This window comes from Pseudomonas sp. FSL R10-1350 (genome assembly GCF_009600525.1).
Taxonomy (GTDB): Bacteria; Pseudomonadota; Gammaproteobacteria; order Pseudomonadales; family Pseudomonadaceae; genus Aquipseudomonas; species Aquipseudomonas helleri.
This window is the reverse complement of record NZ_WIVR01000003.1, coordinates 57,672-225,778: the sequence shown is the minus strand read 5'-3', so window position 1 is coordinate 225,778 and position 168,107 is coordinate 57,672. Positions and strand designations below refer to the sequence as shown.

134 protein-coding genes, 5 pseudogenes and 1 riboswitch (1 of these 140 only partly in view) are annotated in these 168,107 nt (G+C 56.9%); of the genes and pseudogenes, 98 read left to right on the top strand and 41 right to left on the bottom strand.

Annotated elements, in window-relative coordinates:
• Positions 1-207: 207 nt before the first annotated feature.
• From GHO25_RS02950 to GHO25_RS02905, 10 genes are all read left to right on the top strand, one after another.
• On the top strand, positions 208-1,812 hold the full coding sequence (locus GHO25_RS02950; RefSeq protein ID WP_178109959.1) for a ShlB/FhaC/HecB family hemolysin secretion/activation protein: 1,605 nt from the start codon (positions 208-210) through the stop codon (positions 1,810-1,812).
• 25 nt (positions 1,813-1,837) lie between these two features.
• Positions 1,838-3,655 carry a DUF2341 domain-containing protein gene (locus GHO25_RS02945; RefSeq protein ID WP_153389865.1) on the top strand — a complete coding sequence of 606 codons (1,818 nt, stop codon included), beginning with the start codon at positions 1,838-1,840 and terminating at the stop codon, positions 3,653-3,655.
• Between the two features lie 11 nt (positions 3,656-3,666).
• A complete protein-coding gene (locus tag GHO25_RS02940; RefSeq protein ID WP_048372120.1) occupies positions 3,667-4,092 on the top strand; it encodes a biopolymer transporter ExbD in 426 nt (141 codons plus the stop codon).
• A gap of 6 nt (positions 4,093-4,098) precedes the next feature.
• Positions 4,099-4,779, top strand: a complete 681-nt coding sequence (locus GHO25_RS02935) for an energy transducer TonB (RefSeq protein ID WP_153326368.1) — start codon at positions 4,099-4,101, stop codon at positions 4,777-4,779.
• A gap of 39 nt (positions 4,780-4,818) precedes the next feature.
• A complete protein-coding gene (locus tag GHO25_RS02930; RefSeq protein WP_153389864.1) occupies positions 4,819-6,519 on the top strand; it encodes a putative porin in 1,701 nt (566 codons plus the stop codon).
• Positions 6,520-6,537: 18 nt separating this feature from the next.
• Positions 6,538-7,173 carry a hypothetical protein gene (locus GHO25_RS02925; protein WP_048372125.1) on the top strand — a complete coding sequence of 212 codons (636 nt, stop codon included), beginning with the start codon at positions 6,538-6,540 and terminating at the stop codon, positions 7,171-7,173.
• A gap of 18 nt (positions 7,174-7,191) precedes the next feature.
• Positions 7,192-7,683, top strand: a complete 492-nt coding sequence (locus GHO25_RS02920; protein WP_048372128.1) for a YbjN domain-containing protein — start codon at positions 7,192-7,194, stop codon at positions 7,681-7,683.
• Complete coding sequence (locus GHO25_RS02915; RefSeq protein WP_178109958.1) at positions 7,680-8,621, top strand: peptidylprolyl isomerase; 942 nt, start codon at positions 7,680-7,682, stop codon at positions 8,619-8,621. The genes GHO25_RS02920 and GHO25_RS02915 overlap by 4 nt, the downstream gene beginning before the upstream one ends.
• A gap of 102 nt (positions 8,622-8,723) precedes the next feature.
• Entirely contained in the window at positions 8,724-9,707 is a 984-nt protein-coding gene (locus tag GHO25_RS02910) for a LysR family transcriptional regulator (RefSeq protein WP_153389863.1), read from the top strand.
• Positions 9,708-9,822: 115 nt separating this feature from the next.
• Positions 9,823-10,617 (top strand): SDR family NAD(P)-dependent oxidoreductase, encoded by a 795-nt coding sequence (locus GHO25_RS02905; RefSeq protein ID WP_153332537.1) that lies wholly within the window; start codon positions 9,823-9,825, stop codon positions 10,615-10,617.
• Between the two features lie 86 nt (positions 10,618-10,703).
• Here GHO25_RS02905 and GHO25_RS02900 read toward each other — a convergent pair whose 3' ends face one another.
• The 5 genes and pseudogenes from GHO25_RS02900 to GHO25_RS02880 form a co-directional block, all read right to left on the bottom strand.
• Positions 10,704-11,573, bottom strand: a complete 870-nt coding sequence (locus GHO25_RS02900) for an oxaloacetate decarboxylase (protein WP_153372055.1) — start codon at positions 11,571-11,573, stop codon at positions 10,704-10,706.
• 325 nt (positions 11,574-11,898) lie between these two features.
• Positions 11,899-13,122: pseudogene (locus tag GHO25_RS26815) on the bottom strand (TonB-dependent receptor family protein); the annotation flags it as partial.
• A 431-nt stretch (positions 13,123-13,553) separates the two neighbouring features.
• Positions 13,554-14,255: pseudogene (locus tag GHO25_RS26810) on the bottom strand (TonB-dependent receptor plug domain-containing protein); the annotation flags it as partial.
• Positions 14,256-14,331: 76 nt separating this feature from the next.
• Positions 14,332-15,171 carry a FecR family protein gene (locus GHO25_RS02885; RefSeq protein ID WP_153389862.1) on the bottom strand — a complete coding sequence of 280 codons (840 nt, stop codon included), beginning with the start codon at positions 15,169-15,171 and terminating at the stop codon, positions 14,332-14,334.
• Positions 15,168-15,692, bottom strand: coding sequence for an RNA polymerase sigma factor (locus GHO25_RS02880; RefSeq protein ID WP_153389861.1), 525 nt, complete (start codon positions 15,690-15,692; stop codon positions 15,168-15,170). The genes GHO25_RS02885 and GHO25_RS02880 overlap by 4 nt, the downstream gene beginning before the upstream one ends.
• A gap of 208 nt (positions 15,693-15,900) precedes the next feature.
• Here GHO25_RS02880 and GHO25_RS02875 point away from each other — a divergent pair, with 208 nt between their 5' ends.
• Complete coding sequence (locus GHO25_RS02875) at positions 15,901-16,674, top strand: ABC transporter ATP-binding protein (protein ID WP_153389860.1); 774 nt, start codon at positions 15,901-15,903, stop codon at positions 16,672-16,674.
• Between the two features lie 7 nt (positions 16,675-16,681).
• Here the strand turns inward: GHO25_RS02875 and GHO25_RS02870 are convergent, their stop codons facing one another.
• Positions 16,682-17,638, bottom strand: coding sequence for a DMT family transporter (locus GHO25_RS02870; protein WP_372240919.1), 957 nt, complete (start codon positions 17,636-17,638; stop codon positions 16,682-16,684).
• Positions 17,639-17,733: 95 nt separating this feature from the next.
• Here GHO25_RS02870 and GHO25_RS02865 point away from each other — a divergent pair, with 95 nt between their 5' ends.
• Positions 17,734-18,669: a LysR substrate-binding domain-containing protein gene (locus GHO25_RS02865; RefSeq protein WP_153389858.1), complete on the top strand. Its 936-nt coding sequence runs from the start codon at positions 17,734-17,736 to the stop codon at positions 18,667-18,669.
• A 26-nt stretch (positions 18,670-18,695) separates the two neighbouring features.
• Here the strand turns inward: GHO25_RS02865 and GHO25_RS26460 are convergent, their stop codons facing one another.
• Positions 18,696-18,989 (bottom strand): hypothetical protein, encoded by a 294-nt coding sequence (locus GHO25_RS26460; RefSeq protein ID WP_256677148.1) that lies wholly within the window; start codon positions 18,987-18,989, stop codon positions 18,696-18,698.
• Positions 18,990-19,028: 39 nt separating this feature from the next.
• On the opposite strand from GHO25_RS26460, the pseudogene GHO25_RS26455 reads away from it, so the two are divergent.
• The 7 genes and pseudogenes from GHO25_RS26455 to GHO25_RS02830 form a co-directional block, all read left to right on the top strand.
• A pseudogene (locus GHO25_RS26455) lies at positions 19,029-19,148 on the top strand (acetyl-CoA C-acyltransferase); the annotation flags it as partial.
• A 124-nt stretch (positions 19,149-19,272) separates the two neighbouring features.
• Positions 19,273-19,524: pseudogene (locus GHO25_RS02855) on the top strand (DUF1329 domain-containing protein); the annotation flags it as partial.
• Positions 19,525-19,700: 176 nt separating this feature from the next.
• Positions 19,701-20,425: pseudogene (locus GHO25_RS02850) on the top strand (Rieske 2Fe-2S domain-containing protein).
• Positions 20,426-21,017: 592 nt separating this feature from the next.
• Positions 21,018-22,229 carry a transporter substrate-binding domain-containing protein gene (locus GHO25_RS02845; protein WP_153389856.1) on the top strand — a complete coding sequence of 404 codons (1,212 nt, stop codon included), beginning with the start codon at positions 21,018-21,020 and terminating at the stop codon, positions 22,227-22,229.
• A complete protein-coding gene (locus GHO25_RS26710; RefSeq protein ID WP_153389855.1) occupies positions 22,226-22,861 on the top strand; it encodes an ANTAR domain-containing protein in 636 nt (211 codons plus the stop codon). The genes GHO25_RS02845 and GHO25_RS26710 overlap by 4 nt, the downstream gene beginning before the upstream one ends.
• 137 nt (positions 22,862-22,998) lie before the next feature.
• On the top strand, positions 22,999-24,519 hold the full coding sequence (locus tag GHO25_RS02835) for an amidase (protein ID WP_153389854.1): 1,521 nt from the start codon (positions 22,999-23,001) through the stop codon (positions 24,517-24,519).
• A 119-nt stretch (positions 24,520-24,638) separates the two neighbouring features.
• Positions 24,639-26,114 carry a cytosine permease gene (locus GHO25_RS02830; RefSeq protein WP_048387572.1) on the top strand — a complete coding sequence of 492 codons (1,476 nt, stop codon included), beginning with the start codon at positions 24,639-24,641 and terminating at the stop codon, positions 26,112-26,114.
• A gap of 57 nt (positions 26,115-26,171) precedes the next feature.
• On the opposite strand, the gene mdlC is transcribed toward GHO25_RS02830, so the two are convergent.
• Positions 26,172-27,803, bottom strand: coding sequence for a benzoylformate decarboxylase (gene mdlC, locus GHO25_RS02825; RefSeq protein WP_153389853.1), 1,632 nt, complete (start codon positions 27,801-27,803; stop codon positions 26,172-26,174).
• 502 nt (positions 27,804-28,305) lie between these two features.
• On the opposite strand from mdlC, the gene GHO25_RS02820 reads away from it, so the two are divergent.
• The 6 genes from GHO25_RS02820 to GHO25_RS02795 all read left to right on the top strand — a co-directional run bounded on the left by GHO25_RS02820 (position 28,306) and on the right by GHO25_RS02795 (position 34,009).
• Complete coding sequence (locus GHO25_RS02820; protein ID WP_153389852.1) at positions 28,306-28,608, top strand: hypothetical protein; 303 nt, start codon at positions 28,306-28,308, stop codon at positions 28,606-28,608.
• Between the two features lie 223 nt (positions 28,609-28,831).
• Positions 28,832-29,098, top strand: a complete 267-nt coding sequence (locus tag GHO25_RS26805; RefSeq protein WP_178109957.1) for a restriction endonuclease — start codon at positions 28,832-28,834, stop codon at positions 29,096-29,098.
• Entirely contained in the window at positions 29,001-29,210 is a 210-nt protein-coding gene (locus GHO25_RS26800) for a restriction endonuclease (protein WP_372240918.1), read from the top strand. The genes GHO25_RS26805 and GHO25_RS26800 overlap by 98 nt, the downstream gene beginning before the upstream one ends.
• Positions 29,211-29,622: 412 nt before the next feature.
• Positions 29,623-31,527 carry an ATP-dependent endonuclease gene (locus GHO25_RS02805; protein ID WP_153389850.1) on the top strand — a complete coding sequence of 635 codons (1,905 nt, stop codon included), beginning with the start codon at positions 29,623-29,625 and terminating at the stop codon, positions 31,525-31,527.
• Between the two features lie 43 nt (positions 31,528-31,570).
• A complete protein-coding gene (locus tag GHO25_RS02800; RefSeq protein ID WP_153389849.1) occupies positions 31,571-33,322 on the top strand; it encodes a UvrD-helicase domain-containing protein in 1,752 nt (583 codons plus the stop codon).
• A gap of 228 nt (positions 33,323-33,550) precedes the next feature.
• On the top strand, positions 33,551-34,009 hold the full coding sequence (locus GHO25_RS02795; RefSeq protein WP_153389848.1) for a competence protein CoiA family protein: 459 nt from the start codon (positions 33,551-33,553) through the stop codon (positions 34,007-34,009).
• 70 nt (positions 34,010-34,079) lie between these two features.
• Here the strand turns inward: GHO25_RS02795 and GHO25_RS02790 are convergent, their stop codons facing one another.
• On the bottom strand, positions 34,080-34,487 hold the full coding sequence (locus GHO25_RS02790; protein WP_153389847.1) for a hypothetical protein: 408 nt from the start codon (positions 34,485-34,487) through the stop codon (positions 34,080-34,082).
• 139 nt (positions 34,488-34,626) lie between these two features.
• Here GHO25_RS02790 and GHO25_RS02785 point away from each other — a divergent pair, with 139 nt between their 5' ends.
• The 6 genes from GHO25_RS02785 to GHO25_RS02760 all read left to right on the top strand — a co-directional run bounded on the left by GHO25_RS02785 (position 34,627) and on the right by GHO25_RS02760 (position 40,229).
• Complete coding sequence (locus GHO25_RS02785) at positions 34,627-35,235, top strand: helix-turn-helix domain-containing protein (protein ID WP_153389846.1); 609 nt, start codon at positions 34,627-34,629, stop codon at positions 35,233-35,235.
• Positions 35,225-36,046, top strand: a complete 822-nt coding sequence (locus GHO25_RS02780) for a ubiquinol-cytochrome C chaperone family protein (RefSeq protein ID WP_153389845.1) — start codon at positions 35,225-35,227, stop codon at positions 36,044-36,046. The genes GHO25_RS02785 and GHO25_RS02780 overlap by 11 nt, the downstream gene beginning before the upstream one ends.
• Positions 36,047-36,589: 543 nt before the next feature.
• Positions 36,590-36,907, top strand: a complete 318-nt coding sequence (locus GHO25_RS02775) for a transposase (protein ID WP_153389844.1) — start codon at positions 36,590-36,592, stop codon at positions 36,905-36,907.
• On the top strand, positions 36,904-37,239 hold the full coding sequence (tnpB, locus tag GHO25_RS02770; RefSeq protein ID WP_135288348.1) for an IS66 family insertion sequence element accessory protein TnpB: 336 nt from the start codon (positions 36,904-36,906) through the stop codon (positions 37,237-37,239). The genes GHO25_RS02775 and tnpB overlap by 4 nt, the downstream gene beginning before the upstream one ends.
• Before the next feature lie 49 nt (positions 37,240-37,288).
• The gene (locus GHO25_RS02765) at positions 37,289-38,836 is read left to right on the top strand and encodes an IS66 family transposase (RefSeq protein WP_153389842.1); all 1,548 of its coding nucleotides are present in this window, start codon (positions 37,289-37,291) and stop codon (positions 38,834-38,836) included.
• A 961-nt stretch (positions 38,837-39,797) separates the two neighbouring features.
• Positions 39,798-40,229 carry an N-acetyltransferase gene (locus tag GHO25_RS02760; protein WP_178109956.1) on the top strand — a complete coding sequence of 144 codons (432 nt, stop codon included), beginning with the start codon at positions 39,798-39,800 and terminating at the stop codon, positions 40,227-40,229.
• 296 nt (positions 40,230-40,525) lie between these two features.
• Here the strand turns inward: GHO25_RS02760 and GHO25_RS02755 are convergent, their stop codons facing one another.
• Positions 40,526-41,023 (bottom strand): helix-turn-helix domain-containing protein, encoded by a 498-nt coding sequence (locus tag GHO25_RS02755; protein WP_178109955.1) that lies wholly within the window; start codon positions 41,021-41,023, stop codon positions 40,526-40,528.
• Positions 41,024-41,294: 271 nt separating this feature from the next.
• On the opposite strand from GHO25_RS02755, the gene GHO25_RS02750 reads away from it, so the two are divergent.
• The 3 genes from GHO25_RS02750 (at position 41,295) to GHO25_RS02740 (ending at position 46,287) form a co-directional block, all read left to right on the top strand.
• Complete coding sequence (locus GHO25_RS02750; protein ID WP_153389840.1) at positions 41,295-41,930, top strand: isochorismatase family cysteine hydrolase; 636 nt, start codon at positions 41,295-41,297, stop codon at positions 41,928-41,930.
• A 17-nt stretch (positions 41,931-41,947) separates the two neighbouring features.
• On the top strand, positions 41,948-43,525 hold the full coding sequence (locus GHO25_RS02745) for an aldehyde dehydrogenase (NADP(+)) (protein ID WP_153389839.1): 1,578 nt from the start codon (positions 41,948-41,950) through the stop codon (positions 43,523-43,525).
• Between the two features lie 341 nt (positions 43,526-43,866).
• Positions 43,867-46,287 (top strand): glucose/quinate/shikimate family membrane-bound PQQ-dependent dehydrogenase, encoded by a 2,421-nt coding sequence (locus GHO25_RS02740; protein WP_153389838.1) that lies wholly within the window; start codon positions 43,867-43,869, stop codon positions 46,285-46,287.
• A 195-nt stretch (positions 46,288-46,482) separates the two neighbouring features.
• Here GHO25_RS02740 and GHO25_RS02735 read toward each other — a convergent pair whose 3' ends face one another.
• From GHO25_RS02735 to xerC, 3 genes are all read right to left on the bottom strand, one after another.
• Positions 46,483-48,036, bottom strand: a complete 1,554-nt coding sequence (locus GHO25_RS02735; RefSeq protein ID WP_153389837.1) for a TerC family protein — start codon at positions 48,034-48,036, stop codon at positions 46,483-46,485.
• A gap of 374 nt (positions 48,037-48,410) precedes the next feature.
• The gene (locus GHO25_RS02730; RefSeq protein WP_048371663.1) at positions 48,411-48,617 is read right to left on the bottom strand and encodes a PLD nuclease N-terminal domain-containing protein; all 207 of its coding nucleotides are present in this window, start codon (positions 48,615-48,617) and stop codon (positions 48,411-48,413) included.
• An 88-nt stretch (positions 48,618-48,705) separates the two neighbouring features.
• Positions 48,706-49,551, bottom strand: a complete 846-nt coding sequence (gene xerC / locus GHO25_RS02725; RefSeq protein ID WP_048371915.1) for a tyrosine recombinase XerC — start codon at positions 49,549-49,551, stop codon at positions 48,706-48,708.
• 1,078 nt (positions 49,552-50,629) lie between these two features.
• Between xerC and mgtA the strand changes: the two genes are divergently transcribed.
• Positions 50,630-53,344 (top strand): magnesium-translocating P-type ATPase, encoded by a 2,715-nt coding sequence (gene mgtA / locus GHO25_RS02720; RefSeq protein WP_153389836.1) that lies wholly within the window; start codon positions 50,630-50,632, stop codon positions 53,342-53,344.
• 90 nt (positions 53,345-53,434) lie between these two features.
• On the top strand, positions 53,435-55,063 hold the full coding sequence (locus GHO25_RS02715; RefSeq protein WP_153389835.1) for a Na/Pi cotransporter family protein: 1,629 nt from the start codon (positions 53,435-53,437) through the stop codon (positions 55,061-55,063).
• A 54-nt stretch (positions 55,064-55,117) separates the two neighbouring features.
• Here GHO25_RS02715 and GHO25_RS02710 read toward each other — a convergent pair whose 3' ends face one another.
• Both GHO25_RS02710 and GHO25_RS02705 read right to left on the bottom strand, forming a co-directional pair.
• Complete coding sequence (locus GHO25_RS02710; protein ID WP_153389834.1) at positions 55,118-55,762, bottom strand: response regulator transcription factor; 645 nt, start codon at positions 55,760-55,762, stop codon at positions 55,118-55,120.
• A gap of 3 nt (positions 55,763-55,765) precedes the next feature.
• Positions 55,766-57,577, bottom strand: coding sequence for a PAS domain S-box protein (locus GHO25_RS02705; protein WP_153389833.1), 1,812 nt, complete (start codon positions 57,575-57,577; stop codon positions 55,766-55,768).
• A gap of 178 nt (positions 57,578-57,755) precedes the next feature.
• Here GHO25_RS02705 and GHO25_RS02700 point away from each other — a divergent pair, with 178 nt between their 5' ends.
• Both GHO25_RS02700 and GHO25_RS02695 read left to right on the top strand, forming a co-directional pair.
• Entirely contained in the window at positions 57,756-59,378 is a 1,623-nt protein-coding gene (locus tag GHO25_RS02700; RefSeq protein WP_153389832.1) for an acyl-CoA synthetase, read from the top strand.
• A gap of 36 nt (positions 59,379-59,414) precedes the next feature.
• Complete coding sequence (locus GHO25_RS02695) at positions 59,415-61,187, top strand: acyl-CoA dehydrogenase C-terminal domain-containing protein (RefSeq protein ID WP_153389831.1); 1,773 nt, start codon at positions 59,415-59,417, stop codon at positions 61,185-61,187.
• Between the two features lie 46 nt (positions 61,188-61,233).
• Here the strand turns inward: GHO25_RS02695 and GHO25_RS02690 are convergent, their stop codons facing one another.
• Together GHO25_RS02690 and GHO25_RS02685 are read right to left on the bottom strand one after the other, a co-directional pair.
• The gene (locus GHO25_RS02690) at positions 61,234-61,530 is read right to left on the bottom strand and encodes a putative quinol monooxygenase (protein ID WP_048371674.1); all 297 of its coding nucleotides are present in this window, start codon (positions 61,528-61,530) and stop codon (positions 61,234-61,236) included.
• 109 nt (positions 61,531-61,639) lie between these two features.
• On the bottom strand, positions 61,640-61,888 hold the full coding sequence (locus GHO25_RS02685; protein WP_153389830.1) for a DUF465 domain-containing protein: 249 nt from the start codon (positions 61,886-61,888) through the stop codon (positions 61,640-61,642).
• 606 nt (positions 61,889-62,494) lie between these two features.
• On the opposite strand from GHO25_RS02685, the gene GHO25_RS02680 reads away from it, so the two are divergent.
• Together GHO25_RS02680 and GHO25_RS02675 are read left to right on the top strand one after the other, a co-directional pair.
• On the top strand, positions 62,495-64,153 hold the full coding sequence (locus GHO25_RS02680) for a nitrite/sulfite reductase (RefSeq protein ID WP_153328905.1): 1,659 nt from the start codon (positions 62,495-62,497) through the stop codon (positions 64,151-64,153).
• Positions 64,137-64,631, top strand: coding sequence for a DUF934 domain-containing protein (locus GHO25_RS02675; RefSeq protein WP_153328907.1), 495 nt, complete (start codon positions 64,137-64,139; stop codon positions 64,629-64,631). Before GHO25_RS02680 ends, GHO25_RS02675 begins: the two co-directional genes overlap by 17 nt.
• 48 nt (positions 64,632-64,679) lie before the next feature.
• Here the strand turns inward: GHO25_RS02675 and GHO25_RS02670 are convergent, their stop codons facing one another.
• Entirely contained in the window at positions 64,680-69,797 is a 5,118-nt protein-coding gene (locus GHO25_RS02670; protein ID WP_178109953.1) for an NEL-type E3 ubiquitin ligase domain-containing protein, read from the bottom strand.
• A gap of 180 nt (positions 69,798-69,977) precedes the next feature.
• A complete protein-coding gene (gene sohB / locus GHO25_RS02665; RefSeq protein WP_178109952.1) occupies positions 69,978-70,997 on the bottom strand; it encodes a protease SohB in 1,020 nt (339 codons plus the stop codon).
• Positions 70,998-71,201: 204 nt separating this feature from the next.
• On the opposite strand from sohB, the gene GHO25_RS02660 reads away from it, so the two are divergent.
• The 4 genes from GHO25_RS02660 (at position 71,202) to GHO25_RS02645 (ending at position 74,325) form a co-directional block, all read left to right on the top strand.
• On the top strand, positions 71,202-71,912 hold the full coding sequence (locus GHO25_RS02660) for a histidine phosphatase family protein (protein WP_048371686.1): 711 nt from the start codon (positions 71,202-71,204) through the stop codon (positions 71,910-71,912).
• Between the two features lie 55 nt (positions 71,913-71,967).
• A complete protein-coding gene (locus GHO25_RS02655) occupies positions 71,968-72,282 on the top strand; it encodes an SCP2 sterol-binding domain-containing protein (protein WP_153389828.1) in 315 nt (104 codons plus the stop codon).
• A 186-nt stretch (positions 72,283-72,468) separates the two neighbouring features.
• Positions 72,469-73,536: a phosphotransferase family protein gene (locus GHO25_RS02650; protein WP_153328913.1), complete on the top strand. Its 1,068-nt coding sequence runs from the start codon at positions 72,469-72,471 to the stop codon at positions 73,534-73,536.
• Between the two features lie 24 nt (positions 73,537-73,560).
• Complete coding sequence (locus GHO25_RS02645) at positions 73,561-74,325, top strand: SDR family oxidoreductase (protein ID WP_153328914.1); 765 nt, start codon at positions 73,561-73,563, stop codon at positions 74,323-74,325.
• 76 nt (positions 74,326-74,401) lie between these two features.
• Here GHO25_RS02645 and GHO25_RS02640 read toward each other — a convergent pair whose 3' ends face one another.
• The gene (locus tag GHO25_RS02640; protein WP_153389827.1) at positions 74,402-77,335 is read right to left on the bottom strand and encodes an RHS repeat-associated core domain-containing protein; all 2,934 of its coding nucleotides are present in this window, start codon (positions 77,333-77,335) and stop codon (positions 74,402-74,404) included.
• A gap of 266 nt (positions 77,336-77,601) precedes the next feature.
• Here GHO25_RS02640 and GHO25_RS02635 point away from each other — a divergent pair, with 266 nt between their 5' ends.
• Positions 77,602-78,123 (top strand): AAA family ATPase, encoded by a 522-nt coding sequence (locus GHO25_RS02635; RefSeq protein ID WP_153389826.1) that lies wholly within the window; start codon positions 77,602-77,604, stop codon positions 78,121-78,123.
• Between the two features lie 370 nt (positions 78,124-78,493).
• Here the strand turns inward: GHO25_RS02635 and GHO25_RS02630 are convergent, their stop codons facing one another.
• Positions 78,494-79,819 (bottom strand): sigma-54 dependent transcriptional regulator, encoded by a 1,326-nt coding sequence (locus GHO25_RS02630; RefSeq protein ID WP_153328919.1) that lies wholly within the window; start codon positions 79,817-79,819, stop codon positions 78,494-78,496.
• A gap of 351 nt (positions 79,820-80,170) precedes the next feature.
• Between GHO25_RS02630 and GHO25_RS02625 the strand changes: the two genes are divergently transcribed.
• The gene (locus GHO25_RS02625) at positions 80,171-80,437 is read left to right on the top strand and encodes a hypothetical protein (protein ID WP_048371701.1); all 267 of its coding nucleotides are present in this window, start codon (positions 80,171-80,173) and stop codon (positions 80,435-80,437) included.
• 74 nt (positions 80,438-80,511) lie between these two features.
• Here the strand turns inward: GHO25_RS02625 and GHO25_RS02620 are convergent, their stop codons facing one another.
• From GHO25_RS02620 to cobW, 4 genes are all read right to left on the bottom strand, one after another.
• A complete protein-coding gene (locus GHO25_RS02620; protein WP_048371919.1) occupies positions 80,512-81,057 on the bottom strand; it encodes a VWA domain-containing protein in 546 nt (181 codons plus the stop codon).
• Between the two features lie 110 nt (positions 81,058-81,167).
• Positions 81,168-82,175, bottom strand: coding sequence for an ATP-binding protein (locus GHO25_RS02615; protein WP_153331615.1), 1,008 nt, complete (start codon positions 82,173-82,175; stop codon positions 81,168-81,170).
• Positions 82,176-82,195: 20 nt separating this feature from the next.
• Positions 82,196-85,966, bottom strand: coding sequence for a cobaltochelatase subunit CobN (gene cobN, locus GHO25_RS02610; RefSeq protein WP_153389825.1), 3,771 nt, complete (start codon positions 85,964-85,966; stop codon positions 82,196-82,198).
• 3 nt (positions 85,967-85,969) lie between these two features.
• On the bottom strand, positions 85,970-87,040 hold the full coding sequence (cobW, locus tag GHO25_RS02605; RefSeq protein ID WP_153389824.1) for a cobalamin biosynthesis protein CobW: 1,071 nt from the start codon (positions 87,038-87,040) through the stop codon (positions 85,970-85,972).
• A 93-nt stretch (positions 87,041-87,133) separates the two neighbouring features.
• Positions 87,134-87,333, bottom strand: a riboswitch (cobalamin riboswitch).
• A 126-nt stretch (positions 87,334-87,459) separates the two neighbouring features.
• Here cobW and GHO25_RS02600 point away from each other — a divergent pair.
• On the top strand, positions 87,460-88,764 hold the full coding sequence (locus tag GHO25_RS02600; protein WP_153389823.1) for a glycosyltransferase: 1,305 nt from the start codon (positions 87,460-87,462) through the stop codon (positions 88,762-88,764).
• Here GHO25_RS02600 and cobF read toward each other — a convergent pair.
• On the bottom strand, positions 88,759-89,520 hold the full coding sequence (gene cobF, locus GHO25_RS02595) for a precorrin-6A synthase (deacetylating) (protein WP_153389822.1): 762 nt from the start codon (positions 89,518-89,520) through the stop codon (positions 88,759-88,761). The genes GHO25_RS02600 and cobF overlap by 6 nt on opposite strands.
• A 121-nt stretch (positions 89,521-89,641) precedes the next feature.
• On the opposite strand from cobF, the gene GHO25_RS02590 reads away from it, so the two are divergent.
• The 8 genes from GHO25_RS02590 (at position 89,642) to GHO25_RS02555 (ending at position 99,056) form a co-directional block, all read left to right on the top strand.
• Positions 89,642-90,577 carry an AraC family transcriptional regulator gene (locus GHO25_RS02590; RefSeq protein ID WP_153389821.1) on the top strand — a complete coding sequence of 312 codons (936 nt, stop codon included), beginning with the start codon at positions 89,642-89,644 and terminating at the stop codon, positions 90,575-90,577.
• Between the two features lie 141 nt (positions 90,578-90,718).
• On the top strand, positions 90,719-92,029 hold the full coding sequence (locus tag GHO25_RS02585; RefSeq protein WP_153328930.1) for a sugar ABC transporter substrate-binding protein: 1,311 nt from the start codon (positions 90,719-90,721) through the stop codon (positions 92,027-92,029).
• Positions 92,030-92,166: 137 nt separating this feature from the next.
• Positions 92,167-93,093, top strand: a complete 927-nt coding sequence (locus GHO25_RS02580; protein WP_048371714.1) for a carbohydrate ABC transporter permease — start codon at positions 92,167-92,169, stop codon at positions 93,091-93,093.
• A gap of 7 nt (positions 93,094-93,100) precedes the next feature.
• A complete protein-coding gene (locus GHO25_RS02575; RefSeq protein WP_178109950.1) occupies positions 93,101-93,934 on the top strand; it encodes a carbohydrate ABC transporter permease in 834 nt (277 codons plus the stop codon).
• A 22-nt stretch (positions 93,935-93,956) separates the two neighbouring features.
• Positions 93,957-95,060 (top strand): ABC transporter ATP-binding protein, encoded by a 1,104-nt coding sequence (locus tag GHO25_RS02570; RefSeq protein ID WP_048371717.1) that lies wholly within the window; start codon positions 93,957-93,959, stop codon positions 95,058-95,060.
• 30 nt (positions 95,061-95,090) lie between these two features.
• The gene (locus GHO25_RS02565) at positions 95,091-96,566 is read left to right on the top strand and encodes a mannitol dehydrogenase family protein (protein WP_153389819.1); all 1,476 of its coding nucleotides are present in this window, start codon (positions 95,091-95,093) and stop codon (positions 96,564-96,566) included.
• 58 nt (positions 96,567-96,624) lie between these two features.
• Positions 96,625-98,112, top strand: a complete 1,488-nt coding sequence (gene xylB, locus GHO25_RS02560; protein ID WP_153389818.1) for a xylulokinase — start codon at positions 96,625-96,627, stop codon at positions 98,110-98,112.
• A gap of 5 nt (positions 98,113-98,117) precedes the next feature.
• A complete protein-coding gene (locus tag GHO25_RS02555; RefSeq protein ID WP_153389817.1) occupies positions 98,118-99,056 on the top strand; it encodes a carbohydrate kinase in 939 nt (312 codons plus the stop codon).
• Between the two features lie 85 nt (positions 99,057-99,141).
• On the opposite strand, the gene GHO25_RS02550 is transcribed toward GHO25_RS02555, so the two are convergent.
• Positions 99,142-100,443 carry an OprD family porin gene (locus GHO25_RS02550; protein ID WP_153389816.1) on the bottom strand — a complete coding sequence of 434 codons (1,302 nt, stop codon included), beginning with the start codon at positions 100,441-100,443 and terminating at the stop codon, positions 99,142-99,144.
• Between the two features lie 241 nt (positions 100,444-100,684).
• On the opposite strand from GHO25_RS02550, the gene GHO25_RS02545 reads away from it, so the two are divergent.
• From GHO25_RS02545 to rarD (GHO25_RS02530), 4 genes are all read left to right on the top strand, one after another.
• Positions 100,685-102,418, top strand: coding sequence for an ATP-binding protein (locus tag GHO25_RS02545; RefSeq protein ID WP_048391441.1), 1,734 nt, complete (start codon positions 100,685-100,687; stop codon positions 102,416-102,418).
• A gap of 45 nt (positions 102,419-102,463) precedes the next feature.
• On the top strand, positions 102,464-102,739 hold the full coding sequence (locus GHO25_RS02540; RefSeq protein WP_019409622.1) for a peptidylprolyl isomerase: 276 nt from the start codon (positions 102,464-102,466) through the stop codon (positions 102,737-102,739).
• A gap of 117 nt (positions 102,740-102,856) precedes the next feature.
• Positions 102,857-103,741, top strand: coding sequence for an EamA family transporter RarD (gene rarD, locus GHO25_RS02535; RefSeq protein ID WP_048371730.1), 885 nt, complete (start codon positions 102,857-102,859; stop codon positions 103,739-103,741).
• 235 nt (positions 103,742-103,976) lie between these two features.
• Positions 103,977-104,858 (top strand): EamA family transporter RarD, encoded by an 882-nt coding sequence (rarD, locus tag GHO25_RS02530; RefSeq protein WP_178109949.1) that lies wholly within the window; start codon positions 103,977-103,979, stop codon positions 104,856-104,858.
• A 33-nt stretch (positions 104,859-104,891) separates the two neighbouring features.
• Here the strand turns inward: rarD (GHO25_RS02530) and GHO25_RS02525 are convergent, their stop codons facing one another.
• Positions 104,892-106,187, bottom strand: coding sequence for an ATP-binding protein (locus GHO25_RS02525; protein WP_178109948.1), 1,296 nt, complete (start codon positions 106,185-106,187; stop codon positions 104,892-104,894).
• Between the two features lie 3 nt (positions 106,188-106,190).
• On the bottom strand, positions 106,191-106,892 hold the full coding sequence (locus GHO25_RS02520) for a response regulator transcription factor (RefSeq protein WP_048371735.1): 702 nt from the start codon (positions 106,890-106,892) through the stop codon (positions 106,191-106,193).
• Between the two features lie 179 nt (positions 106,893-107,071).
• Here GHO25_RS02520 and GHO25_RS02515 point away from each other — a divergent pair, with 179 nt between their 5' ends.
• Genes GHO25_RS02515 through GHO25_RS02505 form a run of 3 tightly spaced genes read left to right on the top strand, consistent with a single transcriptional unit; the run spans position 107,072 to position 112,025 of the window.
• Positions 107,072-108,226 carry an efflux RND transporter periplasmic adaptor subunit gene (locus tag GHO25_RS02515; protein WP_153389815.1) on the top strand — a complete coding sequence of 385 codons (1,155 nt, stop codon included), beginning with the start codon at positions 107,072-107,074 and terminating at the stop codon, positions 108,224-108,226.
• A 2-nt stretch (positions 108,227-108,228) separates the two neighbouring features.
• Complete coding sequence (locus GHO25_RS02510; RefSeq protein ID WP_153389814.1) at positions 108,229-111,330, top strand: efflux RND transporter permease subunit; 3,102 nt, start codon at positions 108,229-108,231, stop codon at positions 111,328-111,330.
• 56 nt (positions 111,331-111,386) lie between these two features.
• A complete protein-coding gene (locus GHO25_RS02505; RefSeq protein WP_153389813.1) occupies positions 111,387-112,025 on the top strand; it encodes a DUF1345 domain-containing protein in 639 nt (212 codons plus the stop codon).
• A gap of 99 nt (positions 112,026-112,124) precedes the next feature.
• Here GHO25_RS02505 and hppD read toward each other — a convergent pair whose 3' ends face one another.
• Positions 112,125-113,201 carry a 4-hydroxyphenylpyruvate dioxygenase gene (hppD, locus tag GHO25_RS02500; protein WP_153328943.1) on the bottom strand — a complete coding sequence of 359 codons (1,077 nt, stop codon included), beginning with the start codon at positions 113,199-113,201 and terminating at the stop codon, positions 112,125-112,127.
• Between the two features lie 329 nt (positions 113,202-113,530).
• On the opposite strand from hppD, the gene GHO25_RS02495 reads away from it, so the two are divergent.
• The 4 genes from GHO25_RS02495 to GHO25_RS02480 all read left to right on the top strand — a co-directional run bounded on the left by GHO25_RS02495 (position 113,531) and on the right by GHO25_RS02480 (position 117,387).
• On the top strand, positions 113,531-115,087 hold the full coding sequence (locus GHO25_RS02495) for an EAL domain-containing protein (protein WP_153389812.1): 1,557 nt from the start codon (positions 113,531-113,533) through the stop codon (positions 115,085-115,087).
• A gap of 218 nt (positions 115,088-115,305) precedes the next feature.
• The gene (locus GHO25_RS02490; RefSeq protein WP_048371921.1) at positions 115,306-115,665 is read left to right on the top strand and encodes a histone-like nucleoid-structuring protein, MvaT/MvaU family; all 360 of its coding nucleotides are present in this window, start codon (positions 115,306-115,308) and stop codon (positions 115,663-115,665) included.
• Between the two features lie 466 nt (positions 115,666-116,131).
• Positions 116,132-116,653 carry a lactoylglutathione lyase gene (gene gloA / locus GHO25_RS02485; RefSeq protein WP_153389811.1) on the top strand — a complete coding sequence of 174 codons (522 nt, stop codon included), beginning with the start codon at positions 116,132-116,134 and terminating at the stop codon, positions 116,651-116,653.
• Positions 116,654-116,757: 104 nt separating this feature from the next.
• Complete coding sequence (locus tag GHO25_RS02480) at positions 116,758-117,387, top strand: TetR/AcrR family transcriptional regulator (RefSeq protein WP_306108762.1); 630 nt, start codon at positions 116,758-116,760, stop codon at positions 117,385-117,387.
• 110 nt (positions 117,388-117,497) lie between these two features.
• Here GHO25_RS02480 and ahpF read toward each other — a convergent pair whose 3' ends face one another.
• The 3 genes from ahpF to GHO25_RS02465 all read right to left on the bottom strand — a co-directional run bounded on the left by ahpF (position 117,498) and on the right by GHO25_RS02465 (position 120,860).
• On the bottom strand, positions 117,498-119,060 hold the full coding sequence (ahpF, locus tag GHO25_RS02475) for an alkyl hydroperoxide reductase subunit F (protein ID WP_153389809.1): 1,563 nt from the start codon (positions 119,058-119,060) through the stop codon (positions 117,498-117,500).
• 125 nt (positions 119,061-119,185) lie between these two features.
• Positions 119,186-119,749 (bottom strand): alkyl hydroperoxide reductase subunit C, encoded by a 564-nt coding sequence (ahpC, locus tag GHO25_RS02470; RefSeq protein WP_016780891.1) that lies wholly within the window; start codon positions 119,747-119,749, stop codon positions 119,186-119,188.
• Between the two features lie 172 nt (positions 119,750-119,921).
• The gene (locus GHO25_RS02465) at positions 119,922-120,860 is read right to left on the bottom strand and encodes a site-specific integrase (protein WP_153389808.1); all 939 of its coding nucleotides are present in this window, start codon (positions 120,858-120,860) and stop codon (positions 119,922-119,924) included.
• A 178-nt stretch (positions 120,861-121,038) separates the two neighbouring features.
• Between GHO25_RS02465 and GHO25_RS02460 the strand changes: the two genes are divergently transcribed.
• The 13 genes from GHO25_RS02460 (at position 121,039) to GHO25_RS02400 (ending at position 136,282) form a co-directional block, all read left to right on the top strand.
• Positions 121,039-122,040, top strand: coding sequence for a DNA-binding protein (locus GHO25_RS02460; protein ID WP_153389807.1), 1,002 nt, complete (start codon positions 121,039-121,041; stop codon positions 122,038-122,040).
• 165 nt (positions 122,041-122,205) lie between these two features.
• Positions 122,206-123,048 carry an iron uptake transporter permease EfeU gene (efeU, locus tag GHO25_RS02455; protein WP_153389806.1) on the top strand — a complete coding sequence of 281 codons (843 nt, stop codon included), beginning with the start codon at positions 122,206-122,208 and terminating at the stop codon, positions 123,046-123,048.
• 8 nt (positions 123,049-123,056) lie between these two features.
• Positions 123,057-124,250: an iron uptake system protein EfeO gene (gene efeO, locus GHO25_RS02450; RefSeq protein ID WP_153389805.1), complete on the top strand. Its 1,194-nt coding sequence runs from the start codon at positions 123,057-123,059 to the stop codon at positions 124,248-124,250.
• A gap of 16 nt (positions 124,251-124,266) precedes the next feature.
• Positions 124,267-125,586, top strand: a complete 1,320-nt coding sequence (gene efeB, locus GHO25_RS02445) for an iron uptake transporter deferrochelatase/peroxidase subunit (protein ID WP_153330300.1) — start codon at positions 124,267-124,269, stop codon at positions 125,584-125,586.
• Between the two features lie 42 nt (positions 125,587-125,628).
• Complete coding sequence (efeO, locus tag GHO25_RS02440) at positions 125,629-126,453, top strand: iron uptake system protein EfeO (RefSeq protein WP_048371765.1); 825 nt, start codon at positions 125,629-125,631, stop codon at positions 126,451-126,453.
• A gap of 481 nt (positions 126,454-126,934) precedes the next feature.
• Positions 126,935-127,942, top strand: coding sequence for an undecaprenyl-phosphate 4-deoxy-4-formamido-L-arabinose transferase (gene arnC, locus GHO25_RS02435; RefSeq protein WP_048371766.1), 1,008 nt, complete (start codon positions 126,935-126,937; stop codon positions 127,940-127,942).
• A gap of 2 nt (positions 127,943-127,944) precedes the next feature.
• Positions 127,945-129,936 carry a bifunctional UDP-4-amino-4-deoxy-L-arabinose formyltransferase/UDP-glucuronic acid oxidase ArnA gene (gene arnA / locus GHO25_RS02430; RefSeq protein WP_153389804.1) on the top strand — a complete coding sequence of 664 codons (1,992 nt, stop codon included), beginning with the start codon at positions 127,945-127,947 and terminating at the stop codon, positions 129,934-129,936.
• Complete coding sequence (gene arnD, locus GHO25_RS02425; RefSeq protein ID WP_048371772.1) at positions 129,936-130,820, top strand: 4-deoxy-4-formamido-L-arabinose-phosphoundecaprenol deformylase; 885 nt, start codon at positions 129,936-129,938, stop codon at positions 130,818-130,820. Before arnA ends, arnD begins: the two co-directional genes overlap by 1 nt.
• Entirely contained in the window at positions 130,817-132,466 is a 1,650-nt protein-coding gene (gene arnT / locus GHO25_RS02420) for a lipid IV(A) 4-amino-4-deoxy-L-arabinosyltransferase (RefSeq protein WP_153389803.1), read from the top strand. The genes arnD and arnT overlap by 4 nt, the downstream gene beginning before the upstream one ends.
• The gene (arnE, locus tag GHO25_RS02415) at positions 132,463-132,807 is read left to right on the top strand and encodes a 4-amino-4-deoxy-L-arabinose-phosphoundecaprenol flippase subunit ArnE (RefSeq protein WP_048371776.1); all 345 of its coding nucleotides are present in this window, start codon (positions 132,463-132,465) and stop codon (positions 132,805-132,807) included. Before arnT ends, arnE begins: the two co-directional genes overlap by 4 nt.
• Entirely contained in the window at positions 132,804-133,211 is a 408-nt protein-coding gene (gene arnF, locus GHO25_RS02410) for a 4-amino-4-deoxy-L-arabinose-phosphoundecaprenol flippase subunit ArnF (RefSeq protein ID WP_048391328.1), read from the top strand. Before arnE ends, arnF begins: the two co-directional genes overlap by 4 nt.
• A complete protein-coding gene (locus tag GHO25_RS02405) occupies positions 133,208-134,572 on the top strand; it encodes a UDP-glucose/GDP-mannose dehydrogenase family protein (protein WP_153389802.1) in 1,365 nt (454 codons plus the stop codon). Before arnF ends, GHO25_RS02405 begins: the two co-directional genes overlap by 4 nt.
• A gap of 102 nt (positions 134,573-134,674) precedes the next feature.
• Positions 134,675-136,282, top strand: coding sequence for a phospholipid carrier-dependent glycosyltransferase (locus GHO25_RS02400; RefSeq protein ID WP_153389801.1), 1,608 nt, complete (start codon positions 134,675-134,677; stop codon positions 136,280-136,282).
• A 55-nt stretch (positions 136,283-136,337) separates the two neighbouring features.
• Here the strand turns inward: GHO25_RS02400 and GHO25_RS02395 are convergent, their stop codons facing one another.
• Both GHO25_RS02395 and GHO25_RS02390 read right to left on the bottom strand, forming a co-directional pair.
• Positions 136,338-137,423 (bottom strand): nitronate monooxygenase family protein, encoded by a 1,086-nt coding sequence (locus GHO25_RS02395; protein ID WP_153389800.1) that lies wholly within the window; start codon positions 137,421-137,423, stop codon positions 136,338-136,340.
• 122 nt (positions 137,424-137,545) lie between these two features.
• On the bottom strand, positions 137,546-139,102 hold the full coding sequence (locus GHO25_RS02390; RefSeq protein WP_153389799.1) for a murein L,D-transpeptidase: 1,557 nt from the start codon (positions 139,100-139,102) through the stop codon (positions 137,546-137,548).
• Between the two features lie 142 nt (positions 139,103-139,244).
• Here GHO25_RS02390 and GHO25_RS02385 point away from each other — a divergent pair, with 142 nt between their 5' ends.
• The 9 genes from GHO25_RS02385 to GHO25_RS02345 all read left to right on the top strand — a co-directional run bounded on the left by GHO25_RS02385 (position 139,245) and on the right by GHO25_RS02345 (position 148,337).
• Complete coding sequence (locus tag GHO25_RS02385; protein ID WP_048371787.1) at positions 139,245-139,952, top strand: murein L,D-transpeptidase catalytic domain family protein; 708 nt, start codon at positions 139,245-139,247, stop codon at positions 139,950-139,952.
• A gap of 190 nt (positions 139,953-140,142) precedes the next feature.
• Complete coding sequence (locus tag GHO25_RS02380) at positions 140,143-140,913, top strand: FadR/GntR family transcriptional regulator (RefSeq protein WP_153389798.1); 771 nt, start codon at positions 140,143-140,145, stop codon at positions 140,911-140,913.
• Between the two features lie 125 nt (positions 140,914-141,038).
• Entirely contained in the window at positions 141,039-142,241 is a 1,203-nt protein-coding gene (locus GHO25_RS02375; protein ID WP_153389797.1) for an ABC transporter substrate-binding protein, read from the top strand.
• 67 nt (positions 142,242-142,308) lie between these two features.
• Positions 142,309-143,169, top strand: a complete 861-nt coding sequence (locus GHO25_RS02370) for a branched-chain amino acid ABC transporter permease (RefSeq protein ID WP_048371794.1) — start codon at positions 142,309-142,311, stop codon at positions 143,167-143,169.
• A gap of 1 nt (position 143,170) precedes the next feature.
• Entirely contained in the window at positions 143,171-144,181 is a 1,011-nt protein-coding gene (locus GHO25_RS02365; protein ID WP_153330293.1) for a branched-chain amino acid ABC transporter permease, read from the top strand.
• A complete protein-coding gene (locus GHO25_RS02360) occupies positions 144,178-144,939 on the top strand; it encodes an ABC transporter ATP-binding protein (protein WP_153389796.1) in 762 nt (253 codons plus the stop codon). The genes GHO25_RS02365 and GHO25_RS02360 overlap by 4 nt, the downstream gene beginning before the upstream one ends.
• On the top strand, positions 144,939-145,634 hold the full coding sequence (locus GHO25_RS02355) for an ABC transporter ATP-binding protein (RefSeq protein ID WP_048391310.1): 696 nt from the start codon (positions 144,939-144,941) through the stop codon (positions 145,632-145,634). Before GHO25_RS02360 ends, GHO25_RS02355 begins: the two co-directional genes overlap by 1 nt.
• Positions 145,635-145,650: 16 nt before the next feature.
• Complete coding sequence (locus GHO25_RS02350; protein ID WP_153389795.1) at positions 145,651-146,931, top strand: Zn-dependent hydrolase; 1,281 nt, start codon at positions 145,651-145,653, stop codon at positions 146,929-146,931.
• On the top strand, positions 146,928-148,337 hold the full coding sequence (locus tag GHO25_RS02345; protein WP_153389794.1) for an amidase: 1,410 nt from the start codon (positions 146,928-146,930) through the stop codon (positions 148,335-148,337). Before GHO25_RS02350 ends, GHO25_RS02345 begins: the two co-directional genes overlap by 4 nt.
• A gap of 71 nt (positions 148,338-148,408) precedes the next feature.
• Here the strand turns inward: GHO25_RS02345 and GHO25_RS02340 are convergent, their stop codons facing one another.
• Positions 148,409-148,969: a nucleotidyltransferase family protein gene (locus GHO25_RS02340; RefSeq protein ID WP_153389793.1), complete on the bottom strand. Its 561-nt coding sequence runs from the start codon at positions 148,967-148,969 to the stop codon at positions 148,409-148,411.
• A gap of 136 nt (positions 148,970-149,105) precedes the next feature.
• On the opposite strand from GHO25_RS02340, the gene cho reads away from it, so the two are divergent.
• The 7 genes from cho to GHO25_RS02305 all read left to right on the top strand — a co-directional run bounded on the left by cho (position 149,106) and on the right by GHO25_RS02305 (position 157,058).
• Positions 149,106-149,945 (top strand): excinuclease Cho, encoded by an 840-nt coding sequence (gene cho / locus GHO25_RS02335; protein ID WP_153389792.1) that lies wholly within the window; start codon positions 149,106-149,108, stop codon positions 149,943-149,945.
• A gap of 193 nt (positions 149,946-150,138) precedes the next feature.
• The gene (locus GHO25_RS02330; RefSeq protein WP_153389791.1) at positions 150,139-150,576 is read left to right on the top strand and encodes an acetyltransferase; all 438 of its coding nucleotides are present in this window, start codon (positions 150,139-150,141) and stop codon (positions 150,574-150,576) included.
• A 404-nt stretch (positions 150,577-150,980) separates the two neighbouring features.
• Positions 150,981-151,508 carry a fimbrial protein gene (locus tag GHO25_RS02325; protein ID WP_123749068.1) on the top strand — a complete coding sequence of 176 codons (528 nt, stop codon included), beginning with the start codon at positions 150,981-150,983 and terminating at the stop codon, positions 151,506-151,508.
• Positions 151,509-151,680: 172 nt separating this feature from the next.
• Positions 151,681-152,322, top strand: a complete 642-nt coding sequence (locus tag GHO25_RS02320) for a molecular chaperone (RefSeq protein WP_053225266.1) — start codon at positions 151,681-151,683, stop codon at positions 152,320-152,322.
• 19 nt (positions 152,323-152,341) lie between these two features.
• Positions 152,342-154,981 (top strand): fimbria/pilus outer membrane usher protein, encoded by a 2,640-nt coding sequence (locus GHO25_RS02315; RefSeq protein ID WP_153389790.1) that lies wholly within the window; start codon positions 152,342-152,344, stop codon positions 154,979-154,981.
• 26 nt (positions 154,982-155,007) lie between these two features.
• On the top strand, positions 155,008-156,306 hold the full coding sequence (locus GHO25_RS02310) for a fimbrial protein (RefSeq protein ID WP_153389789.1): 1,299 nt from the start codon (positions 155,008-155,010) through the stop codon (positions 156,304-156,306).
• Entirely contained in the window at positions 156,303-157,058 is a 756-nt protein-coding gene (locus tag GHO25_RS02305; protein ID WP_153389788.1) for a molecular chaperone, read from the top strand. The genes GHO25_RS02310 and GHO25_RS02305 overlap by 4 nt, the downstream gene beginning before the upstream one ends.
• A 129-nt stretch (positions 157,059-157,187) precedes the next feature.
• Here GHO25_RS02305 and GHO25_RS02300 read toward each other — a convergent pair whose 3' ends face one another.
• On the bottom strand, positions 157,188-157,964 hold the full coding sequence (locus GHO25_RS02300; RefSeq protein ID WP_153389787.1) for an APH(3') family aminoglycoside O-phosphotransferase: 777 nt from the start codon (positions 157,962-157,964) through the stop codon (positions 157,188-157,190).
• Between the two features lie 329 nt (positions 157,965-158,293).
• Between GHO25_RS02300 and dusA the strand changes: the two genes are divergently transcribed.
• A complete protein-coding gene (gene dusA, locus GHO25_RS02295; protein WP_153389786.1) occupies positions 158,294-159,304 on the top strand; it encodes a tRNA dihydrouridine(20/20a) synthase DusA in 1,011 nt (336 codons plus the stop codon).
• Positions 159,305-159,366: 62 nt separating this feature from the next.
• Here dusA and rssC read toward each other — a convergent pair whose 3' ends face one another.
• The 3 genes from rssC to GHO25_RS02280 all read right to left on the bottom strand — a co-directional run bounded on the left by rssC (position 159,367) and on the right by GHO25_RS02280 (position 162,061).
• Complete coding sequence (gene rssC / locus GHO25_RS02290) at positions 159,367-159,849, bottom strand: anti-sigma factor antagonist RssC (protein ID WP_048370295.1); 483 nt, start codon at positions 159,847-159,849, stop codon at positions 159,367-159,369.
• Positions 159,846-161,030, bottom strand: a complete 1,185-nt coding sequence (rssB, locus tag GHO25_RS02285; protein WP_048370293.1) for a two-component system response regulator RssB — start codon at positions 161,028-161,030, stop codon at positions 159,846-159,848. The genes rssC and rssB overlap by 4 nt, the downstream gene beginning before the upstream one ends.
• A 341-nt stretch (positions 161,031-161,371) precedes the next feature.
• The gene (locus GHO25_RS02280) at positions 161,372-162,061 is read right to left on the bottom strand and encodes a VacJ family lipoprotein (RefSeq protein ID WP_048370292.1); all 690 of its coding nucleotides are present in this window, start codon (positions 162,059-162,061) and stop codon (positions 161,372-161,374) included.
• Positions 162,062-162,294: 233 nt separating this feature from the next.
• On the opposite strand from GHO25_RS02280, the gene GHO25_RS02275 reads away from it, so the two are divergent.
• Positions 162,295-162,558 (top strand): DUF4404 family protein, encoded by a 264-nt coding sequence (locus GHO25_RS02275; protein WP_048370290.1) that lies wholly within the window; start codon positions 162,295-162,297, stop codon positions 162,556-162,558.
• A 78-nt stretch (positions 162,559-162,636) separates the two neighbouring features.
• Here GHO25_RS02275 and GHO25_RS02270 read toward each other — a convergent pair whose 3' ends face one another.
• Entirely contained in the window at positions 162,637-167,493 is a 4,857-nt protein-coding gene (locus GHO25_RS02270; protein ID WP_153389785.1) for an NAD-glutamate dehydrogenase, read from the bottom strand.
• A 497-nt stretch (positions 167,494-167,990) separates the two neighbouring features.
• On the opposite strand from GHO25_RS02270, the gene GHO25_RS02265 reads away from it, so the two are divergent.
• Positions 167,991-168,107, top strand: partial view of a hypothetical protein gene (locus GHO25_RS02265; RefSeq protein ID WP_153327959.1) — the 5' portion only. It continues 240 nt past the right edge of the window; the window shows 117 of its 357 coding nt (coding positions 1-117); its start codon is at positions 167,991-167,993; its stop codon lies off the right edge, out of view.

Sequence of the window (168,107 nt, the reverse complement as noted above, 5' to 3'; positions counted from 1 at the left end):
GGGGATGCTGAAGATACTCGGCGGCCTGTTTGCTGCGCGACAGCGCGGCGTCGAAGACGGGGCGGCCCCTCCTACAGGGACTTTGGGTCCTGTTTAAAAAGATGAATGAAGCTTTTATGACATCAGTTCGGTAGCCCCCGACCACGCCGGTCTTACCTGTGTAACGCGCTAGGCAACGGGTTTTATTACGGCAATTTAGGGGGCGGTGTGGAGCATTTGTTCAAGTCAATCAGGCCGGTCGGCGGCGCAGCGCTGTGCTGGCTGGCGCTGGCGCAGCCGGTACTGGCGCAAGAGCAAGGCGCGCAGGCGCAAGGTGCAGAGCGGCGGGTAGACGTCAACGAGTACTTCGTACGCGGCAATACCGTGCTCGACGCGCAGGCCATCGAAGAAGCGGTGTATCCCTTCCTGGGGCCGCAAAAAACCTTGAGTGATATTGAGGGCGCCCGCGATGCCCTGCAGAAGACTTACCAGGACCGCGGCTATCAATCGGTGTTTATCGAACTGCCCGAGCAGAAAGTCGACGACGGCATCGTGTACCTGCAAGTCAGCGAAACCAAAGTCGGGCGGGTACGGGTGGTGGGCGCCAAGCACTATTCGCCTGTAGAAATCCGGGAAGAAGTGCCGGGCCTCAAGGAAGGCACCGTGCCTGATTTCACTAGCGTGCAAACCCAGCTCGCGGGCATCAACCGCAACGCCGGGCGCCAGGTCACGCCACTGGTCCACGAAGGGCAACGCCCCGGCACCATGGACATTGACCTGCAAGTCGAAGACCAAAGCCCCTGGCATGCCAGCCTGGGCCTGAACAACGACTACAGCGCCGACACCAAAAGGCTGCGCAGCGTCGCCACCGTGGGTTACGACAACCTCTGGCAGTTGGGCCACAGCGTTTCCCTGACGTTCTTCACCGCCCCGCAAGACATGGATAACGCCAAAGTCTGGTCCGGTTCTTATACCGCGCCTTTGAGCGAACGCTGGAGCCTGCAGTTCTCGGGTTATCAGTCGGACAGCAACATCGCCACCATCGGCGGCAGCAACGTGTTGGGTAAAGGTCATTCTTACGGTGTGTCGGCCATCTACAGCCTGCCGTCGAGCGGCACATGGGCCAACTCGCTGTCGGCCGGGGTCGATTTCAAAGACTTCGATGAGCAACTGCGTTTTGGCGAAAGCAACGACAAGGTGCCGCTCAAATACGCGCCGCTGACCTTTGGCTACAACGGTTACAACTACACCGAACAAACACAGCTGGGGCTGGGCCTGAATCTGGTGATCGGCACCCGGGCCTTTTTCGGTTACGGCAGCGACTCCCAGGAGTTTCGCGACAAGCGCTGGGATGCCAGCCCGAGCTTCGCCGTGCTCAAGGGCGACGCCAACCTGACTTCTACGTTCAAGAACGACTGGCAACTGGCGTCCAAGGTCGGCTTCCAGTTGGCCTCTGGCCCGCTGGTGTCCAACGAACAGTATTCCGCCGGCGGCGCCACCTCGGTGCGCGGTTACCTCGCCGCCGAGCGCACCGGTGACGAAGGCTACCTGCTCTCGCAAGAAGTGCGCACCCCGTCGCTGGCCAAATATCTCGGCAGTTACGTGCAGGAATGGCGCTTTTACGCCTTTGCCGACGCGGCACAGCTGTACCTGCGCGACGCGCTGGAAGAGCAAGAAGACGACTACCGCCTGGCCAGTGTCGGCCTCGGCACCCGGGCCAGTTTGAGCAAGTGGCTGTCCGGCAGCCTGGACTGGGGCTACCCGCTGGTCGATGGCCCGAACACCCAAAAACATGACTCTCGACTGCACTTCAGTGTGCAGGCGACTTTCTGATTCGCTTTCACGGAGATCCGTTCACATGCAACGCATATTAATGAGTCTGTTGATTTGCCTGGGCTTCGCGCTCCCGGCCACTGCCCATGCCTGGTGGCAGGATGACTGGCACTACCGCAAACAGATTTCGGTGGACACCACGCCACAAGGCGCGGCCATTAATGACCCGCTGGGCCGCACAGCGTTGCTGGTTCGTTTGCACACCGGCAACTTCACCTTTGACGGGGTCAAGGAAGACGGTTCAGACCTGCGCTTTGTCAGTGCTGACGACAAGACGGTGTTCAATCACCAGATCGAAAGTTTTGACCCGCTGATGGGCATGGCCCTGATCTGGGTCGATGTACCCAAGGTCGAAGGCGGCCAGCGTCAAGACCTGTGGATGTACTACGGCAATCAGAAAGCCGCGGCCACTTCGAACGGTCAGTTGACGTTCGATCCGAACTACACCGCGCTTTACCATTTTGAAGGCGCCAACGGCACACCGGCACGTGACACCACGGCGTACGGCAACACTGCACAAAACGCCACCGGCACCAGCATTGACGGAGTTATCGGGCGTGCCTTGCAGCTTGGCGGCCAACCTGTGTTGCTGCCAGCCAGCCCGTCGCTGCAACACAACGCGGGTGCTGCGTTCACCTTCAGCACCTGGTTGCGTCTGGACCAGCCGGCCGGTGAGCAACTGTTGCTGGCCCGCCGTGAAGCCGGTCACAGCCTGTTGGTCGGTGCCGATCAGGGCGTGCCTTTTGTTGAAATCGACGGCCACCGCGCCGTCTCGAACCAGTCACTGAAACCGGGCCAATGGCAACACCTGGCACTGACTAGCGAAGGTGAAAAAACCTCGTTGTTTGTCAACGGCCGTGAAGCCGCCAGCCTGGCAGTGGCCATGCCTGCCTTCAATTCGCCGATGGCCATTGGTGCTGATGTGCCGCAGGCCGCTGACGCTGAGCCAAGCCACTACCAACCGTTGAACGGGGCCATTGACGAATTGCGCCTGTCCAAGGTCGCCCGCCCGGCCAGCCTGCTGCTGGCAGATGCGACTGCGCAGGGTTCTGAGTCCAAGCTGGTTGCCTATGGCGTTGATGAAGAACAGTCGGGCTTCGGCTTCGGCAGCCTGGGTTTCCTGTTCAATGCCGTGCCGATGGATGCCTGGATCATCATTCTGGTGCTGGTGGGCATGATGATTCAGTCGTGGATCATCATGATTCGCAAAAACCGCATGGTCACTCGCGTCAGCAAGGCCAACGAAGTATTCCGCGAGCAGTTCGCTCAAGTCGGTACGCGTCTGGAAATGTTTGCCGATGACAAGGCCCTGGCCGAGCGTCTGACCCATTCGCCGCTGTGGCGCCTGTACCTGGTGGCGGTCAAGGAAATCCGTACCCGCCGTGCCCAGGGCGCTGATACCTCGTCGGTGTCTGCCGCCACTATCGAAGCGATCCGTTGCTCCATGGACGGTGTGCGCACCCGTGAAAACCAGCAACTGAGCTCAAAGCTCTCGACCCTCTCTAATGCCATCGCCGGCGGCCCTTACATCGGCCTGCTCGGTACGGTCATGGGGATCATGGTGGTGTTCCTCGGCACCGCGATGGCGGGTGACGTGAACATCAACGCCATTGCACCGGGTATGGCGGCCGCCTTGCTGGCCACGGCCATGGGCCTGTTCGTCGCGATCCCGGCACTGTTTGGCTACAACCGCCTGATTACCCGCAACAAGGAAGTCAGCGCTGACATGCGGGTGTTCGTCGATGAGTTCATCACCCGCCTGGCGGAAATGCACGGCGAGAGCCAATTCAGTGAAGCGGCGCATCAGCGCGGCCATCACGCCAACGCCGCCTTGCCGGCCTGAGGAGAAACGTCATGGCTTCTGTAAACGCCGCCCACGACGATGACGATGATGCCGCCGTCGACAGCATCAATATCACGCCCCTGGTGGACGTGCTGATGGTGGTGTTGGTGATGTTCATCCTCACCGCCACCGCACAAGTGTCGGGCATCCAGATCCACCTGCCTAAAGCCAGTGCTTCGGTGTCGTTATCCGAAGCCAAGACCAAGGCGATTTCGGTGAACGATGCCGGGCAGGTGTTCCTCGATGCCTACCCGGTCACCTTGAGCGAACTGGAAGAACGCCTGCGTATCGAGAAGGCACAAAGCCCGGATTTCCCGGTCATCGTGCGCGGTGACGCCATGGTCCAGTACCAGAAAGTCATTGAAGTGCTGGACCTGCTGCGCCGCCTGGAGTTGTCCCAGGTCGGCCTGGTCACCGGCAAACCGAGTCAGGGCTGATACGACATGAGCGCACAGACTCCAAACACGCTCTTGCGCCCGCTCAAGTGGGGCGCAGGCCTGCTGCTGGGCGGCGTTGCTGCCTGGTTTATCTGGCAGTGGGCCAATGACATGAGTGGCGTACGCCGGGAGGCGCCGAAGGTGCCAACGATTATCCCGTTGCCGCCGCCACCGCCGCCGCCGCCGGAAAAACCCAAGGAGCCTGAACCGCAGGTGGAAGAAAAGGTGGTTGAGCCCGAGCCGTCACCGGAGCCCGAAGACGTCAAGCCCGAGGAAGAAGCGCCGCCGTCACCGGCAGATGACCTGGCCAACCCGATGCAGATCGATGGCGACGCCCAGGCCGGTAACGACGGGTTCAACGTCGGCGCGGGCAAGGGCAGCGGCATGGCCGGTTCTGGCGGTGGCGGCCTGGGTACCGGGACGTACAAGCAATACCTGGCGGGGGTCTTTCAGCGCCTGCTGCGCGAAGACCCGGAGCTGCGCAAGAAGGCTTACCAAGTGCAGGCCGACCTGTGGCTGAGCGCGGATGGCCAGGTCACCCGTGTAGTGCTGGTGCAGTCCAGCGGTGACGCCCAAACCGATGCTCAGGTGCTGGCTGCCTTGCGTGCGCCGCATGCCACGCAGCGCACACCGGCTTCGCTGACCTTGCCGGTACGACTGTCCCTGAAGGGCCGTCGTCCGGAGTGATTGAACTTTTTTGCAGTTTTTTACAGGAGTTGTGAGCACATGATTTCCCCCGTGAATCGACTGACCCTGGCGGTCGGCATGGTCATCGCGACCCTGGTTGGCCCCGCATCGGCAGCGACTGCCGCGCCCTCGGAAAACGCCACGATCAACCTGATCCGCCTGCTGGTCGAGCAAGGCGTGCTCAAGCAAGCGGCCGCTGACGGGCTGATTGCCCAGGCCGAACGTGAAGCTCAACAAGCCCGTCAGGCCAGCGTAGCCCCGGTGGTTGCCGCTGGCCCTGTGGCAGCGCCTGGCGATGTACGGGTGCAATACGTGCCGACCGCCGTGCGTGACCAGATCCGTGATCAGGTCAAGGCTGAAGTGATGGCCACCGCCAAGCAGGAAAACTGGGCTCAGCCCAACACCTTCCCGGAGTGGGCGTCACGCATCAGTTTTGACGGCGACATCCGCCTGCGCGACGAATCCCGTTACTTCTCGGGCCACAACAGCAATGAAATCGTCGACTATGCCAAGTTGAACGAAAACGGCCCTTACGACGTTAACAAAGACAGCAACACCAAGATGCCGCCGTTGCTGAACACCCGCGAAGACCGCGAAAACCTGCTGCGCCTGCGCGCCCGTCTGGGCATGAAAGCGATCATCTCGCCGGAATGGACGGCGGGTATCCGGGTCGGCACCGGCAATGACAACAGCCCGGTATCGGCCAACCAGACCCTGGGCGGCGGTTTTGGCAAGAAAGACCTGTGGCTTGACCAGGGTTACTTGAGCTGGAAAGCCATGCCGGGCCTGACCCTGACCGGCGGCCGCTTTGCCAACCCGTTCTACTCAACGGACATGATGTACTCCAAAGACCTGAACTTTGACGGGATCGCAGCCAACTTCAATCACACGCTCAACAAGGATTGGGGGGTGTTCGCTACGTTGGGCGCGTTCCCGGTTGAGTACAGTTCGGACACCGCGAGCAGCAACGGGCTGGACAAGGAAGACAGCAAAAACAAGTGGATGTTTGGCGGCCAGATCGGCGCTGACTGGCGGCTCAACAGCGACAACAGCCTCAAGGGCGCGCTGGCTTACTATCGCTTTGAAGACCTTGAAGGCAAACGTTCTGCCCCGTGCAAGCCGTGGCAAGGCCAGCCAGGGTGCGACACCGACGGCTCCCGCCTGACCTTTATGCAAAAGGGCAACACGGTGTTCTTGCTGCGCGACATCGTGCCGAACCCGGATACCCCGGGGCTTACGCCACAGCCTCAGTTTGTGGGCCTGGCGTCCAAGTTCGATGTGCTTGACCTGAACTTGGCGTGGGACGCCCAGTTGCCGGAAAACCTGATGCTGCGCACCCAGGGCAACTACATCCGCAACCTGTCATACAACAAAGGCAAGATGCTCAAGCGCTCGGAAGGCGAGATCGTCAACAACCTCAACAGCAGCGGCGAGTTTGAGAGTGGCGGCAACGCAATGATGCTGCAATTCACCCTCGGTAACGCGCTGGAAATGCGCAAGCGTGGCGACTGGAACGTGCTCGCGGGCTACAAGTACATCCAGCCTGACGCCTTGCCGGACGGCTTCAACGACTCGTCCTTTCACCTGGGCGGCACCAATGCCAAGGGCTATTTCGTCGGCGGCAGCTACGGCATCGACAAAAACATCTACGCCAGTGCTCGTTGGTTGAGCGCCTCCGAAGTGTATGGCGCGCCGTTTGAGGTCGACGTCATGCAACTGGAACTCAACACGCGCTTTTGATGCGCCGGGAGAAACCACATGAACACCCGAATTTGCGGCCTGGTACTGGCCTTGGGCAGCCTGGCCGCGACCGGTGCATCAGCCGAAGGCATGGAGGAGCGCCTGCGCACGCAATTGCGCAGCACCACTGCGCAATTACAGACGCTGCAAAGCGAGCAGGCCCAGGCCAGCGCCGCGCGCATCGCTGCCGAAAACCAGGCCAAACAGGCGCAGGCACAGATCAAGCAATTGACCGCCGAGCTTGAGAAAACCCGAGGCGTGGCCGAGCAGTTGGTGGGTCAGCAACAGAACCTGCACAACCAGGCGCAAGCCCAGGTAGCGGCGAGCAACGAACAGACCGGCAAGTTTAAAAAGGCCTATGAAGACCTTTTGCAACTGGCGCGGGGCAAAGAAGCCGAACGTGCACGCTTGCAGACGCAATTGACCGAACGTGACACACACCTGCAGCAATGTGCTGCCAAGAATCAACAGATGTACGGCGTGGCCCAGCAACTGCTCGCGGCTTACGAAAAAATCGATGTGGCTGAGGTGATGAGTATTCGCCAGCCATTCGCCAGCGGCGCACGAGTCAAGTTCGAAGAACTGGCCCAGGGCTTTGGCGACGATTTGTACAAGACCCGGTTTGATGCCCCCCAAGCAGCCCTCAATCATTGATAGACAAGGAAGCACACCATGAGCGATTTGATCACTAGCGTTACCGTCCAGACCCTGACTGAGCTGCTGCAAGCGGCAGGCTACCGCGTCAACGAAACCGAGCAGAACGGCATCGTGCAACTGCTCAGCGCCAGCCAGGGCATCGGTTTTGCCGTGCGTTTCGGTAACCCGGCAGTGGAGCAGGGCAGCTACGTTGACTTCACCTACAGCTGTGCATTGCGTGTTCAAGGCCAACTGCCACAAGGCCTGACCGAAGTGTGGAACGCTTCGCGGCGCTTTGCTCGCCTGTCGTTGCAAGGCGAGTTCTTGCTGATGGAAATGGACGTGGTCGTGGCCGGTGTCGGTGAAGTCCACCTGCGCAGCCAGCTGGAGCTGTGGGACCGCTTGCTGCAAGAGTTCATCGTGTACCTGCGTGAATACAGCCAGCAAGCGGCGCAGTTGGCAGCCCAGGCCGAGAAACAAGAACAGACCGAGTCTGTCGACAACCGCGAAGAGGCGACTGCCCTGTGAAGAAACCAACCCTGGTGGTCGGCGCGGGCGCGTTGACCTTGCTGGTGGTGGCGGTGGTTTTGAGCCTGCGTCCGGGTAGCGACCCGGTTGCCGCTCAGCAACCGGCGCCGGTCCTTGATCTGCAGCAAAGCGGCCCTGCGGTCGCCCGCCTGGGCAGTCAGCAAATAGATGTCCAGGAACTCAAGTCGGTGATGGCGACATTACCGCCAGAGGCTCGCGAGCAACTGCGCAGCAACCGCAGTGCCCTGGAAACCTGGCTGCGTTCCCGACTGGCACAAAAGGCCGTTCTGGAACAAGCCGATGCCCAAGGCTGGCGTCAGCGCCCCGAGGTTGAGCAACAGACCCGCGCTGCCGCCGAGCAGATCGTATTCCGCGATTACATGTTGTCGGTCAGCGAAGTGCCGGCCAACTACCCGAGCGCCGCCGAACTGCAAGCGGCCTATGACAGCGGCAAGGCTCAATGGGTGACGCCGGCACAGTATCAAGTCAGCCAGATCTTCCTCGCAGTGGGCCCGGGGCAACGCGCAGAAGGGGTGCGCCGCCAGGCGCTGGAGCTGAGCCGCAAGGCTCAAGAGGCGCCGGGTGAGTTTGCAGAACTGGCGACCCAGTACTCGCAAGAACCCAACAGCGCCCGGCATGGCGGGGATATCGGGATGCAGCCGCTGGAACAGCTGCTGCCAGAGGTACGTGGCGTGGTCTCGCGGCTCAAGGTCGGGTCAGTGTCGGATGTGGTGCAAAGCTCGGCGGGTTTTCATGTGCTCAAGCTCACGGCCCAGCAGCCTGCACATACCGCCACCCTCGACGACATGCGCGAACGCCTGACCCAGGCCTTGCGCGCCCAGCGCCAGGAGCAAATCGCCAAGTCGTATCTGGAAGGCATGCTCAACACGGCAACCCTGAGCATCGATGGTGCGCAGTTAAACAAAGTACTTGAGTAAACCCCGCGCAAGGACGCGACACTGCAACAGGCTGCGATTGCCAACAAAATCAACAGATCGCAGCTTGCCCCGCGCCGGCACCACGACAGGGAGTCACCCTACATGGCATTTCAAGAATCGGCTGCACCCCAAAGCAACACCGGCTACCGCAAATCCTGTGAATTGTCAGAACCAAGGATGCTTCTGGCGAACACCCTGAGTAGCGATGTGGCGCGATTTTTTCTGGTGAGCGCCCGCTGTGGCTGTTTCACCCAGGCAGCGCGCAGCCTGAACATCAAGGCCACGCTGTTACGCAGGCAATTGACCCAACTGGAAGATCGCCTCAACTGTACGCTGTTCAACTATCAGGGCCGGTCGCTGGTACTCAGCCCAGAAGGCCAACGATTGCAGGCCCAACTGATTGCCCTGGCGGACGCAGAGCAATTATCGGTGGCCATGGGCGAGCAACCGCGCATTCGCCTGGCCGTCGCCGAAACAATCCTGCATGACATTTTGGGGCGTGACCTGATTGCCTTGTTACGCCGAAATGCCAGCATCCGCCTGGACATCATCTCGCTGAAAAACCACCACGCCTTGCAAACGGTCGAGGCTGACGTGGTGCTGTGGCTCTCAGACATGGACCCAGCCCCGTCGGGCCCGAGCTTCGCCGTTGAGTCCGTCAGGCCGTTGGCGCGCTTGCACTACCTGCCGCACATCGCCAAACGTTACTCGCGGCTAATGACCCGCCCAGAAACCCTCGACGACCTGGCTGACTACATGCTGGTGCAATGGCAACCAGACCAACAGGTACAGGTGCTGCAGCCGTGGAATACGCTGGTGGAACAACGCCAGGCTGCCGTGGTGCACGTACACGATTACTCATTGATGCTGGAAATGATCCGCTGCGGCGCCTGCATCGGTTTGCTGCCGCGCTACATGAGCCACTGTGATCGCGGCCTCACCGCCATCCCCGGGCTGCTGCCCGCCAGCCTGGAGCGGCAGGCCTGGCTGGCCGTCAATGCCGCAACAGCATTCCCGCAAGAGGCTCAGAGGCTGGTGGACCTGATCGTCAGCACCTTTGAAGGGCGTAAAGAGTGGTTTGTTTGATACTCGTGGGTGCCAAGGGGTTTTTGAACAGTCGGGGAGTCAATTCGCTTTGTTGAAGGTCGTACTGAGTGTGCCCATCACACATCCGCACGATCACGTATGACAAGGAGAAGGGATGAACATCCAATTCAATGACAAACGCGCACTGGTAACGGCTTCCACCGGAGGTATCGGTTTTGCCATCGCCCAGGGCTTGGCAGAGGCGGGCGCGCAGATCGTTCTCAACGGTCGCAGTACGGAGTCTGTGGCTGAGGCCGTCGCCAGGTTGACGAAAGCGGTGCCGGGCACGTCGGTGCAAGGTATTGCTGCTGACTTGAGCACTGCCGAGGGTGTTGCGGCGCTGGTTCGCGATGCGGGTGAGGTCGACATTTTGGTGAACAATGCCGGTATCTATGGGCCTCAGGACTTTTACGAAACCGATGACGAGGTCTGGGACAGCTATTGGCAAACCAATGTGATGTCCGGGGTTCGTTTGAGTCGGGCGTTGTTGCCGGCCATGGTCAATAAAGGTTGGGGGCGAGTGGTGTTTATGTCGTCGGAGTCGGCACGCAATATTCCGGCTGACATGATCCATTACGGCGTGTCCAAGACAGCGCTATTGGCGTTGGCGCGAGGGTTGGCCAAGCGGGTTGCAGGTAGCGGCGTGACGGTTAACAGCGTATTGCCGGGGCCGACCTTGTCCGAAGGGGTTGCAAACATGCTGAAAGACGAGGTTGAGCGTACGGGTAAAACCCTGGAGTCAGTGGCGACTGCATTTGTTTTACACAATCGGCCCAGCTCGATCATTCAGCGCGCAGCAACGGTTGAAGAAGTCGCCAACATGGTCGTCTACGTGTGTTCACCTCAGGCGTCGGCGACGACAGGGGCGGCACTGCGGGTAGACGGCGGTGTGGTAGATGACATCGTCTGACGTAACGCTCTCCATGCGGTCGTTGTCCAACCACAGGTCTATCAAGGTGGTGAGATAACGGCCGTGTTATCCAACCGGGGGGTGAATCACTCTTTTACGTCCATGAACTCTTTGGCCCAGGCCACGTAGTCTTCCGGCTGGGTGTAGGTGTGGGTCAGTTCGGTAGCGCTGAGGTTATTGGTGCTGTTGGTCAGGTGACGCTGGGCACGCAGGCTGTCGTAGGTGGCCTTGATCGACGCAAAGTAAGCGGCGTGACCGGCGACGACAATGCGTACACCCAAGCTGGCCAGACGCTGGCTGTCATTGAGTTTCGGGTTGCCATAAGTCACCAGCATCAACGGCACTGTGAGCTTCGCGCTGATTTGTTCAAGCTGTGCAAAGTCGTCGATCCCCACGATGCAGATGCCGTCTGCACCAGCTTTTTCGTAAGCCTGGGTACGTTTGATCACGTCTTCGGTAGACAACACGCCAGCGTTGGTCCGCGCGATGATCGAGAGCGCCGGGTCTACACGGGCTTCCAGGGCGGCCTTGATTTTGCCGATGCCTTCATCGATAGAAATCAGGTCAGTGGATTTGCGGCCGAATTGTGCGGGCAGCAAGGTGTCTTCAATGGTCAGTGCAGCAACACCGGCACGCTCGAGTTCTTCGACGGTGCGCATCACGTTGAGGGCATTGCCATAGCCATGGTCAGCATCGGCAATGAAAGGCAACTGAGCGACGCGGCCGATACGGGTGGCCTGCTCGACGAACTCACTCAAGGTGATGAGGGCAAAATCAGGGGCTGCCAGGACTTGCAGCGACGCCACCGAGCCACCGAGGATACCGACCTCAAAACCCAGGTCAGCGGCGATACGTGCGGACATCGGGTCAAAAACCGAAGCCGTTTCGAAACACGCAGGGGTGGCAAGCAATTGGCGGAAGTTATTGCGCAGGGCGGTGTGGGACTTTTTGGGCATGATCTTTCCTGTTTCTGGCCATCATCGAATTACGATCTATGCCTGTTCATGGTTCAGCGAGACTACCACGCAGCAAAACACAGGTTTATGACGTTTCAGAATGGGCTATGCCGCAACTGCATACCTTAAGTGTGGCGAGATGCCTTTATGAAGAAAGTTTCATCAATCGGAGGCTCCATTGAGGCTGAAGCGTTTCTGCCCCTTGCGGTTGCTGTGCGTACGGACGTCGCCTCGCAAAGCTCGACAACTGCTACGGGAATGGGGGGGCAGGTTTTGATCTTTCACGTCAAAAGCGCCCTCTCCCGAAGGAGAGGGGGCCTGTTAATCAGAACTGATAGTTCAGCCCCAACGTCAACGAGCGTTGCGGGGCAGGTTGGCGGCCCCACGGGCTGGTGTCGATGCCGCGGAAGTAATACTCGCGGTTGAACAGGTTGCTGATGCCCGCAGAGGCGGTCAGTACGCTGTGGTCTTGCAACTTGAACTGGCGCTCGATGGCTGTATTCCACAACCAGTAGGCGGGCAGCCGGCCGACCGAGGCTATGGCATCTTCGTCTACGCTGTTGGCGGCGTCGGTGAAGGCGCTGCTCACGTACAGGCCATCTAGGCTGTAGCTCCAGTGTTCGGCAAAACGGTAATGACCGTCGACGCTGAACTGGTTGCGCGAGGCGAAGGGCACGTCATTGCCTTTGTAGATACCGTTACGCTGCTTGGCATCGAGGTAGGCATAACTGGCGTGCAAGTCAAGGGCGGGCAGGGCTTGCGGGGTCCAGAAGATTTCACTATCGATGCCCTGGTGACGGGTGCTGCCCAGGTTGACAAAGCGGTCTGTGGTGCCGTTGTAGACGATCTGATCTTCAAAATCGATGCGGTACAGGCCCATATCGACGCGCAGGCCATCCCAGGGTGTATAGCGCACGCCCGTTTCGTAGTTCCACGCCAGTTCAGCGCCGACCTGGCCTTCCTTGACGATCTGCGTGACTTGCGGCGGCCGCAGTGATTTCTGCGCGTTGGCATACACGTACCAGTCGTCACTGGCCTGGAATCCGACGGTAAGGCCCGGCAACCACTCCCGGGAGGTGTTCTCGTTGGTAAAGCCGGTGATGCCGTCGTCGTAGTCCATGCGCGCATTTTCATAACGCGCGCCGGGGGTGATGGTCAGGCGGTTGTCGAACAGGCCGATGGCGTTGCTGATGTAGAACGCCTTGGCCGAGTCATTGAACTGCCAGTCACGGAACGGCGTGGTTTTGCCCGTGGCAACGCTTTGGCGATCGACCTTGTAGTCGATGTCTTCTTTGACGTAGCGGGCGCCCAGCAGCCAGGTCTGGCTGACCTGGTCGCCGTCGATGTTCATGCTCAGGCGCGGCTCGCTGCCCCAGACCTTGAAGTCTCGCGGGCCATCCTGCTTGGTGACGGCGGTGCCATCCGGGGTGAAAGGCAGGCCCACGACAAAGTTGCGGTAGCTCTTGTGGGCGAAGTTGGTCCAGCTGAACTGCACCGAGTCGAACGGGCCAATAGCGCCCAATTGTTGGGTGTAGGTCCCCAGATGCGGTCGGTATTGCCTTCGAAGTTGTCCAGCGGGCGGGTCGACTGGCGCGGGTTGTCTTTGTAGTCGCGCACGCTGAGAGCGCCAGGCAGGTCCATGTCGGCGCGGTAGTGCTGAATGCCGAAGCTCAGGTCACGGTCATCGTCGATGTTCCATTGGCCGCGCAGGCGGTAATTCTGGATATCCGTGTCGGAGTGTTCACGACCGGTTTCACCGTTGATGCTGTTGAGGTCCAGTTGCAGGCCGAAATTGTCGGTCAGGTAACCGCCGGTGCCCACGTAGGTGTCCCACAGCTGGCGGCCACCGGGGTTGAAGGTGGTGCGCTCTTGAACGGTGTTTTGCCACTCGTGGGGGATGGGTTTGCTGATGAAGTTGATCACCCCGCCGACGTTGTTCGGGCCGTATTGCACCGCCGCGCCCCCGCGCACTACGTCGATACGATCCACCGTCGCCATGGTCACCGGGAACAATGACAGCCCGGTCTGGCCATAGGGCGCCAATGCCAGCGGAATCCCGTCGGACAAAGCCTGAACCCGGCCGCTGCGGCTTTCATAGAGGCCGCGCACAGCGATTTGTGGCAGTGCGCCGGTGCCGGTTTCGTCAAACACCTTGACCCCTGGTACACGTTGCAAGGCTTCATCGACCCCGCGCACGCTGGCTTTTTGCAGTTGCTCGTTGCCAATCACCGTACGGCTGCCCGCGTAGGTGCGAACTTCGGGGTCGGTGGCGCTGCCCAGCACATCGCCTTTGATCACCATGGTGCCCAAGGCTACCGGCTCAGCAGGCGGTGGCGGGGTGAGGGTATTGGCCCGGGTGTCTTGCGCGACGATAAAAAACGTCTGCTCGTCGCGCTTTTGCACGTTAAGGCCATGTTTATCGAGCAGTCGGTGCAGGGCTTCTTCAGCGGTATAGCGACCTTTGAGCGCCGGGGTGGTGCTGTTGCCGACCACGTCACTGGCGAAAATGATTTGCACGCGGGACTGTTGGGCCAGCGTATTCAGCGCTTGCTCCAGGTTGCTGCTCGGCAAGTCGACGTCGAACGTGTCCTTGTCCTGGGCATTGGCCGAGAGGGCGAACAGAAGGCTGGTGGCGAGTACAGACAGCGACAGATACTGACGCGCCGGCAAGCGTTGTTTCATGGACGGGGCTCCTGAGAACGTTAGGGTTAGTTCTATTGCCGTCACCCGCACGGCAAAACCCTACCTCGTCACTGAATTATTTTTTTGCAGGCTTGTGGGTGATGTGCAACGTACCGTCCGCATCCCGCGCCATCGTCAGGGGCAAGATATGCGGAAACAGGTCGAGCAGGTCTTCAACGTTGTCGGTGTTAAATACGCCGCTGATGGGCAATTGCGCCAGGGCTGGATCTTCGAGACGGATCGGCGCCTGACGATAACGCTGGATCTGCGCAATGGCTTGTACCAGCGGGGTGCGGGAGAACACCAGCTTGCGTTCTTGCCAGGCCAGCACGCCGGGCAGGTCGGCGTTACGGGTTGGCTGTAGCTGACCGTCAAGGACCGCCAACTGCTGCCCCGGAATCAGCCGCTGTTGCTGTGCCGGATGGGTGATTGACTGCACGTTGACACTGCCGCGCACCAATGCCACGTGCACGGCATTCTCTTCGCGGGCCACATTGAACAGGGTGCCCAACACGGTTACGCGGGCAGCACCGGCATCCACCTGGAACGGGCGCCACAGCGTCTTGCTGACATCGAACAAGGCCTGCCCGCTGTTGAGTGCCACTCGACGCGAACGCAAGTGCCAACTGACTTCAACCTGGGTGCCGCTGTCGAGCACCACCCGGCTGCCGTCTGCCAGATCGAGCACGCGCCGCTCACCCAGTGCACTGCTGTACTGCTCGATGCGATAGCTGGGGTCTGTCCAGAACAGGCCTGCACCCACCAGGGCCACCAGGGCCACAACCACCAGCGGCGTGCGTGGTTTGCGCGGCTTGGGGGTGGGCATCGGAAAGCGCTTGCGCAGCTCTTCGCGATGGCGGGCCAGGGTTTGGTCTTCGGCGGACAGCGGTTGCTCGGGTGAAGAGGGCGTGTTCATAAAGGGCCGGGCGGACGATCCAGGTGTGCGCGGCAGGCAGCAATGCCCAGACGCAGGTGTTTTTCAACGGTTTTTAGTGAAATGCCCATACGTGCAGCCACTTCAGCCTGGGGCAACTCGTGAATCTTGTGCATGACAAAGACCATCTGGCAACGCTCCGGCAATTGGCTGATGGCCTGGGTGAGCAACTCCAGCTCCCGAGCCGACTCATACTGGCGCGTTGGTGACGGCGCCGGGCAGACAGCATCCAGCGGTTCGGGCATCTCAATGAGCCAGGCCTGGCTGCGTCGCTCACTGCGGTAGCGGTTGACCGCTTGATCGTGGGAGATCTTGCGCAACAAAGCCAACGGCGTGTGGACGTTATCCTTTTCGCGTTTTTCAAGCAATTGCACGCAGACATCATGGACCACTTCGCGGGCAAAACCGCGATCGCCAAAACGCCGACGCACATGATCTACCAGCTCGTCGTAGTGACGCACCAGTGTACTGAGCAGTGAGGGTTTGACGGGGTCGAAGGGCATGATCGGCCTGAGCGGGTGCAGAGCGGCAGCAAATATAAATGAGAAATGTTTCCATTCATAGTGAAGATTGCCACAGCGTGCTTGCGCTCATTGGAAGAGGATTTACCGGCCGCAAAAGGGTTTCAAAACCCAAGAATGCGTCGTACAGTCTCGCGCGGCAAAACGCTAGTCGCTACGGCACGCACCCACGGTCAACCAAGGCATAACCATGATCGATTTGAACCAGGTCAGCGCTTTTCAGCAGCAAACACAGGTCTTCGACCGCGTCTCGCTGCACATTGGCTACAACGAACGCGTGGCCATCCTTGGCCCTAACGGCGCCGGCAAAAGCACCCTGTTAAAGCTCATCAACCGCGAGATCTATCCGGTTGAGCGTGAAGGCAGCTACCTGAAGCTGTTCGGCGATGAAACCGTGAACCTGTGGGCCCTGCGCAGCAAGATCGGCTTTGTGTCCCAGGACATGCAAGAAGATTACACCCCGTACACCTCGGGGCTGGATGTGGTGGTGTCCGGCTTCTTTGGCGCCATGGGCGCCCACGCTCACTTGCAGCCCAATGAAGAACACATCACCTTGGCCCGCAACCTGATGCAGCAATTGGGCAGCGATATCGAAGAGCAGCGCATGTTCCAGCGCCTGTCCACCGGGCAAAAGCGCCGCTTGCTGCTGGCCCGCGCCCTGGTTCACCACCCGCAAGCACTGATTCTTGACGAACCCACCAGCGGCCTGGACATGGGCGCCAGCCTTGGTTTGCTGTCGCTGATGCGTAATTTCTGTGGCGAAGATCGCGCCATGATCATCACCACTCACCACATCGACGAGATCATTCCGGAAATCGACCGGGTGATTCTTATCAGCCAGGGCAAACTGATTGCCGACGGGCCCAAGCGCGAGATCCTCACCAGCGAGAAGCTTTCGGCGCTGTATCAAACTGAACTGCAAGTCTCGGAAAACAACGGCTGGTATCGTTGCTGGCACGCGTAACAGCGCTTTAGCCCTGACAGGCCGGGCTTGGCAGCTTAACGCCCGGTAATCGATGGCGCCTCGCCGCCCAGACCACGCCGCCCACCAACAAAGCAATCGACACCAACTCGATGAGGCTGGGCAGGCGTTGGGCGTAAAAGAAGCCATAAATACAGGCGAACAGCGTTTCAAAGACAATCAATTGCGCGCTGAGCGACGCTGCCATGCGCCTTGAGCAGGCATTCCATAACCCATTGGCAATCCACGAGCCGCAGAACGCCAGGAACAGGCACACCCACAAAAAGTCCATCCAGCGGCTGCTGTCGATGTTGGCAGGCATGAGGTTGGGGAACAGCCACCAGGCCACCAGGCCAAACACCACGGCGACGGTCCCGGTAGCGATGCCGAGCAGGGTAGACCATTCGCTGCTGTTGAATGCGCTGTGCTTGAGGTAACGGGCATTGTGGGTGGCGTACCACGACCAACTGATCACACCGCAGAACCCGCAAGCGATGCCCAGCAGTTGCGTGGTCAACTCAGTGCCAGATGAATGGGCAGCGGTATGTTCCAGGCTGATCGATACGATTCCGAGGAATACCATCAATAAAGGCAGCTTGAGTTTGCTGATCGGCAACGAGCCCGCATCGGCGCGGCCCAAAAACGTGATGGCCACCGGCATGATGCCGTTGATCAACGAGGCCGCCGTGACCCCGCTGAGCTGCACAGAGGCCCCCAGCAGCGCATAGTTCAGCACGTTACCGGTGAGCGACAGACGCAACAGCATGCCGACATCGGCGCGGCTGATTTTAGCCAGCAGGCGTGCTGCCATGGGCAGTGCAACGGCCAGGGAAATCAGGCCATACATCGCAAAGCGGACGCTGCTGATCAGTACCGCATTAAATTCCGGCAGCAAGGAGGGCCCAAGAATGACTCCGCCCCAAATGGCTCCGGCCAGCAACGCAAACACAATCCCGCTTTTCATCACGCCCACTCAACTAATGACTTTGGCGAGATTCTATCGGTAGCTATTCAACGCCACCTGCGATAAAAAATCAGTCACCCATTCCGCTGCGGAATATCTTGCTGTTTGTCGCCACAAGGAGCTGCATCATCAACCGTTACCTGCGTGCCTTGCCGCCTTTGGAAACCCTGATCACCTTTGAAGCAGTCGGCCGCCACTCAAGCTTTACTGGCGCTTCCAGGGAGTTGTTCCTGACCCAAAGCGCCGTGAGCAAACAAATGCGTCAGTTGGAAGACTGCATCGGCGTGCCGCTGTTCGAAAGAAAACCGCGCGGCGTCATGCTCACGCCTGCCGCGCAGGAACTGCTGATAACGGTCAATACACTCCTGACCACGCTGCACCAGAGCGTGACGCGGATCCGCAATGTGCACCAACCCAACACCGTCTCAATTTTGGCGACCCATGCCCTGGCGCAATTTTGGCTGTTCCCCAAGCTGATCGAATTCAACAAGGCCTATCCCGACATCGCCGTACACGTGCACGCGATGAATGAATTCGATGAAGCCAGCCTCAAGGATTACGACCTGGGCATCCTCTACGGCCAAGGCGAGTGGGGTGCGCTGAACAGCGATTTTTTGATTCCTGAAATCGTCTTCCCGGTTGCCCATGCAGCCCTGGACGTCACGAATATACAAACCCTGGAACAACTGGCCAGCGCCAACCTGGTGCAGATCGACACCTCGGCTTGGCATTGCCTGGACTGGGAGCAGTGGTTTGAACATTTCGGCATCGACTACCTCGCCCCGGAAAAAGCCCCGGTGTTCAACCAACTGACCTTGGCTTTTCGCGCGGTGCAACAAGGCATGGGCATTGGCCTGGCGTGGACCTTCATGGGCGACGAAGCCTTCGCCAAAGGCGAGCTTCAGCGCGTCACCGGGTTTGAATGCGTGACAGGACGTGCCGAGTACCTGGTGTCGGTCAAACATCGGCCGTTGTCGCCCTGTGCGGTGGTATTTCGGGAATGGGTGTTGGGGTTGGCGCAAGGCGAGATTTAATGACGTAAGCAGCAACGAACTCGGCTTTAGCCTTTCTCTGCACTGCGCTGCAACATGCCTTCCAGCACAGCTTTGGCCTCGACGCTTTTCAGGCGCTCCATAAACAGCAGGTTCTCCCGGCGCAGGGTGTCTTTCAGCGCTTCCAGCAGCGGCTTTTTCAGCAGACGCTTGGTGTGCAACACGGATTCACGGGGCAGGGTGAGTAAGCGCTGTGCCATTTTTTGTGCGGCGGCCAGGCATTGCTCGCCGTCTTCAAAGGCTTCGTTGGCCAATCCCAGGTCAACCGCTTGTGTGCCGTCCAGGCCGTCCCCCCATAGCAACAGCCGGGCGGCTCTGGCATGGCCGAGCAGACGGGGGAGCAGCAGGGCACCCAGGCGTACAACATCGGTCGGCTGTGCGCGTATACCGGCGGCTTGCCTGAGAGCGTGCTGGGTATGGCGCTGGACCGTATGTGTGCCTCGGGGCTTATGAGCATCGGCAACCGGCCCTCTACGCGTCTTGAAGATCTGGCTGCGTTGAAGCCAGTGTGCAAGGACGACACCGATCGGGCCATGTGCGCGATGCTCTTGCCGCATTTGCGCCGGGCCTTGCACCTGCATGCCCACCTGGTTCCCCATTCTCGCTGACAACTACGACAACCGTGGCGAGTTATGGCGCACCTCAATGGTCAATTACTTTTACGCCTACGAGAGCCAGCGGCCACAAGCCGGTGTGGGCCTGTATTACGACCTCAATGCCGGGAGCTACCTGGCGTTTAACCTGATCAATGAACAGCGTAACGGCTACTTGCTCAACCGGCCGGGTTTTAGCCCACGGGATTTCGGCCCTGAAGCCGCGCGGCGTTTCGGTCAGTAGTTGAGGAGCAGGGCGCCAATGCTGCGCGGCGCCCACTGCGAGTCAATCGCATTTGATCTAGTCCAATTGAAGGATGTTCTCCTTGTACAGCTGTTAAATGATGGCTGCCAAGGGTTCACCCTGTATTTCTTGGAGGCATTACAGGCCCCGAAGTCTGCAACCGAGGAACAATAACAATGACTAAACTCGCTGAAATCAACATCCAGAATGCCCAGCGTACCCACCGTTACGCCCGCGGCTGGCACTGCCTCGGCAACGCCAATGATTACCGCGATGGCAAGCCACATACCCTGAATATTTTTGGTACCCGCCTGGTCGCGTTTGCTGACAGCCAGGGCACCATCAGCATTCTTGATGCCTACTGCCCGCACATGAGTGCAGACTTGTCCCAGGGCACCATCGAAAACGACCGGCTGGTATGCCCCTTCCACCACTGGAAGTACGACACCGGCGGCAAGTGCGTCGAGATCCCTTACTGCAAGCGCATCCCCCCAAGGCCAAGACCCGTAGCTGGCTCACCTGCGAAGAAAACAACCTGCTGTTCGTCTGGAACAACCCTGAAGGCCGTCCACCGAAAGAGGGTGTGATCATTCCGCACCTGCCGGAAATGGCCAACAGCTTTGACTTGCGCTTTGGTTGCATGGTCAAACGCGTACCGGGCTGGACCGAAGAACAGAACCTGGAAGTGGCCAAGGCGTATGTGAAGGGCAACCGCGACTCGTTCTACCAGGACGTGGTGATCTGAAAGCACAAAGTCCGCATCGACAAGCCGGTACTGGCCGAAACCGACGGCCTGGTTTACCAGTTGCGTGAATGGTACGAGCAGTTCTTCACCGATGAAGACCTGATACCGGCCAGCATGGCCGAACGCCGGGAAATCATCACCGTCGACGAACGCTGATTGCAGTCAACCTCTTCAGGCGGCCCGGCAAATACTGCCGAGTGCCTGGAGAGGGTTCTAGAACAAAGAGAAAGCTTTATTTCAATGTTCATAAGAGCACTCACAATGAAAATAAAAAATCATGTCGCCTACTATGTTCCTTTGTTCATTTTTATCGTGATTGCCACCGTCGCGAGTGGCACCCCCAAAGAGTCTCGAAAGACCCAGTTGTGTAAGCAGTATTCGAGCTGCGTGGCCATGATGCCCAGTTTTAGTGGTTGGCCGAGCTTGCGCTGAGGAAGGAGTAGCTATGGTGAGCGCAAACAGTGCTGCGCGGCGCCGATGGAATGGCGCCTATCGTCCTCGTGACTGATTGAAATATTTTTTCACAAAGGCGTTGACTTGCTATTGGTGAGGAGCGTAATTTCGGATCAGTTTCGCAGTTAACTCGGCTTGTCTGGTTAGTCTGCCGACCTCAATGGTCAATACCGGAACATACATTTACCTGATTGCTCTTGCGGTTGGGTACGGCGAAGAAGCCCAGCATGCCTTAATTGGCTGTTGGGCTTTTTTCGTTCTGGACGTTTGATAACAACAAGAATGGCGGTGCACGATGACGCTTTCGACGACAAAACAGACGGTACCATTAGGGCTGCTGTTTTCGACCACTGGGACTTACGGTTCCGTGGGCCAAGCCATGTTGTCCGGCTCATTGCTGGCTATCGAAGAAATTGCTGCTGACAAGCAATTCTATTTCGCCTTCGAACCGGTTATTGCTGACCCGGGCGGCGACCTGTCGCGTTATACCGAGTTGGCTCAAACCATGCTGGAAGACCGCAGCGTGACCCACGTTGTCGGTTGTTACACCTCGTCCAGCCGAAAGCAAGTAGTCCCCGTATTCGAACGGGCTAATGCCTTGCTTTGGTACCCATCGCACTATGAAGGTTTCGAGTGCAGCGACAACGTAATCTACGTCGGCTCATCGCCTAACCAGCACATCGTGCCGTTAGCGGGTTACATGCTTTCTGTTTACGGTAATCGTATCTACACCATCGGCTCCAACTATGTCTGGGCTTGGGAAAGTAATCGGGTCATGCGCGACATCGTCGAGACACATGGCGGTGAGCTGTTAGCTGAACGCTACTTGTCATTGGACGACACCGATGTCGAATGGATTGTTGACGAAATTCGCACATTCAAACCGGATTTCATTTTCTCGACCTTGATCGGCGCCTCGACGCACGCGTTTCTCAATCGCTACACCGAGGCCGTTCGCCAAGGAGAACTGGGGGATTGCCCTGCACCTCCGATTGCAAGTTGCAACCTCTCTGAAACCGAATTGCAACATGTTGATCCGCAAGCACGAGCAGGTCATTTTTCATCTTCTGTGTATTTCCAAAGCATCATCAGTCCAGCGAACAGCCTATTTGTCAGCCAATACAAGGCGCGCTTTGGCGCGGCAAACGTCACGTCGGTAGACGCCGAGGCTTCGTACAACGCGGTTCACTTACTGGCCCGAGCAATACAAAAAGCCGGGAAACACGATGTGGCAAGCATTCGTGAAGCGATTACCGAGTGCACCTTTGATGCGCCTCAGGGGTGTGTGCGTGTCGACCCTGGAAACTTCCACTGCGTACTTACCCCCCGGCTGGGGCGGTCGGAGGAGAATGGTCAATTCGAAGTGATTATGGGGGGACACTCACCACTGTCTCCCGATCCGTATCTGGCGTGGTTCGACGCCAAGCATGATGTAGACGCGTGGTCAGTATTTAAAGACTCAAGTAACGCATCAGAGGCTGCTACGCCTGTGCAGGTGGTGAAGTGAAAAGTGCGGCTATTCCAGTTTTCCGCGGGCGCCGCGTTCTGCTTTTGCACAAGAACGATCGCGATCGCCAAACACTGGAGTCACAACTCAATCGTCTGGGAATGCTGGTTGAATCCCGAGACACTGCGCAGCGTCATGACTGGGACTTAATTGATGTGTGTTTCTTCGATGCGGACTCAGAGAAGCGTTTCACTTTTCCCTGGGCTTGCAACGAACCAAAAATCCCACTGATTGCAATGATGGGTTCTGAAACACCGGAACGGATCAAATGGTGCCTGGCCAATGGCGTCTCAAGTTTCTTGGTCAAACCTGTGCGCTCGAGCGGCACCTATCTTGCGTTAATGCAGGTCGAACACCGCTTCGAGGAATTGAAGAGGATCAATACGCAAATTAATGAACTGCGTGAGCGGGTGAAGTCTCGACGCATCGTGTTCAAGGCACTGCTGCAGATAATGCATGCATTTAAATTGAATGAAGATCAGGCATTTGAAAAGTTGCGCAGTGTCAGCATGCATCAACAGGTATCTATTGAAGCTCTTGCGGTATCGATTGTATGTGGCGAGCCAGTTGAATGTTATGAGGAGACTGGTGTAGCAAAAAACAAATCATCGAACAAACTTGACGATTACTAAATCACCTGTAGTGCGCGAGTATTATTAAATAATTCATAGCTTAACGCTGACGCGTTTATTTCTGCTCTGCCTTCATGTTTGGCAAAGTGAATCCCCGTGGGCGATTGTCCATAATTACAATAACCGAGGAATAGTTCATGACGTTACGCAGACCTTCTCGCAGCGATATTCTTAACATCAGCGAGTCAACCCATGTTCATCTGACCGAGCACGAGTTAAGTGTGGTCGAGCAAATGATCGCCGATAATCTGGTGCACTATGATGTACTTGATCAAATACCCGAGGTCATCCAGACAAACGTTGCAGCCATTCGTATTCCTGGTAGTCGGCCGACGCGGGAGCACGATCCTTTCAACGCAATTGTGCGTACGTGCGACGTCAGGTCGGCTGCACCGATTGAAGGTTCACTCAGCGGTATGACTATCGGTGTTAAAGACACCATCTGTGTTGCCGGTATCCCTACCACCTGCGGTTCGAAATTGCTTTACGACTATGTGCCCGATGTAGACGCACCGATCGTAAGCCGGATCATCAACGCCGGCGGACATATAACCGCGATGCTTAATACGGACGACTTTGCTTTTTCGGGTGCGGGTCATACCAGTACCTATGGGCCGGGGCTAAATCCACGCAATGCAAAACATGTAGCAGGCGGATCTTCTTGCGGTTCCGCAATCGCCGTTGCAACCGGTCAGGTTGACATTGCAATCGGTGGCGATCAGGGAGGCTCCATTCGAATACCTGCGTCCTGGTCAGGCATCGTAGGGCACAAACCAACGCATGGTTTGGTGCCTTACAGCGGAATTGCCGGATACGACCTTACGCTCGACCATATCGGACCGATGGCCAAAAACGTGGAAAGTGTTGCTTTGATGCTATCCGCCATAGCCGGCAAAGACGAAGCGTGGAGCGATCCTCGGCAGCCCGATTCCATAGAGAAAGTTGACTACACCGCGGCGTTGAGCGGTTCTCTGCGAGGACTGCGTATCGCTGTGGTTGAAGAAGGTTTCAATACGCCATGGTCAATGCCTCAGGTCAACGAAGCGGTGCGAGAAGCAATCAAACTGCTCGAGCATTTAGGCGCTACTGTGCAGAGCATTTCTGTACCAGAGCACAATCACGTAGTCCCCATCTGGAACAGCATCGCGACCGAAGGCGGTATCGACACGTTCTTCCACGGCCTTAACGCTTATGGCACTAAAGCCTGGTACAACACCCGTCAGATGTCGGCGATGTCTAAGGCGATTAAATCCAACGCCAGTGACTTTTCACCCACTGCCAAAGTAAGCGTGATGGTCGCTCACTATATGAAAGAGCAGTACCACGGAGTGTTTTACGGCCGAGCCCGTAATTTGGCGCGCCAGTTGACAGCTGTCTACGACGAGGTGTTCAAGCGCTTCGATTTGGTGGTGATGCCGACCACACCGCAAACAGCACATGAAGTTCCGCCGATGCCAGAAGTGGACAGAGCCGCTCATATCTCCCAAGCCCTGAACATGCTGTGTAATACCGCAGCGTTCAACTTGACCGGCCACCCATCGATCTCGGTACCTTGTAAAGATGTCGTCGGTCTTCCCGTCGGACTCATGTTTACCGGACGTTATTTTGACGACGCGACCGTATTGCGGGCTGCCCACGCCTACCAAATTGCACAGTAATTAAATCAGTTCACACTTAACAGCATCATCACCTGCTTTAAACCGTATTAGTCACTTACCCGTTTCTATCGCATGTTCTATGCGAGGGGATCTTAATAAATAAAAACGAGGTGAACGCCATGAGCAAGTTCAAAGAATGGTTTCAAGGCCCCCAGGACATTACCGAAGCGGAGGCTGTGGAAGACTATGCGGTGGGGCGTGTACCCGGCCATTATCGCTGGCCAATCCCGGCGATTATTCTGGTTCTTCTGGGTAATTCGACGGCCATGTTTTGGTTCAGCTTAGGCGCCGATATGAGCTACCAAGTGGGATGGCCGACGATGCTGCTGCCAATTACCTATTTGGTGGTGCTGGCAACAATTATTGGTGCCTGCGTTATGAAGTTGGCAGCTAAAGAGGGACTGTCACTGAGTTTGCTGACACGAGGACTGGGCTTTGGCTATATGGGGTCGGCGTTTACCTCGTTGATTTACGCAATCAATTTCATTTTCTATTTCTTGTTCGAAGGCACAATCGTGTCCCATGCGATCGCACATTATGCAGGAGTAGAAGTCAGTTCGTGGGGGGGCGTCGCAATCTTCGCTGGCATCGGCATCGTGACTATTTGGTTCGTATGGAAAGGCATGTCGTCGATGCAGTTTTTACAAACGTGGGGTGTACCCATTTTTATGGTGCTGTTCGGTTTTTGCCTCTATCAGTTGACTCAAAACTATGAAGTGGTCGGTCCTTCCGGTTGGCTGCCCCAAAGTCAAAACAGTTCTACTGCGCTGTGGACCGTGATGAATATGGCTAACGGGCAGATTGTCTTCCAGGGATTGCTGGCTACAGACTACGGACGATTTGCCAAACCGAACATCACCCACAAAGGTACCGCCACCATCATGCTGGGAATGATGGTGCCTATGGTCGCTGTCATGTTGTGCGGAGCGCTATTGGCTTACACCTTGATCCCGCACATTACTCAGGGTGACAAGCTGACTCAGGCTATGGACCCAGGTTTTATCTTCCCGACTGTGATCGCACTCACGGGTGTGATCTTCACCGTGGTCACGCAAATCCGTATCAACGTGCTCAATCTGTATTCGGGCTCGATCGCCTTATCCAACACCATGGACATGACGTTCAATTATCGTCCGGGCAGACAGTGGTGGATGCTGCTGGTCTGGTTACTGGGCGTGCTGTTTTACGTGTGCAATGTGCTTCAGTACACCGGCACCTTCCTCGCGATCACCGGAATTTTGACTAACACGTGGGTGTTCATCATCCTTGCCGATTACCTGGTTTGCCGGAAGATATTCAACCTGGCACCCACTGATTTCGTCGAGTTCCGACGTGAGCACCTGCGCTCGTGGAATCCGTGCGGCGTATTCAGTTTGTTGATCGCCGTAGCAATTGGCGCCGCCGGGATTCTGGGTGCTTACCCGATGTACTACGCCTCGTTCATCGCCATGTTGGTGGGACCGGTATTGCACGTCATTTTCAGCCTGGCGACGAAGGGCCGCTACTACTTCAAGAGCTTTCCGCAGGACATGCCAACCCAATGGCAGCCGGCTGGCGATTACGATGGGCCGAGGCCGGCAGCAGACGCGGCTTGAGTTAATAAATGTCAGAGCACCCAGGACTGAGTGCTCTGACTTAATACCCGGAGCAGGTCAAAGTAGCGGCGGTATGGTCGCTTGCACCGGCACTTCCAGTACCGTTGGCACGTTCCGCGTGAAGGCTTCGTTGCAGGCCTTGCGTATCTCATCGAGGGTATTGGCGCGCACCCCGTGGGCGCCATAGCCGTTTGCCAGAGCGACAAAATCCAGGCCTGGCAAATCCAGCCCCGGCACGTTCGGCGTTTGCTCCAGCACGGCAAAGGATTTCAAAATCCCGTATTGCCCGTTACGAGGCACGACAAAGAGAATCGGTAATTCGTGCTGCACCGCCGTCCATAAGCCTTGAATGGAGTATTGGAACGAGCCATCGCCGATGATCGCCAGCACGGGGCGATTACGCCCGCTGTCACGCTCAGCCAACGCAATACCGATACTGGCCGGAAGGTTCCAGCCCAGGCTGCCACTGGCAAAGGTATAAAACGAGTCGGGCTGGTCCACAGGCCATGCGCTATGCAGCTCTGCGAGATTAGAAGGCGACTCCTCAATCAGAACCGTATTGGCGGGCGTTGCAGCGCGCAGGGCCTGGAACACACTGAGTGATGACAACAGTCCATCAGCGCTTTCTGCGTGCGTGGCTGCCGGGTGCGGAGCCAAGCCATGTGCCTGGCGCTTGACCGCAGCACTGCCAACAGGACGCGGCTTGACCTGAGCAATCAAGGCATCCAGTGACAGGACCGCATCCCCCAGCACACTGTCGCCGACCGGTGCACGGGCTGCCTCACTGGGGTCGTCAGTGATGTGCAAAAGGCGTAAGCCCGCAGGCAAGTAGTCGCCGGCAACGTAGGGGTAATAGCGAAACACCGGAGCGCCAATGACGATGGCCAGATCATGGCCGGCAAGCTTCTGCGATAAAGGCGCAATGGCAAAAGGCAAGCCGCCGGCATACAACGGATGGCTTTCCGGGAAAGGAGGGCGCTCAGAGGCAGGCGCGGCGTACACCGTGGCTTGCAGCTGCTCAGCCAGGGCAATGGCTTGCGGCCAGCCTTGACCACGGGCGATGGCCGCACCATAAATCAGCGCCGGATTACTGGCCTGGGACAACGCCTGAGCAAACGCGCTGAGCACCTCAGGATCCGGAGCAATTCGCGTGGCCACCGAGCGCACAAGGGCAGGGCCTTTGGCAGGCTTGTTCCAATCATCCAGTGGAATCGACAAAAACACCGGCCCGGCCGGCGGCTGCACGGCGATGGCGTAAGCGCGCATAAACGCGGCCGGGACATCTTCGGCGCAAACCGGCTCATAACTCCACTTCACCCAAGGCTTGGGCAAAAGAGCTGGCTCAACGTTGGTCAGCCACGGCTCCATCAGCAACATGTCCCGGGTTTGGTTGCCCGCGGTGATGATCAACGGCGTTCTGTTCTGAAACGCGGTCAAAATGTTGCTCATGGCATTACTCAACCCGGCACTGGTATGCACGTTAACGATCGCCGGTCGCCGATTGGCCTGCGCAAAACCATCCGCCGCGCCAACCGCAGAAGACTCATGCAAGGTCTGGATATAGCGAAAATCTGCCGGGAAATCCTTGAGAAAGGTCTCCTCAGTCGAGCCAGGATTGCCAAACATCGTGGTAAGCCCCAGCTCTCGTAGCAACTGATACGTCACATCGCGGACGGTTTTGCCTGTCATGGAAACTCCGATCAATTCAGATTGAAGACATTGCGAAATAGCTGATGGGCAGGGTAGTTATTTCGCGCGTGCTCACCACAAGCCAGCGCTGGAACTGCGCGGTGATCAGAACGGAGGGTAGGCGAAGAGGGGGGTAGTGGGGGTGGGGGCGACGAATGGTTTGGGTGGGTAAGGGGCGCAAGATGTGTTCCTTATATGGAAATACAACTGCCCGCAGTGTGAATGCGAGCAGAGTGTTTTGCGCTTGCGTAAAAAAGTTTTAGGTTTGTTGTGCAATAAGGAATTGCGTCAAGCCCTGACTGCAAGCCTCAACCGCGAGTGCTTTAGAGCCAGACGTGTAGCTGAGCATAAAAATAATCGAAAAAGGACAGCGATTTGCAACTTCAAGACGCTCACTTAAGTAATTGGCAAAGAGATTTCGCCAACCAATTTGCTGTTTCCAATGCCCCTAAAAATACTCTCATCGCTGGACTTAGCTAGAGTAAAATCGTTGCGTCAACCCATGCAGCTGCCGCAAAAAATAAACAGTGGCCAAGCTGAATATATTGCCTTTATTTCAGATTTTTACATCCAATCAGGGCAATTGATCAACAGGTTGAGTTCAAGGCCAATCATGGTTGATCGAGCTTCACCATCCACCTTCAGTCAATCTAGCAATGAAATATCACTTACGTTTAAGAAACTGGGGCAGCACTCCATCCATAGCTCATTAATAGAGTGTGCATCGAAAGGTGGCGTACTTTTAATTATCTACGAAGCTGCTCGCAATCAAACTCAAGCCCTACAAATTGCGACACAGCTTTGAAATTGAGTACAGCCAAACAAATGTAATTCATCTCGCAGATACCGCTTGCTCATAAAACAAAAAGCTGGAAGTACGAGCACGACGGAAAATACCACTTTATAGCGAGTACATATTCGAATCTCCGTCACTAATTATTCCTAGCACTCAAGTCTTTTAGGCGGAATACTCACCCAGCCTGAGTTTACTCAGCAAACCACATAGAAATCTTCTGGCACTAGGTGATTTGAACTGGCGTGAGTTTGAGATTCTGTTTTCTGAACTATTGGTGGCCAAAGGGTACGAGATTGAACTCATGCGAGGCATTAAGGGCGGAGGCCTAGATGTGGTCGCCATTAAGGATGCGGGTGAAGCAGCATGTTTAAGGCATTGTGGCAAACAAAGAGAAATCGCATATCGAGAAAGTTGTAATTTCTACCATTCGAGAACTAGCCGACGTTCGGAACGAGTATCAAGCGAGAAAAGGTATTATCGTTACTACCAACTTCCTTAAGCGCGACGCCTTGCAGCGTGTAGAGCGTGAGCGCTACTTACTGGGCAGGGTGGATAGCGATGATTTTAAAGTTTGGGTAGAAAAGATTTTTTTCGAACAATCCTGGGAATAGTCAATCTAGAGAAGTACTACCTAATACTTGGTCGCTCATGCACGGCCACTCAAAATCAGTGATTTTTTAGATTTTTGTACGCACCGAAAAAAGTTGTGTGAAACTAAAGTCCGGTTGATATCCGGAGTACAGTCGTCCCACCAGACTGCGCTCCGCCTACTCAAGCCGATGCACTTATCGCCGCACCTGTCGCAATGCCTTATCGATGTTATTAGTGTCAAACGCTTCTACAACCTTGGATCGCGTTTCTTTTCCGTACCAACCGCTCCTGCAGTTGAAGCTTCGGTACAGAGGTTGCTCGATTCATATCACAATGACATCATTGCGCAATTACTTTGCGTGAACCTGCAGGCCAGATACGTCCGGCCGTCACGTCATTTGCATTGGTAACCGGCCACTAGAAGGGATTCGCATGTATCTACGGCAATTGGATGTCACTGGATTCAAATGCTTTGGTGAGCCGTTCACCATCGAGTTTCGAGACGGGCTGAACGTGCTCGTGGGAGAGAATGGGGCCGGCAAGACTGGAGTGGTCAGTGCAGTGCGCCAGCTCTTCAACGACTCGGAGTCTGGCAAGCGAATCATCAGTGAGCGCGATTTTTACCGGGGTTTTGAGGCGGGCGCGGTCGCTGCTGAAAGCATCCAGATTCAGGCGACGTTTTCAGGTCTGGATGATCAGGACGCCATTGCGTTTGAATCCTGGTGTGGAAATCATGACGAGGCCAAGCTGACTTTTGAGGCGCGCAATCAAGAGTCTCGCGGTCGCTTCAGGCACCACACCTACGCAGGTCACGAGAATGCCAAACCGTTTGAGTCCGAGACGCTGGACTACATCCATTGCATCTACCTGCCTCCGCTGCGTGACGCCGAGAACAAGCTTCGCGAAGGACGCCAATCCCGCCTTGCCCGACTCATGAAGGCCCTCTGCCGAAAGGATCTTGCTGCGGCTAGGAGGGCACAGACTCTTCACCCGCTGGAAGAGCATGTCGGAAACTTCAATCGTGAGCTTTCACAGAGCGACGAATTTGCGATCAAACAAGCCAATCAGCGAATCGGAGACAACCTGAAGGCAGCGCTGGGGCTCAATCTCTCTCAGGGCACCATGATTCAGTTCTCCGAGGTCAGCTTCTCCCGGATCGTGGAGGGATTGCGGCTTCTGTACTTCCCTAATCTCAGCGAGGCTGACACGACCCAGTTCCGATCGCTGGAGGAGAACAGCCTTGGCTACAACAACCTCCTGTACATCGCATCGATCCTGGCTGAACTGATCCTGGAGGAAGAGGAGGATCGAGGCGAAGAGACCTACCTGCGGCTCCTGCTGATCGAGGAGCCAGAGGCGCATCTTCATCCTCAGCTTCAACTGCGCCTGCTTCGGCATTTGAAAACGGTGGCTGAAGAGCGCGGTATCCAGGTCATCATCACCACGCACTCGACCGTCATCTCCGCTGCCGTCTCTCTGGATCACCTCATCCACATCTCCAACGACACCAGGCCAGTTGCTATACCGCTCAGCGCGTGCGGCCTTCCTGAAAACAGTCGCCGCTTTGTGGATCGCTGGTTGGACGTCACAAAATCAAACCTCCTTTTCTCCAAAGGGGCACTACTCGTGGAAGGAATTGCTGAGGCCATGGTACTGCCAGAGCTGGCGCGTATTGTCCTGCGCCCCTACGGAGAGGGGAAGAACTGCCTGGACGACTACGGCGTCTCGGTGATCAACCTCGGCGGCATCTACTTCAATCATTTCATGCAGCTGTTTTGCGATGTCACAGGTGATCAGCGGGGCGAGAATGTCCCGATCAGGTGTGCAGGGCTTACTGACAATGACCCCCCGAAATCTATCCGGTCGGTTGAGGGGGAGGACGGTAAAGATGTTCCTGTACCGTTCCTTCCTCATGATGATGACCTCCAGGTAGGGGACAATCCAGCATTGGCGCTGATAGCGCCGATCAGCCAATCGCAGTACGGCAGGTTGTTCGTGGGTATGTACAAGACCTTTGAGTACGACATCGCGATGGAGGGTAACAACCTCAAATTGATGTCGACAACTGCGGCCAGTATCTGGCCTGTGCAAGATGGGGGAGTGGTGAGGGAGCTGAAAAGGCGGGCGGAGTTGGACTACTCGACCATGAGTTCAGCGGAGAGGGCGCCGTACGCGAATGCCATGCTTGATCGAATCGAAACCAAAGAAATTGGCAAGGGGTTCTATGCGCAGGCATTTGCGGACGCGCTGGCTAACCTGAGGGATGGCTTCGTCGTACCGGAATACATCCGCTTAGCCATCCTATGGGCCTGCGGAATCGAGGAACAAGCCGAATGACCCGGGTCAGATCTGAAGGCTTGAGGCCGAGGGATGCCGGGCGATGAACTTCACCAAGGAACAGTTGGAATACATCGCAGCGCCGCTTGATCAGCACAGCTACCTGAAAGCATGCCCAGGTAGTGGCAAGACCGAGGTGGTGGCTGCAATGGTCTCGCAAACCATTCAGGCGTGGTCACGTTCCCCTTCGGGTATCGCTGTTCTAACATTTTCTAACAGCGCGACCGACGAGCTCCGGAGCAGGGTGCACAAGTACTTGGGCGGGCCAATCGGCTTACCGCACTGCATATCTACCTTCGACAGCTTCGTGTTAACCAGGTTGGTGGCCAGCATCGCCAGCGAGCTGACGGGCTATCCAGGCAAGGAGGGCGATTACCGTATTCAGATCCTTGAGAGGGAAGCAGATGTCTTCCAGTCCCGGCAGCGGATTTGTGGTCGCCGCGTGTCAGCCTGCCGGTACAACTACGATCTTGAAGCAGGCCGGTTCAAGTTTACGACGGGTGAACGAAGGTTCGATCAGCAGCTCAATGACGCAGAGATCACTGATGAGATCAAAGCTGATCTCGTAGCTACCAAAAGGCGACTCTGGCTTGCCGGTTACGCGACCTATGCTGACATCGACATGCTGGCGCTCATGGCATTCAAGGAACGTCGCTTCGATGGCTATTTCTCGCGTGTTGCCCGCCGCTTCCCAGTGGTAATCGTGGATGAATGCCAGGATCTCTCCGCCGAACAACTGATGATCGTACGCAAGCTCAGCGTGCTAGGAGTTAAATTCCACTTTGTCGGCGATCTCAATCAGTCGATCTACGGCTTTCGCAGGTCGAATCCAGCCAATGTCAGCCAATTGATGGAGACACTCCAGTTCAAGCAGTACGAGCTGACAGCCAACTGGCGAAGCGGCCAAGCCATTGTCGACCTTTGCAGTAACATCGTCGGTACTGGAAAGGTTTCCGGGAATCCTGAAATCGCCTCCATCCAGCCCAAGATTCTCGAGTACGTAGACTGTCCGTCAGAGCTTCTGCCAACGATCCGCGCCATGACAACGGAGTACGGTAAGGTCGTGATGGTTGCGCGAGGGCATACGACCCTCCAACGACTGCGCAACGGGAAGACCTTCGAAGGCATTGAGTTACTTGCAGTCTCCTGCATCGGCGCCAGCTCAGGAAGCCTGAGTGACTTCAAAGTGAGTGTGAGAACATTTGCCTACTGGCTGGCAGGGAAGCTCCAGCTGCAAGTTACAAAAGCAGGGCCCTATTGCCCGGTCTCAATGGAGTCCAAATTGAGCTGGCGCAAATTCCTCCACCAGAGCCTCCAGTTCTTGGTCGCCAATGGCGCCGGCGACGCTAACCAAACATGGACGGCATGGGTTCGTACCGCAAAGCTCGCGCTCCGACAGCTACCAGATCAAGGCTTCGTGCCCGACGAAATACGGGAGGAACTGCTGGCGTTGAGAGGGCTTAATCTCGTCGCCCAGCGTGGAGAGGGCAACAAACCGGTGTCAATACGCCTTTTAAGCCAGGAGATCCAGGATGGAGCACCGGAGACACTACGCTACGAGACTATTCACCAGGTCAAAGGCGAGACGCACGATGTCACCGTGGTTGTGTCCTCCAAAATCCGAGGCAAGCACGAATCCCACTGGGCCGACTGGCTCTCTGATCGCGAATCTGAAGCCGCACGTTTCGCCTACGTCGCAAGCTCCCGCCCCCGAGACATGCTCATCTGGGCGGTGAAAAGACTGAAGCCAAAGGAGCGCCAAGCATTGGCCGAATTAGGCTTTGAACTTCCCTGAGCGATGCGCCGGGCTAGCTTGGTGGTGCTCATATTTGGGAGGCGACGCCGGCGGCGCCCAGAGTCGGTGTAAACCTATTTGTTCACCTGTTAACTAATTTGGTTTACAGCTCAGAAAATAGGTTTACACCTTTCCAAGATGCCTGTGCGACCGACGCTCTGGTGTGGCAAGAAGAAAACTGCGATCACGAACCCACGCCTGAGAGATTACTTATAAAGGGAGTGCGAGATGAAATACGCCTTTGTAGGCGGTACAAGGGTGCAAGTCGAGCCAAAACTACGCGGCGTTTGCCCACCCTGTGAGTCGGAAGTGATATCCAAATGTGGCAAGCGCGTGATCTGGCACTGGGCGAATCAATCACGCTCGAGCTGCGATCCCTGGTGGGAGAATGAGGCGGCCTGGCATCGTGGATGGAAAAATCGATTTCCAGTGGAGTGGCAGGAGGTAACACACCTAGGTTCAGCAGGTGATCATTGCTTGCAATATGATTCGCGAAGTTCAGTCCTAAACAGTCAATCTTTAGCCATGGGCCGAGTTGGATTTTCGGCAAGTGAGTTGATCTATCAACGAAAGTGCGGCTCTGCTCTATTGTACTTGAAACCAGAATGCGTGAGTTTTGCCATGTGGCAGGACTCATGTTTTTTATCGCACGATAGTCAAGGCTTCTTTCTGAAAGGCTGGTTATGAAATACATGGATAACATGATGTGCTATCAGAACATCAGGAGTTGCGAGAGCAACTCCTTTCTTTAAATCTCCTACTTAACGTAAGCCTTTTCTTCAGCGACCCCATATTTGCAGGTCACTTGACGCTGGAACGCCCCACGGTCACCTACCTGGATAATATAATTGATGCGCTCTATCTCCAGATCTTTAGCACATTGCTTTAGCGTTTTTGCTATGTCGTAATGAATTTTACGGACATTCTCGGGAATTTTGTAATTCAATTCTGGATATTCAATCGCCCAAACAGTGTCGACACTATCTAGTTTAACCCATTCTTTTTCGGCCAGAAACTTGTAAGCTTTCTTGCGAACAGCATTCGCATTTTCAAAGTCAAGCGACAGTGTTACGTGAGTCATATTCATTTCCTTAACGAGCTCGCTACCAGGTGGTAGCAAGTCCATGAAGATCATGTCAGAGACTTTATTTAACTTTCCATCCATAGTTAACACCTGCGCTCACATTGTCCGCCATGCACTACAAAGTGCGCATGGATTGCCAATTGTCCGCGCCAGAGGACATTCGAACTGGACAGCCCAGAAGTTAACGATATCATTGTGCCACTATCAAGGATATGGCCGCATGACAACAGACGCTATCGCACCAGGAAGCGAAATCCTCAAGAAAACCCAGCGCGGGCTGAGCGCGAACCTTCTCCGTGCTATGCAGGTATCAGGCATCACCGAGACCGGCGAGCCAAAGAAGCTGACGCAGCAGCACCTCTCGAATGACTCAGGCATCGCGCGATCAACGATCAGCAAATACCTGACGCAACACACCGATGCCAATCCTGACCTCGAAACGCTCTGTAGACTGGCATCTGCGCTAAACATTTCTCCGGCGCTGCTCTTGATGAGTGAGGAGGACTGGCTGCAGTTAGCACGTGCGCTGCTTGAAGTCGGTCATGTTCGGAATAATGAGTCCATCCGCACCATGATTGAAGCACTGGGCAATGAGCAGAACAATCGCCCTTTGACAAGAGCGGCGACTGTTTTGCGTATGGCCAAGTACGTGGGGATTGAGAATCGCTCTGATTCGAACCTGGGAAGGAAGGTACAGCAAGGCATTCTTGCTACCGCTGCGATGCCAGCGCATCCCGATTTCGAGCAAGGCATCTACACGCATCTTTTACCGCTGTGCATCGTGATGGGTGCACGGATCATTGACCGGGTAGCAACCCATGAATCTTGATGAAATCTTGTCGACCTCCAGCATTGAGGCGATTCTGTCGGTCTCCGATGTTGAGGACATCAGCGCAGTTGTGAATTACCTCACCGACAATGGGGAAGGTCGCCTGGCCCTAGATGGTGACGTCTGCAAACGACTTGTGGCTGCCCGCGATGCAGGCCGCTACAAAGATGCTGATCACCAGCTAATCGCAAGAGAGATTCGTCTGTTCGGTGGTAACTCGCTGCTCAACTTGTTCCGCAAGGACGGAGTCGCGTATGACGAAATCGTCAACGATGTGGCTAAGCATCTTAAGGTCAACCATGCACACGATCCCGTTAACGTGGTGGAGCAGGAGATTCTTGGGAAAATTCTGTCTCGCGCATTCGAGCAAATGACTGACGCGGAACGCAAAGCTGTGTTGGATGAGTTGGGCGTCGCGAGCTATTCCACTGCAGGCCCAGCAGCGGCGATTGCCGCGATTTGTGCCGCAAAAGCCGGAGGCTTTGCGACTTACAAAATCGCAGCGATCGTAGCCAACGCCATAGCCAAGGCCATACTCGGTAAAGGACTTTCATTTGTAGCTACCGGCCAGCTCATGAGGAGCATCAGTGTTGCGATTGGGCCTATCGGGTGGGCGATAACTGCGTTGTGGACAGCTGCAGATCTGGCCAGTCCGGCCTATCGGGTAACGGTTCCATGTGTGGTGCAACTGGCATACATGCGTCAGAAGGCAATCATGTTGCGCACAGTGAAAACTTGCAGCCAATGTCAGCATCCAATTGCCCACACTGCACGCTTCTGTTCAGAATGCGGCAACGCTGCGGCTGCTTAATCACCAATGAAAGACATGAAATGGGGAGGTGCGCTCCCCATCTCTAGGAAAGGTAATGCTTGGGACAATTAAATTAAGAACCTACTGCCGTAGGGGTGACTCATTCGTTCTATGGTTGAGGAGGGCAGGCTTGTCCCCGTGCTCGAAAGCTACGTCCAAGATCATCGAGAATTCCCAATTCTCTGGCCATCCAGTCGACGGCCATTGCCCAAGATTCGAGCGTTTGTTGAGCTCATGACGAACGCCCTGTCGTCAGGGATGCTCTGACTCCTGCAGGCCTCGTCGTTTGCAAGCTCGCAAGCACAAAAGGTGCCCGCGAGCTCATCAACCTGGAGAAGGATGCTTGCATCCGTTTCTTGCCATTCTTGGATCGGCTTGCGCCGAATAGACCAGCTCCAATGCATCATCGTTTCGAGTACGGGGCACGCGATCTTGTAGTGCCTTGGGGGGAACTCCGTAAGCGACCAGTGAACACACCTACCGATCTCCCAAATTAAGGGCGATGGTGTCCGTCTATTTTTAAGCGGACGCGATAGCCCTTAAATGCGCCAACGAAGCTCTTACCTCAAGTCGTTTAAAGCCCAGGTTGTCCAGGAATGCCTGCAACCCGGCGCCTCCATTTCCAGCGTGGCCATCAGTCACGGCATCAATGCCAATGTGATCCGTAAGTGGCTGCCACTTTTTCGAGATCAACCACCCGCAACCCTGCCGGCGTTTGTTCCGGTAAAGGTCGCCCCAAAAAGACAGGTCGAGTCATCGGTGATCATCGAGCTGCCATTTGGCGAGCAAACTATCACGGTGAAATGGCCGTCTTCCGATCCCGAAGGATGTGTCCGTTTTGTCCGTGGACTTGCTTCGTGATCCGCATCGACGCAATTTGGCTGGCCACCGAACCGATGGATATGCGCTCCGGCACCGAGAAAGCCCTCGCGCGTGTCGTGTCTGTGTTCGGTGCGGCGCAGCCGCACTGCGCTTACCTCTTTGCCAATCGCCGAGGCAACCGCATGAAAGTGTTGGTGCACGACGGCTTGGGCGTTTGGCTGGCGGCACGCCGTCTACATCAAGGAAAATTCTCCTGGCCGAGTAATCGGCATGGTGACCAAATGGAGCTAAATACTGAGCAGCTCCATGCACTGGTGGTCGGTCTTCCCTGGCAATGGCTTGGGTCTGACGGAGCCATCCGTAACCATTAAGAGAAATGGATGACATACATCGATCAGCAGATCGGGCAGAGTCATCGCCATGATTCCTACTCCTCCTCTCGATCAGCTCGACACTGAACAACTGCGCAGCCTCGCTGCGCAGTTGCTCAACCGCGTTGAGCATCTAGATATGCAGCTGGCGAGCCTCGACAAAGAGGTGCTTCATCAGAAGACCCGCAACCAGCAACTCATTCACGAAATAGCCCAGCTCAAACGCCACCGCTTCGCCAAACGCTCCGAGTCGTTCAGCCCTAATCAGGCCAGCTTGCTCGACGACCTGATTGAGACCGACCTGGCCGCCATCGAAGCAGAGCTTGAAATCCTGGCACCCAAACCAGCGCAATCAGTAGCCCGCCAGCAACCCAAACGCACTGCGTTGCCTGCCGAGTTTCCTCGCACACTGATTCATCACGAGCCTGAAAACACTCAATGCCAATGCGGCTGCGCCCTCAAGCGCATCGGCGAAGACGTCAGCGAAAAGCTCGACTACACGCCAGGCGTGTTCAGCGTTGAACGGCATATTCGTGGCAAATGGGTCTGTGACAACTGCGAAACCTTGATTCAAGAGCCGGTGCCGGCGCAAGTTATCGACAAAGGCATCCCGACTGCCGGGCTGCTGGCTCAGGTGATGATCGCGAAATACGCCGATCATTTGCCGCTGTACCGCCAGGAGCAAATCTTCGGTCGAGCCGGTCTCGCAATTCCTCGATCAACACTGGCCAGTTGGGTCGGTGCTTGCGGCGTGCAATTACAGCCACTGGTCGATGCCCTGCGCCAAGTCGTGCTTGAGCACAACGTGGTGCATGTCGACGAAACGCCGGTGCAGATGCTCGCGCCGGGCGAGAAGAAAACCCACCGTGCTTATGTTTGGGGCTACGCCACGACCGCGTTCGCTGAGATCAGCGCGGTGGTGTACGACTTCAGCCCCGGTCGTTCTGGCGAATATGCCCGCAACTTTTTGGGCGACTGGAAAGGTAAGTTGGTCTGTGACGATTACAGTGGTTACAAAGCCAGCTTTGCACTTGGCGTCACTGAAATCGGCTGCATGACCCACGCCCGCCGTAAGTTCTACGACCTACACATCACCAATAAAAGCGTGCTTGCCGAGCAAGCATTGCGGTACATCGCGGCGTTATATGAAGTTGAACGCGAAGTTCGCGATTTGGAACCGGATGTCCGGCGACGAATACGTCAGGAAAAAGCAGCGCCCCTGATGGACGCGTTTCATGCCTGGATGATCGCCCAGCGCGAGCTTGTGCATGAAGGTTTGGGGATTACTAAAGCCTTGGATTACAGCCTAAAACGTTGGGCTGCGTTGAGCCATTATCTCAACGACGGCACGGTGCCGATAGACAACAACCATATCGAACAGCAAATTCGACCTTGGGCTCTTGGAAGAAAAAACTGGCTGTTCGCCGGTTCACTACGCAGTGGTCAACGCGCTGCTGCGCTAATGAGTTTGATCCAGTCGGCCAAGCTCAACGGCCACGATGCGTATGCTTATCTGAAGGACGTTCTTACTCGCCTGCTGACGCAGCGGGCGAGTGAGATTGGGGAGTTGTTGCCGCATCGATGGCAACCGGCTTAGTTGCGCAAGACGGGATGCCCGGACGCTTACGGAACTCCGGCCATTGGCACTGCTTGGCCAGAAAGTAGATGCCGAGGCGCCACGTTTGAAATGCTTCCATCACGGGGTCTAGGGTATCGAGCCGCGCGCGGACATCATTATTGATTGAGCGCTCCAGGCCTTGGTGGTCGGTTAGGAGCACAATCGGCGGGAACAACGGATACGGCACGATGGAATCCATAGCCGCTGTTTGAGCGGCTGTTGAAGGACAGCCTTTATCGTGGCGGTGGCCGTAAAACACGCTGAGGTCACTAGGCACGCAAGGTGGTCAGGTTAGCGGCTGCGGCTACCTGTTGGCGTTCTAATCATGGATGTAAATTGTAGACGCCGAGGGATACTGACGGATGCGGAATCAGATTTAGGCCGCTTGAGGCGCGGGGATCAATGGTGAATAGGCTTGGGGCTGACTTGAGCGCTGGTGCCGATCGTCGAGCAAAGCATAGGCATGATAGGACAGGACAACACTAAACTAGGGCAATCGTCGGCTCAGTTCAGTGAAGCTTCAGTTTCAACCGTAGATCTAGAGCGTTGGCCGAACTAGACGATGGGATTTCGGATGGGATCTCAAGCTGCTGAATTGTGGTTTTCAAACCGAGCGATCAGGGATGGCGGGCTGGTGAAGTTGAGGAGGTATTGGAGGGATGAAGCGCAACGGGTTGATTCGAGGGGTGTTTTTCGGGGGCTGGTGACATAAGACATCATCGCTACACGAAACATAATTTAACATAATATACATTATGCGAATATTGACATTAAGCCCACAGCCACGGCGTAGGTCAGATTTCAAGCCAGGAAATCGCGATCCTGGAATTTCCCCTCAATCCATCTCTACCAATCCACACCCACCACATGCGAACCTCTCAACACTTGCCTTGCATACATAATCATCACCGTTGCATATCCCAATCCTTTGGAACTAAAAGTGATCAGAACATTTGAACCACGTGACATGGATCGACTGCTGGAGATTTGGCTTAGTGCATCTATCAAGGCACATGATTTTATCGACGCGTCTTTTTGGCAATCCAATACTGAGTCGATGCGAGACGTTTATATTCCGGCCTCGGAGACTTTTGTCATTGAGGATTCATCAGGTGTCTTGGGGTTTTATTCTTTGCTGGGATCGGATAACCAATTGGCTGCTTTGTTTGTTGATCCCGCGCATCAAGGGAAAGGCTTTGGTAAGCAGTTACTCGATCATGCCAAGTGTCTTCGCAAGGCGTTGAGCCTTGCGGTTTACAAGGAAAACACGTCCAGTGTTGACTTCTACACGTCGCAAGGTTTCAAACGGGTCAAAGAGCAAATTGATGAGCAAACAGGCCACGCCGAATTTCTGATGTGCTACCCAGGTTGATCTTTGTGCTAGATTTGGCCTGTTGCTACAGGCCCTCGTACATGGAGAAAGCATTGTGTTTGCAGTAGGAATATCGATGTTAGCCGTGGGTTTAGGCACTGGAAACGCTGGTTTTTGGATACCGGGTTGTGTCTTGATGGCTGTAGGGCTGTCTCAAAAATCTAGCAGCAAATGAATAGCAGTGACCTGTTTAGTCACACACATATGTTTAGCCGGTGCATCTTCTAAGCACTCTTTGGGTATAACTCAACTAAACAGTCATTTAGTAGAGTTAAATAACTGCAACTTCTAGTCTTTCATTTCCCTTTATACGCCACCCGCCTTTGTTCGCGTTCTGCGGCAAATTGTTCGCTCATTCTTGCTTCCAGATCTTTACGCTCAACGTGTACGCCACAGTTTGGGCACACAGTCCCCAAACCAATGTCGTGCCCGCACTCGCGATGGGTAAAGCGTACGGCAATCTCTTCTTCTTCGCCCTTGGACCAAGTTTCTCCCCATGCACGCAGCGCGTAGATGACGGGATAAAACGCCCGGCCTTTTTCGGTGAGTCGATATTCATGGCGCAACGGTTTTTGGCTGTATGGGTGACGTTCGATCAGCCCGCCCGCTTCCATGGCTTTAAGGCGCGTCGCGAGCATTTGCGGTGTCGCTTTGGTCTGGATTTGTATTTCTTCGAAGCGAGTGGCGCCCATAAACAGTTCACGCAGGATCAGCAGGGTCCATCGGTCACCGACAATGTCTAACGACCGCGCTACCGGGCATACCGTATCGGCTATTTCTGCATCACGTTTCACGCTGTATCTCCTGATCTGACTATTAAATTCATAGTAACACGAGCAGTTTTGGCCGCGCACGTGCACTGCCCTCCTCTCATCTAGAGTCACTGTTAAGGATGGCCTTACGCAGGTGTGAATGTCTCTGGCAGCCCAACGGTTGTTGACGCTATGATTTTCATAGTGATAGATTTTGCTCACTGCATTCGATCTGTGAGCGATCACAAGGCATCAGACCACGGGGTCTTGGGTCGACTGTGAAACCGCAATTATCTTATGAGTGGAGAACGCCATGACTCATCCCGTCTACCGCGCAGAGCGCACTGGTTTGCTGCTGGTTGATCCGTATAACGACTTTCTATCGCACGGTGGCAAGTTGTTTCCGTTGCTCAAGGAAGTCGCTGATGAGGTTCATCTGCTGGACAATCTTCGCGCCACGGTCGCCGCCGCCCGAACTGCTGATGTCCAGGTGTTTTACGTGCCACACCGTCGCTGGCAGCCAGGTGATTACGACAACTGGGACCACCCCAACCCGACCCAACGCTTGGTGCAGCAACGCCACACATTTGCCAAAGGCACATGGGGCGGTGAATGGCACCCGGACTTCGTGCCGCAAGACGGCGACATCATCATTCAGGAGCACTGGGGCCAAAGCGGGTTCGCCAATACCGATCTGGATTTTCAGTTGAAGCAGCAAGGCATTACCCATGTGATCGTCATCGGCCTGCTTGCCAATACTTGCATCGAATCTACAAGCCGCTTTGCGATGGAGCTGGGTTATCACGTCACCCTCGTACGCGACGCCACGGCAGCGTTCAAAAAAGAAATGATGCATGCCGCCCATGAACTGAACGGCCCGACTTTCGCTCACGAAATCCTCAAAACAGCCGATGTGATCACTTCCCTGAACGCTGCCACCCGCGCCTGACGCCGTAGGAACTCACCATGAAACTCACAGGTCATTTGCTTATCGGTGCTCAGGAAGTATCTGCTACCGCCGGCACCATGAAAGCGCTGAATCCCGCGACGAGCACCGAGATAGAGCCTTCGTTCGCATTGGGTGGCCCAGCCGAAGTCGATCGTGCCGCGCAGTTGGCCGACGACGCGTTCGACAGTTTTAACAACTCCAGTCTGGCCGACCGAGCGGCGTTTTTAGAGCGTATCGCCGACGGACTTGAGGCGATCACCGCCGAACTTGCGCAACGCATTTCACTGGAAAGTGGCTTACCGGTCACACAACTTGAAGGTGAAACAGCCAAAGCGGCGACTCAGTTTCGTCAATTTGCAACGGTTGTCCGTCAAGGGCGATTCCGTCAGGCGGCCATTGATCCGGCGCAGCTCGAGCGTCTACCGCGTGCGCGGATGGATCATCGTTTACAAAAAATTGCCCTGGGGCCGGTGGCGATCTTCGGTGCGAGTAACTTTCCGATCTCCTATTCAGTGGCCGGCGGCGATACCGCTTCGGCGCTTGCGGCGGGCTGCCCTGTGATCCTGAAAGCGCACAACGCTCACCCCGGCGGATCGGAACTGATGGGCCGGGTCATTCAGCAAGCAGTTAAAGACGCTGGCCTGCACGAGGGCGTGTTTTCATTGGTTCGCGGCGGTGGTAATGAGATCGGCGAGGCGCTGGTTGATCATCCGCTGATCAAGGGCGTCACCTTCACCGGTTCGGAAGTGGGCGGCATGGCACTCTACCGCCGGGCACAACTGCGCCCGGATCCGATTCCGGTCTTCACTGAAATGACCAGCGTCAACCCGACCTTCATTTTGCCCGCAGCCCTCGCAGCCCGCGGTGGTGAGATCGGTGATGGTTTTGCGGAGCGGATGCTGGTCACTGTTGGCCAGGCCTGCCTCAAACCTGCCATTTTGCTGGCAGTCGACGGCCCCGGTTATTTAGAACTGAAGAACGCAATGATTGCTCGCGTCCAGGCCATGCAAGCGCGCACCATGCTCACCCCAGGCATCAACAGCGCGTATCGCAAGAATGTCGAGCGGCAGAGCAACGCGGGTGCGCAACTTATTGCGGCTGGCAGTGAAGCGCAACGCCCATGGGACGGCCAGTCGGTGCTTTTCGAAGTTGACGGTGCGCAGATGCTGGCTGATGCAACACTGGGGCAGGAAGTTTTCGGGCCTGCTGCGCTACTGGTGCGCGTCAGCGATACAGAGCAGCTGATCACATTGGCCAAACAGTTCCAGGGCCAATTGAGTGCGACGATGCAGATTGACCAAGCCGATCACGCCTTCGCCGCCCGCTTGTTACCTATTCTGGAACGTCGCACGGGCCGCATTGTGATCAACGCGTTCGCGCATCCCCAAGAAGTGTCCTATGCGTCGATTCACGGCGGGCCTTTTCCTGCAACGTCTGACAGTCGTTTTACCTCTGTGGGCATGACGGCAATCGAGCGTTTCCTGCGGCCGGTCTGCTACCAGGGCTTTCCGGACGACTTGCTGCCTGAGGCCTTGAAGCACAACAATCCGGCGGGTATCTGGCGCCTGACTGAAGGTGAACTGGCTAAAGCCTGAACTAAACCAGCCCCACGAACGCGGCATCGTGCCCGTTCGTGGGGACCCACAAGCAGCAAACAAACCCGCCATTCTCCTTCTATATCGCCCTCCTTCTCCCCTCGATTGTTACGCGCTCCACAACAGTGTTTCTCGTTCATGGCGACTGACAATTTGTCGCAGGCGCATTTTTTTTGATATTGTGTCGGTAATTAACCATTTAGTTCATAACCCATGTGCATCTGTCTGTTCCAGACGATGCGGCATCCGCCTGAGCTTCCTTCGTGGAAATCAGCGCTAGTGTTATGGGCTGGTTACCCTGAATTCCTTATCACTTTCATGCATCTATAGGGTCATGCGCCATGAATAAGTCTCAACCTGCGGCCACTGTCAGCCGTTGGCCAATCTGGATCGCCGCCTTGGGCGTGCTGGTCTTCGGCTTGCTGTTTATAGCGGGCGGCGGTTACCTCGCCACACTCGGCGGCAGCCTGTACTTCGTCCTTGCCGGTATCGGGATGCTCGTTGCTTCGGTGCTGATGTTTAAACGCCGTGTGGTCGGTGCCTGGCTGTTTGCAGCGGTGATGGTGGCATCGGTTATCTGGTCGGTGGCAGATGCCGGGCTGGTGTTCTGGCCACTGGTTTCACGGCTGTTTGCCCTGGCCGTATTGAGCCTGGTAGTGGCGTTGGCTTACCCGACGCTGCGCAAGGCCAATGGCTTGCAGGGTAACGGTGGCTATGCGCTGAGCGCTGCCCTTGCAGTGGCCATTGTTGTTGGTTTCTGGGGAATGTTTCAGCCCCACGCGTCGGTTGCACCTACAGGTGACGGCCCCGGCCTGACCAAGGTTGATCCAGCCAAAGCACAGAAAAACTGGGAACACTACGGTAACGATGAAGGTGGCAGCCGCTTTGCCGCACTGGATCAGATCAACCGCAGCAACGTATCCAAGCTGGTGCCAGCCTGGACTTACCACACCGGCGACATCGCGTTCAGCGATGGCAACGGCGCAGAAGACCAAATGACCCCGCTGCAAGTGGGCGACAAGGTGTTCATCTGCACCCCGCACAACAACATCATCGCGCTGGATGCCGACACCGGCAAAGAGCTGTGGAAGAATGAAATCAACGCCAAGTCGGCGGTCTGGCAGCGTTGCCGTGGTCTGGCTTACTTTGATGCCACCGCTGCCATCGCTGCCCCAACCGATGGCAGCACCCCTGCAGCTACCGTCAGTGTGGCGCCGGGTGCAGCTTGCCAGCGCCGTCTGTTGACCAACACCATCGACGCCCGCCTGATTGCTGTTGATGCCGACACCGGCAAGTTCTGCGAAGACTTCGGAACCCACGGCCAGGTTGACCTGAAAGCCGGCCTGGGCGATGTGCCTGACTCTTATTACCAGCTCTCGTCCGCGCCGTTGATGGCCGGTACGACCGTGGTGGTGGGCGGTCGTGTAGCCGACAACGTGCAGACCGACATGCCAGGCGGCGTGATTCGAGGCTTCGACGTGGTCACCGGCGCCATGCGCTGGGCTTTTGACCCGGGCAACCCGCAAGACAAACAGGCTCCTGCTGACGGCAAAACCTACGTTCGCAGCACGCCGAACAGCTGGGCGCCGATGTCTTATGACCCGTTGATGAACACTGTTTTCTTGCCGATGGGCAGTTCGTCCACCGACATTTATGGTGTCGAACGTACCTCACTGGATCACACCTATGGCGCCTCGATACTGGCACTGAACGCTACCACCGGTGATGAAAAGTGGGTGTATCAAACCGTCCACAATGACTTGTGGGACTTTGACCTGCCGATGCAGCCAAGCCTCATCGACTTCACCAAGGCCGACGGTTCTCAAGTGCCTGCGGTGGTAGTCGGCACCAAGGCCGGTCAGATCTATGTGCTGGATCGCCACACTGGTCAGCCGCTGACTGAAGTGAAAGAAGTTCCGGTCAAGGCCTCGAACATCCCGAACGAACCCTACTCCCCAACCCAGCCAAAATCGGTGGGCATGCCGCAGATCGGCGCGCAAACGCTGACTGAGTCGGACATGTGGGGCGCTACGCCGTTTGACCAGATGCTGTGCCGCATCGCCTTCAAGAAAATGCGCTACGACGGCCTGTACACCGCACCGGGTACTGACGTTTCGTTGAGTTTTCCAGGGTCGTTGGGCGGCATGAACTGGGGCAGCCTGTCGACTGACCCGGTGCACGGTTTCATCTTCGTCAATGACATGCGTCTGGGCTTGTGGAGCCAGATGGTGCCGCAGAAAAAAGACGCCAAGGCCTCTTCCGGTGGCGAAGCACTGAACACAGGCATGGGCGCTGTACCGCTTAAAGGTACGCCGTATGCCGTGAACAAAAACCGCTTCCTGTCCGTGGCCGGCATTCCATGCCAGGCGCCGCCTTTCGGCACGCTGACCGCCATCGATATGAAAACCCGGAAAATTGCCTGGCAAGTACCCGTGGGCACTGTTGAAGACACGGGCCCAATGGGCATCAAAATGAAGCTGCCATTGCCAATTGGCATGCCAACTCTGGGTGGCACCCTCTCCACCCAAGGCGGTCTGGTGTTTATTGCCGGCACCCAGGACTACTACCTGCGCGCCTTCAACTCGGCCAACGGTGAAGAAGCCTGGAAGGCCCGCTTGCCCGTTGGCAGCCAAGGTGGCCCGATGACCTTTGTTTCGCCGAAAACCGGCAAGCAATACGTGGTGATCACCGCCGGTGGTGCACGCCAGTCGCCTGATCGTGGTGATTACGTGATTGCTTACGCGTTGCCCGACAACCAGTAAGGTGCTGTAAATAAAAACCCGCCTGAACAGGCGGGTTTTTATTGTCCGGCTCCCAAGGGTTTCCCTCGTAGCAGTTGCCGAGCTCCGCGAGGCTACGTTCGATTACGAAGCAATCGTAAATCCATAACTCCGGATATAACTGAAGGCTTACGACGGTTGCGCCGCCTCACGCAGCCTCGTAAAACTCGGCAGCTGCTACAACCCTTCTTTCGTCAACAACACTCGCGTCACGCGGCGTTCTTCGACTTCAACCACGGTCAGGCTCCAGCCTTCCCACGTCAGTTTGTCGCCAACCACCGGCAACCGATCGAGCAAACTCATGACCATGCCGGCCAGTGTTTGATAGTCATCCGTAGGCCTTGCAGTAAAGCCGGTATGCCGACTGATCTGGCTCAGGTTCAAGGCGCCACTGACCAAATACCCGTCCCCTTGCGCCACGATATTCGGGCCTGCAATTTCGCTGGCGTCCGGCAGTTCACCGGCAATCGACTCTAGAATGTCGGTCATGGTCAGGATGCCGATAAAGTCACCAAACTCGTTGATCACAAACGCAATGTGGGTCGACTCTTTGCGCATCTGCTCCAGGGCGTTGAGGATGGTGAAGCTGTCCAGCAGGTTGATTGCCTTGCGCGCCATCGCCTCAAGGTCGGGTTTGTGACCGGCCAACAGTTCCTTTAACAGCTCTTTTTTGTGTACAAAACCCAATGGTTCATCGATGCGCCCTTCCCTGATCAAAGGCAATCGCGAGTACGAAGAATGCATCAGGGTGGTGCGGATCTGTTCCTCAGAGTCGGTCAGATCAATATGATCAATCTCGGCACGCGGGGTCATCACCGTGCGAATCGGGCGTTCTGCCAATTGCAGCACACCGCTGATCATGATCCGTTCACGTCGGTGGAAGACCTCTTCAGACTCCCCGCCTTCGAGCATGTCGGCAATTTCCTCACCCACTTCATCCTCGTTCAGCTTGCGACCGCCCAGCAGGCGCATCACCGCATGGGCCGTGCGCTCACGCATCGGCCGCAGGCCCTGCAAGCTGCGTTTGCGGCGCGAGCGAGCGATCTGGTTAAACAGCTCGATCAGGATCGAGAAACCGATGGCCGCATACAGATAGCCTTTAGGGATGTGGAAGCCCAAGCCTTCGGCCGTCAGGCTGAAGCCGATCATCATCAAAAAGCCCAGGCAGAGCATGATCACGGTTGGATGGCTGTTGACGAATTTGGTCAACGGCTTACTGGCAATGATCATCAGGCCGATGGAGATCACCACGGCAATCATCATGACCGACAAGTGTTCAACCATGCCCACTGCTGTAATCACGGCGTCGAGGGAGAACACTGCGTCCAGCACCACGATTTGCGCAACGATCGGCCAAAACAGGGCGTACACCGCATTCGACTTGCGCTCGGCAACGTGGCCTTCCAGTCGCTCATGCAACTCCATAGTCGCCTTGAACAACAGAAACAGGCCACCAAAGAGCATGATCAAATCGCGGCCAGAGAAGGACTTTTCAAACACTTCAAACAACGGCTCGGTCAGCGTGACCATCCACGAGATGCTGGCCAGCAGGCCCAAACGCATCAACAAGGCCAGCGTCAGGCCGATAACCCGCGCACGGTCGCGCTGCTCAGGTGGCAGCTTGTCCGCCAAAATGGCAATAAACACCAGGTTGTCGATGCCGAGCACTAACTCCAGCACGATCAATGTCAACAGGCCAAGCCAGGCCGTGGGATCTGCAATCCATTCCATAACGGTTATTCAGCCTCTCGAAACATCGGGGTCAACGAATGACGCGCACAAGCACGCGAAGCGACGGGCGTATTGCCCGTGCCCAATAAATTTGGGAAACACGCAGGAGATTCAAGAGTGGCGGCTAAGCGCAAAACGGATGCGGGGTGCAAGAAAAAACTGGGAGGCTCCAGGAGGGTGTTCATATAGGCCTTGATGAAATTCGGGAGGCAATCCTACAGCGACTCCCGCACCAGTCAGCGCATATTGTTATTACAAGATTTTACATCGCCTGCTGCTCCACCTTCGTATGCCACAGCAAGCGAGCCATGCGATGGGCGTTAACGATTATCCGGGCTGGATAATCGCAACGCTCATCATCGCCAGGCACGGTGCTAGCTCGAAGCCTTGGGGTGGGCGTGTTTTTTGGCGCCCACCAGCAACCACGCCAACATGCCGAACAGCGGCACAAAGATCACCACGGCCACCCACATGCACCGGCTGTTCACCGGTGCATTACTTCTCAGCACTCCGCGAATGGTCCATAGCTCCAGTAGCAGCAGAATGACGGCTAATACAGCCCAAAACGTAGGAATTTCCATACATCACCTCGCTAGTTATATAACTTTAGGCGGGCTGTAGGCGTGAGGGTTCATTAATTTTTCAAAATGCTTCGAGGGTCAGTGCGCATTACAGCGAAAAACGATCAGTGGCATTACGCCGCTCGTTGTCATCGCGCATGTCATAGCTGACGGTGGTGGCAATGTTGGCGTGGTGGGCGAGTTTCTGAGCGATCGAGACGTCATATTCCTCAATCACCCGTGTAATGAACGAGCGGCGAAAGTCATGGGGCATGATGTCCACGCCAACCTGTTTACCGCGCTGCTTGGCGATGTAGTAAATCGCATGCTTGGTGATGCGCTCACGGGTGATGTGGCTACCACGGCGAATCCGGTTGAACAAAAACGTGTCGTCGCTGACGCCTTCCGGCAGTTGCTCGCGGCGAAAATCGAGCCAGACCTGGAGCTTTTCGAAGGCCCAGGCCGGGGCAAACTTGATCAGTTCTTTGTTGCCTTTGCCCAAAACCTGCAAGCTGCGCTCGGCCATGTTGACCTGACGCAAATCCATGTTCACAGACTCGGATTTGCGCATGCCCGAGCCATACAAAATCGCAATGATTGCTGCATCCCTCAGCCCCTGTGGGCGCGGGTCCGCAGCGCAGACATCCATCAGCTCGCGGATCAAGGTGCGGCGCAGGTTACGGCCCTTGGTCAGGCGCGAACCACCGCCCGCCTTCACTGCGCGAATTTTGAGGAGCTGATCCTGAGTAATCAGGCTCTGCTGCCAGGCCTGATTCATCACGCCGCGAATCGCATTCACATACAAAGACGACGTATTGGGCGCATAACCATCGGTACGCAGCGCCGCCACCAGGGCCGTGATATGCCCCGGCTGCAGTTGATGCCAGGGGAATTCCTCAATCGCGACATCATCGACGCCCAAACGATCAGCCGCGTCCTGCAGCACATAGCGCATGGTCTGGCGACTGGACGCTGCCAACTGTTGCAGGTAAAGCGCAACAGGCGCTTGAAGAAGCTGTAATGCTGCGGGGTCTTTAATCGACACAACCACTCTCGGTACGGATTGAAACACGCCGTAATATAACCCAAACCTATAGATCCGACGCGTACTTATAGCCGCAGATTGACTCGCTGAAGGCGATGGTCTGCGATCTTTAATCATCAAGATCTAAAGATCGCGAGGCGAGCTCGCTCCTACACGGGACATGTGATGTGTTATTAATTTGTAACTGTCATATAACTGCCTTATTGAAACTTAAGTTTCAATGCACTCTTTCAAGTTGCTGAACACTCCCTGTACCGCCCGCACTTGCTGGTGTTTAACGTTGACTTGATATACCCGTCTCAGTAGATTGCATGGGCCGACTCAGTCGGCACTTTACTCACTCACAAAAGAAGCTAATGGACACAGTATCTAGTCGCTGCCCGGCCTGCGTGAAAACGCCTGACCGGGCGCCCAATTCAGACATTGACGGGACTCGCCTGCTGGGCGAGGTCAACTGCGCTAGAGCTTGACGCTCCAACGTAACGACCTCCCCGGCAGCCGTCCGGTTACGAGGTGTGTTATGACCTTTAAAGCCTTTGTTCTACCTGGCGTTCGCGCCTTTACCTCAAGCATGCGGGTTAAATTGGCCCGTGATCCAGGCACTGCGCGATCCGCCCGCACGCCCTTCTCATCCCCCGTTTTCGGCGCAAAACCTGCGCACCATCAGGTGCATTGGCGCGTCAGCCCTGCCACAGGTCAACTGGAGCAGCGCTGGAGCATGGCCGACCTTCAGGAGCCTCAGAGTCGCGCCTGGCGCTGACCACTGACAGGCTTTAAACCACTGTTGAATAACTGGAGTTCCCTATGGAAGAAGCCAGTAGCCACCCGCTGCGCAACTATTAAGTTAATTGTTGTAGCGGGCATTTAAAGCGCACTTAAACACTTATTAAAACCGATCGCGATATCTGCGACTCGGCATACTTTGGCTCGTCTTGAATACGGCAAGCCAAGGTATGTTTTGTCGAGCGTTGGCGACAGGAGTATGACCATGAGCGCGGTAAAAAATAGCAACGTTCGAGACAAGAACAACGCAGGCGAAAACAGCAAATTGTCGATGCGCGCTGCACGGGAAGCGCAAAACGGCCTGGCCGCCACCCTGGCCAATGTCCGGGCCACCACAGATGGCCTGACCCTGCTGGATGCAGCTGATCGCCTGGAACATGAAGGCTATAACGAAGTGGCTCACGACAAGCCGCCTCACGCGGTCGTGCAGTTCATGATGGCGCTTCACAACCCTTTCATTTATGTACTGCTGACCTTGGGGGTTATCAGCTTCTTTACCGATTACTGGCTGCCTTTGCGTGACGGTGAAGAAACCGACCTGACCAAAGTCATCATCATCGCCTTGATGGTGGGCCTGAGCAGTTTTCTGCGCTTCTGGCAGGAGCACCGCTCGGCCAAATCCGCAGAAGCCCTAAAAGCCATGGTGCGCACCACGGCGACGGTATTGCGCCGCGAACGCGTTGGCGCACCCGCCAAAGTGCTGGAAATCCCCATGCGTGAACTGGTGGCCGGCGACATCGTGCAACTGTCCGCAGGCGACATGATCCCCGCCGACATACGCCTGATCGAATCCCGCGATCTGTTTATCAGCCAGGCAGTGCTCACCGGTGAAGCCTTGCCCGTAGAGAAGTACGACACCCTGGGCAATGTCGCGCAAAAGTCGGCCTCCAACGCTGCGGCTGATCAAAGCAACCTGCTGGACCTGCCCAACATCTGCTTTATGGGCACCAACGTGGTCAGCGGTACGGCCCGTGCTGTGGTGGTTGCCACCGGCCCGCGGACTTACTTTGGTTCTTTGGCCAAGGCGATTGTCGGCTCGCGTTCACAAACTGCATTCGATCGCGGGGTTAACAGCGTCAGCTGGCTGCTGATTCGCTTCATGCTGGTGATGGTGCCGGTGGTGTTCTTCCTCAATGGCTTCTCCAAGGGCGATTGGGGCGACGCCTTCCTGTTTGCCCTGGCGGTGGCGGTCGGCCTGACCCCGGAAATGCTGCCGATGATCGTCAGTGCCAACCTGGCCAAGGGCGCCACCGCCATGGCCAAACGCAAAGTTGTGGTCAAACGCCTCAATGCCATCCAGAACCTCGGTTCGATGGACGTGTTGTGCACTGATAAAACCGGCACCCTGACCCAAGACCACATCATCCTCGAGCACCATGTCGGCCCTGATGGCCAACGCGATGAATCGGTACTGGCGCTGGCCTGGCTCAACAGCCATCACCAAAGCGGTATCCGCAACCTGATGGATCAGGCTGTGGTGCAGTTTTCCGAGCGCGATCCAAAGTTCAAGCTGCCTTTTGCCTACAGCAAGGTCGATGAGCTGCCGTTTGACTTCGAGCGTCGTCGCCTGTCGATTGTGGTCAAGGACAACCGTGGCGATCACCTGCTGGTGTGCAAAGGCGCCGTTGAAGAAATGCTCGGCATCTCGACCCACGTGATGGAAGACGGTGTGCGTGTAGCACTTGATCCCGCGCGCCGCGCTGAACTGCTGGCACGGGCCACTGAATACAACGAGGACGGCTTCCGGGTACTGGTGGTCGCCACCCGCGACATCCCCAAGGCTAACGCGCAGAAGCAGTACACCACCCAAGATGAGCGCGACCTGGTGATTCGCGGCTTCCTGACCTTCCTCGATCCACCGAAAGAAACTGCAGGCCCGGCCATCCGTGCCCTACAAGACATTGGCGTGGCAGTGAAGGTACTGACCGGCGATAACGCGGTGGTCACCAGCAAAATCTGCCGTCAAGTTGGCCTTGAGCCCGGAACCCCGCTATTGGGGCCGGAAATCGAAGCCATGAGCGACGCAACCCTCAAGCACGAAGTCGAGCAGCGCACGGTCTTTGCCAAGCTCACACCATTGCAGAAATCCCGGGTGCTCAAGGCGCTACAGGCCAATGGTCACACCGTAGGCTTCCTCGGTGACGGCATCAACGACGCCCCGGCGTTGCGTGATGCGGATGTGGGGATTTCCGTGGACAGCGGCACCGACATCGCCAAGGAATCGGCTGACATCATCCTCCTTGAAAAGAGCCTGATGGTGCTCGAAGAAGGCGTGCTCAAAGGTCGCGAAACCTTCGGCAACATCATGAAGTACCTGAACATGACCGCCAGCTCCAACTTCGGCAACGTGTTCTCGGTGCTGGTGGCCAGCGCTTTTATCCCGTTCCTGCCCATGCTGTCGATTCACCTGCTGCTGCAAAACCTGATGTACGACATCTCCCAACTGGCGCTGCCATGGGACCGGATGGACAAGGAATACCTGCAAAAGCCGCGTAAATGGGACGCCAAGAACATTGGCCGCTTCATGATCTGGATCGGGCCAACCTCGTCGATCTTCGACATCACCACCTTTGCCCTGATGTGGTACGTGTTCAAGGCCAACAATGTCGACGTGCAGACCTTGTTCCAGTCCGGCTGGTTCATCGAAGGGCTGCTCTCGCAAACCCTGGTGGTGCATATGCTGCGCACCCGCAAGATCCCGTTCTTCCAGAGCAACGCCGCATGGCCGGTCATGATGATGACCCTCATTGTCATCGCCCTGGGCATCTACGTGCCGTTCTCGCCGCTGGGCACTCTGGTGGGCCTGGAGCCGCTGCCATTGGCGTACTTCCCGTGGCTGGTCGCGACGCTGGTCAGCTACTGCTGCGTCGCACAACTGATGAAGACTATTTACATCCGCCGTTTCAAACAGTGGTACTGACGTAAAAAGCCGGGCTGACGCGGTTTCGCGTCAGCCCGGCCTTGTGTGTAGATGGCGTAAACATGAATGTTTGTTTTGTGGAGATTCCTCATGTCAGGAACCACTCTCTTGCTCAACCTGGCCGGTGCGATTGCACTGTTGCTGTGGGGCACTCATATGATTTCTACCGCGCTGCTGCGCGGTTTCGGCACCCAACTGCGCAACTGGATGGGGCGCAATCTGAATAACCGCTGGATGGCACTGCTGTCCGGCATTGGCATCACCGGCGTGCTGCAAAGCAGCACCGCCGTGAGCATGATGGCCACCTCTTTTACCGCCGCCGGCACCTTGAGCCTGGCGCCAGCGTTGGCCGTGATGCTGGGCGCCAACATTGGCTCAACCCTGGTGGTGCAACTGCTGAGCTTCGACACGTCGCTGGCCACACCGATCATGCTGCTGGCCGGTTTTATCGTGTATCGCCTGCGCGACGACTCACGCTACGAAAGCATCGGCTGCGCACTGATTGGATTGGGGCTGATGCTACTGGCCTTGGGCCTGCTCAGTGCAACCCTGAGCCACATGGAGGCCACCTCGGTGTTTCGTGCGGTCATGCAAAGCCTGGATGGCGACTTGATCATAGCTGTCGTGGCCGGGGTGTTGCTGACCTGGCTGTGCCATTCAAGCGTGGCCGTGGTGCTGTTGATTGCTTCCCTGGCCGGGGCCGGAATGATGGCCCCGGTCACCGCCATGGCCTTAGTGCTGGGTGCCAACGTCGGCGGCGCGTTGCCCTCGGTACTCAGTGCCGGCTCAACCGTGGCGCGTCGTCTGCCCGTGGGGAACTTGCTGATTCGCCTGCTGGGCACCGTGCTGTTGTTGCCGTGGCTGCCGCTGCTGGCCGACCAACTGGCCCAGACCAACTTCGGCCCTGCGCACTTGGTGGTGTACTTGCATGCGGCGTTCAACCTGGCGTTGGCGGTGCTGTGTATTGGTCTGATTGAGCCAATGGCCAACGGCCTGAGCCGCCTGTTCCCGCAACAAGAGCGGCCAGCAGACCCGGGCATGCCGCAATACCTGGACGAAGCCGGGCTGGAAGTGGCCAATATCGGGCTTTCCAATGCCGTGCGTGAAGCGTTACGGCTGGCGGACATGGCGTCGCTAATGCTCAATCAGGTGCTGCAACTGTTCGAAAAGCCCGATCAAGCGGCTTTCGACAAGGTGCGCCAGCTGGACCACTCCGTGGATATGTTAAGCGCGGCGATTCGCGCCTATCTGGCGGACATAGGCCAGGAAGGCTTGAGCGACGATGACGCCGATCGCGCCCAGGAAATCCTCATGTTCGTGATCAACCTGGAGCATGCGGGCGACATCCTCAGCAATCTGGCGCAACTGGCGATTCGCCGGGCCCGCCGTGGCGAACATTTCTCGACCTTTGAGATGCAGCACATCCAGGGCCTGCACTTGGCCTTGCTGGACAGCCTAAACCTGGCAATCACGGCTTTCTTGCGCGAAGACATAGCGGCGGCAAACAGGCTGGTGAGCCACAAAGAAATCGTGCGCCAGCTCGAAGCCCGCGCCAGCCGCGAGCACTTTCGTAAACTGCAAAACGACAAAACCGCCTGGGCCGAGTCAGGCGATATCTTCCAACGTGTACTGCGCGACTACCGCCGCGTACACCACCACATCGCCGCGCTGGGCTATCCAGTGCTCGAACGCAATACCCCAGACACCCTTAACCTGTAGGAGCGAGCTCGCCTCGCGATCTTTTAATCTTCTGAAAAGATCGCAAGGCAAGCTTTACAGCGTTGCCCGCAGTTTAAGTGGATCCACCAGCCCCGCTGCTATCGCCATGCCCACCAAGTCAGGCAAGTGCTCGGCCTGCATGCGCTTCATCACGCGGGCGCGATACAGGTCGATGGTTTTTACACTCACTGCCAATTGCTCAGCGATTTCACGGGTGGTGTAGCCCTTGACCAGCGGCAACAACACATCGCGCTCGCGGGGTGTCAGGCTGAGCAAGCGGGCCTCTAGCTCCGTTAACTCCTGACTGGCACTTTGCCGCGCATTACCGCTGCTCAAGGCCTGTTGCACACTGTCGAGCAGCAACTGCTGGTTGTAGGGTTTCTCGATAAAATCATGGGCGCCCGCCTTGAACGCACGAACCACAATAGGCACATCGGCGTGGCCACTGACAAAAATCACAGGCAGGGTTAACCCGCGTTCCTGTAACGCTTGCTGCACATTCAGGCCACCCATGGCGGGCATGCGGATATCCAGTACTACACAGGCGTTAAGGGCCGGATCCACGGCGTGCAAAAAAGCCTGACCACTGGTGAAGGGCACTGCATTCAGGCCGACCGACTCCAATAACCAGACGGTTGAATCGAGCATGCCCTGATCGTCATCGACGAGGTAGACCACGTGGTGCTGCGGGGTTGTCATGGCTTAATTGCTCTCTTCTTGTTGTGGGGTGACGGCCATCAGTGGCAGGCGGCAGCACATGCGCAGCCCGTGGGGTTGCGGCTCGGCGTCAAGCTCGCCGCCCAGGCCCTCAATGATACTGCGGCTCATCGATAAACCCAGCCCCAGCCCTTCGGCCTTGCTGGTATAAAACGGGGTGAACAGTTGCTCAAATTGCTCGGCCGTGACGCCTGGGCCCTGATCCTCGACGCTGATGCTTAACCCGCCCGCCCGCACTACCTGCACGCTTATACGGATGCGTGAAGGCTGCCCCGGCTGCTGCTCGCAATTGGCGTCTATGGCATTGCGCAACAGGTTGAGCAACACCTGTTCCAGCAACACCCGGTCGGCATACACAAGCGGCAGAATGGCCGGTAACTCCTGTTCAATTGTCACTTGTCGCTCACGGGCTTCCCACGCGCACAGGTTGACCGCTTGGCGCACCACTTCACTGACGTCCAGCGCTTGTAACGTGCGCCGCCCCTTGCGTAAAAAACCGCGCAAACGCTTGATCACTTGCGAGGCATGGCCGGCATGCAGGGTAATTCGTTCCAACCCTTGAGCGACACGGGATGCAGCCTCGGGGGTGGTGCCCAGGTTTTGCAGATAACGCTGGCTGGCATTCGCATAATTCATCACTGCGGCCAGCGGCTGGTTGATTTCGTGGGCAATGCCGGATGCCAGCTCCCCCAGGGTCACCAGCCGGGCGGTATGGGCCAGTTCGTCCTGATGATGACGCTGCTGGGCTTCACGCAGTTCGCGCTCGCGCATGTCACGGGCCACCAGTGAGAAAAACCGTTCACCCGAGGTGGCGCGATGGGCCAGCAGCAATAAAGACACCGGCACCGAGGGTTCGCCATTCAACGGCTGCAGACGGGCCTCACTGCTCCACAAGCCGTGTTCTTCAGCACTGCGCCAGCCCACAGACTGCAGTTGCGCCAGATCGCCAGCGCTTAAAAAATCCGCCAGCGAAATAACACTTTTCCCACACGATAAACCGAGAATTCGCTTGGCCGCCGGGTTGAGATAAGACACCCCGCCCGCCGGATCAATAAACAACACCGGGTCAGGATTAACCTCGACCACCTCAGCCAGGCGCCGCTTGTTTTCTTCTGCCTGAATGCGCGCGGTGATGTCTCGCGACACGCTGACCACCTCAACCACAACGCCGGTATAGGTTTCGCGAATCGCCCGGCTGGCGGTTTCAAACCACAGGTAATGCCCGGCCTGATGGCGAATCCGGTAGGTCATGGTGTGGTAACCATCGAGCTCAAGTGCATCACGGGCCTGACGCAACACTTGGGCCAGATCATGCGGGTGAAACAAACGCTGGGCCCGGCTGCCGCGCAATTGCTCGGGCCAGTAGCCGAGCAACGTCCAGGACGCTGGCGAGGCATCGAGAAAACGCCCGTCCGGGGTATGCCGTGAGATAAGGTCGGTGGTGTTCTCGGTAATCAGCCGGTACAGGCGCCGGGCCTTGGCGGCTTCACGCCCGGCCAGCAGTTCGGCACTCGCTTCCCGGCCACGGGCCACGACACATTGGCTTTCAGGTACCGGTATCAGTGTCCACAGCCACAGGTGTTCGGCAAACTCCGCCTGCACCTGCTCAATCGCCCGTTCTTGTTGCAAACAGGCGCGAACCAGCTCGTCGATATTGCCCGGCAGCAACGGGCGCACGGCTGCCAGCGGTTTGCCTGCCAGCAGCCGTGACAGTGCCGGATTGACCGCCAACGGCGCGCCAGCGGCGTCAAGGACTACTGAAGGTTGCGGGTCATTGGTGAGCAGCGAAACAGGCATGGGGCATCCGTGGGTTAAGTCGCGTTTCAATATAGAACAAATACTATATTGCTTAGGTATTACTTCCATATCAAACACAAACTGAGCTATAACTCAGACCGGACATAAAACTGACCCTCTCGACAGCATGAGAGCGGGCAGCCATTAGAGCTAACAATCAGCCACCGGAATGACCATCATGTCGATTTTTGAGCAGGGCCTTGAGCCTACTGCCGTCAACCATATTGCCCTGTCGCCTCTGAGTTTTATCGAGCGCACCGCCAGCGTCTACCCCGACTACCCCGCCGTTATCCACGGTTCCATTCGCCGCACTTGGGCGCAAACCTACAGCCGTTGCCGTCGTTTGGCCTGCGCGCTGGCCGGGCGCGGGATCGGTAAGAACGATACCGTCGCCGTGATGTTGCCCAATATTCCGGCCATGCTCGAAGTGCATTTTGCCGTGCCCATGGTCGGTGCCGTGCTCAATGCCCTGAATGTGCGCCTCGACGCCGAAGCCATCGCCTTCATGCTTGCCCATGGCGAGGCCAAGGTACTGGTTGCCGACCGCGAATTCCATGAAGTGATCCACGCGGCGGTGGCCATGCTTGATCATCCGCCGTTGATCATCGACGTGGATGACCCCGAGTACGGTGAAGGCCAGCCAGTCAGCGCGCTGGATTACGAAGCGGTACTTGCCGAGGGTGACCCGGACTACGACTGGCAATGGCCCGCAGATGAATGGCAAGCCATTGCGCTCAACTACACCTCAGGCACCACCGGCAACCCCAAAGGTGTGGTCTATCACCACCGGGGCGCTTATCTCAACTCCTTGGGCAACCAAATGGTCTGGGCCATCGGCAATCACCCGGTGTACCTGTGGACCCTGCCGATGTTCCACTGCAACGGCTGGTGCTACCCCTGGATCATCACCGCGCTGGCCGGGGTGCATGTGTTCTTGCGCCGGGTCGACCCGCAAAAAATCCTTACCTTGATTCGTGAACACCAGGTCACCCACCTGTGCGGCGCACCGATTGTGCTCAATGCACTGGTGAACATGCCGGATTCAGCCAAGGCAGCTATTGATCACCCGGTGAACGCCATGGTCGCAGGCGCGGCACCTCCGGCCAAAGTGATTGGGGCCGTGGAAGAAATGGGCATCAAAGTCACCCACGTGTATGGCCTGACCGAGGTCTATGGCCCGGTGACCATCTGTGCCTGGCATGACAAATGGGACGAACACACCCTGGCCGAGCGCGCCCAGATCAAATCTCGCCAGGGCGTGCGCTACCCCACGCTGGAAGGCGTGATGGTGGCCGACCCGAAAACCCTGAAGCCGACCCCGCGTGACGGCGAATCCATGGGCGAGATATTCATGCGCGGCAACACGGTGATGAAGGGTTACCTGAAAAACCCCAGCGCCAGCGCAGAGGCGTTTGAAGGCGGCTGGTTCCACACCGGTGACCTGGCCGTGTGCCACCCGGACGGTTATGTGGAAATCCGCGACCGCCTCAAAGACATCATCATCTCCGGTGGCGAAAACATCTCCACCATCGAAGTTGAAGGGGTCTTGTATCGTCATCCAGGCGTCATGGAAGCGGCCGTGGTGGCGCGCCCAGATGAAAAATGGGGCGAAACCCCTTGCGCGTTCATCACCCTGAAGGCCGACCACCAGCAGGTGCGTGAAGCCGACATCATCACCTTTTGCCGCGAGCATCTGGCCGGGTTCAAAGTCCCGCGTACCGTGGTCTTCACCCTTCTGCCCAAGACCTCCACCGGCAAAGTCCAGAAATACGTACTGCGTGACATGGCCAAAGCCTTGTAACCCTCCATTTGTGTAAATGTTTGACGAGGTTTTGTGATGCCTGAATTCAATGCCCCGCTGCGTGACATGCGCTTTGTGCTGCACGAAGTATTTCAAGCGCCAGCACTTTGGGCGCGCCTGCCCGCTCTGGCCGAGCACGTTGATGCCGACACTGCTGATGCGATCTTGCAAGAAGCGGCCAAAGTCACCAGCCAATTGATCGCCCCTCTTAACCGCAGTGGCGACGAAGAAGGTGCGCAATGGCACGCGGGCAAGGTCAGCACGCCACAAGGGTTCAAGGCGGCCTATGACACCTATATTGAGGGTGGCTGGGTCGGCCTGTCAGGCAACCCGGACTTTGGCGGGCTGGGCATGCCCAAGATGCTCGCCGTGCAATTTGAAGAAATGCTCTACGCCGCCAACTCCAGTTTTGCCCTGTATTCGGCGCTGACAACCGGCGCCTGCCTGGCCATTGACGCTCACGCCAGCACGACGCTTAAAGAAACGTACCTGCCGCCGATGTATGAAGGTCGCTGGGCAGGCTCGATGTGCCTCACCGAAGCCCATTCCGGCACCGATCTGGGGCTTATCCGCACCCGTGCCGAACCCCGGGCCGACGGCAGCTTCAGCCTCAGTGGCAGCAAGATTTTCATCACCGGTGGCGATCAGGACCTGACCGAGAACATTGTCCATCTGGTCCTCGCCAAACTGCCGGACGCGCCGGCCGGGCCGCGTGGTATTTCGCTGTTCCTGGTGCCCAAGGTGCTGGTCAATGCCGACGGCATGCTGGCTCACGCCAATGCCGTGAGCTGCGGTTCTATCGAACACAAAATGGGCATCAAGGCGTCTGCGACCTGCGTGATCAACTTTGACGGCGCCAAAGGCTGGTTGATCGGCGAAGCCAACAAGGGCCTGGCGGCCATGTTCACGATGATGAACTACGAGCGCCTGTCCATCGGTATTCAGGGCATCGGTTGTGCCGAAACCTCATACCAAAACGCCCGTACCTACGCTCGCGAACGCCTGCAAAGCCGGGCGCCGACCGGTGCAGTAGCGCCCGAGAAAATGGCCGACCCGATCATTGTTCACCCTGATGTACGGCGCATGCTGCTGAGCATGAAGGCCATGACCGAAGGCGGTCGCGCGTTTGCCAGCTATGTCGGCCAGCAACTGGACCTGAGCAAGTACTCAACCGATGCGCAAGAGCAGCAGAACGCCGCAGCGCTGGTGGCTTTACTGACGCCGGTGGCCAAGGCCTTTTTCACTGACACAGGGCTCGACAGCTGTGTGCTGGGCCAGCAAGTGTTCGGGGGCCACGGTTACATACGTGAATGGGGGCAAGAACAATTGGTGCGCGATGTCCGCATCGCGCAAATTTACGAAGGCACTAATGGTATTCAGGCGCTGGACTTGCTGGGCCGTAAGGTCATTGCCAATGGCGGCGTAGCGCTGCGTTTGTTTACCGCGCAGATCCGCGAGTTTGCCGCTCAACCGGGCAAGCCTTACCAGCACGAACTCTTACAAGCGGTGCAACGGCTCGAAGACTTGAGCGACTGGCTGCAAGCGCAGGCCAAGCTCAACCCCAATGAAATCGGCGCAGCTTCGGTTGAGTATCTGCAGGTCTTTGGCTATGTGGCATACGCCTGGTTGTGGGCACGCATGGCAGATGTTGCCCAGGGTTCCCTTGAGGCGGATCCGGCGTTCTATACGGCGAAACTGGCCACGGCGAGGTTCTATTTCAAGCGGCTTTTGCCACGCATCGACAGTCTGGAACAGTCGATACGCGCGGGCAGCGAATCTTTATATGAGCTGGACGCTGCGAGCTTTTAAGAGGCCCACTTTAAACGGCGGCCCTTTCGAGGCCGCCGTTTACGGGTTAGAGACTCAATTCATCCAGCACCAGCACCTCACGGTGCTCCAGCAAGTCCGCAACGGCCTTGGCCATTGCTAAATAGTGTGGCGTTGTTTTGTGGTGCTCGATGGCCGCCAGATCTTTCCAGCCTTCGATAAACACAAAGCGCTGCGGATCGGTACGGTCAATATGCAGATCGTAGAACGTGCAGCCTTCTTCTTTGCGTGAGCCTTCCACACACGCCAGCAGCGCTTGTTTGACGGTCTCTTCTTGACCGGCCTTGGCGCGCAATACAGCAACGATTTTGATGATGTTGGACATTTCGGCTTCCTGGGAGTGGTGTTCTTGAACACGCCAACCCTACTACGGCACAGAGACAGAAACATCTGCAGCGTGCAAAAAATTGGCTGCCAAGAACACCTTCAAAGGATTAGCGGGCCGCCTGGCTGGCCAGACGGCTTACGATGTCATCCTTGATTTTCAGCCGCTTCTCCTTGAGCGCCAGTAACACTTCATCAGTCACACCCAGCGCACTGGGCGCCTCGGCCTCTACCACCTGCTTGTCAGCCACTGCGTACTTCTCAATTAACGCAGCCAAGTGCGGGTCTTGACCTTTAAGCGTGTCGAGAGCCTCTTTGGAGAAGCCCAAATCCAATGGCAAATCATGTTTGACTGGCATAGATGCACCTCATTGAACGTTTCGGTGACGGTTTCAGACTCTGAGGATGAGCCTGCGCAAAAGGTTCCATCCGTGATGAACCCACTACAGCAATAGCACGCATCCGGGCAGTGAGAAAGCCGCGCTTGTCTTTCTGTCAGCTAGCAATGAATGTGTACATAAAGCAATAGCCCCCACACTGTCCTCTCCCGAAGGAGAGGAAACCGATTGGGGGATACTGAAGATACTTGATGGCCCAGGAGGCACCGTTTATGAATGGCTGCTCCAGAATAGCGCTGCGGCCGCTACCAGGATGACCAGGAAAAGAATGGCCCACGCATCGACTTTGCTGCTGGTTTTACGCACTTTCATTTGAGTTCTCATCGCATCGCCTTTTTTCGGTTTTATGGGTGAATGCTTAGAAGAATGTCTCTAAGTAAAGACCTGTAATACCCTTTGTACAAGTAAGTGATTGAGAATCAGCCTCTTATAGTCGCTTTGGTTCTTTGCATATGCTTAAACATCACTTTTGCGCATAACTACAAACTGGTATCTTGCGACCGCTCCGTGGGGAGTGCGCGGCCGTGCGCGCAGATAAGCTGTAAGCAGCCTGAGAACAGGACCTATATGTACGTATATGACGAGTACGATCAGCGGATCATCGAGGACCGCGTAAAGCAGTTCCGAGATCAAACCCGACGCTACCTGGCAGGGGAGCTGAGCGAAGAAGAGTTCCGCCCTCTGCGCCTGCAAAATGGCCTTTATGTCCAGCGTTTTGCCCCAATGCTGCGGGTTGCCGTGCCGTATGGCCAGTTGACTTCGCGTCAAGCGCGAATGATGGCAAAGATTGCCCGCGATTACGACAAAGGCTACGCCCACATTAGTACCCGCCAGAACGTACAGTTCAACTGGCCGGCTCTCGAAGACGTGCCCGATATTCTGGAAGAACTGGCGACCGTGCAAATGCATGCCATCCAGACCAGCGGTAACTGCCTGCGTAACGTCACCACCGACCAGTTCGCCGGTGTGGCGGCGGATGAACTGATTGACTCGCGCCCATGGTGCGAAATCGTTCGTCAGTGGACCACCTTCCACCCGGAATTCGCCTACCTGCCACGCAAGTTCAAAATTGCGATCAATGGCTCGGCGTCTGACCGTGCCGCCATCGAAGTTCACGACATCGGCCTGGAGCCTGTGTTCAACGAAGCGGGTGAGCTGGGCTTCCGTGTACTCGTGGGTGGCGGCCTGGGCCGTACGCCGGTGGTTGGCGCATTCATTAATGAATTCCTGCCGTGGCAAGACTTGCTGAGCTACCTCGAAGCCATCCTGCGTGTTTACAACCGCTATGGCCGTCGTGACAACAAGTACAAGGCCCGGATCAAGATCCTGGTAAAAGCCCTGACGCCTGAAGTCTTCGCTGAACGCGTTGAGGCCGAAATGGTTCACCTGCGTGGCGGCTCGACCACGCTGACCGAAGCGGAAGTTCAACGGATTGCCAAACACTTCGTTGACCCGGCTTATAAAGCCCTGCCTGACTTCGGCGCTGAACTGGCCGAGCTGGACAAGCAGCATCCAGGCTTTGCCCGCTGGCGCAGCCGCAACACCCTGGCCCACAAAAAGCCGGGTTATGTTGCCGTTACCCTGTCGTTGAAACCCACCGGTGTTGCGCCGGGTGACGTGACCGACAAGCAGTGGGACGCGATTGCCGATATGGCCGACCGCTACAGCTTCGGGCAGTTGCGCACCTCCCATGAGCAGAACATCATCCTGGCCGATGTTGAAGAAGGCCAGTTGTTCACCATGTGGGGCGAGTTGCGCGAACAAGGATTCGCCACGCCGAACATTGGTTTGCTGACCGACATGATCTGCTGCCCGGGCGGTGACTTCTGCTCGCTGGCCAACGCCAAGTCGATCCCGATTGCCGAATCGATCCAGCGCCGTTTTGAAGACCTGGACTACCTGTTCGACATCGGTGAGCTGGACCTCAATATTTCCGGTTGCATGAACGCCTGTGGTCACCACCACGTCGGTCATATCGGTATTTTGGGCGTGGACAAGAAAGGCGCTGAGTTCTACCAGGTGTCACTGGGTGGCAACGCCAGCCGTGATGCCAGCCTGGGCAAGATCCTTGGCCCATCGTTCGCACAAGATGACATGCCGGATGTGATTGAAAAGCTGATCGACGTCTATGTTGAAAAACGCAATGAAGATGAGCGTTTTATCGACACTTACCAACGTATCGGCATCGACCCTTTCAAGGAGCGCGTCTATGCAGCGAATAATTAAGAACAACGAGGTTATCGACGAAACCTGGCACTTGCTGCCAAAGGACGCGACCTTCGACGGTATTTCCAACTGTGACGACCTGATCGTTCCGCTGGCATTGTGGCGCGAGCATGCTCACGCCCTAAAAGCCCGTGACGGCGGCCTGGGTGTGTGGCTGGACAGTGATGAAGAAGCCGAAGAGATTGGCCAGGATGTTGAGCACTTCCAGGTAATTGCCCTGAACTTCCCGGCCTTCACCGATGGCCGCAGCTACTCCAACGCCCGTCTGCTGCGCGACCGCTATGGTTTCAAAGGCGAGTTGCGCGCCATTGGCGATGTACTGCGTGACCAGTTGTTCTATCTGCACCGTTGCGGCTTTGACGCGTTTGCCATTCGCGCTGACAAAGACCCGTATGAAGCACTGGAAGGCCTGAAAGATTTTTCGGTGACCTACCAGTCTTCAACCGACGAGCCGATGCCTCTGTTCCGTCGTCGTTAAGCACAGCGTGACAGCCCTGAGCGAGCCTCAGGGCTGTTTACGCAGCGCTTAAATGTCTGGCGATGGTGTTTCGCCCGGAACAACCGGCGCTTGAACAACGTTAGTTTTCAATTCCATTTGGGTCAGTTGCTCTATAACGTCCGCAATGGCCTGTTTGCGCTCTTTGCCCACCCTTTCAGCCTCTTGACGGTATTCATCACTGCTGAGCGTTGCTCGCTTTGAGTACACCTCATCCAGCATCTCTTGATACTTGCTCATTACGGCTGTGAACGACTCTGGCTTTTTTTTCTGCAAGTAATCGCTCCAGAATCCTTGCCCGGAAATTGAATGCACCAGCGCCGGCACTTGCTCTTGATCAAGCACATAACGCTTTGCGGTATCGAGATCAGTTGCTGATACGTTGGCAATATTGCCAAAGCGCATGCTGGTTGGGCGGGCGGGCAACTCCAGAGGGCTGGCCAGATTGACGTGGTAAAACATCTGGATCTCCAACGGGTCAAGACGGCGTATCTGCTGCTCTACACTGCCAGGGCTTAGCAGCTCTGCCAGTCTCATACCCTCTGCGCTCTCCAGGCGATAGGCAACCCCTTGCTGCTCTACCGCTGACATGTCCGCCAATGGCCTCGAAGCCAGATCCGGATTTGTCGCATCAACCAATTCTTGCAGTTGCTGCACGTACTCGCTCTGCGTGGCATGGATGGCATCTATCCGCGCTTTGATAATGCTCAACACATGCTTGTTGAGCATTTCGATACGGAACAACCCGCGCGCCAGCTTGAGCATTGCGCTCTCACCTTGCTCCGAGTGCTCCGCCAGAAAAACCAGATGCTCAAGCTCCAGCTCTGCAAACACCATTGCAATGCCGTCACCACAGGTACTTAACTGCCCAGCCAGAGTAAATAGACGACTGCGCAATTGGGTGCTGTCGTTAGCGGCTTTTAACAGCGTCCAGACACGCAGAGTCAAATCCACCCGTGCGTTGGCAAATTGCGATGACGTACTCAGATCTTCAATGACCGCGAAAAAATCACCGGCGCCAGGCTCACGCAGCAAAGCGTTCCACACACTGCTTTGCTCAGCAGTAGGCTCAACAGCCCATTGCTTGATCCCTTGTATTCGAGACACATGTTGACGTACATCCACCATGCCCAGCGTAATTTGCTGGCTGTCGCGGTAAAGACCTAAACGTCTGGTTGAGTCAGGGGTCAAGGGATTGTCATGCAAAGACGTCACGCGATTAATCGAGGCCATTGACTCGGTCAAAATGGCACTTGGAATAAAACTGATCGAGTTATTACGCAGGTCCAGCGTCTGCAGGTCATTCAGTATGCCTATGCCTGTTGGCCATTCACTCAACCCGGTGTAACGCAGCATCAAATGCTGCAGTTGTGGCATATGCTGCACTGAAAAATTGCGACCCAATGGATTACCGGTCAGCACCAGTGTTTTTAGTTTTGTTTTCGCCGACAGGATGTTGGCACTTTCAGGGGTCAATACAATTTGATTGTTGCGCAGATTCAAATGTGTCAACTCTGGCATGGTAGCTATAGAGGCCGGAAGCTCAGTCAACTGTGTGGTGTTGAGGGAAAGATGGCGCAGTTCAGTAAATTTCTCTAAAAAACTCGCGGGTACGGTGCTCGTAGTGTTGGACAGATGCAACGAGAGGATATGCCGAAAATCCGCCTCAAGAGGCGGCAAAGCATCCACCGGCCAACCGTTGAGATCCAGTTCGTAGCCTGCGGCCCCTTCCAGACTGACCGGCGTGCTCAATCTGCGCCAGGCCCGAATCAGCGCCCGGCTCATGGCTCGTTTGGTTTGGACGGAGACCAAAGTGCGCTGCCCTCTGAACGGATAGCTCCAGACACTGGCTTCTTCCCAGTCCTGTAACGTCTTGCGCAGCAGATCCAGCTCGGCTTTAAGTCTCACCAATTCACTGGCAGCCTGAATCGGCGTTTGCTGCAAGCGGTATAAATAATGTCCTATCTGGGTTTCCGACATGTTTGGGTAAATATCTTGAACCAACTCTTTTAATGCCAGCGGTTTGCTTGCGTCGAGCTGATGTCCGGACCGGCCTCCTAACGTGTAACCCATCCGCCCATCGGCCAGGCGCATGGGGGATTTAAACCAGGGTTTTATGGGTTGCATGCCCAATGCGCTTGCTGAGCTATCACGTTGCTTGGCTGCCAGCATGGCAACGCGTGACATGAAGTCTGAATAAGACAGGGTTGTGCCTGAGTTAAGCCCATTACGTTCGTTGTCCGTCAGCGATTTAAACACGCACGCCGTCAAATCCGGGCTGGTGAACGGTTGCTCCGCGCTTGTCCCGGAAAACTCATAAAGTTCGCCTTTTTTAAAAATCTCGCGCCTTGACGATCCGGTCTCGCCTTCAATGACACTTATTTGCTCGTTGTTCAGGCTGCTGCGCACTGAAATAGTCACCTTCTTTGGCCAGCCAGGCAGCTGCGCGATGGTTTTCCAGGCTAACGTTTGGCTGTCAGCGCTGCTCAACGCTTGGCAAGCGATCCCTTCAATTGCACGGTTTAAACGCAGCCTTTGCGCATAGATACGCGCCTCCTCAGCAGCACGCAGGGGTATGTGAGCACGGTAGGTGAGCGCAGACAGCTCATCCTGCGTCAGATGATTGATCAATTCTTCAAGCACATTTACCGGCAAGCCTGGAAATTGCTTGCTGATATTTTTTAGCGCGGGCTCAAGAACTGTGTCCGCTGCATAAAGGCTTGAAACCAGTGTGCGTTGGCTTGTGTGCGCCAGACTGCCTAATTTGCGCGCCAGCACCAACGACTGCGCCGGCGTCCCTGTTACGGGCTCCCCCAGCAATGTTTCGATCTGCGTCTCAGAGAGCGTCTCTAGTGTTGCGTCAAGCAACTCGCCCTTATTAATGCGCGCCTGACTGATTTCCGTCCTTGAATAGGCTCTTTCAGGGCTCACACCGAAGTCCTTGAAGGTTCCTCGCGGTAAGTCAACCACCCTCAGCCCCTGGCCTGTTGGCCAGCCGGACAACTGTGGTAACAGCTCAAGTTGCATCGGCGCGAAATCTGAAGTGGCATACACACCTTTAAGCATCTGCGACGAAAAATACTCAATTTGCTGACTCAATCGCATACGTTTGATGCAATCTGCCAACAAAGGCGGACTTGGCAGCGTGTCGATGTACACCGCGCGCAACTCCCCCTCAGTTGTGCCGGTCAGTAACAGGATCAACTCGGCGGTCGCATCGGAAAATAGCTCTGTATCAGGGCCCAGACGCTTGAATAGCTTCAAGCGCGACCATTGCATCGGCGCATCAAACTCATGAGTCCAGGCCCCGCTACCGTTATGTCTCAGCAGGGGGCTATAGCCATCCGGGTTTCGTACCGGATCAATCGACATATACCCCCTACTGACGTCCCCTTGAACTTGATAGACCTTTTGCTCAAGTTGGAGGTACTTCACGCCCTCTAAATGGTAGAGCCCTTGAGCATCAGGCTTGAGCCCGGTCAAGATTTCTGGCCGACGCTCATAGGGCTTCAGGTCCGCTTTCCACAAACGTTTTTGACCATTACTGCGGGTAATTTGCGTCAGACGGTTGACCATAGTTGATGAACTTAACGACTTGGCAACACCTGGTACGGCGACCATTGAAAGGTTCTGCGCAACATCAAACAGGTGCTTAAGCGCAGCCACTTTGTCGTTACGCTCCCAGGCCTCAATGCCTTCGAAGATATCGGCGCCTAACTGAACGACACCAAACAGCAACATGAATTCGCCTACCACAGGCACAAACCCCAATGCCAGCGTCAGGGCGCTTAACCCTGCGTTCCACAAGGCTGCCTGCCGTTCAAGACGTGACTTGCTGTCTTCATCTTCAGTGGGTATGACTAAAAGGCGAGCGTCATCTTTAATCTGCGCCAGTTGTAACTCCCAGGACTTTTCAAAGGGGTTGCTCAACTGCGCAATCACCTCACATTCATTGAAGATTGCAGGCTCGTAAATAATAGGGGGACGGAGTAATAACAGAGAGTCCCAGGCAACCTTTTTAAGATCTGTTCTCCTGATGAATTCGGCGCGATAGCGCAAAGGCACCAACTTCATAAAGTAGTCGGCAAACTCACGTTGGGTGAGCCATTCGCGCAGTTCAACCTTGAATTTATCGATGTCATCAAACGCATAAAAGGCCCGTTGCGGCGCTTGTGGCATGTACACGATACAGCGTTGCCTTTGACCCGCAGGACGTTTATCTGGCCATAAGATAATCACGCCGGCGACTTCAAACCCCATGAGCTTTAATGTGCTGTGAAGGTTGGGGATGGTTTGCGCAGCGACATTGTGGTTCAGCAGTGTCGCCTGTATGAAATCATAGTGCTCGACCGTCACATGGCTTTTCATATAAGCCACTTGCAACTCCGTCACGAATTCAAGTCGCTTATTTGACACAAACGTCGACTTCAGTTTGAACCCTTTAGAGCGTTGATCCGTTATTGCAAACGCGTTATCAACGGGCGTGAACACACTGCCCAAATGGTCTTGATACTTTTTGCCCAAATTGAGCTCACGGCAAATACGCGCAAATTTTTCGGGCTCGTATTCAGGCAGATCAACCAACACATTTTTTTGCACCCCATAAATAGCAGTGCCCGTGTCAAATCCGCCTTTGACTGTTTCAGCCACCTCAAAATTCTGCAAAGCAGCCTGTAGCAGATCATGATGGCTGGTACTGGAAACCAGATTGACCTCCAGCGAACTGGGTATCAATGACTCCGGCAGCAGGAACTTGGCCAGACTATCAACCAGCTTGGTTTGCTGATTCGAAATAAACAAAACCGCATTGCTTAACAACCGGACCTGTTTAAAACCATGGCTTTTGGGGTTGATCGTTGTCCAGCCATTGGCAACCAGGGCGGCCTTTAACAAAGGCTCAGCAAACTGCTCTATCGGCTTGATGTCAGCAAATACTTTGGCAATCTCGGCTTGGGTCGTATGCCATTCCAGCATGGTCTTGCGTAACGTGTCACGCATCAACACCGACGTGTCTTTAAACCACGCAGGTATTTGTTTCGCGATTAAATCCTCATGGAGGTGCTGTACTTCGAGGTTGCCCCATTGGCTGGCTGTCAGCGGTTTCTCTTGAGCGGTAGACGTTTCGGGCAAGTCACGTGCATCTGTCATGGCATTAGCCTTCATCAGAAGTAGGGACTTCAGCTTATAGACAGCGCACGTATAAATTTAATGGAATAACTGATGACTAACTACTTAAATGCAACTGCAATTCGAGGGAAACCACTACATAAATAACGCACATTTAACAAACCCCCGATTGCGGTAATAAAACCGCAACCGGGACGCTAGTTACCAGAAACGCTGTTGGGTCAAACGGCTCCACAACGAATCAGCGACGCGCTCAGCTGAGTGGCTGGCAGCGAGCCCTACTCGCTCTTGCAAGCTTTTGCGCTGAACATAATGCAAGTGAAACAGCTGCGCTTGTTTGGCACGCTCAGACAAGTATTCATCGCTGGTTTTCAACTCATCAACCAGCAACTTGTCCACCGCGGCCACACCCAGCCAGACTTCCCCGGTGGCAATCTGATCAATCTCCAACTGCGGGCGGTACTCGGCCACGAAGTTCTTGAACAATTGATGAGTGATATCCAGGTCCTGCTGGAACTTTTCACGGCCTTTTTCGGTGTTCTCACCGAATACCGTTAACGTGCGCTTGTACTCCCCAGCGGTGAGTACTTCGTAATCAATGTCGTGCTTTTTAAGCAGGCGGTTGACGTTTGGCAACTGCGCCACTACCCCGATAGAACCTAAAATCGCGAACGGCGAGCTGATAATTTTTTGCCCGATACACGCCATCATGTAACCGCCGCTGGCGGCCACTTTGTCGATGCAGATCGTCAGCGGGATGCCGGCCTGACGAATACGCGCCAGCTGCGATGAGGCCAAACCGTAGCTATGGACCATGCCACCGCCGCTTTCCAGGCGCAAAACCACTTCGTCAGCCGGTGTAGCCAGCGTCAGCAATGCCGTAATTTCATGACGCAGGCTCTCGGTTGCCGAGGCTTTGATATCGCCTTCAAAGTCCAGTACGAAGACCCGTGGCTTTTCTTCCGGTTGTTTCTTCTGCTTTTTATCGACCTTGGCCTGCTGCTTGCGCAACGCCTTAAGTTGATCTTTGGACAACAGTGATTGCTCGAGCTTGTCGCGCAGGCCTTTATAGAACTCGTTCATCTTGCTGACTTGCAATTGCCCGGCAGTCTTGCGACCTCTGCCACGCAATGCTGCCAGGGTCACCAGGACTACCAGAATGGCAACCACCAGGGTGACGGTTTTAGCCAAAAAACTGGCGTATTCGGCAAGAAATTCCACAGCCTCTCCTTACAAACGCTTGCAGCCCTCGGGACAGGGCCACGTAATGCTGCCCAGCATACCGACGTGATACCGGGCCTGCCAGCCGTGAAACACCTTGTCGACGGTGCTTGCAGACAATTCAAACAAGCGTATGTTTTTTTATTGACAGGCTCCCGGCATCCTCCTAACCTCGCCAGACTTTCAACGTGCCGGGAAGCGGACGTGGGCATCATCTATTTGATTCGACATGGGCAGGCCTCATTCGGTGCAGACGACTACGACGTGCTGTCGCCTCTGGGTGTACGTCAGGCGCAAATCACAGGTCAGCATCTGGTTGACTTGGGGATACGCTTTGATCGCTGCCTGTCGGGTGATTTACTGCGCCAGCAACACACCGCCGAACATGCCCTCGCCCAGTTCACTGCTGCCGGGTTAACCACGCCCGCACTGGAAATAGACCCGGCGTTTAATGAGTTTGATGCTTTCGGGATTCTCGATGCGCTATTGCCAGGCATTCTGCCGCAAGAGCCGAACGCCCTGCACACGCTGAAAAATGCGGCTGAACAGCCCGAAGAGTTCCAGCGCATCTTTGATCTGATTATTGCGCGCTGGCTCAGCGGTACCTATGACACCCCGCAGATCGAAAGCTGGCTGGCCTTTGTCGAGCGCGTACAAGGTGGCCTCAATCGCGTGCTTGATCACGCCGGCCATAAACAAAACATTGCTGTGTTCACTTCCGGCGGCAGCATCACTGCCCTGCTCCACCTGTTGACCCAAATTCCTGCCAGCGAAGCCTTCAAGCTGACTTGGCAAATCGTCAATACCTCGCTCAGCCAACTCAAGTACCGTGGCCGTGAGGTAACCCTGGCTTCCTTCAACAACCATGTGCATTTGCAGTTGTTGAAGACGCCATCGCTGATCACCTACCGATGAGCGTTGGCAACCGCGACCTGCGGGTCGCCGTAACCCACCCTAAAAGGATCGAACCATGACTTCTGTAGCTGATGCCGTTCAAGCAATGAAAGCCAAATTCAACCCAGCCGCTGCTGCCGGCCTGGACCTGGTATTCGGTTTTCGCATTGATGAAGACAAGCACTTCTCGCTGGTAGTCAAAGAGAGCACGTGCGAACTGCTGGAAGGCGAAAACCCGGACGCACAAGTGACTCTGGTGATGGACGGCGAAACCCTGGAAGGCATCGTCAGCGGCGAAACTGACGGCATGCAAGCATTCATGGGCGGCAAGTTGCGCGCTGAAGGCGACATGATGCTGGCCATGAAGCTGAGCGAACTGTTCCCGTCGTAAGCCACACGCAACATTCCGAAACCGAAGCCCCGTGCTTCGGTTTTTTTTTAGCTGTGCTTCACTCAATGCCAATCAAGGGCACTGATTATTCACTAACACGCGTACCTATTAAGGCTGTGCTTGGGGTTACGGCGCATTAGATTAGCGAATGTTGTCAGGTCACAAAAATAAGCAGAAGAGATAAACATGACGCTTACCGACTCATCTACCCGTATCCGTTCTGGCGAAGAGCTCGACGCCAGCCAGATTGATTCTTATCTCAAAGCTCATATTCCGGGGCTTTCGGGGCAGCCGACAATTAGCCAGTTTCCGGGTGGGGCCTCAAACCTGACCTACTTGCTTGAGTACCCGGGCGTCGAGTTGGTCCTTCGCCGCCCGCCGTTCGGCCATAAAGCCAAGTCGGCTCACGATATGGGCCGAGAATTCCGCATTCTCAACCAACTCAAGAACGCGTTCCCGTACTGCCCCAAAGCCTATGCCCATTGCACCGATACCAGCCTGATCGGTTCCGAGTTCTATGTGATGGAACGGGTCAAGGGCATCATTTTGCGCTCAGACCTGCCGCGCGAACTGGCGTTAAGCGCCGACGATACCCGGACCCTGTGCAAGAGCTTTATCGACAAACTGGTCGAGTTGCATCGGGTTGATTACGCCGCCTGTGGTCTGGGCGAACTGGGTAAGCCAGAAGGGTATGTCCAGCGCCAGATATCGGGCTGGAGTGATCGCTATGAAAAAGCCCTGACCCCCGATGCTCCGCTTTGGAAGGAGGTCAAGGCGTGGCTGAACGCCAAGATGCCCGCCGACCATTCAACCCCTGCGATTGTTCATAACGACTTTCGCTTCGATAACGTGATCCTTGATCCGAACAACCCGATGCAGATCATCGGCGTGTTGGACTGGGAACTGACGACCATTGGTGACCCGCTGATGGATTTGGGCAATACCCTCGCCTACTGGATCGAAGCTGACGACCCGGCACCGGTCCAACTGATGCGCCGCCAGCCCAGCAATGCCCCCGGCATGTTGACCCGCCGCGAGTTCGTCGACTACTACGCCGAACGATCAGGGATTCAGGTCGATAATTACGACTTTTACTACACCTACGGGCTGTTTCGTCTGGCCGGTATCGTTCAGCAAATTTACTACCGCTACTACCACGGCCAGACCCAGGACAAACGCTTTGCACCGTTCGTACATATGAACGCACTGCTTGAGCAGATGAGCCTCAAGGTCATCCACCAGTCCAGCCTTTAAGCCCGCGATAAACAGGGAATCAGCATGTCCAAGACTCAATTGTTCGACCTTGACGGCAAAATCGCCTTTGTTTCCGGCGCCAGTCGCGGCATTGGTGAGGCCATCGCCAAGCTTCTGGCCCAGCAAGGCGCCCATGTGATTGTCTCGAGCCGCAAGCTCGAAGGTTGCCAGCCGGTGGCTGAGGCGATCATTGCCAATGGCGGCACCGCGACAGCCATGGCCTGCCACATTGGTGAAATGGAGCAAATCACCCGGACCTTTGCGCGTATTCGCGAAGAGTTTGGCCGCCTCGATATTCTGGTCAACAACGCCGCGACCAACCCTCAGTTTGGCAACGTCCTGGATACTGACCTGGGCGCGTTCCAGAAAACAGTCGACGTGAATATTCGTGGCTACTTCTTTATGTCGGTTGAAGCCGGCAAGCTGATGCGCGAACACGGCGGCAGCATCATCAACGTGGCCTCGATCAACGGTGTCTCGCCGGGGCCATTTCAGGGCATTTACTCAATGACAAAAGCTGCAGTCATCAACATGACCAAGGTGTTTGCCAAGGAATGCGCGGGTTTCGGCATCCGCTGCAATGCGCTGCTGCCGGGCCTGACCGATACCAAGTTCGCCTCGGCACTGGTCAAGAACGACGCCATTCTCAAAGGCGCCTTGCAACAGATCCCGCTCAAGCGCGTGGCCAACCCGAGCGAAATGGCCGGTGCAGTGCTGTATTTGGCCAGCGATGCGTCCAGCTACACCACGGGGGTATCGTTGAATGTAGATGGCGGGTTCTTGTCCTGATCACGCTTGCCCAGAGGTCGATCGGCAGGATGGCGATCGACCTTTGTGTGGCCTTCGATAGTCGAAACATCGTGATTCAACGTGGGGTCGTGCGCCACAGGCTTGATATACGGCTGTAACCCCGTCTTGCGGTTAGCACCAAAAGGCCACGAAACTCTGTGAGCGCCGTCGCCACTCCGCGTGCCGCAGCGACCCAGAATCGGGCCCGCGAGCTTTGCCCGGAAGCGGGCTGGCCAGTGACAAAAGCGGCAGTGGCTTCAATCCCCGCCCCCGACCAATACCCCCACGCCTGATTGAACATTCGGCTTAACCCGCCGTGGAATGTGGCTTCAAGATCAGGAAATTGAAGAGCGTCTACATGGGCATCGTAAACGGCGGTTGCGTGACCAGCCCGAATTACGCTCGCGGCGCCGGCATCGTAACCCTCAATAAGTGGCCCGACATTGGGCATTAGAGATCCTGGAATTGAACTGTTGTAAATCGCGTTGGGTATTGTCGCCAATCCATAAGCCGCAGCTGCCATCAGTGTTCTGGGGGCTCGTGCAGCCAGCGGCGTTTGCCCCCATGACACAGTCGTACCCAGCCCCCGTACAATTTGCTGCCCCACCTCCCTGGAAAACGCCCGTACGTGCCCAATAAAACGTTCCCGGGCCTCGGGATCCCACTCCTGATCAAGGTCCACAGCGCCGCCATTGTTCATGCTGGCAAACCCTCGGTTAGCAGCAACGAATGCTGCGACACCTGCTATCGGGCTCAAGTGCGTCCAATTGCCTAATAATCCCGTAGCCATGTGCCCTAGAGCCAGCCCATCCAGTACCGCCACGACTTGCCTCAGTACGTTATTCAGGACGCGCGTCGGTTGCCGGCCTGCAAACAACAGCAGATCGACCCCCGCCCCAAGTGCGTTGCTTGCGTAGGTCGCCAATGAGTCACGAATGGCAGCCGAGCTTGCCGCCTGCAAGGCCGGGCGAATACGCTCGGAGAAGCGTGCAGCTGCACCGCGAAGCTGCGAGAAGCGATTGACTGGAGCCTCCAAGGCCACTTTCTTCGACGCCGTCCCTTGACTGTCGACATAAGTGACGGGGTTGCCGCGTGCCATCGCGTACAGGTTTAAACCATCAATATCTCCGCCTGGGTCGGCGTTGATCCAGCGCCCCAGCCACGGCGCATAGTAGCGATACCCGTAGTAATACAGCCCGCTGGCATCGCGCTCCTTACCCGAGTAACGAATGGTTTTATACGACGCATCAACCGCGTTTTTCGCCGCCCACCAGGCGGTACCGCCATAGGGGTAATAGGTCTCTTGGCTCAGTACTCGCGCGCTGCCATCCAGCTCCAGCGTGCTGCTGCCCAAGTTGTCCGAAAGAGCAAAGCGTATTTGTTGATTTTCAATGCCCTCAGGGCGGCCTTGTTCCCACTGCAAGATCCGGATCCCGTGCAATGCGCCACAGACAATCACGGTATTCAACCGCTCGCCGGTAGCGCTGTTATGGCGGATTTCAAGACCGGGCAGGTAGCGTACTTCGCTGCGGTGGCTCTGATTTTTGGCCACGCTACGGCGGATTTTTAACACCCGCTGTCCGCTGCTGTCATAGCGATAGGTTTCGTCATCGTCCTCACCGTCAGGGCGTACGACCTGGATGACACGCTGCAACTGATTGCGCACATTCCAGCTGAGCGTCTGCCCCGGCTGCAGTGCCAACTGGTTACCATTTTTATCAAACCCGCTGCCCAACCCCGGTGCCAAACCGGCCGGAATCTGTTCCACGCCGTGGTTGCTGTGAGTCGCGATGTTCATGTGGCGGGTATAACCCGTGGCTTGGGCAGGCAGGTGTCGCAGGGCGCTCAGATTGCCGCTAGCATCGTAGCGATAGTTTTGCCGGTAGTGACGGCTCAGATTGGCCTGGGTCGAGCCAAAAGGCACCGCCTCCAACAGGCCCGACCCGCTGGCAGCGCGGGTACTCTCACGGCCCGTGGCCTCGATCAGTCGGTAAAGGGTGTCATAGCGGTAGGTGTTCTGCGCCTCGGTCCGTGTGTTGTCAAACCACTGCACCGGTTGCGCCGCGTCACTCACGCTCAACACGTTGCCAACACGGTCGTAGGTGTAGGTCAGGTCTTGCAACGGCTCATCGGTCTTGCCTGACCGATAGCTGCGCAAACGCTGCAGGCGCTGATCAAGTGGGTTGTAGTCAAGCTTGCTGACGACGCCATTACCCGCGCGCTCACTCAGCACTTGCCCGGATGCGCTGTATACCCTCTGCTCAACCAGGGTTTGGGCGCTGCCGCGGGCAAGCGTAACGCTCACGTTGGCCAACAAGCCATCCACTGCATAGCCCATACGCTGAAGATTGCCCTTGGCATCAATCTGCTCGTCAAGTTCACCTGAGGCCTGATAACGCCACGTACTGGCATACCCTGCACTGTACTGATGCTCGTCACTGAAGCGGCGTATTTGCTTCGACAGTTGGCCAAGTACATCGTAAGACTCAAAGCGTAAATCACCTGCCGGGTCGACATGGGTGATCAGCCGGCCACAACGGTTGCGCATGGCCTCGCCGGGAGTTGACGACCCATAGATCAACTGCTCGACCACCACGGGGGCGCTTTCGTCACTGGCTTGCTCAGCTACCCCGGTCAGGCGTAACAAATGATCGTATTCGAACGTTTGGCAAGCACCGCGTGAGTCCCAGCGCCGGATCACCTGGCCAGAACTGCCCAGCCAACTGATCCCCTGCCCTTGGTCGACGCTGTCACTCAACAGCAGTCGGCCCGACAGTGAGTAACTCATGCGTTGGTTGGGCCTGACACTCGTGTCGTTTTCATGCAGGGCTGATAAGCGCGGGTCCCATTGCTCCTTGAGCACCCCGAGAGAATTGAACGCGTTTCGGTTGATGCGCGCCTGCACGGCGTTATGAGCGTTTTGACGGTAATAAGCCACTTGGCGAATACTCAACCCGCGTGGGTCGAGCGCTATCAGCGATGGTGTGTGTTGATGTAAAGACGCAGGCATAAGATGTGGTCCTGAACGGCACAATAATTAAAAGTGTAGAGATCAGGTTCCATGCCTCCTGACTAATCAGGGCGTGTTTTGTATCCATATAAGAATGCTTACATCACTTAAAGCGCCTTCAGCGGTTCACTGCTGGTAGCGTCTGACTGTGCGCAGAACTGTGATGTGCAGGGATTCCCAAAGATGCAATGACTGCGGGTACAATCCCCGGCTTTCTCTCTAAACCAAGGGTTGCCAATGTCAGGGCTGGTGATGGTGCTGCGCACATGAAGGTCGTGGTTTTGGCAGGGCCTGAATCCAGTGGCAAAAGCTGGCTCGCGGCGCAGTTGCAGGCTCATTTTGGTGGCGTGTTGGTGGGCGAATATGTGCGCTACTTCATTGAACAGAACCCGCGTGATACTTGCCTGACCGACATTCCGACCATCGCCCGCGGGCAACTCGACTGGGAGGATCAGGCCCGCGCCAGGCAGCCTGAATTGTTGATTCTGGATACTCACTTGTTGAGCAACATACTCTGGAGCCAAACGTTGTTTGGCGACTGCCCGGACTGGCTGGAGCCGCAGTTGCTCAGCCTTCACTACGACCTGCATTTGCTGCTGTCACCCGACGACGTCGAATGGACCCAAGACGGTCAGCGCTGCCAACCGCTGCTGGCCGAACGCCAAGCTTTTTTCAACGCCAGCCGGCAATGGCTCGAACAGCACCAACAACCACTGCAAATTCTGACCGGTGATTGGAAAACTCGACAGCAACAGGCCTTCGCTGCCGTACGGCGTTTACTTACGTAAACCCGCTGAAACACTCACCGGCCCTAAACGTCTTATAAAACTTGGGTTTAAAGCTTTTAAACAAAACTGTAACGAGACTGATACATCTACGCCCTGCGAATCCAGGCGTTAATCCTTAATCCGACTCATATCTGAAACACTTCGCTAAATTGCCTCTGAAAGGGATGTTGTAACTTGCTGTTTTAAAAGCATTGCTGACTAACGGCACAGGTATTGCTCCGTACTGCTTAACGTTTAAATCAACACGAACACACAGCACATTGGCCTGTTGAATAAAGTTCGGAGTCTGCAATGAAATCTGCCGATGCTCTCAAGCCTTTGGTTTATGCCCTCGCCGCATTGATGGCCGCCGCCGCACAAGCGCCGCGCCCTACCGAATGTGATGTTTGCGCAACAACCGATAAAAAGTAGGCCGGGACACACCGAGCACTTTGGCCGCAACGCTCAGGTTATTAGAGTGACGATGCAACACATCGCACAATGCCTGCCGTTCAGCGCGGTGTTTGTAGTCTTCAAGGGTCTCCATGGCTTGCTGAGTCGTAGTGTGAGACTCCAGGCCCAGGTCAGCCGCTTCGATTTGTCGGCCTTCAGCCAGTACCAGGCCACGACGAACCCGGTTGGCAAGTTCGCGAACATTGCCCGGCCAGGCATGATTGCCCATCGCGATCAGGGCGCCCTCACTGAACGAGCGTGGGCGGCGGCCAGTTTCCTGGCTGTAAAAGCGCGCAAAGTGATTGGCCAGCAGGCTCAGGTCGCCATGCAATTCACGCAACGGGATGGTTGATACCTGTAACACGTTGAGGCGGTAGTACAGGTCTTCGCGAAAACGGCCTGATTGAATCGCGGCTTCAAGATCGATATGGGTGGCCGCCAAAACCCGCACATTCACGGCGATCGGTTCACCGCCACCGACCCGTTCAATGTGTTTTTCCTGCAGAAACCGCAAGAGGCTGGCTTGCAACTCCAGCGGCAGGTCGCCGATTTCATCGAGGAACAGCGTGCCACCGTTGGCCGCCTCGATACGCCCGATCTTGCGTTGGTGAGCGCCGGTAAATGCGCCCTTTTCGTGACCAAACAGCTCGGATTGAATCAGATTCTCGGGAATTGACCCGCAATTGATCGCCACAAACGGCTTGTCGTGACGCAGGGACTGATGATGCAACGTTCGCGCAACCAGCTCTTTGCCAGTACCGCTTTCACCCCGGATCAAGATCGGCGATTCGGTGGGGGCGAATTTGCCGAGCAGTTTGCGCAATTCACGCAAGCTGCGGCTATCACCCAGCAGTTCATGCCCCTCGGTCTCGACAAGGTTGACCACATGATCACGCAACCGAGCCATGCCGAAAGCACGACCGAGCGTCACCTCAACCCGTGGCACATCAAAAGGCAAGGTATGGAAATCAAAGAACCACTCGCAGACAAAGTCCCCGACATTTTTGAGTTTCAACACCTCGGGGCTGACGACAGCGATCCATTGAGTGCCACTGCGGTTGATCATTTTTTTCAGTGGGTCGGGCCGCTCCAGGTGCTCAGGCAGCAAACGAAACAAGCCTACGTCACACGGTCGGTCGATCACGGACTCCAGGCTGCAACTGTCTACCGACCAGCCGATACTTTGAAGCCCAGGTAATAACTGGTGACAATCTTCGAAAGGGTCTACTACTAACAGACGCCGAGGTGATGACATTTCAAGCATGGCTAATCCCTCGCGCCATTGGGTAAAAAGAGTTGTAGAAACAAAGTGTTGATATGGGTGAGCGTAACGTTAGCAACTGGATTGGCGGTGACTTGTACCGTTTCTTTATAACGGTAATAGCCAATTAAACTTTGCCAATCCAAGGTGACATCACGCCATTGCAACAACCCTTTAAGCGGATGCAGACAGCCTTTCAGAGTTGATCTAAATCAATGAGGAAAAAAAAAATTAAAAAAGTGACACGCGTGTGTGACCCGAAGCAGGTCTCAGGACATCAGTACAAGTAACCAACCGAACGGTACGCCCAGCCGACGGTTAATCATTTGATGGGCACACATGAGAGAAGACCCTATGAACGCCCCGCTCCGTTTCAACGAAGCACTTTTGATTGCCGGCCACGCCTTTGAACCTTTCCAGTGCGTTGCCTGGGCAGCGCCCGATGGCCAAGGCGAATTGAGCCTCACAGTGATTGACCGCACCAACACCCGTATCGGGCGCAAACAAATCTCGTTGAGCGCGTTGTCTGACGCCACTCAGTTGAAAAACCTGCTGGCCCAGGCCCGTAACGAACTGAGCGACGAGGGCTACGCGCTACAACCTTGGGTAATGCCGGCTTAACAGCCGCCCTACCTGTAGGAGCGAGCTTGCCTCGCGATCTTTTGATCTTTTAAAAGATCGCGAGGCAGTTACCGTTATTCGGTGTCGATATGGCAGTAGTCGATCTGTAAATCCGCGGCCATTTGCTCAGCACGCCCCAGACGAATCGGACCTCGCTCGATATCAATCAACAGGCCCGGACAATCCAGTTTCGGTAACGCCTGCCCTTCTTTTAAACGCCCGTCGGTGACCAACAAAAAACGCTGCTGCTCTTGGGGCAACTGCTTGCGACGCACGCCTAACCAGCGCGAAACCTCCTGCAACGCTTCCCGCAACGGCGTGCCGCCACCCGCACCCAGACTCTGCAACCAGTTATCCAGCGCTTTTGATGCCTTGGCGCCGCTGACGTGCCAGTGCGCAGCGTTACCACTGGCCGTCATCACGGCAACTCGGGCACGTTGGCGGTAGGCGTCTTCAAACAGTTGCGCCAACAAACCTTTGGCATCGCTAAGTGCCTGATGCCGACGGGTTGAGGCCGATGCATCAATCACCACCAGCCACAGTTGCTGGGCAGCACTTTGACGGTTTTTAAAAGCCAGGTCGTCGCGACTCTGCGGACGACCTCGAAGCAGTGTTTGCAGCCAATCAATAGCGCCGCTGTCAGCACGGCGACTGGCGCCCTGGCGCCCCTGCTCAAGGGTGCCCGACTGAGGTTTGGCATCCACCCCCGCCGTTGTACGAGGGCGAATGCCTAAGGCTTTTTTGGCCAGCTCGGCACTTCACGTCGAGCGCCCATGGCTTGCGGCTGTGCAGGCAACTCACCCCACTGGCCCTGGCCTGAACGGCTGGAGCTCCCCGCCGACTGATCCTGGGGTTGAGGCTGCTCGGGGGTTGGCGCCTGAGGCGGCTGTTCGCGGCGACGATGACGCAAGGCGAACTCGGCCACGGCATCAATGTCTTCGAGGCTGATTGCATTCGCCCCCCGCCATGCGGCATGAGCCCTCGCGGCACGCAGCCAGACCAGGTCAGCCCGCATGCCATCCACGCCGGCCGCGAAACAACGTTCAGTAATGATCGCCAGCGAGTCATCGTCCAGCGCAATGCCCTGCAAACTGTTGCGGGCCTGCTGGCAGCGCTGGCGCAACGTGTCTTGTGCCTGTTCCCAGTGCGCGCAAAAACCCTGCGGGTCGCTGTCAAAGGCCAGCCGGCGACGGATGATTTCACTGCGTTCAGCCGGCTGCGGCTGGCCGTTCATGGCCACGTTCAGGCCAAAACGGTCGAGCAATTGCGGGCGTAGTTCACCTTCTTCGGGGTTCATGGTGCCGATCAGCACAAAGCGCGCCGGGTGACGATGGGAAATGCCGTCACGCTCCACCACATTGATGCCGCTGGCCGCGACGTCCAGCAGCACGTCTACTAAGTGATCGGCCAGCAGATTGACTTCATCGACATACAGCACGCCGCCATCAGCCTTGGCCAACACGCCGGGTGAAAACTGCGCCTTGCCCTGGCCCAGCGCAGCGTCCAGATCAAGGGTGCCCACCAGCCGCTCTTCTGTGGCACCTAGCGGTAAGGTGACAAATGGCCCGCTGGCCAACACATCCGCCAGGCCACGGGCCAAAGTCGATTTGGCCATGCCACGCGGGCCTTCGATCAACACACCGCCGATTTTGGGGTCAATCGCCGTCAGGCACAGCGCCAGTTTCAATGAATCCGCGCCAACCACCGCCGACAGCGGGAAATGCGGGGTGTCCGTCATGGGTTGAGCCCTTTCAAAAGTCAGTCTTCTTCAATGTCCAGCAACAGGTTTTCCAGCGCCTCGCGGTAGTCGCCCGGTTCGCTCCAGAGCCCGCGCTGCTGGGCTTCCAGCAGGCGTTCGGTCATGTCGCGCAAGGCATGCGGGTTGTGTTGCTGGATGAAATCACGCGTGTTCGGGTCGAGCAAATAGGCATCGGCGAGCAACGCGTACTGGTGGTCGTCGATCAATTGGGTGGTCGCGTCAAACGCGAACAGGTTGTCGAGCGTCGCTGCCATCTCGAACGCACCTTTGTAGCCGTGACGCTTTACCCCTTCGATCCACTTCGGGTTGGCGGCACGGGAACGAATCACCCGATTCAACTCTTCCTTGAGGGTGCGTACTTTCGGCAAGTCCGGCTGGCTGTGATCGCCATGGTAACTGGCCGCAGTTGTACCGCTCAGGCTCTCGACGGCCGCCAGCATACCGCCCTGGAACTGGTAATAGTCGTTGGAATCGAGCAAGTCATGCTCACGGTTGTCCTGGTTCTGCACCACCGCCTGCACCTGGCTCAAGCGCTGGGCGAACTGCCCGCGGGCGGCCGTGCCTTCATCGGCGCCACCGTAGGCGTAGCCGCCCCAATTGAGGTAAACCTCTGCCAGATCTTCGCGGCTTTGCCACAGGCGCCCGTCAATCGCGTTTTGCACACCAGCGCCATAGGCACCCGATTTGGCGCCGAAAATACGCCAGCCCGCCTGCCGCGCTGCAAGTTCCGGGGCCAGGCCGTCCCGCTCAAGCTGTTCGCGTTCGCTGCGCACTTTGGCGGCCAGCGGGTTAAGGTCATCCGGTTCATCCAGCGCAGCCACCGCCTGAACCGCCGCGTCAAACAGACGGATCAGGTTGGCAAAAGCGTCCCTGAAGAACCCCGAGACCCGCAGGGTCACGTCTACCCGAGGTCGGTCGAGCAAGCTGGCCGGCAAAATCTCGAAGTCATCGACGCGCTGGCTGCCCGTGGCCCAGACCGGGCGCACGCCCATCAGCGCCATGGCCTGGGCGATGTCATCGCCGCCTGTGCGCATGGTAGCCGTGCCCCACACCGACAACCCCAGTTGGCGCAAGTGATCGCCATGGTCTTGCAGGTGGCGTTCAAGAATCAGGTTGGCGGACTGAAAGCCAATCCGCCACGCAGTGGTCGTCGGTAGATTACGCACATCGACCGAAAAGAAGTTGCGCCCGGTGGGCAGTACATCCAGACGCCCGCGACTCGGGGCGCCACTGGGCCCGGCAGGCACGAAACGCCCGCTCAGGGCATCCAGCAAACCTTGCATCTCCGCCGGGCCACACGCGTCCAGGCGCGGCGCGACCACGTCCAGCAAAGCATCAAAAATCGAGCGCACTTCAGCCCATTGCGCGTTGCCCGGCAACTGCAAGCCGCCGTCTAATGCTTGCTCGATTAACTGTGCAGCGTACAACTCAAGACGCTCACGGGTGTCGCCTGCGGTGCGCCACAGCGCCTCGCTGACGGCTTGCAACTGCGGCGGCTGACGCTGGGTCCAGGGTTCGGCCAGCGCACAGTCCAGCGGGTCGAAACCCAGTTCAAAGGCTTTGGCCAATGCCCGCAACAGGCTTGATTGGGCGCCACGGCCATCGCCACGGGGGATGCGCAGCAACGCCAGCAAGGTGTCGATACGCAGTCGCCCGGCCGGGGATTCGCCGAAAATATGCAGCCCGTCGCGGATTTGCGACTCTTTGAGGTCGCACAAATAGGTGTCCAGACGCGGCAACCAAATAGCCGCATCGGCGTCGCTGTCGAGGTTGTCGTCCAGTTGCAGCTCGCGATCAATGTGGGTGTCGCGTACCAGCTTGAGAATATCGCCCTGCAATTCGCGGGCGCGGCGCGGGTCGAGCAACTGCGCCTCGTAATATTCATCGGCCAGCAGTTCCAGATCACGCAGCGGGCCATAGGTTTCGGCGCGGGTCAGCGGCGGCATCAGGTGGTCGATGATCACCGCCTGGGTGCGCCGCTTGGCCTGTGCGCCCTCGCCCGGGTCGTTGACAATAAACGGGTAAACATTGGGCAGCGGGCCGAGTATCGCATCCGGCCAGCAGTGTTCAGACAGGCCGACGCCTTTGCCCGGCAACCACTCCAGATTGCCGTGTTTGCCCACGTGCACCACGGCATGGGCGCCATAGGTGTGGCGCAACCAGAAGTAAAACGCCAGATACCCGTGCGGCGGCACCAGATCCGGGTCGTGATACACCGCACTGGCGTCCACCTGATAACCACGGGCAGGCTGAATACCGACAAAGGTCAAACCAAAACGCAGCCCGGCAATCATCATGCGGCCACTGCGAAACATCGGATCGCTGTGCGGTGTGCCCCAGCGCTCGTTCACGGCCTGGCGATTGGCTTCGGGCAACTGATTGAACATTGCCCAGTATTCATCCAGGCCCAGACTCTGATGGCAAGGCCGCAGGTCAAGGCTGTCCAGATCGTTGCTGACCCCGCCCAATAGCGCTTGAATCAACGCTGTGCCCGACGCTGGCAAGTCGTCTTGCAGCAGATAACCCTGAGCCTGCAACGCGCGCAAAATATTCAACGCCGCCGCCGGAGTATCAAGCCCCACGCCATTACCAATGCGCCCGTCTCGGGTCGGGTAGTTGGCGAGAATCAGGGCAATGCGTTTTTGCGCGTTGGGTACGCGGGCCAGTTCAACCCAGCGGCGTGCCAGCTCAGCAACAAAGTCCATACGCTCGGGCTGCGCGCGGTAGCACACCACGTCTGACTGGCTGCGCTCACTGCGCCAGGCCAGGTCCTTGAAGCTGATGGGGCGGCTGATAATTCGCCCATCCAGCTCGGGCAAGGCAATGTGCATCGCCAAGTCCCGCGGGCCCAGGCCTTGCTCGCTGTCGCGCCAGCCGGGTTCATTGTCTTGAGCGCAAATCGCCTGAATCACCGGGATATTGCGCCGGAACGGTCGCAGATGCGGCGCTTCCGGGCTGGATTGGGCAAAACCGGTGGTATTCAAAATGACCCCGGCGTCGACCTCATCGAGCAGGTCTTGTACCACCGCCAAGCAGCCCGGTTCTTTAAGGCTGGCCACCGCCATTGGCAATGGATTAAGCCCGGCCGCCTGTAAGCGCTGGCAAAACACATCGACAAATGCGGTATTGGCCGCCTGCAAGTGCGAGCGATAGAACAATAACGCCGCTACCGGCTGCCCGGCCTGCCAATCGGCTTGCCAGTGGGCAAGTTCGGCGCTGCCGTGCTGCGGGTGGTAGATGGCCGTTCGCGGCAAGGTCTGTGGCTCGCCCCACGGATAATCGCGCCCCAGCCACAGGCTGGCCAGGCAACGATAGAGTTGCAGCGCGTTTGCCCGCCCACCCTGGCGTAAAAAGTGCCACAGGCGTTCGGCGAGCTCGGCGGGTACGGTGCTCAACGCGCTGAGCTCCGGGTCGGGACGGTCATCGCCCGGCACCAGAATCAAAGTCACGCCGCGTTCGGCCAACTGCATCAACCGCTCGATGCCATAGCGCCAGTAACCAATCCCGCCGTGCAATGACAGCAGAATCACTTTGGCGTGTTGCAGCACCTGATCGACATACAAATCGACCGAGCCGTGGTTTTGCACCTGCATCGGGTTAGCCAGACGCAGGCTTGGATAATCTTCAGGCAACTGCTGCGCGGCGTCCGCGAGCAGTGCCAGGCTTGAATCACCGCTGCACAGGATCACCAGCTCGGCGGGGGTCTGGCCTAGGTCGGCAATGTTGTCGTCCGATACAAAGCCACCGGGCTGGGTCCTGAGCAAATGCATGGTTTAAGCGCCCAACGCTGTACGCAGTGCGGACTCAAGCAAGGCTGCGTCCAGGTCCTGACCGATCAGCACCAGTTTGGTGGTGCGTGCTTCGTCACTGCCCCAGGCGCGGTCGAAGTGCTTGTCAAAACGCGTGCCCACGCCCTGGATCAGCAAACGCATCGGTTTGCCAGGAATGGCAGCAAAGCCCTTAACCCGCAGGATGTCGTGTTTGACGACCAGCTCGGTGAGCGCATCCAGCAGCAGGCGCTCTTCTGCTTGCGGCAGCTCGATGGAGATCGAGTCAAAGGCGTCGTGGTCGTGATCGTCGTGGTCATCATCGCCATCGTGGTGATGGTCGTGATGGCTGTGGCGGCTGTCGATATGGTCTTCAGAACCAGCGCCCAGGCCCAGCAGCACGTCCAGCGGCAGGCGACCGCTGCTGGCTTCGATGATTTTTACCGCCGGTGGCAGTTCTTCAGCGACTTCTGCACGTACTTTGGCCAGGTCTTCGGGGTTGATCAAGTCGGTTTTGTTGAGGATCACCAGGTCTGCGCTGGCCAGTTGGTCAGCAAACAGTTCGTGCAATGGCGATTCGTGGTCCAGGTTGGGGTCGAGTTTGCGCTGGGCGTCGACCTGGTCCGGGAAGGCGGCGAAGGTGCCACGGGCAACGGCCGGGCTGTCAACCACGGTGATGACCGCGTCAACGGTGCAGGCGCTGCGGATTTCTGGCCACTGGAAGGCTTGAACCAACGGTTTTGGCAGGGCCAGGCCCGAAGTTTCGATGAGGATGTGGTCGATGTCGCCGCGACGGGCAACCAGTTCGCGCATGACCGGGAAGAACTCTTCCTGCACGGTGCAGCACAGGCAGCCGTTGGCCAACTCGTACACGCGGCCGTTGGCTTCTTCTTCGGTGCAACCGATGGAGCATTGCTTGAGGATTTCACCGTCGATGCCCAACTCGCCGAATTCGTTGACGATCACGGCAATGCGACGACCTTGAGCGTTGTCCAGCATATGGCGCAGCAAGGTGGTTTTGCCCGAGCCAAGAAAGCCGGTAACGATAGTGACGGGGGTTTTGGCCAGTGTTTTCATCGGATGCCCTTTGGCAAAGCGGCGGGCATACGGGACGAGAACCGCCCGGTGTGTGCGGTTACTCTTCGCCACCGGATCACCCCGCCCGGTTGAAGTAAGAATCTGGTACGAGGCAGGTCTCCTGGCTCACGGCTGGAAGTCCGCCAGCGGCTGACCTCTGCCCTGCGCCTTCCCGCTGAATCAGCAGTGGCCTGGCAGGGTTATTGACCGTTTACAGTTGCGGGGGCAGCCGCGGCATACCGCGTTCCCGTCTTAGCTTCGCGTTGCGAAGAACCTCGAAGGTGCAAGGCTACGCAGTGCTTTGTAACAGGTCAATGTTGAGCGACTTATCCACTCCCACAATCGAGTTGGTCATACGTACCTGACTGCGCGACAATTGCCGCCTTTTTTCAGCCGACCCCGGTTCCAAGGATTTGCTCATGTCGTTGCCCCGCCCTACCCAGGTTCTGATCATTGGCTACGTGTGGCCCGAGCCACGCTCATCGGCGGCGGGCGGACACATGATGCAAATCATCGAGAGCTTCTTGCAGGAAGGCTGGCACATCACCTTCAGCAGCCCCGCCGGGATTGGCGAACACAAGGCTGATCTGGCGGCCCTGGGCATTGCTGAGGTTGCTATCGAGCTGAATAACAGCAGCTTTGATGCCTTTATCAGTGAACTGGCCCCGGATATCGTGCTGTTTGACCGTTTCATGATGGAGGAACAGTTCGGCTGGCGTGTCGAAAAACACTGTCCGAATGCTCTGCGGGTGCTTGAAACCTCAGACCTGCAAAGCCTGCGTGATGCTCGCCATCTGCAACTCAAGGCTCACTTAAAGGATCATCCCGAGCAGGATGACTTCAGCCGCCTGTTTGCGCCCTCGCCCGTGCAGACCTTCGAACACATGGCCGATGCCGATCTGGCGCAGCGAGAAATAGCCGCCATCTATCGCAGCGACCTGAACCTGATGATCTCCGAATACGAGATTGATCTGCTGGTCGAGCAATTCCACGTGCCCGCCGCCTTGTTGCACTGGTGCCCGTTGATGGTTGACAAGGTGCCGACCGAGTTCGTGCCGTTTGAGCAACGCCAGCACTTCTTGAGCATTGGCAACTTTCGCCATGCGCCCAACTGGGACGCAGTGCTATGGATGAAAACTCAGGTCTGGCCGCTGATTCGCCAACAGTTGCCCGATGCCCAGTTGCATATCTACGGTGCCTACACGCCGCCCAAAGCCACGGCCTTGCATAACCCAAAGCAAGGTTTCCACGTGTTGAACTGGGCTGAGGACGCGCTGGCGGTGATGAGCAGCGCCCGCATCTGCCTCGCGCCGCTGCGCTTTGGCGCCGGAATCAAAGGCAAAATTGCCGACGCCATGCTGTGCGGTACGCCCAACGTGACGACCCCGATCGGCGCCGAAGGCATGCACGGTGACATGCCGTGGGCCGGGGCCATTGAACAAAGCGCCAGTGCCATTGCTGCCGCCGCGGTTGAGCTGTATCAAAACCCGCAGGCCTGGCAAAACGCCCAGCAAAACGGCCAGACATTGCTCCAGGCGCGCTATCTGCAAAGCGACCATGGCCCGGCGCTGGTGCAACGGATCAACGCGTGCCGCGCCGACCTTGAGCAGCATCGGCGCAACAACTTCACCGGCGCCATGCTGCGTCATCACCAGCATAAAAGTACGCAATACATGTCGCAGTGGATCGAGGCGAAAAACAGCGCCAGGCCACTCACCTCATAAGTCGGGTGCAAGGCGCCGACGCAGCAAGTAAGTGTCCATGATCCAGCCTTTGCGCTGCCTCGCGGCTTCACGGGTGTGTTTGATCTGCTCGCACACGTCGGCGAGCTTGCCGGCAATCAGGATTTCATCGGCGGTGCCCAGGTAGGCGCCCCAATAGATGTCGAGGTTTTCCTGGGTAAACGCCTGAAACGCGCAGTGGGCATCGAGCATCACCACCACGTTGTCCAGGTCTGCGGCGGTCAGTCGTCGCCCGGTGGTGATACGAATCGGCTGGCCAATACCGTTCAAGGGCACGCGATGGCGCGCCGCCAATGCCTGCACACTGCTGATGCCGGGGATCACTTCGTAATCAAAGCCGGTACAGCCATTCGCCCGCACCCGCTCAAGAATACGCAGCGTACTGTCATACAAACCCGGCTCGCCCCATAACAGAAATGCCCCCGACTCGCCCTCGGCCAGTTCATCTTCAATCAGGCGCTGGAACACTTCGGCGCGCTGCTCATGCCAGTCTTCCACGCCCTGGGTGTAGGAAGGCGTCGAGCTATCACGCTGCGGATCACTGACCTGCACCACGCGGTAGGCGGGTTCGCGGATATAACGTTCGCAGATTTCCAGGCGCAGGCGCACCAGATCTTCAGTGGTCTGGCCTTTATCCAGCACAAAAAATACCGATGCGCGGTTGAGGGCGTTAATCGCCTGGACGGTGATGTGCTCCGGGTCACCCGCGCCGATGCCGATCAGTAACAGTGTTTTCATTGAACGAGGCCCTTTGCGTACAGATCGTCGCCTCAATTGCGACGGAGTAATAACCGTAGCTGGTAGGAATTTAGATAAGGCGGCATGATCGCCCCATAACAATCCGAATAAGCGCGAAATCATGACGCGACTCGCCAGAGCTACCGACCCTTCCTACGAACTGATGGACGACCATAACGGCTTGTCGATCATTTATCGCCAGCATGGCTTCCCCTGCCCCTTGGTCCGCTGGCACTTCCACAAGGAATACGAGCTGCACCTGATTATGGCCAGCAGCGGCAAAGTATTTGTCGGCGACTATATCGGCAATTTTTACCCTGAAACACTGTTTCTGACCGGGCCCAACCTGCCCCACAACTGGATCAGCCAGGTGGGCGAGGATGAAGTGGTGCCCTTGCGCGACATGCTGGTCAACTTCACGGATGAAATGCTCGAAAACGCGAGCACCGTGTTCACCGAGCTGAAAGCCCTGACGCCGATGCTTGAGCGGGCGCAGTACGGTATCGAGTTTCGTTGCGCTAAAACCATTCGCCGGGCGGTCGACCTGATGCAGGCCATTGCTGACGCCACCGGAACCACACGCCTGGGGCATTTTTTGATCCTGCTGCAGTTGCTGGCCGACTGCGACGATTATCAGCTGTTGTCTGGCGTGACGGCAGGGCACTTGGCTGACGAGCAGACCATCGACCGTACCAACCGCGCCGTTGATTATATTTTTACTCACTACGCCCGCGAGCTGCCCCTGGAAGAAGTGGCCGCGTACATGGGCATGAAACCGACCTATTTCTCGCGGGTGTTCAAACAGGCCACCGGGCGTTGTTTTATCGAGTTTGTGAACCGTTTGCGCATCAGCAAATCCTGCGAGCTGCTGGCCGACGGCGAAAAAGCCGTCACCGACGTCTGTTTTGAGTCGGGGTTCAACAATATTTCCAACTTCAATCGGCGTTTTCAGCAGCTCAAAGGCATGACTCCATCACACTATCGGCGCCTTGCCGTCCAGCGTTTAACCGAGCAAAACCAGCCGCTGCCGGGTGAGCGTCAGCGCAGTGCAAAATAGTATCGGTTCAAGTGTTTCCAAAGCTTTGTCACGACGGTGATTGAGGGCTGTAATCAGCCCACGTGCAGGTCTCTGGGCCGGCAGCTATAAAAACAATAACCGTCCTTCAAAAGCCGCCTGGCCGATGAAGAGGAGTGCTCAATGAATATTCCTGTCAAAGCGTTATGTGTGGCGACTTGCATGACCCTCAGCGGCATCGCCTTGGGCGCGCAAACCCTGACCATCGCCACGGTCAACAACAGCGACATGATCCGTATGCAAAAGCTCGCGAAAACCTTCGAGAGCGAACACCCCGATATCAAGCTCAACTGGGTCGTACTCGAAGAGAACGTCCTGCGTCAGCGCCTGACCACCGATATTGCGACCCAGGGCGGCCAGTTCGACGTACTGACCATTGGCATGTACGAAGCCGCACTGTGGGGCGCCAAAGGCTGGCTTGAACCCATGACCGACCTGCCCGCCACGTATGCCATCGAAGACGTGTTCCCGTCAGTGCGTGACGGTTTGTCAGTCAACGGCACGCTCTACGCCCTGCCGTTTTACGCCGAAAGCTCCATGACCTATTACCGCACCGACCTGTTCAAAGAGGCAGGTCTGACCATGCCTGAGCACCCGACCTGGGAACAGATCGCAGGCTTTGCCAAACAACTGAACAAACCCGATAAAGAGCAATACGGCATTTGTCTGCGCGGCAAAGCGGGTTGGGGCGAGAACATGGCTCTGATCGGCACCGTGGCCAACGCCTATGGCGCGCGCTGGTTCGATGAGAAGTGGCAGCCAGAATTTACCGGCCCTGAATGGAAGAACGCCCTGAACTTCTACGTCAACACCATGAAGGAGTCCGGCCCTCCGGGCGCGACCAGCAACGGTTTCAACGAAAACCTGGCGCTGTTCAACAGCGGTAAATGCGCGATCTGGGTTGACGCCAGCGTCGCCGGGTCATTTGTTACTGACAAGTCCCAGAGTAAAGTTGCTGACCATGTCGGCTTTACCTTTGCCCCGCAGCAAGTCACCGACAAAGGCAGCGCCTGGCTTTACTCCTGGGCACTGGCCATTCCTACCAGTTCCAAAGCCAAAGACGCCGCAAAAACCTTCAGCACCTGGGCAACGTCCAAGGAGTACGGCGCTTTAGTGGCGGAAAAAGACGGCATCGCCAACGTGCCGCCGGGCACGCGCAACTCGACCTACACCGACGCCTACCTGCAAGCCGCGCCGTTTGCCAAAGTCACGCTGGAATCGCTCAAAGCCGCCAACCCCAAAGACCCGACCCTCAAGCCTGTGCCTTATGTGGGCATTCAGTTGGTGACGATCCCTGAGTTCCAGGCCATCGGCACCCAGGTCGGCAAATTGTTCTCGGCGGCGCTGATTGGCCAGACCACAGTGGACCAAGCGCTGGCGGCCGCCCAGCAATCCACTGAGCGCGAAATGAAACGTGCGGGCTATCCAAAATAGTCGACCCAACGCCAAAAACTTGTGGGAGCGGGCTTGCTCGCGATACAGGCAACTCGGCACACCTGATTCACTGAGGTGGTGCGATCGCGAGCAAGCCCCCCCCACAAACGCTTTGCGTTATTTTTCAGGTACTTACCATGACAACTTCGACTGTTACGACAGCGATTGACGCTCCGCCGCAGGTGCGTAAATCACGGCTGCTCAACCCCGGCTGGTTTCTGGTCTCACCCTCCGTGGCGCTGTTGCTACTGTGGATGATCGTGCCGCTGGGCATGACCCTGTACTTTTCGCTGATCCGCTACAACTTGCTCTACCCCGGCGAAAACCAGTTTGTCGGGCTGGAAAACTTCACCTACTTCCTGACCGACTCGGGCTTTTTGCCGGGCGCCACCAACACCTTGCTGCTGGTCGGCAGCGTGCTGTTGATCAGCGTGGTCTTTGGGGTGTTGATCAGTGCCCTGCTGGAAGCCACTGAGTTCATGGGCCGCGGCATTGTCCGGATATTGCTCATTTCACCCTTTTTCATCATGCCCACGGTGGGCGCGCTGATCTGGAAGAACCTGATTTTCCACCCGGTATCCGGGATTCTCGCGGCCGTCTGGAAGTTCTTCGGCGCCCAGCCGATTGACTGGCTGGCGCATTACCCGCTGCTGTCGATCATCATCATTGTTTCGTGGCAGTGGTTGCCGTTCGCCATTTTGATCCTGATGACCGCCATGCAGTCGCTGGACCAGGAGCAAAAAGAAGCCGCCCGCCTCGATGGCGCAGGGCCGATTGCGATTTTCTGGCACCTGACCCTGCCGCATCTGGCTCGCCCGATTGCCGTGGTGGTGATGATTGAAACCATCTTCCTGCTGTCGGTGTTCGCCGAAATCTTCACCACCACTAACGGCGGCCCCGGCTACGCCTCGACCAACCTTGCCTACCTGATCTACAACCAGGCACTGGTGCAGTTCGACGTCGGCATGGCGTCGGCCGGTGGGTTGATCGCCGTGGTTATCGCCAACATCGCCGCCATTATTCTGGTGCGCATGTTGGGTAAAAACCTGACAGACAAGTCGTGAGGATCACGTGATGACACTCCAACAATCCCGCCGTCTGCAAAGCGTGCTGCTCGGCACCCTGGCCTGGGCCATCGCGATCATGATTTTCTTCCCGATCTTCTGGATGGTGCTGACCAGCTTCAAGACCGAACTCGACGCGTTTGCCTCGCCGCCGCAGTTTATCTTCACCCCGACGCTGGAAAACTACCTGCACATTGAGCAGCGCAGTGGCTACTTTCACTTTGCCTGGAACTCGGTGGTGATCTCGTTCACCGCGACCATCTTGTGCATGTTGATCGCGATCCCGGCCGCCTACTCCATGGCGTTCTACGAGACCAAGCGCACCAAAGGCACGCTGCTGTGGATGCTCTCCACCAAGATGTTGCCGCCGGTGGGCGTGCTGATGCCGATTTACCTGCTGGCCAAAAGCTTCAGCCTGCTCGACACCCGTGTCGCGCTGATCATCATCTACACCTTGATCAACCTGCCGATTGTGGTCTGGATGATTTACACCTACTTCAAGGACATCCCCAAAGACATCCTCGAAGCCGCCCGGCTGGACGGCGCCACTCTGTGGCAAGAGGTGATTCGCGTGCTGCTGCCCATCAGCAAGGGTGGCCTGGCGTCGACCTTATTGCTGTCGCTGATTCTGTGCTGGAACGAAGCCTTCTGGTCGCTGAACCTGACGTCCTCCAGCGCTGCACCGCTGACCGCCCTGATCGCCTCTTATTCAAGCCCTGAAGGGTTGTTCTGGGCCAAATTGTCGGCCGTCTCGACCCTGGCCTGCGCGCCGATCCTGATTTTCGGCTGGATCTGCCAGAAGCAACTGGTGCGCGGCTTGTCTTTCGGCGCTGTTAAATAAAAATAACGACTGGAGGCTCATCATGGCCAACCTGAAAATCAAGAATTTGCAAAAAGGTTTCGAAGGGCTGTCGATCATCAAGGGCATTGACCTTGAAGTGAATGACCGGGAATTCGTGGTGTTTGTCGGCCCGTCGGGCTGCGGTAAATCGACCCTGCTGCGCCTGATTGCCGGGCTTGAAGAAGTCACCGGCGGGACCATCTCCCTGGACGGACGTGACATCACCGAAGTCAGCCCGGCCAAGCGTGACCTGGCGATGGTGTTCCAGACCTACGCGCTGTACCCGCACATGACCGTGCGCAAGAACATGTCGTTTGCGCTGGATCTGGCGGGCGTGCCCAAAGCCGACGTCGAGAAAAAGGTCAACGAAGCGGCGCGCATCCTTGAACTGGCGCCCTTACTTGAGCGCAAGCCCAAGCAGTTATCTGGCGGGCAACGCCAGCGCGTGGCCATTGGCCGGGCGATTGTGCGCAACCCGAAGATTTTCCTGTTTGACGAACCGCTGTCCAACCTGGATGCGGCACTGCGAGTGCAAATGCGCCTGGAACTGGCGCGCCTGCATCAAGAACTGCAAGCCACCATGATTTACGTGACCCACGATCAGGTCGAAGCCATGACCCTGGCCGATAAGGTGGTGGTGCTCAACGCCGGTAAAATCGAACAGGTCGGCTCGCCGCTGGAGCTGTATCACCACCCGGTCAACCTGTTTGTCGCAGGCTTTCTCGGCACGCCGAAAATGGGCTTTTTGAAAGGCAAAATCAGCCGCCTCGATAGCCAGGGCTGCGAAGTCGCGCTGGATGCGGGCACGCGCATTCAACTGCCTTTAATCGGCCCTTCGCTGAGCCTGGGCAGTGAGGTGACACTGGGCATTCGCCCCGAGCACCTGAACCTGGCCAAGCCCGGGGACTGCACCCTGACGGTCACCGCTGACGTCGGTGAGCGCCTGGGCAGCGACACCTATTGCCATGTGATCACTGCCTGTGGCGAACCCCTGACCATGCGTATTCGCGGTGATATGGCGAGCCAGTACGGCGAGCAATTGCACCTGCATCTGGACAGTGAACATTGCCATTTATTTGATGCCCAAGGGCTGGCCATAAGCCGTTCCTTGCGTGCTGCTGCCTGACTCTGACGCGCTTTTTTTGAGATCGCACCCATGAAATTGAACCGTCGTAACCTCGACAACCTGACCTCACAAGTGGCCAAGCCAACCTACCTCGACAGCGACACGCAGCACGGCATCGCGCATTTCGGGGTCGGCGGCTTTCACCGCGCGCATCAGGCGTTTTATACCGATGCGCTAATGAATGAAGGGCGCGATCTGGACTGGAGCATCTGCGGCATCGGCCTGCGCCCCGAAGACCGTAAAGTGCGTGATGACCTGGCAGGCCAGGACTACCTCTATACCTTGTTCGAACTGGGCGACAGCGACGACACGCAAAGCCGCATCATCGGCTCGATCAGCAACATGCTGCTGGCCGAAGACAGCATCCAGGCGGTGATCGACAAACTGGCCAGCCCGCACATCCGCATCGTCTCGCTGACCATCACCGAAGGTGGCTACTGCATCGACGACAGCACCGGCGAATTTATGGCTCATCTGCCGCAGATTCAGCAGGACCTGGCCCAGCCGCACGCACCGCGCACGGTGTTTGGCGTGTTGTGTGCCGCCCTCGCCCAACGCCGCGCCAACCACACCCCGGCCTTTACCGTAATGTCGTGCGATAACCTGCCGCATAACGGCAATGTGGCCCGTAAAGCCCTGCTGGCCTTCGCCGCGTTGAGCGACCCGGATTTGCACGACTGGATCGCCGCCAACGTCAGCTTCCCCAATGCAATGGTCGATCGCATTACGCCCATGACCAGCAACGCCCACCGTTTGCAACTGCACGACCAGTTGGGCATCGACGATGCCTGGCCGGTGGTGTGCGAGCCGTTTATTCAATGGGTGCTGGAGGACAAGTTCAACAACGGCCGCCCCGCCTGGGAAACGGTGGGCGTGCAGCTCACCGACGACGTCACGCCCTATGAAGAAATGAAGATCAAACTGCTCAACGGCAGCCATCTGGCGCTGACATACCTGGGCTTTTTGAAGGGTTATCGCTTCGTCCACGACACCATGAACGACCCGCTGTTTGTGGCGTACATGCGCGCCTACATGGACGAAGACGTCACCCCGCAACTCGCCCCCGTGCTGGGCATTGACCTTACGACCTACAAAAACACGCTGGTGCAGCGCTTCTCCAATCAGGCGATTGCCGACCAATTGGAGCGCGTGTGCTCTGACGGCTCGTCGAAATTCCCCAAATTCACCGTGCCGACGATCAATCGCCTGATTGCCGACGGCGCTGAATTGAAGCGTGCCGCCCTGGTGGTCGCGGCGTGGGCGTTGTACCTCAAGGGGGTTGATGAAACCGGGCAAACCTATGCCATTCCGGACCCGCGCGCAGAGTTCTGCCAGGCGTTGGTGGCTGATGACGAACTGATCGTGCAGCGCCTGCTGGGGGCTGAGGAGATTTTTGGCACGGTGATCCCGCAGTCGGCCGAGTTTGTGGCGGCCTTTGAGTGGTGCCTCAACAGTTTGCGTGAAGTGGGCGTGAGCGGGACGCTGGAGAGTCTGGCGCGGCTGTAAAAGCGCCTATCCCCCCCACCCTCGTCCGCGATCACACGTACTGCAAGGCCAAGCTTCTATGAAACATCTATATCTGGGCATCGATTGCGGCACCCAGGGCACCAAAGCCCTGGTCCTCGACAGCCAGTCCGGCCAGGTGCTGGGGTTGGGGGCTGCCGCTCACACATTAATCCAGGGCGAAAACGGCCGTCGCGAGCAAGACACCGAGCAATGGCTTGAGGCCTTGCAGATCGCCACCCGTCAGGCCCTGGACAACGCCGGGGTCAGCGGCCTGCAGATTCAGGGCATCGGCGTTAGCGGCCAACAGCACGGGCTGGTATTGCTCGACGCAGACGGTAATGTCCTGCGCCCGGCCAAACTCTGGTGTGACACCGAGTCCAGCGACGAAAACCAACAATTGCTGGACTGGCTGGGCGGTGATACCGGTTCGCTGGAACGCTTGGGGCTGGTGATTGCACCGGGTTATACCGTGTCCAAATTGCTCTGGACACGCCGTCACCATCCGCAGGTGCTTGAACAGACCGCGCATATTCTGCTGCCCCACGACTACCTGAACTTCTGGCTGACGGGGCGCTATTGCAGTGAATACGGCGACGCTTCCGGCACCGGCTATTTCAATGTGCGAACCCGCCAGTGGGATTACGGCATCTTGTGCCACATCGACCCCAGCGGGCGTCTGGAACAGGCACTGCCGCAGTTGCTGGAGCCCCATCAAGCGGTCGGCACACTGCGCCCGCACGTCGCCCACTTGCTGGGCCTCAACCCGAATGCCGTGGTGTCCAGCGGAGGCGGCGACAACATGCTGGGCGCCATCGGTACGGGCAATATCAGCCCCGGGATCATCACCATGAGCCTCGGCTCTTCGGGCACCGTGTACGCATTTGATGCGCAAGCGCAGATCAGCCCGTATGCCTCTGTGGCGAGCTTTTGTTCCTCCAGCGGCGGCTGGCTGCCGCTGATTTGCACCCTTAATCTGACCAACGCCACCAGCGCTGTTCGTGAATTGTTCGGGTTGTCCGTCGAGGCCTTTAATACGCTGGCCAGCCAAGCCCCGATTGGCGCCGACGGGATCAGCATGCTGCCGTTTTTGAACGGTGAACGGGTGCCCGCCCTGCCCCATGCCACCGGCAGTGTTCAGGGCCTGACCCTGACCAATATGACCCAGGCCAATCTGTGCCGCGCCGCCATCGAAGGCACCACCTTTGGTTTGCGTTACGGCCTGGATTTATTGCGCCGTAACGGCCTGCAAAGCCAGGCCATTTGTCTGGTTGGCGGCGGCTCCAAAAGCGCACTGTGGCGCCAGATGGTGGCCGACATCATGAACACCCCGGTGGTCTGTACCGAGCAAAGCGAAGCGGCGGCACTGGGGGCCGCCATTCAGGCGGCATGGTGTGTCAGCGCAGGTGCCGAGACCCTTGAAGACCTCTGCCAACGTTGCGTGCGCCTAGAGTCAAACAGTCAGACAGACCCCGACCCGACCCATGTCCTCGCCTATGAACAGGCTTATCAGCGCTACCGAGAGCAGGTAAGCGCCTTAACCGAGTGAGACTTATGTACCTGGTATGCGGTGAAGCGTTATTTGATTTTTTTGCCCAGGCGGACACCGCCGGCTTGCCGAATAAAGTCGGGTTTAATGCGATTGCCGGCGGTTCGCCCTTCAACGTGGCCGTGGGCTTGCGCCGACTGGGCGTCGAAGCCGGGCTGTTTGCCGGGCTTTCCACGGACTATCTGGGCAAACGCCTGAAACAGGTCCTGCTCAACGAAGGCGTGGCGGATCAGTATTGGTGGGAGATCGATGCACCCACCACCCTGGCCATGGTCGCGCTGGATGCCAATGGCGTGCCCAACTACAGCTTTCGCGGAGAAGGCTGTGCCGACCGGCAACTGCACGTGCAGCACCTGCCAACGTTGGGGCCGCAGATACGTGGTGTGCACGTCGGCTCGTTCTCGCTGGTGGTGCAACCGATTGCCGATACGTTGCTGGCCTTGGTGCAACGCGAAAGCGGCAAGCGCCTGATCAGCCTTGACCCTAACGTGCGGCTCAACCCTGAGCCTGATATCGAGGTGTGGCGCCAGCGGATCAAACAACTGATCCCCTATGCTGACCTGATAAAAGTCAGCGATGAAGACCTTGAGTTGCTGTATCCGGGACAAGACCCGGAGCAGATCGCGCAATCCTGGTTGAGTCAGCGTTGTCAGTTGGTGTTTTTGACCCGGGGTGCCCAGGGCGCAAGTGTGTTCAGTCGCGAACACGGGCAGTATTCGGTGCCTGCCCAGTCGGTGACCGTGGCCGATACCGTGGGCGCCGGTGACACCTTTCAGGCAGCGGTCATCGCCTGGCTGACCGAGCAGCAACGGGATTCAATAGAAGGCTTGCAGCAGTTGAGCAAAGCGGACATCGCCGCCCTGCTCGATTTTGCGTGCCGTGCGGCGGCACTGACCTGCAGCAAAACCGGGCCGGATTTGCCGTACAGGCACCAATTGGATTAAGACATCTCTTGTAGGAGCGAGCTTGCCTCGCGATCTTTTGATCTTTAAAAGCTCGCGAGGCAAGCTCGCTCCTACAGGGGGATGGTTACCAGATCGACAGGTTATAGCCGACGATCAGTCGTGTTTCGTCGACGTCGCGGGCAAATTTTGAGTAGTTGGTGCGGTAGGTCGCATTTCTGAAGCGCACGCTGACGTCTTTGAACAGGCCGCTCTGCACCACGTATTTGAGCTCGCTGTCGCGTTCCCACTCTTTGCCTTCTTCGTTGCGGCCAACCACTTTGATGTTGTCGCCGTTCACGTAGCGGGTCATGAAGGACAAACCGTCGATGCCCATGGCCTTGAAGTCGTAGTCGTAACGCAGTTGCCACGAACGCTCTTGCGCGTTGGCGAAGTCGTTGACCTGAACATAGTTGACCAGGTACGGATTGGTCCCATCCAGGTACGGCATTGAGGTCTTGCCGTTCAGGGTCTGCCAACCGGCGCCGAACTTATGACCGCCCAAGGAGTAAGACAGCAGAGTGCCAAAGGCGCGGTTATCGATGGTCCCGGCTCTGGACGAGCCGCTATCATCGCTTTTCAGCAAGCGCACATCGGCGGCCAGCACACCCGGCCCCATCGGCTGCTTGGCCAACAGGCCAATGAACTGCTGACGGTAAATGTCTTGCAGCTCAGCGTAGTGGTACTGCGCCGTCAGTTGGTCGTTAACCTTGTAATCGAGGCCGTACATCGTGAAATGGTCAGCCGTGATGTTGCAGGCATAACGCTTGTTTTTGCAGTTCAGCCGCAGGTCCTGGGAGTCGGTCGAGTCCCGCGCGGTGTAGCGGTCCAGACGCGAAGCCATGAACTTCAGGTCTTTGATTTCCTGGGACTCCAGCATCGCGCCGTTGAAGATGTTGGGCAGCAAACGGCCGTCGTTGTACTTGAGCAACGGCAGGTCAGGCAGCAAGGTGCCGTACTTGAGCACGGTCTTGGAAACACGCATTTTGGCGGTCAGGCCACCTTTGGCGTATTGATCTTTGGAACGACGCGGATCGCTGCCGGTCGAAGGCAGCAGGCCGCTGTTACTGTTGGCCGGGCTGGAGTCCAACTTGATCCCCAGCATGCCCAGCGCATCGAGGCCAAAGCCGACGGTGCCTTCGGTGTAGCCCGATTGCAGGTTGAGGATAAAGCCTTGAGCCGTCTCGTCGCGCTTGGAAGCGCCTTGAGGGCTTGAACTGCTGCCATCGCGGAAGTCGCGATTGAAGTACACCGTGCGCGACTCCAGCGAGCCGCTGCTGTCTTCAAAAAAACCGCCGGCCTGCGTCTGGGCAGCGAAACCGGCACACACGGCCAGTGCACTCATACGCGCCATGCGGCTTTGCTTCAACGATGAAAAAGGATGAACCATGACCATGCTCCAGCAGCGAATCTTTCGCGCAACAAAAACAAGGGACGTCGCACCTGCGGTGAAATACCGACGCGAATCCCTTGCCTGTAAAAACGGGGCGCAATTGTACGAAAGGCTAAGCTCGACACTCATTGGACCTTAGTCGCACGCTCAAGCACGGGCTTTTCAAGATCATTAATAGCCTTTAGCCGCTATCCGGCATTAAATACACTTCTTTTAGCTTCACACTCGGGACTTATCCATGAGCGCCGTTTTTACCACCCGCCAACTCACGGCGTTGGCACGCAGCCCTTTGGGCCAGATCACTGACTGGCCGCAAAGCCTGCGCACCAGTGCGCAAATGGTCATGCACTCACCCATGCCAATGTTGCTGCTGTGGGGCGAAGAACTGACGCAAATCTACAACGACAGTTTTGCCGCACTGGCGGGCAACAAGCACCCGGCAGGCTTTGCTCAGCCGCTGCATTTCAGCTGGCCAGAATACGCAGAGTTCAGTCGACCGGTGATTGCCTCGGTACGGGCCGGGCAAAGCCGCTCGTACCTGGACCAGTACTTCCTTTATCCGGACCAGAAGCACGCCACCGAACTGTGGCTGGACCTGACCTTCAGCCCGGTTCATGACGAGCAAGGCAACGTGGCGGGCATCCTGATGACGGCAGTCAAGACCTCGCGCCGCAGGCGCACCGCCATCAAGTTGCGCCAACGCTCGCTGGCCAGCCGCAAAGCCCAACACGACACTGAAGAGCGTCTGCAATTGGCACTCACCGCCACCAACGGCGTCGGCACCTGGGACTGGAACATTGACCAGGACCTGTTTGTTACCGATAGCCGCTTCGCGCAAATGCACGGCATCGAGCCGCAGCTTTCCGGGCAATTGCCGATCACCGCCTACCTGCAAGGCGTGCACCCTGATGACCGCGCACTGCTGACCCGTACGATCAAGGACTGCGTGACCCGCAACGGCGAGTATGCCCAGGAATATCGCCTGCAGAACCTGGACGGCAAGGTGCGCTGGATTTTTGCCCGGGGCCGTTGTTTTTCCGGCGGCCCCGGCAGTGCTCAGCGCTTTATGGGCGCGGCGCTGGACATCACCGAGCGTAAAAAAACCGAACAAGCGCTGCTCAATCTCAATGAAACCCTTGAAGAGCGCGTAGCGCAGCGCACCCAGGCATTGGCCGAAGCCAACGCGCAACTGCAACGTGAGATGCACGAGCGTGAACGGGCCGAAGAAGCTTTGCGGCATGCCCAGAAAATGGAAGCCGTGGGCCAGTTAACCGGCGGTATCGCCCACGACTTCAACAATATGCTCACCGGGATTCTCGGCAGCCTGGACTTGATGAAGCGTTACATCGCGGCCGGGCGGATCACCGAAGTGGGTCGTTTTACCGACGCAGCGGTGTCTTCGGCACAGCGTGCAGCGGCCCTGACCCACCGATTGCTGTCGTTTTCCAGGCGCCAATCACTGGACCGCAGGCCGCTGGACCCCAACCAACTGGTCAGCTCACTGCAAGCGCTGTTCAGCAGTACTAAAGGGGCCAACATTGATTTGCACGTTGAACTGGGCGAAGACGTCTGGGCCGTGAACACTGACAGCGGCCAGCTCGAAAGCGCCCTGCTCAACCTGATTATCAATGCCCGTGACGCCATGCCAGACGGCGGCGAGTTGGTCGTGCGTACCGCCAATACCTACCTCACGGACAGCCAGTCCAGCACGCTTGAGCCGATCAAGGCCGGTGAGTATGTGATGTTTGAAGTCAGCGACAACGGTGCGGGCATGACTCCGCAAATTCTTGCCAAGGCCTTTGACCCGTTCTTTACCACCAAGCCGGTGGGCCAAGGCACCGGTCTGGGCCTGTCGATGATCTACGGCTTTGCCCAGCAGTCCGGCGGGCACGTCAGCATCATCAGCGAAAGTGGCTCCGGCACCCGCGTGCGCTTGCACTTGCCGCGCTACCTGGAGAAAACTCAGGCATAATCCGCGCCCTCGTAAAAAGCCCCACAGTTGCAAGGTATCTGCCCCATGAAAGCTCAAGCCCGTCACATTCTGGTCAAGACCGCCGAAGAAGCCGAGTCGCTCAAGCAGCGCATTGCCAAAGGCGAAGCCTTCGATGTGCTGGCAAAAAAGTTCTCTACCTGCCCGTCAGGCAAGCGCGGGGGTGACTTGGGCGAAGTGCGTCCGGGGCAGATGGTCGGGGTGATTGATCAGATCATCTTCAAAAAGCCGCTGCGCGTGGTGCACGGCCCGGTGAAGAGCAAATTCGGCTATCACCTGGTGCAAGTGTTTTACCGCGACTGAATCGGTTAACCCTGCGGGAACAAACCCCTACCTCCTTTATGTTATTGCCCTGCACCTTCCATAGCCTCAAGCTATGCACTTCCTAAAAATCATAAAGTGCGTTTCAACGAGGCTGTTGTGTCCAAAGGTATTGTTTTATCGGTTCTGGCATCGAGCCTGTTCGGTGTCATGTATTACTACACGTCCATGCTGTGGCCCCTCAGCGGGGCTGAGATATTCGGTTGGCGGATGCTTCTGACGCTGCCATGCATGACGCTGTTCATGTTTTTCTCGGGTGACTGGCGACACGTCCCGGTGATCTTCTCCCGCCTGCGCAAGCAGCCTCGGTTGTGGGGCGTGCTGGCGGCTTCCAGCGCGCTGGTTGGGGTGCAACTCTGGCTGTTCCTGTGGGCGCCGCTTAACGGGCATAGCCTGGATGTGTCGCTGGGGTACTTTTTGCTGCCGCTGACCATGCTGCTGACCGCGCGCATCGTGTTTGGCGAGCACTTATCACACTTGCAAAAAATCGCTGCTGCCCTGGCCACCATTGGTGTGGCCAACGAGGTCTATCGCGTGGGCGGGTTCTCATGGACCACGCTGCTGGTGGCCATTGGTTACCCGGTGTATTTCGTGCTGCGCAAACGCATGGCGACCGACAACCTCGGCGGTTTGTGGTTTGACATGCTGTTGCTGATCCCGATTGCCTGGTGGTTCGTGCAAAGCGGCGAACACGGTTTCGACGTGGCCAGCGAGCGAGCAGCACTGTATGTGCTAATCCCGATTCTGGGCGGCATCAGTGCCCTGGCCTTGATCAGCTACATCATTGCCAGCCGGATGCTGCCGTTCAGCCTGTTTGGCTTGCTCAGCTATGTTGAACCGGTGTTGCTGGTACTTGTCGCCCTGCTACTGGGCGAAAGCATCAGCTCAGGCCAATGGCTGACGTACATCCCGATCTGGCTGGCGGTAATGGTGCTGATCTTTGAAGGGTTTAAACACTTGGTGCGCCAACGTCGCTCTGTGTAACGTTTGAGCCTGTCCGGGTGTGGCACACACTACCGTTAATCACTTTTTCAGAAAACACGAACGCTCGTTTAAAACTACTTTGGCCCAGTATTTGCTTGGACTTTTAGAGCTTGATCGTATTCTGTAAGTCTTTGAGCCAAGTCACTGGTTTAAAAGGGATTTGCCAACGACCTCCAACAACCTCAATCTATGTGCCCACTCTCATGAGTAACGCTGTAGATCCATTGAGGTTGTTGTGTCTAAAGGTATTGTTTTATCGATTTTGGCTTCCTGCTTGTTTGGCGTCCTGTACTACTTCACTTCCCTGCTTTGGCCGCTTGATGGCCAGGAAATCTTCGGCTGGCGAATACTGATCTCGCTGCCCTTCATGACTCTGTTTATCTGCTTCTCTGGTGATTGGAAATGGGTTCCCATAATTTTCAATCGCTTACGAGACAAACCTCTTCTAATTCCTTGCGTACTGGTCACCAGCTTTCTGGTCGGCGTGCAGCTATGGATGTTTATGTGGGGGCCGATCAACGGGCACGGCCTGGATGTGTCATTGGGTTACTTTCTGCTGCCGCTGACCATGATTCTCACCGGGCGCATTGTCTACGGCGAGCATCTTTCGCATTTGCAGAAAATAGCCACCGCCCTGGCCGTGATTGGCGTGGCGAACGAGTTGTACCGCACCGGCGGGTTCTCCTGGACCACACTGGTTGTGGCCATCGGCTACCCGATGTACTTCGTGCTGCGCAAGAAAATCGGCATCGATAACCTGGGCGGTCTGTGGCTGGACATGCTGCTGATGGTGCCGGTTGCGCTGTGGTTTGTGCTGGCGGGCCAGCATGTAGATCTCGATGCGCAGCGCCAGGCACTGTATTGGCTGGTGCCCTTGATGGGGATCATCAGTGCGGCCGCCGGCTTTTCTTATATTCTCGCCAGCCGTTTGCTGCCCTTCAGCTTGTTTGGCCTGCTCAGCTACGTTGAGCCGGTGCTGCTGGTGGCCGTCGCCCTGTTGCTGGGCGATAGCCTGGAAGAAGGCCAATGGCTGACCTATGGGCCGATCTGGCTGGCCGTGGCGGTCTTGGTGCTTGAAGGCTTGAAACACGTGAGCCGCCAACGCCGCTCGATCTGAGGCAAAGCGCGGGTTCGCCCGCGCTACGTTGCGTCAGACTGGCAACCACAGCTTGAAACGCGCCCCGCCCAACGGCGATTGCTCAACATTCAAGGTGCCGCCCTGGGCTTCCAGGGCTCGCCTGCTGATGGCCAGCCCCAGGCCAAAACCACCGGTTGCCCGATCGCGGCTGCGGTCCAGGCGGTAAAACGGCTCGAAGATGCGTTCTCGTTCTTGCTCGGGAATGCCGATGCCGTCGTCATCCACCCACAGCGAACAGCCTTTGGCATTGAGGCTAACCCCCACCTGAATCCGTCGATCGCAGTAGCGCATGGCATTGCGCAACAGGTTTTGCAAAGCCCGGGCCGTCAGCCTCGGGTCGAGGGCAAAACGCTCTTCGGTGCCGTGCAGCATCACGTCGAGGACGATTTCCGGGGCTTCAAGCTCCTCGTCAAAACTGCCGAGGATGCTGTCGATAAACTCTGCCAGTGACACCTCGATGCGCTCCGGGACCAGCGCCGGGTTTTGCAGACGGCTGAACGACAGCAATTCCAGCACCAATTCATCCAGCTCGCGGATATGCCCGACCAGCACCTGCAAGCGCTCACGACTGGCGGGCGGCAGATCGTCACAGAGTGCCAGCGCCAGGCCAAAATCGAGGCGGGTCAATGGGGTACGCAACTCATGTGAGACCGCGTTGAGCAAATCCCGCTGCTGGTTGAGCAGGTTCTCGATGTCCTGGGCCATCGTGTCAAAGGCGCTGGCCAGGCTGTAAATGTTGGAGCGCGGGGATATCTGCGTACGCTCGCTGAGCTGCCCCTGACCAATACGTGCCGCCGTGCGCTTGAGCCGCTCAAGATCGCGCCAGTGCGGGCGCAGCCACAGCAATAAGCCCGCGAGCAACGCCGCACCAATCAACACGTTGATGCTCCAATACAGCACGTTCAGGTCGAACGGATCAGGCGGCATCACCAGTTCGATGGCCTGCTCGCCGTTCAGCGGCGAAACCACCCGCGTGCGCCAGCCCCACTCACCGATGCGCAACACGCCCTGCCCCTGATGTAACTGGTGCTGCTCGGCGGTGCTGAACTGCGGGTCAGTAATGGGCAGCAGATTGATCCGCAACGGCGCGAATTGGCTATCAAGGGCCTGTGCTAACTCGGGCCACTGCTGCGCAGGCACCTGGTCAAACTGCTTGACCAGCAAGGCTTGCATGCCGCGTGACATATCAACGTTGTAATTCATGAAACGGTCGTGAAACACCGCCACGATCATTTCCGGCACCAGATAAATGGCCCCGGCGAACGTCACGATAGTCACCAGATACAGACGGATGAGAATTTTGAACACGAATCAGCATTCCCATTCCGAGCGGCTGAACAAGTAACCTTTGCCCCACACAGTTTTGATTTTGCGGGCTTCACCGGCGTCATCGTCGAACTTGCGGCGCAATTTGGAGATGGCCACGTCAACCGAACGGTCGGTGCCGTTGAATTCGATGCCGCGCAGACGTTGCAGGATCTGGTCGCGACTGAGCACTTCGCCGGCATGCCGGGCCAACACCACTAAGAGGTTGTATTCGCCGCTGGACAGTTCGATGATGTCGCCGCGCCATGTCACTGTGCGTTCCGACAAGTCAATGCACAGGTTGCCCATCAGGATCCGGTCACTGGCGACGTGCGGCTCTGCCAGGCTGCTGCGCCGCAATAAAGTGCGCACACGCGCCAACAGGACGCGAGGGTCGCAAGGTTTTGTCACATAATCGTCGGCCCCCATCTCTAGCCCCAGAACCTGATCATGACTATCGTCGCGCGCAGTCAACATCAGGATTGGCAAGCTTTCGGAGTCAGCTCGCAGTAATCGGCAGACCTGCAAACCATCCAGCCCCGGTAACATCAGGTCGAGAATCACCAGATCCGGGGGGTTGTTTCGCGCTCGATCACGCACTTGGTCACCGCGCGCAATGACATTGACCTGGTAACCATTGCGTTCGAGATAACTGGCGATCAGTTCGGAGAGTGCGGCGTCGTCTTCGACCAGCAAGATAGTGGGCATAATAAATGCTTACAACCGGGGGAAAACCCAAAGGATATACAACCTCTCAGGGATAGGAGCAGAACCTTCACACTTTTTCACACACCGCCTACACAGCTTCACAACGCCTTTTGCGTGCTGCGCTTAGCATGCCAAGGTCTTTTACAGACTTACCCTGCATATATAAGAAGGCACGAACGTTGAAAAAGCTCTTCGTCCCGCTATGTCTTTCGGCACTGGCTTTAGCCTTGAGTGCCTGCGGTAAAACTCCGGCCACTGAAGAAAAGACGCCTGTGGTCAAGGTCAGCACTGAAGTCATCGTCCCGCAAGCGCTGTCGATCAATAACGAACTGAGTGGCCGCGTGGTTGCGCCGCGTGTCGCGCAGGTCAGCGCGCGAGTGGCGGGCGTCGTCCTCAAGCGCGCTTTCGAAGAAGGCAGCGAAGTCAAACAAGGGGACGTGCTGTTTATTATTGATCCTGCGCCGTTGCAGGCCGATCTGGACAGCGCGCAAGCAGCACTGCGCAAATCCGAGGCACTTGCCCTCCAGGCAAAACTGCAAGACCAGCGTTACAGCGCCTTGGTCGACAGCAATGCCGTGAGCCGTCAGGACTACGACAATGCCCGCGCGCAATCGCTGCAGGCCCAGGCCGAAGTCGCCGCCAACAAGGCCGCTGTGCAACGGGCAAAACTGAATCTGGGCTATGCCACCGTGACAGCGCCGATTTCCGGGCGTATCGGTCGTGCGCTGGTCACCGAAGGTGCACTGGTAGGCCAGGGTGAAGTGACACCGCTGGCGCGCATTCAGCAGTTGGACCCGATTCAGGTTGACCTGATGCAATCGACCCGCGACCTCGACAACCTGCGCGATTCATTCCGCGCCGGGGACTTGCAGCAGGTTGGCAAGAATCAGGCACGCGTCACTTTGATCCGCGACAACGGCAGCCTCTACCCGGTACCGGGCAAACTGTTGTTTACCGATGTCAGCGTTGACCCGAGCACCGGGCAGATCATCCTGCGCAGTGAGTTTGCCAACCCGGACCGCGACTTGTTGCCGGGCAGCTTTGTCCGCGTGCGTCTGGAACAGGCCGTCAATAAGCAAGGCATCAGCGTGCCGCAACGGGCCATTCTGCGTGACAGCGCAGGGGTGGCGCAGGTGCTGCTGGTAGATGCTGAAAGCCGGGTCAAACAGCAGCCCGTGCAACTGGGCGGCGTGATCAATGATCGCTGGATCGTTAACGAAGGCCTGAAGGCGGGCGACCGCATTGTGATCGAAGGCCTGCAACACGCACGTCCCGGTGAACAGGTGCAAATTGATGACCCAACACCTCCCCTCGCACACTCCACGGATCGGTGAGCATGCCGCAGTTTTTTATCGATCGCCCGATCTTTGCCTGGGTCGTAGCGTTATTTATTGTGCTGGCCGGAGCCTTGGCGCTGCCGAAGCTGCCTGTGGCCAAATACCCGGTGGTGGCACCGCCGCAAGTTGAAGTGTATGCGGTGTACCCCGGCGCCTCGGCGCATACCCTGGACGAAAGCGTGGTCAGCCTGATTGAGCAAGAGCTCAACGGCACCGACGGCCTGCTGTATTTCGAGTCCCAAAGTAGCCTGGGCAGTGCCAGCATTACGGCCACGTTCAAGCCGGGAACCGACCCGGAAATGGCTCAGGTCAACGTGCAAAACCGTCTTAAAGCGGTGGAGTCACGTTTACCACAAGCAGTTATCCAGCAAGGCTTGCAGGTGGAGAAAATCTCCTCGGGCTTCTTGATGCTGGTAACGCTGACTGCAGACCCGAGCAGCGGGCTGGATGAGGTTGCCCTCAGCGACTACCTCGCGCGCAACGTGATGAACGAGATCAAGCGTGTTGAAGGGGTCGGCAAGGCTCAGCAGTATGGCTCTGAACGGGCCATGCGGATCTGGATCGACACGCAAAAACTCATTGGTTTCAACCTGACACCGGCGGACGTCAACCAAGCGATTGCCAGCCAGAACGCGCAAGTGTCTGCTGGCAGCATCGGTGATTTGCCGGGGCGTTCGACCCAGGAAATTACCGCCACGGTGCTGGTTAAAGGCCAGCTGTCGAGCCCGCAAGAGTTCGGCGATATTGTCCTGCGCGCCAACCCGGACGGTTCCACAGTCCGGGTCAGCGATGTCGCACGGGTTGAGATCGGCAGCCAGGAGTACCAATACGGCACCCGCCTGAACGGCAAGTCGTCCAGTGCTTTCAGCGTCAAATTGGCACCTGAGGCGAACGCCTTGAGTACCGGCAATATGATCCGCGCCAAAATGGATGAGCTGAGCCGCTACTTCCCTGAGGGCGTTGAGTACAAGATCCCTTATGACACCACGCCGTTCGTCAAAGTCTCGATCACCAAGGTGGTGTACACACTGATCGAAGCCATGGTGCTGGTGTTCGCGGTGATGTTCCTGTTCTTGCAGAACATCCGTTACACGCTGATCCCGACCCTGGTGGTGCCTGTGGCCCTGATGGGCACATTCGCCACGATGCTGGTCCTGGGTTTCTCGATCAACGTACTGACCATGTTCGGCATGGTACTGGCCATCGGGATTCTGGTGGACGACGCGATTGTGGTGGTAGAGAACGTCGAGCGGATCATGCTCAGCGAAGGCTTGCCGCCCCGCGAGGCCACGCACAAGGCCATGACGCAAATTAGCGGGGCGATCATCGGCATTACTCTGGTACTGGTGGCCGTGTTCATTCCCATGGCGTTTATGCCGGGCTCGGTGGGCGTGATCTATCAGCAGTTCTCGGTGGCGATGGCAACCTCGATTCTGTTCTCGGCGTTCTTGGCCCTGTCGCTGACCCCGGCCCTGTGCGCGACACTGCTCAAGCCCATTGCCAAGGGTGAGCACCATGCCAAGGGCGGCTTTTTTGGCTGGTTCAACCGCAAGTTTGAGCGGCTGTCTGAGGGCTACGAGCATTGGGTGGTGCACCTGATCAAACGCAGCGGCCGTTATCTGTTGCTTTACGGTGCCTTGCTGGTGGTGCTGGTGGTGTGTTTTGCGCGCCTGCCCTCCTCCTTTCTGCCCGTTGAGGATCAGGGCTTCATCATTACTGACATTCAGTTGCCGCCGGGGGCCAGCCAGGGCCGTACGATCGCGGTGGCCAAGCAGATCGAAGCTCACTACGCCGAAGAACCCGGGGTCAGCAACGTGACCATGATTCTGGGCTTCAGCTTCTCGGGTAGCGGGCAGAACGCCGCGCTGGCGTTTACCACCTTCAAGGACTGGTCGATCCGTGGCATCAAGGATTCCGCTGCGGCCATCGCAGATCGCGCGAACGCCGCGTTTGGCGAGCTTAAAGACGCCGTGGCGTTCTCCATTCTGCCGCCTGCGGTCAGTGGTTTGGGCACCTCCAGCGGTTTTGAATTGCGCCTGCAAGACCGTGGCGGTGTCGGTTATGACGTGCTGATGCAAGCGCGCACCGAGTTGATGGCCCTGGCCGAGAAAAGCCCGGTACTGGCCAACGTGCGCGAAGACTCCCTGGCAGAAAGCCCGCAAGTGCAACTCGAAGTCGACCGTAAACGGGCCAATGCACTGGGCATTTCGTTTGCCGACATCGGTAATGTGCTGTCGACCGCCGTGGGCTCTGCCTACGTCAATGACTTCCCCAATCAGGGGCGCATGCAACGGGTTGTCGTGCAGGCTGAAGGCGATCAACGCAGCCAGGTTGAAGACCTGCTGAAGATCAATGTGCGCAATAACCTGGGGAAAATGGTGCCATTGTCGTCGTTTGTCGAAGCGCGCTGGATTCAAGGCCCGTCGCAGATGTCCCGCTACAACGGTTATCAGGCGGTGAGTATTTCGGGTGAAGCAGGCCCGGGCCACACAACGGGTGAAGCCATGCTGGAAATGCAACGCCTGGTTGATCAGTTGCCGGCAGGCATCGGCCTTGAATGGACGGGGTTGTCGCTGCAGGAAAAGCTCTCCGGCTCTCAGGCGCCGTTGTTATTGGGCCTGTCGTTACTGGTGGTGTTCCTGTGCCTGGCGGCGCTTTATGAAAGCTGGTCGATCCCCACCGCAGTGCTGTTGGTAGTGCCTTTGGGCGTGCTCGGTGCGGTGTTGGCGGTGACGTTGCGCGGCATGCCGAATGACGTGTTCTTCAAAGTGGGCTTGATTACGATTATTGGCTTGTCGGCCAAGAACGCCATTTTGATCATCGAATTCGCCAAGACCCTGTACGACGAAGGCCATGACCTGGTTGAGGCCACGGTGAAAGCCGCCCGCCTGCGTCTGCGGCCGATTGTCATGACTTCGTTGGCCTTTATTCTCGGTGTTGTGCCTCTGGCGATTGCCACAGGCGCCAGCTCGGGCAGCCAGCAAGCCATTGGTACAGGCGTTATCGGCGGCATGATCGTCGCCACATTGGCCGTAGTATTTGTGCCGGTATTCTTTGTGGTGGTGATGAAACTGACCCGCAGCAAACCGCGTCAACGTTAACGTCTGCTTCACGTGCTAAGGTTCGGCAACGCCCAGTAACATGGATTGTATTGACGATGCCGCACCTTGCACGCACTCACCCTCGCCTGACCGCTGGCACTTTGTTGGGGCTGGCGGTCGGCATCTTTAATCCCGCCACCTCGTTGACCACCAAGTTTCTGTTGGGCTGGAACGCCGGTGTCTGGCTGTACTTGCTCCTGACCCTGTGGCTGATGCTTCGCTCCAAAGTAGGCGACGTCAAACGCACCGCAGAAATAGAAGACGAAAATGCCAGCATGGTGCTGTTCACCGTGAGCTTCGCGGCGGTTGTCAGCTTGGCGGCGATTACCCTCGAACTCACCGGCAACAGCCAACTGCGTCACTCCGAGCAACTGCTGCACTACGCCTTTACCGGGCTGACCGTGGTGGGCTCATGGCTGATGATCGGGGTTATTTTCGGCCTGCACTATGCGCGGTTGTTTTATAACAACGAAGGGACGGAGCCAGCCTTGCGCTTCCCCGAAGGTGAATTGAACCCGGATTATTGGGACTTCATGTATTTCTCTTTCACCCTGAACGTTGCGGTACAAACGTCAGACGTAGAAGTCGCCACCCGCGAGATGCGCAAAGCCGTGCTGGGCCATTCGCTGCTGGGGTTTTTGTTCAATACGGCAGTGCTGGGGTTTTCGATCAACATTGCAGCGGGGCTGTTTTAACACCAACCGCCAAACGTGCAGAAGCGAGCGTGTCTCGCGATCTTTAGCGTGTTTAAAAGATCGCGAGGCAAGCTCGCTCCTACAGCGGTTTGCCGTTACTTAGTTGGCTTCAAGCACGCCACGACGAATCTGGTCGCGTTCGATGGATTCGAACAGTGCCTTGAAGTTACCCTCGCCAAAGCCGTCATCGCCCTTGCGCTGGATAAATTCGAAGAACACCGGGCCCATCAGGTTTTCCGAGAAGATTTGCAGCAACAGGCGTTTGTCACCTTCAACCGACGAGCCATCCAGCAGAATGCCGCGCGACTGCAGGGCTTCGACCGATTCACCATGGTTAGGCAGACGACCTTCGAGCATTTCGTAGTAGGTGTCTGGCGGCGCGGTCATGAAACGCATGCCGATTTTTTTCAATGCATCCCAGGTCTTGATCAAGTCATCGGTCAAGAAGGCCACGTGCTGGATGCCTTCACCGTTGAACTGCATCAAGAACTCTTCGATCTGGCCAGAGCCTTTGGACGACTCTTCGTTCAAAGGAATACGGATCATGCCATCCGGTGCGGTCATGGCCTTGGAGGTCAAGCCGGTGTACTCGCCCTTGATGTCGAAGTAGCGAATCTCGCGGAAGTTGAACAGTTTCTCGTAAAAGTTGGCCCAATAAGCCATGCGACCGCGATACACGTTGTGGGTCAGGTGGTCGATGATCTTCAGCCCTGCTCCCACTGGATGACGCTCAACACCTTCAATAAACACGAAGTCGATGTCATAAATCGAACTGCCTTCGCCGTACCGGTCAATCAGGTACAACGGCGCACCGCCGATGCCTTTGATGGCAGGCAGGTTCAACTCCATGGGGCCGGTCGGAATTTCGATGGGTTGAGCACCCAGTTCCAACGCACGGTTGTAGGCTTTTTGCGCGTTGGCTACGCGGAACGCCATGCCACACACGGAAGGCCCGTGTTCTGCAGCGAAGTAGGAGGCAACGCTGTGCGGCTCATTATTGAGGATCAGGTTGATATGGCCCTGGCGATACAGGTGCACGTCTTTGGAGCGATGGGTGGCCACCTTGGTGAAGCCCATGATTTCAAAGATAGGTTCGAGGGTATTGGCTACTGGCGCTGCGAATTCGATGAATTCAAAGCCCATCAGGCCCATTGGGTTTTCGTATAGATCGGCCATTTTGGCGCCTCATCAGAGTCATTTTTACAATTAACAGTAGGTTATTTGCCAAGAATGCTGAGGGACACAGGCGGCGCACAGGAGATCCCGCGTACACTGCGCGCCAGGAAATCTCCGTAGATCAGTTGAAACCCGAATATCTTCATTTAGCCATCTCTTACGCGGTGGTGACGCCTGATGACAGGGGTCATTATTCTTGTATGCGTAAGCGGATTCTACATGGCGTAATCATGTTTGTCTTACATCAAGTGAAATGACCCTGAACCAATGCTAGGCTTTGTCTATTCATCTCACCTTGCCGCAGTCGCCATCAGTCCTCGGGATCTTGAATGCCATTAACGCTCAAACGGACCCGAAAATGGACCGATCGCTACGCGCTGGTCGTACTCAGCGCGTTACTGCCCATTGTCCTGGGTGTTTTTATCATTGTCTGGCAGGCCAGCAGGTCACTGGAATCAGAAGCCAGTGATACCGCTAAAGAGGCCGTTCGCCAATTCGATCTCATGTTGGACAATGCCAAGCTGGCCGCAGATGTTGTATCCCCTCTTGCAGGCCAGCCGTGCGAACAGGTAGAACTGGACCTGCGTGAACAGGTGACGCGCCGCCCTTTTGTCCGCTCAGTGAATCTGGTCTGGAATAACCAGATTTATTGCACATCCCTGTTTGGCAACTTTAAAGAACCGGTCAATGCGGCTGACTATAACAACGGCGTGTTGTGGCTCATGCCCGGCAACGCGGTTACCCCAGACCAGCCACTGCTGGTTTATCGCCGCGAACAAGACCAGGCCGGTGCCATTGTCAGCCTCTACGGCCTGCACTTGATCAATGTCTTGAGTCTAATCAACCCGTACACGCAAATGATGTTTCAAGTGGGCAACAACTCCATAGACCGCTACGCAGTGATCCGCAATACACCGTCTGCGCCTTTTCCTGTTGCATCTGTAAGCGTGTCGTCTGCGCAATATCCTTATCGCGTCATGGCAGGGTTTAGCGAAGGTACGCTGTGGCGTTTTATTAAAGCCCGGTACTTGGGCTTGTTGGCCCTGTTTGTATTTTTGGGCTGCGTCTCTGGCGCGACTGTTCTCTGGCTACAAAAGCGTATGTCTTTATCCTCCCCCACCCACGAGCTGCAACGCGGGCTGGAAGCCGAAGAGTTCATTCCATACTTTCAGCCAGTGGTGCGCAGTGACACACAACAATGGGCCGGTGCCGAAGTGCTGATGCGCTGGCAACACCCAACTGAAGGGTTGGTGCGGCCTGACTTGTTTATTCCACTGGCGGAACACTCGGGTCTCATTGTGCCGATGACCCGTTCGCTGTTTCGTCAAACTGCACAGTTACTGGCGCCTCACGCCAATAGCATGGCGCAGGGCTTTCACTTGGGCTTCAACATTAGCGCTCATCACTGCCACAGCCTTGAACTGATAGACGATTGCCGTGCGCTGCTTCAGGCATTCCCGCCGGGACGCATTACGCTGGTACTGGAGTTGACTGAGCGCGAATTGGTGATACCCAGCGTGATCACCCACCAGTTGTTTGCCGAGCTGCGCGCGATGGGGATCATGATTGCGCTGGATGATTTTGGTACCGGGCACTCAAGCTTGAGCTACTTGCACGAATTCAATGTCGATTACTTGAAGATCGATCAAAGCTTTGTCGCCATGATTGGGGCAGATGCACTATCCAGCCCGATCCTGGACAGCATCATTGACCTGAGCGCCAAGCTAAACCTCGGGCTGGTGGCTGAGGGCGTCGAAACACAAGAGCAAAGTGAGTATCTGGCACTTAAAGGCGTAGAGTTTTTGCAGGGGTATCTATATGCCCGTCCGTTAACCGCCGACGATTTCATTAAGTCTTTAATGGCGCAACATCGAGTGTCGGTTTAAACGTTCAAGGTGATTCTTCAGCAAAAGTGAATATCGGCTGGCGCACGGAAAAATGACAACTACAATTTCGATCAGGCTGAAGTTTATTGACAGTCAATAACAAAGCCCTCGTGTTTCGGCTGAACTGTTGACTCGGGTCTCTGTCTACCCCTTGCTGCCTCGCCTCATTAATTCACTTCGGCCCTGTCAATGCCGAAGCCATGACCGGAGTAATGACCTTGTCTAGACTTGCTGAATACCGTGCTGCCGAAAAGGCCCTTCAAGAACAAATGGCCCAGTTGGAAGCCTTGAAGAATGATGCCGGACTTAAAAAAGAAATCGAGTTTGAACAGAAACTTAAGGCGCTGATGAGCTCTTACGGCAAAGGCCTGCGTGAGATTATTGCCATACTGGATCCAAACCCTGCAGCTGCGCGCCAAACAGCAGCACCAAAACAGCGCAAGGCTCGTGTTTTAAAAGTCTATAAAAACCCGCATACCGGCGAATTGATTGAAACCAAAGGTGGTAATCACCGTGGTTTGAAGGCATGGAAAGAACAATACGGCGCAGCCACTGTTGAGTCCTGGGTACGAACTTAATGCTTTAGTAGTATAAAAACCCTGCCCGGCAGGGTTTTTTAATATCACTAAACCCAGACATAACTAACGTGACTTACAGACAGTGTGAGGCCCGTGCAACACGCGCCGTTAAGCAAAATGTTAATAATCACTCACGATCAATTGTCACAATGATGACCCTCGCGCAAGGCACAATAAGCCCATTTCCCGAGAACGGAGTCTCCCCAGATGAAAGGCTAAATTAACCGATGCCCTTTCACAGTTTTTTCACACGATTCATCACAGGATAGAGGCTGCTAAAGGACTAGCGCCCCATGCCCGCTTCGGCGGGCTTCTTTTTGCCTGAATTTTACCAATTCCCCTCCCCGCACTCCCGCTGAACACCCCAAACAACGATCTTTTGTTGCCCGCGGGGTTCGCGCAGGCCGTCACATTCCGTATCATTCGTGCATCGACTGTTTACCCATGCATCACTTTCGGAGGGTTCATGAGCCTGCAAGAACTGAACAACGTCCCTGGCGTAACCGCACAACCGGATAGCGCTACCCAACAATTCGTTTTCAACCACACCATGCTGCGCGTCAAAGACATCGAGAAATCCCTCGATTTCTACACCCGCGTCCTGGGCTTCTCGCTGCTGGAAAAGCGCGACTTCCCGGAAGCCGAATTCAGCCTGTACTTTCTGGCGCTGGTTGATAAAGCCCTGATCCCGGCTGACGATGCTGCCCGTACCGTATGGATGAAGTCGATCCCAGGCATCCTGGAGTTGACTCACAACCACGGCACCGAAAACGATGCCGATTTTGCTTACCACAACGGCAACACTGAACCGCGTGGTTTCGGCCATATCTGCATCGCGGTACCTGATATCGTCGCCGCTTGCGAGCGCTTTGAAGCCTTGGGCGTGGACTTCCAGAAGCGTCTGACTGACGGCCGCATGAAATCTCTGGCCTTTATCAAGGACCCGGACGCCTACTGGGTCGAGATCATTCAGCCGACCCCGCTGTAACGTTCGCACGTCAAAAAACCCATGATCGCTCATGGGTTTTTTTACGCCTGAAACATGAGCGTTGTTCAGAAGCGATCAAGCCCGTAGCATTAGATACGCCACGTATGTTGTATGGATTGAATTGGATTCAGGAGATCTGCGCTTCTATGGTACGAACACGCAAAGAGATGATTGAAGACACGCGGCACAGGCTTTTGGCAGCAGGCAGGCAAGCATTCGCGAGCAAAGGCTATGCCGAGTCCTCAATGGATGACTTCACTGCCAATGTCGGCCTGACCCGTGGAGCGCTTTATCACCACTTTGGCGACAAAAAAGGCTTGCTTGAGGCCGTCATCCAGCAAATAGACGCGGAGACGTCTGTACGCCTGCACGCCATTACCGCTCAGGCGGACTCCACCTGGGATGGCTTTATCAATGAAAGCATCGCCTACATGGAGATGGCGATAGAGCCGGAAATCCAGCGTATTGTGCTGCTCGATGGCCCCGCAGTACTGGGCAACCCTGCCCTGTGGTCAAACCAGAACGCTTGCATTCAGGGCACCATGGAGTGCCTGGAGAAGCTGAAAAGCGAGCACGTCATCCAGGACATCGAGGTTGAAGCAACAGCCAGGCTGTTGAATGGCGCCACATTGAGCGCCGCCTTATGGATCGCCGCTGACCCACAACCACTGGCCGCACTGGAGAAAGCAAAAAATGCATTCGTTGCGCTGGCCAATGGTTTGCTGAAAGATTAAAACGCCCAAGGCGTAATACTTTTAGCACACATAAAAAAGCGCAGCCCGTGGGCTGCGCTTTTGTTTACTGAAAGGCTTTGCTAACGCAAAGCGACTCTATTGCCGAGCAATCAATCCGGCGCCGAAGTGCGGATCAAGTGATCGAAAGCGCTCAGAGAGGCTTTGGCACCTTCGCCGACCGCAATCACGATCTGCTTATAAGGCACGGTGGTCACGTCACCGGCAGCAAATATCCCGGGGATCGATGTCTCACCACGTGCATCAACCACGATCTCGCCACGCGGCGTCAGCTCGATGGTGCCTTTGAGCCAATCGGTGTTAGGCAGCAGACCGATCTGCACAAAAATGCCTTCCAGCTCGACGGTGTGCACGGCTTCTGTCGCACGGTCCTTGTAGCGCAGACCGTTGACCTTCTGCCCGTCACCGGTCACTTCAGTGGTCTGGGCGTTAGTGATCACTGTTACGTTTGGCAAGCTGTTGAGCTTGCGCTGCAACACGGCGTCAGCGCGCAACTTGGTGTCAAACTCGAGCAATGTCACGTGTGACACGATGCCGGCCAGGTCAATGGCCGCCTCGACACCCGAGTTACCACCACCGATTACCGCAACGCGCTTGCCTTTAAACAGCGGGCCGTCACAGTGCGGGCAGTAAGCCACGCCACGGCTGCGGTATTCCTGCTCGCCCGGCACATTCATTTCGCGCCAGCGGGCACCGGTCGCCAGAATCACGGTCTTGGCTTTGAGCGAAGCACCGCTGGCGAACTTAACTTCGTGCAGCTCACCCGCTTTGCCCGGCAACAGCTTGTCGGCACGTTGCAGGTTCATAATGTCGACGTCGTATTGCTTGACGTGTTCTTCCAGTGCGGTGGCCAGTTTCGGGCCTTCGGTTTCTTGCACCGAGATAAAGTTCTCGATCGCCATGGTGTCGAGTACCTGGCCGCCGAAGCGTTCTGCCGCCACACCGGTACGAATGCCTTTACGCGCCGCGTAGATGGCAGCTGCTGCACCGGCTGGGCCGCCACCGATAACCAGCACATCAAAGGCTTCTTTGGAGCTGATTTTTTCGGCCTGACGCTCAATGGCGCTGGTGTCCAGCTTGCCAAGGATCTCTTCCAGGCCCATGCGGCCCTGACCGAAGTTAACCCCGTTGAGGTAAACGCTCGGCACCGCCATCACTTGACGCTCGGTGACTTCATCCTGGAACAGCGCACCGTCAATCGCTACGTGGCGAATGTTCGGGTTCAACACTGCCATCAGGTTCAGCGCCTGCACCACATCCGGGCAGTTCTGGCATGACAGCGAGAAATACGTCTCGAAGTTGAACTCACCTTTAAGGGAGCGGATTTGTTCAATCACTTCGGCACTGGCTTTCGATGGGTGGCCGCCGACTTGCAGCAGGGCCAGCACCAGCGAAGTAAATTCGTGGCCCATCGGGATACCAGCAAAACGCAAGCTGATATCGCCGCCTGGACGGTTCAACGAGAACGACGGTTTACGCGCATCGTTGCCGTTTTCCAGCAAGGTAATCTGGCTGGACAGGCTGGTAATTTCTTTTAACAGGTCATGCATTTCACGGGATTTCGCACCGTCGTCGAGAGACGCAACGATCTCGATCGGCTGTGTGACCCGCTCCAGGTATGACTTCAACTGTGCTTTTAGATTGGCGTCCAACATACGGGCGATCTCCTAACTGTTTAATTCTGTGTCAAAAAAAACGCCCGAGCGAATGTCGCCCGGGCGTTTTGAGGGCGATGCTGCTGACAACTCAGGTGCGGATCACCGCCCTAGTCTTCACAGACTTAGATCTTGCCAACCAGGTCCAGCGAAGGAGCGAGGGTGGATTCACCTTCTTTCCATTTAGCTGGGCAGACTTCGCCTGGGTGAGCAGCAACGTACTGAGCAGCCTTGATTTTGCGCAGCAGCTCGGAAGCGTCACGGCCAACACCGCCGTCGTTCAGTTCAACGATTTTGATCTGACCTTCCGGGTTGATCACGAAAGTACCGCGGTCAGCCAGACCTGCTTCTTCGATCAGAACGTCGAAGTTGCGGGAGATGGTCAGCGTAGGGTCGCCGATCATGGTGTACTGGATTTTGCCGATGGCTGGCGAAGTGTTGTGCCAGGCAGCGTGAGCAAAGTGGGTGTCAGTCGACACGCTGTAGATTTCCACGCCGAGTTTTTTGAACTCTTCGTAGTTGTCAGCCAGGTCTTCCAGCTCGGTTGGGCAAACGAAGGTGAAGTCGGCTGGGTAGAAGAACACTACAGACCACTTGCCTTTCAGGTCAGCGTCCGACACTTCCACGAAGCTGCCGTTTTTGTATGCAGTAGCTTTGAACGGTTTTACTTGGCTGTTGATGATAGGCATCGTTGACTCTCCGTCAGGGTTGAAAAGTTGATGGGGTGAATCCTAACAACTCATTTCGTATCTGGCTCATTGGTAAAGCTGATGCTCACGATTGGTTTTGACTATCAGCCGACCCTATAAATAGTCAAAAACTAAATATGGACCGAATGGCCGGCTTTCAAGTTGACGTCGATCAGCTACCAATGCGTTTTTCAGCGGTCATGCTCATCCCGGCAAACGGGGTGGACTCAACATAGCGCATGGCTGACTTGATGTCTTTCCAGCCGACGTAATTCATCAGCGACTTCAAGTCCCATCCACTTTGATGCGCCCATGTTGCAAAACCGCGACGCAGCGAGTGACTGGTGTAATGTTCGGCAGAAATACCGGCGCGCTCCAGCGCCTGGCGCAGCAGCGGGATCACGCTATTGGCGTGCAAGCCCTCCTCACTCAGATTGCCCCAGCGATCAATACCCCTGAACACCGGGCCGCGTACCAGGGCTGCTGTATTCAGCCATTCGATGTAAGCCCGCACCGGGCATAGCCTCAGCAGCGCCGGGGTTTGAAAGGTCTTGCCCAGATTGTCGCGATCACTTTTGCTGCGCGGCAAATACAAGGTAATGCCCGAGCCTGCCACCGCCTGGACGTGCTCGACCTGCAAGCGACACAACTCATCGCTACGAAACCCGCGCCAGAACCCCAGCAGGATCAACGCCGCATCGCGCCGCGCGCGCAGCAGTCCCGGTTGATCCGCATTGGCCTGCGCGATATTCGCCTCACTTTCAAGCCAGTCAATGACTTGCTCCAGATGCTGCAACTGTAGCGGCGCAGCTTGCTTCTCTTGGGCCGGATGCAGCGCGCGAATGCCCTTGAACACTTTGCGCACCACCGGTGACTTGGTCGGATCGGCAAAGCCCTGGCTGTTATGCCACTGCGCAATCGCCGACAAACGCAGCTTGAGCGTGTTGATCGACAGCAGGCCGGCGTGCGCAACCAGATAGCGCGCCACGCTGTCGCTGGTGGCGGGCAAAAAGCCGCCCCAGGTCACTTCGAAATGCTCGATGGCTGCCCGATAACTGCGACGGGTGTTATCGCGGGTCGCGGCGTTTAAGTAGCGATCCAGCTCGCTCATGCCCTGTTCTCTTGGTTGACGTACTGAAATAGCGCCTAAAAAACGGCTCAGGCGCTATGACACGGGATAATACCAGTATATCCCGCCTCAAAATTAGCAATTAATGATAAAAATAAAGTGATAATATAGTACGTAATTACAGGGTACATACCACAGTACATAATCGTAGGAGAATGCCATGGCTCGTGGCGGCGTAAACAAGGCGGTGGTGCAAATAGCGCGCACGGCGATACTGGCTCGCGGCGAACACCCCAGCATCGATGCAGTACGAATTGAAATGGGCAACACCGGATCGAAAACCACGATCCACCGCTACCTCAAGGAGCTCGACGAGACCGACTCCCGGCGTGGCGTGCAGCACGAACATCTAGGTGATGAGCTGAGCGAACTGGTCGCCCGCCTCGCTCAGCGCCTGAAAGAGCAAGCGCAAGAGCCGATAGACCGCGCCGAAGCGCACTACGAGCAGCTCAAAGCAGAGTTACGCGATCAACTGGCGCAAGCGCAGCAAGACCATCTGCAATTGCAGAAAGAGCTGGACATCCTGAACACGGCCTTGCAGCAAGAAACGGCGAACCTGGAAGCCACCCGCTCCATGCTGAAAACCGAACAAACGCGCAACGCCGCCCTCAATCAGGCGTGCAGCGATTTCGAGCTGCGTCTCAACGACCGCGACGAGCAGATCCGCTCACTGGAAGAAAAACACCTGCACGCCCGCGATGCGCTGGAGCATTACCGCAGCGCAGTCAAAGAGCAGCGCGAGCAGGAACAGCGCCGCCACGAAGGGCAGTTGCAACAACTACAAATGGAATTGCGCCAAGCGCAACAAAGCGCGCTGGTGCGTCAGGACGAAATCACCCAACTGCACCGCGATAACGAACGCGTACTCAGTGAAAGCCGCGCATTGAGCAAAGAGCTGAATCAAGCCAGCGATCAGCAGCACAAGCTGAGCAACCTGAATGAACGACTGACCGCCCAACTGAACCAGCAGGAAAGCGAACGTACATTGCTGCAAGAACGCTTGCGGGTCGCCACCCAAGAAAGCCAGGCATTAAAAGAAGCGCAAAACCAGGCCCTTGAAGCCAGCGCAGCTTTGACATTAAGAGCCCTCAAGGCCGAGGCGGCGCTGGAGACCCTCACTGCCAGCCTAAGCAATACTCCAAAAGACGATACCGACCTTTAACCCTTGAGCAGGCTTGCCCGTCAGCGCCACCAACTCCACGTGCAAGCCCGCTCCCAGAACATGCGTTCAGCAACCGTTCAGCCAATGAAATCGATTCTTGTTTAGCAATACGTATCAGTATGTTACAAATTAGCCACTACTAATTCGTGACGCGGTGCTCTCTTCATGCTTGTTCCTTTTCTGATCATGCTGCGCGAGGGCATTGAAGCCGCGCTTATCGTCGGCATTATTGCCAGCTACCTTAAGCAAACCGGGCGTGGGCAGTGGATGCCAGCGGTATGGATCGGGGTTTTCCTTGCCGCAGCCTTGTCCCTGCTGGTCGGTGGCGGCCTGGAGCTGATGAGCGCTGAATTCCCGCAAAAGCAACAGGAACTCTTTGAAGGCATCGTCGGCCTGATTGCCGTCGGCATCCTCAGTTCGATGGTGTTCTGGATGCGCAAAGTCGCGCGCTCCATCAAAAGCTCGCTGCACACCTCCCTTGATCACGCCCTTGCTGGCTCCAAACACCAGGTCACCGCGCTGATCGCCATGGTGTTTTTTGCCGTGGCTCGCGAAGGGCTTGAAACCGTGTTCTTCCTGCTCGCGGTTTTCCAGCAAAGCGAGGGCCCGGCAGCGCCTTTGGGCGCCCTGCTCGGTTTGATCCTGGCGATCTTCGTCGGTTTTGCGATCTACACCGGCAGCATGCGCCTGAACCTCAGCTTGTTTTTCCGCTGGACCGGCCTTTTCATCTTGGTGGTAGCGGCGGGCATCCTGGCCAACTCGGTCCAGGCGCTGCACGAAGCCGGGCTGTGGAACGCCCTGCAAGGCGTGGTGTTTGATATCAGCAGCACGCTGCCGATGGACGGCCCGCTCGGTTCGGTCCTCGCCGGCATGTTCGGCTATCAAGATGCGCCCACCGTCAGCGTGCTCGGCGCCTATGTGATTTATCTGGTCGTGGCCCTGGTGATGTTCTTTCGCTCCCCGCCCGCGCCAAAGGTTGCCCAACCCTCTTCAGTGACGAACTCATAAGGTCCTGCATGTCTACCCCTGCAAGCGGTACACCTCCTCGCGCACTGCGCTGGGCGGTGGCCGGCTCGGTGATCGTTATGATCGCGGCCGGCGGTTTGTTCTATTACGCCTCGCAACTGGCCGCCGCCAAACGCAAGGTTCACAGCAATGAAATCACCGTAACGATCCACCCGCACAGCTGCGAACCGAATGAGCTGACAGTTCCGGCAGGCTTTAACAGCTTCCGCATCGTCAACGCCTCGGAACGCGCCGTGGAATGGGAAATCCTCGACGGCGTACTGGTGATTGAAGAGCGCGAAAACATTGCCCCCGGCTTGAGCCAAGTGATCAATGCCACGCTCAACCCCGGTGATTACGCCATTACTTGCGGCCTGCTCAGCAACCCGTGCGGCAAGCTCCATGTCACACCGACCGCCGAATCTGAAGCCAAGGCAAAGGCACGCCCATCGATGGTGGCGTTTATCGGCCCGCTGTCAGAGTTCCGGGTGTACTTGAGCAGCCAGAGCAACGCGCTGATCAAGGCGGTAGAAGCTCTGTCGCAAGCCATCAGCAGTGGCGACCTTGCTCAGGCGCAAGCACTCTATGTACCGGCCCGCGAGGCTTATCAGCGCTTGGCACCCGCCGCGCAACGTTTGGGCGAACTGGACAACACCCTCAATGCCCGCGCCGACTATTTTGAAAAACGCGAGCAGGATCCAGGCTTCAGCGGCTTCCATCGCCTCGAATATGGCCTGTTTGATCAACGCAGCACCCAGGGCCTGGCGCCTGTGGCCGAACAACTGCAAGCCAATGCGGCGTTGCTCAAGCAGCAACTGATGGCGCAATCACTGCCGCCCGAGCAGTTAGTCAGCATCGTTTCGCGCACGCTGCACAACATGGCCGACACCCGCGCCACCAGCGGCGAAGAAGAGCGCTACAGCCATATCGACCTCAACGGTTTTGCCGCCAACCTGCAAACCACCCGCAAAGTGGTTGACCTGTTGCGCCCACTGCTGGCCAAAAACAATGCCGACATCTTGCTCAACATTGATAACGCCAGCACTGCACTCGACACCGAACTCGACACCTTTAAAACCGCACAGGGTTACGCCACGTACGACACGGTAAGCGCCGCCCAGCGTCAAGCAATCAGTAACAAGGCCAAGGCTCTGGCCGATGCACTCGATGGAATCGATCCAGCCCTCGGCCTTTCCGGCCTGTAATGCAGACGAGACGCACATGAGCGATTCAGACAACACCCAGAATGAGATCAACCTGCAACGTCGTCGCGTACTGCTCGGCATGGGCGTCGCCGGTGCCGCGCTGGCAGGCAGCGCTCTCAGTTGCCCGGCCATGGCCGCCAGCGGTGCAGCCAATGCGCAAGTGGCTCAGGCACCCAGCAGCGACAAGACCCAGGATCACCACGAGTTCCACGGCCAGCACCAAAACGGCATCGTCACGCCTCGCCCGGCTGCCGGCATGCTGGTGTCCTTCGACGTGCTGGCCACTGATCGTGCAGACCTCGAACGCCTGTTCCGCACCCTGAACGAACGCATCGCGTTTTTGACCAAGGGCGGCCCGGTGACACAAGTCGACCCCAAACTGCCACCCACCGACTCAGGGATCCTCGGCCCGGTGGTTACGCCTGACAACCTGACCGTGACGGTGTCGGTCGGAGAGTCGCTGTTTGATGAGCGTTACGGCTTGGGCAGCGTCAAGCCCAAACACCTGAGCCGCATGCAGGGCTTTCCCAACGACGCGCTGGAGCCTGCCTTTTGCCATGGCGATTTGAGCCTGCAATTTTGCGCCAACACCGCCGACACCAACATCCACGCCCTGCGCGACATCGTTAAAAACCTGCCCGACCTGCTGCTGGTGCGCTGGAAGCAAGAAGGCACAGTTCCGCCGCAAGCGCCCACCAAACCGGGCGTTCCCCCGCAGAGCGCGCGCAACTTCCTGGGTTTCCGTGACGGCTCAGCCAACCCGGACTCCAACGACAACACCCTGATGAACAGCATCGTCTGGGTTCAGCCAGGCAGCGATGAACCCAAGTGGGCGGTCGATGGCAGCTACCAGGCGGTGCGCATCATTCGCAACTTTGTCGAACGCTGGGACCGCACGCCGCTGCAAGAGCAGCAAAGCATCTTCGGCCGCAACAAGGCCAGCGGCGCACCGATGGATGGCCATCACGAAACCGACGTGCCGGATTACAGCAAAGACCCCGAAGGCAAAGTCACCAAGCTGGATGCGCACATCCGCCTGGCCAACCCGCGCACCGCCGAAACCAGCAAAAACTTGATCTTGCGCCGCCCGTTCAACTACTCGAACGGCGTCAACAAGAACGGCCAGCTGGACATGGGCCTGCTGTTTATCTGCTACCAGAGCAACCTGGAAAACGGCTTTATCGCCGTACAGACCCGACTCAATGGTGAGCCACTGGAGGAATACCTCAAGCCAATTGGCGGAGGTTACTTCTTTACCTTGCCGGGCGTACGCGACGACAAGGACTTTATTGGGCGCTCGCTGCTGAATGCCGCAGCGCCCCTGACTCGAACTTGATTTCACCCCCAACCTGAACCTAAAACAAACCGGAAAAGTCCCATGAAGAAGACGCCGCTCGCACTGTTTATCGCTCTAGGTTTGCTCCACACCCCGCTCTCGGTATTCGCGGCGAATGCACCACTGGACCTGGTGCAACCTGTATCGGACTACAAGATTTACGTCACCGATGAAATCGACACGCTGGCGCAAGAAACCCAGAAGTTCACCGACGCCATCAAAAAGGGCGACCTGGCCACCGCCAAAAAGCTCTACGCACCGACCCGCGTGCATTACGAGTCGATTGAGCCGATCGCCGAACTGTTCAGTGACCTCGACGCGTCTATCGACTCCCGGGTTGATGACCATGAGAAAGGCGTGACCGCTGAAGACTTCACCGGCTTCCACCGCATCGAATACACCCTGTTCTCCGAGAACACCACCAAAGGCCTCGATGTGCTGGCTGACAAACTCAATGCCGACGTCAAAGACTTGCAAACCCGCGTTGCCGGTCTAACCTTCCCGCCAGATAAAGTCGTGGGCGGTGCGGCTGCGCTGATGGAAGAAGTGGCTGCGACTAAGATTTCTGGCGAAGAAGACCGTTACAGCCATACCGACCTGTATGACTTCCAGGGCAACGTAGACGGCGCGAAGAAGATTTTCGACCTGTTCCGTCCGCAAATTGCAGCCAATGACAAAGCTTTTGCCGACAAGGTCGACAAAAACTTTGCCACGGTTGACAAGATCCTGGCCAAGTACAAAACCAAAGATGGCGGTTTTGAAACCTACGACAAGGTCAAGGATAACGATCGTAAGGCACTGGTTGGCCCGGTTAACACTTTGGCCGAAGACCTGTCTACATTGCGCGGCAAGCTGGGCTTGAACTAAACCCGCTTGAGCAGCGCCAATCTGTGTGACGCACTTCACAAATCCGCAGGTTGGCGCTGTTTTTTGCGTACGTTAAAAAAAGTCATTTTTCTGTGTAATGAATGACTTGGATCATTGTTTAAAATCGCCAAAACCCCATCCTTGTTACCCGGTACATTTCCCCCACACTTTTACCCATAAAGCCGCGGGCCAAGCGCTACACGGGGTTTCCTGAATAGCACCTGTCTGCCCCCTAAAAACATGGCCTTTTGATTCAACTTTCATAGGTTTTTCACACCTCTGCGTTTAACGTAGGCGTCAGCTTTTAGGAATAACAAAAATAGTTTGTAAGAAAAATCATGTAGATAACGTAGTTTGATGACTTTACCTTCGTCAGTTTTAGGCTTTAATGCCTGCAGGCGTAATCTGTCTAGCGCGCCTGAACAGGCCGACTTCTCAGACGAGTCATCTTGTACCATTGAAACTGACTGGAACGAATAACTTGAAACCCTACCCTATCCAGTGCGTGTCGATCGTCATTCCGGTCTACAACGAAGAACAGAGCCTGCCTGAGCTGCTGCGCCGTACCGAAGCAGCCTGTGCCCAGCTTACCCAAGCTTACGAAATCGTACTGGTCGACGATGGCAGCCGAGACAAATCGGCGCAAATCCTGCAAGACGCTGCCGAACGTGAAGGCAGCCCGGTAGTGGCGGTGATCCTCAACCGTAACTATGGACAACATGCCGCCATCATGGCCGGCTTTGAAAACTCCAAGGGCGATGTAGTCATCACCCTGGACGCTGACTTGCAAAACCCTCCAGAAGAAATCCCGCGTCTGGTTGCCCAGGCAGCCTTGGGCTATGACGTGGTCGGCACTGTGCGCAACAACCGTCAGGACTCGGCCTGGCGCCGCTGGCCTTCGCGCCTAATCAACCTGGCCGTTCAGCGTTCCACCGGCGTTGCCATGAGCGACTACGGGTGCATGCTGCGCGCCTATCGCCGTTCGATTGTCGACGCGATGCTGGCGTGCCGTGAGCGCAGCACCTTTATCCCGATTCTCGCCAACAGCTTTGCCCGCCACACCACCGAAGTGTTGGTACAGCACGCTGAGCGTGAACACGGCGATTCGAAATACAGCCCGATGCGCCTGATCAACCTGATGTTTGACTTGATCACCTGCATGACCACCACCCCCCTGCGCCTGCTGAGCATCATTGGTTTCAGCATGGCCTTGCTGGGCGGTATATTCGCCATTTTGCTGATCGTATTGCGCCTGATCTTTGGCGCGACCTGGGCGGGCGACGGCACCTTTGTGCTGTTTGCCGTGCTGTTTGTGTTCACCGGCGGCCAATTCATTGGCATGGGCCTGCTGGGTGAGTACCTGGGACGTATGTACAGCGATGTGCGTGCACGCCCTCGGTTCTTCATCGAGAAAATCGTCCGCGCTGAACCGGCTACTGAAACTGCTACACCTTGCAACTCGTCTTCTTCTACTTCGACACAGGTCTAACCATGAGTTTGAAAGCCGTTGTTTTCGCCTATCACGATATTGGCTGCACAGGCATCGAAGCCCTGCTCAATGCAGGCTACGACATTGCTGCCGTGTTCACCCATGCTGATGACCCCTCGGAAAATAACTTCTACGGATCTGTGGCCCAACTGTGCGCCCGTAAAGGCATTCCGGTACACGCTCCGGAAGATGCTAACCACCCACTGTGGATCGAGCGCATTCGCAAACTGAATGCCGACTACATTTTCTCGTTCTACTACCGCAACCTGCTGGGCGAAGAACTGCTGGCCAGCTCCAGCAAAGGCGCGTTCAACCTGCACGGTTCCCTGCTGCCCCGCTACCGCGGCCGCGCTCCAGCGAACTGGGTACTGGTCAACGGCGAAACCGAAACCGGCGTTACCCTGCACCGCATGGTCAAACGTGCCGATGCCGGTGACATTGTTGCCCAGGAACGCATCAGCATCGAGCGCAGCGACACCGCGCTGAGCCTGCACGCCAAGCTGCGTGAAACCGCTGCAAAACTGCTGGCAGAAACCTTGCCTGTGCTGCCTGAAGGCAAGCTCAAAGAAACCCCGCAAGACGAATCCAAGGCCACTTACTTTGGTCGTCGTACTGCCGCTGATGGCCTGCTGCAGTGGAACCGTCCGGCTGAAGAACTGTTCAACCTGGTCCGTGCGGTCACCCAGCCGTACCCAGGCGCGTTCTGCGCCGTTGGCGAGCACAAACTGATTGTCTGGGCCAGTGAAGTGGTTGCCGGCAACGAAGGCCAGGCACCGGGCAACGTGATCAGCTGCGACCCGCTGCGTATCGCTTGTGGCAAAGACTCGCTGGTGATCACCGCCGGTCAGCGCAACGACAACGGCCTGTACCTGAGCGGCACGCAACTGGCCCGTGAACTAGGTCTGGTTGACGGCTCGCGTCTGCGTGGCAGCGAATCCGGCCGTCCGGCCCGTCGTACCCGCGTTCTGATCCTGGGCGTTAACGGCTTTATCGGTAACCACCTGTCCGAGCGTCTGCTGCAAGACGACCGCTACGAAGTGTACGGCCTGGACATCGGCTCCGACGCCATTGACCGCCTGCGCAGCCATCCGAACTTCCACTTCGTGGAAGGCGACATCAGCATCCACACCGAGTGGATCGAGTACCACATCAAGAAGTGCGACGTGATCCTGCCGCTGGTCGCCATCGCCACGCCGATCGAATACACCCGTAACCCGCTGCGCGTATTCGAACTGGACTTCGAAGAGAACCTCAAGCTGGTTCGCTACTGCGTCAAGTACAACAAGCGCGTGATCTTCCCGTCCACGTCCGAAGTGTATGGCATGTGCCAGGACCAGAACTTCGACGAAGACACCTCCAACCTGATTGTTGGCCCGATCAACAAGCAGCGCTGGATCTACTCCGTGTCCAAGCAACTGCTGGACCGCGTGATCTGGGCTTACGGCACCAAAGGCCTGAAGTTCACCCTGTTCCGTCCGTTCAACTGGATGGGCCCGCGTCTGGACCGTCTGGATTCGGCTCGTGTTGGCAGCTCGCGCGCCATCACTCAGTTGATCCTGCACCTCGTGGAAGGTACCCCGATCCGTCTGGTTGACGGTGGTGCTCAGAAGCGCTGCTTCACTGACGTGGCTGACGGCATCGAAGCCCTGGCACGCATCATTGAAAACAAAGACGGCAAGTGTGACGGCCAGATCATCAACATCGGCAACCCGGAAAACGAAGCCAGCATTCGTGAACTGGGCCATGAGTTGCTGCGTCAGTTCGAGGCGCACCCGCTGCGTGACAACTTCCCGCCGTTCGCCGGTTTCCGCGATGTTGAAAGCCAGTCGTTCTACGGCACCGGCTACCAGGACGTGAGCCACCGTAAGCCAAGCGTTGAGAACGCACGTCGCCTGATCGACTGGACACCGACCACCGAGCTGAGCGAAACCATCGGCAAGACTCTGGATTTCTTCCTGCGTGAAGCCATGGTTGAAATCGCGGAAAAACGTTAATGCAAGCTGGACTACGTATTGATGTCGACACCTACCGAGGCACCCGTGAAGGGGTGCCTCGGTTACTCGAACTGCTCGACGAAGCCGATGTAAAAGCCACGTTTTTCTTTAGCGTAGGGCCGGACAACATGGGCCGTCATTTATGGCGCCTGATCAAGCCCCAGTTCTTCTGGAAAATGATGCGCTCCAAGGCAGCCAGCCTGTACGGCTGGGATATTTTGCTGGCCGGCACCGCCTGGCCTGGCAAACCGATCGGCAAGGATCTGGGGCATTTGATGCGCCAGACCCTGGCCGCGGGCCACGAGGTGGGTTTGCACGCGTGGGATCACCACGGCTGGCAGGCCAACACCGGGCGCTGGAGCGAGGCACAACTGATCGAGCAGATTCGCCGGGGTGTTGACACCCTGAGCGACATCACCGGGCAAGCGGTCGAGTGTTCGGCCGCCGCCGGTTGGCGCGCAGATGAACGCGTAGTCCAGGCCAAAGAAACTTTTGGCTTTCGTTACAACAGCGATTGCCGCGGGCACAGTCTGTTTCGGCCAAGGTTGGCCGACGGCAGACTGGGCGCGCCGCAAATCCCTGTTGATTTGCCTACATTCGATGAAGTAGTCGGGCCCGAGCTGAGTGCTGCCGACTTCAATTCATACATTCTTGATCGCTTCAGCCCGCAAAAGCTGAACGCGTACACCATCCATGCAGAAGTAGAAGGGATTCTAATGGCCAATGACTTTCGTCAATTGCTGACGCAGGCACGTGCCCGCGACATTCACTTTCAGCCCCTTAAGGACTTGTTACCCGCCGATATCGACAGCCTGCCCGCCGGCCAATTGAGCCGTGGCGTGCTGGAAGGTCGTGAAGGTTGGCTGGGAGTGCAGAAGCCATGACTCAACGCTGGATGATTCCGCTGCTGGTATTGGCATTTGTTGCTTTCTACCTGTTGCCCCTGGGTACCCACGGCCTGTGGATCCCGGACGAAACGCGTTATGCCCAGATCGGCCAGCAAATCCTGGTCGATGGTAACTGGGTCACCCCGCACTTCATGGACATACGCTACTTCGAGAAACCGATTGCCGGTTACTGGATGATCGCGATCGGCCAGGCCATTTTTGGTGAAAACCTGTTTGGCGTGCGGATTGCCTCGGCGATTGCCACGGGCCTGAGCGTGTTGCTGGCCTACCTGGTCGCCCGCCGCCTGTGGAACGACCCGCGCAAGAGCTTCGCCTGCGCGCTGGTGTACATGACCTTCGGCCTCATTGCTGGTCAGGCTGGCTACTCCAACCTCGATCCGCAGTTCACCCTGTGGGTCAACCTGAGCCTGGTTGCCCTGTGGTTTGCAGTCGATACCCAAGACTCACGCCAGCGCCTGTTCAGTTGGGCGCTGCTGGGCTTTGCCTGCGGCATGGGCTTTATGACCAAGGGCTTTCTGGCCCTGTTACTGCCGGTGCTGATCGCCCTGCCCTACATGATCTGGCAAAAGCGTTTTCTGGAGCTGGTCAAGTACGGCCTGGTCGCCATGTTGGTCGCGGCTATCGTGTCGTTGCCGTGGGTACTGGCGGTACACGCACAAGAGCCGGACTACTGGCGTTTCTTCTTCTGGCACGAGCACATCCGCCGCTTTGCCGGTGAAGATGCCCAGCACGGTCGTCCATGGTGGTTCTACCTGCCGCTGATGGTGGTTTCCAGCTTGCCGTGGGCAGCCCTGCTGCCTGCCACGCTCAAAGATGCCTGGAGCCAGAAGCGTCAGACCGGCGTGATCTTTGTGCTGATGTGGATGTTGCTGCCACTGGCCTTGTTCAGCCTGAGCAAGGGCAAACTGCCGACCTACATCATGCCCTGCATGCTGCCGCTGGCCCTGTTGCTGGGCCATGCCCTGATGGATCGCGTTGATCAGGCGAAAACCCTGTCGCTGCGCCTCAACGGCCTGGTCAACCTGCTGATTGGCGCCGTGGCCTTGCTGGCCCTGATCTTCTTCCAGATCAAAAAACCGTTCTACGACAACGAGCCGCTGCACATGGCTTTGCTGGTTGTGGTGTTGCTGACCTGGATCGTCACCGGCCTCCTGGCCATGACCCGTCCGCTGAAAATGTGGGCGGCGCCTGCAGTCGCCATGGGCGTTCTGGTCCTGGTGTTGCCAGCCAGCATGCCGAGCAGCGTGGTGCACAACAAAATGCCTGACCAGTTTGTACTGCATCATCTGGACGCATTGAAGCCTGCGACTGCCCTGATGAGTAACGACTTGGGCGCGGCATCGGCACTGTCATGGCGCCTGCGTCGTCCAGACGTGACGCTGTACAACACGCAGGGCGAGGTTAAATACGGCCTGACTTATGACGATGCCAAAGGCAAAAGCATCGGTCTGGAAGACGTTCAGCAATGGCTTGCCGATGCACGTCTTAAAGGCCCGGTAGGTGTTGTGATGCGGGTTAAGGACAGCGATGAAACCCATGAAATGGACATGCTGCCCAAAGACGCCCAACGTTTTGACGAAGGCAACATGGTGATTTTGATCTACCCGCAGACCACTCCATGACCCTCACCCTGTTGCTCATGGCATGTCTGTTGACGTGTGCAGGCCAAGTGGCCCAGAAGTACGCCGTTGAAAGCTGGCGTGGGCCTGAGTCGGGGATCGCGCAAAAGCTGCGCTCCCCCTGGCTATGGTTGGCCCTGCTATGCCTGGGTTTGGGTTTGCTGGTGTGGTTGCTGGTGTTGCAACGCCTTGAAGTGGGCATCGCTTACCCGATGCTCAGCCTCAACTTTGTATTGATCACTCTGGTAGCCCGCTATCTGTTTAAAGAAACCATCGACCTGCGCCACTGGTGTGGCGTGGGCCTGGTGATTGCCGGTGTGGTTCTGCTGGGGCAACACGCATGAGCCTGCGTCGTGGTTTTACCTTTGCCTGCTCAAGTGTATTGCTGGTCAGCGGCGCCCAGTTAGGCATGCGCTGGAGCATGACGCGCTTGCCGGAACCGACACAGTGGCTGGAGGCAATCAGCCAAGGAGACGTTTCAATCAGCGCATTGGCAGTCGTGTTTGCCGCGATCATGGCCTACGCACTGTCAATGCTCTGCTGGTTGCTGGCCTTGCGTGATCTGCCCTTAGGGCGGGCCTATTCGCTGCTCAGCTTCAGCTACGCCCTGGTCTACCTGCTGGCGGCCAGCCTGCCGGTATTCCATGAAAGCTTCACCCTTTCAAAAACCCTTGGGGTGGCCTTGGTCATTCTGGGGGTGCTGACGATCAACTCTCGACGTACCCCAAGTTCCAGGAACAGCGCATGAAAATCAGTGTATTTGGTAGTGGTTATGTAGGCCTGGTGCAGGCAACGGTATTGGCGGAAGTCGGCCACGACGTGATTTGCATGGACATTGATCAGAAAAAGGTCGAGCTGTTACAGCAAGGTCACGTCAGCATTTTTGAGCCTGGGCTTTCGAGCCTGGTGCGTGAAAACCTTGAAAGCAAACGCCTGCGCTTCACCAGCGACGAAAAAACCGCTGTTGAGCATGGCCAGGTACTGTTTATCGCCGTTGGCACTCCGCCCAGCGAAGACGGTTCGGCAGACCTTAAAGCGGTATTCTCGGTGGGCGACGCAGTAGCCCGTCACCGCGTAGAACCGGTGATTCTGGTCGAGAAATCCACCGTGCCCGTGGGCACCGGTGACGCACTGACCGCGCACATCAACAAAGCGCTGGAACAAGCCGGCCGCGCGTTGCAATTTGACGTGGTGTCCAACCCGGAATTTCTCAAAGAAGGCTCGGCTGTCAGCGACTGCCGCCGCCCGGACCGCATCATCATTGGTTGCGAGCGCGACGAAGTACGCGACGTGATGCGTGACCTGTACGCCCCATTCAACCGCAACCATGACCGCATCATCAACATGGATCTGCGCAGCGCCGAGCTGACCAAGTACGCTGCCAACTGCATGCTGGCGACCAAAATCAGCTTTATCAACCAGATCGCCGAACTGGCCGAACACCTGGGTGCGGACATTGAGTCGGTGCGTCTGGGCATCGGTGCCGACACCCGTATTGGCTACCACTTTATCTACCCTGGCTGCGGCTATGGCGGTTCGTGCTTCCCTAAAGACATGCGCGCGCTGATCCATAGCGCTCAGCAAGTCAACTGCTCCAGCGACCTGCTGCAAGCTGTAGAAGCCATCAACGAGCGTCAAAAGCACAAGCTGTTTGATCGCATCAATGCCTACTTCAAAGGCGACCTCAAGGGCAAAACCTTTGCCTTGTGGGGCCTGGCGTTCAAACCCAACACCGACGACATGCGCGACGCGCCTAGCCGCGTACTGATGGAAGCCTTGTGGGCAGCGGGCGCAGACGTTCGCGCCTTCGACCCTGAAGCCATGCAAGAAACCCAGCGCCTGTACGGTGATGAACCTCGCCTGAGCCTGATGGGCACCCCGGAGTCCGTGTTGCAAGGCGCCGATGCTTTGATCGTGTGCACTGAATGGCAGCAATTCAAGGCGCCAGATTTTGACCTGATCAAACAACGCCTGAAAACCCCGGTGATTTTCGACGGTCGTAACCTGTACGACAGCGAGCGCCTGACCCGCGCGGGCTTGCAGTACTTCCCGATGGGACGCGGCGAGTCTATCAACTTGCCGGTTTCACAAGGCGCTACAGCCATTTAACGCTTTAACAGCGCCGCCATTGGCAACAATGGCGGCGTTTTTTATGGATGAAATTCGACTGTTTGCCCCTGCACGCCCCCTATTGAGTCAAGGAAACTCGACATGCCGGCTTTCTCTTCCCCCAGCGTTTTACGTGCCTTGCACCGACAGTCATTGATACTGGGTGCGTTGACCTTACTGCTGTTTATTGTGGGTGATATTCACCAGGCGGCGATCGGCTTTGATTCGCGCTTTGTGATGTTTGCCAAGGAAATGCTGCGTCACGGACCAAGCTTTTTCCCCACCACCTATGGCGAGCCCTACGCCGACTACAACGCCACCACCACGGTATTTACCTGGTTGCTGTCGTTACCATTTGGCGAGGTCAACAGCCTCACCGCCTGGCTGCCCACCGCCATTGCCAGCTCGATCATTGTGACCCTGACCTATCGCCTGGTAGCCCCGCAATCCACGACGTGGGCCTTGCTCAGCGTCGCGCTGCTGTTACTCAGCATGACCTTCATTACCGAAACCCGTGCCGTGTCGCTGGACCAAATGCTCGCGGCCGTCAGCCTTGGCGCGTTCTATCTGGCGTATGCCCACGATCACTTTGAAGCACCGCGCCGACACTTCTGGCTGCTGCTGTTGCTGGTCCTCGGTTTTGCCATTCGCGGCCCGATTGGTCTGGTGATCCCGACCGGTATGTTGTGCAGTTACTTCCTGCTCAGCGGCCAATGGCGACGCATGATCAGCGTGGGTTTACAGGCACTGGTGATTTTGCTCCTGTGCATTGGCCTGCTGTTATTTCTGGCCTGGATCAGTGGCGGGCAAGCGTTTGTACAAGACGTGATCCGCATGCAGGTCACTGGCCGTATCGACGGCTCTGAAGGCGCCAGCGGCCCCTTTTACTACTTCACCAGCTCCATGGGTAACTACGCCCTCGCCTATCCATTGGCCGTACTGGTGCTGGTTGTTGTCTTGATCGCCGGGCGCAAGCCGTCGAGCCCGGCCTTGCATCTGGTCAAGTATTGCGCCGCAGCCGGCTTGATCGTGATGATCGGCCTGTCAGTCCCGCAAGCGAAAAAAGCCCGGTACTTATTGCCGATGCTGCCGATGGCCGCGATTATTGCCGCGTACCCGTTTCAAGGCGTTCGAGGTCGGGCATTCGCCGCATTGCGCGTATTTATCCAGGCCATTGCGCTGGTGTTGCCAGCCTTGCTGATTGCCGGACTGATGGTCGCAAGCAAGCGTTTCGCCGACCAACTGCCGCCCCTGAACGCGATCTATATCATTTTGGGCGTGTTGCAGGTCATCGCACTGGGTCTGCTGTTCAAAGCACATTTGCGCGCTGTGGGCTTGGGTGCGTGTGCGGTATTGGCGATGTGGAGCAGCTACATTCTGGTGCTCGAACCGGCTGAGCAGAATGCCTACAACACTCGCGATTTCACCCTCAACGCCCTGCACCTGATCGACCAGTCACCCGCGCCGCTGGTGTTGCACGGCATGGGCAAAGACGCCAAAGCCATCAAGTTCATGGTTAACGTGGATCGCGACTTGCTGCCGGTATTCACTCAGTCAGCGGTTGAATTGACGGCCTTGCAAGCGCCGGCATGGATCGTGATGGACCGCAAGGACTATCAAGCACTGCAAGGCACCGAGTTGGGCAATATCGTTCCGGCATTGACCGGGCAGTTCGACAAGAACGACTTCGTGTTGCTGCATTTGCCCTGAGCCTTGGGCAAGCAAAGGCTGCGGCATGTGCGCCGCAGCCTCGAACATCGAGGACTTATTGATCCGCTGAACGCGCCTGATAGTCGTCGATCAGCTTGCGGGTCAGCTCAAATGATGACAGCTCAACCGTGCGCCCAGGACTCAACGGGAACGCCTGACCAGCCCACAAGTTGATGAAATCGCCTGAGCCGGCAGGCTCGGATTTGGCTTTCAGGGGCAGCAACACGCCGCCAGCCAGCGGAAACGCCGGGGCTTGCGGGTTAATCGGCCCAATCTCTCGCATCACTCGATTCAGAATGCCCCGCGCCGGTCGCCCGGTGAACAGGTTGGTCAGTGCCGTATCACTGGAGCTGGCTTCGCGCAGCGCACGGTGATGAGGTCTGGATATTTTCGCCTGCGGGCAAAACAGGTACGCGGTACCGATTTGCACGGCACTTGCGCCCAAGGCAAAGGCTGCTGCGATACCACGCGCATCAGCAATCCCACCGGCAGCAATCACCGGCACCGAGACCGCATCAGCGATTTGCGGGACCAACGCGAAGGTGCCGATCTGACTGGTCCACTCAGTGGTTAAAAACATCGCCCGATGGCCACCCGCTTCATTGCCCATGGCAACAATGGCATCGCAGCCGTGGCGTTCGAGCCACTGTGCTTCTTCGACAGTGGTTGCCGAGCTGAGAATCTTCGCGCCCGTGGCTTTGACCCGCGCCATCAACTCTGGGGCCGGCAGCGCAAAGTGGAAACTCACCACCGCAGGCCGCAGTTCCTCGACCAGCGCACACGTGGCCTCATCAAAAGGCGCACGGACGGAGACCGGAGTGGGTGCGTCAAAGTCGGCGCCGAGTTCGGCGTAATAGTCTTTAAACAACGCCTTCCAGCGCTGAATGTGCGCCTCGTCGTATGCCGGGGCCTGGTGACAAAAGAAGTTCAAATTGAACGGCTGGTCAGTGGCCGCACGAAAGGCTGCGACTTCCTCACGGATCGCATCATGACTCAACGTGGCGCAGGCCAGTGAGCCCAGACCACCCGCCTTTGCCACACCGATCATTACATCGGCGCCAGCACCGAGCATGGGCGCCTGAATGATCGGAACGCTAATGCCAACCAGATTGATAAAGCGCGAGTCAGGCCATTGAGCCATGGGGGTTCTCTCTACGGTCAATATCGGAAGCTGGATAGTAACGTGTAGGAGCGAGCTTGCCTCGCGATCTTTTAAAGCAGCAAAAGATCGCGAGGCAAGCTCGCTCCTACAGGGGGTTTAGATCAGCGCTTGCTGCTCAGCGCCGTTATCAGGGCCGGATCACGGTTATAGATGTCCGGGGTGTAGATCACTTTGCCGGTTTTATCGGCTTGGGCCGTCCAGTAGGTCATCAGGATCGGTTTGGGGTTGGACAAGCGAAACTCATGGGTTTTGCCGGTACTGAGCAGGTCTTCGGTGCGGCTTTTTTCCGCTGGGGTGACCAGTACGTCGCGCAGCTGGAATACCGATTCAACGCGCACACACCCCGAGCTGAATGCCCGCGGGCCTTTGCTGAACAGCGCCTGGCTTGGAGTGTCGTGCAGGTACACCGAAAACGGATTGGGGAAGCGCAAGACTATCTTGCCCAACGGGTTTCTTGGCCCGGCGCCCTGACGCAGGAGGATATTGCCGGGGCGGTCCCAATCAATACTCTGCGGCGAGACGGGCTGCCCGTTGCTGTCAATAACCTGCAAGTCGTGCCGGCTCAGGAAGGACGAATCACGGCGGATTTGCGGCAGTTTGTCTTCCTTGAAAATGGTCGGCGGGATGGTCCAGGTCGGGTTCAGGGTCAGCCGCGTGACCCGCGACTTGAGCAGCGGCGTTTGTCGGTCTGCGCGCCCTACTTGCGTTCGGGTTTGCCAGATCGGCTGGCCATTTTCATACACCGTCAACTGCGCCGCCGGTACATTGACCAGCAGCATGGAGGGCTCAACGTCCTGGGCCATCCAGCGAAAGCGTTCCAGATTGATCCGCAACTGTTCAAGGCGGGTCGCCGGGCTGACGTTAAGCTCTTTTACCGTGCCCGCCCCGATGATGCCATCGGCCTGCAAGGAATGGTTGAGCTGAAAGCTTTTGACCGCAGACACCAGCTCATTGCTGTAGACGTTATCCGCTGTCGCGATTTTATGATCCAGATAACCCTCACTCATCAGCCGCTGCACCAAGGCCGGGACGCGAGAGTCTTGCATGCCGGGGCGCAGCACAGGGCCGTCAGCGATGGTTGGCCATTTGGGTAGCGGTTGCAGACGTTGCTGGGCGTAGACCTGACGCAAGTTTTTGTACTGCTCAAACGCAGGCCGCGCCTTGGCGAAGGCGTCACTTATGTTATTCAAACCGGCTTCGGCAATCGGCAGAATCTCGCGCCTGTCAGGTACTACTTCATTGGCATGCCAGACCGGCTCAAAACGCGCTTGCGGCAGGCGCCCGTAATGCAGGTCTTGCAGGGCTTGCAGGTACTGGCGGCTGATGTCGATATCGGCGCACAGGTCCTGCCCCTTAGGCAACAGGTAGTTCTGTGGGTCGAGGCCATCATCCGCCAGGGTTGGCAACGCAGCTTGCAAGGCTGCCAAACTCACTTTGTCGGCCCAGATTGGCTGGTAATTCTGGCTCTGGTAAAAAGCCTCAAGCAGTGCCTGTGTGGGCTCATTAATACTACCTGCCAGGGTCGGGCATGCTTGCGGCAGTTGCGTCAACGCCACTTGCACCGGGTTCGACGGCTCTACTGGCGGCTCATCAGCCAGTGCGACCAGTGGCGCAGCGAGCAAGGTCAGGGTCAAGTAACATGCGTGTTTTTTGATCAACTGCTTAACTCCAGTCCGTGGCCTTTATGTGAGGGTCACCGTGTTGCTTGTCGCGCTATACAGTCAGGCTAGCAGCTAAATCGCGGTGGCCCTTGGATCAGCGCAATGTCATTCGTTTATTTAATGTGGAAGCTTTCTTTATATGCTGATTTTTTTGCGACGACTTTTTCTGGTCGCCGCGACCCTGGGCTCAGTCTGCAGCCCGGCGTTCGCCGCCAATACTTCCGCCCCGGTGCTCTACAACAGCCTGTCCAAGGCCGCTCCGGAACTCAATCCGCAAGTCCTGCAAAGCGCCCTCAGCGCCATGCAATGCGCCGTTAACAACGGTGCCAGTCAAGCTCGGCACCTGGCGGTCATCGACTACTCCATGCCTTCAACCGCCCGACGCTTATGGATCTTCGACCTGACCTCTAAAAAGCTGGTCCTGCGTGAGCTGGTCGCTCACGGGCAAAACTCCGGTGAAAATTTTGCCACCCGGTTTTCCAACAGCGAAGGCAGCTTCCAGTCCAGCCTCGGGCTGTTTCGTACCCGCGAAAGCTACCAGGGTGCTAACGGCTACTCCTTGCGCATGGATGGCCTTGAGCCGGGCATCAATGACCGGGCCCGTGACCGCGATATCGTGATCCATGGCGCCAGCTATGTGAATCCGCTGTGGAGCCAACGCCAGGGCCGTATCGGCCGCAGCCAGGGCTGCCCTGCCGTACGCCCGCAAGTGGCACGCCAAGTAGTGGACAACCTCAAGAACGGACAGTTCATGTTTGCCTGGTACCCCGATCAGCGCTGGCTCAAATCGTCGGCTTACTTGAACTGCAAGCCACAGCTGGTGGCGAGCATTGTTTCGGCTAAGTAAAAACTGCCTGCGCTACGACGCCTGACCCTCGCGATCTGTTAAAAGATCGCGAGGCAAGCTCGCTCCTACAACCATATCTATTCCCGACCCCTTTTCTCTGAAAACGACACCTCGCCCGGTCGATGGTTGACTGCGCCTGCGCAGATCTATTTATTACTATTTATCCGCATTAATACGATAAATAGACAACATGCTTAATCGCCCGATTCGCCGCAAACGCCAGAAGCTGTCCGATGTAATTGTCGAATCGGTGAAGCGTTCGATCGTGACTGATGCACTCAAGCCCGGTGACCGTCTACCCACTGAGCGTGAGCTGATGGAAAGCTTTCAATGCTCGAAAGGCTCAGCCCGCGAAGCTTTGAAGGCGCTGGAGGTCGAAGGTCTGGTGAGTACCCGTACCGGCCCCAGCGGCGGTGCATACCTGAATCAGGCCGGAACTGAGCCCGCCAGCCGCGCCTTGCGAAACTACCTGCACTTTCAGCATCTGGATGGCGAGCAGGTCTATCAGTTGCGCAAGGTTATTGAGGTCGAGTTGGCGGTTTCTGTTATCGGGCGTTTGAGCGCCGAAGATTATCAAGCGCTGCAAGCCAACGTAGATTTCTGCAGCGCCCCTGAAGACAGCGAGGCTGGCCAGCGGGAGCAGCGTTTGGCCGAGCTTGAGTTTCATACCCTGCTGGCCCGGGCCTGCCCTAACCCGCTGTTAAGTTTTATGGCGCAGTTTCTCAACGATTTGCTGCGCGATCTGGTGGTCTTGAAAAAGGCCTACAAACCCAAACGCAAGCAGTTTGATGCCGCCAACCTCGATTATCACAAGCAGTTGCTGGTTGCCCTGCGTGCCGAGGATGAGGCGCAAGTGCGCACCTTGATGCACGAGCACATGTGCGACGCCGAGCTTCACATGACCGCTCTCGAAGGCCAGGTCAATCCGCATTTCCTGCTGGAGTTCGATCACCACCACTGAACCGTTTTGCCCTAACCGTGTGTTAGCAAGCGCTCCACCCCATCCAATAAAAGGCCTGCCCACAGGACCTGATCCGCCGTTTGCCATTGCTACTCCTGCCAATAATTAAACCAGGGAGTTACCCCATGCAACGTCGTACTTTGTTGAAAGCTGGCCTGGCTGCTGCCAGTGCTTTAAGCCTTCCGCTTGGCATACGCCAGGCCTTCGCCGCCGAGCCCTTTACCTTCTATGGGTTGAAGTCCATGTCTGGAGCCTTTGCCAGTTATGGCAAGTTTGCCGACATGGGCTCGCGTCTGGCCGTCGAGCAATACCCGCAATTGCTGGGCAGACCATTGGTCTACAAGGTGATTGATACCGAAGGCAATGCCGGCAAAGCAGTACGCAAGGTTCAGGAAGCCATTGGCCAGGACGGCGCACGTTTTTTCCAGGGCTGCACCCTGTCATCGTCTGCCCTGGCCGTGGCCAAGGAAGTGAACAAGACTGGCGGAGTGTTCATGACCCCGGTCGGCGCCGATGAAGTCACCGGCAAGGACTGCAACAGTTCGACGTTTCGCTGGTCCGTGCCCTCCTATGGCGCGGTGCGTGAAACCCTGATACCGCTGATCAAACGCCTGCCGGAGGCCAAGCGCTGGTACACCATCACCCCGCAATACGTGTTCGGTGAGGCACTGCTCGATGGCACCCGGGAAGTGCTCAAGGAACACGGCCTGGAGCTTGTCGGCAACAGTTACCACTCATTGCAAGAGCAGGAATTCTCCGGCTACTTGACCAACGCCATTTCAGCCAAACCGGACGTGCTGGTGCTGCTCAATTTCGGCAGCCAGTCCAACAACACCCTGCGTCAGGCCGTGAATTTCGGCATGAAAGAGCGCATGAAAATTCTGCTGGTGTGGTCCGCCGGGCTGGATCAATTCCAGGAGCTGGGCAGTGATGTGCTTGAAGGCGTGTACCTCGGCGCCCAGTACTGGCATCAGGTCGACACCCCGCTCAACCGCGAGCTGGTCAAGGCGACCCGGGCCAAATACGGCATCAACCCCAACTACCCGCTGGCGGCTGACTACATCAGCACCAAGGTCATGCTCGACACAATCGCCGCCACGGGCAGTTTCGATGGTCCCACAGTAGCCAACGCCATGCAGGGCTTGAGCTACGAAGGCCCGACCGGCAAAGAAACCATCCGCGCCGGTGACCATCAAGTGATCAAGGATTACTACCTGATGCTGGGCAAACCGGAGCGCGAAATGACTGACAAGGACGATCTGGCGCTGGTGGTCAGTTCCGGTCAGTCGTTTGCCCCTGTCGCCGACACCGGCTGCGTACTCAGCTAAACCACCGACTATTTAGCACTTGCTACACGCAGCCGGTCAGCCACGACCGCCTGCAGAGGGTATCTGCATGCTCGAACTTTATATGTTTCAGATTCTCAATGGCCTGGGCCTGGGGATGATCTATTTTCTGATTGCGGTTGGACTGACCATCATTTTTGGCCTGTTGAACTTCGTCAACTTCGCTCACGGTGCGTTCTTTCTGCTGGGCGCCTACCTCTGCTACACCGCCGTCAGCCTGACTGGCAACTTCTGGCTGTCGCTGCTGATCGCACCGCTGCTGGTTGCTGCCCTCGCATGGGTGATCGAGCGGGTGCTGATTCAGCGCATTTATAACCTGCCGCACATGTTCCAGATTTTGGTGACGCTGGGTATCGCGCTGATTATTCAAGAAGCCAGCGTGATGATCTGGGGCCCGGTCGGCAAAAGTGTCGCGGTGCCGCCGTTACTGCGCGGCGTGGTGGAAATCGGCGACTTTGTGTACCCCTACTACCGCTTGTTCCTGATTGCCTTCTCGGCGCTGGTGGGCTTTGCCCTGTGGCTGTTGCTGGAACGCACACGCTTCGGCGCGCTGGTTCGCGCCGGCAGTGAAAGTACCGAAACCGTGTCACTGCTGGGCACCAATATCTTCCGCCTGTTTTCCATGACCTTCGCCCTCGGCGCCGGGCTTGCCGGCATTGCCGGGGTGCTGTTCGCGCCATTGCGCGGCGCCCAGCCTTTTGTCGGCCCGGAGATTCTCGGCGTGGCCTTCGTGGTTGTCGTGATCGGCGGCATGGGTTCATTCAGTGGCGCACTGGTGGGCGGTCTGCTGGTGGGTGTGGTGCAAAGCCTGATGACAACTATCTGGCCCCAGGGTGCGAGCCTGATGATCTACGGCGCGATGGCCGTGGTGATTTTGCTGCGTCCTTACGGCCTCTTTGGGAGAGCCTGACATGAGCGAGAAAAACCCCCTGCCCTTCGCCAAAACCCAGTCGCGCTCGATGCTGCTGTGGGTTATTGCGGTGCTGATCGGCCTGCCACTGGTATTGCCCTCGGCCACGCTGGCCACTGAAATCCTGATCTTCGCCATGGCCGCGCTGGCCTGCAACCTGTTGCTGGGTTACACCGGGCTGCTGTCCTTCGGCCAGGGCATCTTCTTTGGCGCCGGTTCTTACTGCGCCGCCTTGCTGATGATTCATCTGCAATGGGGGCTATTCAGCGCACTGCTGGGTGCGGCCATCGCCGGTGCCTTGCTGGCGTTTCTGGTCGGTGCCCTGGCGATTCGCCGTACCGGTATTTACTTTGTGATGCTGACCCTGGCCTTTAGCCAGATGGCGTACTTCCTGACCTACACCCTGAGCGGCTGGACCGGCGGCGACAACGGCCTGCTCGATGTGCCACGGCCTGAAATCCGCATCGGCGACACGCTGCTGATGTCGCTGAGTGATGCACGCTACTTCTACGGCTTTGTCGCGGTGCTGTTTCTGCTGATTTTCATTGGCGCACGCCGGGTGATTGCCTCGCCCTTTGGCAGCACGTTAATGGCGATCCGCGAGAACGAAACCCGTGCCGCGGCCATCGGCTACGACACCCGTCACTTCAAGATCCTGGTGTTCATGCTGTCGGGCGCAGTCACCGGGGTTGCCGGGGCGCTGTACGCCATGCTGCTGCACTTTGTGCCGCTGTCCAACATCGACCTGATGATGTCCGAAAACATCCTGATCATGACCATTGTCGGGGGTACCGGGTCGCTGTTTGGCTCCTTGCTGGGTGCCGGTTCCATTGTGCTGCTGGGTGATTTCCTGTCAGACCTGTGGCCGCGCTGGCTGATGCTGCTCGGGATCATTTTGATCGTCGTCGTGGTGTTTATGCGCGGCGGTTTGTGGGGTGGATTTACCAGCGCTTTCGAACGCATCAAAGGCTCGCGCAAAAGCCGCCTGCCGATTCAGGAGGAACAGCCATGAGCGCTAAAACACCTTATCTGCTGGAAACCGAGAACCTGAAGCTGTCCTATGGCGCATTCAATGCTGTAAATGGAGTCAACCTGAAGGTCGAGCAAGGCACCATTCATACCGTAATCGGCCCCAACGGCGCGGGTAAAACCAGCCTGTTCCACTGCTTGACCGGCGAGCGCCGGGCCACCGACGGGGCGATTGTGTTTGGCGGTAAAAACATCATCAAAAAGCCCTCCCATAGCCGGGTTGCGCTGGGCATGGCGCGTTCCTTTCAGCTCACCAGCCTGTTCCAGAACCTCAGCGTGCGGGAAAACCTGCGCCTTGCTGCACAGGGCCGTGACGGGCTCTCCGCGCTGAACTTCTGGCGCCGGGTAGACAGCAAACGCGAACACCTGGACATGGCAGACCAGGTGCTCGAACGCCTGCAATTGACCCAACGCGCCAACACCTTGGCGGGCGAACTGTCCCACGGTCAGCAACGGGTGCTGGAGGTGGGCATGTCGATTTGCTCCAAACCCAAACTGCTGATGCTCGACGAGCCCACCTCCGGAATGGGCATTGACGATATTCCGATCATGACCCAACTGATCAGCGACCTGGGCCGCGATCACACCGTGCTGTTGATCGAACACAACATGAGCATTGTGATGTCCATCAGCCAACGCATCACGGTGATGAGCCACGGCCAGATCCTGGTCGAGGGCACCCCTGAATTTGTCCGCGCCGATGAGCGTGTGCGCACCGCCTACCTGGGAGAAGCCGCCTGATGCTAATCGTCGACAACATCCATTCCTATTACGACAAAAGCCACGTGCTCGAGGGCGTCTCGCTGCAGGTCAATCCCGGTGAACTGGTGACCTTGCTGGGCCGTAACGGTGCGGGAAAGACCACCACGTTGCGCAGCATTCTGGGGGTTGTCTGCCCGCGCAAAGGGCAGATCCGCTTTAACGGCCAGGACATGGTCGGGCGCAAAATTTTCGAAATCGCCCGCGAAGGCCTGGCCCTGGTGCCGGAGCATCGCGGGATCTTCCGCCTGCTGAGCGTTGAAGAAAACTTGCGCATTGCCCAGCGCAAAAGCAGCCGCTGGCAGCTGGAAGACGTCTACACGATGTTTCCACGCCTCAAGGAGCGGCGTAAAAACGCTGGCCATGCGTTGTCCGGCGGAGAACAGCAAATGCTCGCCATCGCCCGTGCCCTGCTCAACGACCCCAAGCTATTGATTCTCGATGAGCCCACCGAAGGCCTGGCACCGGTGATCGTCGATGAACTGGTGAAGATCCTGCGCAAGATCAAGGACGACGGCTTGCCCGTGCTGCTGGTGGAACAAAACCTGATGGTCTGCGACAAGCTTGCCGATCGCCATTACGTGCTTGAACAAGGCCGCGTGGTGTACGAAGGCAGCGCCGCCGATTTCCGTGCCAACCCAACGATCAAGAACCGTTACCTGGCCCTTAGCGCCTGAAGGGAGACTCGTGTCCATGAACAGCCCTATCGTGTTATCCGACCTTTTCAACAGCAACGCGCCGCTGATCAACCGCGACCGCCTGTGGCAATCGCTGATGGACCTGGCACAACTCGGCGCCACGGCCAAGGGCGGTGTCTGCCGTCTGGCCCTGACCGACCTCGACCGCCAAGCTCGCGACCTGTTTGTACGCTGGTGTGAAGAAGCCGGCTGTACGGTGACCATTGACGGCATTGGCAATATCTTTGCTCGCCGCGCGGGCCGTCAGCCCGACCTGCCACCGGTCATGACCGGCAGCCACATCGACACCCAACCCACCGGCGGCAAATTCGATGGTTGCTACGGGGTCATGGCCGGGCTGGAAGTCATCCGCACCCTGAACGATCTGCAACTGACCACCGAAGCGCCCATTGAAGTGGTGGTCTGGACCAACGAAGAAGGCTCGCGCTTCCCGCCGTGCATGATGGGCTCCGGGGTGTTTGCCGGTAAATTCGACCTGGACGAAACCCTGAGCAAAGTCGATGAACAAGGCTTGTCAGTCGGTGCCGAGTTGCAGCGTATTGGCTACGCTGGCACCCGCCCGGTGCTCGGGCACCCGGTGGGCGCGTATTTTGAAGCGCACATTGAGCAAGGCCCGGTGCTGGAAGACCGCAACACCACGATTGGCGTGGTCATGGGTTGCCTCGGCCAGAAGTGGTTTGACCTGACCCTGACCGGCGTTGAAGCCCATGCAGGCCCTACCCCCATGCACTTGCGCAAAGATGCGCTGGTCGGCGCCGCGCACGTGGTCAGTGCCGTCAACCGGATCGCCCACCAGCATCAACCCCATGCGTGCGGCACCGTCGGCTGCCTGACCCTGCACCCAGGCTCGCGTAACGTGATCCCCGGGCAAGTGCACATGACCATCGACCTGCGGCATCTGCATGCCGATCACCTGCAAGCCATGGTGGATGAAGTGCGCGAAGCCATTGAAGTGGCCAGTGTCGAGCACGGCTTGAGTGTTGAGCTGACCCCGACCGCTGACTTCCCGCCGCTGGACTTCAACCCTGGGTGTGTCGATGCCGTGCGCCAGGGCGCGCAACAGTTGGGCTTGAGCCATATGGACATCGTCAGCGGCGCCGGGCACGACGCGATTTTTGTCGCAGAGCTGGGCCCGGCCGGGATGATTTTTGTGCCATGTGAAGGCGGCATCAGCCACAACGAAATCGAAAACGCGGCGCCTCAAGACTTGGCCGACGGCTGCGCTGTACTGCTGCGGGCCATGGTCAATGCCGCGCAAGGAGGTAAACAATCATGAGTAATACACCTGACATCGGCCAGATGAATGCCGTCGAACTGCTGGCCCGTTACCGCGATAAAAGCCTCTCTCCAGTGGAAGTGACCGAGGATGCCCTGCTGCGTATTGAGCGCTACAACCCGGCAGTCAACGCCTACTGTCATGTTGACCCGCAAGGCGCGCTGCAGGCGGCCAGGGCATCAGAACAGCGCTGGTTGAAGGGCACGCCTTGCGGTGCGCTGGATGGCGTACCGGCCTCGATCAAAGACCTGACCCTGACTCAAGGCATGCCCACGCGCAAAGGCTCACGCACCACCACGGCGCAAGGTCCATGGGAGATTGACGCGCCTTTTAGTGCTTTTATGCGCAAGGCAGGCGCGGTCTTGCTGGGCAAGACCACGACCCCCGAGTTCGGCTGGAAAGGCGTCACCGATAACCTGCTGTATGGCATCACCCGTAACCCCTGGGACACCCGGCTGACCGCGGGTGGCTCATCAGGCGGGGCTGCCGCAGCCGCCTCGCTAAACCTGGGCGTGCTGCATCAGGGCAGCGATGCTGGCGGCTCGATCCGCATCCCTTGCGCGTTTACCGGCACATTTGGCATCAAGCCGACCTTCGGCTACGTGCCGCAATGGCCGGCCAGTTCCATGACCATCCTTTCGCATCTGGGGCCAATGACCCGCACCGTCGAAGACTCGGTCCTGATGCTGCAAACCGTGGCCAGGCCCGATACCCGCGATGGCTTGATCGGCGCCCCGCGCACCACGCCCTGGCTGGCACAGAGCGATGACCTCAAGGGTTTACGCATCGCCTACAGCCCCAAGTTCGGCTATGTCGACGTTGACCCGCAGGTTGCCCGCGTAGTGGCCCAAGCGGTGCAGCGTCTGGCCGAACTCGGCGCCCATGTCGAGCAGGTTGACCCAGGTTTCAGCGATCCGCTGGAGACCTTCAACACCCTGTGGTTTGCCGGTGCAGCGCGCTTGGCCGGCCAACTCAGCAGTGCCCAGCGCGAACTGATGGACCCGGGGCTGCAACGGATTGCCGGGCTGGGCGAGCGTATCACCCTTGAGCAATACAGCACCGCACTGGAGGCACGGGCGGCATTGGTCGCGCACATGAACGACTTCCATCAGCGCTACGACATTCTGGTCTCGCCCATGCTGCCCATTACCGCATTTGCGGCCGGGCACAACGTGCCGCCCGAGTCCTCATTGACCGACTGGATGCAATGGACCCCGTTCACCTACCCGTTCAACCTGACCCAACAACCGGCGGCCTCAGTGCCCTGCGGGCTGGCCGACAATGGTCTGCCAGTAGGCCTGCATGTGGTCGGCGCACGCTTCGCCGATGACCAGGTACTGCGAGTTTGCCGGGCCTATGAAAAACACTTCGCGCAAAGCCACCCGCGCGCGCCCATAACGGCTTAATTAAAAAGTACCCAATCTGTAGGAGCGAGCTTGCCTCGCGATCTTTTGATCTTTAAAAAGACCGCTCGCCCCTACAGATCAATAATCGTCAGCCATGGCCAACGCGCTTGGTAGCTTCTGGCCTTGTGCATAAACAAATCAGGCTGCGGGGTTAACGGGTTATTGCGTAACAGCCCCTGCCCGATGTCATCCAAACCATAAGGCGCATACACCTCGCCGCTGTCAGCGCAAATCCCCACGCAGGTCCCGGCCACCAGATAACGATCAATACCGTCCCGGGCGGTAAACAACTGCGGATAAGGCCTGCCGAAACGTTCGGGATACCAGAGGTGCACCCGGGCCTGGTTCTTGATATCGACGTTCACACCCAGATCCTCGAACAGCTGCCGTGCCTTGATAATGACTTCGTTTTCCGCCTCCCAGGACACGTCTTGATCAAAGTAAAAAACGTCGTAATCCTTAACCCCAAACGCCGGCGGCAGGTTTGAGCGATGGTTCCAGACCGCCTGAAACAGGCTCCCCGCCGTCAACAAGCACTGTTCAACGCCCAGCTTGGGCAAGCGCTCCATGAGCTCAGCGTTGACCGGGTTACCCATTGCCAGGCTGACAAAGTGTTCAGGCGTCAAATTCATCGGCAGTCCTTTAGCTTCTGCGTTCCAGTTGGGCACAACTCTATCCGGGTTCCATGACCGGTTCTAGCCGCACACACCGGAGCGATTCTGACCGGCGGCTGTCATATACCGTTACCTATGCCGCACTATAACCACCATGCCTATACGTCCTGCATCACTCGCCCCTGTTTATGAATACCCTGAGCACCTGCGTGCTCAAGTCGCTGCAGCACCGCGAGCACCTGGGGTTTACTTCTTTTATGCGCAAGACGACTCGATGCCGCTGTACATCGGTAAAAGTGTCGATATCCGAAGCCGACTGCTGGCACACCTGCGAACACCCGAAGAAGCCCGCATGCTGCGCCAAGCGCAAAGAATCGAGTATGTGCAAACCGCCGGAGAAATCGGCGCGCTGCTGCTGGAATCGCGCCTGATCAAAGAACTGCAACCCCTCAAAAACAAGCGATTACGCAAGCAACGACGGTTGTGCTCAATACGCGTCATCGATGGTGCTGTAGACATCATCGACACCACAGACTTGCCCGGCGCCAGCCCGTTGTACGGGCTGTTCCGCAACAAGCGCATGGCCACTGAAGCGTTGATGCTGATCGCTGACGAGCAGCGCCTGTGCCACAGCCTGCTCGGCATTGAAAAAGCTATGGGGCGCACTTGCTTCAGAGCACAAATCGGCAAATGCGCAGGCGCCTGCAGAGGCGATGAAAGCCATGCAGCCCATACCGAACGCTTGTTAACCGCGCTTGAACGCTGGGCCGTACACCGCTGGCCATTCCCCTGCGCAATCGCACTGCACGAGCGCCACGGTGAACACGAGGAATACCACGTCGTGGACGGCTGGCATTACATCGGCACCTACGCCACGGAAGCTGAAGCCAGGCAGGCACCGAAAAGCACCGGCCAGGCATTTGATGCCGATTGCTACAAGATCCTCGTGCGTCCGCTGCTGCTAGAGGGTGCCGAGCTGATCATGCTTGGGTAGCGACCGGTCCCCCTCGCCTTCTTGACATCTTCAATGTGCCCCGGCAAATTGGCCGCCCATTCTTTTTCGGCCCCTCTTAAGTGCACCGCCCAGGCGTTAAATCGCGAAGCGGTCATACCTGAAGCCGACTTTTAATCGGTCGCCACTGCCCGGCGCACCTATCATCAGACCTGAAGAGAAGAAGGATGATTTCATGATCATTCGCAAGGGTAACGCTGCGGACCATCCGCAGTTGCTGAACATCTGGCTGCGCGCAGTGCAGGCCACTCACGACTTTTTGCAGCCATCCGACATCGAAGCACTGACCCCGCAGTTACGTGACATCTACTTGCCCGCCGTAGAGCTATGGGTCGCGGCAAATACTGAAGACTGGCCACTAGGGTTCATTGGACTGAGTAACAACCATGTGGAAATGCTCTTCGTAGACCCACAACAGCATGGCCAAGGCATTGGCCGAGCCTTGCTGGATCATGTCCGCACGTCGCGCGCGACGCTCAGCGTGGATGTCAACGAGCAAAACCCACAGGCCGCAGGGTTCTATTTGCACTACGGCTTCGTACAAACGGGGCGTTCGCCACTGGACGGCGAAGGACGACCCTTCCCGTTGTTGCACATGAACTTGCCTGAGTAAAAAGGCTGGGGCTGTGTGTCACACCGCATACAGCCCCGCAACAGGCCCCCATGAAAGAGATGACGAAGTATTACTCTTCTAGCTTAAAAACCAACTCTCCCATATTCAAAAATCGCCTACGTCTTGAATTGCCCCATAGCGCGAACGTGTATTACCGATCTGATCAAAAGTTCCATTGCTTGTGCAATTAGATAAAAAAACCAACTGACCATACGGCAATATCCCCACTTTAAACAATGATTAAAACAGCACAGCAGACTCTCAGTAACCCCTCGCCAAATCACACAGCCTAGACACTATCAACGACAACACAAATTTTATTTTATATTTGCATTTTGACAAAACGCCTTCTTAACTCTTTCCGGCTTTAGGAGTACATCTAAACCTCACACAGGAGTTACACCATGAAACGGATCGCTTTAATCCTCGCCGCTACATTCCCTGTCATGGCTTTCGCAGCTTCTCAAAACACCATCACGTTTAACGGACAAGTCACCGATCAAACATGTACGGTTGCAGTCAATGGTAATGCGGCCAGCCCGATGATCCTGCTACCCACTGTGAGTGCCACATCGTTGAGTGCCGCGAACAGCAAAGCCGGAGAGACCCCTTTTACTGTAAGTATCAGCGGTTGCACTGCCCCATCATCAACAGCCCTGGCGATCAAAACTGCATTCTTGGGCAACAACGTGACCAGTGCTGGCAACCTTGGCAGCTCAGGTACAGCCACAAACGTACAAATTCAATTGCTTAGCGCACCTGCAGGTACGGCCATCGTACTTGAAGGGGTCACCTCGGTGGCCGGTCTGGTTCTACCCAGCGCGCAAACTGAAACCAGCCATGATTTCGCTGCGCAGTATGTCAGCGAAACAGGTGGTGCCACTGCGGGTACAGTTACAGCCAGCGTGCAATACGCTTTGGATTATCTGTAAGACAGTAGTCCACTCTACCGGGCAATACGCCCGGTAGAGTTGTCTCCCCCTAACTTCCCTACTCTTTACACGTTGTGTGCGGATTGCCATGTCACGCCTAATAAAACTAACTCAGACCTTCACTCTAACTCTCTTGGCACTTTCAGTGAATCCTGTTAGTGCCAGTGTCATCATGACCGGCACCCGAGTGATATACCCTGCTCAGGCGCAAGAAAAAACCGTGCAGTTGACCAATCAGAATGCACTGCCCTATATCGTGCAAATGTGGATTGATAACGATCCTGACAATAATGAACCGAAAAATACCACTTCACCTTTTATTGCCAATCCGCAAATTTTTCGTATTAACCCGAATGCCGGACAGACTGTTCGCTTGGTCTTTACTGGTAACAGGTTAGCCAAAGACAGAGAAACACTCTTTTATCTTAGTTTCTTGCAAATGCCGGCCATCAAGGCCAGCGAATTACAGGCCAACAAGTTGCTGGTTGGCGTGAACAGCCGGATGAAACTGTTCTACCGCCCTCAGCAACTGGCGGGCAACCCGGATGAACTGAGTAAATCACTTAGCTTCAAAGTGCAAGGCAGGTCCATCGTCGCCAGCAATCGCAGTGGTTACTACGCCACCGTGCGCGACGCGAAGGTGATCCATGGCGGTCAAACACTTACCGTAAATCAGGCTGTGATGATTCCGCCACTGAGTGAAGTCAACTGGATGCTTCCCACTCATACGTCAGCCAGCAAAGGCGACATGCTACGCCTGACGTTAGTCAACGATTACGGTGCAGATGTCATCAATGACCTCCTTATTAACTGATGGCCCGGGATGAGTGTTTATGCTTGTGCGTCGCGTTTATGTATTTAAAAAGGATTTTAAGGTTTCACGCTTATATGGATTACGCGATCTGGTAGGAGCATCGGCGTTAACCACTGTCAGTTTGTTGTGCCCTGATCCGGTTCTGGCAGAACCTGCCACAGTGAGCGCTAACGACCCATACGTTTTCGACGACAACATGATGTTCGGTAATGGCTCGTTATCGCGTTTCAACCGTATTAACGCAGTAGAACCAGGGCAGTACAAAGTCGATCTATTTATCAACCGGCGTTTTGTAGATCGGGTTGACTTGCGCTTTGCCAGCCAGGGAAATGGCGATGTCCAGCCCTGTCTGTCAGAGAAACTGCTGGAGTCTTCAGGTGTGCTTAAAAGCGCCATTCATACCACCGACGACAATCAATGCCTGATCCTCTCACAGGCCATCCACGGCGCCTCCACGGCTTTCGATTTTTCGATACTGAGACTGGATTTAAGCATCCCGCAGAGCCTGATGATCAACACGCCAAGGGGTTACGTGCCAACACAGAGTCTTGATGCTGGCAGCCTTATGGGCTTCGTCAATTACAGCGCCAACCAATATCATGTGACTCGCTCCGGTAAAAACAACAGCAGTACAGATTCGAGTTATCTGTCCCTGAACAGTGGCTTGAACGTGGGTCTATGGCGCTTGCGCCAACAGGGAAACTGGCGTTATGACAACGATTACGGATCGCACTGGAATACGACCCGTACATACGCCCAACGAGCATTACCGGGCATTAAGGGCGACCTGACTTCAGGCCAGGGGTTTACGTCGGGGCGTTTTTTTTCAGGGCTAAGTTATACCGGTATTGAGATCGCCTCTGACGACCGCATGTTGCCCGAGTCACAGCGCGGATATGCGCCCACGATACGAGGAGTCGCTACCAGCAACGCACAAGTGATCGTGCGTCAGAACGGCAATGATATTTATCAAACTACCGTCACGCCGGGTCCATTTGAGATCAATGACCTTTATTCAACCAACTACAACGGCGACCTCGAAGTCTCTGTGATTGAAGCTGATGGTCACGTCAGCACGTTTACGGTGCCCTTCTCGGCGGTTCCGGAATCATTACGCCCTGGCGTGTCTCGCTACAGCTTGGCGCTGGGACGAACCCGAGACAACGGAGATCACGATCCGTTTGGTGAGGTGACCTACCAAATCGGCCTGAGCAATAGCATTACCGCCAACAGCGGCCTGAGAATCGCGGATCGTTATCAGGCGTTCGTAGTAGGAGGCGTGTACTCCAGCAGCCTGGGTGCATTCGGCCTGGATACTACGTACTCACGGGCTGACTTGCCCGGAGACGGTCAGTTGGATGGCTGGATGGGACGTCTGTCATACAGTCGAACGTTTCAGCCCACCAACACTACCTTATCAATAGCCGGGTATCGCTATTCCACTGAAGGCTATCGCGATTTGGGCGATGTCTTAGGGGTACGCAGATCGACTCGAAAACACGAAACCTGGGAGTCGACAAGCTACATGCAGCGCTCGCGCTTCGAAGTGTCGATTAACCAAAGCCTTGATGACATGGGCAGCGTATTTCTGTCGGGCTCGACCCAGGACTATCGCAATGGTCGAGACCGCGACACTCAGTTACAGTTTGGCTGGTCCAACACACTGCGTAACAATATCAGCCTGAACCTGACAACATCACGGCAGACTACCGGCAGTTACCTGAACCGCCGCAGCGGGCACTATGACGATCCGCTCGACAACACATTCGCCAATGGTGGTCTTGGCATTGCTCGTACAGACGGCAGAAGCGAAACCGTCACACTGCTGTCCGTGTCTTTCCCGCTCGGCAGCCCCGGTCGCCCTAACACGCCCTATCTAAGTACCTCGGTCACCCATAGTTCGGACTCTGGCAATGTGTATCAAACCTCGTTATCAGGCACTCAGAGCGACGATCAGTCGCTGAGCTATGGCATTGACGCCTCTCGCGATGCCCAACAAAAGCTCAACGTTTTTAGTGCCAGCCTTCAAAAATATCTGCCCAACGCTTCTCTGAGTGCCACAGCCTCCAAAAGTCAGGATTACTGGCAGGCCTCATGGAGTGCCCGCGGTGCTCTGGCAGTGCACGAGGGGGGTATCACTTTTGGCCCGTACTTGAGCGATACCTTTGCGCTGATCGAAGCCAAGGGCGCCAGTGGTGCCAAAGTCATGAGCGCAAGCGGAGCCACGATCGATAGCCGAGGGTACGCGCTGGTGCCGTCACTAACGCCATACCGCTACAACTCCGTTGTCATCAACCCGGAAGGTATCAGCGAAAAGACGGAAATCGGCAATGGCCAACAACGCGTTGCTCCATATGCCGGAGCGGCAGTCAAGGTCAAGTTCAATACGGTAATCGGCAACGCAATTCTGGTAAAAGCCCTGCGCAGTGACGGCAAAGCAGTGCCCATGGGAGCCGATGTACTGGATGACAGCGACAGCGTAATTGGCATGGTCGGCCAAGGCAGCCAGGCCTACCTTCGGACCGACAAACTCAAAGGCACGTTGGTCGCACGCTGGGGCGACGCTCCAGAAGAACGATGCAGCATGCACTTCGACCTGGCTCGACAGGATGTCAGTCAGGCACTGATCAAGATCAATAGCGAGTGCCGCATCCCATGATCCCTTTTTACAAAAAGAACACCCTAATGATGATTTCCCGTTATCGATTAACGCTCACACTTATCGTGATGTTCGGGGCAGTCATTTCTGACGCTCAGGCAACCTGCAAAAGAATTTACTCCGGCATCCAGACGCGCGACAACAATACCGCTCAACTGACCTTCGGCCGGATCAATCTGACATCAACGCACTTACAGCCCGTGGGCACTCTGCTTGGTTCAATCGTTATTTCACCGGCTTCGGCCCCCGGACTGACCAGTGAAACTGTTATGTGGGAATGTGATATCACTGATGCTGATGACCTCTACGAACTTTTTGCCACTAATGGTGATGACCGGGTGGGCGGGTTCTGGGACATTGGGGCTGCCGATGGTCTGCCTAATTACTTTGCGACCTGGTTTCCTTATGTTGCAATCAGGCTGACTCATGTCAATTCCGGCCAGGTTTACACCCGTTACTGGCAGCAAGCCCGGATCACCGAATACGACACGGTAGGCAACAAGATCCAGATTAAGGCAAAACACTTGAGCTTGATCCAGGCCGAGCTCGTTCGTGTGTCAAGTCTCCCTCCAACGACAGGCTCAGTTTCAAATTATTGCACTGGAACAGCCGCCAGCAGTGGTAGTGGTGTTTATCCTTACACCTGTACACAACCCAACGGTTATATCCAGTTCCAGGGTGGCGGTATCAAGTCCGACTCGGTCGGGGAAGACTCCAGCAGATACTACAGATTTTGGGGCGCTCGAAACGGCGTTGGGTACGGCATGCGCTCGGCGGCGTCAATCAGCTACGCTGCCACTTGTGTAGCCAGAAACGTCACACCTGTCGTCACCTTCCTGCCCGTCACCGCCGCTGAGCTTAACCAGGGAGCCACGCGCAGCAGCGACTTCACCATTGATCTTGAATGCGATAACGCGGTGAATTCCGGAACATCAACCAATCAAACAGCACTCGGTATTCAAGTCGCTCAAAGCGCCTATACCCAAGCCCAATCCATGGGTCTTGTGACCAGTGGCGGCGCAGTCACTCACTTATTGCCCAACGGCTATGGCAGCGATCCGTCGGTTGCGACGGGTGTCGGGATCAGCCTGCGCAACGCAAAGGACGGCACTGCCATGAATTTTTTAGGTTGGTCCAACACCGGCACCGGTGCCTCCGGTGGCTGGTACCCGGTCTTGGATGGGGCGAGCAGCAATGGGAGCAACACGCAGAACTTCACCAATTATTCGCAGACCATCACTGCCACCCTCAGTGCACTGCCCGGTTTGACGGCCAAACCGGGAAAAGTCAACGCAACTGCTTATGTCTTGGTGAAAGTACAATGAATAAAAAAAAATGTGCGCAATTGCTGCTTTGGGGAGGGTTAGTGCTGAGCGCTTTGCAAAGCGCTCATGCCGGCGTCATGCCGGAAAGGACCCGGCTGATCTTCCACGAGGGGCAAACACAGCGCTCGCTGATGCTTGCCAACACCAATACCTATCCGGTCGTTGTACAAACCTGGCTCGACAACGGCGAGGGTAATCAAGCCCCGGAAAATGCTGTGTCAACCATGGTCGCACTGCCCTCGGTATTCAAGCTGCAAGCAGGCGCCATTCAAGGCTTGCGAATCGTTCAAGATGCTAGCTCACTTCCAAGAGACCGCGAGTCGGTGAGTTGGCTGAACATTTACGAGATCCCGCCCACCAAAACGATTGGCCCGATGCTTGCGACTCAAGTTGCTGTGGCAATGAACACCCAAATGAAGGTGTTCTACCGCCCTGCCAACTTACCTGTTCCCCCGGAAAAAATGGCCACATTGCTCACCTTCAGCCTTAAGCAACACGCTGGTGGCTGGATCTTGGTATGTCACAACCCCACCCCTTATCACGCCTCATTTTCCTCTCTGAGTGTAATGGATGAAGGTCGAGAGCGCGCCAATGCCAAAACGCTGGACATGATGACCCCTCCTTTAAGCGAAAAACCCTATTCATTGGCCTCCTTTAGCCTTGATGTTCAGAGCAAGCTGACTGTGAATTACACGCTGATTGATGATGAGGGCCACTATCACGACGCAAGTACAACCGTGAAAATTCCCTAGAATCGACTGAAGGGTCTATGCCCCATCTACTCGGTAGGCTTGGAAGCCAAGACAATTGTACCGTTGAATGTCTGGCATTTTCTAAATCGCTCTATGGTGTGTTACAGGCAGAGCCCATGGCGAGGAACTCTAGAAAAATTCGTCCAACTGCTCGAAAAACTCGCGCTTGGCCGGTTCATCTCCCTCGCCCAACTCAGTTAGAAACTCACCGGCAACGCCCAAAGAGACGTCTTTACGCAAAAAGCGATGAACAAAGGCAATGTCCAACCATCGATCGGCACTCCCGCCACGACCCAAATCAATGAAGTGCAGCGTGTCATGGGCATCGACAAACACATTGGCCCCACACAGATCGCCGTGACTGAACACTCGGTCCTCTGGCGGCTTCGTTTTATGCAGGTGAGCGACAAGATCCAGCGGAGTCTGCAAGTAAGGCCACTGCTGCAGGTTGTAACAATCCTCGCCCAAGTTATGTGCCAGCAGATAGTCCAGCTCATGCAGACGCGTTTCAACACTTGAATCAAACGGGCAATCGTGGATTGGCACAGCCTGTAACTGCCGCACCGCCTCGCAAAAAAACATGATGATCGAAGACGGGTCATTGATACGCGCCTGAAGGGGTTGCCCTTCGACACAACGCGTAATCATGAACTCACCTTCAACGCTTTCCGCGACAGCCACCACTTCAGGAACATTCAGGCGATCTGCGAGCCAAGACAAGACCCGCGCCTCTCGTAACACGCTATACGTGGTAGGTGCCAAGATAGCCGGGCAAATTTTGAGAAAGAAACGATCGTTACCACGTTTGAAGCTATAAACATCGCAGGCGGATTCACCGATCTCGTCGGCTCTCAGCGCGGCGCCACCTATGAATTGTTCAATAGTGCGAGGCAGTTTGATGATCATCGGTACTCGACTCGACAGGCTTTAAAACTCATTTCAGCCGTCACCATAACAAAATTGTAGGAGCGAGCTTGTCTCGCGATCTTTTGCTTTTGAAGATCAAAAGATCGCGAGACAAGCTCGCTCCTACAGGCTCAATGTTTACTTAAGTCAATTGCAATTCCGATTCCTGATAAACTCCCGGCCATTACGCCTCAGCAGAAGCTTGAGCGCACAGCCTTTCATATTCCAGCCTGCCTCGCCTTAAGTCCTCATCATTTAAGGGCTTTGCTGCACTGCGGTACATCAAGCCTATAAAGCGGCTGGAAATGCATACTTTTGAACGATAGATCATGACTAAAATTATCGCTGAAACCACCGTTATAGAGCGCTCAGAACCCTCCAGAAGATTTTCTGTGGCACCCATGATGGATTGGACTGACCGCCACTGCCGCTTCTTCCTGCGGCTGATGTCCAAACATGCACTGTTGTACACCGAGATGGTGACCACCGGTGCTTTGCTGCACGGTGATGCCGAGCGGTTTTTGCGGCATGACGATACTGAGCATCCGTTGGCATTGCAGTTGGGCGGCAGTACGCCTGCGGATTTGGCGGCGTGTGCGCGTTTGGCGCAGGCGGCGGGTTATGACGAGGTGAATCTGAATGTCGGCTGCCCGAGTGATCGGGTGCAGAACAATATGATTGGCGCGTGTTTGATGGCTCATCCGGCGCTGGTCGCCGAGTGTGTGAAGGCGATGCGCGATGCAGTGTCGATTCCGGTGACGGTCAAGCACCGTATCGGGATCAATGGCCGTGATAGCTACGCGCAGTTGTGCGATTTTGTCGGCACGGTGCGTGATGCCGGTTGCGAAAGCTTTACGGTGCATGCGCGTATCGCGATTCTGGAAGGGCTTTCACCTAAAGAAAACCGTGATATCCCGCCGCTGCGCTATGACGTTGTGGCTCAGTTGAAGGCTGATTTCCCGGAGCTGGAGATTGTCCTAAACGGCGGTATCAAGACGCTGGAGGAATGCCATGCGCATTTGCAGGTGTTTGATGGTGTGATGCTGGGTCGTGAGGCGTATCACAACTCTTATTTGTTGGCGGAGGTCGATCAGCAGTTGTTTGGCAGCACAGAGCCGGTTATCACCCGTGCGCAGGTGCTGGAGCAGCTAAGGCCGTATATCGCTGCGCATATCGCCTCGGGCGGTTCGATGCATCACATCACGCGGCATATTCTGGGCTTGGGTCAGGGCTTCCCTGGCGCGCGACGTTTTCGTCAATTGCTGTCGGCGGATATTCATAAAGCCAAGGATCCGCTGGCGCTGCTGGATCAAGCCGCCGAGTTGCTGGAAGGCCGCTAATACCCGGGCAAGCAAAAGGGGCCGTACCTGTACAGGACGGCCCCTTTTTTGTGCGCCGTGGATCAATGGCGCTCGAGCGCGTTCACCAGGTCATGAAAGGCTTCACGGTTGGAATCATTGAGGCCCATCAGGATTTTGTGCGCTTCAAGCACCTTGACCCGCACCACGTCTTCAGTCTCGTCTTGCGACGGCAAGTCTGTGAGGCACTCAGGGCAAGGTATTGGTCTGTTGATGATATTGAAGACCTGATCGAAGCCCATCGACTGCAACAGTCGGGTGATGTCTTCGTGGGTGGTCACGACCGTCGGCAACAGGCCTATTTTTTGGCGCGACAAAATCGACAGTTTCGCCAGCAAGCCCAATGTGGTGCTGTCGATACTGCGAGTCTCTGTCAGGTCAATCACGATGGCCGTAAAGTTGCGCGCCGTGAAGATCCTTTCGATTGTCGCATCCAGTGCTGAACACAGTGTCAGACGCACTTCACCGACAAACTTCAGGACGAAGGTGCCGTCCTGTTCGGCGAACTGAATTCTACCGGTACTCATGTAAGATTCCTGCTTAACACCATCAGGGCGATATCATCCGGCATCTCCCCTAGCGTAGCTAATCCAAAAACCTGGCGCAGACCATCCAGGCTGCCACCCGCTGCTTTTACCAATTGAGGTAGAGCAGCTTCTTTCTCTTTGAGTGTAGGCTCGGCCAAAAGGTCCAAAATTCCGTCAGACATCAACGTCAGGCTGAATGTCTCAGGCAATTTCAGCACCTGATCTTCGTAAGTGGCCTCGTTGAACAGGCCGACCGGCAACCCTCGCCCTTCCAGATACGTCACGCTGTCCGGGGTATAAAGCACCGGTAATGGCAGGTGCCCACCGATGCTGTAGGTCAGCAGGCCGGTCTCTTGGTCAATCACACCGCCGACCATAGTCACATGCTTGCCCAGCTTGCAGTTGATCAAGCCGCGGTTGATGTGCGCGAGCACTTCGGACGGCTTGAACTCAGGCAAAGTGCCATTGCGCTTGGATTCAAACAGCAGGCGCGTGGTCATGAACTTGAGCAACACAGTCACGAACGCTGAAGACGCGCCATGGCCAGAAACATCCGCAAGGTAAAACGCTACCCGACGCTCATCGACCTTGAAGTAGTCGACGAAATCGCCCGACAAATACAACGACGGAATAATCTGGTGCGCGAAGTCGAACCCGTCGAGCGACCAGGGGCTGGTAGGCAGCATGTTCATCTGCACCTGCCGCCCGGCGTTCTGGTCTTCCTGCAGCAAGTGCAGGCTGGCTTCAAGCTCGCGGTTGGCAGATTCCAGCTTCTCGCGGTAGCGCTGGTTCTCGTGCAATAACCGGGCGCGGTCCAGCGCTCGATGCACGGAGTGCTCAAGCACCGCCAGGTCTTCAAGCGGCTTGATCAGGTAGTCGGCGGCGCCCAGACGCAGCGCTTCGACCACATCACTCATCACACCGGCGCCCGAAATCACGATCACCGGGGTCTGTGCCGAGCGCTGGGCGACCTGGCGAATCAACTCCAGGCCGCTCATTTGCGGCATGCGCAGATCGCAGATCACTAAGTCCGGTTGCTCTTGCTCGAACACCTTGAGACCTTGCACGCCATTACTGGCCTGCAGGACGCTGAAGCCGCTGTCTTCCAAATAGGCTGCCAAACTGGCACGCACTACTTCGTCGTCATCAATGATCAGCAGCGTGGCACTGGTTTTTTGCATGTGGGCAAACGGCGCCAGAATTAGGTTTGCGTCAGGGCTCGAACACATCGGGCCCAACGACTGAATAGGCTTTTGAACATCCCTCATCAGAAAGATTGTTTTAATCATTCCTGCAAAGGTGCTCGTGTAAGGCGCAGACGGTACTCCCATCTGCGGGGGGTTTCAAGCTCAGGCCGATAGCGGCTTGACGTGTTCACCCGGTTAAATTCCCTCGGGTTATAAGAACATCGTAAACAGCAACTAAAACCTTGGTTTAAACGCCCTTAAAGATGCATTTTTTTCATGAACTTGCATGCAAAAAACGGCCATAAAGGCCGTTTTTTGTGGGCAGGGTGAATGACTTAAAAGTCGTCTTCAACCTCGCCGTCTTTGATTCTGAACTCACGGTTTTGCAGGTACGCGTTACGAATAAAGACGTACTTGTCGCCGGTGATCAGTTTTTCTGCCGACAACAGGCTGGCACGCGCATCGATCACATCCATGCCGATCGCCATGTTGCGCGCCGGAATATCGTTCATGTAACGGTATGGCTTGGTGAAGGAGTCCGGGTAGATACCGGCTGCGTCACGCACGGTGCTTGGGCCCAGCAGCGGCAAGACCAGATAAGGACCGCTTGGCAGGCCCCAACGGCCCAGCGTCTGGCCGAAGTCTTCGTCGTTGCGTTGCAGGCCCATTTTGGTGCCCACATCAAAGAAGCCACCAATACCGAATATGGTGTTCATCAACATCCGCGAGGTGTCGACAGCTGCGGCGTGAGGCTTGCCTTGCAACACGTCGTTAGCCAGGTTGCGCACATCGCCGATGTTTCGGTACATGTTGTGAATGCCGTCTTGCAGAAACTGCGGCGTGATGAACTGGTAACCCTGAGCAATTGGCTTCAAGGCATAGGTATCAAGCGTGTCGTTAAACGTGAATATGGCACGGTTGAAGCCTTCCCACGGGTCAGCCTCGGTGGCCGCATTGGCAGCAAACGGTGCCATTGACACGGTGGCACACAGGCCAATTTGAGCAAGACGCTTGGTCCAGCGCATAGCAAAACTCCTTGAGAATACTTATCACTTGGGCGCTACGCCCTGGGGTCAGGCGATGAGTATAACGGCAATTGCATTTTTGACAGCCCCCTAAGCAGAGTTGGAGTGATGCTGGCCGATTTGATAGAGATCATGCACTCTAAGCGCGACTGGATTAATCTAGACGCCCGCTTGTAGATCTTTTGCGCTCCTCGAAGGTCTACAACAGTGCCTATCAATAAAGGATGAATGCTATGCCTGCCCGCGAACTGCAAGAACAACTCAATACCTTGCGCGAGCAACTGGACCAGAATCCGCCGCTCAATGAAGAACAACGCGAGCATCTAAACGATCTGGCCAAGCAGATTGAAGCCGAGATTGCTCTGGAAAAAGCCACTAACGACAGCAGCCTGGCTGACAACGTCAATCTCGCCGTTGAGCGTTTTGAAGTTGAACATCCATCGCTGGCGGTCACTCTGCGCAATATCGTGCAGACCTTGGGCAGCATGGGCATCTAACGCTCGCGCAGCTACCAGAAACAAAAAAGCCCCGGCTCAGTTCAACTGAGCCGGGGCTTTGTTTTACTGCTCAGGCTGTCAGAGCCCTGTTTGACCGCTCAATGCCAGATCCAGCAGTTCACGGTTGGCCACGGCATACATCGCGTAATCGTTGCCGGTAGCCGCACGCAGGTCGACCAGCATCGAACGCCAGCGCTCAACCATCGACTGGTTCTGCTCAAGCCACAAAGCTACACGTGCTTCAATTTCGACCGGGGCATCAGCCATCTGCAACACCGATACGGTGATTGCGCGCTGCTGCCAGTCGATGTCGTCACGGAAGGCCTCGCGGGCAAGCGCCTGCCAGTTGTTCTCCACCGGTAAGTTGCTGATCTGCTGCAAGTACCAGGTCAGGTCCAGTGCGCTGCCCACGGCAAAGTACGCCTTGGCCACATCCGCGGCGTTCTGACCGGTAACGTCAGACGCTTCGATGATCGGCAACAAGGTGTACAGGTGCGTGGTGCCTGCCACCATGCGTGACAGCAACTCCGGCACGCCCGCATCAACGTACGCTTGATAACGGGTCTCCCAGCCTTCGCGGGTCGGGCCTTCCAGCAGTTCGTTGAGCTTGAGGCCCAGCGCGGCCAGATGCGGACCAAAGTGCGCAACATCGCGCGCGGCGTCCAGCTCGTTACGACGGCTGCGCAAGAACCAGCGGGTGGCACGACGGCCAAGGCGCATCAGTTCGTCCATCAATGCCAGCTGAATTTCGGCCGGCACTTGATAGTCCAGCGCTTCTATCTGACGGAACCAGTGCGGGAGGTGGAAAATGTCACGCACGATGACATAAGCCCCGGCCACGTTGGCCGCGCTCATGCCAGTCGACTCTTTCAGGCGCTCCACAAAGGTGATGCCCATGTGGTTGACCAGGTCGTTGGCGATCTGCGTGCTGACAATCTCGCGCTTCAAACGGTGACGGCGCATGGCTGCGGCAAACTTGTTGACCAGCATTGGCGGGAAGGCCGTTTCCATATCGCGGGTCAGGTAGTCGTCATCCGGCACCTGGGAGTTGAGCAACGCCTCCTTGAGGTCGATCTTGCTGTACGAGATCAAGACCGACAGTTCAGGGCGTGTCAGCCCATGACCTGCGGCCACGCGCTCGTTGAGCTGCTCTTCAGACGGCAGGAACTCAATGGCGCGGTCCAGCTTGCCACGGGCTTCCAGGTCGTTCATCAGGCGTTTGTATTCAGCAATGCGCTCATAGGCACGACGCGCTGCCAGAGAAATGGCCTGCGTCTGCTTATAGTTGTTGCCCAATACCAGCGCGCTCACTTCGTCAGTCATGCTGCCGAGCAGTTGGTTGCGCTGTTTCTCGGTCATATCGCCTGCCTGCACCACTTCATTGAGCAGGATCTTGATATTCACTTCGTGGTCAGAGCAGTCCACGCCGCCGGCATTGTCGATAAAGTCTGTGTTCGAGCCGCCGCCGTTCAGGCCAAACTCCACACGGCCCAGTTGGGTCATACCGAGGTTACCGCCCTCGCCCACCACCTTGCAGCGCAACTCGTTGCCATTGACGCGCAGCGCATCGTTGGCCTTGTCACCCACATCGGCATGGCTTTCCGTGCTGGCCTTGACGTAAGTACCGATACCGCCGTTCCACAACAGGTCTACCGGGGCCTTGAGCAAGGCATTGAGCAGCTCGGTCGGGGTCAGTTTGTCGGCAGTGATCGCAAAGCGCTCTTTCATCTGCGGTGAGATGGCGATGCTTTTCGCGCTACGGGAGAAGATCCCGCCGCCCGCTGACATGATGCTGGTATCGTAATCCGACCAGGCTGAACGTGGCAGGTCGAACAAGCGCTGACGCTCGGCAAAGCTGTTGGCTGGCTCAGGATTAGGATCGATAAAGATGTGCAGGTGGTTAAAGGCCGCGACCAGCTGCAATTTGTCAGACATCAACAAGCCATTACCGAACACGTCACCGGCCATATCGCCGACGCCCACTACGCTGATGCTGTCTTGCTGGACGTTGATCCCGCGCTCTCTGAAGTGACGCTGCACGCCCACCCAGGCACCACGGGCGGTAATGCCCATTTTCTTGTGGTCATAACCGGCCGAACCGCCCGATGCGAAGGCATCACCCAGCCAGAAGCCGTAGTCAATGGCAATACCATTGGCAATGTCCGAGAAAGTGGCCGTGCCTTTGTCCGCCGCGACCACCAGGTATGGGTCATCGTCGTCATGGCGCACTACGTTCAATGGCGGCACCAGCGCGCCATCCTTGAGGTTGTCAGTGATGTCCAGCAGGCCGGAGATGAAGATGCGGTAGCAAGCGATGGCTTCAGCCTGTACTTCATCACGGCTACCGCCCAGTGGCAGACGACGCGGGACAAAACCGCCCTTGGCCCCTACCGGCACGATCACCGAGTTCTTCACTTGTTGGGCTTTTACCAGGCCCAGCACTTCAGTACGGAAGTCTTCTTCACGGTCCGACCAGCGCAAGCCACCACGGGCCACGTTGCCGAAACGCAAGTGAACGCCTTCAACCCGAGGCGAATAGACAAAAAATTCAAACTTCGGCACCGGCTTGGGCAGCTCTGGAATCAGGTGCGGATTGAACTTGAAGCTGAAATACGAACGGTTCTGGCCGTTGGCATCCGGCTGGTAGAAGTTGGTTCGCAGGGTGGCTTTGATCAGGTCCAGATAACGTCGCAGGATGCGGTCTTCGTTGAGCACCTGAACGTCGTCCAGTGCGGTCAGAATCGCCTGTTCCAGACGCTGTTGCTTGTCTTCCAGGTCTTCGGCGGTCAGCTTGCGCGCCAGATAGAAGCGGGTCTTGAACAATCGGGTCAATTCGCGGGCGATGTCAGTGTGGTTGTTCAGGGTGCTGGCGATGTAGCCCAGATCGAAGCCCAGGCGGATCTGCTTCAAGTAACGCGCATAAGCCCGCAGCAACGCCACATCACGCCACGGCAAACCGGCCGTCAGCACCAGGCGGTTGAACGCATCGTTCTCGGCATCGCCCTGGACGATATGCACGAAGGCATCCTGCAGTGTGTCGTTGAGCTGCTGGATATCCAGGTTCAAGCCTTCGCCAGCGGTAAAGGCAAAGTCATGGATCCAGAACTCACGGCCATTGGCGTGACGCAGGCGGTACGGGAACTCGCCCAATACGCGCAAGCCAAGGTTTTCCAGAATCGGCAATACGTCAGACAACGCCAACGGCGTATCGGCGTGGTACAGCTTGCAATGCAGTTCCTGCCCGGCACTTTGGCCCAGCGGCTGGTAGAAACTCATCACCAGCGGTTTCTTTTCGCTGAGGTTGGACAAGTGCTGCATGTCCACCACCGCCGAGTGCGCGGCAAAGCGCTCGCGGTAACCTGCCGGGAAGCCTTTCGGGAAGTCTGCCAGCACCTTGGTGCCATTGGCTTCACCGAAGCTTTCAACCACCAGGCTGGCGTAGTCGTCGTTCCAGCTGCGGCACGCCTGAACTACTTCTTTTTCCAGCAACAGCGGGTCAATGTCGATGCGGTTTTTCGGGTCAACCCGCAGAATCAACTGAACCCGCGCCAGCACGGACTCCGAGAAGAAGGTCCAAAACTCGCAGTCCGACGCTTGCAGACGGTCCATCAGCACTTGCTGAATCTTCTGTCGCACTTCGGTGGAGTACACGTCACGCGGCACATAGGCCAGGCAGTAGCAGAAACGCCCATACGGGTCTTTGCGCAGGAACACGCGGATCTTGTTGCGCTCCTGGATTTGCACAATCGACATCACGGTGCTGAACAGCTCATCCACCGGGGTCTGGAACAAGTCATCACGGGGCAGGACTTCCAGCACCTGCGCCAACTCTTTGCCCAAGTGAGCTTTGACCTGGAAGCCAGAACGGCGCTCGATCTCGTCCACTTTGCGGCGGATATAAGGAATCACTCGCACGCTTTCGCCATACACCGACGAGGTGTACAAGCCCATAAAGCGGCATTCCTTGATCACTTTGCCATCTGCGTCGATCTGGCGGATCGACACGTAATCCGGGTACGCCGGGCGGTGCACGCGGCTCGGGTGGGCAGCCTTGGTGAACGACAGCAGGGTCGGCTCACGCAAGTAGCTCACCGCATAATCTTCGATACGCAGGTCTTCAGCGGTCAAGCCGACGCGCAGCAGCTTGGTCAGGCCGAGGAACGACTGCGGGTCATATTCGATATGACCGCCGTCTGCCTCGCCACGTACCACAAACTCTTCATAGCCCAGGAAGGTGAAGTGGTTGCCCAGCAACCACTCCAAAAAGCTCTTGATCTCGGCTTTTTCACCTGCATCCACGGCATATGGGCAGTTATCGACACTGGCCAGCAGCTCCCTGACCTTTGCCTTCATCGGCTCAAAGTCAGCCACGGCAATGCGCACTTCACCCAGAACCTGCTCCAGCTCCTTGCTCAGTACATTCAATTCAGCGGCGTTCGAGCAGCGGTCAATCTCCAGGTACATCAACGACTCTTGCGCGATGCCTTCACCGGTAGTGCCTTTGGGCAGAATTTCCAGCAGCTCGCCCTTGCTGCCACGACGCACGCTCAATACGGTGGTTTGCAGGGTGTGGATGCTGTAACCACGGCGGTTCAGCTCGGTACGCACCGAGTCCACCAGAAACGGCAAATCGTGATGCAACACTTCAACCGCGGTGTGGGTTGATTGCCAGCCATGACGCTCGTAATCGGGGTTGAACACCCGCACTTGCGGCTGGTCCGGGTCAAAGCGCTCCAGCAACCGCCAGGCCGACAGGGTGCAGCCGGCGAGATCGGACATGCGCCGTTGGGTGAGTTCGTCCAGTGAAATGATGCCGAAGAATTGCTCAGCAAACAGGGCTACTTGTGGCAGAGCCTGCTCACTGACGTGCTGGGCCAGTGCAGATTGCAGTTGATGCTGGAAGTCGGCTTTGCTGGCTGCGGTGAAGAACGCCATCTGTGGTACTCCGCTTGGGCTTGTTATTGAGAGAAGCGTCGCGTGCTATTCCCGCTTGGGGGACCTGTCACTACTGTGCTCAACCTTCAAGAACACAGCGTGACAGGGAGGTGAAGCTGGCTGAAACCCTGAGGTCACAACATTATTCCGGGATGCTTATCGGTAAAAACGACTGCCAGGTCCACAGGCTGCATGTTTAGCGATAACCATCAACAACGCAGCTTAACGACTGCATCGCCCGGCCTGCTTGCGGTGCGGCGACATATTCGGTCATGGGGCGGCAATCTTGTGACCCGGACAGGAACAACCCTAGCAGTGGACACTCATAAAACTTCATAAAAAAGCCTTAATTTCTGTCGGCAGTATCAGAAATATCTGACACGAAATAACAGGCCATCAGCCACCTACCCAGATTGAGCCAGCATAAAAACGCGAGGGCTGGCAAAATCGCCGCTTGATCAGTGATTAGATGCGCTCAGCGCCAGGAATTCCCCACCATGCAAATGACCACCGCCCTGCTCATGGCCAACCCGTGTGACGACGAAGAAGACAACATGGCCATGCTGTGCTGCCACAACGACAAGGGCGAAATGTTTCTGATGTCACGCTATCCG

Bases quoted from the DNA above. Each gene is read 5' to 3' on its own strand.
- GHO25_RS02945 (WP_153389865.1), top strand. From the start codon at position 1,838: ATGCAACGCATATTAATGAGTCTGTTGATTTGCCTGGGCTTCGCGCTC.
- GHO25_RS02940 (WP_048372120.1), top strand. From the start codon at position 3,667: ATGGCTTCTGTAAACGCCGCCCACGACGATGACGATGATGCCGCCGTC.
- GHO25_RS02935 (WP_153326368.1), top strand. From the start codon at position 4,099: ATGAGCGCACAGACTCCAAACACGCTCTTGCGCCCGCTCAAGTGGGGC.
- GHO25_RS02930 (WP_153389864.1), top strand. From the start codon at position 4,819: ATGATTTCCCCCGTGAATCGACTGACCCTGGCGGTCGGCATGGTCATC.
- GHO25_RS02925 (WP_048372125.1), top strand. From the start codon at position 6,538: ATGAACACCCGAATTTGCGGCCTGGTACTGGCCTTGGGCAGCCTGGCC.
- GHO25_RS02920 (WP_048372128.1), top strand. From the start codon at position 7,192: ATGAGCGATTTGATCACTAGCGTTACCGTCCAGACCCTGACTGAGCTG.
- GHO25_RS02910 (WP_153389863.1), top strand. From the start codon at position 8,724: ATGGCATTTCAAGAATCGGCTGCACCCCAAAGCAACACCGGCTACCGC.
- GHO25_RS02905 (WP_153332537.1), top strand. From the start codon at position 9,823: ATGAACATCCAATTCAATGACAAACGCGCACTGGTAACGGCTTCCACC.
- GHO25_RS02900 (WP_153372055.1), bottom strand. From the start codon at position 11,573: ATGCCCAAAAAGTCCCACACCGCCCTGCGCAATAACTTCCGCCAATTG.
- GHO25_RS02885 (WP_153389862.1), bottom strand. From the start codon at position 15,171: ATGAACACGCCCTCTTCACCCGAGCAACCGCTGTCCGCCGAAGACCAA.
- GHO25_RS02880 (WP_153389861.1), bottom strand. From the start codon at position 15,692: ATGCCCTTCGACCCCGTCAAACCCTCACTGCTCAGTACACTGGTGCGT.
- GHO25_RS02875 (WP_153389860.1), top strand. From the start codon at position 15,901: ATGATCGATTTGAACCAGGTCAGCGCTTTTCAGCAGCAAACACAGGTC.
- GHO25_RS02845 (WP_153389856.1), top strand. From the start codon at position 21,018: ATGACGCTTTCGACGACAAAACAGACGGTACCATTAGGGCTGCTGTTT.
- GHO25_RS02835 (WP_153389854.1), top strand. From the start codon at position 22,999: ATGACGTTACGCAGACCTTCTCGCAGCGATATTCTTAACATCAGCGAG.
- GHO25_RS02830 (WP_048387572.1), top strand. From the start codon at position 24,639: ATGAGCAAGTTCAAAGAATGGTTTCAAGGCCCCCAGGACATTACCGAA.
- mdlC (WP_153389853.1), bottom strand. From the start codon at position 27,803: ATGACAGGCAAAACCGTCCGCGATGTGACGTATCAGTTGCTACGAGAG.
- GHO25_RS02820 (WP_153389852.1), top strand. From the start codon at position 28,306: ATGCAGCTGCCGCAAAAAATAAACAGTGGCCAAGCTGAATATATTGCC.
- GHO25_RS02805 (WP_153389850.1), top strand. From the start codon at position 29,623: ATGTATCTACGGCAATTGGATGTCACTGGATTCAAATGCTTTGGTGAG.
- GHO25_RS02800 (WP_153389849.1), top strand. From the start codon at position 31,571: ATGAACTTCACCAAGGAACAGTTGGAATACATCGCAGCGCCGCTTGAT.
- GHO25_RS02795 (WP_153389848.1), top strand. From the start codon at position 33,551: ATGAAATACGCCTTTGTAGGCGGTACAAGGGTGCAAGTCGAGCCAAAA.
- GHO25_RS02790 (WP_153389847.1), bottom strand. From the start codon at position 34,487: ATGGATGGAAAGTTAAATAAAGTCTCTGACATGATCTTCATGGACTTG.
- GHO25_RS02785 (WP_153389846.1), top strand. From the start codon at position 34,627: ATGACAACAGACGCTATCGCACCAGGAAGCGAAATCCTCAAGAAAACC.
- GHO25_RS02780 (WP_153389845.1), top strand. From the start codon at position 35,225: ATGAATCTTGATGAAATCTTGTCGACCTCCAGCATTGAGGCGATTCTG.
- GHO25_RS02775 (WP_153389844.1), top strand. From the start codon at position 36,590: ATGCGCCAACGAAGCTCTTACCTCAAGTCGTTTAAAGCCCAGGTTGTC.
- GHO25_RS02765 (WP_153389842.1), top strand. From the start codon at position 37,289: ATGATTCCTACTCCTCCTCTCGATCAGCTCGACACTGAACAACTGCGC.
- GHO25_RS02750 (WP_153389840.1), top strand. From the start codon at position 41,295: ATGACTCATCCCGTCTACCGCGCAGAGCGCACTGGTTTGCTGCTGGTT.
- GHO25_RS02745 (WP_153389839.1), top strand. From the start codon at position 41,948: ATGAAACTCACAGGTCATTTGCTTATCGGTGCTCAGGAAGTATCTGCT.
- GHO25_RS02740 (WP_153389838.1), top strand. From the start codon at position 43,867: ATGAATAAGTCTCAACCTGCGGCCACTGTCAGCCGTTGGCCAATCTGG.
- GHO25_RS02735 (WP_153389837.1), bottom strand. From the start codon at position 48,036: ATGGAATGGATTGCAGATCCCACGGCCTGGCTTGGCCTGTTGACATTG.
- GHO25_RS02730 (WP_048371663.1), bottom strand. From the start codon at position 48,617: ATGGAAATTCCTACGTTTTGGGCTGTATTAGCCGTCATTCTGCTGCTA.
- xerC (WP_048371915.1), bottom strand. From the start codon at position 49,551: ATGCGCTATGTGCTGCAGGACGCGGCTGATCGTTTGGGCGTCGATGAT.
- mgtA (WP_153389836.1), top strand. From the start codon at position 50,630: ATGAGCGCGGTAAAAAATAGCAACGTTCGAGACAAGAACAACGCAGGC.
- GHO25_RS02715 (WP_153389835.1), top strand. From the start codon at position 53,435: ATGTCAGGAACCACTCTCTTGCTCAACCTGGCCGGTGCGATTGCACTG.
- GHO25_RS02710 (WP_153389834.1), bottom strand. From the start codon at position 55,762: ATGACAACCCCGCAGCACCACGTGGTCTACCTCGTCGATGACGATCAG.
- GHO25_RS02705 (WP_153389833.1), bottom strand. From the start codon at position 57,577: ATGCCTGTTTCGCTGCTCACCAATGACCCGCAACCTTCAGTAGTCCTT.
- GHO25_RS02700 (WP_153389832.1), top strand. From the start codon at position 57,756: ATGTCGATTTTTGAGCAGGGCCTTGAGCCTACTGCCGTCAACCATATT.
- GHO25_RS02695 (WP_153389831.1), top strand. From the start codon at position 59,415: ATGCCTGAATTCAATGCCCCGCTGCGTGACATGCGCTTTGTGCTGCAC.
- GHO25_RS02690 (WP_048371674.1), bottom strand. From the start codon at position 61,530: ATGTCCAACATCATCAAAATCGTTGCTGTATTGCGCGCCAAGGCCGGT.
- GHO25_RS02685 (WP_153389830.1), bottom strand. From the start codon at position 61,888: ATGCCAGTCAAACATGATTTGCCATTGGATTTGGGCTTCTCCAAAGAG.
- GHO25_RS02680 (WP_153328905.1), top strand. From the start codon at position 62,495: ATGTACGTATATGACGAGTACGATCAGCGGATCATCGAGGACCGCGTA.
- GHO25_RS02675 (WP_153328907.1), top strand. From the start codon at position 64,137: ATGCAGCGAATAATTAAGAACAACGAGGTTATCGACGAAACCTGGCAC.
- GHO25_RS02670 (WP_178109953.1), bottom strand. From the start codon at position 69,797: ATGACAGATGCACGTGACTTGCCCGAAACGTCTACCGCTCAAGAGAAA.
- GHO25_RS02655 (WP_153389828.1), top strand. From the start codon at position 71,968: ATGACTTCTGTAGCTGATGCCGTTCAAGCAATGAAAGCCAAATTCAAC.
- GHO25_RS02650 (WP_153328913.1), top strand. From the start codon at position 72,469: ATGACGCTTACCGACTCATCTACCCGTATCCGTTCTGGCGAAGAGCTC.
- GHO25_RS02645 (WP_153328914.1), top strand. From the start codon at position 73,561: ATGTCCAAGACTCAATTGTTCGACCTTGACGGCAAAATCGCCTTTGTT.
- GHO25_RS02640 (WP_153389827.1), bottom strand. From the start codon at position 77,335: ATGCCTGCGTCTTTACATCAACACACACCATCGCTGATAGCGCTCGAC.
- GHO25_RS02635 (WP_153389826.1), top strand. From the start codon at position 77,602: ATGAAGGTCGTGGTTTTGGCAGGGCCTGAATCCAGTGGCAAAAGCTGG.
- GHO25_RS02630 (WP_153328919.1), bottom strand. From the start codon at position 79,819: ATGCTTGAAATGTCATCACCTCGGCGTCTGTTAGTAGTAGACCCTTTC.
- GHO25_RS02625 (WP_048371701.1), top strand. From the start codon at position 80,171: ATGAACGCCCCGCTCCGTTTCAACGAAGCACTTTTGATTGCCGGCCAC.
- GHO25_RS02615 (WP_153331615.1), bottom strand. From the start codon at position 82,175: ATGACGGACACCCCGCATTTCCCGCTGTCGGCGGTGGTTGGCGCGGAT.
- cobN (WP_153389825.1), bottom strand. From the start codon at position 85,966: ATGCATTTGCTCAGGACCCAGCCCGGTGGCTTTGTATCGGACGACAAC.
- cobW (WP_153389824.1), bottom strand. From the start codon at position 87,040: ATGAAAACACTGGCCAAAACCCCCGTCACTATCGTTACCGGCTTTCTT.
- GHO25_RS02600 (WP_153389823.1), top strand. From the start codon at position 87,460: ATGTCGTTGCCCCGCCCTACCCAGGTTCTGATCATTGGCTACGTGTGG.
- cobF (WP_153389822.1), bottom strand. From the start codon at position 89,520: ATGAAAACACTGTTACTGATCGGCATCGGCGCGGGTGACCCGGAGCAC.
- GHO25_RS02590 (WP_153389821.1), top strand. From the start codon at position 89,642: ATGACGCGACTCGCCAGAGCTACCGACCCTTCCTACGAACTGATGGAC.
- GHO25_RS02585 (WP_153328930.1), top strand. From the start codon at position 90,719: ATGAATATTCCTGTCAAAGCGTTATGTGTGGCGACTTGCATGACCCTC.
- GHO25_RS02580 (WP_048371714.1), top strand. From the start codon at position 92,167: ATGACAACTTCGACTGTTACGACAGCGATTGACGCTCCGCCGCAGGTG.
- GHO25_RS02570 (WP_048371717.1), top strand. From the start codon at position 93,957: ATGGCCAACCTGAAAATCAAGAATTTGCAAAAAGGTTTCGAAGGGCTG.
- GHO25_RS02565 (WP_153389819.1), top strand. From the start codon at position 95,091: ATGAAATTGAACCGTCGTAACCTCGACAACCTGACCTCACAAGTGGCC.
- xylB (WP_153389818.1), top strand. From the start codon at position 96,625: ATGAAACATCTATATCTGGGCATCGATTGCGGCACCCAGGGCACCAAA.
- GHO25_RS02555 (WP_153389817.1), top strand. From the start codon at position 98,118: ATGTACCTGGTATGCGGTGAAGCGTTATTTGATTTTTTTGCCCAGGCG.
- GHO25_RS02550 (WP_153389816.1), bottom strand. From the start codon at position 100,443: ATGGTTCATCCTTTTTCATCGTTGAAGCAAAGCCGCATGGCGCGTATG.
- GHO25_RS02545 (WP_048391441.1), top strand. From the start codon at position 100,685: ATGAGCGCCGTTTTTACCACCCGCCAACTCACGGCGTTGGCACGCAGC.
- GHO25_RS02540 (WP_019409622.1), top strand. From the start codon at position 102,464: ATGAAAGCTCAAGCCCGTCACATTCTGGTCAAGACCGCCGAAGAAGCC.
- GHO25_RS02520 (WP_048371735.1), bottom strand. From the start codon at position 106,892: ATGCCCACTATCTTGCTGGTCGAAGACGACGCCGCACTCTCCGAACTG.
- GHO25_RS02510 (WP_153389814.1), top strand. From the start codon at position 108,229: ATGCCGCAGTTTTTTATCGATCGCCCGATCTTTGCCTGGGTCGTAGCG.
- GHO25_RS02505 (WP_153389813.1), top strand. From the start codon at position 111,387: ATGCCGCACCTTGCACGCACTCACCCTCGCCTGACCGCTGGCACTTTG.
- hppD (WP_153328943.1), bottom strand. From the start codon at position 113,201: ATGGCCGATCTATACGAAAACCCAATGGGCCTGATGGGCTTTGAATTC.
- GHO25_RS02495 (WP_153389812.1), top strand. From the start codon at position 113,531: ATGCCATTAACGCTCAAACGGACCCGAAAATGGACCGATCGCTACGCG.
- gloA (WP_153389811.1), top strand. From the start codon at position 116,132: ATGAGCCTGCAAGAACTGAACAACGTCCCTGGCGTAACCGCACAACCG.
- GHO25_RS02480 (WP_306108762.1), top strand. From the start codon at position 116,758: ATGTTGTATGGATTGAATTGGATTCAGGAGATCTGCGCTTCTATGGTA.
- ahpF (WP_153389809.1), bottom strand. From the start codon at position 119,060: ATGTTGGACGCCAATCTAAAAGCACAGTTGAAGTCATACCTGGAGCGG.
- ahpC (WP_016780891.1), bottom strand. From the start codon at position 119,749: ATGCCTATCATCAACAGCCAAGTAAAACCGTTCAAAGCTACTGCATAC.
- GHO25_RS02465 (WP_153389808.1), bottom strand. From the start codon at position 120,860: ATGAGCGAGCTGGATCGCTACTTAAACGCCGCGACCCGCGATAACACC.
- GHO25_RS02460 (WP_153389807.1), top strand. From the start codon at position 121,039: ATGGCTCGTGGCGGCGTAAACAAGGCGGTGGTGCAAATAGCGCGCACG.
- efeU (WP_153389806.1), top strand. From the start codon at position 122,206: ATGCTTGTTCCTTTTCTGATCATGCTGCGCGAGGGCATTGAAGCCGCG.
- efeO (WP_153389805.1), top strand. From the start codon at position 123,057: ATGTCTACCCCTGCAAGCGGTACACCTCCTCGCGCACTGCGCTGGGCG.
- efeB (WP_153330300.1), top strand. From the start codon at position 124,267: ATGAGCGATTCAGACAACACCCAGAATGAGATCAACCTGCAACGTCGT.
- efeO (WP_048371765.1), top strand. From the start codon at position 125,629: ATGAAGAAGACGCCGCTCGCACTGTTTATCGCTCTAGGTTTGCTCCAC.
- arnA (WP_153389804.1), top strand. From the start codon at position 127,945: ATGAGTTTGAAAGCCGTTGTTTTCGCCTATCACGATATTGGCTGCACA.
- arnD (WP_048371772.1), top strand. From the start codon at position 129,936: ATGCAAGCTGGACTACGTATTGATGTCGACACCTACCGAGGCACCCGT.
- arnT (WP_153389803.1), top strand. From the start codon at position 130,817: ATGACTCAACGCTGGATGATTCCGCTGCTGGTATTGGCATTTGTTGCT.
- arnE (WP_048371776.1), top strand. From the start codon at position 132,463: ATGACCCTCACCCTGTTGCTCATGGCATGTCTGTTGACGTGTGCAGGC.
- arnF (WP_048391328.1), top strand. From the start codon at position 132,804: ATGAGCCTGCGTCGTGGTTTTACCTTTGCCTGCTCAAGTGTATTGCTG.
- GHO25_RS02405 (WP_153389802.1), top strand. From the start codon at position 133,208: ATGAAAATCAGTGTATTTGGTAGTGGTTATGTAGGCCTGGTGCAGGCA.
- GHO25_RS02400 (WP_153389801.1), top strand. From the start codon at position 134,675: ATGCCGGCTTTCTCTTCCCCCAGCGTTTTACGTGCCTTGCACCGACAG.
- GHO25_RS02395 (WP_153389800.1), bottom strand. From the start codon at position 137,423: ATGGCTCAATGGCCTGACTCGCGCTTTATCAATCTGGTTGGCATTAGC.
- GHO25_RS02385 (WP_048371787.1), top strand. From the start codon at position 139,245: ATGCTGATTTTTTTGCGACGACTTTTTCTGGTCGCCGCGACCCTGGGC.
- GHO25_RS02380 (WP_153389798.1), top strand. From the start codon at position 140,143: ATGCTTAATCGCCCGATTCGCCGCAAACGCCAGAAGCTGTCCGATGTA.
- GHO25_RS02375 (WP_153389797.1), top strand. From the start codon at position 141,039: ATGCAACGTCGTACTTTGTTGAAAGCTGGCCTGGCTGCTGCCAGTGCT.
- GHO25_RS02370 (WP_048371794.1), top strand. From the start codon at position 142,309: ATGCTCGAACTTTATATGTTTCAGATTCTCAATGGCCTGGGCCTGGGG.
- GHO25_RS02365 (WP_153330293.1), top strand. From the start codon at position 143,171: ATGAGCGAGAAAAACCCCCTGCCCTTCGCCAAAACCCAGTCGCGCTCG.
- GHO25_RS02360 (WP_153389796.1), top strand. From the start codon at position 144,178: ATGAGCGCTAAAACACCTTATCTGCTGGAAACCGAGAACCTGAAGCTG.
- GHO25_RS02355 (WP_048391310.1), top strand. From the start codon at position 144,939: ATGCTAATCGTCGACAACATCCATTCCTATTACGACAAAAGCCACGTG.
- GHO25_RS02350 (WP_153389795.1), top strand. From the start codon at position 145,651: ATGAACAGCCCTATCGTGTTATCCGACCTTTTCAACAGCAACGCGCCG.
- GHO25_RS02345 (WP_153389794.1), top strand. From the start codon at position 146,928: ATGAGTAATACACCTGACATCGGCCAGATGAATGCCGTCGAACTGCTG.
- GHO25_RS02340 (WP_153389793.1), bottom strand. From the start codon at position 148,969: ATGAATTTGACGCCTGAACACTTTGTCAGCCTGGCAATGGGTAACCCG.
- cho (WP_153389792.1), top strand. From the start codon at position 149,106: ATGCCTATACGTCCTGCATCACTCGCCCCTGTTTATGAATACCCTGAG.
- GHO25_RS02330 (WP_153389791.1), top strand. From the start codon at position 150,139: ATGATCATTCGCAAGGGTAACGCTGCGGACCATCCGCAGTTGCTGAAC.
- GHO25_RS02325 (WP_123749068.1), top strand. From the start codon at position 150,981: ATGAAACGGATCGCTTTAATCCTCGCCGCTACATTCCCTGTCATGGCT.
- GHO25_RS02320 (WP_053225266.1), top strand. From the start codon at position 151,681: ATGACCGGCACCCGAGTGATATACCCTGCTCAGGCGCAAGAAAAAACC.
- GHO25_RS02315 (WP_153389790.1), top strand. From the start codon at position 152,342: ATGCTTGTGCGTCGCGTTTATGTATTTAAAAAGGATTTTAAGGTTTCA.
- GHO25_RS02310 (WP_153389789.1), top strand. From the start codon at position 155,008: ATGATGATTTCCCGTTATCGATTAACGCTCACACTTATCGTGATGTTC.
- GHO25_RS02305 (WP_153389788.1), top strand. From the start codon at position 156,303: ATGAATAAAAAAAAATGTGCGCAATTGCTGCTTTGGGGAGGGTTAGTG.
- GHO25_RS02300 (WP_153389787.1), bottom strand. From the start codon at position 157,964: ATGATCATCAAACTGCCTCGCACTATTGAACAATTCATAGGTGGCGCC.
- dusA (WP_153389786.1), top strand. From the start codon at position 158,294: ATGACTAAAATTATCGCTGAAACCACCGTTATAGAGCGCTCAGAACCC.
- rssC (WP_048370295.1), bottom strand. From the start codon at position 159,849: ATGAGTACCGGTAGAATTCAGTTCGCCGAACAGGACGGCACCTTCGTC.
- rssB (WP_048370293.1), bottom strand. From the start codon at position 161,030: ATGCAAAAAACCAGTGCCACGCTGCTGATCATTGATGACGACGAAGTA.
- GHO25_RS02280 (WP_048370292.1), bottom strand. From the start codon at position 162,061: ATGCGCTGGACCAAGCGTCTTGCTCAAATTGGCCTGTGTGCCACCGTG.
- GHO25_RS02275 (WP_048370290.1), top strand. From the start codon at position 162,295: ATGCCTGCCCGCGAACTGCAAGAACAACTCAATACCTTGCGCGAGCAA.
- GHO25_RS02270 (WP_153389785.1), bottom strand. From the start codon at position 167,493: ATGGCGTTCTTCACCGCAGCCAGCAAAGCCGACTTCCAGCATCAACTG.